Origin of the sequence: Escherichia sp. GZ89, assembly GCF_019366485.1 — a bacterium.
In the GTDB taxonomy this organism is placed as follows: domain Bacteria; phylum Pseudomonadota; class Gammaproteobacteria; order Enterobacterales; family Enterobacteriaceae; genus Escherichia; species Escherichia fergusonii.
Map to the genome: position 1 here is coordinate 1 of NZ_JAEOHX010000010.1, position 172,890 is coordinate 172,890.

Below are 172,890 nucleotides of genomic sequence, written 5' to 3' on the forward strand. Positions count from 1 at the left end.
GCTGCAACCCTACTAGCTCAAAATTTATTCACACATGGTTACGCTTTGGGGAAATTATGAGGGGATCTCTCAGCGCTCTGCATGACGGAACAACACAACCACGGGATGTTGCAAAGACAACTTTGCCAGCGTTTTGTTATCTATACGGGGCAAACCATTGCTACTCCAGGCATGCTGGGTAACTAACCCGATAAGGCATAAAAAAGAGATGAGCAAAACCGCAACATGTTTTTTCAGTTTCATATAATTTCAGGTTAAGATTTTAACCTACCTCAGAAGTCAGATAATTCCATTGAGCGGAGAAAAAATCTATTCCAAATAGATAATTACAGGTTTTAGTTATAAATAGCTTAGAAAATTTTCCTCGCCAAAATGCCTTAAAAGAAAAATAAAATCAATTAGGCTACATAAGAAAAATGCAAAAAATAAATATAATGTCACAACACCAACTATCCTTAAGGTTATGTTAATCTTCCAGGCATATTCTGGTAATGCAAATAATATATCCCTGAAACATCCCTATGCTTATTTAAATAATAATAGGGTGTTAGTGTCATGGCTTAAGGACAATGAATGTCGAACTTTTTGCCTTTTTCACGCCCGGCCATGGGCGCGGAAGAACTTGCTGCAGTTAAAGAGGTTCTCGAATCCGGATGGATTACTACCGGGCCGAAAAATCTGGCACTGGAAGATGCCTTTATTCAGTTGACGGGTAATCAGTATGCAGTTGCCGTGAGTTCAGCAACTGCTGGCATGCATATCACATTGATGGCATTAGGAATTGGTCCTGGCGATGAAGTTATCACCCCGTCCATGACCTGGGTTTCGACCCTTAATATGATTTCTCTGTTGGGCGCAACACCCGTTATGGTGGATGTGGATCGCGACACTCTGATGGTTACTCCAGAAATTGTCGAGGCAGCCATAACTCCACGCACAAAAGCGATTATTCCTGTGCATTATGCCGGGGCCCCGGCAGATACCAACGCTCTCTATGCTATTGCCGAACGCCATGGTATTGCGGTTATTGAAGACGCCGCTCATGCCGTTGATACGTATTACAAAGGTCAGCACGTCGGGGCACGGGGCACCGCTATCTTCTCTTTTCACGCTATAAAAAATATTACCTGTGCAGAAGGCGGTTTGGTGGTCACCGATGACGAAAGCCTCGCTCGCCAATTGCGTACGCTTAAATTTCATGGACTGGGTGTCGATGCCTACGACCGACAGACCTGGGGGCGAGCGCCACAAGCTGAAGTTCTGACGCCGGGATACAAATACAATCTGACGGATATCAATGCCGCTATCGCCCTGACACAGCTGCATAAACTTGAGCAATTCAATGCTCGCCGTCACGATATCGCTACTCAGTACCAGCACGCTTTGGTGAATTTATCTTTCCAACCCCTGGCGCTTCCGGCGTGGCCACATATCCATTCCTGGCATCTTTTCATTGTTCGTGTCGATGAACAACGTTGCGGCATTAATCGCGATACTTTAATGGAAGCGCTAAAAGAAAAAGGTATTGGCACCGGACTTCATTTTCGCGCCGCTCACACGCAAAAGTATTATCGCCAACATTTTCCTGATCTGTCGCTACCCAATACGGAATGGAATAGCGAACGCATCTGCTCGTTGCCACTTTTCCCGGATATGACGAACGCAGATGCTGAACGCGTCATTACTGCCCTTCACCAACTCGCAGGACAATAAACGATGTTTGAAATCCACCCTATTAAGAAAGTCTCGGTGGTTATTCCTGTTTATAACGAGCAGGAAAGCTTACCGGAATTGATTAATCGCACCACAGCGGCCTGCGAATCCCTGGGCAAAGAATATGAAATTTTATTAATAGACGATGGAAGTAGCGACGCTTCTGCGCAAATGTTAGTAGAAGCATCACAAGCCCCGGACAGCCACATTGTGTCTATTTTGCTGAATCGTAATTACGGGCAACATTCAGCCATTATGGCGGGTTTTAGCTATGTGACCGGGGATTTGATCATTACTCTCGACGCCGATTTACAAAATCCTCCAGAAGAGATCCCACGCCTGGTAGCCAAAGCGGATGAAGGCTATGACGTGGTAGGTACAGTACGTCAGAATCGCCAGGACAGCTGGTTTCGCAAAACTGCCTCAAAGATGATCAATCGGCTCATCCAGCGCACCACCGGCAAAGCGATGGGCGACTACGGTTGTATGCTGCGTGCCTATCGCTGTCATATTGTCGATGCGATGCTGCACTGCCATGAACGCAGCACCTTTATTCCGATTCTGGCGAATATTTTTGCCCGCCAGGCAGTTGAGATCCCTGTGCATCACGCAGAGCGAGAGTTTGGTGAATCCAAATATAGCTTTATGCGTTTGATTAACCTGATGTACGACCTGGTGACCTGCCTTACGACCACACCACTACGCATGCTCAGTCTTCTCGGCAGCATTATAGCTACCTCAGGATTTAGCCTCGCAATACTGTTAGTTGTATTGCGTCTGGCGTTTGGCTCCCAGTGGTCCGGTGAAGGTGTCTTTATGTTGTTTGCCGTGCTCTTCACCTTTATTGGTGCCCAGTTTATTGGCATGGGATTACTTGGCGAGTATATCGGCAGGATCTACAACGATGTCCGTGCCCGTCCACGCTACTTCGTTCAAAAAGTAATCCGTCCGGCAAGTTCTATAGATATTGAGGAAAACCACTAATGAAAGCCGTTGTTTTTGCCTATCACGATATGGGCTGCCTTGGCGTACAAGCATTGCTGGACGCAGGTTATGAGATTAGCGCTATTTTTACTCATGCGGATAATCCCGCAGAGAAAGTGTTTTATGGTTCAGTTTCCCGTCTGGCTGCCCTGGCTGGTATTCCAGTATATGCGCCAGATGATATTAATCATCCATTATGGGTGGAACGTATCGCGCAACTCGCACCAGACGTTATTTTCTCATTCTATTACCGTAACTTGTTAAACAATGAGATTTTAAAACTGGCTCCGCACGGGGCTTTTAATTTGCACGGTTCTTTATTGCCGAAATACCGTGGTCGCGCACCACTGAACTGGGTACTGGAAAACGGCGAGAATGAAACTGGTGTGACACTACACAGAATGGTAGCAAAAGCCGATGCAGGCGCTATTATCGCGCAACAGCGAGTAGCAATTGATCCTGAAGATGCCGCTCTGACTCTGCATAAAAAGTTCTGCCAGACGGCAAGTCAGATGCTCGAATATGCATTACCGGCAATTAAACAGGGGCAAACTCAAGAAACTGCGCAAAACGAAAGTGAAGCCACCTACTTTGGCCGCAGAAAACCCGAAGACAGCTTCCTTGACTGGAACAAGCCGGCAACAGTACTGCATAACATGGTACGTGCCGTAGCTGATCCATGGCCCGGCGCGTTCAGTTACGTCGGCACTCAAAAATTTACCATCTGGTCATCACGGGTTCATCCTCGTGTTAATGCCGCACAACCTGGTAGCGTGATTTCTGTTGCTCCATTCCTTATTGCATGCGGTGACGGTGCACTGGAAGTTATTACGGGCCAGTCGGTCGATGGCATTACCATGCAAGGTTCACAATTAGCCCAGACTTTGGGACTGGTTGAAGGTTCACGGCTTAACAGTCAACCAGTTTGTACTGTTCAGCGCCGTACCCGAGTGCTAATCCTCGGTGTTAATGGTTTTATTGGTAACCATCTGACCGAACGTTTACTACGTGAAGACCATTACGAAGTGTACGGGCTGGATATTGGTAGCGATGCCATTAGCCGGTTCCTTACACATCCTAATTTTCATTTTGTCGAAGGTGATATCAGTATCCACTCTGAATGGATTGAGTATCACATTAAAAAATGTGACGTCGTCTTGCCACTCGTAGCAATCGCCACACCAATTGAATATACCCGTAATCCACTACGTGTATTTGAATTAGATTTTGAAGAAAATCTGCGGATTATTCGTTACTGCGTTCAATACCATAAACGCATTATTTTCCCGTCCACGTCGGAAGTTTATGGTATGTGCACTGATAAATTCTTCGACGAGGATCATTCAAATTTAATTGTTGGTCCGATTAACAAACCGCGTTGGATTTATTCTGTATCAAAACAGTTGCTTGATCGGGTTATTTGGGCGTATGGCGAAAAAGAAGGTTTGCAGTTCACCCTCTTCCGTCCATTTAACTGGATGGGGCCACGGCTGGATAACCTTAATGCGGCACGAATTGGTAGCTCGCGCGCCATTACCCAACTCATTCTCAACCTGGTGGAAGGATCGCCAATTAAACTGATTGATGGCGGAAAACAAAAACGTTGCTTTACTGATATTCGCGATGGTATTGAAGCGTTATACCGCATTATCGAAAACACAGGTAATTGCTGTGACGGAGAGATTATTAATATCGGCAACCCTGATAACGAAGCGAGTATTGAAGAACTGGGCAAGATGCTTCTGGCGAGCTTTGATAAACATCCGCTTCGCCAACATTTCCCACCATTTGCCGGTTTCCGCGTGGTAGAAAGCAGTAGCTATTACGGTAAAGGATATCAGGACGTGGAGCACCGAAAACCGAGTATCCGCAATGCCCGCCGCTGCCTTGACTGGGAGCCAACCATCGATATGCAGGAAACCATTGACGAAACGCTGGATTTCTTCCTGCGCACAGTAGATATCGTGGAAAAATCGTCATGACTAAAGTGGGCTTACGCATTGATGTCGACACCTTTCGCGGTACCCGCGAAGGCGTGCCACGTCTGCTGGAAACGTTGGATAAGCATAATATTCAGGCCAGTTTTTTCTTCAGCGTTGGTCCCGATAATATGGGCCGCCATCTATGGCGGCTGGTAAAACCGCAGTTCCTGTGGAAGATGCTGCGTTCAAACGCAGCTTCGCTTTACGGCTGGGATATTTTACTGGCTGGCACCGCATGGGCAGGCAAAGAGATCGGTAAAGCCAATGCTGCCATTATCCGCGAGGCAGCTAAACATCATGAAATTGGGCTACACGCCTGGGATCACCATGCCTGGCAGACCCATAGTGGTAATTGGGATCAGCAAACTCTGGTTAATGACATTGCACGTGGCCTTCGGGTACTGGAAGAAATTATTGGTCAACCCGTGTCCTGTTCCGCAGCTGCTGGCTGGCGTGCAGACCAACAGGTCGTGGAGGCAAAAGAGTTCTTTCATTTGCGCTATAACAGTGATTGCAGAGGAACAATGCCATTTCGTCCACAACTGGAATCCGGTAAATCAGGAACACCGCAAATCCCGGTTACCTTACCAACCTGGGATGAAGTGGTTGGTCGGGAAGTAAAAACAGCAGATTTCAATGGCTGGCTTCTTAATCGTATTCTGCGAGATAGAGGTACGCCTGTTTATACCATTCACGCTGAAGTCGAAGGCTGTGCTTACCATCTTGATTTTGTTGATCTCCTGAAACGCGCAGCCCGTGAAGGTATTACATTTTGCCCTTTAAGTGAGCTATTACCCGCAACGCAAGACGCTTTACCCTTGGGGGAAATTGTACGAGGACATATTGCCGGGCGTGAAGGCTGGCTTGGTTGCCAACAATGCGTGAGTTTAAGTCAATGAAATCGGCACGTTACATACTGGCCTTTATCGCGTTCATCGCACTCTATTATTTTTTACCCATGAACACCCGTCTGCTATGGCAACCTGATGAAACGCGTTATGCAGAAATTAGCCGGGAGATGCTGGCATCGGGTGATTGGATCGTACCTCATATGCTGGGGTTACGTTATTTCGAAAAACCGATAGCTGGATATTGGTTTAACAGTATCGGGCAATGGTTGTTTGGTAATAGTAATTTTGCAGTACGGGCTGGAGTAATTTTTGCCACGTTAATAACGGCTCTGCTGGTCGCCTGGTTTGCCATGCGTTTATGGCGTGATAAGCGTCTGGCTGTTCTTTCTGCAGTGATTTATCTCTCGCTGATCATTGTTTATGGCATTGGCACTTATGCGGTACTTGATCCATTCATTGCTTTTTGGTTAATGGCGGGAATGTGCAGCTTCTGGCTGGCAATGCAGGCGCAAACGTGGAAAGGGAAAAGTGCCGGTTTTTTATTGCTGGGGTTAACCTGCGGCATGGGAGTCATGACCAAAGGTTTTCAGGCTCTTGCTGTTCCCGTGCTGAGCGTGCTGCCATGGGTCGTCGCACAAAAACGCTGGAAAGATCTCTTCATGTACGGTGGGCTGGCAATTGTCAGTTGTGTACTCATTATTCTTCCCTGGGGCCTGGCAATTGCCGCGCGTGAACCTGACTTCTGGCACTACTTTTTCTGGGTGGAACATATTCAACGTTTTGCCCAGGATGACGCACAACATAAAGCACCATTCTGGTATTACATCCCCATTATTCTTCTTGGTAGCTTGCCATGGCTTGGATTATTGCCTGGAGCATTACGGTCAGGCTGGCAAAATCGCGGCCATCATGCCGCAGCATTCTATTTGTTATGTTGGATTGTAATGCCATTACTTTTTTTCAGCATGGCTAAAGGTAAATTGCTCACATATATTCTTTCATGCTTCGCCCCGCTGGCTATTTTAATGGCCGGATATGGAATACAGGCGGCCAAAAAGAATATTTTTGCACTGCGTTTCAATGGCTGGATAAATATAGCTTTTGGCATCACGGGCATTATTGCCACGTTTGTTGTCTCGCCATGGGGACCGATAAAACCACCTGTTTGGGCCCATTTCGAAAGTTATAAAGTTTTTTGCTCATGGGCTATTTTTTCACTGTGGGCATTTTTCGGCTGGTACACACTCACAGATAGTGAAAAAAGATGGCCTTATGCCGCGCTTTGTCCTTTGGGACTGGCATTGTTGGTCGGTTTTGCGATGCCAGACAGAGTAAGGGAGTCTAAGCAACCGCAATTCTTTGTCGGCATGACCAGTGAAATGCTTAAACCAAGCCGCTATATTCTGACCGATAGTGTGGGCGTTGCTGCGGGCCTGGCATGGAGCTTACAGCGAGATGATATTATGCTGTATCAGCAGCGTGGAGAGTTGAAATATGGCCTGGATTATCCTGATGTAAAAGACAAATTTATCCCGGCGGCAAGTTTCACCAGTTGGCTTAATCAACATCGTCAGGAAGGGGTTATTACACTCGTGCTTTCAGTTGACCGGGATGAAGATATCAATCGTCTTGCCATTCCACCTGCCGATGCCGTCGATCATCAAGGGCGTCTGGTATTGATTCAGTATTTACCAAAATGATTTGGCTGGTATTGATTCTCGCCAGTTTGCTTAGTGTGGCCGGGCAGCTCTGTCAGAAACAGGCGACCCGGCCAGTGGCGATAAGCAAACGCAGTCAACATATCACGCTGTGGCTGGGGCTGGGGCTGGTCTGCCTTGGTCTGGCGATGGTGCTCTGGCTACTGGTATTACAGACCGTACCCGTAGGAATCGCCTACCCTATGCTAAGCCTGAATTTTGTCTGGGTGACACTGGCGGCAACAAAACTCTGGCACGAACCGGTGTCTTTTCGGCACTGGTGTGGGGTGGCGTTCATTATTGGTGGCATTGTGATTCTCGGGAGTACGGTGTAATGGGTCTGATGTGGGGATTATTCAGCGTCATTATTGCCTCCGCTGCGCAATTAAGCCTGGGGTATGCGGCGAGTCATCTACCGCCGATGACGCAATTCTGGGATTTTATTGCGGCATTTTTTGCCTTTGGTCCCGGAGCCAGAATGCTGGTCGTCGGCCTGGTGGGTTATCTGCTCTCTGTTTTTTGCTGGTATAAAGCGTTACACCAGTTAGCACTCAGCAAAGCCTATGCCTTACTCAGTATGAGTTATGTGCTGGTATGGATTGCATCTATGGTACTTCCCGGCTGGGAAGGGACTTTTTCTCTGAAGGCACTACTGGGAGTAGCCTGTATTATGAGTGGGTTGATGCTGATTTTCCTGCCCACGACAAAACAACGTTACTGAGTTTTCCCAGCCGATTGACACTGCCGTTCCCACTCATCGGGGCTGTAGCTGCTTGCCGAGAGGACTTTCACCGTATGTAGCTTTTCACGATTAATACAGTACAGCGCATTCTGTAAAGGTGAGAGTAAATCCCCTACGTTCACGGCGAAGTCACTCTTCACTTCGGCGATCATTTTTATCGCGCCGCCAGCATCGCAGAGCATAAGTACATGTCTGTTAACTTGTTTATTGCAGCACGATTTTTTGACCAGCCATTCCATTGCATTATCCTGTTTGCTAAGAGTTTTCATATTAATTTACAGATTAACAGATAAACTCTTCATCAACGGCAATGGAATGGCAGAAATGAGAAGTGAAATGGAGAGTCAATAATTATTGCTGACGTTGCACCCATTCTTTTAGCGCCTGACGTGAAATTTTAATACCGCCGTTTTTCAGCTCCGGCGGCAAAGTCAGCCAGCGCACCGGTTGTTGAAAACGGGCCAGCTTATCTTTCACCCATTCGCTGAGATCAACGCTTTGATGGTCATACTCCACCACCGCTACCGGTCGATGACCAAACTCCTTGTCCGCGACGGGGACGATAAACACCTGCAAAACCGCAGGATGTGCAGCAATAACCCGCTCCACCTCTTCCGGCTGAATACCTTCGCCTCCACTGAAGAACAGATTATCTAAGCGCCCGACAATGGTCAGTTTACCGTTATCCATCTCGCCGCGATCGCGCGTAGCGTACCAGCCTTCGTCATTGAGCAGCGGCACCAGTTGTCCGTTACGCCAGTAACCTTCTGCCATGCTGGCAGCCCGCAGCCACACTTCATCGTTAACGATTTTCACTTCCCGACCGGGCAGCGGCGAACCGACGTCCGCCAGACCGTCGGCTTCTTTCGCACACACCGTGGAAGCAAACTCGGTCAGACCATAGCCACAAAAGCAACGAATACCCTGCTCGCGCGCCTGTTCCGTCAACTCGACCGGGATCGCCGCGCCGCCAAGCAACACTGCTTTCAGGGAAACGGAACTGCGGTTAACCAGCAAACGCCAGAGCTGCGTCGGCACCAGCGATGCGTGAGTACAGTCTGCCAGCATGTGATCCAGCGGCTGTTTATCACGTACCGTCATCCGCGCACCAGCGTATAACCAGCGCCACATAATTCCCTGACCGGAGACGTGAAACAGCGGCAAAGAGAGCAACCAGTCATCGTGCTCGCCAAATGGAATCAGCGATAACACCCCTTCGGCGCTGGCAAGATGGGCCTGATAAGTATGAACAGCGGCTTTCGGCAACCCGGTGGAGCCAGAAGTTAACGTCATTGAGCACAGACGCGTCGGCTGCCACGCAGCGGCATGTACGCCTTCAACCTGCTGAATATGCAGCGACGTTAACGCCGGAAACGTGTTTTCCCCTTCCGGCACCAGTGCAAATTGCAGCGTCAGATTGGGCAACAATTCCTCAAGCAACGGTTGCGGCAACTGTGGATTCACGGGCAGCACCCGCGCTCCGCATTGCAGTAGCGCCAGCCAGGTAAGCAGCGTTTGCGGCGTATTCCACGCCCGCAACATCACGCCGCTGCCCTCAACCACGCCCTGCGCCGCAAAGCCGGAGGCTAATTCATCGACGCGAGCACAAAGCTCGCGCCAGTTGAGTTGCTCATCATTGAGACGTAAGGCGATGGCTTCTCCCCGCACTTGCCGCCAGTGACGCCACGGCCAGTCAGAGAAGATCATAACAACCGCTCCAGTGCATCAACGTCGACAAAAGGCAGCGTGCTACCCGGCCAGCGACGAACCTGCTGCGCCTGCATCAGATCCAGCGTGTCCAGCCCCGGAATGGTGTCTGGTGTTAACCAGGCAGTAATCCGCGCCAGTTGCGTTAAGCCTAAGCTCGACTCAATAGATGAACTGATCACCGCCGTCAACCCCAGCGCGTGCGCCGCCTGCACCTGCTCGCGCACTTTCTCCAGGCTGCCCGTGAGCGTGGGTTTGATCACCACCGCTCGCACGCCTTCTTCCGCCACAAAGGCAAAATCCGGCTCGCGCAGGCTTTCATCCCAGGCAATGGCAATACCCGTTTCACGGGCAAAGGCGCGGGAATCCTCGCGGGTTTTGCACGGTTCTTCGAGAAACGCGATGCGGCCGCGATAATCCGGGTTAACGTATTTGGCAAACTGCTGGCCTTTCAACGGCGTCCAGGCGCGATTCGCATCAAGACGCAAATGCAGATCCGGAATGGCCTCCAGCAACAGATTAACCACCATGCCGTCGCGCACGGCTTCGTACAATCCCACTTTGATCTTCGCCACTTTCTCGCCCGGCATATCGGCAAGTTTGAGGATCAGATCGTCAGGATCACCATTACACAACGGTGCAGCACGGAAATTTGCCGCCTGTGGTAACGTGTCTGCCAGCTCAGCCAATGCACAGCTTACGCCAAAGGCGACGGAAGGCATTTGCGGTAATTCGCAATCGCCAGCCAGCCAGTTATTTACCCAGGTAAGCAGCACACTTTGCGCCTCTTCCCAGGTTTCCTGACTGAAGCCAGGCAGTGGGGAGATCTCCCCCCACCCTTCGCACTCGCCCTCACGCAGGCAAACATATAGCCCGTCGCGGGTTTTTAACCGCCTGTCGCGCAGAACCACCCCCGCGTCCATGGGGATCTGCCAGCGGTATACCTGCGCACTACGCATTACGGATTCCGTTTAAATTTGCTGAAGTCAGGCTGACGTTTCTGGTTGAAGGCGTTGCGACCTTCCTGACCTTCTTCTGTCATGTAGAACAGCATGGTGGCATTGCCCGCCAGCTCCTGCAGACCCGCCTGACCGTCACAGTCAGCGTTCAGCGCAGCTTTCAGGCAACGCAGCGCCATCGGGCTGTTTTGCAGCATTTCACGGCACCAACGCACGGTTTCTTTTTCCAGATCGGCCAGCGGCACCACGGTATTCACGAGGCCCATATCCAGCGCCTGTTTTGCGTCGTACTGACGGCACAGGAACCAGATTTCACGCGCTTTTTTCTGCCCGACAATGCGCGCCATATAGGAAGCGCCCCAGCCGCCATCGAAGGAACCGACTTTCGGGCCAGTCTGACCGAAGATGGCGTTATCTGCCGCGATAGTCAGGTCGCACATCATGTGCAGAACGTGACCGCCGCCGATGGAGTAACCCGCTACCATCGCGACAACCGGTTTCGGACAGGTACGGATCTGACGCTGGAAGTCCAGCACATTCAGGTGATGTACGCCGGAATCATCTTTATAGCCGCCGTAATCGCCACGCACTTTCTGGTCGCCACCAGAGCAGAACGCTTTATCACCTGCACCAGTCAGAATGATCACGCCGATGTTGTCGTCATAACGCGCATCTGCCAGTGCCTGGATCATCTCTTTTACCGTCAGAGGACGGAAGGCATTGCGCACCTGCGGACGATTAATGGTGATTTTTGCGATACCGTCGGTGGATTTTTCATAACGAATGTCCTCGAAACCTTCGGAGCAGTCGTGCCATTCAACCGGTGCGTAAAGCATTGCTTCATCAGGATAAATCATATTGTGTCCTTTAGTCAGAAACGCAAGATCTGCGCCAGACTTGCGATTACGCCAGCGGGATTTTCCCGGTGCGCGTTATGTCCGGCGCGAGGAATGACATGGCAGTCGGCAGCCAGTTCCGCCGCCAGAGCGCGGAATTTGCTGTCACGTTCACCACATAAATAATAAAACGCAAATGTGCGGGCGCTAAGGTTAGCACGTAAATCAGGCTGGACGGCGAGAGAAGTAGCCTCCAGCATCGCGGCAAGGGTTGCGCCGTTATTGTTGCTGCGCAGCGCCACCAGCTCCCGGCGTTGATCGTCATTGAGCGAGGCAAAGACAGGCTGTTGATACCAGTCGGCAAATACCGCCGTTAATGGTTCTGTGCGAAAACGCTGCGCCCATTGGCGATCGGAAAGCAGACGTTCCGTGCGTTGTTCAGCACTTTGCAATCCCGGATGCCCGCCTTCGACCACAACCCCACTCAGCCCCGTCATCCCCTGACAAGCCGCCATCATCGCCCCCCGTCCGCCGAGCGAGTATCCCACCAGCCAGAAATTAAGGATGTTGTAACTAACTAGCGTTTTACGCAGTAAGTCGGTGACATCATCAAACCCATCGACGCTAATTGCCGCCGAACCACCGTGACCTGGGAGATCAACATACAACCGCGAGTAGTCGGCAAACGCCTCGCCCACTTCTTGCCATTCCTGGCAATCGCCGGAAAAACCGTGCAAAAACACCAGCCAGGGTAAACCTGGTTTGCCGTGTTTTGCCTGCGCGTGCAGGATCATAAATGGCTTACCTGCGCCAGCAGTTGCTGGAGGGTTTGCGCACCATCGGTGTCGTTAACCACCATTTCAATTACCGTAGTGGTCGGCGTGCGCCAGGCGTCGGCAAGTGCCGTTTCAAGTTCCTGCCAGTTTTGCGGACGATGATATTTCAGCTCGAACATCGCGGCGGCGTGCTCAAAATGGACGTTTTGCGGCATCAGATAGAAACGCTCGCGCTCGTTTTTCGGCGTTGGCAACAGCGAGAAAATTTGCCCGCCGTTGTTGTTCACCACAATTAATACCAGCGGCGCGGAAACCTGACGTAATAACGCCAGCGCGTTGAGATCGTAAAGTGCTGAGAGATCGCCCACAATCGCCAGCGTCGGTTTGCCACTGGCCCGCTGAACGCCTGCGGCAGTAGAAAGCAGCCCGTCAATACCGCTGGCCCCACGATTGCTGTACACCGGGTAACCTGCCGGAAGTTGCGAAAGCGCATCAATCAGACGTACCACCAGGCTGTTACCGACAAACAATTGCCCCTGTTCAGGCAGATAGTCGCTGATGCGATGCGCCAGTTGTGCTTCGCCAAACGCATCGCTACGGGCAACAACCGCCTGCATTGCCTGTTCCGCCAGGCGCGGGATTTCAATGCACCAGGGCTGGCGTTTTTCTGCCGGATGTTGCTCCAGCCAGTCGGCAATATTGGCAATTAAGCGGCGTCCGCGATGGTGTGCCGGATCAAGTCGCCCTTCAATGTCATCAACAATCCAGTACTCTTCGGGTTCACAGCTTGCCTGCCATTGCAGGAGCCGTTTGCCCGTCAGGCTGCTGCCCAGTTGCACCACAATCTGCGCCTGTTGCAGTTCGCTGGTCGCTTTGGCATTGCCTAACCAGAGATCGGCACACGGCAGCGGCTGTCCGGTTTGCGACAGGACGTCGCCAATCAGCGGCCAGCCAAGAGTTTGCGCCCACAGAGCAACTTTTTTGCCCTCTTCCGCACTCATGCGACCAGCAACTACCACGCCGCGCTTTTGTCGCCAGAAGAACCAGTCACGCTGTTTTTCACTTTCCAGACGAGACGCTTCACGCAGCCACGGTTTATCGTCCTGCCACCAGTCGCCAAGACGCTGTTGCCAACTAAGCCCGGTGTCGTCCATCTCGCCATATAGCGGTTCAGCAAACGGGCAGTTGATATGGACTCCTCCAGCATGAAGCGTACCAAGGGCGTGGTCGATAGTAGAAACCAGCCAACGGGCAGAAATATCCTGCGTCGGGCGCGGCAGTGAAATGCTATGCGTAGGATGAGAGGCGAACATTCCCGGCTGACGAATCGCCTGATTCGCGCCGCAGTCAATGAGCTCCGGCGGGCGATCGGCGGTTAACAGGATCAGTTTTTCTCCGGTTAACCCAGCTTCTATTAGTGCCGGATAGAGATTTGCTACCGCCGTGCCGGAGGTCACAATCACTGCCACCGGCTGCTTGCTGACTTTCGCCAGCCCCAGCGCCAGATGCCCCAGTCCACGCTCATCAAAATGGGTGTGGTGAATAAAGGCGGAATTCTCCGCCGCTGCTAACGTTAACGGTGTAGAACGCGAGCCAGGGGCGATACAAATGTGTCTGACGCCGTGACGCGTTAATGCTTCCAGAATGACCGCCGCCCAGCGTCGGTTAAATGCGCTTACTGACATGAGTTTGTCCGGTATCAATATTGCGGCTAAGTATAAGGAGCTACAAAAATAGATTATTGATATGAATCGGTAATGATGCGACTCATTACTATTCCATTTGTAATAAAGTACGCAGCCCTGCCGCTTTGTTGTCGATTTCCTGCCACTCTTGCTCGGGGTCGGAGCCACGGACAATGCCCGCGCCAGCATATAATCGCACGACATTGCCGCTAATTTTTGCTGAGCGCAGGGAAACGCAGAATTCGCTTTGTTGTAACGAAAGATAGCCCGCGGAACCGGCATACCATTCACGGGTGAACGGTTCGTGACGGGCGATAAACTGCCGCGCCAGGTCACGCGGTAAGCCCGCAACCGCAGCCGTTGGCTGCAACTGATGTAAACAGATCACATCATCCGCTTTGTTGAGTGAAGTCCAGATACAGCGGCGCAGATGCTGCACTTTACGCAGACGCAGTACCTGCGGTGGTAAAACATCCAGCGTCTGGGTATCGGCCTGCAATCGTTGGCAGATATCTTCCACCACCAGCATGTTCTCGCGCTGGTTTTTATCATCCGCCATCAGCCACTCACCTAACTGCTGCGCCTGCTTATCATCAGGATGATTTGCTACCGTTCCCGCCAGCGCTTCAGTACGCAGCGCTTTGTCACGCCGCCGCCATAACCGTTCCGGTGAAGAACCAAGAAAAGCATTTTCGCTATCAAAGGCCATGTAAAAATGGTAGCAGTTCAGATTGAGCCGACGACTGGCAGCCATCATCGCCGCCGCATTAACCGGACTTGCGAAATGCAGGTCAGTAGCCCGTGCAAGAACCACTTTGTCGAGTTCACCTTCGGCGATAGTTTGCGTTGCCAGTTCGATTAATCGCGTCCAGCCCGTTTTGTCCGGCCAATGTTGTTCTCGCGTGGTGGTTAAATGTAACCCTGGCAGGGGCTTGATACTCACCAGTGTAGCGATAAATTCTTTTGCCTTTATCGCATCGTGCTGAAGGGAGCTTTCGCTGAATAGCGTCAGCCGCAGCGTGGCTTTACCGCCACAGCGTTGCCATTCCAGGCGTGGTAAAAGTAAATTGCCCTGCGACGGGTCAAATGCATTCAGCCCCCAGATGCGTAAGTCGGCATGTTCCGGGTGCTGGTGAAGAAAACGTTGCGCCTGGTCCAATGATGTAAAATGGGTAATCGCGCCCAGGACGGCAGCTTCTTCATCACCATTACGTTGTTGCCAGTAGAATTGCGGGTACGTTTGCTGACTGGCCAGCCAGCTCAAGGCATCAAAAGCGTCTTTGAGAGGGAAAGGAATATCGAAAATCCGGATGCCTGGTGCTACCGGAAAAGATTGCGATAACTGGCGCAACAGACTTTCCAGCGCCGTGGTGAGTGATTGCACGCGGACCTCTCCCTGTTAAAAGCCTCACATTATACGGGGTACTAACACAAAAAAGCAGTACCCCAGTTTAGGGAAGAAGGCAACCAGGTGAAATTATCGACGCGCGAGCAGTAATCCCATTACAAGGCCAACAGCAGCACCTACACCAATTCCCTGCCAGGGTTTTTCATGGACATAATCATCCGCACGATAAACCGCTTGCTTCGCCCGATAATAGTAATTATCGGAAGCATGGCTGACGCGTTTTTTAACATCCTCCAGCGCTTTTTCAGCCCGTACTTTTAACTCGATATATTTTTGGTCGGCGGGGTCGCCAGAGGAGCGAAGCACCTCTTCCAGTGTTTCGCTCAGCAACGTCAGGTCATCATCGATACGTGTTTCACCAAATTGATTAGACATTCGCGTTCTCCATTTATGTAAAACCTGTCACTAACTATAGACAACACTTATCGATTACGCCTGAATGACCTCGCGCGCCATCCCGATGTGGGGAATACCATCTTCCTCGTAAATTTCGGTCACCGGGGTAAAACCAAAACTATGGTAAAAGTTTTGCAGATGTGCCTGAGCACCAAGATAGATGGGCTTCCCAGGCCAGTAACGGGCACATGACTCAAGTGTTTTGTTCATCAGCTGCTGGCCCACTTTTTCACCGCGCCAGGCTTTGCTGACGATCACCCGACCAATCACTACCGGTTCGAGATCATCATCGCTTTTCAGAATCCTCGCATATGCCACCAGTTCCCCGTTTTGCCAGCCAAGAATATGGCGGTTTTCTCCCACCAGGTCGTCGCCATCAATATCCTGATAAGGACAGTTTTGTTCAACGATAAATACTGCACAACGCAGTTGTAATAAAGCATAAAGCTGAGAGACGTTGAGTTCGGAATTATGCAGATCTTGCCAGTCAATCATCGGGCGCTCCTTTGTGATGTTTGTTTTATACTAGCCGCAATACTTTTGAAAAATGTGATGGTCTCATGGAATTAATTTTTTTAGGTACGTCTGCGGGTGTACCGACCCGGACTCGAAATGTCACAGCGATATTACTCAACCTGCAACATCCAACCCAGGCCGGCCTGTGGTTATTTGACTGTGGTGAAGGTACGCAACATCAATTGCTAAGCACAAGTTATAATCCCGGCAAACTGGATCGGATTTTTATCAGCCACTTACATGGCGATCATCTTTTTGGCTTGCCGGGTTTGCTTTGCAGCCGCTCTATGGCAGGGAGTATGCAACCGCTCACTATTTACGGACCAAAAGGTATTCAGGAATTTGTAGAAACCGCCCTACGGTTGAGCAGTTCCTGGACGGATTATCCGCTGGACGTCATTGAAATCAGTGCAGGAGAGATCCTGGATGATGGCCTGCGCAAGGTGACCGCGTACCCGATGGAACACCCGCTGGAGTGTTATGGTTTTCGCATTGAAGAGCATGAAAAACCTGGCGCATTGGATGCTAAAGGGTTAAAAGCGGCAGGCGTGCAGCCCGGTCCCCTGTTTCAGGATTTAAAAGCGGGCAAAACAGTAACCCTGGAAGACGGCAGGCAAATTAACGGTGCTGATTATTTAGCGCCAGCAACGCCAGGAAAAGTGCTCGCTATTTTTGGTGACACAGCACCCTGTGATAACGCGCTTGAACTTGCCCGACACGCAGACGTGATGATCCATGAAGCAACCCTGGATATGTCGATGGAAGCTAAAGCTAACAGCCGGGGGCACAGTTCGACGTGTCAGGCAGCAACATTGGCGCGAGAAGCTGGTGTAAGTAAATTGATTATTACCCATATCAGCTCACGTTATGACGATAAAGGCTGTCAGCGTATGTTACAGGAGTGCCGCGATATTTTCCCGGCAACCGATCTGGCTCACGATTACGCAGTTTTTAGCGTTTAACGCTGTATTTTTTGTCCTCACTGCCGATAACTGTTTTGTTACAGGCTTTCGCTGAGGACAGGATGGACAATTTCCAGAAAGATATTGATGACAGAGCCAATCTGACTCTGTCTAACCGCTTTGAATTATTACTGTTTCGGCTTGGCACATCGCCGCAGGCAGAGAAATCAGAGCTGTTCGGAATAAATGTTTTTAAGCTGCGCGAAATCATGCCGATGCCACAATTTATCCGCCCGGCAGGTATGAAATCACCGCTTCTCGGCATGGTTAATATTCGCGATCAAGTCATTCCAGTACTGGATCTTCCTGCCATCGCTGGTTGTCAGCCGCAAAGTGGGCTGAATATTTTACTTATCACCGAATACGCCCGCAGTGTGCAGGCATTTGCAGTGGAATCTGTAGAGAATATTGTTCGTCTCGACTGGCAACACGTCCATACCGCAGAAAAATCTATCAATGGTCGATACATCACCAGCGTCGCCAGTGTTGATGACACCAGCCTGGCGATGGTTCTTGATGTTGAGCAAATTCTTTACGATATCGTGCCTTCAAGCCACGGCTTACGCGTCTCGCAGCTTGCTGCTCCTGCTATTCCGCTTGCTTCTGGCGCGGTAGCTCTTGTGGCCGAAGATTCAAAAGTCGCCAGGGCACTGCTGGAGAAAGTCCTTAATACCATGCAGATCCCACATGTGATGCATATCACTGGAAAAAGTGCCTGGGAGAATATTCAGCAACTCGCCAGGCAAGCGAAAGAGGAAGGTGTTCCTGTCAGTGAAAAAATAGCGCTGGTACTTACCGACCTTGAAATGCCAGAAATGGATGGATTCACCCTTACCCGGTTGATTAAAACAGATGAACAGTTGAAGAAAATCCCGGTGATCATCCACTCATCGCTTTCAGGCAATGCGAATGAAGATCATGTACGCAAAGTTAAAGCAGATGGTTACGTGGCAAAATTTGAAATGAATGAGTTATCTGCCGTTATTGAAGAAGTATTAAAACGTGCCGCACAAAATACTGCGGGGCTGTTGGTCAGCCACCAGTAAGCCCACTAAAAAATATCGCCGTCGATAAACATATCGACGGCGAATAATCATAAATATTAACGTGACAAGCTTTCAGCTAATCCTACCAGTTGTATAAATTCAGCACGGTAACCGTATTGATCTGCACCTTTACCTTCCTGCGCCCAGCTTTGAATCTGCTGCCACGAGGTTTTGTTCAGGTATTCCGAGCCGCGCAGTTTTTGCCCATAGGCCGCTACTGCCGATAAGAAATGCATATCTGGCGAAGCCCTGGAAAAGTCGCGAGTCACTGCACTGGATATAATTGGCATCTCAACCAGACGACTGCTTTCACCTTGTGGTGCTTTATACCGCAATTTCACCCACATTAATTCATTACTGTTACTGGTCTGTGTTGATGCAGGAGATTTGCCATAACGTAATTTATCAACTGAAGCTTGTTGCCCGGCAAGGGTTAACTCAAATAAGACAGTAACATGTTTGCCCGCACCTATATCGCCAGCATCTACGGCATCGTTATTAAATTCATCCGCCCGTAGCTGTCGTTTCTCATAGCCAATCTGGCGATATTCAATAACTTGTTGTGGGTTAAATTCGATCTGTGCTTTAACGTCCTTTGCCACAGTGACCAGGGTCTGATTCATCTCATTGCTGAGTACTTTTTGTGCTTCCGATAATGAATCAAGGTAGCTGTAGTTACCGTTTCCGGTATCGGCTATTTTCACCATCATCGCTTCGTTGTAATTATTATCTCCTACACCAAGGGTGGATAGTGTAATACCACTTTCACGTTGTTTTTTTACTAAATCCTCAACTGACGAGGGATCATCTCCAATATTAAAGTCGCCATCTGTTGCCAGTAAAATGCGATTGACGCCCCCTTTTATATACCCCGCCTGTGCCTGCTCATAAGCCATCGCCACTCCGGCGCCCCCATTAGTACCACCACCTGCCTGAAGGTTTGCGATGGCATTGAGAATGGTGTTTTTTTCCGCTCCTGATGTTGAGGACAACAATAACCTGGCAGAACCTGCATAAGTAACAATTGAGATACGATCCTGGTCGCGTAATTCGTTAACTAACAATTTAAGTAAGGATTTAATTAATGGCAGACGCTCATCTGAGTTCATGGAACCGGATGTATCAATAAGAAAAACTAAATTCGCAGGCGGTAATTTGCTACGCGCAATATCGTTGGCGGCAATATCCAGCCGCAGCAAGGTGTGTTTCTCATTCCACGGTGCGGGAGTAAGTTCATAGTTGATGCTAAAAGGAGAATTTTCTTCACAACCTTTGCATCCAGGAATATTTTTCTTTGTTGCTTCGGTTAAAGGAAAGTAGTTAACCAACTCTTCAACACGCACGACATCTGCACCAGGTAATGAACCCGTTTTCAGAAAGCGCCGGACATTGGCATAACTTCCTGTATCAACATCAAGGCTAAAGGTCGCCAGCGGTTCTTGTGCGGTTTGTTTTATCGGGTTAGCTTCATGATGTGTGTAACGGGCGGTATTTTGTTGCAATTGACCTTGTTGCACTGGTGAAGGTGCGTATGCACTCATGGTCACATAATGCCATCTTTCCTCTGCTTGTGGAGAGCTGACTGAGGAACTGCATCCACTAAGTAGCACTCCACATATAGATATTATGTATATTTTATTGACACGCATATAAATTCCTTTTATTTGACAAAACCGGAGAGGCAGCAAACATAGCCTCTTAAGAAAAATTAGCCAATCAAAATATATTCATAAAAATAATTAGCGGATTATTCCTGGAAAGCGATAAATCATGAAAATAACCACCAATATATCATATCGCTTTTTGTATACGTCATAACATTACGATAACTTATTTAAATACCCTCCAGATATCATTAATAAAAATTTATGATATTACAAACAAAATAATTCACTGCAAATATAACTCACTACAAAGAAGTCATTTTTTACTCAGAAGTAAGATATTTCTCGAGCTGGCTCCAGAAAAATAACCTCCTCAGTTTTATTCTGCGGTAAGTGTTTTAAGATATGCAAAATAAAATCTAACGGAGGGAAAATAAATGGGAATGATTGGCTATTTTGCGGAAATCGACTCAGAAAAGATTAACCAACTGCTTGAGTCAGCTGAAAAACCTTTAATGGACAATATTCATGACACGCTTTCAGGATTACGCCGACTGGATATTGATAAACGCTGGGATTTTTTACATTTTGGCCTGACAGGCACCTCTGCATTTGATCCAGCAAAGAATGATCCGTTGAGTCGTGCTGTGCTTGGTGAACACAGCCTCGAAGATGGCATAGATGGTTTCCTGGGGTTGACCTGGAATCAGGAGTTAGCTGCGACAATCGACCGACTGGAAGCTCTTGACCGAAATGTGCTGCGTAAACAGTTTTCCATTCAGCGACTCAATGAAATGGAGATTTATCCGGGAGTGACCTTTTCAGAAGAGTTAGAGGGGCAACTCTTTGCTTCGATCATGCTCGATATGGAAAAATTAATTAGCGCTTATCGGCGTATACTGCGACAGGGGAATCATGCGCTGACGGTTATTGTTGGGTGATAATTACTGGCGATAGATTGTTTAGAGAAACAAGGAAAAGGTCATGGTAGAATCTTATTTATTTACCGATATGTATTTCGAGGCCAAAAACACGCCTGGTGAACATATCTATGTATATGATAAAGAACTAAAACTCTATCAAGTCACACCAACTATGGAATTAATTAAGGTGGGCTCAATTTCTGAAAATATTCTAAAATCTGAACAGTCTATTACTTTTCATCCTACTGATAATAAATATTCAATCGTCTCAAAATCTAAGTCATTGGTAGTGTACAATTTTAACGGTGAGAAATTGTGGGAACATTCTGGCAACTTTCAGGTAATTTCTTTTGTAAATAAAGGGAACATCATTTGGGCCGTAGAGAGAATTAATAAAGAGAGATTATTGATTAGTGTATACGCCACTGCTAATGGTCAGAAATTAGCTTATCTGGTAGTACATGATGAACTATCTGAAAGCTATATTAGCATTAGGGATATACCATATGCAGACGCTGTTTTAATCGAGTTAGCAGCGGGTCAGGATGGTATTGTTGTTATCAAATTCACTTACAAAAATAACGTTATCTTTTCGCGGGAACTGTTCCCTGGTTGCTCATATATATTACCGGCCTTTATCCCGGATATGACCAAAATCATTACATTAGAAAATGACTACCAGTTATACGCCTCATTTACCTGGCCAAACATGGTCCCAATAACCAGGCAAAAACTTGTAGACCTGGAAGATGAATCACTCATTCCGGGATACGACTTAATCTACATAAAAAATAATTTAGCTATCACACAAAATGGTTATGGTGAACATTTTTTATTCAACACTATTAAGATGATGCGATTAAGAAAGATTAATTTTTATATTAAGGAAATATCGTCCCACCAGAAGAGTTATATCTTCACATCGCAAATAAAATCACTTTCACGCCTGGGACACTTATTGGCAGCATATTCTACTGATGCATTGGGCAAACATGTCATGTTACTGATAGATGAAAGTAGTATAACAGTTACATCAAAAAAATAATTTAAAACATTGTATATAACAGCGGTATAACTGCAATAACAAACGCAATAAAAATGATTGCATACCAGCGTCGAACCGGCAATTCTTCGCCAATCAGTATAACAAGAAATATAACTAACGATGTAAGCAAGATTGATAAACCTATAGCAAAAGCTGAATCCATTGCGAGTCCATTATATTCGGGTCATATTACAGGAATAAGTAAATATACGTCTAATTCAATTACGATTGCCATTACACAGCCAAGTAAACTTAAGCCGAGATAATGATACCAACGAAGAGATTTGTTTGAATCACGACCCGGCCTGACTGAATATCTCACCTTTTCCTGCTTAACATCCATGTTATGATACTTCTGAAACTAATAAGACGAATGGCGTTGTTTCTATTTATGCGCTAATGAATTCAAACAATGCCATTCACTTGATGAATGTATTATTTCAAAGAATGATTATGACACCTTTAGAACGCATTACCCAACTTGTTAATATCAACGGTGATGTTAATGATCCTGTTACCCTTCGTCCGTTGTTATCTCTTGAGGATTTTTTTATCGGCAATAATATCCTCGGTTCAATATGTTGCAATGTGACTCCAGAACAATCTCCGCAAACTATCTATCACCATTTGCAGAAAATTCGTGAGCGTAACGATGTCAGTGATGTTTTGGTAGAGATCACGATGTTCGATGACCCAGACTGGCCCTTTAGTGAAAGTATTTTAGTTATCACTTCTGCTTCACCAGAAGAAGTTCAGAGCTGGTTTGTAGAAGAAATTGCCCCTGATGAGTGCTGGGAAGGTTGGTCAGAAGATACAGATCATGAATGGGTTGAAGTCCCTGCGGGTATGCATCCGGTTATTTGTTGGTGGGATTAACTCTTCTCATTTCTTTATAAATACCATAAACAAACCGCCGAACTTGTCGGCGGCTTTCTGACTTACGAACTGACAGCTTACATCAGCGGCATTGCTAACCGAACAATGCTAATCAGCGGTTGCGGCCATACACCCAGCACCAGTACCAACAGTGCAGAGATCAGCACCACGATACCACCTGCGCTGTACTGCCAGTTTGACGGTGCATCGCGACCCGGTTGCTCCGGGGCGTGCAGGTATAAGCTCACCGCTACGCGCAGGTAGTAGTAGAGGCCAATTGCCGAACCGACAACCACGGCACCCACCAGCCACCACAGGTGTGCCTGGACACCGACCGCCAGCACGTAGAACTTACCGATAAAGCCCAGCGTCATCGGAATACCGGCCAGTGACAGCATCATCACCGTCATCACTGCCGCGAGGATCGGACGATGCCAGAACAGACCACGGTAAGAGAACAGGGAATCAGCATCCGGACCACGGTACGGGCTGGACATCAGGCTGACTACGCCAAATGCGCCGAGGCTGCTGAACAGATAACCCGCCAGGTAAACCCCTACCGCTTCCATCGACATCTCGCCGGTTTGCAGCGCAATCAGCGCCACCAGCAGATAGCCAAGGTGAGAGATAGACGAGTAGCCGAGCAGACGTTTAATGTTGGTCTGGCTCAGTGCCATCAGGTTACCGAAGATGATAGAGGCAAAGGCGATAATCGCCAGCACCACGCGAATCGCTTCGCTATCACCCACTGGTGCGTAGAGGAACAGACGCATCACCACGCCGAAGATAGCGATTTTGCTCGCCGTCGCCAGGAAGGTAGAAACCGGCGCAGGCGCGCCCTGGTATACGTCTGGCGTCCACAGGTGGAACGGCACCAGAGAGAGCTTGAAGCCGAGGCCGACAATCATCAGGCCAAAACCTGCCAGCAACAGCGGCTCGTGGAGCATGCCGTCGCCAAGGTTTTTACCCAGTGCAACGAACGACAGGTCGCCAGACTGCGCGTACACCAGTGCCATACCAAACAGCAGGAAAGAAGACGCTGCAGCAGAAAGGATGGTGTATTTGATACTGGCTTCCAGCGAACGTTTCTGGCGGAAAGCGTAACCGACCAGGCCAAACAGTGGCAGAGAGATCAGTTCAATACCGAGGAACAGAGACGCCAGGTGATTGGCATTCGCCAGCAGGATCCCGCCCAGAGCGGCAATTAACACCAACAGGTAGAACTCGTCCTTGTTGTCGTTATAGCCTTCAAGCCACGGGTAGGCGAAAGTACAGGTGGCGAGGCTCGCCAGCAGGACCAGCCCGGTGTAAAGCATGGCGAAACCATCAACGCGCATCAGTGGCGTAACGTCCATAGCGCCCGCCTGGCCGACAAACCAGAGCGAAACCAGCGCCGCGTTAAGCCCAATAACCGAGAGCGTAGCGTTGAGGAAATGATTGCGTCGCCACGCAATGGAGAGCATCACAACCACCACCGTCAAGCCGACGATCAGCAACGGTAGCAGTGCGATCAGGTTTTGTGGAGTTATTGTCATGGCGATTTACGGCCTTGTAGTAGTAACGGAATTAACAAACCACTGCTGGATATTGCCAATCGCGGAATGCGAGGTATCCAGAATCGGCTGCGGATAGAAGCCCAGCAGTACCAGCAGCACCACCAGCAACAGGATCATAAACAGCTCACGCAGCGACATCCCTGGTAGTTCTTTGCTGGCAATCTCGCTTTTCGCTTTACCGAAGTAAGCGCGATGAAGCATCGCCAGCGAATAAACAGAAGCAAAGACCAGCCCGAAGGTAGAGATAACGGTAATCATCGGGACAACCTGGAAGCTGCCGAACAGGATCATAAATTCGCCGACGAAGTTACCGGTGCCTGGCATCCCAAGCGTTGCCACTGCAAAGAACAGTGACAGTGCTGGCAGCCATTTCATTTTGCTCCACAGACCGCCCATCATGCGCATATCACGGGTATGGATACGCTCATAAAGCTGACCGCAGAGAATAAACAGACCCGCCGCCGACAAGCCGTGAGCAATCATCTGAATGACCGCGCCCTGGTAGGCCAACTGGCTGCCGGTGTAGATAGCAATCAGCACGAAGCCCATGTGGGAAACCGAGGTGTAGGCGATCAGACGTTTGATATCGGTCTGGGCGAAGGCCATCCACGCACCGTAGAAAATGCCGATAACACCCAACCACATGGCGATTGGCGCGAACTCTGCCGACGCGTTCGGAAACAGTGGCAGAGAGAAACGCAGCAAACCGTAAGCGGCGGTTTTCAGCAAGATCCCCGCGAGGTCAACGGAACCGGCGGTCGGAGCCTGAGAGTGCGCATCTGGCAGCCAGCCATGCAGCGGAACCACCGGCATTTTCACTGCGAAGGCGATGAAGAAGCCCAGCATTAGCAGGTATTCCACGCCGTTAGACATCGGCGTATTCAGCAGCTCTTCATAATTGAAGGTCCAGACACCGGTCGCATTGTAGTGAACAAAAACCAGCGCCAGGATAGCAATCAACATCACCAGACCACTCGCCTGGGTGTAAATGAAGAACTTGGTTGCCGCCGTGATACGCGTTTTACCGTCAGAAGCTTTATGCCCCCAAAGTGCGATCAGGAAGTACATCGGCACCAGCATCATTTCCCAGAAAAAGAAGAACAGGAACATGTCGATGGCAAGGAACACGCCGATAACGCCGCCCAGGATCCACATCAGGTTGAGGTGGAAGAAGCCCTGATATTTTTCGATCTCTTTCCACGAACAAAGTACCGCCAGCACGCCGAGCAGACCGGTCAGCACGACCATCAGCAGCGACAGACCATCAATGGCGAGATGAATAGAGATACCAAAACGCGGGATCCACGGCATGTCGAATTCAGACTGCCACTGCGGAATTCCGGCGGATTGCGTCAGTGAATAACCGCCCTGCAACCACAGTTGCAGCGACAGCGCCAGCGTCAATCCCATGGTGATCAGCGCGATCCAGCGTGGCACCTTGACGCCAAAGCGTTCGGTCTGCCAGCACAGGAAGCCGCCAATAAAGGGAATTAATATTAGCCAGGGTAGTAACATGGCGATCTTTATTCCTTGTAAAAGTCCCGTCAGGACCGGATTTTCAACGAATTCTCACGACAGAAAATTCTCTTCGGACCGGGGGTAGTGTCGGATACACCGCCAAGACGGCTTATCCGACCTACGTTCTTATATGCCCAAGGGCAATCCCACAATCCTTAAATCAACGCAGTACCATCAACAGTGCCAGCACCACGACCGCACCGATGCTCATGGATGCCACATACCAGCGCAGGTAGCCGTTCTCACTGAACAGCAGACCTTTACCCGCAAAGCGCGAGAGAACCGCCGGGATGTTCATCATTGAGTTCAGCGGATCGCGTTTCAGCAACCAGGCAATACCCAGGAACGGCTTGACGAACACTTTGTCGTACAGCCAGTCAAAGCCCCAGGCGTTGTACCACCAGGTGCCCAGCAGACGGCCCGGCGCACTGTTCGCGATGGAGGTCACCAGAGTACGTTTACCCAGCCACAGCCAGGCTGCCAGCAGAATGCCGACCACCGCGACCACGCCAGAGGTAATTTCCAGGGTCAACATGCTGCCGTGCGCCAGCTCCGTCGTTTGCGGAAGCACGCCCTGCAGCGGCGGTACAATCAGTGCGCCAACGAAGGTGGAAAGGATCAGCAGCACAATCAGCGGCAGGCTGTGAGTAATCCCTTTCACGGCGTGAGCGTGAATTTGTTCTTTCCCGTGGAAGACGATGAAAATCATACGGAAGGTGTAGAGCGAGGTCATAAACGCACCGACCAGACCTGCCACCATCAGATTGATATGACCATTCGCCATCGCACCGGCGAGGATCTCATCCTTACTGAAGAAGCCCGCAGTAACCAGCGGCAGTGCCGACAGTGCTGCACCACCCACCAGGAAGCAGAGATAAACCAGCGGAATAGATTTACGCAGACCGCCCATCTTGAAGATGTTCTGTTCGTGATGGCAGGCCAGAATGACGGAACCGGATGCCAGGAACAGCAGCGCTTTAAAGAACGCGTGGGTCATCAAGTGGAAAATCGCCGCATCCCATGCCTGTACGCCAAGCGCAAGGAACATGTAGCCAATCTGGCTCATGGTGGAGTAAGCGAGAACACGTTTGATGTCGGTCTGTACCAGCGCGGCAAAACCGGCCAGCAGCAGCGTAACTGCCCCGACAATACCCACCAGATGCAGAACTTCTGGCGTCATCAGGAACAGGCCGTGGGTACGGGCGATCAGGTAGACACCTGCGGTTACCATCGTTGCGGCGTGGATCAGCGCGGAGACAGGCGTCGGACCTGCCATCGCGTCGGCAAGCCATGTCTGCAACGGCAACTGCGCAGATTTACCGACCGCACCACCCAGCAGCATCAGCGTCGCCCACATCAGCATGTTATTGCCGTCAGCAAAGTGCGCGGGTGCCAGTTCCACCATTTCACGGAAGTTCAGGGTACCCAGTTCGTTGTAGAGAATGAACAGCGCGAAAGCGAGGAACACATCACCCACACGGGTCACGACAAACGCTTTCATTGCCGCTGCGCCATTCTTCGGATCGGTGTAATAGAAACCGATCAACAGATAGGAGCACAGGCCCACGCCTTCCCAGCCGAGGTACATCAGCAGCAGGTTGTCGGCAAGAACCAGAACCACCATGCTGGCGATGAACAGGTTGGTGTAGGCGAAGAAGCGAGAGTAGCCCTCTTCACCACGCATATACCAGGAGGCGTACATGTGAATAAGGAAACCGACACCGGTGACCACCGAGAGCATGGTCAGCGACAGGCCGTCCAGCACCAGATTGAAACCGATGTTAAAGTCGCCTACCGACATCCATGTCCACAGCGGCTGGCTGTATGCCTGCTCACCGTTAGCGAAGAAGTCAACGCCGATAAAGGCAGTTACCAGCGCCGCCAGGCCCACAGAGCCTACGCCCACGATCGCCGAGACGTTTTCAGACCAGCGCCCACGGGAGAACGCCAGCAAGACGAAGCCAATCAATGGCAAAATAATGGTTAAGGCAAGCATGTTCATCCGCGCATCTCACTTACTGAATCGATGTTCAGGTTCTGGCGACGACGGTGAAGCTGCAGCAGCAGCGCAAGGCCGATACTCGCTTCTGCCGCCGCGAGGCTGATGGCGAGAATGTACATCACCTGACCGTCGGTCTGGCCCCAGTAGCTTCCGGCGACCACAAAGGCCAGCGCAGAGGCGTTAATCATGATTTCCAGACCAATCAGCATAAAGAGCAGATTGCGACGGATAACCAGACCGGTTAAGCCAAGAACGAATAAGATTGCCGCGAGGATCAGTCCATGTTGTAAGGGGATCATGCGTGCTCCTCCGTTTTTCTTTTCGCGCTGTCGTCTTTACGATTGCTCAGCACTTCACCCGCACGCTCTTCACGACCGACGTGGAAGGCCACAACCAGACCAGCCAGCAGCAGCATAGAAGCCAGTTCCACCGCCAGTACGTAAGGCCCGAACAGCGTAATACCCACTGCTTTAGCACTGATTGGCGTACCGTCGATACCCTGATCGTTAACACCGAGAATGGCGTAAACAATCACCACCAGCATGATGGCCGACAAAATTGCCGGACCAATCCACACCTGCGGTTTCAGCCACTGACGTTCCTGTTCGATTTCCGAACCGCCCAGGTTGAGCATCATCACCACGAACACGAACAGCACCATAATGGCACCCGCGTAGACGATAATTTCCAGCGCACCGGCGAAGTAAGCGCCCAGCGAGAAGAACACCCCGGAAATCGCCAGCAGCGAAATAATCAGGTACAGCAGTGCGTGTACCGGATTGGTATGGGTGATCACTCGCAAGGTCGCAAGTATGGCTATCAGGCCACAGATATAAAAAGCGAACTCCATTGCCCCTCTCCTTACGGTAACAGGCTCTTGACGTCGATAGGCTTGGCTTCGTTCTCTGCTTCGCCCTTATCTTTGCCGTCGATTGCCATACCTGCCATCCGGTAGAAGTTATATTCCGGGTATTTGCCCGGACCGGAGATCAGCAGATCCTCTTTCTCATAAACCAGATCCTGGCGCTTGTATTCCCCCATTTCGAAATCCGGGGTTAACTGAATCGCCGTGGTCGGACAGGCTTCTTCGCACAGACCACAGAAAATGCAGCGTGAGAAGTTGATGCGGAAAAATTCCGGATACCAGCGACCGTCTTTGGTTTCTGCTTTTTGCAGCGAGATACAGCCGACCGGGCAGGCTACCGCGCAGAGGTTACAGGCTACGCAACGCTCTTCGCCGTCCGGGTCGCGGGTCAGAACGATGCGACCACGATAACGGGGCGGCAGATAGACCGGCTCTTCCGGGTACATTCGCGTTTCGCGTTTGGCGAACGCGTGCAGGCCGATCATCCAGATACTACGAACCTGGGTGCCGAAACCTACTAACAATTCTTTTAAGGTCATGGTCTTAGTGCCCCTTATTGCGCCTGCCAGAGAATGACAGCCGCCGTTACCAGCAAGTTGATCAGCGTCAGCGGCAGGCAGATTTTCCAGCCGAAGGACATTACCTGGTCATAACGCGGACGCGGTAACGACGCACGAATCAAAATGAACATCATCATAAAGAACGCGGTTTTCAGCGCGAACCAGATGAATGGCGGTAAGAACGGGCCTTGCCAGCCACCGAAGAACAGCGTCACCATCAATGCGGAGATGGTCACAATCCCGATGTATTCGCCCACGAAGAACAGACCGAACTTCATGCCGGAATATTCAATGTGGTAACCATCCGCCAGTTCCTGCTCGGCTTCCGGCTGGTCAAACGGGTGACGGTGACACACCGCCACGCCCGCGATGGCAAAGGTAATAAAACCAAAGAATTGCGGGATGACGTTCCACACGTGCGCCTGGCTGTTAACGATGTCGGTCATGTTGAATGAACCGGCCTGCGCCACCACGCCCATCAGGGAAAGCCCGAGGAACACTTCGTAGCTCAGGGTCTGCGCAGAAGCACGCATCGCACCCAGCAGCGAGTATTTGTTGTTACTTGACCAGCCCGCAAACAGCACCGCGTAAACCGCCAGACCTGCCATCATCAGGAAGAACAAAATCCCGATGTTCAGGTCGGCAACCACCCAACCCGGACTGACTGGCACAATCGCAAAGGCCAGCAGCAGCGAGGTAAAGGCAATCATCGGTGCCAGGGTAAAGATGACGCGATCCGAGAATTTCGGGATCCAGTCTTCTTTAAAGAACATTTTGATCATGTCCGCAACCAGCTGGAGCGAACCGCCCCAGCCAACACGGTTAGGTCCGTAACGGTTCTGGAACAGACCCAGCAGGCGACGTTCGCCAAAGCTCATGAATGCCCCGCAGGTGACAACCACCAGCAGGATCACCACCGCTTTGAGGATGGTCAGCAGGATCTCAATCAGTTCCGGTGATATCCAACTCATTGTTGTGCCTCCTTGAGATCCTCAAGATGCGCGCCAGCCAGCACCGGAGCAATACCGGACATGCCCATCGGCAAGCCCACCTGCCCTGCCGTCAGTCCTTCGGCGATTTCAACCGGCAGCGTGACCGTGTTGCCATCGTAACTAAAGGAGACGCGTGTACCCGCGTTCACTCCCAACTTCGCGGCATCCGCTGGGTTGAGTTTGATGTACGGTTGCGGCATACGGCTCTGGAAGATCGGAGCACGCTGTGACAATTCATCGCTGCCAAACAGGTGGTAGTACGGCGCGATACGCCATTTCCCTTCCTGCGGCTGGAAGCGTGCCGGTACGCTGGTGAAGTAATCCAGACCGTTTTCGCTGGTTTCAAACAGACGCACGCCCGGATCGCCAAAGCGCAGTTTGCCGCCCACTTCGTCCTGGAATTTGTTCCACGCCTGCGGGGAGTTCCAGCCCGGCGCCCAGGCAAACGGCACTTGCGAACGGTGCGCGGTCGGCTGGTTGTTACCCTCCATCGAGAAGGTGAACATGGTGTCAATATCCTGCGGCTGACGCGGCTCATGAACGCTGATGTTGGCGCGCATGGCGGTACGACCACTGTAACGGTGCGGCTCACGGGCCAGTTTCTGACCACGAATACGGAATGTCGCATCCGGCGCAGCATCTTTGATTCCCGCCAGTTCCGGAATTTTCGCCACAACGGCGTCAATCACATGGTCGAGCTGCGTCCAGTCCACTTCACGGCTCAGCAGGGTACTGTGCAGCGAGTGCAGCCAGCGCCAGCTTTCCAGCATCACAGTTTTGCTGTCGTAATAGGCCGGATCGTAAACCTGGAAGAAACGTTGGGCACGGCCTTCGTTGTTGATCACCGTACCGTCACTTTCAGCAAAGCTGGCGGCGGAAAGCACCAGATGGGCGTTTTCCATGATCGCCGTGCGTTGATGGTCAACCACCATCACCAGCGGCGCTTTCGCCAGCGCAGCATTCACGCGGGTAGCGGAAGCGTGACGATGCAGATCGTTTTCCAGCACCACCACCGCGTCGGCGCGTCCGGTTTCCAGTTCGGTCAACGCTTCTTCAAGCGATCCACCGCCCATAATGCCCAGCCCCATGCTGTTGACGGAACGGGCAATCATGGTGATACCGACGTCAGCGCCGCGACCTTTCAGGGCTTTCGCGACGTTAGCCGCAGCCTGAATCACTTCAGCGCTACCAGCGTTCGTCCCGGAGATAATTAACGGTTTCTTCGCACCTGCCAGTGCCTGCACGATGACGTCGATTTTGCTTTGCAGTTCAGGCTCGATACCGTCAACCGCTGGCGCGGAGTTATCCAGCGCATGAGCGATGGCAAAACCTAAACGCGCCTGATCTTCAACCGGTGCGCGGTAAGTCCACGCCGCGATATCATCCAGACGGGTGTCATCAACGTTAGTCACAAACAGCGGATGCTTTGCACGTTGGCCAATGTTGAGGATTGCCGCAATCTGCCAGTCAGCCACTTTCTGTGCTGCCGCCATTTCGCGTGCTTTACCTTTCACCGCCTGACGCACTGCCAGCGCAACGCGCGCGCCGGTCTGGGTAACGTCTTCGCCCAGCACCAGTACCGCATCGTAAGATTCGATTTCGCGTAAGGCCGGAGTATAAATGCCGCCTTCGCGCAGAACTTTCAGCGCCAGTTGCAGACGTTCCTGCTCACCGTGAGCGATACCGGTATAGAAGTTTTCTTCGCCCACCAGCTCACGCAGCGCAAAGTTGCTTTCCACGCTGGCACGCGGAGAACCAATACCGATCACTTTCTTCGACTGACGCAGAATATCTGCTGCGCCCTGCATTGCCTGCTCGGCGTTGAGGGAAATGAAATCATCGCCACGACGCTGTACAGGCTGACGCGGACGGTCTTTCAGGTTGACGTAGCCATAACCGAAACGACCTCGGTCGCAGAGGAAGTAGTGGTTTACCGTACCGTTGTAACGGTTTTCGATACGACGCAGTTCGCCATAACGCTCGCCGGGGCTGATGTTACAGCCGATGGAACATTGCTGGCAGATGCTCGGCGCAAACTGCATATCCCATTTACGGTTATAACGCTCGGAGTGCGTTTTATCGGTAAATACGCCGGTCGGGCAAATTTCGACCAGGTTACCGGAGAATTCGCTTTCCAGGGTGCCGTCTTCCGGGCGACCGAAGTAGACGTTGTCATGTGCACCGTAAACGCCCAGATCTGTACCGTCAGCGTAATCTTTGTAGTAACGCACGCAGCGGTAGCAGGCGATGCAACGGTTCATTTCGTGAGAGATGAACGGCCCCAGATCCTGATTGCGGTGGGTACGTTTGGTGAAACGGTAGCGACGGAAGCTGTGTCCGGTCATCACGGTCATATCCTGAAGATGGCAGTTACCGCCCTCTTCACATACCGGACAATCGTGCGGGTGGTTGGTCATCAACCACTCGACCACGCTTTCACGGAACTGTTTCGCTTCTTCGTCGTCAATGGAAATAAAGGTGCCATCGGAAGCCGGTGTCATACAGGACATCACCAGGCGACCACGCGTGTCTTCCGCGTTTTGGTATTGCTTCACCGCACACTGGCGGCAAGCACCGACGCTTCCCAGCGCCGGATGCCAGCAAAAGTAAGGAATATCAAGGCCCAGAGACAGACAAGCTTCCAGCAGGTTGTCCGCTCCGTTAACCTCGTATTCTTTGCCGTCTACATGAATTGTAGCCATTAGCATGCTTCCAGTTTTCTCAGTCAGAGACTGAGCGTTAATCGAAATTCGGTTACCAGCGCTCTTTCAGCAGGTTCGGCTGAATCCCATTAATCAAATGGGTATTGCTGAACGGCTGTTTGATTCCCGCCTCAAATTCTTCGCGGAAATATTTGATGGCGCTCTGTAACGGCTCCACTGCACCAGGTGCGTGGGCACAGAAAGTTTTACCCGGACCTAAGAATCGACACAGTTGCTCAAGTGTTTCGATATCGCCCGGCTGACCTTCGCCACGCTCCAGCGCACGCAGAATTTTCACGCTCCACGGCAGACCATCACGGCACGGCGTACACCAGCCGCAGGACTCACGGGCGAAAAACTCCTCCAGGTTTCGTACCAGCGACACCATGTTGATCTCGTGATCAACCGCCATCGCCAGCGCCGTACCCAGACGGCTGCCCGCTTTACCGATACTTTCGAATTCCATCGGCAGGTCAAGGTGCGCTTCGGTGAGGAAGTCAGTACCCGCACCGCCTGGCTGCCAGGCTTTGAATTTCAGGCCGTCACGCATACCACCAGCGTAATCTTCGAGGATCTCGCGCGCGGTGGTGCCAAACGGCAGTTCCCACAGACCCGGATTTTTCACCCGACCGGAGAAGCCCATCAGCTTGGTGCCAGCATCTTTGCTTTTCGAGATGTTCTGATACCACTCCACGCCGTTAGCGAGGATCGCAGGAACGTTACACAGGGTTTCGACGTTGTTGACACAGGTCGGTTTACCCCATACGCCGGAGGTTGCCGGGAATGGTGGCTTCGAGCGCGGGTTAGCACGACGCCCTTCCAGGGAGTTGATTAACGCTGTTTCTTCCCCGCAGATGTAGCGCCCTGCCCCGGTATGGACGAACAGTTCGAAGTCGAAACCTGTTCCCATAATGTTTTTGCCAAGCAGCCCTGCTTCGGTGGCTTCGGCAATGGCACGGCGCAGATTCACTGCCGCCTCGATATATTCGCCACGCAAGAAGATGTAGCCACGGTAAGCTTTCAGCGCAAACGCGGAGATGAGCATGCCTTCCACCAGCAGGTGCGGCAGTTGCTCCATCAGCAGACGGTCTTTATAAGTGCCCGGCTCCATTTCATCGGCGTTACACAGCAGGTAACGGATGTTCATGGATTCGTCTTTCGGCATCAGGCTCCATTTCAGGCCAGTCGAGAAGCCCGCACCGCCGCGCCCTTTCAGGCCAGCGTCTTTAACCTGATTGACGATCTCGTCCGGAGACAGCCCGGTCAGCGCCTTACGCGCTCCTTCGTAACCGTTTTTGCTGCGATATTCGTCCAGCCACACAGGCTGTTTGTCATCACGCAGACGCCAGGTCAGTGGATGCGTTTCGGGAGTACGGATAATGTTTTTCATTTATACCGCTCCAGCAGTTCAGGAATCGCTTCCGGGGTCAGATGCGCGTGAGTGTCCTCATCGATCATCATGTTTGGCCCTTTGTCGCAGTTCCCCAGGCAGCAAGTTGGCAGCAGCGTAAAGCGACCGTCAAACGTCGTTTGCCCTGGTTTGATGTTCAGTTTTTTCTCCAGCGCCGCCTGAATGCCCTGGTAACCGTTAATGTGACAGACCACGCTGTCGCAATAACGGATCACATGGCGACCAACCGGCTGGCGGAAGATCTGGCTGTAGAAAGTAGCCACGCCTTCGACATCACTTGCGGGAATACCCAGAACGTCAGCGATCGCGTGGATCGCGCCGTCTGGCACCCATCCACGCTGTTTCTGAACGATTTTCAGCGCTTCAATGGACGCCGCACGCGGGTCTTCGTAGTGGTGCATCTCGTGCTCAATCGCTTCACGCTCAGCCGCACTCAGCTCAAAAGCCTCGGTTTGTGGTTGTTGATTCTCGTGCATAATTAGCGGTCCACATCTGACATAACAAAATCGATACTGCCCAGATAAACAATCAGGTCAGACACCAGGCTGCCGCGGATCGCCGCCGGAATTTGCTGCAAATGCGCAAAGCTCGGGGTACGAACACGGGTGCGGTAACTCATGGTGCTGCCGTCGCTGGTCAGGTAGTAACTGTTGATCCCTTTGGTCGCCTCAATCATCTGGAAGGATTCATTGGCAGGCATCACCGGACCCCACGACACTTGCAGGAAGTGGGTGATCAGGGTTTCGATATGTTGCAGCGTGCGCTCTTTCGGCGGCGGCGTGGTCAGCGGGTGATCTGCTTTGAACGGGCCTTCCGGCATGTTGTTGAGGCACTGCTCAAGAATGCGCAGACTCTGACGCAATTCTTCCACTTTCAGCATTACGCGGGTGTAGCAGTCAGAAACACCACCACCAACCGGAATTTCAAAGTCGAAGTTTTCATAGCCAGAATAAGGACGCGCCTTACGCACATCGAAGTCGATCCCGGTAGCGCGCAAACCAGCACCGGTGGTGCCCCACTCCAGCGCCTCTTTCGCGCCGTAGGCGGCTACACCCTGGGAACGGCCTTTCAAAATGGTGTTTTGCAGCGCCGCTTTCTCATAAGACGCCAGACGTTTCGGCATCCAGTCGAGGAACTCACGCAGCAGGCGATCCCAGCCACGCGGCAGGTCGTGCGCTACGCCGCCAATACGGAACCACGCCGGGTGCATACGAAAACCAGTGATCGCTTCCACCAGATCGTAGATTTTCTGACGATCGGTAAAGGCGAAGAACACTGGCGTCATCGCACCGACGTCCTGAATAAAGGTCGAGATGTACAGCAGATGGCTGTTAATGCGGAACAGTTCGGAGAGCATTACGCGGATCACGTTAACGCGATCTGGTACGGTGATCCCGGCCAGTTTCTCTACCGCCAGAACATACGGCATCTCGTTAACGCAGCCGCCGAGATATTCGATACGGTCGGTATACGGAATGTAGCTGTGCCATGACTGGCGTTCGCCCATTTTCTCCGCACCACGATGGTGATAGCCGATGTCTGGTACGCAGTCGACAATCTCTTCGCCATCGAGTTGCAAAACGATACGGAAAGCACCGTGCGCCGACGGGTGGTTCGGACCGAGGTTGAGGAACATGAAGTCTTCATTTTCGGTGCCGCGCTTCATCCCCCACTCTTCCGGTTTGAAGGTCAGGGCTTCCATCTCCAGATCCTGTTTGGCTTTGGTCAGCTCAAACGGCGAGAATTCGGTAGCGCGCGCCGGGTAATCTTTACGCAGCGGGTGACCTTTCCAGGTTTGCGGCATCATGATGCGGCGCAAATTGGGGTGACCATCGAAAGTAATGCCAAACAGATCCCAGGTTTCACGCTCATACCAGTTAGCGTTCGGGAACAGCTTGGTGAAGGTCGGTACGTGCAGGTCGTTTTCTGCCAGCGCCACCTTCAGCATGATGTCGCGGTTACGATCGATAGAAATCAGATGGTAGAAAACGGAAAAATCCGCGGCAGGTAACCCTTCGCGGTGTGTGCGCAGACGTTCGTCCATGCCGTGTAAGTCAAACAGCATGACGTAAGGTTTCGGCAGTTTCTTTAAGAAATCACCCACTTCCAGTAATTGTTCACGCTTGATCCACACAACGGGAACCCCGGTGCGAGTCGCCTGAACAGTAAAGGCATCCGGCCCAAAACGGTTGCGCAGTTCGCCAATCACCGGATCATCAAGATGATCGCGGGTCTGCCAGGCGGGTTCTTGCGCGGTTAAGTCGGTCATATTGTTCACCATTGCAAATGGTCCGTGGTGACTGTCGGCGCAGTAAGCTTCGCGAAATAGATTTAGGAATAAGCGAAGAAAAATCCCTTTGCCGACAGGCGCAAATTAAATCTCGTCAGGTGTACGCAGGTTGGTAACGGCAATGCGTTCACCGCGCTTGCGTTCGCGCTCTGATTGCATGTTGGCGCGATAAACGCCCTGATCGCCAACCACCCAGGAGAGCGGACGACGTTCTTTGCCGATAGATTCCTGCAACAGCATCAACGCCTGCATATACGCTTCAGGACGTGGCGGGCAGCCCGGGATATACACATCAACCGGAATGAATTTATCGACGCCCTGCACAACGGAATAAATATCGTACATACCGCCAGAGTTGGCACAGGCACCCATTGAGATAACCCATTTTGGTTCCAGCATCTGGTCATACAGACGCTGAATAACCGGTGCCATTTTGGTAAAGCAGGTTCCTGCAACCACCATCAGGTCAGCCTGACGCGGCGAAGCACGCAATACTTCTGCGCCAAAACGTGCCACGTCATGCACCGCGGTAAACGAAGTCACCATCTCAACGTAACAGCAGGAAAGACCGAAGTTATACGGCCAAATTGAGTTTTTACGACCCCAGTTAACCATGTCATTGAGCTTGCCCATAAACACGTTTTTGTTAACTTCTTGCTCCAGAGGGTCGGTTACGATCTCCTGCTTTTGCAGGGGGTAACGGTCGTTCTCACCGTTGGGATCTATGCGGGTGAGCGTATAATCCATCTTAATGCCTCGCGGTTAGCGTTGACGATTAGCGATACTGTTCGTTTCCGGGTTCATACGCTCGCGGCGTGAACGCGCGGGCGTCCAGTCCAGCGCGCCAATACGCACCAGATAAACCAGACCAGCCAGTAACACAAAAATAAAAATTGCAGCTTCCACAAAGCCTACCCAGCCGCTTTCGCGGATAGAGGTTGACCATGCGAACAGATACAGCGCTTCAACGTCGAAGATAACGAAGAACATGGCCACCAGATAAAACTTGGCGGACAGGCGTAAGCGGGCGGAGCCGACCGAGTCGATACCTGATTCAAACGGAACGTTTTTCGACCTCGCGCGTGCGCGACCGCCTAAAAACCAACCGCCTACCAGCATCAGGCAACACAGGCCAATGGCAACGATAAGAAAGATAGCGAATGCCCAGTGATGAGCGATGACTTCAGTGGATGTTGACATACTCATTGCTTACTCATCAAAAGTAGCGCCAGATTCACTGCTCTTCACGGCAGATGGACGCCACATCGATTCATGGGGAGGAATAAAAAAAACCTACAATCACTGTAGAAATCAGTAAACAGCCAATTGATGTGGTTTTTTACTCCTTTCTATAACCTTTTGTCAACTTTAACAAAGGTTTCTTCACGACAATTTACACTTACACAACAAAATTAACATTAGGCAGTTTTCCCTATCCAAAGATCTAAATCTTTTGTCATATTTGCTGTTGTTGAATCGTGTCCGTTGTGAAGTAAAGGAAAAAAACGCAACCATTTTGACAGGAATTTGTAATGATTAATCCCCCTAATGAGGGGTATTTTTTTGATCTGTGACACGCATCTGTTAATTAACAATATTGAACAAGCAACAATTTAGCTCATTTATTAACATGTGAAGTTAACAATACCGTCAGAGACTAAATTTTAAGCAACTCAGCATGTTAATGCATGTACGGATCTGTGATCGACAAGACCTGTCTTTTGAAACTGACATTGATAGTAGTACAAAAAAATAGCCCCTGAGTGCTTTCACACATCAGTGGCTATTTTTTATTCAGATTTTTTAATGCTTAAAACAACTTTTAGCGAAAATCGCTTTCAATCAGAAGCGGATCGTCTCCACCTTCAACGGTAACATTGCCGTATTGCCAGGGATTTTGATAACTCTCCATCGCCTGATAGATGATTTGCGCCAGTTCGTTTTTACCTTCTGGATCACAGCACAACAGATATTCGGTATCTGGCAGCATTGGCAAACCATCCACAGCGCCAAGGACACGAAGATCCGGGCTCATCATCTCAACCGGACGCGCTGTTACACCTAAACCCGCTTTTACTGCTGCACGAACAGCTGGCAACGTTGAAGCAACATAAGCCAGACGCCAGGGAATATCAGCCGCATTCAAAGTATCAAGGACCATATCACGAAACGGGCTGGGCTCATCTAATAATACCAGCGGCACTGGCTCTCCACGCTGCAAAACATATTCCGCTGCACAATACCAGTGCGTCGGAGATGTACGCAAATTAAGGGCGTTGCCTGTCTCTGGACGGTGTGTAGTCACAATGAGATCAACTTCCTGAGATTTTAACATCTCAGCCATAAATGCATTGCGTTTTACCCGGACATCCAGTGCAAGCTTCGGATAAACCGAACTAATCCTGTTTAATAGAAAAGGAAGAATTGTATCGGCTGATTCATCGGAAGCACCGATAGTTAATACCCCCTGAAGATTGCTGAACATTAATGATGAGCATGCCTCATCATTGAATCGCAATATTTTCCTGGCATAGCCAAGAAGCTGAATGCCATGTTCCGTCAACAATTTATTACGCCCGTGGCGAGCGAACAGTTCTTTACCTACGAGTTGCTCCAGGCGCTGCATTTGCTGACTGACTGCGGACTGAGTACGACAAACCGCAGCTGCTGCCGCTGCAAACGTATTCAGATCGGCAACAGCAACAAATGTTCTCAGCAGATCGAGGTCGAGGTTAATTATCGGACGATTTGCGTTTATCATAATTTTTCACTTACTGGCGGCTCATTCTGAGCTGGTTAATGCTGTGCACACACAAACAAGCAAACAATTCCATTTGTAATGTGCCACCCTGGCAGATTCACCTGGTCAGACCAGGCGAGTGCGAAAATGTATATTGAACAACTTTCGGAAGGTCACTCTCTTTCTTACTTGTTAATACCTGAAGTAGATCACAGAATATATTGTCAGAGAATGCACGACGATTAAGTTGTTCGCTGTTTTTCTACTAATGAAAAAAGGTAGATTTTGTAAATCTGGACAACAACCCCTATGTACTTCTTAACAAAAACACGCTATTTAATAATGGGTTATCCATAACGGCCAGTACTAAACACTCTCACAACAACTGGAATAGCCCCATTTGTTGGAGAACATCTTACCCTAAAACCATTTTATTTATAAGTGTTATTACGATTAATCTTATGCAAAGTAATGTTAGGTTCGTAAATGTAATCATGTATTATTAATGCATTAAGTAAAACGATTCTGAATATTAAATAATAATTACCTCCTTATTACGTTAATCATTAATTATACTTAACAATAGATTCACAGATACGATCTGTACAAACATCTGGTTTGTTAACTACTGTTATAATCTTTCACTAATTGCGAAATATTAAAGTCTGTTGATAGTAACTCAATTTAATAACAGATTATCTGACTTAATCTTAACAAGACAAACAACCACTCCATCCAGACAATTACAGAACTATATTCTGTAATTTAAATAAAATTAAGAATATAAAGCCAATTATTAGTTTATTATTAAGTCATTTACAGCATATCAGCGCGCGTCATTCCAACAAAATCTTCCTCTGCAGACTCTTCAAAACTTACTGCAGTGGGAGTACATTGTTCCAGGCTGACTTCCACGGCAGGGAGTGGCGACAACAGGAAAAAGGTCAAGATTCATGTCCCCCATTGAAAAATCCAGCAAACTAGAAAATGTCTGTTACGACATTCGTGGCCCGGTTCTGAAAGAAGCTAAGCGTCTGGAAGAAGAAGGCAATAAAGTTCTGAAACTTAATATCGGTAACCCGGCCCCTTTTGGTTTTGAGGCGCCTGATGAAATCCTGGTTGATGTAATCCGTAATCTGCCAACTGCGCAAGGTTATTGTGATTCAAAAGGGCTGTATTCCGCCCGTAAAGCGATCATGCAACATTACCAGGCACGCGGTATGCGCGATGTTACCGTTGAAGATATCTATATTGGGAACGGTGTATCAGAACTTATTGTTCAGGCGATGCAGGCATTGCTGAACAGTGGGGATGAAATGCTGGTGCCGGCACCTGATTACCCCTTGTGGACTGCAGCTGTTGCGTTATCCAGCGGAAAAGCGGTGCACTACCTTTGTGATGAGTCATCAGACTGGTTCCCGGATCTTGATGATATCCGTGCCAAAATCACTCCCCGCACGCGCGGTATTGTGATTATCAACCCCAATAACCCAACCGGTGCGGTCTACTCGAAAGAGTTGCTGATGGAAATTGTTGAGATTGCACGCCAGCATAATCTGATAATTTTTGCCGACGAGATTTACGACAAAATTCTTTACGACGACGCCGAACATCATTCTATTGCACCACTGGCACCCGATTTGTTAACCATCACCTTCAATGGCCTGTCAAAAACCTACCGGGTGGCAGGCTTCCGCCAGGGCTGGATGGTTCTTAATGGTCCGAAAAAGCACGCAAAAGGCTATATTGAAGGTCTGGAAATGCTGGCATCCATGCGTTTGTGCGCTAACGTGCCTGCGCAACATGCCATACAAACCGCGCTTGGTGGTTATCAAAGTATTAGCGAATTTATTACCCCGGGTGGGCGTTTATATGAACAACGTAATCGGGCATGGGAATTGATTAATGATATTCCTGGCGTCTCATGCGTGAAACCACGCGGTGCGTTATATATGTTCCCCAAAATTGATGCCAAACGCTTCAATATTCACGATGACCAGAAAATGGTGCTCGATTTCCTGTTACAGGAAAAAGTGTTGCTGGTACAGGGTACGGCATTTAACTGGCCGTGGCCGGACCACTTCCGTATCGTTACGCTGCCACGAATCGATGATATTGAGATGTCATTGAATAAATTTGCCCGCTTCCTGTCAGGTTATCATCAGTTGTAAACTCCAAAAATGCTGCCGGAATTTGCATCCGGCGGCATTCTCTGCGCACAATAATCTTCAGGTCTTTATAACCAAAAAGGTTACTATGAAGCAGAGCCATTTTTTTGCCTATCTTTCCCGCCTGAAACTAATAAATCGCTGGCCCTTGATGCGTAATGTTCGGACTGAAAATGTTTCTGAACACAGCTTACAGGTTGCAATGGTAGCTCATGCACTGGCAGCAATTAAGAATCGAAAATTTGGCGGACAGACCAATCCTGAACATATCGCATTACTGGCGATGTACCACGACACCTCGGAAGTTTTAACCGGAGATCTCCCTACCCCGGTTAAATATTTCAATTCCCAAATTGCTCAGGAATATAAAGCTATCGAGAAAATTGCCCAGCAGAAGCTGGTTGATATGATACCTGAAGAGTTGCAGGATATTTTCGCCCCTTTTATTGACGAAAGTCGTTGGAGTGATGAAGAAAAAGCGATTGTGAAACAAGCTGATGCACTCTGCGCCTATCTTAAATGCCTTGAAGAGTTATCAGCAGGAAATAACGAATTTTTGCTGGCAAAAACTCGACTTGAAAAGACATTACAAGAACGTCGAAGCGCAGAGATGGACTATTTTATGGCGGTGTTTGTGCCCAGTTTTCATCTTTCTCTCGACGAAATCAGCCAGGACTCTCCGTTGTAATGCCTTGCCGGGTAAAGCCTGCGCTTACCCGGCAGAACGTCAAAATGGGAACATCACAGGAATAATCACCAGACAGACCGCCATAACGATAATAGTGAAAGGTACACCTATCTTCACAAAATCGCTGAAGCGATAATTGCCCGGACCAAGTACAAGTGTGTTTACTGGTGAAGATACCGGTGTCATGAAGGCCGCTGATGCAGCCATCGCGACGACCATCGCGAAAGGATAAGGTGAAACTCCCATAGTTTTCGCTGCGGCCAACGCGATAGGAGCCATTAATACCGCCGTTGCTGTGTTAGAGATGAACAAACCAATCACTGCGCATAAAACGAATAAGCAGCCCAGCATAATATAAGGCCCTTTGCCCCCCCCGACTTCCATCAACCCTTTAACGACCAGATCAACACCGCCCGTTTTTTGCAGTGCCAAAGCAAAGGGCATCATACCGACAATCAAAATTATGCTTGGCCAGTGAATCGCTTTATATGCGCTTTCCGCATCAATACAGCGAAATTTTCCCATCAGCAGGCAGGCAATGATCGCGGCAATAGGATTAGGAATTTCATCGGTAAGCATAAGAGCAATCATAAGGACCAGACAGAAAATTGCATGGGGAGCCTGACTGTGAGCCGGAGACGCTTCGCTGACTTCGGCTGGCATATTCAGGACTACAAAATCACGCCCCTGTTTCGCCAGCATACCGATGAGTTTCCAGTTTCCCACCACCAGAATAATATCGCCCAGCCGTAGTGGTTCATCTGTCAGCGAACCTTCCAGAGCGACCCCGTCTCGTTTTAAGCCCACGACATTCAGTCCATAGCGCGTACGAAAACCTATTTCACGTACCGATTTGCCAATCAGCTCCGATTCAGGAATCAATGATATTTCCGCCATTCCCACATCCAGGGCTTGATCAGAAAAGTATTCTCCCCGCAGAACCATCGGTTCAAGCAATTGTTCGCTACAAAATTGTCGGAGATCGACGTCTGCTGCAGACATATCGATTAACAAAACATCACGTGCCCGAAACTCAGAAACCCCGTTAACGTTCACGATTACGCGGCGAAAACGTCGCCAGCGTTCAACACCGATGACGTTCGCACCGTAGCGTTCACGCAATTTCAGATCATCGAGTCGTTGACCAACCAGCGGAGATCCCGGGCGGATAGCGAGGCGCCGGGCTCGCCCGGTGAGCCGGTATTCTTTGATAAGGTCGCGAAATGTCCGTCTTTTCCAGCCCTCACCTTGCTGTGCGGGATTGTCGCCTTTAAGCATAAAGCGCATTACCAGCATATAAAGAATGCCAAAAACCAATACAACCAGACCGATTGGCGTTACGCTAAAAAAGCTAAAACCGTGGAACCCCTCACGCAGCAGTTCACTGTTTACGACCAGGTTAGGTGGTGTCGCCACCAGCGTCATCATGCCACTAATCAGACCTGCAAAACTCAAAGGCATCATCAGACGTGACGGTGAGGTTTGCATTCGCATTGAGACACTTAATACAACAGGAATAAAAATTGCCACCACGCCAGTAGAGCTCATGAATGCCCCCAGCCCGGCAACGGTTAACATCAGTAAAACCAGCATCTTAATTTCACTGCTGCCAGCCACCTTTACCAGCCAGGCCCCCATTACCGTTGCTACACCAGTACGCACCAGACCATCGCCGATGATAAATAAGGCAGCAATTAACACGACATTGGGATCACTAAAACCTGAAAAGGCTTCTGAAATGGTGAGCGTGCCACTGAGCACAAACGCAACAATGACGAACAAAGCAACGGCATCCATACGCACTTTGCCCGTCGCAAACATAATGACGGCAATTACTAATAATGACAGAACCCAGATTAATTCACCGTTCACAATACATCCTTGTTAAATGATGAGAATTACTAGATTCTGCCATAAAACAAAACCACCAAAACGGAGCTAAATCATACTCAGGTGTTTCACTGAATAATAACTTCTCCATTCGGCTGCTTTGTTACGGTGATTTGCTGCAAACTGGTCAGCACAAAATCAACCTCACTCAAACGCGGCGTGTCTGCTGGCGTATTCACAGCAATGACATGGCAACCTGCAGCCAACCCGGAAAGTACACCCGCAGGGGCATCCTCCACGACAACACACTCTTTTGGTTCAAGGCCGAGCAGTTGCGCCCCCAAGAGATAAGCATCCGGTTCTGGTTTCCCTCTTTTTACCCGTTCAGCGGTAACAAATACTTCAGGGAATGGCAGCCCGGCAACCTGATGGCGAGCACGTGCAACCGGCATTGAGCCAGAAGTAACGATAGCCCATGGAATGCCTGATTTATTAAGATGAGTGAGGAGTTCAATCGCCCCTGGTAGTGCGGTGATACCTTCAGTTTGCGTCGCCTCGATCTGCTCCAGGCGGGTAAATTCAGCCAGTATCTCTTCCTCCGGTCTTCCTGGCATAAAATGGCGCAGGGAAGTGATCGCCTGTTTGCCATGAATGAAACTCAACAACTCATGGTGATCAATCCCAAAACGATCGGCCCAGTTACACCACGCACGCTCTACTGCCGGTAAGGAATCAACCAGCGTACCATCAAGGTCAAACAGAAAGCCTTTACACCGCACATCAGCCTCCTCAGGCGTTGATAATTTGATTAATTTCGTTAGCGCTCAAGTGGTATTGACGCGGGCAAGAATGCCAAACTTTTAACATTCGCTGGTACTTCTCCCACATTGGTGTTTGAGCGTTAAAACCATGAGTACCGGCGTCAAAGTGGGTATAACGCCCTTCAATATTCACCATAAAACGGACATAGCCAAGGTAACGAGCTTCTGTGGCAGCATCAAAGCCGAGGAAAGTTACACGGCGCTCATCAATATTAGTTTGTGCATCTTTCAGGTTGGTCCAGGAGACATGCAAAGCATGATACATCTCCATAATGTCGATAATGGTGCGGCAGGTTTCTTCCGTTAACTCTCCAAATTCGCGGTCAAGCTCACGCATTTGCAGGCCATAACCACGCTCGATAATTGTCTGTAGACGACGGTAACGCTCGGCATTTGCTGGATCCAGCATAGTCATCATTTTGTACTGGTTAGATAAAATGAGACGTTGTGCGTTAGTCATTTCCATTTGGGACTCCTGTATCACTTTACAACTGTGAAAAAAAAGAAGGCATCAGTGCCTTCTTTTATATGCGTAATCTGGGGGGAATTACAAATCATCAAGGAAAGTTTTATCCAGTTGTTTGAAGGCGCGCTTAAGCGTGTCAGCTAACGCCTGGTAATCTGGTTTGCCTTCTACCGGAGCCAGAACTTGCCCGGCATCCTGTAATTTACCCCGAACTTCGTAAAACCAGTTAAGAATAGAAGGTGGCAGGGGCGTAACTGAACGCTTTCCCAGCCACCATAACCCTTGCATCGGCAGGCTAAGGGCAAACAGAGCTGTCGCTACCGCTGGGCCTAACTGCCCACCAAGGGCAATTTGCCAGCATAAGGTGAACACCGCGATGGGCGGCATAAAGCGAATCGCATAACGAGTCATCCTGATTACACGATTTTCGACAAAGACCGGAGCGAGGCGTTTTTCCATTGGCCACGTCTTAGAATAATGCTGTCCCCGGCGAAAAAGACTAAAAAAATTAACAGAACGATCATCCGGTGTTGACATGGCTTACCTCAACTTCACATATAAAAATTCAAATAATTGTGCAAAACAACAACTGTGAGGGACAACGTTCAAAACATTTTGTCATCTGTACCCACTATCATGTATTCTGTGCCAGCCTGAAACAGGCCTATAGACTAATACCATTGAGTCGTCAAATTTTCTTATAGTATGCCACTGCCTGAAAAATACGCAAAATGGCATAGACTCAAAGGGTTTTATTGCATCATGCCAAAAATTTTCTGAGTGCATGATGTTAATCATAAATGTCATTGTTATCCTGCGCTACGCTGTATGACTCCTGACGTTTTTTTAGCCACGTATCAATTATAGGTACTTCCATGTCGAGTAAGTTAGTACTGGTTCTGAACTGCGGTAGTTCTTCACTGAAATTTGCCATCATCGATGCAGTAAATGGTGAAGAGTACCTTTCTGGTTTAGCCGAATGTTTCCATCTTCCTGAAGCCCGTATCAAATGGAAAATGGACGGCAATAAACAAGAAGCGGCTTTAGGTGCAGGCGCCGCTCACAGTGAAGCGCTTAACTTTATCGTTAACACTATTCTGGCACAAAAACCAGAACTGTCTGCGCAGCTGACTGCTATCGGTCACCGTATCGTTCACGGTGGTGAAAAATACACCAGCTCCGTCGTTATCGATGACTCTGTTATCCAGGGTATCAAAGATGCAGCCTCTTTTGCACCGCTGCATAACCCTGCACACCTGATCGGTATCGAAGAAGCTCTGAAATCTTTCCCGCAACTGAAAGACAAGAACGTAGCGGTATTCGATACTGCGTTCCATCAGACAATGCCGGAAGAATCTTACCTCTACGCCCTGCCGTACAATCTGTATAAAGAGCATGGTATTCGTCGCTACGGCGCACACGGCACCAGCCACTTCTATGTTACTCAGGAAGCGGCAAAAATGCTGAACAAACCGGTAGAAGAACTGAACATCATTACCTGCCACCTGGGTAACGGCGGTTCTGTTTCTGCTATCCGTAACGGCAAATGTGTTGACACCTCTATGGGTCTGACTCCGCTGGAAGGCCTGGTAATGGGTACTCGCTCTGGCGATATCGATCCGGCGATCATCTTCCATCTGCACGACACTCTGGGCATGAGCGTAGACGCCATCAACAAAATGCTGACCAAAGAGTCTGGTCTGCTGGGTCTGACCGAAGTGACCAGCGACTGCCGTTATGTTGAAGATAACTACGCGACTAAAGAAGACGCGAAACGCGCAATGGACGTATACTGCCACCGCCTGGCGAAATACATCGGTGCTTACACAGCACTGATGGATGGTCGCCTGGATGCTGTTGTATTCACTGGTGGTATCGGTGAAAACGCAGCGATGGTTCGCGAACTGTCTCTGGGTAAACTGGGTGTGCTGGGCTTTGAAGTAGATCACGAGCGTAATCTGGCTGCACGTTTTGGCAAATCTGGTTTCATTAACAAAGAAGGTACCCGTCCTGCGGTGGTTATCCCAACCAACGAAGAACTGGTTATCGCGCAAGACGCGAGCCGTCTGACTGCCTGATTTCACACCGCCAGCCCTGCTGGCGGTGCTGTTTTGTAACCCGCCCACCTTCGGCGGTAACGAAAGAGGATAAATCGTGTCCCGTATTATTATGCTGATCCCTACCGGAACAAGCGTCGGTCTGACCAGCGTCAGCCTTGGCGTTGTCCGCGCTATGGAACGTAAAGGCGTTCGCCTGAGCGTCTTTAAGCCTATCGCTCAACCGCGTTCCGGTAGCGATGCTCCTGACCAGACCACAGCTATCGTCCGCGCAAACTCCACGCTGGCAACGGCTGAACCTCTGAAAATGAGCCACGTTGAGTCTCTGCTTTCCAGCAATCAAAAAGATGTGCTGATGGAAGAGATCATCGCCAACTATCATGCCAACACCAAAGATGCTGAAGTCGTTCTGGTTGAAGGTCTGGTTCCAACACGTAAACATCAGTTTGCTCAGTCTCTGAACTATGAAATTGCGAAAACGCTGAACGCGGAAATCGTCTTTGTCATGTCTCAGGGTTCTGACACGCCAGAACAACTGAAAGAGCGTATCGAACTGACGCGCAGCAGCTTCGGCGGTGCCAAAAATACCAATATCATCGGCGTTATCGTTAACAAATTGAACGCGCCCGTTGACGACCAGGGGCGCACTCGTCCGGATCTGTCTGAGATTTTCGACGACTCTTCTAAAGCGCATGTCACCAAGTTTGATCCAGCGAAACTGCTGGAATCCAGCCCGCTGCCAGTACTTGGCATCGTGCCGTGGAGCTTTGATCTGATCGCAACCCGTGCGATCGATATGGCGCGTCACCTGAACGCAACCATTATTAACGAAGGTGATATCAACACTCGCCGTGTTAAATCCGTTACGTTCTGTGCCCGTAGCATTCCGCATATGCTTGAGCACTTCCGTGCCGGTTCTCTGCTGGTAACTTCCGCAGACCGTCCTGACGTACTGGTTGCCGCTTGCCTGGCTGCGATGAATGGCGTAGAAATTGGTGCTCTGCTGCTGACTGGCGGCTACGAAATGGACGCACGTATTTCTAAACTGTGCGAGCGTGCGTTTGCTACTGGCCTGCCGGTATTTATGGTGAACACCAACACCTGGCAGACTTCTTTAAGCCTGCAGAGCTTCAATCTGGAAGTTCCGGTTGACGATCACGAGCGTATCGAGAAAGTTCAGGAATACGTTGCTAACTACATCAACGCTGACTGGATCGAATCTCTGACGGCTACTTCCGAGCGCAGCCGTCGTCTGTCTCCGCCAGCATTCCGCTATCAGCTGACCGAACTGGCACGCAAAGCCGGTAAGCGCATTGTTCTGCCAGAAGGTGACGAACCACGTACAGTGAAAGCAGCGGCTATTTGCGCGGAACGTGGTATCGCAACTTGTGTGCTTCTGGGTAACCCGGAAGAAATCAACCGTGTTGCGGCATCTCAGGGCGTAGAACTGGGTGCTGGCATTGAAATCGTCGATCCAGAAGTTGTTCGCGAAAGCTATGTTGGCCGCCTGGTTGAACTGCGTAAGAGCAAAGGTATGACCGAAACCGTTGCCCGCGAACAGCTGGAAGACAACGTGGTTCTCGGCACTCTGATGCTGGAGCAGGATGAAGTTGACGGTCTGGTTTCCGGTGCTGTTCACACCACCGCAAACACCATCCGTCCGCCGCTGCAGCTGATCAAAACTGCACCGGGTAGCTCTTTAGTATCTTCTGTGTTCTTCATGCTGCTGCCGGAACAGGTTTACGTTTACGGTGACTGCGCGATCAACCCGGACCCGACCGCTGAGCAGCTGGCAGAAATCGCGATTCAGTCTGCTGATTCTGCTACTGCTTTTGGTATCGAACCGCGTGTAGCCATGCTCTCCTACTCCACCGGGACTTCTGGTGCAGGCAGCGATGTAGAGAAAGTTCGCGAAGCAACTCGTCTGGCGCAGGAAAAACGTCCTGACCTGATGATCGACGGCCCGCTGCAGTACGATGCTGCAGTAATGGCTGACGTTGCGAAATCTAAAGCACCGAACTCTCCGGTTGCAGGTCGCGCTACCGTGTTCATCTTCCCGGATCTGAACACCGGTAACACCACCTACAAAGCGGTACAGCGTTCTGCTGACCTGATCTCCATCGGGCCGATGCTGCAGGGTATGCGCAAGCCGGTTAACGACTTGTCTCGAGGCGCACTGGTTGACGATATCGTCTACACTATCGCTCTGACCGCGATCCAGTCTGCACAACAGCAGAAGTAATCTTTTCTGTTTAGCGTAAAAGACTAAAAGCAAAATCCGGAAATAGTGATTATTTCCGGATTTTTTATTTTAGAATCAGTTACAACAACTCTCTCGCAGCCGCCACAATATCATGTGCCGTTAAACCATATTCCCTTTGTAAAAAGTCCTGAGTTCCCACCTGGCCATACCGCTCTTTAACCCCCACCCGACGCATGGGGACAGGACAAGTTTCTACAAGTACTTCAGCAACTGCTGAACCTAATCCATTGTGAATACTATGGTTTTCACATGTCACGATCCGCCCTGTTTTTTCGGCATAATTTTTAATTAACATCCGATCGATAGGTTTGAGAGTAAACATATCAATGACCGCTGCACTTACCCCAGCCTGCTCAAGTTGACGAGCTGCCTCAAGCGCTTCTGCCACCATAATGCCATTAGCAATCAAGGTGATATCCGTTCCTTCACGTAATACCTGTCCTTTACCAATCGTAAAGGTCGTACCTGGTGCGTAAATACTCGCTGCTTGCTTACGGATGGTACGAACCCAATAAAACCCTTCCAACTCAACGAGTTGACGCAAAATATCGCTAAACATTACGGCATCGGTCATCTCCATTACCACCGAATGTGCCAGCCCGCGCACAATCCCCATATCTTCAAATGACATATGTGTTCCGCCATTGTGGCAAGCAGTAACACCCGCATCAGAAGCGATAACTTTTACGTTAGCACGCTGGTAATCAAGCGACATAAAGAGCTGATCAAAACAGCGACGACTGGCAAATGCGGTAAAGGTATGTACGAATGGCTTGCGCCCGGTTAAGGCCAGCCCCGCAGCTGTGCCGATAACATTGGCTTCCATAATGCCGCAATTAATAACGCGCTGTGGATAATCCCGCGCTACGCTGTCCATTGCCATGGAACTCATTAAATCAGCCTCAAGAGCAATGACAGAATTACCGTTTTCACTCTGTTGCGCGATAAATCCTGCATAAATTTTGCGCATTTCGATGCTGTCTTTTTGTCCTGCCGGTGCGAGATTAATCATGCATGGCCTCCAGTTGGCAAATTGTTTCGTTTAGCGTCTCCTTCATCTCTTCCGTGAGGCGTAAATGATGGGAATTACTGAGTTGCTCAAGACACGGTACACCCTGCCCTTTAATGCTATCGAGAATGACCACTCTCGGTCTGGCCTCAGCTGGCGGGACAGGTTTAACTACATTCAACAAGCCCTCAATATCATCGCCCTTCACTGTCACGACATCAAAACCGAAAGCGCGGAATTTACTTTCTAAATCAAACGGATTAATGATTTCGTCCAGTTGACCATCAAGCTGCTGTTTGTTCCAGTCCACAAAAACAGTGAGATTATTCAACCGATGATGCGCGATAAACTGGAAGGCTTCCCAACACTGACCTTCATTAAGTTCTCCATCGCCAACAATACAAAATACCCGATTCTTGCGCCCCGCCAGTTTATGCGACAGCGCCATCCCCCCGGCAATGGATATCCCCTGCCCCAGCGATCCTGTAGTGGCATCAACACCACGCGTCTTTAGCCGATCCGGATGACTTGGTAAGCGAGTGCCGTTCTGATTTAAGGTGCTTAATTCTTCCAGTGGAAAATAACCTTTCAACGCCAGAGTACTGTAGAGCGCAGGTCCGGCATGTCCTTTTGACAAGACAAAATAGTCACGCTCAGGCCAGTCGGGATCAGCAGGATCAATTTTCATTACCGCGCCATAAAGCACCGCTAGCGTTTCCACAACCGACATGCTGCCACCATAATGACCGAAGCCAAGATGGGTTAATGATTTCAGCGTCTGGATACGTATATCCCGTGCAAATTGCGTCACTTCCTTAACATTCATGATTTGGCTCCGCTCTTCTCCTGCGCTTTGGCAGCGAGTTTGTTATTGGCGAAAATGTTCCAGGCAACCAGCAGTACAAATACTGCGACTACAAGTCCGGTGATGGCAAAAGGTGAGAGATAACGTGCCAGGTTTCCGAGAACGATACCGACAGCACCAAAATCTGCATCGGAAAAGGTCGTATTAGCAAAGCCTATCGCCCCCAAAACTGGCAATAACAGCACTGGCAGGAAGGTAATCAATAAGCCATTCGCAAAAGCACCAATCATTGCGCCGCGACGTCCACCCGTAGCGTTACCAAATACCCCCGCAGTCGCCCCGGTGAAGAAGTGAGGAACGACACCAGGAAGGATCAGCACCAGCTTCATCTGCCCCAACAAAAATAGCCCCACCAAACCGCCAAGAAAGCTAAACAAGAAACCAATTAGCACTGCGTTTGGCGCATATGGATACACAACCGGGCAATCGAGGGCTGGACGGGCATTCGGCACCAGCTTTTCTGAGAACCCGGTAAATGCCGGAACTATTTCAGCAAGGATTAAACGCACACCTTGCAGAATGATAAATACGCCAGCAGCGAAGGTGATGGCCATAATGATGGCGTAGACAAGGTAGTTTTGACCGCCACTGAACTGGCTTTCAACGTACTCACGACCCGCACTGATTGCCATGATCAGATAAATCACCATCATCGTAAGAGAAATAGAGATGGAACTATCGCGCAGGAAGCTCAGATTTTTGGGCAAATTCATCTCTTCGGTGGAACGGGAACCTTTACCGCATACGCTGCCAATCCAGCCAGAGAGCACATATCCCAGAGTACCAAAGTGACCAAAAGCGATTTCATCATTCCCGGTAATACGCCTCATATAGCGTTGTGCTAATGCCGGGAAAAACGCCATCACCAGTCCAAGAATAAGAGAACCGGTAAATACCAGTGATACGCCTTCAAAACCAGCCACTGTCAGAATTACACCAATCATGCAAGCCATGTAAAATGTGTGATGACCGGTCAGGAAGATGTATTTCAGGCGGGTAAAGCGGGCAACAATAATATTCGCCACCATACCAAACGCCATAATAAGTGCCGTCGATGCGCCATATTTCTCCAGCGCAATAGAAACAATAGCCTCATTATTCGGAATGATGCCTTGAATATTAAAGGCATGCTCAAACATACTCCCCAGCGGATTTAACGAACCCACCAGAACAGTGGCACCACCGCCCAGTACAATAAAGCCAAGGATAGTTTTAATTGTGCCTTTAACAACATCTGAAAAGGCTTTTTTCTGGGCAACCAGGCCAATTAAGGCAATCAAGCCGACCAGTACCGAGGGCACTTTGAGTATATCAACAACAAAATTCAGCGTTTCAAGGATAAACATATCCACCTCGCTTCAATTAAGGTTATTGTTTTGCGAACCAGTTACGCAATTGCGTTTCGAGTTCATTAATATCAATGATGTTGTTGATAACCACCAACTGACTTTCCGGTACGCTGGCACTGGCGGCAATATCTTTTGCCATCACAAATAAATCAGCAGCACCAGGCGTTGCTGATGAAAGATCGGAATGCTCCACTTCCGCTTCTATCTCCATTTTTTTCAGGACTTTTTTAATATTCATTTCGACCATAAAACTACTACCTAGCCCTGAGCCACAAATAGCCATAATTTTCATTGTATTCACCATTTTAAGTTGTAGAAGTTCTCATCACGCAACGGCGTAATGTTGTGAAAAGACTGAATTTATAATGTAATTAGAATCGTGAAATTATCGTGTTTATTTCCTCCAGGTTGCGAGCCTGATGTAATTCCTGTAAATCTTTTTCACTGGAAAATAACTCAGCCAGTGCCGAGATCATTTCGATATGACTGTGTTTGTCTGGTGCGGCAAGTAAAATGATGACATCTACAGGATCAAATTCCTCTGCATTAAAACTGACACCTTCTTCAAGTTTTAATAATGATAACCCTAATCCTTTTGCTCCTTCTTCTGGTCGGGCATGCGGCATGGCCAGCCCAGGAGCCAGGACATAATAAGGCCCCAGTTTTTCATGTTGTGTTTTTATCGCACTGAGATAATCCGCCGTAATTATCTCTGCCTCCAGTAACGGTCCGGCACAAATATCTAATGCCTGCTGCCAGGTTGCGACATTCTTTCGTAATGCGATTGTTGAATCAGAAAGCCAGGTATTAAGCACTTGTCCTCCTCATTTTTCATTTCTATGACCAGAATGTATGCAAGCAACGGCGGTATATCTGCGATCAACGTCACAAAGATAGCGCTATCAAAATGTATCATTCAGATTTGTGATAGCGCTATCAAAATACTTACCCTTTTAGAAATCAAAACTTCTGGCTGAAATTAAGAGGTATACTGCTAGCAACAGGGAGCGGAAGATGACAACTAAAAAAGTATCTCCATTTGTTGTAATTGAGCAGGATTTTGTATGGCAATAACCCGAAAACGTCGTAGTACAGGAAAGGTCACCATCGCCGATGTTGCGCAACTGGCTGGTGTCGGAACCATGACCGTATCCAGGGCGTTACGTACGCCTGAGCAAGTTTCCGATAAGCTGCGGGAGAAAATTGAAGCCGCTGTGCATGAGCTGGGCTATATGCCCAATCTCACCGCAAGTGCACTGGCATCGGCTTCTTCACATACTATTGCGATGGTCGTTCCAAATCTGGCTGAAGCGGGATGTTCAGAAATGTTTGCCGGACTCCAGCAAGCGCTGCAGCCTGCGGGATACCAGATCATGTTGGCAGAATCTCGTCACCGGTTAGATCAAGAAGAGAAACTACTGGAAACACTTCTCGCATCCAATATTGCAGCCGCTATTTTGCTTAGTGTCGAACATAGTGACACTGTGCGTAACTGGCTCAAAAATGCCTCAATTCCGGTGATGGAGATTGGCGCGATTCGTGCCGATCCCATTGATATGAATATTGGGATTGATAACGTAGCAGCTATGTTCGAGCTGACCGATATGCTGGTGCAGCGTGGTTATCAGAATATTGGCCTGTTGTGTGCTAATCAGGAACAATGGATTTTCCAACAACATTTACAAGGATGGTATAAAGCCATGCTGCGCCATCATATGTCTCCTGATCGCGTCATCAATGCTGCTTTGCCTCCTGTGTTTTCAACTGGCGCATCACAACTCCCTGAATTTTTACTTGCATGGCCAGAACTCGATGCTCTGGTATGCGTGTCTGATGAGCTGGCTTGCGGTGTTCTTTATGAGTGTCAAAGAAGGCGTATCAAAGTACCAGATGAACTCGCCGTGGTCGGATTTGGTGACAGTGATGTGAGTCGGGTATGCCAACCACCATTAACCACTATGGCCGTTCCACATCGCAAAATTGGTTTCGAAGCAGGAAGAGCACTTCTGGAAAGGATTAAAGACGGCAACTGGAGCGATCGTCAATTGATCGCTCCCAGTTTATGTTTGCGAGAAAGCTGCTGACTTATTTTTCAGCTTCTTCCTGCTTTTCCTGAATTGCCACATCACTTCTGGCGTTGCGGGTCATCCACAGCGCCAGCGCTTTCAGCGAATCAGGCGTAAATTCATCGCACCGGGCAGTAATTTCTTCCGGTGTCAGCCAGCAAACTTCACTGACTTCATCTTCCTGTAGTGCAAATGGCCCGTGAGAGACGCAGCTAAAAAGTGCCCCCCAGACGCGACAGTTTTTATCTTCAAAATAGAACTGTCCATGTTCAGCAAAGGGAACGCCTGCAATGCCCAACTCCTCTTCAGCTTCACGGCGGGCTGATTCCAGTAATTGTTCATCGGCCTGCACCACACCACCAGCGGTGGCATCCAGCATTCCAGGTAAAAAGTCTTTTGTCTCGGTACGACGCTGAACCAGAATTTTGCCCATTCCATCATGCACGACGATATAGGTCGCACGGTGGCGCAGGCATTGTGCTCGCATCTGCTCCCGGCTGGCTTGTGCAATGACTTCGTTATCTTCATTGACAATATCCACCCATTCCGTACTTGCCAAATGACGCTGTTCCATTATCAGGAAACCTTCTGTTGCTTGCGCTCTTACGGCGCGTTTAGTTGTGTGGGGTAAATTACGGATTAATCGCGACCTGCGCAATATGACTTTGTTCATCCAGGGCGATTACCTGAAAAACATTGTCATCCAACACGCCATAACTGGCCGGAAAGCCCCCTTTAGGAATGCTTACCGAACCGGGGTTGAAATGGAAAATATCTCCACGTTTTTCAGCTACCGGGACGTGGGTATGACCGTAGACCAGAACATCGCCATGATGGAGTGACGGAAGATTTTCTGGTCCGAAGAGATGTCCATGAGTCAGGAAAAGTCGCTTATCTTCCAGCAAAACCTGCTGCCAGGGAGCTGTCAGCGGAAAACGAAGCAGCATCTGATCCACTTCACTGTCACAATTACCGCGTACAGCAATAATTTTATCCGCCACCTCATTGAGTCGTTCCGCCACTTTTGCTGGTGCATAACCTTCTGGCAATGCATTCCGTGGACCATGATTTAGCACATCACCAAGAATTACCAGCCAGTGAGCGCCACTTCGCGCAAAAATATCCAGTACCCGCTCCGTCGCCGGTAACGACCCATGAATGTCCGATGCAAACATCAGTTTCATCACTCACTCCTCGTCGAAAAAACGTTAGCTATGATACTGGATTCTTTGTCTTCTATCAGCCTGTACTCTTTGCAGAAAGCACACAAAAACGCTGTACCGACGCCCGTTGCCACTGGAATGCGGCATAATCCGCCAGTCGTTCAGGCACATCATCACCATGAAGCGCCAGACGATTAATCATTAGCGCCAAATCAGTATCAGCAATACACCACTCGCCAAACAGATTAGGCATTCCATGAGCCAGTAAATTATCAGCAATCGCAAACAGTTTCCCGGCACTCGACCTACCGGCCTCACTGAGTGGCGCTTTTTTTGTTCCGGCAAAAATAACATCGGTTGAGCGCTCTTCCCGTAGAGGCATCAGATCACTGCGTAACCAGGCCTGAATCTGCCTTGCCCGTGCTCTTTTTTGTAGATCTAACGGATAAATTCGCTCCCAGGTTGGCGGAGCAAAACAGTCTTCAAGGTACTCAGCAATCGCTGAAGATTCACTGAGTTCAAAATCTTCGATTTGCAGCAGCGGCACGCGCTGTGTCAGAGCATAGCCTTGCCATGTGGGGCGCAAATGCTCACCATCCGCAAGATCGACCGTTTTTAACGTACATACCAGTCCCTTTTCCTGGATGGCAACAAATGCGGATAGCACATAAGGGGAGAAAAAATGGGCATCTGACCAAAGCGTGATTGCGGGTTTACTCATTATGTCCTCAGCGTTCAATGGGCTTGCTATCAAACTATAGAGCCTTTTCACCACTGTCACGTGACGAAATCTCACGCAGCACGTAAGCCTTTCTATACTTGATGAGGTCAGATATTTATACGAAACAGGAGCTGCAATGATCGACCTCTATTACGCCCCTACCCCCAACGGACAAAAGATCACGCTGTTTCTTGAAGAAGCTGGTCTGGACTACCACTTAATCAAGGTCGATATCAGTAAGGGCTATCAATTCCGCCCTGAGTTTTTGCGGATTTCACCGAATAATAAAATTCCGGCAATAGTTGATCATGTTCCGGCAGACGGCGGCGAACCGTTAAGCCTCTTTGAGTCCGGGGCCATATTGTTGTATCTGGCGGAGAAAACGGGACTCTTTTTGAGTAATGAAACGCGTGAACGTGCCACTACATTACAGTGGCTTTTCTGGCAGGTAGGCGGGCTGGGGCCGATGCTTGGGCAAAATCATCATTTTAATCACGCTGCACCACAAACCATTCCTTACGCTATTGAACGTTATCAAGTTGAAACTCAGCGTCTGTATCACGTGCTGAACAAGCGGCTGGAAAACTCGCCCTGGCTGGGCGGAGAAAATTACAGCATTGCGGATATTGCCTGCTGGCCGTGGGTTAATGCCTGGACTCGCCAGCGCATTGACCTCGCAATGTATCCTGCAGTTAAGAACTGGCATGAGCGGATCCGTTCGCGCCCTGCCACCGGGCAGGCACTGCTAAAAGCACAACTCAGTGATGAGCGTTCGGATAGTTAACAGAAACAGGTTCTCGTGTATTATTTAATCCTAAGTAAAACAACGGAGAACCTGCAATGGCACAACCTGCCGCTATTATTCGTATAAAGAACCTTCGTTTACGTACGTTTATCGGAATTAAGGAAGAAGAAATTAACAACCGTCAGGATATAGTTATCAACGTGACGATCCACTACCCCGCCGATAAAGCGCGCACCAGCGAAGATATCAACGATGCGCTGAATTATCGCACCGTAACGAAAAACATTATTCAGCACGTAGAGAATAACCGTTTCTCTTTGCTGGAGAAATTAACTCAGGATGTGCTCGATATCGCACGTGAACATCACTGGGTGACGTATGCTGAAGTAGAGATCGATAAACTGCACGCGCTGCGCTACGCTGATTCGGTATCCATGACCTTAAGCTGGCAGCGTTAACCGCCATATCGGGAGGCTGCATGAACATAGTGATCACCGGAGGGACGGGATTAATTGGTCGCCATTTGATTCCGCGTTTGCTGGAGCTGGGCCATCAAATCACGGTAGTGACGCGTAACCCGCAGAAAGCCAGTTCCGTTCTCGGCCCCCGGGTGACACTATGGCAAGGGCTTGCCGATCAAAGCAACCTCAACGGCGTTGATGCGGTAATCAACCTGGCTGGAGAACCGATTGCTGATAAACGCTGGACTCACGAGCAAAAAGATCGTCTCTGCCAAAGCCGCTGGAATATCACGCAAAAACTGGTCGATGTAATTAATGCCAGCGACACGCCGCCGTCGGTACTCATTTCCGGTTCGGCAACGGGCTATTATGGCGACTTAGGTGAAGTGGTGGTTACCGAAGAGGAACCGCCGCATAACGAATTTACCCATAAACTCTGCGCTCGTTGGGAAGAAATTGCCTGTCGGGCGCAAAGCGACAAAACGCGTGTGTGCCTGCTGCGTACCGGCGTGGTGCTTGCACCGGACGGCGGGATCCTCGGTAAAATGCTGCCGCCGTTTCGTCTTGGCCTGGGCGGGCCGATTGGCTCCGGTCGGCAGTATCTGGCCTGGATTCATATCGATGATATGGTCAACGGTATTCTCTGGCTGCTGGATAACGAACTGCGCGGGCCGTTTAATATGGTTTCGCCCTACCCGGTACGCAATGAACAATTTGCCCATGCGCTCGGTCATGCTCTGCATCGTCCGGCCATTTTGCGCGTCCCTGCGACCGCCATCCGGCTGTTAATGGGCGAATCTTCAGTACTGGTATTAGGTGGACAACGGGCTTTGCCCAAAAGGCTGGAAAAAGCGGGTTTTGCGTTTCGCTGGTACGATTTAGAAGAAGCGCTGGCGGATGTTGTTCACTGATGTGGTGTACTGCAAACATCCGCCAGTTAATTCCCGGTGTTACAGGATTAGTGGCTTTGCGCGATAAGGTCGTCTGGTGAAAGTCGGGTCAGCGTCAGGATGACTTCGTGGTCAAATCCTTTTTCCAGCATCTCCTGAGCAATACGCAGAGCTTCTTCGTGTTTGCCCTGCATTGCGCCTTCTTCACGTAATCTGTCAGCAATGGTCATCAGTTTTTCCTTTTCTTGTGGTGCTCGTTCCGCTATCTCACCAATAAATGCACGGAAACGCTGGGCATCCCCCGTTTGTAATACGTAATTAAACAGGGCTTTTAGCTGTCTGTCATTAGTGTTCCCTGTAACTAGCAGCGAAACAATTTGATCGACTAATCCCAACAGATCGCGCTGGCGAATATGTTTCTGAATTAACTCCAACAGCGCCATTTTGCGATGTTGCATAATCTCGTCATCCGGCACCACGGTAATATCCACCAGCGGAAAAGCCGATGAATATATTTTGCGGGCTATAGCAGGATCGGCAAATTCCTCAAGCCAGCAGAGTGAATAAGGATAAGGACTTCTGCAACCATGATAAAACAGCATTGGGATCACTAATGGAAGCTCTTTATAGCCTGCATCCAGATGGTTTTGCATCGCCGCGATGGAATAGCGCATCATGCGAAAAGCCATTAATTCCTCCGGCTTACTTTGGTGCTCTATCACCACATAAATATAACCCGCTCCCTCCTGCGTTTTCACAGACCACAAGAGGTCGGAATAATATTGCCGCAGGTCTTCATCAATAAAACTGTTTGGTTCCAGTTTGAGCGTCGTTAAATCACACAGTTTGCGCAGCGGCGCGGGAAGATGAATATCAATAAAATCCCGCGCGGTGTCTGGATGGCGTAAAAAAGATTTAAATACCGCATCATGCGGCGTGGAAGTTGTCGATATTGTCATGGCGTTCCGTCACCCCTCAAATTTAAGATGACGCGACAATAACCACGATTTACACCCAATGCAGCAGGCAGTTTTTATCTTTGGACAGCAAATTCAGAAGTATTTTTAGCGGACTGCAACTTTTACATTTCAGCGGAAGCGGACTCGCAAATTCCCCATGAAATACTCCGGCAGCGTTAGCCACCGGAGAGGAAATTATTTCAGCGATCCCTTAAGGAACTGTTGCAGACGAGGGCTTTGCGGGTTGCCAAATAACTGCTCCGGCGCGCCTTCTTCCTCTATTTTCCCCTGATGGAGAAAAATGACGTGAGTAGAAACATGGCGAGCAAAGCCCATTTCGTGAGTCACCACCACCATGGTTTTTCCCTCTTCTGCCAGTTGCTGCATAATACGCAACACTTCGCCTACCAGTTCAGGATCGAGCGCCGAGGTGGGTTCATCAAACAGCAGAACTTCCGGTTCCATTGCCAGCGCCCGCGCGATAGAAACACGCTGTTGCTGACCACCGGACAGATGCACCGGGTATTTCCCCTGCGCACGTTCGTCTATCCCGACTTTCGCCAGATACTTCACCGCCCGCTCGCGCGCTTCCTGCTTGCTCAGGCCTAACACCTGAATCGGCGCTTCCATGACGTTTTCCAGCACCGTCATGTGGCTCCAGAGATTGAAGTGCTGGAATACCATCGTCAGGCGTGTGCGCAGTAAGCGCAGCTGATTTTTATCGGCAACTTTGAGTTGACCGTCTTTATCGCGCACCAGATTGATCGTCTGGCCGTTAACGACGATCGATCCTTCACTCGGTTTTTCGAGAAAGTTAATGCAGCGGAGAAAGGTACTTTTCCCCGATCCCGACGAGCCGATGATACTTATGACATCTCCGGCATTCGCTTGCAGTGAGACCCCTTTCAGCACTTCGTGTTCGCCGTAGCGTTTGTGCAAATCGATAACGTTTAATTTATTCTCGGACATCGTATTCTCAGTGCGTTGAAGAAGGTTTCACATGCTGCAACCAGCGTTTTTCCGCTCTACGAAAGAGGCTGATCAGGACATAAGAGATGATTAAATAGAGCACCGCGGCAATGCCGAAGGCGGTAAAAGGTTGATACGTGGCGGCGTTAATATCGCGGGCTATTTTCAGCAGATCCGGCACAGTAGCCGTAAACGCCAGCGCAGTAGAGTGCAGCATCAGGATCACTTCGTTGCTGTATGCCGGTAACGCAATACGCAGCGCCGATGGCAAAATAATGCAGCGATACATTTTAAAGGTCGAAAAGCCATAGGCTCTGGCGGCTTCAATTTCCCCATGCGGTACTGAACGGATTGCCCCGGCAAAAATCTCGGTAGTGTAAGCGCAGGTGTTAAGCGTCAGCGCCAGCACGGTACAGTTTAGGCCACTGCGAAAAAAGGCGTTAAGGAACTCGGTTCCCTTAACAATCTCCAGCGTGTACATGCCAGAATAGAACACCAGCAATTGAACATACAGCGGTGTACCGCGAAAAATATAGGTAAATAACCAGATTGGAAACTGGATGTATTTATTGCTGGAGACGCGACCAATCGCCAGAAACAGCGCCAGAACTCCACCTATCACAACCGACAAAATCAACAACCAAAGGGTAATCGCCACACCGGTAAAGCGATAACCGTCGGTCCACAACAGCGGTTTCCAGTATTCATGTAAGATTTCGATCACAGGTCAGCCCTCTTCACACCCACGGAGTAGCGGCGCTCAAGGAACAGCAGCACACCATTGGAAACGGTGGTGAAAACCAGGTAAATCACGCCACAGACGATGGCGAAATAGAACGGTTCCCAGGTACTTTTGCCTGCCAGCTGCGTGGCTTTGACCACATCTTCCAGGCCGAGTAACGAAACCAGAGCGGTAGATTTGAGGATCACCTGCCAGTTGTTGCCGATGCCTGGCAGAGCGTAACGCATCATCGCCGGAAACATAATCCGCCGAAACACTTGCCCACGAGTAAAACCGAACGCCGTCGCCGCCTCTATATGCCCTTTCGGCACTGCCATAAACGCTCCACGGAACGTTTCGGTAAAATAAGCACCGTAGATAAAACCGAGAGTGATAATACCTGCGACCATCGGATCGATATCAATCTGCCCGACGCCCATCGCCTCCGTCACCGTGTTTAGCGCAATCTGCAAACCGTAGAAAATCAGCAGCATCAACACTAAATCCGGCACGCCACGAATCAGCGTGGTATACCCTTCAAAAATGAGCCCCGAAAACCGATTTTGCGAGAGCTTACCGCCAGCGCCAATTAAACCAATGATTACAGCGAGCACTACAGAGCTGATCGCCAGCTCCAGCGTGACGAGCGCACCCTGTAAAATAACACCTGAAAACCCATACAACATGCTGCCTGTCCTGTCGTGTGTGGTGAATTACCGCCTCTTGTCTCCCTCCGGTTAGCCGAAGGGAGCGGGCTTTCTTTCACCGATGGCGATTAACCACCATAAACATCAAAATCGAAGTACTTTTTCGCTAATTTCTCGTAAGTACCGTCAGCGCGCATTTCGGCAAAGGCTTTGTTCAGCGCCTCGCGCAATTCGTTATCTTCTTTACGCAGACCCATGCCGGTACCTACGCCAAACAGTTTTTCATCTTTAACAGACGGGCCACCGAATTTGTAATCTTTACCAACGGGTTGTTTGAGGAAACCTTCGCTGGCGGCGACCTCATCCTGGAATGCGGCATCAATACGTCCGGCAGTCAGGTCAGAATAAATGTTGTCCTGCCCCTGATAAGAGACGATTTCAATGCCTTTTGGTGCCCAGTGTTCGTTACCGAACGTCTCCTGGGTGGTGCCCTGCAATACGCCTACGCGCTTGCCTTTCAGCGACTCGACTGTCGGCTGAATGTCGGAATTTTTCGCCACTACCAGACGAGAGTCGGCAGCGTACAGTTTGTCGGTGAAGGCAATTTCCTGTTGACGTTTTTCCGTAATGGAAAGCGATGACATGATGGCGTCAATCTTCTTCGCTTTTAAGGACGGGATTAACGCATCCAGCGGGTTTTCGACAAACGTACATTGCGTATTGATGCGTTTGCATAATTCCTTTGCCAGATCGATATCAAAGCCAACCAATTCACCCTGTGAATTCTTTGATTCAAACGGTGCATAAGTCGGGTCAGTACCGATGCGAATATTTTGCGGAATAGCCGCAAAGGCCGCCGTAACGCTGGAGAATGCAAGAACCAGAGAAAGAGACAACACCAACTTTTTCATAACTGTCCTCAACTGACTGTCTTTTTATAGGGAATATATTCAGATTATCGCGTAGTTATCGTGCCATTAAACTGGTCAATATGGCAAAACTTTCTGCCCTGCAGACCGGATTATTTTGCATTAAACATGCTTAAGTATGCATTTAATTGCACCATCGTAGTGCAAAGAATCTGAATTGCACCAGTCTGGATTACTCAGCTGGTGCATTTTTCCCATGGCGTATTAATCGCCGTAGACATTAAAGTCGAAATACTTTTTCGCCATCTTGTCGTAGGTGCCGTCCTGACGCAGCTCGCCAAGCGCCTTATTAAACGCAGCCGTCAGTTCAGCATCATCTTTACGTAGCCCGACACCGGTGCCGTCACCGAAGTATTTTTTGTCTTTCACTGCAGGGCCTGCAAAAGCGAAATCTTTACCGGCAGGTTGCTTGAGGAAACCTTCGCTGGCAGCAACCTCATCTTGCAGAGCGGCATCCAGGCGTCCTGCAGCCAGATCGGAATAGACCAAATCCTGGTTAGCATAGGCCACCACATCGACACCCTTACTGCGCCAGTTATCATTGGCATACGCTTCCTGGGTTGATCCCTGCAGCACACCAACATGTTTACCTTTCAGTGAATCCAGCGTTGGCTGAATCGGTGAACCTTTGGCAGCAATCAGACGAGAGTCTGCGGCGTACAGCTTGTCGGAGAAGGCAATCTCCTGCTGACGTTTATCGGTAATGGAAAGCGACGAAATAATGGCGTCGATCTTTTTCGCTTTCAGTGAGGGGATCAGCGCGTCAAAGTCACTGGCAACCCAGGTACATTTCACCTGCATCCGTTTGCACATCTCGTTACCGAGATCGATATCAAAGCCAACAAAGTCACCTTTGGCATCTTTCGATGAGAACGGTGCATAGGTGGTATCCGTTCCGATACGTACCGTCTTCGGCAGCGCCGCGTAGCTGGAAGCTGCTGCGGAAATCCCGACTAACAAAGACAGAGCGAGAATCGACTTCTTCATACATAACCCTCAAGTGAAATGGCTTTTTTATGTTGTGTATTGTGTTGTGTGTTTGCAGGCTCGTTCATGCAGGTCTTATGCCATCTTGACGACAACAGTAACATTCAACGTTAAATATGTTAATAAGACGTTGCATTATTATCCTGAAGTTGAAGATAGCAGGTATGGCGGTTGGATCGCAGCGTTTAGATTGAATGGCAGGAACAAAATGTTGAGGATTTGATCGCGGTTGCAAAATTGCCCTGAAACAGGGCAACAGCAGAGTTATGCGCCCTGCCAGCGGGCAAAGAGATCTTCGGGTAGATTTATCGCAAACTGGTCAAGAACACGGTTAACCGTCTGATTTATCACATCATCAAGGGATTGTGGGCGATGATAAAATGCCGGAACGGGAGGCATAATTACCGCACCGATTTCCGCCGCCTGAGTCATTAAACGCAGGTGGCCTAAGTGCAGCGGTGTTTCACGTACGCAGAGCACCAGCGGGCGACGCTCTTTCAGCACCACGTCTGCTGCACGGGTCAGTAAGCCATCCGTATAGCTATGCACAATGCCGGACAGGGTTTTGATTGAACAGGGTAAAATCACCATCCCCAACGTCTGGAAAGAACCGGAAGAGATGCTGGCGGCAATATCGCGCGCATCGTGCGTGACATCGGCTAATGCCTGTACATCACGCAGGGAGAAATCCGTTTCAAGGGATAAGGTCTGGCGCGCCGCCTGGCTCATTACCAGATGCGTTTCGATATCTGTGACATCGCGCAGAACCTGTAATAAACGCACGCCATAAATCGCGCCGCTGGCACCGCTGATGCCCACAATGAGTCGTTTCATAAATAGTTGCCCTGTCAGACTTGCAGGCAGACTTTGCAGGATTTCGGCAGGAGTTGCAAGTCAGGGTGCCAGACCGGCACCCTGAGCGAAGGCATCATCCTTCGTTATGCATTTCGAGATTTTCCACTTCGTTCTGACGTTGCACGGCTTTGGCGTCGTCATTACGTAAAGTATCAAGGAAATCGAGGTAGCCCTGATCAACATCTTTGGTGACGTAAACGCCGTTGAACACCGAGCATTCAAACTGCTGGATATCCGGGTTTTCAGCGCGAACGGCTTCGATCAAATCGTTGAGGTCCTGGAAAATCAACCCGTCAGCACCGATGATCTGGCGAATTTCATCTACTTCGCGACCGTGAGCGATCAGTTCCGTGGCGCTCGGCATATCGATACCGTAAACGTTCGGGAAGCGAATTTCCGGTGCCGCAGAAGCGAGGTACACTTTCTTCGCTCCGGCTTCGCGTGCCATCTCGATAATCTGCTCAGAAGTGGTGCCACGGACGATGGAGTCGTCGACCAGCAGGACGTTTTTATCACGGAATTCAGCGCGGTTGGCGTTCAGTTTACGGCGCACGGACTTACGACGCAGCTGCTGACCCGGCATAATGAAGGTGCGGCCAACATAGCGGTTTTTCACAAAGCCCTGGCGGTACGGTTTGCCCAGAATACGAGCAATTTCCAGCGCGATATCACACGAGGTTTCCGGAATTGGGATCACCACGTCGATATCCAGATCTTCCCATTCACGAGCAATTTTCTCGCCCAGCTTGGTGCCCATATTCACACGCGCGCTGTAAACGGAAATTTTGTCGATGAACGAGTCTGGTCGGGCAAAGTAAACATACTCGAACAGGCACGGATTGCTGACCGGGTTGTCAGCGCACTGACGGGTAAACAACTGCCCTTCTTCAGTGATGTAAATCGCTTCACCCGGCGCGACGTCACGCAGGAAATCAAAGCCCAGCGTATCGAGCGCAACGCTTTCGGAAGCGACCATATATTCTGTGCGATTGTCGTCGATATCACGTTTCCCCAGTACCAGCGGACGAATACCGTTAGGATCGCGGAAAGCCACCATACCGTGGCCGATAATCATCGCCACACAGGCATACGCGCCGCGGATTAAGCGGTTTGTAGCGGCGATGGCGGCGAAGATGTTGTCGGCTTCCAGCGGGTAGTGGCGGAAGTTGTCCAGCTCGCTGGCGAAGATATTAAGCAGAATTTCCGAGTCGGAAGTGGTGTTGATGTGGCGGCGTTTTTCTTCAAACAGTTTTTTACGCAACTCGTGAGCGTTGGTCAGATTGCCGTTGTGGGCAAGAGTAATGCCATACGGGGAGTTAACGTAAAACGGCTGCGCTTCAGAGGCGCTGGAGCTACCAGCCGTGGGGTAACGCACATGACCAATGCCCATATTGCCCTGCAAACGCTGCATATGGCGAGCTTCAAATACATCGCTCACCAGCCCGTTCGCTTTACGCAAACGGAAGCAGTTATTGGCATCAATGGTGATGATGCCGGCGGCATCCTGACCGCGATGCTGAAGCACCGTTAAGGCATCATAAATCGACTGGTTAACCGGCATAACACCGGCGATACCGACAATACCGCACATACGTCTTTTTCCTCGTTAAGCCACATCTCAGAGCACTTACGCTCTGGGCAAGAAACTTGACGAGCTTTGCAGATAATCAAAAAACCATCTGATGATAAAACTGAACTGCGGGATCAGCTGTGATTTGCTCCAGTCTTCGCTTTTCGACACCCCGGTAAAGGAGTCGAGAAAGAAGAGAATGGCAGCAACAATCAACACACCGCGCAACGCACCGAAACAGACGCCCAGCACCCGATCGGTGCCTGACAACCCCGTTTTCTCTACCAGCTGGCCTATCACGAAGTTCACGATAGCACCAACGATCAGGGTAGCGATAAACAGTACCGCAATGGCAATCCCATTTCGAACCAGTTCGTCTTCAAAGCCCGTAAACCAGGCTGACAGGTAAGTGTAGTAATGACTGGCAACAAAGAAAGCACAACCCCATGTCACCAGCGATAACGCTTCACGAACAAAGCCGCGGATCAGGCTAACCAGAGAAGAAAAAGCAATCACCGCGATTATGGCGTAATCAATCCAGACCATATGTGTCCCACGATTTTACGCCCTGTCATCCTGTTCGGGGCGCATTCTAACAGAAAAAGAAAACGTTTGCGTAGGGATTTCCTTCCCGCGCATCAATAAAAATGGCGCTGAAAAAATATTCAACGCCATCGACTTTTTATGCCTTTGCGGCATCGGACAATGCGTGTCGGATGCGGCGTAAACGCCTTATCCGACCTACGGTTCTACTCCTGCACAGACCTCGTCGCATCAGGCAAAACCGTATTAATTCGGTGTATAGCCCATCACCACGCCACTTAAGCCAGAAAGCTGCTTGAGTTCACCCAGCGAACCTTTCAGCTTATCTTTCGAGGCATCTGGCCCAACCAGAATACGGGTAATTTTACCCTGCACCGGCGTGGATGGCGACGTATAAACCCGATAACCCGCGCCGCGCAGCTTACCGACAATCTCATTCACTTTATCGGCATTTTTCAGCGCGCCCAGCTGGACGACATACGCTTTACCCGTCGGGGCGGCTTTTTCTTCCACGACCGGCTTCGGTTCTGGCCTCGGCGCAGGTGCTGCTTCAACCTTCGGTTTAGGCGGTTCCACCGGTTTCGGCTTCGGTGGGGCGACCGGTGCAGGTTCCGGTTCAAACTCGGTGTTATTGGCTGCAATAGTGGCCGGATCGAGCGACGGCGCGGCAGCATCACCTGCCCGCACCTCTTCCGCTGCGCCTTCCGGCGGCTGCGTCGGCAGCGCCTGGGTGGCGGCTGGCATCATATCAGGCTCATCGCGATCGCCCGCTTTTGGCACCAGCGGGATAGCCGCGAACTCATCCTGATAATGCTTTTTCTGCCCGTCCAGCAACCCTGGAAGTACAATCACCCCCAGCGCCACCAGCACGATCGTACCCACTAACCGATTCTGAAACTTACTTGCCACCGCTTCTCCTCGCGTCAATCACTTCCATGACATGTGCGACCGTGTGGAACGAACCACACACCAGCACGGTATCTTCCGCTTTAGCGTCCGCCATTGCGGCATCCCATGCCTGCGCAACGCTATCAAATGATTTGCCGTTACCCAAATGCTCAAGCAGTTGTTCTGCCGTGGCACCGCGCGGCCCTTCCAGTGGCGCACAATACCAGTCATCAACCACGCTTTTCAACCAGGCCAGAGTTCCGGCAATATCTTTATCATGTAGCATACCGATAACCGCCAACACGCGCCCGTTTTTCGGTAACGCTTTCATACGCCCGGTGAGATATTCCGCCGCATGTGGATTATGCGCGACATCAAAAATAACGCGTGGCGACTCGCTCACAATCTGGAAACGTCCTGGCAAAATTGCGCTGGCAATCCCGTCGCGAATGGCATTTTCACTGACCTCCAGCCCGCTGGCACGCAGTGCCGCCAGTGCCGTTGCGGCATTCGGTTGCGGGACAAGCGGCAACGGCAGATTTTCCAGCGTGCCGTAAGCATCGCTGAACGTCCAGTCATTGTCACTGACGGAATAGTTCCACTCAACGCCCCGACGTTGTAGCAGTGCGCCTTTTTCCTGCGCCACATCAGCAATGGTAGAAGGCATTTCAGGCTCTCCGACAATTGCCGGTTTTTCATTGCGGAAAATCCCTGCTTTCTCACGACCAATGCTTTCGCGATCTGGCCCCAACCAGTCGGTATGATCCAGCGCAATGCTGGTCACCACCGCAACATCAGCATCGACAATATTGGTCGCATCCAGACGTCCGCCCAGCCCTACTTCCAGAATCACCACGTCTAGTGGTGCCTGTTTGAACAGCCACAACGCCGACAGCGTACCGTACTCGAAATAGGTCAGGGAAATATCACCGCGTGCCGATTCAATCTCCGCAAAAGAGGCTGTGTGGGCCGATTCCGGCAATTCCTGGCCCTGCACACGAACGCGCTCGGTATAACGCACCAGATGCGGCGAACTGTAGACGCCCACTTTGTACCCTGCCGCCATCAGAATCGACTCCAGCGTACGGCAGGTGGTGCCTTTGCCATTCGTACCGGCAACGGTAAATACAAATGGCGCTGGTTTCAGAACGCCAAGACGTGCCGCGACCTGGCTTACGCGCTCAAGGCCAAGATCGATAGTTTTACTGTGCAGGTTTTCCAGATAAGAAAGCCACGAAGCCAGAGGCGACGCGGCTTGAGGAGTGCGTTTGATAATCATGGTATCCGCTGATTCGTTACGGTGAGAATAGCAAAAGGGCAGAGCCAGTGGCCCTGCCCTTATCAGTTATCAGGCCTCAGGTTCCTGATCCGGTACCGGTGGCACCACTACGCCTTCACGCGGCGCTTCAGGATTCGGCGCTGGCAAATTCATCAACTTCGCCAGAATGCTCGCCAGTTTCAGGCGCATTTCCGGACGACGGACGATCATGTCGATCGCACCTTTCTCGATCAGGAATTCACTGCGCTGGAATCCTGGCGGCAGTTTTTCGCGAACGGTCTGTTCGATAACACGAGGACCGGCAAAGCCGATTAACGCTTTCGGTTCAGCAATGTTGAGATCGCCCAGCATGGCGAAACTTGCAGAAACACCGCCCATGGTCGGGTCGGTCAGCACGGAGATGTACGGCAAGCCGCGCTCCTGCATTTTTGCCAGCGCCGCAGAGGTTTTCGCCATCTGCATCAGCGACATCAGTGCTTCCTGCATACGTGCGCCACCAGAGGCGGAGAAGCAGATCAGTGGGCAGTTATCTTCCAGCGCCTGCTCAACGGCACGTACGAAACGTGCACCTACCACAGACCCCATGGAACCGCCCATAAAGGCGAACTCGAATGCCGCAGCGACAACCGGCATTCCATACAGGGTGCCTTTCATCACCACCAGCGCATCTTTTTCGCCGGTTTCTTTCTGCGCAGAAGCCAGACGGTCTTTATACTTCTTGGAGTCACGAAACTTCAGCACATCTTTCGGCTCAAGCTCGCTACCCAGCTCCACAAGGCTTCCTTCATCTAACAGGCTATGCAGGCGATTACGCGCTGTCATACGCATGTGATGGTCACACTTCGGACAGACCTCAAGATTACGTTCCAGCTCAGCGCGGTATAAAACCTGACCGCAGCTATCACACTTAGTCCACACCCCTTCAGGAATGCTCGCCTTGCGGGTGGGAGTAATGTTGCTTTTAATTCGTTCAATCCAGCTCATTAGGGACCTTTCTGTCTGAACCTGGTTCGATGCCAGTTTTATCTTTGGGGACGCATAATGCCATTTTTGCCCCCAACAGACCATGAATGTTGCACATTAAAACATAACAGCCCGAAACTTTGGATAAAAAAGTGGTCGAACCGCGGAGTTACTTTTTATTTTGCGGCGCGTGCCGCAGCGCGTTTGTGACGAATAAATTCGAAAACACCTGGCAATATTGAAACAAAAATAATGCCAACAATCATCAGTTTAAGGTTGCTCTGAATGAAGGGGAGCGTTCCGAAGAAATAACCCGCGTAGGTAAAAATCAGTACCCATAGCAACGCGCCGATGACGTTAAAAGCGGCGAAATGACGATACGACATGTGGCCCATTCCCGCAACGAACGGCGCGAACGTTCTGACGATCGGTACAAAACGGGCGAGAATAATCGTTTTGCCGCCATGTCTCTCGTAAAACTGATGAGTCTTATCAAGATAACTGCGACGAAAGATTTTCGAATCCGGATTACTGAACAGTTTGTCACCAAATAACCGTCCAATGGTGTAGTTCACTGCGTCACCCACAATCGCGGCGATCAGCATCAGCACCACCATCATATGGACGTTGAGATCGTTGGTTTCCAGTGATGCCAACGCACCAGCAACAAACAGCAATGAATCTCCCGGCAAAAACGGCGTTACCACCAGACCGGTTTCACAGAACAAAATTAAGAACAAAATGGCATAAACCCAGACGCCATACTCTGCGACCAGTTCTGCCAGATGCACGTCAATGTGCAGGATAAAATCGATGAGGAAATAAATCAGGTCCATATTAGCCTATGCCTTGTACTCGTCATCTTTCAGGCTATAACTACGTTGGCTACAGCCTGAAATGTTCCGAGCATTATTCTCGTTAGTCCGCCAGAAATAGCGGGCCCATTGGCGGTTTTGGAAGATCAAACCGGTCAGGGTAATCCACCGCAACCAGATATAGTCCTTCCGCTTTTGCCGTTGCTGCCGCCAGCGTTCTGTCCTTTGCTGCCAGCAGTTCTGCTATCCAGCTCTCCGGCTGGTTGTTGGCGCCGACTTCCATCAGGCTGCCGACAATATTCCTCACCATATGATGTACAAAGGCATTTGCTTTGATATCTACCACCACATAAGGACCGTGACGCGTGACGTTAATATGCATAACATTGCGCCACGGGGTTCGGGACTGGCACTGCACCGCACGGAACGAGGTGAAATCATTCTCGCCCAGCAGGCATTGCGCAGCCCGATGCATCCGTTCAGCGTCCAGCGGTTCGTAAAAATGGGTTACCCCTTTACTCAGCACTGCCGGACGCAGTCGATGATTGTAGATGATGTAGCGATAACGGCGAGCCGTGGCGCTAAATCGGGCATGAAAATCATCAGGTACAGCTTTAACCCAACGCACGGCGATGTCACCAGGTAAATTCGCATTTACGCCCAACGTCCACGCAGCGTCTTTACGCTGTGCCGTAGTTTCGAAATGCACAACCTGCCCTGTACCGTGTACGCCTGCGTCAGTACGTCCGGCGCAGAAGACGGTGATGGGTTCGTTCGCCACCTGGGAGAGCGCCTTTTCCAGCTTCTCCTGCACACTGCGGACTTCATTCTGCCGTTGCCAGCCGTAATACCTACTGCCGTCGTACTCAATGCCCAGCGCAATTTTATAAACTGGCGGTTGTTGCTGGTCGGACATTAGTACAGATACTCCTGCACCAGTTTCTCGGCGATTTTTACTGCCATCAGCGCGCCGCCAAAGCGAACGTTATCGGCCACCGACCAGAACTGGACTTGTTCCGGCATACCGTAGTCATTACGTACGCAGCCAACGGAAAGATGCGGCGTACCAGAAGCATCCCCCACCTGCGTCGGGAATTCGTTCTCTTCAGAGAGCACAATATCTTCGCCTTGAGCAAACGCATCACGCGCTTCTTCTGCCGCCAGCGGACGCAGAGCTTCAAAGTTGACCATCTGGGCATGACCGTAAAATACCGGTGCCTGAACAACACTTGCCGAAATCATCAGCCCTTCGTCTTGCAGGATTTTGCGTACTTCGTCAACGATACGACGTTCTTCACGCACGCTACCTTCGCTATCCGGCAGTAACGGCAGCATGTTGAACGCCAGCTGACGACCAAAGAAATCCTCTTCATCAATCGGAATGCCGTTCAACAGTTTCGCACTCTGCCCTGCTAACGCATCGACCGCTTTTTTACCCTGGGCGGAGGCAGAAATCAGGCTGGTGACGCTGATACGTGACAAACCGCCCTGATCGATTAACGGTTTCAGTGCTGCCAACAACTGGCTGGTCAGGCTGTCCGGTACGGCGATGACATTACGGTTACGGTAATCAGCAAGTACAAACGGGTTTACTTCCGGCACCACCAGCGGTACGTCAGGTTCGAGAGCAAACAATCCGCTGCTGTCGATAACCAGGCAACCTGAGTTGGTCGCTTCTTCAACCCAGGTCGCGGTGGCTTCTTTGCCTGCGACAAAAAACGCCAGTTGCGCCTGCGTCCAGTCGAATTCAGCGGCATCCTGCACGGTGATTGTCTTACCACCAAAGCGCAGTTGTTCGCCTGCGCTTTCGTTACGTGCCAGTGCATAAATTTCCCCAACCGGGAACTGACGTTCAGCCAGCGTTTCAAGCAGGGCTTCGCCCACAGCGCCAGTTGCGCCCAGGACGGCAATGTTCCAGCCTTCAGACATGGTGGTTTACTCCAGAAATAGCAAAGCTCCCTGCCAATGTTACAGCAGAGAGCATGAAGAAGAGATTAACGTGCCGGATGATGAACGGCGTTAAAACCCAGTTTACACAGCAATGATGCCGCACTGGCGTCATCACAAATCACATACAGAGATGACCATTCACGGCGCTCAAGATAGTTTTTGCGCAGTTTATCGAACTCACCCGGTATCCCGGCGACTTTACGCAGCGGTGCGTCATCGCGGCGCACATCATACACCAAATGCACCAGCCTTTTCAGCGTCGGTTGATCGAGCGGACCATGCAGCGTAATGCGACCAAACTCTGGTGCGGGTAGCAACGTATCCAGCGCAACGTGTTGTTCATGCCCAATAGACTTGCTATAGGCTTCAAACACTTGCGTCGTACCACGGGCTTTACCTTCGAGGGTGTAGCCCGCAATATGCGGCGTGCCGATATCCACTTTTTTCAGCAATTCTACGTTGAGTTCCGGTTCGCCTTCCCAGACATCCAGCACTACGCTTAACTTCTGCCCTTCATTCAGACAGGTCAACAGGGCAGTATTATCGACGACTGCGCCACGGCAGGCGTTAATCAAGATCGCTCCCGGCTTCAGGCTGCGGATCAGTTTTTCATCCGCCAGATGTAGCGTTTTGTACGGCCCATCTTTAAAGAGTGGCGTATGGAATGTCAGGATATCCGCATGCTGGACTAATTCATCCAACGAACGGAAATCGCCCTCATCCCCACGATCGGCACGCGGCGGATCGCAAAGCAAGGTTTTGATCCCCAGCGCTTCCAGTCGTGCCTGTAAACGCCGACCAACGTTACCAACGCCCACGATCCCCACGGTACGCTCATGCAGTGAAAATCCATCGCGTTCAGCAAGCATCAGCAGTGAGGAGAAAACATATTCCACTACCGCAATCGCATTACAGCCAGGTGCTGCGGAAAAACCAATTCCCGCCTGCTTTAACCATGTTTCATCGACATGGTCGGTCCCCGCTGTGGCAGTGCCAACAAATTTAATGGGTTTTCCTGCCAGCAAAGATTCATTCACTTTGGTGACCGAACGCACCATCAGCGCATCCGCGTCTGCCAGTTGAGCGACGGGAATCGGGCGGCCAGGAACTGCTTTCACTTCCCCCAGGCGACTAAATAATTCGCGGGCATAAGGCATATTTTCATCAACAAGGATTTTTAACCCTTTTTCAGTCTCTGACAATCTAAGGCTCCTTTATTAACAAACGCCCATTTGCAAACTGCTGTTTAATCTGAAAAAAACATTCATAATCATACAGATAACAACATAACCATTTAGACGGGCAATACTGAAAAATTGTTATTCAGTATCGCCCTTTAAGCCGTTTCAGGCTATATAAAATTAATCCCCCGTGGACACTGCGTGGACACTCACGCCACCTTTCAGCGGATTAAGGGCCACCGCATCCTGCAGGTAATCCGGTGCAAAATGTGCATATGCCATTGTTTGCTGAATGGTTGCGTGGCCAAGAATCTTCTGAAGCGCAATAATGTTTCCTCCGTTCATCACAAAATGGCTGGCGAACGTATGCCGCAGCACATGTGCAGCCTGGCCTTTTGGCAAATCGGGCTTAACTCTTTTCAGCGCCAAGCAGAATTCCCGGTACTTCACCTCAAACAAGCCGCCTGTTTCTCTGGTTTTGATCGCCTCACAAACTGCCTGCGAAATTGGCACTGTTCTCTTTCGGCCATTTTTGGTTTCAAGAAACGTTACACGGTTATGAACTATCTGTTCACCACGAAGCTTACAAGCTTCACTCCAGCGCGCCCCCGTGCTTAAACACAAAAGCGCAACACGCCAGTAATCGCCCTCCAGTGTATCGAGCAATAGCGCCACTTCCTTCTGGGACAGGAAAGCCATTTCTCGTGGAGATACATAAAGAATAGAAATTCCCCTTACCGGATGTTCTGCATCCCAGAGGCCTATTTTCTTCAGTACGGTAAACATTCCGGATAACCGATTCATGTATCTGTTAGCAGATGACGGTTTCAATCCATCAGCTATCTTTTGAGAACGCCATGCGATAATTTTCAGCTTATCAAGATCCACAGCCTGCATATCAGCGCCAAGCTCATTGATTATGTTGCGCAGTTGTTTTCGGTCTTCTTCCGCCTTACGCCTGTGTTGACCGTGATACATCCACCACAACTCAAGCAAATCATTTAGCGTTCGGCGATCACGGTAGCCCTGTATATATTCCCGCTTTTCAGCGTTCGCCATGATGTAGCGTTCAGTGGCCACCGCTACCGATTTTTTGTCAAATACCTTACGCACGCGCTTTCCCTTGCGTCCGTTCGGCCTGATGTCCAGCAAATAACGACCATTTTCGAGCTTCTTAATTGACATTGCGAAGCCCTCCAATGAACCGCTCTACAATTTCTCCAGCCTCTTTCCAGCAATAATCAGACCAGACAAAGAGCAGGTCTAACCAGTTTTCTGGCCTTAGCGGGGTGATTTTTGGTTTGTTTCGGTTGAAACCTGATCGCCCTCCGAATCGAAGAAGCCATCAAGAGAGAGAGGCGGAGCAATCTGCCCCGTCGCAGCATTAGTTTGATTAAACATCACCCAATCCGAATACTTCCGAAAACGAGGATGATTCAAAATCAGGAGTAGCGTTTCTCCAGGTATCATTCTTCCCAATATTTCATAATTTTTGAGATTGTTTTGAGATACCCCTGTCACCTCTTCCATCTCTCTACGTGACAATCCCTCTGCCTCTCGAATCAGGCGAAGTTTTTCTCCAAGGCTTGATTTATGGATCATATGTGATCTAAACTCCACGCTATTGGGTTACATGTAATACAAAACATTCAAATAACCAAAATAAGCCTATATAAGCCATTTTGGGCCATTTGGACGAATTAAGGAGATTACCACAATGAGCGAATCAGAGCTTGAGGGGTTCATTCAGGTAGCACCATATCCACTTGAAGCGGTGCCATATCAACTATTTGCCAAGATGATTGGTCGCAAAGAATCAACCGTCAGAACCATGATTGACGCTGCAAAATTACCAACGATTGACTTTGTGAAACCAGGTTCAGTGAAGACGCGAGCATCAGAAAACTGGGTATATCTGCCAGCATTTAACGCAGGTATGCGCAAAGCGTTTTTTGATCAGCCGAAAGAACGCCGCGATGCATGGTTGTTGTGGCTGGGGCTTTAATCATAAATGACCAACAATATCACCAGCGCCATTTTGGACCTTGTATTCCTAGAAGTGGGTGTAATAGCGATTTATCTGCTTAGCAAGCTAACAGGACAAAAAAAACGCTTTATTGTTCTCAACGTTCATTACCTCGCCGCTTATGCCAGAGGTCTTTTTCCGATCACCATTGGTGCGGTGCTCACAGCGTTTGTTATTTGGCTCATCGGGTAGAGGCTCGAAAAATGAGTAAGCAGCAGCGAAATGGCAAGCCCCACAACACGGGATTTCGTCGCAATTACTTTGAAAATGGGCGTTATGCCGGGGAAGTAAATAGGTACGGAGTTTTTGACATGAAGCAACAGTGCAATTCTTCACAGCAACGCTTCCGCAACGGGGCGGAACGCCATGCTAACCGTTTCGCTAACAGTGCATCGCGTAGCAACTCTCGCTACAGCTTGAGCGAAACACACGCCACACCTGATGGCCATCCCGTAAAACAAATTGGTGAACACACCTGGCTGATTGAGAAAGCTGGAATCGTGGTTCACAGATGCCCGCACAACCCATTTACCGGAAACCGCATTTTTGCTCTGAGCAACGGCGACAATCAGTTCGGGCAGGATTTCACATTATACGAAGCACTTCGCACAGTTGATCGTCTGCTTCGCGGGCAAAGTTTTATTAAAAAGACCGATTTATAACAGGTGCTTTATGACCAAAGAGCATGCACAAGGTGTATTTATCCGTTTTATTGATTTTCGCGGTGAACTGTTATTACGCGCATCAGCTATTGATGGAGTCGTCCCATCAGAAAAAAATGCAGCTACTTACGTTTATCTGAACGGCACGCGCCTGACCGTAGAACTTCCGTACCAGACTGTACACGAAATCATTAGCGAAGCTGAAAAGGCACGTCAGGTTAATGGCGATAAACCCTATATCGAAATTATCTGCATGGATTCAGAAGCTGAAATTCAGAAAGCAGATTAAAGGGTGTTGCAATGGACAAAGAATATAAAACACTCATCAACAAAGCACTTGAGCGTTTTTATTTTCGCTTAAGCGCATCAGGCGTTCATGCTGAACGTGCAGCCCGTGACTCATTGACTAGGGCAATCCGGAGTCTGTATGACGTGGCTTTTTACGCTGATGATCTGGATGCACTTAACGAACTTTCCGAGCTGATCTGTGCCGCAGAATGCGGAGAACATATTGAACCGTATAAGCTGGGGAATATCGCATGAGTATATTTATCTCATGGCTTGTTCTGATTATTTCGGTGGCCTGCGCCATTGGGATTATGCGAATTATTAATTCAGTGAAAAAGATCGAGCGTTTTTTCTCTGATGAATAACGATACAAATAAAACATCAAATTAAATAAGAAAACGTGAAAACCATCCGTATTAACGGAGGTATTCGCTCACGCAAATAACGGAGATACAAAAATGCACGCAAAAGAAGAAGGTATCATCAGAGCACTGAAAGAAATTTCAAAGATGGAAAGCGAAGTAGCGAAAAAAGCCGTGGCCAATGCTCACATGGACGTCGCAACCCACACAATGATAGTCGCAAAAGTCACGGCAGAAGCTGCCAAAATCATCGAAGAACAGGGTGTGGAACTTGCGCTTCTCAAAACTAAACCAGTCACCGGACTGGATTTATCTGACACCGGACGCCTTATTTACACTATTGGCTCGGAGCCACAGCGATACACCATTATCGCCGGATTACAGAACAAATACCTGATCACTCCTCACCCCATAAGGGAATCAGCGCTTCTGACAAATCTCCGCCTGATAGAGCGCTCTCAAGTTGCATTCATTGATGACGCCCGACACACCGTATTTAACGCATAGGGTTACTGGACAAAGGGGGTGCAATGGCAATTAAGCATTTTCCCGTCGTTCGCTTTACCTCCAGAGGGCGCGAATACGAGGTCGACGAACGCCTGATTACCACTATCGACAAACATCGTTCGAAAAAGGATGCACACCACATCTACCTCACTGACGGTACTTACTTCTGCGCCACCAACGTGGCGCGGGTGAATCTTATCCGACAGGTACAGGAGCCACGCAGATGACCATTCTGGACTACATCGCTACTCATCCGGGTTGTAGCGGCGGAGAGATCGCCGCAGCACTGAATACTCCAACCACAGCCATTAATGCTGAGTTACGCCAACTTTGGCGCGGCGGCTTAGTCATCAGAACAAACCGCAGCACAGGTGGTCGCGCTCGCAAAACTGGAGGCCAGGCTTCTTACCACGTAAACCCGATGCCGTTCGGGTGTAGCAATCCACTTACTCACATGTTTAACCAGCTACTGAAGGAAGCCAGAACATGAGCACCATCAACCACCAGAAGCTACGCGAACTGGCATTTGCCCTGCAACGAATGGCAACGCCTCAAAAATTACTGGCATTTCGCGCAATGCTCTCGCCGTCTGCTGTGCTGGCACTGCTGGATGAGCTGGAGCACGCCAGAACCACGGCTCCTGCCATTCGCCTGACACTCCATCATGAAATCGCTGATTTCTGCGCGACGTTGGAGGCACCAGGCGAACCGGAAACGCCGGAAGCAATACAGCAAGAGCTGCTGCAACGCATTGACAAGGTTTTTGATTTTTTTCTGAACCAGTAAGAAACCAGAACATGCACACACAAAAAAACCGCTTGCCATGCCGCAATCAGTCAGGTTACATTTCCGCTGCACCTCACAAAACGGGTGCCGGGTTTCGCAGCCTGCTGACTACACAAGCGCACAACCGCGCCAGCGGTTTTTTTGTGCGTACTGTATTGCCACGTTTTTTTCGCGTCAGAATTATGGCGGGGCGTACGGGGCCGACTTCGGTCGGGCCGGGTTCTTGTGTAGCCGGTACTGCGAACCTCGTACGTCTCGCCACCCACAGTTTCGCAGCTCTGGATGGTGAGTTTTCACAACTTACTACACAAGGGGCCACACCATGGCAAACCGCAAACCACACCGCGCTATCGCGGAGCGTCGTCACATCCAGACTGAAATCAACCGCAGACTTTCCCGCGCATCACGCGTCGCGCAAATCATGCACATCAATATGCTGCATGAGCGCAGCCACGCACTATCAAACATTTATTCCGCCTCTGTTTTCAGCTATCTGGCGGATGATCTGCACGAGCTTCAACAGCTCATCCAGCAGCAAAACAAACTCCATTAATTCCTGTTCCGGGCCTTTCCTGCACCTTGCGGCGGGAGGCCTTCGCACATCTGTAGTAAAGAGAATTGCAGCATGATTGACGCTCATGACTTCACAAGATGGGTGCGCACACAGGACACCCGTCTGGCTCCCGTTCTTCAGGGATTATTTGATCTCTACATCCGTGGTCGTGACAACAGAGCACGCACCACAAAACCAGAGAATGCAGACACCCTTTATTTCACAGTAGACGACTGCTACCGCGTGGACTTCACACCACACGGGCTGGCGTTGCACTGCCTGACACCACACGGCGAATCACTACTGGCTTATTACGGCTCCCCGGCCTCCGTATTTGCGGCAATGCTGGCGCATCGCACTGCTGGCGGGTGTGCCTCGCTGAGTGAATACACCGCTGAATTTAACCGCCTTTCCACCCTCTTCTCGCAGGAGTGGCAGCGCGTGACGGGATACCAGCCATGAGTGAGTTTGCATGGAGCTGGAATGAACCACGGCCAGCCATTGATCCAGCCAGATTTACGGAGCACAGGCAGGAAACTGAAACCGACCTGCAACGCGCCATCCGTTACTACCTTGAGGCGGACAAAAGGGCACAGAAAGAACAGGAAGCAAAGGAAGAAGCCTTTTTCGCACAATCCGCCATGGGTAAAAAACTCATGGCATCCCTTGAGGAAGCCGGACAGCGTGAAAAGCTGGCACAGAGCATCATCAGTAAGCGCCGGGCAACAGAACAAGACCCGGTAGCCCGTGCCTTTGCCACACTGAAGGCGCTTCCCGTTTATCTGCGAGAACCTCTGAGCCGCCACCTCTCTTTCCTGCGCAAGAAGCAGGAAGCCGATCGTCAGAAAGGCAAAAAGAGCTGGCAGGCGGAACGCTATGCACGCGGAACCCTGCGCAAAATATTCGAACGTCTGGACCGCACCGACAGCCGCTGGCTGACACCGGGTTATCGCTCCCTTGCCGGACGCGAACGCCTGGACGATTTGCTTTACCTGCCGCAGCTCAACAAACACCAGATACAGACGCTGGCCACCATGACGGCGGCGATGTTCAGCAGCACCTTCGAAAAACTCTGCGATGGCTTTGGCGCGACTGATGGCGAACTGACCATGGATGTAACGCTGAAGGCGTATCAGATGCTGGCCCGCATGGCGTTACACCTGCACGCCATGCCTCCACATTATGACGCACTGACAACAGACAAAGACCGGAGGAACGAACCGGACACGGAGCTGCTGCCGGGCGCAATCCTTCGCCTGACCTGTGCGGAATGGTGGAAACGCAAACTGTGGCTGTTACGTTGCGAGTGGAGAGAAGAACAACTCCGCGCCGCCTGTCTGGTTTCCAGAAAAACATCACCCTATCTGAGCCAGGACGCGTTAAGCGAGTTTCGCGCACAGCGCGAGAAAACACGCGATTTCCTGAAAAGTTTCATGCTGGAAAATGAAGACGGGTTCACGATTGATCTCGAGACGGTGTATTACGCGGGAGTAAGTAACCCGGTTCACCGTAAGGCAGAAATGATGGCCACCATGAAGGGACTGGAACTTCTGGCCGAAGCCCGTGGCGACAGAGCGGTGTTTCTGACTGTCACCTGCCCGTCAAAATACCACGCAACAACGGAGAACGGTCATCCGAACCCCAAATGGAACGGGGCCACCATGCGCGACTCCAGCGATTACCTGGTTAACACGTTTTTTGCGGCGGTCCGCAAAAAACTGAACCGCGACGGCCTGCGCTGGTATGGCATCCGCACGGTGGAGCCTCACCATGACGGCACCGTGCACTGGCACATGATGGTCTTTGCTCATCCAGAAGAAATCGACAGCATCGTGGCCATCACCCGCGATATTGCCATTCAGGAAGACCGCCACGAGCTGGGCAATGATATTACTCCGCGCTTTAAGGTGGAGTATGTCGACGGCTCAAAAGGCACACCAACCAGCTACATCGCCACCTACATCGGAAAGAACCTGGACAGCCGCGCCGTGGATGGCATCGACCCGAAAACGGGCAAGCCACGCGTTGACCACGAAACCGGAAAATCAATGGCCGAGAGCGTGGAACGCGCCATCGGCTGGGCGCGCCTTCACCGGGTCCGCCAGTTCCAGTTCTTTGGTATCCCCTCCCGTCAGGTGTGGCGTGAACTGCGCCGCCTTGCCAGCCAGATGGCACGCAACCCGGAAGGCCCGCAACGGCTGAAGGATGACGCAATGGACGCGGTACTCGCTGCCGCTGATGCCGGATGTTTTGCCACCTACATTGAGAAACAGGGTGGCGTACTTGTTCCACGCAAAGACTACCTGATTCGCACCGCCTACGACCTCGCAGATGAGCTGAACGATTACGGCGAGCAGAGTGTACAGATTTACGGGATCTGGTCGCCGCTCATCGGGGAGTCTTCCCGCGTGTGCACGCACCCGGATAACTGGAAGCTGGTAAGACGTAAACCGGAAGCGGAAGACAGCGCCCGCGAAAATGGTTTTGACCTTCAGGGCGGCCCTGCCGCCCCTTGGACTCGTGGCAATAACTGTCCCCGTGTACAGGAAACGGACAATAACGGGACAGAACAGCCGGAAGAACGGCCAGCACCGTGGCCGCAGCTCCCTGACGGCGTTGAAGTGAACGAATGGATGCGCTCACTGAAACGGCACGAACGCCGGGCGCTGATGCGTTCGCTTCGTGACAAACAGGCAAAAAACAGCAGTGATGAAATGCAGAGCTGGACACAGAGCCGCAAACAGCAGCGGCCTTTGCCTGATAACCACGAATTACTCGCTAAAGAATGGCGGGAGTCTGCTGAATCTCTCGGCCTGCATATCGGTGAACAACAGATGCAGCACCTGTTACGGGGCGGCAGTCTGTACGTTGACGGCAGCATCATTGCACCGCAGGGATTTGAAATTGTACGCAAACCGGATACCCGCCCGGACAGCCGAATCACGCAGCTCTGGCAGCGCCTGAGCCGTAATCATGGCGTAAGCAGCACGGAGATCCGCCATAACCCGGTCGCCAGCTATCTGGCACAGCTGGGGGCATCAGACCCTGAAGCCGCCGCACGCCTGGCATCCACACTTCAGCAGGACCAGAACACCATGAAAACACCCGTTACCGTGCTTTCTGACATGCTGCGCGCCATCCGCGACGCAGAGCACGCACAGAGAATCAGTGAAACCACTGAACGCGCCAGCCGCAAAGCAGACCTGCTGCGGGGTGGCCTGACCAGTGGAAACAAAAAACAGACAGAAACGGGACTCACGAATCCCGTAAATGAGCAAAAAACGCGCAGCGATATATGAAGCGCGCACAAAACAGGCAAAAACGGGATTTCAGAATCCCGTAAACGATTAATTAATCAACATAAGGAAAAGCGACATGAAAATTTGTATCGACGACGGCTCCACCAACATCAAGCTGGCATGGACTGAGAACGGCGAACGCCGCAACGCCATCAGCCCGAACAGCTTCAAGTCGGAATGGTCTGCGCCGTTCGGTGGCACGCAGCCCGCGAACTACATGCTTGATGGCGTGCGCTATGGTTTTGATCCGGTCAGCGATCGCTTTGTCCAGACGACCGACACGCAATACCAGTACAGTGATGTGAATGTCATTGCCATTCATCACGCGCTGGTCAAATCAGGCATCACGCCACAGGAGGTGGATGTGGTTGTCACCCTGCCACTGAGCGAGTATTTCGACACAAACGCACAGCCGGACATAGCCAACATCAACCGCAAAAAAGCGAACGTTATGCGCCCGGTGGAGTACCAGAACGGCGAAGCATTCACTATCCGTAACGTGCGGGTTATGCCTGAATCCATTCCGGCTGGCTTTAAGGCACTGGCTGACATGAGTCCGTTTGAATCCCTGCTGATTGTGGATTTGGGCGGAACCACGCTGGATGTGGCAAAGGTTCAGGGGCAACTGGCAGGTATCAGCCAGGTGTTTTGCGATCCACACGTAGGCGTTTCTCTGATGGCCGATGCCGTACTGTCGGTGATGGCCACTAACGGTATGCGCACCAGTCACCACATCGCCAATACCATTATCGAACATCGCCATGATGAAGCCTGGCTGCGCCAGCACATCCACAATGACGCGCATTACGCCAGCCTGATGGCGGTTATTCGTGAAAAGGAAGAAACACTGAAACAACGCGTGATCCGCGCGCTGGCGGGTTTTTCGGGTTACGGGCGGGTGATGGTTGTCGGTGGCGGGGCGGAGATTGTGGCACCCGCTATCCGCGAAGCCTGCGGAGTTAATGCGACTTTCATCGCGGACGGGGTGCCACAGTTTGCTCTGGTTAATGGGCTGTACGCAATGGACAAGGAGTAAACCAATGACGACACCAACCAGACGGATAAGCTTCTATCTGAAGCCCGCCGCCGTCAAGAACGAAGGCGAAGCATGCGCCTGGCTGGACAGCCTTACACCAGAAGCCCGCAAAAGTGGTCAACGCGTGGCTTTTCTGGCCGGGCTGGCACTACTGAAAATGAATCCGGCAGAGGCTTACCGACTGGCTGCATGGGCTGATGATGAGGCGTTATCAGTGACACAAACCAGGACAGAACGCCCCGCGTCACAGCCAGTATCAGCCGCACAGATAACCAGTCAAATGGCCGGAAATATCCGGGCGTTATTTCCCGAATAACACAACATCAGGGCGCATCCGCCCTGATGACTTTAACCCGGGAGCATAAACAAGGGGGACACAATGCAACACATTGACAGAGAAAAAGCGCAGCGACTGATTGAGCGGATGGAAGCGCTGGCGAAAGAAGAAAATGTCAACATCCAAAAAATAGCTGAATGTGGCCAGATAGTTCTTCGTCGTGAAAAAGACCTCAAACAACTGATGTCTGGCGAAACCAGCAAAACATGGACTTCAGGCGAGAAGACGGTTTATTGCAGTTTCTGCAATAAATCCCAGTACGAAGTCACAAAGGTGATTGCCGGACCGTCTGTTTACATCTGCAATGAGTGCGTGGATTTGTGCAATGAAATTATCAGGAAAGAAGTGACAGACAAAAAGGAAAAAAACGCATGAACAGAAAACAAAAACAAGAGTTGAAATACTTCTTACGTAAAGAAATTGCCAGGCTTGAAGATGCAGAGTCACAATCATCAGAAATTCCGTTCGGAATGGATATCAACGACGCCCGTATGCTCCAGGCATACCGCATAGCTCAGGCTGCACTACAGGCAAAACCGTCAGATGGACTGGTTAGAGCAGTACGATTCTATGAACTGGTAAAGCGTGAGAATCCGCCAGCCGAAACCGGAGCATGGAAAGACGCTGTTGACTGGGTACTCAAAGAGGCTTGTCAGGTTGTAAACACTGGCATCAAAGGAGACCTAGCCCAGCCTGCATCAAAGCTATAGAAATGAGCCAAAACGCCCTCTTCCAGGGCGTTTATTTCAATGCACAATAGTGCACAAATTTGCACAATTTTTTTGAACGACTTTTTGCCCTTCCGGCCCGCGTGGCGGCTGGATCCGTCAAGGATCCGTGCGTGCACAAAAAAACGCGTTTTTTCTGCGCGCAGGTGACGGGGGAACAGCCCGCGTTTCAGGGGGTAAATAGCATTCCCTGAACGATGTCGCAGCGACACAACAGAATGGCCATATTTCTCACGCTGAGCATGAAAAAGACGTGAGAGCTTTTGATTTGATGGGGTGAAAGGTAAGGCCGTCAAAATCGCACTGAGACGGCGAGAACATGCAGTCAACGCGGTGGGATTGCGTAAGAGTCTGACTGTCGATGATGGCAATCAGCAGGAAAGCGTCGTGAAATTATCTGATTGATACAGGAGCTGGAGAGTCGGGGCATAAATTTTTTATGCCCCGGCGAAGCAGCAGACAAGCGAAGCGCGTCAGGATGTGGGCTGGGTGTCTAACAGTGCGTAAGGGTTAAAGCGGATCACCTCTTCGCCAAGCCAGTCATTGATGTGCTTCATGGCCTCCATGACGGGCATCAGCTCGTTAATTGCGTAAACCCGCGCGGCCTTCTCCACATCACCAAACGCACTTTTTTCGCCCGGCATTGCCCCCATCAGTTGCGGCGGAACGCGGTGCGCAGCCAGCACATCATCACGGGATGCCGCCTTAACATTCATGAACTCATCCTTTGCAGTGATCTGCTGGAACGGCAAAATTTGCACCCCCTCTTTGCCCCCGTTGGGCGCATGAATGAGCACGTTTTTAAACGCACCACCACCACGTGCCCCCTGTAGCGTTTCTTTCAGGGAGTCCATGCTTTCGCGGTTTACCTGCGCTGCACCGATGTAGATGATGCACCCGGCGTGGGAGCCGTTGTCGTAATACAGTTTTCTGAACATGTCCGCCGAATGAGACAGGCTGGCCGAGAGTAATGCGCCAAGATATTCCGGCATGCCGTAGATTTCCTGGTTAATATCCGGATTCATCAGGTGGCACACTTTGCCAGGGCGAAACTGGAACGCGTCCTTGCCATCCTGCACATACCACCATGATTCAAGATCGCTTCCGCGTCGCATGTATTTCGCCAGAGCGTGCCGTAATTTAAGCGGTTCACCGAGCATATTGCTTCGAAGCTCAAGGAATGCGTTACCGAACACAAACCAGTCCAGCGCCAGCGCCGAGAAATCCTGCCGGGAAAGCAGCGGGTGCGGAATATAGCAACCGAGCAATACATTGCGCTTAAAGTAAAGCGCAGACTGATGCCAGGACGTTTGCCGGGCAGCTCTTGCCAGACCGTACCAGTCCACCGGGGTTTCATACCACCGCCCGTTATCAGCACAGTACATATTGTCCAGCAGGTCATGCCCGGTCAGGCGATAAGGACCATCAAATGTGAATGCACTGAGCGATGATTCTTTCCTGAGCGCATCAGCGAGATCAATGCGTGAACTCATGCGCACTTTTTTATTTTTTCTGCTCATCAGAACTCCATAACCGTGAAACGCTCGTTTTCTCCTTCGCCGCCAATCGGTTCGTTAATGACAGCAAGCATGGTCGCCCACGCAAGGTCGCCGTGGCTGATCCCCCTCGCGCGGTCCGTTTCGTAAGTGATAAAGCCGCCCGGTGTTTTCACCTTACGCACGGCGTTAAAGGCCGCGACCAGTTCGCGTTCGGCGCGATCGTATTCCCACCGCCCGGCACGCATTATTTGCAGCATTTTCAGTACCAGCGACCGTTTTGATGACAGCGTGAAGGTGTACGGAATAGCAGCAGGGAAAAACCGTTTCACTATCTGATAAACAGCCTCCCCGTTCCCGCCCGTCACATCAATGCCGATGTGTTCCACGTTGTAGCGACACGTGAACTCTTCAATGACTCTGGCCTGTTCTTCAAACTCCAGCCCCTGAACGCGTCGCGTCTCCACCGTTCGAAAACGGCCACCAGGAACAGCCGGAGGAACCACCACGGACACCGCGCCGCTGTCGCCGTTGCCACTGCTGCCGTTTGCGTCATACCCAATCCATACCGGACGATTTCCCATCGGGCGTGGAGCAAAAGGTTTCCAGTCTTTCCAGTCGTCGTATCCGTCAACGCCGCAGCCAATCAGGATATTCAGGTTAAATGCCGATTCCCCTTCGCGGACAAACTCACACATGTAGAGATTGAGGAACTCGTCTTCGGTGTTTTCATCGCGGATTTCGTCAATATCGGTGTGTTTCCAGCCGTGATTAACCACATCTTCCAGCGTGACAATCTGCCGCCATGTCCGGTCAGGGCAGATAAGTCCGTTATGCAGCGTTTTCCAGTCCACAGAAAAACGCTGGCGTTTATGCGAGGCCTTTTTCTCGTTCCAGCGGTCGCCGTTCCAGTAGGCGTATGCCTCGTGCGTTTCGGTGGATGGCGTGGAGAAGTAGGTGCGCCGCAGTCCGCTGAGGGTTGCCATAGCGCCAGCCACCTTGCGCAGTTCAGCAAAGCGACTGACCCAGAAAAATTCATCAAAATAAAAATTGCCCGTATAGGACTGTGCCGACGCAGCAGAAGTGCCGAGAAAATGCAGCTCTGCGCCGTTGGAGAGGATGATTTTATCGCCCCCTTTCAGCTCAACATCAACTTCAGCCGCGGCCTTCTGAATAATGCTTTTAAACTGGAACGCCTGACGACGCGACGCAGACAAAAAAATCTGGTTACGCTGGTAAGGTTGCGCCACATCGTCACGCAGCGCCATCAGCAGCGCTTCCTGTGCAAAATACCAGGTCGCCCCAATCTGTCGGGATTTCAGGATCATCCTGTTACGTATCCCGGCTTCCCTGCAAAGGGTCAGGGAGTCAAACCAGCCCCGCTGATGCCACTCCAGCCTGCTGATGATTTTTTCCCGCAGTGCGGCAATCTGTTCCGGCGTGAAATGATTTTTGAGTTTTTTCGCCCGGCCTTTCTTTCCTGCGGCCATCACATCCGGCTGGCCATCATGCAGCTTTTTAAGCTGCCGGGTCAGCAGGTCTATTTCCTTAAAGTCACCGCCTGTTTTATTCTGTTTTTCAGTAAGCTGGATGAGGCGCGCATCAATGGACTGCGTGACACGCTGCACGGGTGGCGTTTCATCCCACTGGTCGCGTTTTTTCCACGCATAAATCGTGTTCGGGTTTATTCCCATCAGACGTGATATTTCTGCGGGCGGATAACCCTGCCAGTAAAGTTGCCGCGCACGCTGGCGCACAAAAGCGTCCTGAATCATTGCTCCCCCTGAGTAATTACAGGAAGATTACCCGCGCGCGAAACCGTTCTCCTTAACCCCCTGTTCTGGCCGTTTTCTTACAACAAAAGCCCTTTGTATCAGCCTGTTACGCTTTGCCATCATGACTGAAGAACCAGTCAGAGGGGCAAAAACTATGGCTAATGAAAAAAAGACATCCCGCAAAAAGTTTCGCGTGGCTGTCTCCGGATCAACTGTTGATGGCCGCGAAATCAGTCCGGTACATCTGCGTGAAGCCGCAGAGAACTTCAACCCGGATGTTTACGCTGCCCGCGTGAACGTTGAGCACTATCTCTCGCCATGCCCGTCAAGCGAATTTTCCGCAATGGGCGATGTCACCGCGCTGAGTACGGAAGATATTACGGAAGGCCCGCTGGCCGGACGTACTGCGCTGTATGCAGAAATCGAACCGACCGAGCGCATGAAGCAGCTTGTCGCTGACGGCAAGAAAATCTATTCCAGTATCGAACTGCACCCGCAGTTCTCCGTTAACGGGCGCGCCTATCTGGTCGGGCTGGCGATGACCGACACCCCGGCAAGCCTGGGCACTGAGCGCCTGAAATTCACGGCACAGCAACGTCAGGCGGTGATGACGTTCAACAGTGTCCAGGGTGAAGCACCGCTTATCTCCGAAGCCATCGAGTCTGAAATCATCGAAATGGCAGAACAACGCCAGGAAGAAGGTACCCAGTGGTTTAACCGCGTAATGGGGATTATTGGCCGTGGCCGCAAAGCGGATGACGCCAGTTTCTCCCGCATTCAGGAAGCGGTGGAAGGCGTCGCAACGTCACAGGCCGACATTATCGACCGTTTTAATGCACTGGAAACCCGCCATCAGCAGGACAGCCAGAAAATCACTTCACTGACCACAGAGCTGGCAGCACTGAAGGAAAAACTGCGCACGCAGGACGGCGATCCGCAGAACCGGTTCACCGCAACGGGCGCAGCCTCCGACCAGCTGGCTGACTTCTGATAAGACAAAGGAGCAAATTTTTTATGAATCTGGTGATGTCAGATATTACCCGCAACAAGCTGGGTTGCTATATGGCGCAGCAGGCGTCGCTTAACAATATCCCGGTTTCCGCACTGGTATCGCGATTTACCGTGGAACCCTCGGTACAGCAGCGTTTTGAAAACGCCTCAAAGGAAAGCACCGAATTTACAAAAAGAATTAACGTGATCGGCGTGACCGACCAGAAAGGCGAAAAAATCCTCCTGGACACCACCGGGCCAATTGCACGCACGAATACCAGTTATGACGGAACAAAACGCCGTAACCCGAATAACGTGGTTGATCTGAAAAACCGCAAATACCAGTGCGAACAGGTGAACTACGACACGTTTATTTCGTATCCGCAGCTTGATGCCTGGTCGGCACACCCTGATTTTCAGTCCCGCATCAGCGCACAGATTGCCCGACAGGTGGCGCTTGACCGCATCATGATCGGTTTCAACGGCACGTCTCACGCGGATGAGTCCAACTTCAGCACCAACAAGCTGCTTCAGGACGTTAACGTGGGATGGCTGGAGCACATCAGAACCGACGCCAGCGAACGCGTTATGAATGACGTGACGCTGACCTCCCGCAACATGGACAACACCGTGGCGCACGCGGGTAAGTATGCGAACGCTGATGCACTGGTACAGGACGCGCGTTCATCCCTGCTGGATGAATGGCACAAGGAAGCTGACGACCTCGTGGTGATTATGGGGCGCAATCTGTTTAACTCGCTGCGTCTGCCCGTGCTGAACAGCATCAGCGGCCAGAATCCCAATGCGGAATTACTTGCCGGGCAGCTCATCCTGTCATCGCGCACCATTGGCGGGCTGGGCGTGTTCCTTGCGCCATTCTTCCCGGATGCAACGATGCTGATCACCTCGTTCAACAACCTGTCGATTTACTGGCAGAAAGGTTCAATGCGTCGTCTGATGAAAGACGAACCGGAATACAACCGCATCGCCACCTACCAGTCCATCAATGACGCTTATGTCGTTGAAGACTATGGCAAGTGCGCGATGGTCACTGGCCTGAAGTTCGCCGACAGCTAATCAACTCACGGCGGGAATCATGCCCGCCTGTAACGGAGAGAAAAAATGATTACTCCTGCACAGCAACACTGGCAGAACGTGATGGCACAGCGCGCAGGCCGGGCGAATGAAGGCGTGGACCACGCCGCGCGTACCGCGCATGAAGAGGTGCTGTATCGTCTGCGTCTGGCACAGGCCCGGCTTAAGGGCGTACAGGCCAGAAGCGCGAAAGCCGCCATCAAAAAAGAGTTGTTGCCGGACTTTTCCGGCTGGATTGAGGGAACGCTGGAGGCTGACGGCGGGCAGCAGGATGAAGTGATTGCCACGCTGATGGTGTGGGCAATTGACTGCGGCGATCTTCCGCTGGCGCTGCGTATTGGTACGTATGTGGTCCGTCACAACCTCATCATGCCGGATAACTTTGGACGTACTGCCGCCACGGTACTGACCGAAGAAATCTGTAATCCGGTACTGACGCAGGCCGGGACGGATGCCGACGCGGATTTGTCCGCCTTTATCGAACCACTGGACACCCTCCGGGAGATTGTCACCGACCAGGACATGCCGGACGAAGTGCGCGCCAAATTATGCAAGGCGTGCGCCTTTGCCCGTCGTGGCCTGACCGATGCGGACAGCATGGCCTCATCACTGAAGCTGCTGCGCGAAGCGATGCACCTGAACCCGAACGCAGGTGTGAAACGCGAGATTGCAACCCTTTCCCGCGCCCTGAAAAAAGCCGATTCCGCAGCCGCACCAGAAGATGCCAGCACACCGCAGGCGCAGGACGAAAGCAGCAAAAGTAAAAAGACAACGCGGAAGCCTGCAACACGAAAAACCACCGCGACGCAGAAGGCGAAGCGCGGTTAACGACTGACCCCGTCAGCGGGCGGCGTGCGCGGTGTTCCGGTTTGACTCCGTGACCGTTTACACCGCGCACCCACCGCCCGATTTTTTCAGGAGTGAACCCCATGAGTATGGTTGCCAGAACCAACCCCGGCCCCGCAGAGGACGACATCACCGATACCGATGATGGTGATACCCGTATTTCAGCGGGCGCATTCTGGCCGGATATTGTGCTGCGTGAGCTGCGTCTGGCGATACGACTGCCGGGCCGTGTGACCACCTCCCGCCTGCTGCATACCGCCACCGGGGCCGTGGCACACGTTACCCGCGAGCTGGAAGCGTGGCAGAAGGAACAGCAGGCGGCTGGCCATCAGACGCTGGCCGATGTTCCGGCACCCGTAATTAACGGAGAAAGCGTCAATCTCTGGCACTGGCGCAATGCCGTTTATACCGCCACACGCGCCCTGATTCTGGAGCGTTACCGCGATGCGGACACAACGGATAAGGGCGACCGCCGGGCGGACGCACTGGATATACAGACATCGGATTTGTGGCGCGATGTGAGCTGGGCCATCTCTGACATTCTGCGCCGCCCGCGAATTTTTGCGGAGCTGTGCTGATGAAAGTGAAGGCACTGGAAGGCGACACCGTGGATTCGCTCTGTTTCCGGTACTACGGCACGACGCAGGGCGTCACCGAAAAGGTGCTGGATGCCAACCCCGGACTCTGTCAGCAGGTATTTCTGGACGCCGGGCAGGACGTGGAGATGCCGGAGCCGGAGAAGAAGAAACGAGAAATGATTCAGTTGTGGGGGGAGTAGCAGTGAGCACCATTCAAACAGGGATCACAGAGCAGGTTATTGCGTGGCTCTTTGACCACCTGCCAACGGTGTATGCAGTAGGCGCGGCAGTCAGCATTTCCGCGCTGATGAGTCTTTATGACGGACGAACACTGGTTCAGACCGTAACGGGATCGCTGGCGTGCGGCATTCTTGCCATGGCCGTGGCCGGGTCGTTGCGCTTCTTCGGGTTTCCTGAAGATGCCGTGACGTTTATCGGCGCATCAATCGGTTTTATGGGCGCAGAGAAAGCACGCGACAAGGTTATTGCGGCCTTTAATCGCAGGGTGAAGGAGAAGGACGAATGAGCAACACATTTAAATTCAGCAGCCGGAGCGAAAAGAATTTGCAGGGCGTAAATCCTGATCTGGTGAAAGTGACCCGACGGGCACTGGAAATTTCGGAAGTGGATTTTGGTATCACAGAAGGGTTGCGCAGCCGTTACCGCCAGAAGCAACTTGTGGCCACAGGTAAGAGCCAGACCATGAACAGCCGCCACCTTACGGGACATGCCGTGGATGTTGTGGCTTATATCGGTAGCCAGGTGTCATGGGAATGGCCGCTGTACGAAAAAATCGCAGCAGCATTCAGACAGGCCAGCCGGGAACTGAATATTCCGGTGGAATGGGGCGGCGACTGGAAGACCCTGAAAGACGGACCGCATTTTCAGTTACCACACGGAGCCTATCCGGCATGAAGCTCTGGCCCACGCTGGGCGTCGCTTTCCTTCTGATTGCTGGATGGGGAACATCCATGCGTCTGTCGTGGTCGCTGGGCCGGGAGAACGCCAGAAACGAAGCGCAGGCCAGCACCCTGAAACGTACCGCCGACACCCTGAATATTATCAGCGCTGGGGTACAGGATATGCAGCAGGTGCTGGCGCAACTCCGCGTGGAAAATCAGCAACGCAATCAGGACGGAGAGGTAAGACGTGAACAGCTACGCAACGATATTGCAAAAGATGAATGCGCCCACGCTTTGCCTGACGCTCGTTTTACTGACAGGCTGCGCAGGCACGCAGAACGCGCCACGGCCAGCGCCGTCAGTCCGGCTTATACCGCAGACGCTGACCATACCGGTAACGCCTCCCCCCTTCCCTGATACTCCCACATGGGGAAATCTCGGTATATGGGGCGACCGCCTTCTGGATGCACTGGAAACCTGTAACGCGGATAAACGGGCCATTGAATTACTGGAACAGCGCAGGCTGCAACGACTGAACAACGAGGATAACAACCATGCTGAAAACTGATTCCCTGCGTGAAGCCATGACCCGTTCATGCCGATGGTGTCAGGCCAACCCGGAAAAATTCACCATTTTCGTGGAGAGCGGCAACATTGAAACGACCGGAGAAACGCCCTCGTTTGTTTACCGCTATCAGATGGTGATGTTTGTCATGGATTACGCCGGGGAGCTGGACGACCTCACGCTGCCGCTGCTGGCGTGGTTATCCGAAAATCAGCCACAGTTGTTGCTCAACCCTGAGCGTAATCAGGACATCAAATTCTCCGCCGTTATCAATGACGATGACAGCGCCGATCTCCTGTTTACGCTCCCCCTGCGGGAACGCGTTCGCATCACGCGCAGCAGTCAGGGCACACCGCAGGCAGAACACCTGCCGGAGCCAAAACCCCGCCTGCCATCTTCCGAAGGCGACTGGTCGCATGTATTCCAGGATGTGACGTGGGGTGAAAGCGATGGATAAGGCATTCACCCGCGTGGATGAAACCTTTGAGGCCATCCGCGACAGCCTGAATCAGCAGGCCATCAATAACATCGCCAGAAAGCTGGCACAGGATTTACGTCGCACCCAGCAGGCACGTATCAGGTCACAGAAAGCGCCGGACGGGACCGCATGGACACCACGCAGACGCCGCGTAACCCGGATACAGGAACGCATTCGCTTTATCTGGAATAACGAAGCACGCACGCTGAAAAACTGGCATCACGACACGGGGAAATACGGGCGAACCATCACCGGGTGGGATGAGGATAAAAACAACATCCGCACGTTTTACCGGGATGACATCGACCGCTTTCTGGAAATACGCACCCGGCGCATCAACCAGGACAGCACAAAGCGCGTCCCCATGTTCGTAAAACTGCGCACCGCCCGCTACCTGAAAGCCCGTGCGGATACTTCCGGTGTGACGGTGGGTTACAGCGGCGTGGCTGCACGTATTGCACGCGTTCATCAGTTCGGTGAGCGCGATCAGGTTGCGCCGGGCATTTTCACCGATTACCCGGTACGTGAGCTGTTGGGCATCAGTCAGGCAGATGAACGCCTGATTTATAACACGGTGCTGGGCCGGATTGCGGAGGCTGTACGGTGAGCGCAGAACTCATGCGACTGCTGAGCAATATCATCCGCACCGGGATCATCTCTGAAGTTGATGAGAAGTCCTGGCGCGTGCGCGTTCGCAGCGGCGAACTGGAGACAGGCTGGTTGCGCTGGAACACCACGCGCGCGGGAGCCTTCAATGTGTGGCTGCCGCCATCACCAGGCGAACAGGTGGTAATTGCCTGCATTGGCGGCAACCCGGAAACCGCCATGATAATTGGCAGCCTGTGGAGTGATGCCAATCCGGCCCCCGGCAAAAGCCTGAAAGAAATCGTGATCAGCGCGCCGGACGGCGCGGTGTTCCGCTACGACGCGGACGCAGGCGCACTGAGCGCCAGCGGCATGAAAACGGCCACTTTACAGGCATCCGTCAGCGTGACACTGGACACGCCCGTCGTGGAATGCACAAACCTTCTGAGAACGGCGACGCTTGACGTCACAAAAGGGGGAAAGATGAGCGGCAATATCACGCACAGCGGCGGCGATTTCACCTCAAACGGCATTACCGTGCATACGCATAAACACGGTGGCGTGAAAGGTGGCAGCGATTCGACAGGAGGCCCGCAGTGACAACCCGCTACACAGGAATGAACCCGGACGGAACGGGAAACCTGAACGATATGGAGCACCTGAAACAGTCAGTCAGGGACATCCTGACCACCCCACTGGCAAGCCGGGTTATGCGACGGGAATATGGCAGCCTTGTGCCTGATTTGATTGACGAACCCATGAATAACACCACGCGTCTGCAATGCATGAGTGCTGCCGTGATTGCGCTGACACGATGGGAACCCCGCATTGCCCTGGATGCCATCGACGTTGTCTGGAAAGCGGGAGGCCGCGCCGGGGTGACGCTGTCGGGCACTGTCATGCAGACCATGCAGAATGTTGAATTAACCATCACGCTGAGGGAGTAAATCATGCCCGCCGTTGACCTTTCACAGTTACCGGACCCCGCCATCATCGCGGAGCCTGACTTTGAGGCAATTCTGGCTGACACAAAGGCCATGATGATTGCGGCTTATCCCGCCGAACAGCGTGAAGCCGTTTCCGCCGCGCTGGAGCTGGAATCGGAACCCCTTAACGTTATCGCTCAAACCATGTCGTTTCGTGAAATGCTGTTACGCCAGCGGGTTAACGAGGGGGCACGCGCCTGCATGTTAAGCCACAGCGCCGGGACAGACCTGGACAACCTCGCGGGCAATATGAACACAAAACGCCTGGTTATCACTCCGGCAACGGATACCACCGACGCGGTGATGGAGAGCGACACCTCGCTGAGACTGCGGGCGCAGCGGGCGTACGACGGCCTGAGTGTTGCTGGCCCGTCAGGTGCATACGAGTATTTTGCACGCAGCGCCAGCGGTCTGGTGCGTGATGCGCGGGCTATCAGTCCGTCTCCGGCAAATGTGACGGTTTCCATTCTGTCCACTGAAGGCGACGGCACAGCAACGGAGGCGTTGCTTAATACCGTTCGCGCCGTTCTGAATGCAGAGGACACCCGCCCGGTGGCCGACCGCCTGACCGTACAGAGCGCCAGAATCGTGACATGGCGGCTGAATGCAAAACTGTACTTTTACCCCGGCCCGGAATCCGAACCTATTCTGGCGGCGGCTGAATCGTCGTTCAGGAAGTGGCTGGCTGAGCAGGGACTTATCGGTCAGGACGTGGCGTTGTCCGCCATTGCTGCCGCACTGCATGTGCACGGTGTGCAACGCGTGGAGATAATCGAACCCACACAGAATATGGTCATCAGCGACATACAGGCGGCGCGCTGTGAGTCATTCACCATCAGCGAAGGTGGGCGCAATGAGTAATTCGCTGTTACCACCATCAGCCAGCAATTTCATGCGTTGTGCCGAAGCCGTCGGAACACGCATTACAGACATTCCGGTAGATCTCAACACACTGTGGTCGCCGGACACATGCCCGGTGCATCTGCTGCCTTATCTCGCCTGGGCGTTTTCCGTTGACCGCTGGGATCGCAACTGGCCGGAAGAGACAAAGCGACAGGTGATTCGTGATGCATGGCTGATACACCGACACAAGGGAACCATCAGCGCACTGCGCCGGGCCATTGAGCCGCTGGGATACCTCATTCGTGTGTCTGAGTGGTGGGAGTTCGGCGGAGAGCCGGGAACATTTACCGTTGAAGTCGGCACGCTGGACAGTGGCGTGACGGAGGAAATGTATCTGGAAATGGAGCGGTTGATTGCTGATGCCCGCCCGGTCAGCCGCCACATGACAGGGCTGAATATCATTCAGGAGATCCAGGGGGATATTTTCGCGGCGGCGGCAACTTACGACGGTGAAGTTATTACCATTTATCCGGACGATTAAGCATGAGTACCACAACACGAAAATTTAAAACCATTATCACTGATACTGGTGCCCAAAAATTAGCTCAGGCCGCCGCGCCAGATGGTAAGCCTGTCCGCCTGACTCACATGGCTGTGGGCGACGGTGGCGGCACGTTGCCCACACCAGACAGTAAGCAGACCTGTCTGGTGCATGAGGTGTGGCGACATACCGTTAATCGCGTCATCCTGGACGCAACACATCAGAACCGCATTGTTGCGGAGCTGGTTATTCCTCCTGAAACGGGCGGATTCTGGGTCCGGGAAATTGGTGTGTTTGATGAGCACGGTGATTTAATCGCGGTGGGCAATACTGCCGAAAGTTACAAGCCAACCGTTGCCGAAGGGTCCGGACGTGCGCAAACATTTCGCACCATCCTGACCGTATCCAGCACTGCCACCGTGGAGCTTACCGTGGATAACACCATGGTTATGGCCACAGTGGATTACGTGGATGGCAAACTGAAAGAGCATGAACAGTCACGACGTCACCCGGACGCCTCGCTGACCGCAAAAGGCTTTGTTCAACTCAGTAGCGCCACTAACAGCGATTCTGAAACGCTGGCTGCAACGCCGAAAGCGGTTAAGGCCGCGTATGACCTTGCTAACGCAAAATATACCGCTCAGGACGCCACGACGGCACAAAAAGGGATAGTCCGGCTTAGTAGCGCCACCAACAGCGATTCAGAAACGCTGGCGGCAACACCAAAGGCGGTAAAGGCAGCATATGACCTTGCTAACGCAAAATATACCGCACAGGACGCCACCACGGCACGAAAAGGTCTTGTCCAGCTCAGTAGTGCCACTAACAGCGATTCTGAAACGCTGGCTGCAACGCCGAAAGCGGTTAAGGCCGCGTATGACCTTGCTAACGCAAAATATACCGCTCAGGACGCCACGACGGCACAAAAAGGGATAGTCCGGCTTAGTAGCGCCACCAACAGCGATTCAGAAACGCTGGCGGCAACACCAAAGGCGGTAAAGGCAGCATATGACCTTGCTAACGCAAAATATACCGCACAGGACGCCACCACGGCACGAAAAGGTCTTGTCCAGCTCAGTAGTGCCACTAACAGCGATTCTGAAACGCTTGCCGCGACTCCGAAAGCGGTGAAAGCTGCCAATGACAATGCAAACGGGCGTGTGCCCTCAGGACGTAAGGTTAATGGCAAACCACTGAACAATGATGTCAATGTTACATCGCAGGATATTTTTAACGGTCAGAGTATTGAGATTGGTGCAAACCAGAATCTGGATAATTACAAAACGCCGGGGCTGTACCATCAGCCAGCGAATGCCAATACAAGCGCAGTGCTGAAATACCCGGAGAACCTTGCGGGCACTCTGGTTGTGCTTAAAAATGCCGGAATAACACAAATTTACTATGTGTATAACACATCCAGAAGCTATACCCGCAGCCAGTATTCAACGGGAGGCTGGACACCATGGACGCCGCAGGATTCATTTCCGGTAGGTGCGGCGATTCCGTGGCCTTCTGATTCAGTACCTACAGGCTATGCCATTATGCAGGGGCAGACTTTTGACAAGGCAGCCTATCCCCTGCTTGCAGGAGCTTATCCGTCAGGAGTGATCCCCGATATGCGTGGCTGGACAATCAAGGGCAAACCCGCCAGTGGCCGCGCCGTATTGTCTCAGGAACAGGACGGTATTAAATCGCATACTCACAGCGCCAGTGCGTCAAATACAGATTTAGGAACGAAAACGACAAGTTCATTTGATTACGGCACGAAGACAGTCAGCACGTTTAACCATGGCACCAAAACCACCAATACAACAGGCAATCATACCCATACAATTTACAGGGGTAATGCCAGAACCAACAGTGAAACCGGTTATACAGGTTTTGATAATCCATCATTTAATGGAACATCAAGTGCAGCAGGGAACCATGCTCATACTGTCGATATTGGTCAACATAACCACACCGTAGGTATTGGTGCCCATGCACACACTGTGGCATTGGGGGCGCACGGACACACTATCACGGTCAATGCTACAGGTAATTCAGAGAACACCGTAAAAAATATTGCATATAACTATATTGTGAGGCTCGCATGATTAAGTTAATTCTTTCAGCGCCAGTCCATGAAATGGCAGATGCGTTTAAACGCGTTTTCGGCAATACCGACAATGTGGATGTTGTAGAAAAACCATTTGAAGCAATCTCAGAATTTGACTGCATGGTCAGTGCGGCAAACAGTTTCGGGCTAATGGATGGCGGCGTTGACGCTGCCATTACTGCATTCTTTGGTACTCAGTTACAGACACGTGTTCAGAATCATATTCTTCGTGAATATCTTGGTGAGCAGCCTGTAGGCACTGCATTTGTTATTGAAACGGGGGATAACAACCATCCCTGGCTGGTACATGCGCCAACAATGCGCGTTCCGCTGACCATTGACGGAACAGACGCTGTATATAACGCCACGTGGACCGCTCTGCTTGCCATCTTTCAGCACAATAAAAATGCAACGACAGACAGGAAAATAAAAACGGTGGTATTACCTGCAATGGGGGCTGGATGTGGTCAGGTGCCGTTTGAAAGTGTTGCCCGCCAGATGAAGCAGGCATGGGATAACTTTAATAAAAAAACAGAATCAATTAACTGGGAATATGCATATTCCCGCCAGTGGGCGGTATTTAACACATGTGCATACTGCCCCGGTAAATCTGGTTGTCGTTATGCTGATATTAAATATATTGGATGTGGCGATTACCGTACGTATTGCTTGCGGTCAGGGCAGGTGTGTATTAACCCTGAACATCAGGTTGATGACGTGCTGACTAATAATCGCTCTCGCCCGGGGGCACATATGCACCAGATTAATCCGGTAAAACCCGTAGGTAACGTTACCATTGGCGCACACAGCCACGGAAGGAATATCACCATTGGTGCTCATTCCCATACAACCAATAAACAATAATTCTGTCTCTGACATTAAGTAGAGGTGAACATGACTTTCAGAATGAGTGCTGAAGCACAAACCATTCGCGTATTTAATTATCTCGATGGTACAAATGAATTTATTGGTGAAAGCGATATGTACATTCCACCACATACAGGCTTACCCGCAAACTGTACAGATATTGCACCTCCAGATATTCCGGCTGGCTATGCTGCCGTTTTCAATGCAGACGAAATGAAATGGCATCTGATGGAAGACCATCGCGGAAAGAGTGTATACGAAACGAAAACAGGAGCAGCCATTTATATTTCTGAGCTTGGGGCATTACCTCCTGACGTAACAACAATTTCTCCGACTGGCAATTATCAGAAATGGAATGGTAATGCGTGGGTGGATGATGAAAATGCAGAGCATGATGCGCTTGTCAGAGCAGCTGAGTCTCAGAAAAAAGAACTACTCAGAAATGCCAGTGAAATAATCACTATCTTGCAGGATGCCGTTGATTTAAGCATTGCGACAAAGGAAGAAATAATGTTACTGAATGAGTGGAAGATGTATCGTATATTATTGAACAGGATTGATACATCAATGACACTAAATATCAAGTGGCCAACCTCCCCACAGTAAAAAAAATAGCAGGCGAATCGCCTGCTTTAATTAATTGCGGCTGGATAGTTTAAATTGTTTAATTTTTGCTTTTATGGTGTTTTTCAGCGAGTACGACGGCACCCATTTTAAAGCAACTTGCCAAGGACGAGGCGAGCCATGAAAACATACTATTCTGGCGTTTTCAGGCACTGACCCATTGGCCAAACCATCATGTAGTTCAGCATTGAAACCAATCATTTTAGGTGTGGCAATATTTGCTTTATAACTCACAATAAATCCGGGAAGAACATCCTGCCAACGTTCTGCGTCAGGATATATTTCACTGATAAATCCCTGATCACCGTGATAAGGAGGTAATTTATTCCTGGACATTATCTGTTCAGCATTATCCTTGAAAGCATTCCAAGCACGGTATTTTTCCTTTGCTGGAATAAACATAATACCAGAAGCAGCGGGAGCATTTTCTTTACCGACGCATGAGAAATCGGTAAGCATTGTCATATTCTGCAAATTGGTGAATTCATGTAGATCGCCCGTAATAACGGTATCGATATCTATATACAGTATATCTTCCTTTCCAATAACAGGGTGTTCTGGATTGAATAATTCTATTTTCGCCCACCATCCCGGCCAATTATAAAGAAGCGGCGCAGTTTCTACTCCCTCAATGTAATCTGCGTCTGTTAAACATACTGAACGAATACCCCTGATTTGCTGGTGTAGCCATTGGGCATGCTTGGGGGTGAAATCTTTGCTACAACGAAGGACTGAAACAACCAGCACTACTTACTCCTAAATACACAACTGTAGATATATAACTCGCGTTTATGATATCACAAACAAAAGCATAAAACTTACCCACATCAGTAGAGTCATATAGTCTCTGTCAATATAATGAGTGACTATTTCACTAAGCTTTCACCGAAACAATAGACGTAGAGTTAAGCTATTAATCACTCTAACAAGGTAGAGATATTGATTTTGCTATACCGACGTTTTGTCAGTACTTCCCCAGCAAGACACAACATGAAGTCGGCACAGTTTTTGAAGTTATTTAAGGAACAGAAAAACCGCTAATCTGATCATTAGCGGTTTTTGCGTTAAATCAGAACAGTCCTTTAACAGAACTGGCCGCCCCGTTAAGAGACGATGTCACCTTATCTTTGAAGCCTGACAGCATATCGCTGAACGATGAGGATTGCAGGCGCTCCCGCAAATCCTCATCACAGCGTTCAAGGGTCAGGGAAAACTCTATTTTTTTCGCTTTCCCGTAGCGATCCAGCTCAGAGCGGGTCGTGCTCGTTTCAGTCAGAACATACATGCCGTAAATCTGCCCGACACCATCAATCAGAGGCCAGGGGCGTCCTGTATATGCCTGCGTGGTCAGCAGCGAAAGCGACACTTCGCCACCTGTAATTTCAGGATAAAGCACGCCAGAAAGCACGATGCGATCATCACCTGCACCGATATACTGCCAGCTTGCTGAACGGTTAACGCGTTCATTTTTCACATGCCGCCAGCTTTTGTTTTGCTGTAACTGCTGATGCGGCAGCGTGCGCAGCTCAAAAACAAACATGCCGTAGATCATCATCATGGCCATGACTCCTCAATCTTTATCGTAAAAACTGCCACGCCCGGCACGGGCGCGCCGTTCCATTTCTGCCCTGACCATTTCACCGACCAGTTTCGCCAGTTCGCGGGGATTCTGCGTAACAACGTTATGCAGATGAACATGAATTTCACCACCAAATCCGGAGGCAACAGGCTCCCGGTTACGGGAAGTTGCAGGAACTGATGCCACTGGCGATCGTATGGCCTCCGCCACCGGGCGGGAGCTGGCTGCAACAACAGGGACCAGCGCCGGAGGCAGAGGAGTCGGGACCACGGGTGTGATGTTGATTGCGGAAGCAGGCTTACTGACCTGCGCAATCTTCCGCTCCTGCCACTCCCCACGAACAGCAAGTGCGCGGGGCAGGTTCTTAAAGACAATATCGCCGGGGCCAATGCGTTTTTTCGTCTCATCAACCAGCTTACCTGTGTTATCAGCAATTTTGCTGAGTCTGCGTAGCGTCCCGGTATTGCTGTCTGTGAGCGGTTTGTTGTCTTTGGGTTTATCACCTCCGGTGCCATTGCCATTTTCCACAGGCTTCGGCGGATTGATTTTCGCCAGGTCACCCTGAAGCAAGGCAACCTTGTCCTGAAGAATGGCCGCACGCTGTGCGTCTTCGATTTTCTTTCTCGCCCTTTCCGCTTCATCCGGAAGCACACCGAGTTTTTCAAGTATCCACGCCAGCGTATCCAGCAGCATTTTTGCAGGCGTCAGAACAAGCTGTAGCGCGCCACCAAGAACGTTACCGAATATCTCGCCAGCACTGGTACATTTATCCAGCGTTTCCTTGCTGGACTCCATCGGTGACAGCAGCGATTTAAACCAGTTAAAGACCTGAATAATCCCATCGCGCACGACATCAAAAACAGGACCAAACCGTTCAAAGGTTTCGCGCAACGGAGCCAGCCGTTCCATAATCCCACTGAACACCCCGGCATAAAACGCCTTGATGGGTTCCCAGTATTTCCAGATGAGAACCGCCGCAGCCACAAACGCAGCAACAATCAATCCAACCGGACTGAACAGCGCCCCGATAGCGCCTCCCAATAAAGAAACGGAACCCGTCACCATTCCCCATAGTGCTGGCAGGACCCTGACAGCATTCATTGATCCGGTCAGGAGAGAAAAACCAAGACGCAGTTTTGCCAGCGGGCCAGCAAGCACACCAATAGCCAGCGACAACGAGCCAACCGTTGCAGTCATTGCCAGCAACGCACCACCTGCTATCAGTAGCTGGCGCGTCAGTGCGGGATGGGCCTGCGCCAGCGCCGTCACCTTTGAGACCACTCGCGTGAGCCACTGTGTGACAGAACGCAGCGGACCGTCAATCAGATCTGCAATGCGGATGCGCAACCCTTCCCATGCACTGCTGAGTGATTTCAGATCGCCGTCAAGGTTGTTGGCCATAACCTTTGCCGTGCGTTCAGCCTCACCGCGCGCGCCTTCAAGTTCTTTTCTCAGTTTGGGCAGGGAGCCGTCACCTGCCGCATCAACGAGGGCCATAAATGATGTGAAAGCCTCTTCTCCGGCAATGTCCTTAAAGAACGATACCCGGTCAACTTCCCCGTATTTGCGGGTGGCTTTATAAAGATCGGCCAGCACATCCTCCATCGGGCGCATTTTGCCGTTCGCGTCAGAAACAGCCACACCAAGCTCTTTCAGCGCCTCTGCTGCCGCCTTTGGCGGTGATGCCAGACGAGCCAGGCTGGCACGCATTGCCGTCCCGGCATCACTCCCTCTGATACCCATATTCGCCAGCACGCCAGCCATCGCTGCGGCCTGCTCCAGCGATATTCCCAGCTTACCCGCTACCGGACCTGCATATTTCATGGTTTCGCCCAGTGCGCGAAGGTCAGTGTTGGTACGGGTAAACGCTGCGGTGAGTGTGTCACCGACCCGGTCCATCTGGTCAGCAGAAAGGCCGAACTGCGTCAGGATATTTGAGCCAATATCTGCCGTCTCGCCGAGATCCATACCGCCAGCCGTTGCCATGCTCAGCACGCCGGGAAGCGCAGCCTGAATGGCCTGCGGAGTGAAGCCAGCCATTGCAAGAAATGCCTGTCCACTGGCGGCATCGCCTGCGGTGAACTGCGTTTCAGAGCCAAGTTTTAACGCCTGCTCACGCAGCGCCTTAAACTGCGGGCTGTTCTGGTCGATTCGCGTCAGTGCCTGAACGCGGGACATCTCTTTGCCGAACCCGATCGCAGGCTGCAAAAAACGCCCGGCAGCATAGCCGCCCGCCGCTGCCGCACCAATTGCCAGTGCACCACCTGTTTTCAGTTTTCCCGCTGTTTCCTGCGCGCGCGAATACCGCTCACGCGCCTGCGTTACACGCGCAAGCGCCTGCCGTTCACGTTCAAGCTGGTTGTTGTACTGTTCGGTGCGTCTGATGGCCTGCTGGATGGTGTTATCGCTGCCTGTCAGGGAAATGCCGTGGCGTTTCAGCTCTCCGCCAAGCTCCCGCATTTTCTGAATTTCCCGCGTGCGCGATTCATTCAGGCGTTCAAGCCGGGTGCTTAACTGCTGCATCAGCTTTTGTTGTTTTTCGCTGAGCACTGTACCCGTGCGTTGTAACTGATTAAGGGCGTTAAGCTGGCGTCGTGCTTTCACGATACCCGCATCCGCTTTACTGACAGCGTCGCGGGCGCGCTCAAATGAACGCGCCTGACGCTCGAGATTTTTGATCGCCCCCTGCGTTCGCTGGATGGAGTCACCAAACTGCCCCATCAGGCGGCGGGCGTTTTCGGCAGGCCGGGTCAGCCTGTCAACGGCGCTGAAAGCGACCCGGATATCAAGAGTCTTCATTGTCTGCATTCCCGCTGCGAAGTGCCGCCCGCTCACGCCAGCTAACCACTTCGCCGGGCGTCATCATGAAGATTTCGGCGGGCGACCAGTTAAAAATAACGGCAATATCTGCCACAAAGTCTTCTATCTGCTCAAAGCACACAACCGTGATCAGGCTTCCGTCGCCTGTTCGTTCTTCCCGCCAGAGTCCGCACCGCTCAAAAAATTTACGGCAACCACACATAACTGAATAAAGTCACGGGATGCCATTTTTTTGATCGTCACTTCATCCAGTCGCGGTGATGTCACGCGTGACAGCAGCGTAAACATGGCTTCCGCTTTCAGATTCAGCACATCAGACAGCGACAAATCTCGCAGAGATCCAGCCTGCTCAATAGCCCCGGTGATCTCCACATACGTGATTTTTTCGCCGCCTCGCTCAATTGGTTGGGTAAGTTTTACACCACGCTCACTGGTTTCTTTCACAGTGTCAGCAACTATCGTGTTTTCGGTATTGATGTTTTTCGTCTCTTTCATCAGGAAACTCCTTTCAGTCAGAGGCGACGCACTGCGCCGCCTGCATATTACTTATCAGCCAAGCCCGAGCGCGGAACGGATGCGATCGGGCACAATGTCCTTGCCGTCCTTCCGGTAAATGAAGTTCAGCAGGTCAATCTCCCACAACGGGCGATCGTTAACACTCAGCTTGTAGTAGGTGTTTTTAATGGCGTAAGTGTGTGATGTGGCTTCGCCCTGTTTGGCTTCCCCCATATCAATTTCCGTCACACGTCCGCGCATTTCGACTTCATACAAGTCGCTTTCTGCATCGGTGTAGTATTCACCCGCAAAACGCAGCAGCGTGCCGTCAATCGTGCCGCCATACTTAAGGAACAGCTCACGAACTGCGCCCCCCATGACAAAGCTCGCATCAAGCGCGGAGTCGTCCAGGCCGAGATCAATACTTACCGCCCCCATCATGCCACCACCCCGGTAGCTGTCGGTTTTGCGCGTCAGCTTAGGCAAAGTGACGGACGTCACCTTACCCACTTCATTTTCACCATCCACAAACAGCGTAAAAAAGCGAAGATGTTTTGGCACAGCCATCAGGCACCTCCCAGCACCGCAAATGCGGGTTCAAAGTATTCATCAGTAAACGTCTGGTAAAGCTCCATGTCTTCCAGTGGCGGAACGGGCGTATATTTGTAGCGAATACGCACACGCCCCTGACGTAAATCCGTGGTGCTGTTATCCACCACGTCATACCAGCACTCCGCGCCAATCAGTTTCCCGGCAGTCACCAGTGAATCCAGTTTTGCCCTGATGGCACTGATAACATCCTTCACGTTCGCAGGCGTCAGTGGACTGTCGATGGTTTCAAACTGCGCTTCCGCAATTGAATCAGCCAGCACCTGTGCGGTTCGGGTATACACCTCAAAAATGTAGGCGTTCGTTTCCGGTGTGCGGTTGCCCCAGAAGCGGAACCCGTTGCGACGAATAATGGTCGTGATTTCTTTGTTGTTGAGGCTGTTGGCATCGCTGTCTTCGGCCTGCAACGACCAGAACACATGCCTCGACATCCCCAGCACATTTTTAACCGGAACGTTGGACAGCGATTTGTGCCAGCCCTGCTCATGGTCAATGTACGCACGAAGGCCGCACGCATAAGCAGGCGCGGGGAACGTTTCGTTTTCGCCACTTTTCGGGTTGTAGGCGATGAAGTCCGGCCATAAGAGCATCACTTCACGTTCGTTGAATTTCTGGCGGTAGGTAATCGCTTCAGCCATCGTGTTACAGCCGTGACATGAGGCATACACAAATGCGCGCAGTTTACCCGCAATCACACACAGGGATTTTGTCACCGCCTCCGTGTCCAGCTCCGGCGCGGCCAGAATACGCGGACGGTATCCGATGCTTTCATCCTGCTCTGCAACAAGCAGCGCATACATCCCCGTATAGCTGCCGTCATCCTCAGAACCACCGATAACCAGTTGATCCTGCGTCTTTTCGTCTTCTTCTTTGTGTTCAGCCACGCGAACGACGATCACCTTTGTGCTCACCTGGTCTGCGATGGCCTTAAGCGCACGATAAAGCGTCCCCGTTGTTCCGCATTTTCCCAGCACGTCATTGACGCGGGTCAGCAGTGTGGGCTTGTTCAGCGGGAACAGCTTCGCGTCCGCATCATCCGCCGTTGCCACGATACCGATAACGCTGGAATCAACATCGTTAATCGCTGTTACCAGGTCGGTATTTTCCGTAACACGGGCACCATGAAAACGAGTTTCACTCATAGCTTCAGCCCCTTGTATCCGTTAAATGATTCGGCAACAATCATCACCCACCACGCGCGTAATCTCACCCCTGCGCCGTTCTCCCGCCACGGCGACAACAAAAAGCAGTAACCCCCTCCGCACGCACATGCGACCATGCCACACAGGGAGGGAGCAGATGACCGACACCACCATGCAATTGCTCAGTCAGGGCACAGACCCCGTGAAAATGCCGGATTTTGATATTCTCGCGGAGGGTAAAACGCTGTCAGGCGTGGCAGAGCGCCTGATGAGCCTGTCACTGACCGACAACCGGGGATTTGAGGCGGACCAGCTCACCATCACGCTGGATGATGCGGATGGTCAGTTGCAGCTACCACCACGGGGCGCGCGCCTGACGGTTCTCATTGGCTGGAAAGGAGAACCGCTGACAGAAAAAGGCACTTACATTGTTGATGAAATCGCTCACGAAGGACCGCCGGACAGGCTGACTGTTTCAGCCAGAAGCGCAGATTTTCGGGATGAATTTAACGTTAAACGTGAGGTGTCCTGGCATGATGTGACCGTTGAGCGTGTGGTATCCGCCATCGCTCATCGGTACGGTCTGAAACCGCAAATCAGCGAAATGCTGATGGATATCGAAATCGACCACGCCGACCAGACCGAAGAAAGCGACATGTCCTTCCTTACGCGCATGGCGGAAATGTTGGGCGCAATCACCACGGTAAAAAGCGGTAATCTGTTATTCATCATGCCAGGCGGTGGCGTGAACGCACAGGGCCAGCCGTTGCCCTCGTTCGCCATCACGCGCAGCAGTGGCGATCGCCATCAGTTCCGCATTGCTGACCGCGAAGCGTATACGGGGGTACGCGCTTACTGGCTTGATCTTAATTACGGGAAAAAGAAAAAAGTCAGCGTGAAACGCCGCAAACCGAAAAAGGAGAAAAGCAGCAGTCGGGAAGGCGATTATATGGAAGGTGCGGAAGGCAACGTGTTTGTGTTACGCAAGACTTATCAGAACGAGCAGGCAGCAAGACGTGCAGCAGCGGCAAAGTGGCAGCAGCTACAACGCGGAGCCGCATCATTCTCCATCACGCTGGCGCGTGGACGTGCAGAACTCTACCCCGAAATGCATGGCACGGTAACAGGATTTAAAAGCGAGATTGATAATCAGGACTGGATCATTGCAAAAGCCGAGCACACCATTGATAACAGCGGCTTTACCACGCAGCTTGAGCTTGAGGCAAAAATCCCGGAATGGATAGCGGAAACAGAGTGAGCAACTTAGAATAGCGGCAGCACCACGTTAAGGGAGGTCGCTATGTTCCGTTGTCCGCTTTGTGGCGCATCTGCCCGTATCCGCACCAGTCGTCCGGAAAATGATTCAAACACTGTGCGACAAAAGTATTACCAGTGTAACAATCTGGAATGCGGCGTATGCTTCTCAACACTGGAAGCTTTCCATAAATTCACATCAAAACACGCCTCCGGCGTTCACTCTTCAGAAGGTATCCCGTGGCATGAGCTGCCAGCTTCACACAGGGGAAACAATCAGATGAGCTTGCCTTTACCTCAGAATTAACAGGCAGAATTGCCGGAGTAACAAAAAAGCGATAGATTACGCGCGGGTGCCTTTCGGCTGATGGTCGGAGGGAATACCCGAAGGCCAGATGTGGAAAGGCCCCGGAAAACACTTTTGTTTAACCGAGGCCCTAACCGTCTACCCTAAGCAAGTGATAGGTTAGCGCCTCCCCGAAAAAGGAGCAAGCGCTATGTCGCAAAAATCGCTTACGGCCATCACGTTCTGCGTGACGGCAATCCTCATCATCTGGATGCTACACGGTTCGCTGTGTGAAATACGGATGAGCTTCTGGGGAGCGGAGTTTGCGGCATTCTTACAGTGTAAGCAGTAAGGAAACCGCGACGGGGGAGCAATCCCCCGTCAATCGGTTGCCAGGGTAAGGTCGATAAGGCACCCTATCTCACAGACATGAACAACAAGCCCGCAGCGTAAAAACTGCGGGTTTTCTTTTTGGTATCCCCATCCATAAGCAATAGGCATAACAGATCGATGTAATAAATACGATCGATAAAAACGATCGATTTGCTATCATATCGGCAGCAGTAACCACACAAGAGGTGCCGCAAATGACGCAAAATGTACGATGCAAAAATTGCAACAAACTACTTGCCCGCGCCTCATTTCACTACATTGAAATAAAATGTCCGCGCTGCAAAACACTTAACCAGATAACGAGAGCCATCGAGCACCCCACACACATGAGGAGTTATGACCGTGGGGATCGCAATCCAGCACCAACCAGCACATACACCGGAACACACTAAGGTTTATCAGACTGACAATGCCACGCTCTGTCGTGGGAATGCGCTGGAAATATTGCCGCTGATTGAGCCAGAAAGTATTGATGCCTTAATTACTGACCCGCCTTACAGTTCGGGCGCGACACACAAGGCCGGACGCACCAACCAGGGCAGCCACGCAAAATATCTGAACGGCGAGAACCTCCATCGCTTTGATGGGTTTGCGGGTGAAAACATGGATGCCCGTTCGTGGGCTTACTGGACACAATTATGGATGGCACAGGCACACCGCGCAGTCAGGCCGGGCGGTTATGCCCTGGTATTTACTGACTGGCGACAACTGCCAGCTTTAACCGATGCGTTTCAGGCCAGCGGTTTTACATGGCGTGGAATCATTGCGTGGAACAAAGGAAGGGGGTCACGAACACCCCATACGGGGTATTTCCGGCATCAGTGCGAATACATCGTCTGGGGCAGTAAAGGCCATTTAGGTAAATCGCCTTCGGGACCGTTCGACGGCTGCATGACGTTCCCGGTTATCCCATCAAAGAAAATGCACCCGACCGGAAAACCAGAAGAACTTATGGCAGAACTGGTCAGGACTGCGAATAGTGGTGGAACAGTCCTTGATCCTTTTATGGGATCGGGAACAACGGGTGTTGCAGCACTGAAAGCAGGACGCAAATTTATTGGTATAGAAACCAGTGATCATTATTTTGATGTAGCAACACAACGGCTCAAAACGGCGATCGAACCATAAGACAAAGCCCGCAATGTTGCGGGCTTACTCTACCTCTCGAAAATGTGGTCACTGCGTGGACACGCACTGATATAAATCCTTTTATATCAACAAATTAAATCATCATTTTTTTCATCAACAAGGATTTTCACGTTTGTGTTACCTGTTTGAGAACGAGAGTTAACCGGGCAAGTGTGCCATAATCTCGCCGTCAGGCATACTTACGAAGATTTATGATTTAAGGATAAGTGATGATGCAACCTATTTCCGGTACTCCACCACGCCCACCGGATATCAACCAAAATCAACCAGCCGGGCCAGGCGAACAACCTTTATCAACACAGCAACGCACTGTACTGGAACGTCTGATAACCCGCCTGACTGCATTAACGAAGCAGCAAAGTGCTGAAGTATGGGCTGCTGTTAAGCATGATCTTGGTATGAAAAGTGATACTCCGTTGCTCTCACGTCATTTTCCCGCTGCGGAAGTTAATCTTAACCAGCGCCTGCTGCGTGCTCAGCAAACTCACGTGACCCGCCAATTGTTGTCACAACTGAGTGGGCTGCTCAGTCAGGGGAATAATCGCCAGGCTGTCAGCGATTTCATTCGCCAGCAATACGGTCAAACCGCGCTGAATCAGCTAACTCCTGAACAGTTAAAAAATGTCCTTACGTTGCTCCAACAAGGCAAACTGGCAATCCCGCAACCACAGCAACGCACACCAACTGCTCGCCCGTTGTTACCTGCTGAGCATAATACGTTAAAGCAACTGGTGACTAAACTTGCTGCCGCGACCGGGGAGCCAAGTAAACAGATCTGGCAATCGATGCTGGAGCTTTCGGGGGTGAAGAACGGTGAACTTATCCCGGCGAAACAATTTACCCATCTTGTGACATGGCTACAGGCTCGTCAGACTTTGAGTTTGCAAAGTGCACCAACGTTGGAAACGTTGCAAATGGCACTGAAGCAGCCGCTGGAACGGGCTGAACTCACTGAACTGCAACATTATGCACAGCAAACCTGGAATGTCCTGCCGCAAATGGCGCTCACGTCATCCCAGGTTCTTGATCTGCTTAATCACGTGTTTTTAAAACGTGCGGAGCGAGAAAGTGGATTTATCGATCCGCGTAATATTCAGCCATTATTTACCCCTTTCCCTCCACTGATGGATACGTTTAAATCCTTCACCGGGAGTACCGGGTTGGTTTTAATGGCCTTCTTAATTGTGCTCCTGCTTATCTGGTTGGTGATTTAACCACGCCGAAAAGAGAGCAGCGTAACCACTATTCCTACAACCGCAGATATCGCCCCGGCAAGAAAAACCGACGGGTAGCCAAATGAGGTCGCCAGCATTCCCGCCAGCGGCCCCGTTATACCGTAGGAGATATCCTGAAAAGCGGCGTAGCCGCCCAGTGCTGTACCACGCACCTGCGCCGGAACACGTTTTACTACTTCCACACCAAGTGCCGGGAAAATTAACGAACAACCAGCGCCTGTTAATGCAGCACCTGCCAGTGCAATCCATACTCCCGGCGCCTGCCATAGCAGAATTAAGCCAATGGTTTCCACAGTTAAAGAAGCTATTGCGACTTTTACGCCACCAAAACGATCCGGCATCCAGCCAAACAGCACGCGCATTAAAACAAAGGCACCACCAAAGGCTGTTAATGTAAAACCAGCCATTGGCCAACCATTATTGGCAAAGAAAAGGGAGATAAACGTGCCAATCACAGCAAAACCAACGCCCTGCAGCGCCAGCCCAATACCTGGTTTCCAGATTAACCCGACCACACTCCACAATGACGGGCGTTCCCCTGTTTGTGGCGGAACTTTGCGGACGCTGCCATTAAATGCCCAGGCCAGCAGCGGTAAAATCATTGTCACCACTGCCAGCACCGCAAAACCAAAATGGCTATGAATCAATAATCCCAACGGCGCACCGGCAGCAAGTGCGCCATAAATTGCCATCCCGTTCCATGACATCACCTTCCCTGAACGAGTCGGACCTACCAGACCTACCCCCCAGGACAAGGTTCCCGTCAGCAACTGGCTTTCGCCAAAACCAAGAATTAATCGCCCAATAACTAACAAAGCGAATTTTGCAGGTGCAGAGACGGGCATTAGTGCCGCCAGTAACCAAAAAGCGCCAGCCAGACCACATGCCAGCATTCCCTGCAGTGCAGAGCGCTTTGCACCAAACTGATCAGCAAGTTTTCCGGCATATCCGCGCGTCAACACTGTTGCCAGAAACTGCACACCGACAGCGATCCCGACCATGGTATTGCCGTAGCCCAGTTCATGATGGACAAAAAGGGGAATAACCGGTAACGGCAGACCGACGGTCATATAAGTGAGGAAAACCGCGAAGGCGATACGAAAAAGAGAAACATTCGCTGAAGGTGCTTTTTGGGTTTGGCTAACTGCGGTCATGCTCTACTCCAGAATGCAGAGCAAGGCGAGGTGAACCCACGCTTCTCTGCCTGACTTTGAGGATTACGCTGCGTTGGCAGGATTTAACGCGTACGTATTACCAGAAGGAAATCGACAAAGCGGAAAGTTTGCCTGGAACAGATAATGATTGTCAATGATGTGAAAAAGGGAACCGTCAGGCTCCCTTTTGCGTTACTGCCGGATGCGACGCTGGCGCATCTTATCCGATCTATTAATCTTTCAGCTTACGCATTACCAGGGTGGCGTTGGTGCCGCCGAAGCCGAAGCTGTTAGACATAACGGTGGTCAGTTCGCGATCGGTCGTTTCGGTCACGATGTTCAGACCCGCAGCCTGCTCGTCCAGCTCTTCGATGTTGATGCTCGGAGCGATAAAGCCATGTTCCAGCATCAGCAGAGAGTAGATAGCTTCCTGCACACCCGCAGCGCCCAGAGAGTGACCAGTCATCGCTTTGGTTGCAGAAATCGCCGGGCTCTTATCGCCAAACACTTCACGGATAGCCGCAAGCTCTTTCACGTCGCCAACCGGAGTTGAAGTACCGTGAGAGTTCAGGTAGTCGATTGGCGTATCAACACCGTGCATCGCCATCTGCATACAACGTACGGCGCCTTCGCCAGACGGAGCAACCATGTCTGCACCATCAGACGTTGCGCCGTAACCAACGATTTCAGCGTAGATGTGAGCACCACGCGCCAGCGCGTGTTCCAGCTCTTCAACCACCACCATACCGCCGCCGCCAGCGATAACGAAACCGTCACGGTGAGCGTCATAAGTACGGGAAGCTTTTTCCGGGGTGTCGTTGTATTTAGTAGACAGCGCGCCCATCGCGTCGAATTCGCAGGCCATTTCCCAGCACAGCTCTTCGCCGCCGCCAGCAAACACAATGTCCTGTTTACCCAGTTGGATCTGCTCTACTGCGTTACCGATACAGTGTGCGGAAGTCGCACATGCGGAGCTGATAGAGTAGTTTACACCGTGGATTTTAAACGGCGTGGCGAGGCAGGCAGAAACGCCAGATGCCATCGCTTTGGTGACCACATACGGGCCAACCGCTTTCAGGCCGCGCGGGCCGCGCATTGCGTCAGCGCCGAACACCTGGAAACGCGGGGAACCACCACCGGAACCTGCAATCAGGCCCACACGTGGGTTGTTCTGATAAGCTTCCGGGGAGAGGCCAGCATCTGCGATTGCCTGCTCCATGGAAAGGAATGCATAGATGGATGCGTCGCTCATAAAGCGCACAACTTTGCGGTCAATGAGGCCAGTGGTATCCAGTTTTACGTTGCCCCATACGTGGCTACGCATGCCGGAGTCCTTCAGCTCTTGAGAGAAAGTGATCCCTGAGCGTCCTTCACGCAGAGATGCCAGGACTTCCTGCTGGTTATTACCGATGCTGGAAACGATGCCCAGGCCAGTAATCACTGCACGTTTCATTCAATACCTCTGTAAGTCGCACTATAGTAAGTTTCGAATGGCACAATAGCGTACACTTGTACGCCGAACAAGTCCGATCAGACGATTAATAGAGAAATTTGCGCAGCCTGACACACATCGTTAAGATCGTCAGACTGCCCGCCAGACGAGTAACTTACGTGAAACACTACGCCATACAACCTGCCAATCTTGAATTTAATGCTGAGGGTACACCTGTTTCCCGAGATTTTGACGACGTTTACTTTTCCAATGACAATGGACTGGAAGAGACACGCTATGTCTTTCTTGGGGGTAACCAATTAGGAGCACGCTTTCCTGAGCATCCACATCCTCTGTTTGTGGTAGCAGAGAGCGGCTTCGGCACCGGATTAAACTTCCTGACGCTATGGCAGGCATTTGATCAGTTTCGCGAAGCTCATCCGCAAGCGCAATTACAACGCTTACATTTCATTAGTTTTGAGAAATTTCCCCTCACTCGTGCGGATTTAGGATTAGCGCATCAACACTGGCCAGAACTGGCACCGTGGGCAGAAAAACTTCAGGCGCAGTGGCCAATGCCCTTGCCCGGTTGCCATCGTTTATTGCTCGATGAAGGCCGCGTGACGCTGGATTTATGGTTTGGCGATATTAACGAACTGACAAGTCAACTGGACGATTCGCTAAATCAAAAAGTAGACGCCTGGTTTCTGGACGGCTTTGCGCCAGCGAAAAACCCGGATATGTGGACGCAAAATCTGTTTAACGCAATGGCAAGGCTGGCGCGTCCTGGCGGCACACTGGTAACGTTTACGTCTGCCGGTTTTGTCCGCCGTGGTTTGCAGGAAGCCGGATTCACCATGCAAAAGCGCAAAGGGTTTGGGCGTAAACGGGAAATGCTTTGTGGGGTGATGGAACAGACATTACCCCTCCCCTGCTCCACGCCGTGGTTTAACCGTACGGGTAGCCACAAACGGGAAGCGGCGATTATCGGCGGTGGTATCGCCAGCGCATTGTTGTCGCTGGCGCTATTACGTCGTGGATGGCAGGTAACGCTTTATTGTGCTGATGAGGCCCCCGCAATGGGTGCTTCCGGCAATCGCCAGGGGGCACTGTATCCGCTCTTAAGTAAACACGATGAGGCGTTGAACCGCTTTTTCTCTAATGCGTTCACATTTGCTCGTCGGCTTTACGATTTATTGCCCGTTAAATTTGATCATGACTGGTGCGGCGTCACGCAGTTAGGCTGGGATGAGAAAAACCAGCATAAAATCGCACAGATGTTGTCGATGGATTTACCCGAAGAACTGGCTGTAGCCGTTGAGGCTAATGCGGTTGAACAAATTACGGGCGTTGCGACAAATTGCAGCGGTATTACTTATCCGCAAGGTGGATGGCTGTGTCCAGCAGAACTGACCCGTAATGTGCTGGAACTGGCACAACAGCAGGGTTTGCAGATTCATTATCAATATCAGTTAAAGGATTTATCCCGTCAGGATGACTGTTGGTTGTTGAATTTTGCAGGAGATCAGCAAGCAACACACAGTGTAGTGGTACTGGCGAACGGGCATCAAATCAGCGGTTTCAGTCAAACGTCGTCTCTGCCGATGTATTCCGTTGCCGGTCAAGTCAGCCATATTCCAACAACGCCGGAACTGGCGAAGCTGAAGCAAGTGCTATGCTATGACGGTTATCTCACGCCACAAAATCCGGCGAATCAGCACCATTGTATTGGTGCCAGTTATCATCGCGGCAGCGAAGATACGGCGTACAGTGATGAAGATCAGCAGCAGAATCGCCAGCGGTTGATTGATTGTTTCCCGCAGGCGCAGTGGGCAAAAGAGGTTGATGTCAGTAAGAAAGAAGCGCGCTGCGGTGTGCGTTGTGCCACTCGCGATCATCTGCCAATGGTAGGCAATGTCCCCGATTATGAGGCAACGCTCGTGGAATATGCCTCGCTGACAGAACAGCAAGACAACGCGGTAAGCGCACCGGTTTATGACGATCTCTTTATGCTTGCTGCTTTGGGTTCGCGTGGTTTGTGCTCTGCCCCGCTGTGCGCCGAAATTCTGGCGGCGCAGATGAGCGACGAACCGATTCCGATGGATGCCAATACGCTGGCGGCGTTAAATCCAAATCGGTTATGGGTGCGGAAGTTGTTGAAAGGGAAAGCGGTTAAGGCGGGGTAATCTGCTTTGGCATTGCTTGCCGGATATGGCGTGAACGCCTTATCCGGCACATTACTTACTGCTGTGAAGCCTGTTGAAACAGGTTTTCCCACATATCGGTCACCAGCGCCTGGTCTCGCGGCGACAACTCACCGGCACCAATGGCTTTTTCCAGACTCTGGCTAACGGTCGTATGTACCGCCTGGGCGGAGTGGTCATCACCACTTTCCAGTTCTGCGATGGCTAATGTCAGGTGGCCACGCAAATACCCACTGGCAAACAACTCATCATCACTGGCATGGTCAACCATACCGTCGATTAATGCCAGAATGCGTGATTCAAACTCCGCGATCATCTTCTTTCCTCATTGTAAAACGTGGCGCAGGCTTCAGTTGAGCGCTTCCGGCCACGGGAACTGTTCCGCCGTAAGTTCCGGCGTGTGATAATAATTTTGTAATGCTTTAATAAAGCGTGCCGGGCGTTCCGGAATACCGTTTGCCAGATAATCCATCACCTGCGCATGTACCCGCCGTTGAAACACCACGCGGTCCGGTTCGAAGTCGCCTTCCAGATTGTCGCAACTGACGTTAAACGGATACCCCGCCGCCACGCAGAACAACCAGTCCAGTGCCTGCGGCTTCACTTCAACATCCTCAAACTGGCTTTGCGTCTGGGCGTCGCGTCCGTCCGGGCAATACCAGTAGCCGAAATCAACCAGCTCACGCCGCGCTTTCCCGGCAATACACCAGTGCGAAATCTCATGGATGGCGCTGGCATAAAAGCCGTGAGCAAAGACGATTCGGTTATACGGTACTTCAGCATCAGCAGGAAGATAGATCGGTTCGTCGTCGCCTTTAATCAGACGGGTATTAAATTCATCGGCAAAGCAGCTATTAAAAATTTCAATCAACTGCTCATAGTGGTGTGTACTGTTCATTAGTTCATCCCCAACCAGTGGAGGATCTCCTGTCCGTGGCTATCATAAAGTAATTTGGCACTCATCACCGCCGAGACAATAACAATCATCGGGCGAATCAGCTTTTGTCCTTTGCTCAACACCAGTCTTGACCCCATGCGCGCGCCGAGGAACTGCCCCACCAGCATCACAAATCCTGTCGCCCAAATCACTTTGCCGCCGAGAATAAACAGCAGCAAACCGCCGATATTAGACGTTGCGTTGAGTAATTTGGCGTGGGCCGTGGCTTTGGCGAGGTTAAAGCCGCACAGCGTAACGAAGGCTAACGCGTAAAACGATCCGGCAGCCGGGCCAAAGAATCCATCGTAAAAACCAACGCAGCCCCCTGCTACCAGCGCAAATGGCAGTCCATACATCCGACGCTGGCGATCTTCTTCTCCCAGTTTGGGCATCAGTAAGAAATAAAGACCAATACAAATCACCAGAATGGGCAAAATCTGCCGCAAGACATCAGCCTGAACGTACTGCACCAGCAAAGCGCCGCTCATTGAGCCGATAAAGGTCATGGCGATATTGAGTTTCTGATCGCTTAAGCTAACCACTTTGCGGCGAATAAAGTAGATAGTGGCAGAAATAGAGCCACCGCAGGCTTGCAGTTTATTGGTTGCCAGCGCGTTAGCCGGAGACATCCCCGCCGCCATTAATGCCGGAATGGTGAGTAGCCCACCACCACCGGCAATAGAGTCGATAAATCCCGCCAGTATGGCGACAAAAAAGAGGAGTCCCAGCAACAGCGGGGAAACCATAAACAGGCTATTAAACGTTTCCATTAGATCACGTGCTCATCCAGTAGCGCCTGGCAGGAAGGCGGCAACGGAGGCGGTGTCTTCTTCTCAGGCTTTGTTGTTCCCGGTTTTGGAGGTTCAAACCAGCTTTGCAGTTCTGCCCCGCAACCATCGCCCGGTGGCGGTAAAGGTTGATCTTCACACTCCAGACTATCGGCAGGACAACGTAATCGTACATGCATATGGGCGCGATGCTGGAACCAGGGTCGCACTTTGCGCAACCAGTCGCGATCGGTGCCCGCATCAAGGCAAAGTTGTTGTTTAATCGCCGGATTAACAAAAATGCGCGTGACGTCTTTGTCCTGCGCGGCGAGTTTAATCAAGCTGAAAATTTCGGGCTTCCACAGCGTGGGGACAACGTGTTTACCGTCGCGGGAAACCAAATCTAATGCTTGCGGGCGCAAGAGTTGCTCGGAGGTCCAGCGTTTTTTCGGCAGTTGCAGGAAGATGTCCACATCCAGTCCGGTCTGATGACTGGCGTGACCGCCATTGAAACGCCCACCAGCAGGCATTCCCATATCGCCAATCAGCACCGTGCCCATACCCAGATTGCTCACCTGGCTACTCAGACGCTGGATAAACATCACCAGATCCGGATGCCCGAAATAGCGACGCTGATCGGTACGCATGACCTGATAATGTTCGGACTGTATCGGCAGCGTGTCAGCGCCGACGATACAACCATTGGAAAAACTGCCTATCGATTGTGCGCTACCCGGCACAGGTTGGGTTATTTTTTGCCACGGCGTCGCTGCCAGGCTGGCGCTGCTGGCAAGCAGAGCCAGCAGCGCAATCGCAGTTTTGTTCATTTTTACCAGCGTGGAATATCAGTCTTCACATCAGCATTTTGCGCCCGTTGCCGTAACAGGTGATCCATTAAAACGATCGCCAGCATCGCTTCCGCGATCGGCACCGCGCGGATCCCAACACAAGGATCGTGACGGCCTTTGGTGATCATCTCAACTTCTTCGCCAAAGCGGTTAATCGTGCGCCCAGGCACAGTAATACTGGAGGTTGGTTTCAGCGCCATATGGGCGATAATTTGCTGCCCGCTGCTGATGCCACCAAGAATACCGCCCGCATGGTTGCTCTGGAAACCGTCTTTGGTGATTTCGTCGCGGTTCTGGCTGCCACGCAGCGCTACCACGTCAAAACCATCACCAATTTCTACGCCTTTCACCGCGTTGATGCTCATCAGCGCGTGGGCGATGTCGGCATCCAGGCGATCAAAGACCGGCTCGCCAAGTCCGGCGGGTACGCCACTGGCAACAACGGTGACTTTCGCGCCAATAGAGTCACCCTCTTTTTTCAGCGCGCGCATCAGTTCATCTAAGGCTTCGATTTTGTCCGGATCCGGGCAGAAGAATGGATTTTGCTCGACCTGAGACCAGTCTTTGATTTCCAGCGGAATGTCGCCCATTTGGGTCAGGCAGCCGCGAATTTCTATACCAAATTTCTCAGCGAGATATTTTTTGGCAATCGCCCCTGCTGCAACGCGCATGGCAGTTTCGCGAGCGGAGGAACGTCCGCCGCCGCGATAATCGCGCAGGCCGTATTTTTGTTCGTAGGTGTAATCGGCATGGCCTGGACGGAAAACGTCTTTAATTGCGCTGTAATCCTGAGAACGCTGGTCAGTGTTTTCGATCAACAAACCAATGCTGGTGCCGGTAGTAACGCCTTCAAAAACACCGGAGAGAATTTTGACCTGATCCGGCTCACGACGCTGGGTGGTATAGCGCGATGTCCCAGGGCGACGGCGGTCGAGATCGTGTTGCAGGTCCGCTTCCGTCAGCGAAATACCCGGCGGAACACCATCGACGATGCAGCCGAGCGCCAGCCCGTGCGATTCGCCGAAGGTGGTTACGCGAAAGAGTTGTCCAATTGTGTTTCCAGCCATCACGGCTCCGTTATTGTTGTGTTTGCGTGTTTACTTAATCTTTATAAATCGCGAAATGTTCTCGTGCAGCAATAAGCTGCTCTTTGGTGAGCATAAACACACCATCACCGCCGTTATCAAACTCCAGCCAGGTGAACGGAACATCCGGATATTGTTCCATAAGATGTACCATGCTGTTGCCGACTTCACAAATCAGCACGCCATCATCAGCAAGGTAATCTGCCGCATTACCGAGAATACGACGCGTCAGTTTCAGGCCGTCAGTACCAGATGCCAGACCCAGTTCCGGCTCGTGACGGTATTCATTTGGCAGGTCGGACATATCTTCCGCATCGACGTACGGCGGGTTAGTGACGATCAGGTCGTACTGCACTTTCGGCAAGTCCCGGAACAGATCGGAACGAATCGGAATGACGTTGTGGATCAGACCATGTTCTTCGATGTTCTGTTCAGCAACCGCCAGCGCGTCAGGAGAGATGTCTACCGCGTCGACTTCCGCTTCCGGGAAGGCATAAGCACAGGCAATCGCAATACAGCCGCTTCCGGTGCACATATCTAAAATGTGCTGCGGTTGCTTGCTGATGAGTCCGGCAAATTTATTGTTGATCAGTTCACCAATTGGCGAGCGCGGCACCAGCACACGTTCATCGACGTAAAATTCATGGCCGCAAAACCAGGCTTTGTTGGTCAGGTAGGCCACCGGAATGCGTTCGTTGACGCGGCGGATCACGCGTTCAACAATACGGTGTTTTTCGCTGGAAGTCAGACGCGCGGTGCGCATATCTTCCGGAATATCCAGCGGCAGATAGAGCGATGGCAGCACCAGTTGTACGGCTTCATCCCACGGGTTATCGGTGCCGTGGCCGTACCAGATATTTGCCGCGCTGAAGCGGCTCACCGACCAGCGCAACATGTCCTGAATGGTTTGCAGCTCATTTACTGCTTCATCAACGAAAATTTTATCCACGTATTCCTCCAGGGCATGGTCGCATTAATTTCGGCGGCTAGTTTGCCATGAAGATGACGATAAATCAGCATTCACGCGCGGTGAGTGAGGAAAAATACGTTTAAAACGATCGATTAGACGACGAGTCGGGTAAACTGTAGGAAAATTAGAAATGAGAGATGTAAATGAAAAAGAAATCATCACTTAGTGAGGAGGACCAGGCGCTTTTCCGCCAGTTGATGGCGGGGACCCGCCAGATAAAGCAGGACACCATTGTTCATCGGCCGCCGCGTAAAAAAATTAGCGAAGTACCAGTCAAGCGGTTAATTCAGGAACAGGCCGATGCCAGCCATTATTTCTCCGATGAGTTTCAACCGTTATTGAATACCGAAGGTCCGGTGAAATATGTCCGTCCGGATGTCAGCCACTTTGAAGCGAAGAAACTGCGCCGCGGCGATTATTCGCCGGAATTGTTTTTGGATTTACACGGTTTGACGCAATTGCAAGCTAAGCAGGAACTTGGGGCTCTGATTGCCGCCTGCCGTCGTGAACATGTGTTTTGCGCCTGCGTGATGCATGGTCATGGTAAGCATATTTTGAAGCAGCAAACGCCGCTGTGGCTGGCGCAACATCCCCATGTGATGGCATTTCATCAGGCACCGAAAGAGTACGGCGGTGATGCAGCTTTATTAGTGTTGATTGAAGTGGAAGAGTGGTTGCCGCCTGAGTTGCCCTGACATCATTATCAACATGTACTTTCACCGACCAGCTAACTGGTCGGTGAAATAATGTTACAACATATTCAACACATACTGGAATCGACAGGTAGAATCGATGGGTTGTTCAGATGTTGTGTCTACGCGTACCAGCATGTCATGAAGCTGTTTATCCGTAATCGGATGCCGGGTTGGCGCAACGGTCACTTTGGCATTATCACAGCCAGACGAGGTAAAGCTGATCATCTGTGACACAAAACGGCAATAGGCTCCCCGTTCATCCATCTTACTGCCATCACACAGTTTTCCGCTTTCCATCAAATAGGTGGAAAGCGTTGTCTCAATTACGCTTCCTGTGGATTTTAGCGAAAGCAATTTATTATGAACAACAGTGCTCTCGTTCCATGAAATATCATAAGGTTCCAGTGGAACAGGAGGGCAACTTGAAATCACGGTCTGCGGACCGTAATATTCCACCGATACCGCATTCGACCAATTGTGTGCTCTCACAGCAACAATCCAGGGGCACCCCCCGACGGAGCCATCAACAGTAATCTTCAACGGCTGCTCTGCACAACGCCACCCTTGCGGCAAACCAGGACAGAGTGAGTCATTAGCACTACTTGTATGATTCAAGTAGATATGTGGCGCAGTAGTAGAACTGTCGGTCCCCGACCAAGAACGATTAGGCACCTCCTCCGTTCGCGCAGAGCCACCATCCTGGTAATAAACACCATAATAAACGCCATTTGCTGTAGCAACATCCAGGTAAAGCTCCAGTTGCGAATTCCAGCCGTATTCTGCGTAATAAATTTTTACTGGATAGAACTCAGCAGCCTTTCCGTAAGACAGCGGGAACATTACCAGCAGATAATAAAAGAGTAAGCGCAATTTTTTCATCTTAAATATACTCAAAGGTTGCGGTTAAGGAGGCGGTAAATTCACCCATCGTCACTTCCCGACCGCTTTTCGCCTGTAACCAGGCCCTGAAATTAATGTCATTGCTGCCATCGCTAAGCGTGAATTTCACCCCGGTTGGGTTGTTAATCGCCACCCGTACCCCGTCAGTCGTTTCCATCCCAATCCCGACACCCTGCGCGGTTGATGTGGTATCCAGCGCCAGGAAGCCGGGCTGCTCACTGTCTTCCGTACCGGTAAGAGTCACCTGGACCTGATAACTCGCAGGCCCCTTACAATCTTTCAGCTTAAACACCACCGGAATGTGCGCAGACTCCCCCGCAACCATGAGATCCTTACGACTGATAGTTGGAAAATGGACTTCGGCCAGATTTCCGCTCTCAACCACCAGCGTACAAGAGCGGCTGAGTAAGTTGCCGTAAAAATGCAGGTTGTTGTCCACGGCCAGGATACGCGTGCTGCCGGTCAACAACAGTCCCGCTAACAGCCCATAGCCGAGCGAATAAATGCGTTCTGTTTTCATTGATAATCCACCCGCAATGTTGCATAGGCTGAAAACGTGGTATCGCTCAGCACCGCATCGACTGACTTCACTGGCACGGCCTCCAGTTTCGGCTTTTGGGTAAAATCAGTGGCGTTAATGGTAAGCGGAGTATTCAGTTTAAAAGGCTGACCATCGTGTTGAAGCTCAATACCAAAGCCGGGAATGTCTGTTTCGATAGCCGAGTCATTGTAGGCGGTCTGCGTCCCCGTCCAGGTGAGCGTCATAATCCAGTCGGGATCGCGTATTTCGGAGTCACAGCTCAGGTCATATTTCACTTCCTTGCGGCCATTGTCCCCGTTGATACTGTCGATGATGAGATCGCGAAATTCCACCTCGAGGGTCTTTCCCCCGCTGATAGTACAGACAGGCGGTGCCACCAGCGTACCGTGAAAAGTGATGTCATCGTCAGCCGCCAGCGCAACACCACCGCAGGTGCAGAGTAAAAAGAACAAGCGTTTTTTCATTGGTAATCCACCACCATCGTCATACTGGCGTTAAATTCCGCTGGCGTAAGCTGCGCTCCACTCTGTTTTACCGGCACCGCTTTGAGATTGGGCAACTGGTTAACATTAAAATCAGACCAGTTACCTTCACCCACTCTAAATAAAGAGTTATCGGCACCGTTTTCAATGCGAATGCCCAGGCCGGGTATTTCCGTCGCAATGACAGTTTCCCCGTTAATAACGGTAGTGGTGCCTTTAAGCTGCAACCGCAGATCATCAACACCCACCGCCCTGTTAGCACAGTTCAGGGTATAAAGCGGCTCCGTGGTGCGGTAATTCGTGCCATTGATTTTGCTAATGTAGACATCGCCAAATTGCACATTGCTCCCCTTCACGGAACAGGGCGGTGGCCCATCCACCAAAACGTGCAACGTCAATAGCACCGGTCTACTTTCCCCTGCCACGGCAAGGCTCCCCATCAGCCAGCCGCTCAGGAGAAAAATGCCCGTTCCCACCAGAAACGTGTATTTCATAAGACTCTCCCGGCATCAGCCTTTGCGGCTTTGCTCTGCATCCACCTGGCAATTATTGCCATTGCATTTAAAGTTCAGCGACAATCGCGCGCCGTAGTCGTTGACGTAAGTCAGCACCGGCACAGTGTCCATCTTCACATTCAACGGTGCGGACGATTTCGGCGGCATGACCAGCGGCGTAAACCCGGCTGCCGGATTACCATTTTTCTGTGTGCTGGCATTGCTGATAATCACGTAATAGGGCGTGGGGTTATTGACGGTGAACGCCTGTCCATTGCGGGTTAACGTCACCTTGTGCTGCCACGGCTCCCTCATGTCAATTTTTGCCAGTGCCTTGGGTCGCCAGAACAATTTGATACGCGTTTGCAGGGCAATTTGCAGCGTATTAGGTTTGTTCGATTTTGGCGGGATTTCACGCACGTTAAAGTAGAACATGCTCTCACGATCGGCCGGTAACTTGTTGATATCCGGCATTCCCTGGACTTTTACCTGACCATTCATCATCGCATCAATACGCTGTACCGGCGGCAGTACCGTAAGTGGCGAGCTGATTTTGTTGCCCTTTTCGTCCTCCATCCAGCTTTGCGCCAGGTAGGGCTGCTTCGGGTCATTATTGCGCAACGTGACGCTGATAGATTTGTCGCCTTCATTGAAGACCAGGCGTGTACGGTCGGGTGTCACCGATGCGTGGGTGGTAAAACTGGCGGCCGCCACCAGCAGCGCCAGCGCAGGGGCAACTCTTTTTGCAGAGCGAGTCAATGTATACATGGATCAATCCTTAATCACGTTATTGGTTTGCTGAAATAGCCATGGGTTCCGCGCCAGGTGTGACCTGCTGCGTTTGTTCCTGAATCATCGGTTTAATCTCTACCGGAGCCGCAGGCAGCACAGCGCCTTGTTGCTTGCACGGCAGTAACAGGCCATTGAACAGGTCGGCAGGTAGCGGGTCTGGCAGTGAGATCTCACAGTGGGGTTCGCCATTCCATGAGACACGCATGTGTTCGCCAGCTTTTACCCCGGCCAGATAGACGTTGCCGTCATCATCAACCAGGCCGACCTGCTGGTCATGTTCGTTTCTCACTTCCGCACCAAATGGCGGGTAACTGCCATCACTCATGCGCAGGACAGCCATCGCCTTTTGCCCACTGATGACCGCAAATTGACGGTAGCCAATGGCGCCTTCGGTAAGTGTCGCCTGCACGACAGACTGCGTGGCTTCAGCGTCATCTGGCAGTCTGGTCAGGTCAATAGTGGCCTGGTTACGGTAGTAGTTATTGACGTCGGCAACGACGGCTTTGCCAAACATATTGGTATAAACCGCTGCGCCATTCCCTTCGACCGGTACGTCGGCGACACCGTCAGCGTCAATCAGTAATCGCGTACCGCCCATATTTGAGTTCGGTGCAACGCACCACCGTGAGCTGTGAGCGTGGCGCCGCCCTGTAGCGACAACCCGGCAGAGGTGTACTGCCCTTCATGGTAGTTGGCACTGAGGTCCACATGGGCCATTGAACCGTCACGGCTGTAATAACCATCCACGCTGGAGTGATTTTCACTGTTGCCAACGTTTATCTGATAATGACTGGCGTCGTCTATACGGCTGAAATACCCCACCTGGCTGCTGTCAGGACCGCTACCGTAGTTACCGTTGTAACTCACCGTACTGCTATCACCCCACGGCATACTTAAGGAGATATAGACACCTTTATCGGCGCTGTTGTCATACTCATAGCGATAACCGGTCAGAGAGATACTCATGTTACGAATGCCGCCCATATTGAAATAGTGGGAGAGCATTACGTTGTAGTTGGTCTGTTCCTCACGATCCCAGTAGGTGTGACGCGTATAGTTCAGGTAAACAGAAACACCGGCATCTCTAAAGTTCTGGTTATAGGTGGCGGTGTACATCTCTTTATCATTGCCTGAGCGGACCATTACGCTGTCATTCGCGTCCAGATACTCACTCATGGTCATATAGTTCTCTTCCGAGAAGCGGTATCCGGCGAAGGTGACGCGGCTGTTGAGTTCATCAAAATCTTTGGAATAACTGACTCTGAAAGAGTTACCGTCGAGCGTGCTTTTTCCGTAAGCGGTCGAATCGTCAAGTCGGGTATGCGAGTGGGTGATATCAAAGGCCATCGCACCGAAAATGGAGAGATCGCGACCAATCCCAAGCGCAGCTGACTGGTAATTTTCATCGCCAAGCGCCCCGCCATACAGTGACCAGCCGTTTGCTATCCCCCAGGACGCTTCGCCACCGGAAAAGAACCCGCCTTGCACATGGTGCCCCCACTCCTGTGGTCGCCCCATCATAATTTTGTAGCGCACCTGGCCCGGGCGAGTCAGGAACGGCATGGAGGCAGTGCTGATGTCATACTCCTGCACCTGACCGTTCGCCTCTTCAATGCGCACATGCAGCGTACCAGAGCTAAAATCGGCAAGATCCTGGATACGGAATGGCCCGGCTGGCACCTGGGTTTCATAAATTATACGCCCGGCCTGGCTAACGGTGACTTTCGCCGCCGTATGGGCCACGCCGGAAATATCTGGAGCATAGCCGCGCAGATTCGGCGGCAGCATTTGATCGTCAGTACTGATACTACCGCCGATGTAGTTAAAGCCATCGAAAATATCGGAATCGAGGTAATCTTCACCAAGTGCCAGTTTGGCTTTCAGGCTCGGTAACGCGCGCCAGGCATAGTAACGGCTCCAGTCCCAGTTTCTTTCGGTGCTGTCTTCCGTCTCTTTATCATTACTGCGGGTATGCTGATAATCGCTCTGCCAGTCGGCTCGCAAGCGCCACGGCCCGAGGTTAACGCCAACCGTACCGTTGCCGCTGATATCGTTGCTGTCATCACCGCTATTTTCTTCATGTCGGGTTTGGGCATTGATGCTGTAATCGGCAATTAAACCTGAGATGCCATCATCCCAGCGCGAGGGAGGGTCCCAGTCGACATCGCTGTATTCAAGATAAGCCTGCGGTAAGGTGATAAGGAGTGCGGACTGGCTTAAATCAGCGCGCATTTCCAGACCGTCAAGTTGGCCTGGCTTGAGGCATTTACCGTCGAGAACCCATTGCAAATTGTTCGCAATGTCTTCTTTAAAACCAAGCTGTGCCGCCAGGTCTGGCGACAGACAGGCATAAGTCTTATTGGCGTCATTTTCTGTTGCATACCAGTAAATATCATATTCACCGGGTAACGGCTGTTTATTGACCTCAACCTGTAAACTGTATTTACCTGGCTCAACATAACCCTGGCTTGAAAAGCGTTTTAAATCGATTTTCGTGTCGCCTTTTAATTCCAGAAAACGGGAATCAAACTGAATATCTTCATCAGCCCAAGCATTGATATGGCATCCAGAGATGGCCACGGCAACGCACCAGGGAAGCGCCCGTAAGCGGAAAAGGGAATGGTCAGGCATACACGTATCCATCCGTGATTATTATAATAAGTCCAAAAACTCGTTCCAAAATCCCCCATAGCGCGATGCTATGGGGGTGAATTACCTTAGAGATAGGTAATCTGGAAGGTGGTATTCGCTTCAAAACCACCCAGGTCAGGCGTACCAGCCGCACCGACTAACCAGGCTTTGAAGTTCAGAGTCTGTTTAGGTTTGCCTTTATTGGTTACTGAGTCATTTACGATCGGCTGTTCAATGCCAACACCGCTTTTATAGGAAGTACCTTGCTTATCACCAATCGCCAGGCTTACATTGTTAAACGCAGCACCTGTATCGGTATTAAAAATGGTGTAGTAATTCTCGTTTCCCGTAGAAACGTTACCGGTGAACGTCGTTTCCATGGTTGTTTGGGTATCAAATACGCAGTCCTGCAAACGAATCTGAAAGTCTTTCGGCGTGGTAGTCCCGTTGTTTTTCAGTACTTCTGCACCAATGTTGCCTAAATCCACTTCCAGTTTGTGATCGTCTGGAACGATAGAGCACGGAGAGTCTTCAATGGTGCCATAGAAACGTGCAGTACCGTTGTTGCCTGCAGCAAAGGCTGACGCGGAGACAACTACGCCCATTACCATTGCGGCTGCAACGGCAGTTTTAGCGAACTTACTCATTATTTGTCCTTAAATTATATTAAATAAGTGATATAAACATCATGATTTATTAGGCCAATCAATATATAAATTCATCACGAGTTAATACCCAGCCATCGAATAGACTATCTGAACGAATATGAAATAGGTTGCAAGAAAGAATATTCTTTGGTGTGGCGACAATGCTGATGATTTCGCCATCAGTATTCAATTGAATTGTACTAAAGGTCAGATGTAGTCAACCTTAATACATTGAACAAAGGTATATATCCTGAAGATAAATCTTTCAAAAAAAAGATATTCTGAGTCAAAAAGCATTTTGCATTTTACCAATGAATAACTTGCACAAAAATTATTCAATTACAAAAATGACGATTGAAAATTAATTTTTCAAAAGACATCACCATCAAGGTAATGATAATATATTATCAAGACACAAAAATATCTTTATTTATACTCGTCATACTACAAGCTGCATATGCTGAGTCTGCGTTCCTGCAACTTGGATATTTAGGGTATAATTCAGCCATTAGAAGAAATACTCAATAAAAAGCCCGATCAATTAAAGTTATCGGGCTTTTTGAACTAATCAGATAGCTTTCGCCATTTTCAGATTACACGGGCTCATTTGCCAGTTGAACGTACCTTTTCCGCTTTCATCAAGCGTAACGCTGGCAATGGCTGAGGTGGTAAACATCGGCGGCGTTTCGCCAGGGCACAGCTCAGAAACCAGATACCCCACTAAAGGCAAGTGAGAAATAATCAACGCCGATGCGATACCTTCATTGGCCAGCGCCTGCAAATACGCGCTGACCAGCCCAACATCGCCGCAGGGCGTTAACTCCGGCAAAACATCAACACTGCCAGGCAGACTCATACACTCACCTACCACATCCAGTGTTTGTTCGGCTCGTAGGAACGGGCTCACCAGAACACGTTCAATTTCCACTTTTTGACCTTTCAGCCAGTTCGCCATCAGGCGGGAATCGTCACAACCATTACTGGTTAAAGGACGAACCGAATCACTGGCGGCATCGAGGGCTGCGTCGCCGTGACGCATGATAAAAACTTGCATATTGCACCGCTTTTGTTAACCAGAATCACCCACAGTACTGCTGCTCCCTGGGGGCTGCAGTAATGCGGTGGTCGGCATTGTGCCTTATCCATTCACCGAATGAAACGCTGTTTTTTACCTCAATGGCGTAAGTATAGTCAATAGTTGTTCACTTACTGACCACACCCCAGGCATTCAGTGTGGATAACCTTAAACTTTGACCCTGTTAATGACGATCCGTTGCACTTGTTTTCCAGAAACTTTCACCACGTTCCGCCATTTGGAGCAACTGCTCACATGGTGTGAAGCGAGAACCATACAATGACGTTAACCGTTGCAGCACAGCGACAACTTCTGAAGCCCCCAGCGAGTCCATATAACGGAATGGCCCCCCGAGAAATGGAGGAAAACCGATGCCAAATACCGCACCGATATCCCCATCACGAGCATGACGGATAACGCCTTCTCTGTAACAACGCGCAGCTTCGTTAAGCATGAGCATGACGCAGCGTTCAGTTATCTGTTGAGCAGATAACTTACTCTGCCCTTGTACGGCAATAATCTTATAAATTTCAGGGTCAACCTGTTTTTTGCTTTTACGCCCTTTCGCTCCATAAAGATAGAAGCCACGACCATTTTTTCTGCCTTTGCGATCATCATTCAAAATTGAAGAAACAACATTTGCAGGGGCGCTAAAACGTTCTCCATATGCCGCCTCAAGCACAGGTATTATTTTAGTACCTGTATCAATTCCGACCTCATCCAAAAGTTGGATTGGCCCGACAGGGAAACCGAATTCAACCAGCGCGGTATCTATAGTCTCAACCTTTTCACCTTCGGTTAATAGTCGGATAGCCTCATTGATATAAGGTGCAAGAATACGATTTACATAGAATCCGGATTTATCCTGAACAACAATCGGTGTTTTCCCCTGTTTCTTTGCCAGCTTCACAATAGTGGCAATCGTCTTCTCAGACGTTGCAGCATGAGGAATAACTTCCACCAGTGGCATTTTCTCAACCGGGCTAAAAAAGTGTAAACCGATAACTTGTTCAGGCCTTGTTGCATGAGCTGCGATATCGCTTATTGGTATAGATGAAGTATTTGAGGCAAAAATGGTGTGTAAACCACAATTTTTCTCAACCTCAGCCACCATCTGCTGTTTTAACGATAAATCTTCAAATACCGCTTCGATAACGACATCCCGATGTGCAAAGCCTTGATAATCGGTTGTACCGGAGATTTTCGCTAATTGCCTGGCCTGCTCACCAGCCTTTATATGCCGACGACGCACTCTGGCATCCAGCAGTTGCCAACTGTATTTCAGCGCATTATTAATACCCTGGGGATTAATGTCTTTAATCCGTACGGGTAAACCCGCTTTACAGGCCGTTACAAAGGCGATACCGCCCCCCATCAGGCCACCACCCAGAATACCAATACTGTCTAAAGTACCAGGTTGCGCCGTACTTCCTGGATCTTTTTTTACTTCGGTACTGGCAAAGAAAATATTCCGTAGCGACTGGGATTGCGATGTCATCGCCAGCTCACCAAATGCTCTGGCTTCTGCGTCATATCCGCTACTGCTACCTTGTGACAGACCTGTTTCGATGACGTCGAGAATGCGAGTGGTAGCAGGATAATTACCCTGTGTTTTCTGGTCTGTTTTTTTACTGACAAAGCGAAACAGAAGCGAACGCCCGAGCGGCCCGGCAAGAATACGCTCCCGTACAGGTAAAGAACGCGGTGTTTGCCTTTCCTGTTTCGCGCGTTCCACAGCCGCCTGCAATAAAATGGATTGGGGAACAATTTCATCCACCAGCCCTGATTTTAGTGCCTGTCCGGGACGCAACTGCTTGCCCGTCAGAATCATATCCAAAGCAGTACTTAACCCCACCAGGCGAGGCAGGCGTTGAGTTCCTCCTGAGCCGGGTAACAGGCCAAGTTGTACCTCCGGTAATCCCAGAATGGTTTTTGGATCATCAGTACAAATACGTCCATGGCAGGCCAGAGCCAGTTCCAGTCCACCACCTAAACAAGCCCCATGTATGGCGGCAATCACCGGTACAGGCAGAGCATGGATTTCTGCCATTAACTGTTGCCCCTGGCGTGCCAGGGTTTCGGCTTCCATGGCGGCGTTGCAGTGATCAATCATGTTGATATCTGCACCAGCGATAAAGTTATCTGCTTTAGCAGAGATAAAGACAACACCGCGAATCTCTTTGTTTTCGCGTATTTCTTTCAGGATGGCGCGGACCTGAGCGGCAAACTCAGCCTTGAGGGTGTTCATCTTTTCGCCGGGAACGTCAATAGTTACCACAGCAATGTGGTCCAGGCGTACATTAAGAGTAAATGCTGATGTCATGTCCATTATTCCGCCTCCAGAACCATTGCTGCGCCTAAACCACCAGCAGCACAGGCTGTCACCAACCCGAAACCGCCGCCCCGACGACGAAGTTCATGGAGCGTTTGTGTAATCATTCGTGCGCCGGTAGCGGCAAAAGGATGACCATAAGCGATGGAGCCCCCCAGCACATTAAATTTACTGTCATCGACCTCTCCTGTCGCATGAGCGCGCCCCAACACATCGCGGGCGAAACGTTCACTACCGAGCAACTGAACATTGGCCAACGTCTGCGCTGCAAAGGCTTCATGCATATCAATCAGTGTAAGATCTGCCAGTGTCAGTCCTGCACGATCCAGTGCCAGTGGTGTCGACCATGCCGGGCCGAGCAACATGTCCTGCCAGACATCAATGGCTGTAAAAGCATAGCTGCGTAAATATCCCAACGGTGTTAGTCCAAGTTCTTTTGCCCGGCTTTCTGTCATCATAATGACTGCAGCTGCGCCATCCGTCAGTGGCGTACTGTTCGCTGCGGTTACCGTGCCATGCTTACGGTCAAATGCCGGGCGCAAGCGGGCATAATCGGCAAGTGTGGAATTACCGCGAATATTGTTATCTTCACTCAATGGCGCTTTATAAGGCGGAACATAAGCTGTCATCACCTCATTCGTCAGTTTGCCTTCGCTCCACGCTTGAGCTGCTCGTTGATGCGAACGATGTGCCAATGCATCCTGCTGTTCACGGGTAATGCCATAAGTTTTTGCCATTTGCTCAGCGGTATCGCCCATGCGTAAGCCAGTGGAGTATTCGGCAACCGCAGGCGGTACAGGCAATAAGTCGTGAAGACGCAGACGAGAAAATAATTTCAGCCGCTGGCCCAGCGTTCTGGCTTTATTAACATCAACTAATACCCGCGCCAGCTTTTTGCTGACGCCAATAGGCAATACTGAAGAAGAGTCAGCTCCTCCGGCGATACCTGCACGTATGGTTCCTGCCATCAGGCTTTCAGCAACATTTGCCACCGCCTGGAAGCTGGTCGCGCAAGCGCGGCTGACGCTGTATGCATCGGTATGAACACTCATCCCTGTGCCCAACACAATTTCACGTGCGATGTTGGGGGCTTCCGGCATTTGTACCACCTGACCAAACACCAGTTGTTCAATCGCAGCAGGAGGAATTTCACTACGAGCAAGTAGTTCACTTACCACCATTTTTCCCAGATCAACAGCGGGAATGCCATGAAAAGCTGTCGCCTGACGCGCGAATGGCGTACGTAATCCACTAACAATGGCGATACGATCGCCCTGGCGGGTGACCAGCGGTAAAACCTGCCCCATAACAATCCCCTGTAAAAATTACAATTAAGTGGTCGGACCTGATCATAGTCTTAACTAATTTTTTACATTTAGCCAAGCGAAGATAAATGAAATTGAGAGCCAGGACACAGAGGAAGAAGACATGAGCTAAACAGGAAGTCGACATACGAGTGAATTCCCTGGAGCATACAGAAGTAAGTGACTGGGGTAAGCGACAAATCCGCATGGATTGCCCCGTAAGGAGTGAGGCCCATAAAGGGGCCGAATAACCCGCAGACGCAGCACATGCAAATTGAAGTATGGAGACAAAAGAAAACGCCTCTACCGCAGTAAACGGCAGGGGCGTTAACAGGAAGGGATTAACGTAACCCTAACTGGAAGATCAGCATTTCAGCTTCGCAGGCGAAGACAAAATCGACGTCCAGACGCACGCCATCAGACTCTTCAGTGAAGGTTGGAACAATTTTGCACGGATCAGATTCAACACTACGTGCTTTCTCGCTCAGCGACGCCAGCATTTCTTCTGCTTCTTCACGGGTAGCGAACACACGGCTGTATGACGCGGTGCAATCGGAGTTGTCCATGATGGTGCCAACATCCATACAGCAGCAAACCGGGGTTTCATCAGCACTGCATTTACTCATTGTAGATTTCCTCTGTATTTGCACCCAGGGTGCCAGATAAATGTTCGGAATATTTTACTCCGCTGAAAAACGGTGCTCCAGTCGAGAATTATGTAAAATCGGATAAGTGACCGAAATCACAATTAAAAATGATCTAAAACAAATTTCATTCAACAGGGTGAGTGCGCAACCCCACATTTTTGCCAGCTGGATCTCGTTTCTTAGATCACTTTTGAAAAATCTCATAAACATACTTGCAACATTCCAGCTGGTCCGACCTATACTCTCGCCACTGGTCTGATTTCTAAGTCGTACCTCAGACCCTACACTTCGCGCTCCTGTTACGGCACGTAACATAGTTTGTATAAAAATAAATTTTTTGAGGTTATGGTCATGAGCCAGAAAACCCTGTTTACAAAGTCTGCTCTCGCAGTCGCAGTGGCACTTATCTCCACCCAGGCCTGGTCAGCAGGCTTTCAGTTAAACGAATTTTCTTCCTCTGGCCTTGGTCGGGCCTATTCGGGTGAAGGCGCTATCGCCGATGACGCAGGAAACGTCAGTCGTAACCCGGCATTAATTACCATGTTTGATCGTCCGACATTTTCAGCCGGTGCGGTTTATATTGATCCCGATGTAGACATTACCGGACGTTCTGATTTAACCGGCCAGAGTGCAAACGCCAAAAATATCGCCCCAACTGCGTGGGTTCCTAACCTGCACTTTGTCGCGCCGATTAACGATCAGTTTGGTTGGGGGGCTTCAATAACGTCCAACTACGGTCTGGCTACGGAATTTACCGACAGCTATTCCGCAGGTATTTACGGTGGTAAAACTGATCTGCAAACCATTAACTTTAACCTCAGTGGTGCTTACCGTCTGAATAACAACTGGAGCTTTGGTCTTGGTTTTGATGCTGTTTATGCCAAAGCAAAAATTGAGCGCTACGCCGGTTCGCTGGGACCATTGTTGTCTCAACAGTTGATTGCCGCGGGGGTGCCCGCTTCGTTAACCAATGGTATTAATACCCCGGATTCTCAAATTGCTCATCTGAAAGGTGACGAATGGGGCTTTGGCTGGAACGCCGGTATTCTTTATGAACTGGATAAAGATAATCGTTGGGGCCTGACATACCGTTCAGAAGTTAAAATCGACTTCGAAGGGGATTACAAAAGTTCTATTAACCCAAATCTGAATAGCATTTTCGCTAATCTTGGCTTATCCATGCCCTATGGCACCATGGGAGCAACTCAGAACGGTTCTTTGACTCTGAATTTGCCTGAAATGTGGGAGATTTCTGGGTATAACCGCGTCGCACCGCAATGGGCAATTCACTACAGCATGGCCTATACCAGCTGGAGCCAGTTCCAGGAGCTGAAAGCGAAAGGCGATAATGGTCAGACTCTGTTCTATAAAGATGAAGGGTTCCGGGACGCATATCGTATCGCGTTGGGTACAACCTACTACTACGATAAAAACTGGACCTTCCGTACTGGTATCGCCTATGACGATAGCCCGGTTCCGGCAGATAAACGCTCTATCTCCATTCCTGACCAGGATCGTTTGTGGTTAAGTGCTGGGTTAACCTATGCATTTAATGAAGATGCTTCCATTGACGTTGGCGCATCTTATATGCACGGACAAAAAGTGAAATTCACCGAAGGTGAAGGCGCGGCAGCTTATTCCTTTGAGTCTGAAGGTAAAGCGTGGCTATTCGGCACCAACTTTAATTACGCGTTCTAATAACGCTATTCAGGAATGGGTCGATATCATGAAAAAAGGTGAGTTTTGCGACTCACCTTTTTTATTTCTGCTTTATACGTTATTCAGAATCAATTTCTTTTAAATCATCCTGAATTGCCTGGGCGTTTGGATTTTCCTCAGGTTTCAACTCTCCGCCATTCGCGATAAAGTCATGACGCTGGAAGTACGCCTCACGCACCATAATATAAGGATCAGAAGACTGACGAAGCAGACCGTCAGAATCGAGCAGTTGCGCACGAGTTTCGATCCCTTCAATTGTCCATTTACCCACCGATAACGGCCAGGTTAGCCATGAAAGCACCGGATAGAGGGTATCAACCATATCACCGCCATCTTCACGCAGAGTGAAGCTGCCGTAGAAAGGAAGTTGCATATAAGGCCCGTAGCCTACGCCATAGTGGCCCAGCGTACTGCCGAAACGATGCGGTTCAACACGCTGCAATTTCGGGTTCGCCATGCCTGCAACGTCAATAAATCCGCCCATCCCTAATAAGGTATTGAGGAAAAAGCGGGTGAAATGCACCATCCCCTGATAAGGATCTCCCTGCAGGAAATAGTTCACCATCACCGCAGGTTCTTCCAGGTTGCCAGTAAAGTTACTCAAACCATTTCGCGCTGGCTGTGGAACGTAGTCACGCCAGGCAACAGCTACCGGTCGAACGACATACGGATCCAACACATTGAAGTTGAAGTTGTACATGGTGCGGTTGAATCCTTCTAATGGATCCGAGCGCCCTTGTTGTTCAGTACCGGAACTCGCACACCCCACCAGAAGCGTGGTTCCCAATGCAAGCGCCGACAGGCGAAGCTTCATAGATGTCTCCCTGTTAATTATGGCTTTTGCTGTTTGCCATCCATGACGGAACGATACCGTATCCGCCTGTTAAGGTGTGAGGAATTTTAACAGCACGTCGAATGATGTCTATATTGCCAGGCTAACTGATGTGATCATAGCCTGGGAACAGTGTTCATGCGGTACAGCATTCTAACGGAACAGCAAAAAACAAACGTTACCCTTTTTGCGATTTAGGAAAATCTCCCACTCTCTGGCAAATAAAAACCGCTACGCTTTAGCTATACGTGCTAATTATGAGTAAAACGCATGGACAAACTTGATAGCGGTAAAATCGATCATCATAGCGATGAGCTTGAAGTTGAAAGTGAAGAAAAGGCCAGTGGAAAAAAAATAGAAGTCGATGAAGATCGCCTTCCGTCAAGGGCCATGGCGATCCATGAGCATATTCGTCAGGATGGTGAAAAAGAACTGGAACGCGATGCGATGGCATTACTCTGGTCCGCGATTGCGGCGGGGCTGTCGATGGGAGCGTCTTTACTGGCGAAAGGTATCTTCCACGTTCAACTGGATGGTATTCCTGGCAGTTTTTTACTGGAAAATCTTGGTTATACCTTTGGTTTTATTATTGTCATTATGGCGCGCCAGCAGTTATTTACTGAAAATACCGTTACCGCGGTATTACCCGTAATGCAAAAGCCTACGCCGGGCAATTTTGGTTTACTGATGCGCCTGTGGAGCGTGGTATTACTGGGAAATATTATTGGCACAGGCATTGCTGCATGGGCGTTTGAATATATGCCAATTTTTGATGAAGAAACGCGTGATGCCTTCGTCAAAATCGGTATGGATGTCATGAAAAATACGCCTACAGAAATGTTTGCCAATGCCATCATCTCCGGCTGGCTGATTGCCACCATGGTATGGATGTTTCCGGCAGCTGGCGCAGCCAAAATAGTGGTCATTATTTTAATGACGTGGCTTATCGCGTTAGGTGATACCACGCATATTGTTGTAGGTTCAGTAGAGATTCTTTATCTGGTGTTTAATGGCACTTTGCACTGGAGTGATTTTATCTGGCCATTCGCCCTGCCAACACTTGCTGGCAATATATGTGGGGGCACATTTATTTTTGCTCTGATGAGTCACGCGCAAATTCGTAACGACATGAGTAACACACGCAAAGAGGAACTTCGCTTACAGGCAGAACGCGAAGATAAAAAACAACAAAATTCGGAAAAAGAGGCCTGAGTGATGACTGTTTGAGCAGTCGGGCGGCCCTGCTCTTATCAGATAGTTTAAAAACCGTTATACTCGTGCCGCTTTGTCCCCTTAGTTAAATGGATATAACGAGCCCCTCCTAAGGGCTAATTGCAGGTTCGATTCCTGCAGGGGACGCCATGAACCTCTCCCTCGCCTGAATTTCAAGCCTTTCATAAAAATTCAGTAAGACAGATAAATAGCGGATAAAAAAGTTTACCCACTATTTTAACTGTTACTCCACTGTCTGTTTCACTCAATGGCTAAGCATGACGTCTATTACCTTACTGGCAATATTTAGATTTCATTGTAAGGCATGGGGTTTCCCGGTTTGCTCAGGACAGGCGTCTCCTGCGAAGGCAGGCTTAATAACGCAATCCACGCCAGTAGCGCATAGACAATCAGCAGCAGCGATACTGGCCAGGCGGAGTCAAATTCGATTAACAGTGCGACAGCGAGCATCGGCCCGAGACCGCCGGAGAAGATAGATCCCACTTCATGCCCAGCGCCAGGCCGGAGTAGCGCACGCGCACCGGGAACAAATCACTCATAATGCACGGCTGCGTGCCAATCATCGCCCCGTGACACACCGGAAGACCAAGGAACATCGCCAGCATAATCCAGCTGTATTCACCGGTCGAAACCAGCCAGAAGAACGGGAAAGCCATCACCAGCAGGCCAATCACGCCGATGTAATAGACGCGTTTCAGGCCGATGCGATCGGAGAGCGCACCCCAGAACAGGATCGAGAAAAACTCAATCAGCATCGCCAGCGTCACCGCGCTGATAATAATGCTCGTTGATATACCAATATGTTTGGCGTACACCACCGAGAAGGTGAAGAAAATATAGGATGCGCCGTTCTCCGGCAGACGCAGGGCAATCGCCTGCATCAGCGCTTTCGGATGTTCGCGCAGCAGCACCAGCAACGGTATTTTTTCATGTTTGTCTTCCGGCTTCGCCTGCTGGAAAGCCTCGCTTTCGCGGATGTTTTTGCGAATATACACACCAACCAGGAAAATCAGCAGGCTCAGCAGGAACGGCACGCGCCAGCCCCAGGTCATAAAGTCGGATTCCGGCAACTTCTGCACCAGGTAAAAAGCAAACGCCGAGAGCACAAAGCCGCCGGAAACGCCCATCTGGCTCCAGGCAGTAAAGAAGCCACGCCTGGATGCCGGGGCGTTTTCACTCAGCATCAACACGCCGCCGCCCCACTCGCCGCCCGAGGCCACGCCTTGTAAAAAACGCAGTGTGATCAGACAAATCGGCGCCCAGATGCCAATCTGGCTGTAAACCGGCAACAGGCCGATGACGAAGGTTGTCGCGCCCATCAGCGTTAACGTCATGATTAACGTCATCTTACGGCTGTAGCGATCGCCTAAGTGACCAAAGACAATGCCGCCCAGCGGGCGCGCCAGAAAACCGACCGCAAAGCCGGAAAATGCCAGTAATGTGCCCTGTAGCGGGTCGCCGCCGACCGGGAAAAAGAGCGGGCCGAAGACTAACGCCGCCGCCGTGCCATAGAGAAAGAAGTCATACCATTCCAGCGCATTGCCCAGAACGGAGGCGATCACCAGTTTACGCATTTGCTTTGGGTCGTGCGGTGCTGCTTCGGTATTGCTCATAAGCCAGGCTCCTCAATGGGTTAGGCTTTCACCTCAATATCGCCGCCTACCGTATGGTAACGACGGTTAAAATAGACCAGCCCGCGCGGCTGCTCGCTGATGCGAATCGCCTGCACCTGGCAATAAAATACCGTGTGGCTGCCCACTTCATGGCAGTCGTCAATCACGCAGTCGAAGCTGGCGACGGCGGAACTGAGTACCGGCGCGCCGCTCGCCATCACCTGCCAGCGGTCGTAAGCGAAACGCTCTTCGGAACGCAGGGTTGCATTGGCGAAAATGCCCGATAACTCCTGATGCGCGCCGGAAAGCACGTTCACGCATAGCGCGCCGTTTTGCTTGAAGTGCCCGTTGGCAAAAGAGTTGCGGTTCATACACACCAGCAGGGTCGGTGGTTGATCCGTGACGCTGCACACGGCAGAGGCGGTAAAGCCAAATTTCCCCGCCGGGCCATCGGTGGTGATCACCGACACCGCGCTGCCCAGTTGCGCCATTGCATTACGAAACTCGGTCTGCAAATTCATGCTGAAATCCTCAGAGATCGATAATCAGACGGGCACTTTTCGCCCGGGAACAACAGAGCAGGATCTGGTCGCCATTGGCTTTCTCCTCGTCTGTCAGATAGCTGTCGCGGTGATCCGGCTCGCCCTCAATCACATCCGTCAGGCAACTGCCGCAAATCCCCTGCTTACAGGAGACGCACACCTTCAACCCGGCCTGCGCCAGCGCCTCAACAATGGTCTGATTTTCCAGCACCCGCACGGTAATCCCACTGGTTGCTGCCACCACGTCAAACGCCTTTCCGCTCACTTCAACTTCCGCGCTAAAGCACTCCTGATGGACGTTTTCAGCCGCATAACCGGCGGCGTTTGCCTGCTCGCTCACCGCCTCCATCAGCCGCGTGGGGCCACAAACATAGATATGGGTGTTAGCCGGTACATCACTCAGTACCGCGGGCAAATCAATGCGTTGTTCCTCACTGAAATGCAGCCATACGCGATCCGCCCACGGCGCTTTTTCCAGTTCGGCAACAAACGCCGCCTGCGGACGCGAACGGGCGCAGTAATGCAGCGAAAACGCGCGCCCGGCGGCGTGCAGCTCCGCCGCCATCGCCAGCATCGGCGTGATACCAATCCCGCCGCCGATCAGCAGGCTGTGCGCCGCGCGCGCATCAAGGGCAAACAGATTGCGCGGCAGGCTCACCGTTACCGATTCGCCTTCCTGAAGCGCGTGTGCCGCCAGCGATCCGCCTTTCGACTGGCTATCTTTGAGGATGCCCAGTTGATAGCAGTGGCGATCTGCCGGATCGCCGCAGAGCGAATACGGGCGCACCAGATCGTCAGTCAGATGCAGGTCGACGTGCGCCCCGGCGGTGAACGCAGGCAGTTCAGCGCCGGTTGCGTCGGCAAGCGTCAGCAGGACGACATCCCCCTGAAGCTCGCGCTTAATAATATGCAGTGTCAGCATGGCGACTCCTTAACGCATGAACAGACCGCCGTTGATGTCCCAGGTCGCCCCGGTGACAAACGCCGCCTGCGGTGAAGCCAGCAGTGCCACGGCCTGAGCGACAAATTCGGCATCGCCCAACTTACCCACCGGGATCATCTGTAACAGCCCGGCCATTTTCTCTTCCGGCACCAGCGCGTGAACGGACGGGAGATCCATCGGCCCCGGCGCGATGGCATTCACCGTTACGCCGGATTTCCCCAGCTCGCGGGCGAAGATTTTGGTCAGCGTCAGGATGCCGCCTTTCGACGCGGCATAGTGCGCCCCGGAGGCCGTGCCACCGTTCTGTCCGGCCAGCGACGCCAGATTGATAATTCGCCCGTAGCCTTTTTTGGCGAAATAGCGCCCAATCGTCTGGCAGCCAACGAACGTGCCGCGTAGATTGGTGGAGATCACCCGGTCAAACTCTTCAACGTCAATCTCCATCACCGGTGTCGCCAGGGTCAGCGCGGCATTGTTCACCAGCACCTCCAGGCTGCCGAAGCGGGTTTCAATCGCCTTTAGCGCCTGCTCAAACGCCTGCGGCTGGCGGATATCCAGTTCCAGCGCCAGCACGTGACCTGCGCCGTTATCAAGTTTGTCCGCCGCCTGTTGCGCGCGCGACAGGCTCACGTCCGAGAGCACCACCTGATACCCCTGCGACAACAGATGCGTGGCGATGACGTTGCCCAGCCCGGCGGCCGCGCCGGTGACTAATACGGTTTTCGTCATAACGCACTCCTTACAGGATGTAGCCGATGCTGTGCAGCACATCGTCGCTGTTGATAAGACGAATCACCTTTTGCTTAATCAGCAACTTGTCGCCCTGCGGTTGCAGGTGCCAGGTGATATCCGCCGCGTAGTGACGGCTGTAGCCTTTGCGGTGTTCCCATAGCGACTGCGCGCCGCGCACCACGATTTCCTCACCCTCGCTATCCAACAAACGGAAGCGTGAGAGCGTGCGCAGCGTGCGGGCACGCGGCGTGGTGGAGATTGACTCACCGCTGTAAAGGCGTTTCACCCGACGCTCGCGCATTTCGTGATCGTCGCAGGCGTAGTTGAGGGTATTTTTGAAATCCGTCTCCTGTGGGTCGATCGGCACGATGTACAGGCCATCGCGCTGCCACAGCTCCAGCCAGGCATTGAACTCGCCCTGATCGAGCAAGTCGCCTTCGAGATTGATTATTTCCATTGCGGAAATCAGAACCGTATCTGGCGTCATTATTCCGCCTCCGTCATCAGTTTTTTCCACTGTTGATACGCCGCGCGCATCCCCGTTTCAGCGCTCACGTCGCTACGCAGGCCGTCATCACTGCGGTATTCACCCGCCAGCCCGCGGTTAAGCATGATCCACAGGTCGTTGCCCGCCGTTGCCCCGCGCTGCACGCGCTCCCACGCCTCGGAGTCATCCGGCGTGCCAAAACCCATCGGCCCCTGGAAGTGCTCGTGCAGACGAAGACGTGCCTGGTTGGCAATTTCCGGGCCGCCGTCCATGGTGATCACCGCATGGTGAATTTCAGTTTCATGCACCGAGACAGGTTGCAGCACGCGGAAGAAGGCCATTGAACAGGCAATATTCGGGAAAATGTTGAGGTTAAAGCCGGAACCGCCGACTGCACGCACAATGCGACGTACCTGATCTTCATCGTGGTCTTTACGCAATTCGTCGGCCAACGCAACAAATCGCTCCGGGATTGGCGCATCAAGATTAGCTTCCAGATCCACCAGTTCCGGGATCATTACCATCACGCTGTGACCGTTGCCGAGATCTTCCACATAGCCGCTGCCGTCAACAAAGTTGAGCATCTCTTCGGTCTGCTTATCGACCGAACTTAAAAACGAGCGGTGAACAACCGGGAAGTGATAGCCGTCGGTGGTATTTTCCAGTTGGATCTTCCAGTTGCCGGGGAAGCGGAAACGGTGCGCCGGGCCGGTTTTAATCGGATAACCCGCGCCCTGCTTCATAAACAGATCCATCCACTTTTTCGCCGCACCGAGGAAATCTTCCAGCGGTTCGATGTGCTCATTAAAGGTGGCGAAGATCATGCCGGCGTACTGTTCGGTGCGCAGCGACACCAGCCCCAGCTCGCCTTTTTCCAGTTGATCGGCATAGCTTTCCGGGTGCGGCACGCCGCGCAGGCTGCCGTCCAGCGCGTAGCCCCAGCCGTGATACGGGCAGACAAAACTGTTGGTTTTGCCGGTGCGGTGTTCGCACACGGTGGCGGCGCGGTGACGGCAACGATTGAGCAGCGTATGCACGTTGCCTTTGCGGTCGCGCACGACAATAACCGGCTGTGTGCCGATCTCGGTGGTTTTGAAACTGCCGGTATCCGGGATTTCGCTGGTATGCGCCACCCATACCCAGGTTTTGCTGAAGATCCTGTCCAGCTCAAGGTTGAACAGGGTCTCGGAATTATAAAGTGAGGTATGCACCCGGTCAGACTGCACCAGCGCGGCGATTTCCGCGCAATCGGGAACATTCGCTTCGATATTTTTAACGGGGATCTGGTTATCACACTGCATCGCTCGACTCTCTATTTATTGTCAGGTACAGGCAGCACATCTGCGGCGTGCCAGTGGTCAACTGGCCTGCTGAACAGATTGCGCGTCGTGAAATGGTGCATTCGCATCACACCGGCTTCGCGGCGAAACTCCACGTTCAGTTCCGCCGCATTGAGATGCGATCCTCCGGCGGTAAAACTGGAGGTTTGCAGCATCAGCCAGCGCCCGAAAAGCAGGCCATCCGGCTGCTGGATAAGGGCTTCCGAGCACAAAAAATGGGCGTTCATCGCAAAATGCGCGGGCGTTTTGACGTATCCGGCCATCATGCTTTCAATGGCGTTGCGTCCGACATGCCTGCCAAGGCGTGTGGCATACGGTTCGCCCACGCCTTCCCAGCAGGCATTGGTGGTAAACAGCGCGCCAATCGCCCGCACGGTCGCCGGGGTTTCAAGCTGGTCGCACAGGCGCATATAGTTGCTGATGCATACCCGCGCGTCCTGCTGGTCTTCAAGCTGTTGCAAACGCTGCGCATCCTGTGAGTTCATCGCCCGCTCCTTAACCCTGAATAATCAGTTCGCGGCCCACGCGCGCTTCAATCTTGCAGTACTTCCACAGCTTGCTTTCACCGACCGGCGTGGTGCGGAACAGGTTGCAGACCGCCGCCACGCTTTCCAGGGTGTCGGCATCCGCCAGCACGTAGGTGGTCCACGGGGCGGTGGTCGATGGGCCGACCATCAACTGGTCATCATCCATGTTGCCGATGACGCGGATGCCCGGCGTCTCTTCCATGCCTTTCATCATCACGCCGAACGCGCCCCACACCTGTTTGGCTTCCGCCGGCGTGGCATCGAAAAAGTTCTGGTTCACACCGATACAAAACAGCACGCGTAATGTGTTCTGGCTCATTTGTTGCTCCTTTCAGAAATTCAGAGATAACCCGGCAGCGGTTTGCCGCCGAAAAAGACCGTACCGGCGTTCAGGTACGAGAGGTCGCCCATAAAGGCATGTTGGGTAATCACCATCGTGTCGCGCACATAACGCTGTAGCGGGCTGGTCATGGTGACGCCGCCCATCCCGTTGAGTGCCAGCGCCTGACGGGTAACGTCTGCCGCCACACGGGTGACGTGCGTAGAAGAAAGCCGCAGGGCGTTGACCTGCTGCTGGCCCGGCTCATTACCGATAAGCAGACGCTGCCAGACGTCATCAATGGCCTCGTAAAACCAGGCGCGCGCCGAGCGCAGTTCTGCTTCACAACGGGCGATTTGCATTTGCGCCTGCGGTCGGTCGGCCAGGCGCGGCGCGCCGGTAACCGACTGCTGACGATGGGCAATCTGATAGATTTCATTGAGTGCCGCACGGGCCACGCCCAGCGCCACAACGGACAGCACCTGCGTGGCAAGCGACAGCACCGGATAGCGATACAGCGGGCCTTCCAGGTTCAGCGCACCGCCGCGAATAAAGGTCCACTCCTGCGGCACATACGCGTCATCCACCAGCAAATCATGGCTGCCGGTGCCCGCCAGCCCGACCGTATCCCACACCGGGTCGATATGAATGCTTTCGCGCGGCAGCACCGCCATGCGCGGCAGCGCGTTCTCCCCTTCCGGCTGAATACCGACGCCAAATACCGATGCGCCCATGCTACCGCTGGCAAAGCACCAGCGACCGCTCACGCGATAGCCGCCATCGGCCAGTTGTGCTTTGTGCGTCGGGTAGATCCCCCCCGCAAACACCACATCTGGGCCATTGCGGTAGAGTTCTTTCAGGGTATCCGGCGGCAGCGCGCCGAGATAAAACGGGCTCATACCAAAACTGGCGACCCAGCCTGCCGAGCCATCTGCGGTGGCGATTTGCTCAATCAGTTCGCAAAACTGCGCCGGAGAACACTCGTCGCCGCCGTAGATTTTCGGCACCAGCGCACGGTAGACGCCTACCTGTTTAAAGCGGCTGATGATGTCGTCTGAAACATGGCGCTGGCGCTCGAAATCGGCGCTGCGCGCGGTCACTTCGGTCAATAACGGAACAAGCTCTTCACGGACATGTACGACGGACATAGCTGACTCCCGAATAATGTGGGCGGGCGGCAAAAAGGTGCACGATGCCGCAACGCCTGAATGGCATTGAGTGGTCGGTTTGACGGTTTTACGGCGCGATAAACGTCAGAGGCGGTGGAGCATCAGCCACTCGGCGGCCTGGACGAGAAGCCCCTCTTCGCCAAAGCCTGCCACCAACTGTAGCGCGACAGGTCGGCCCTGAAGTTCGCCCATCGGCAGCGATAGCGCCGGATGACCGCTGAGATTGAAGGGGCGCACCAGCCGCGTAAGATTCACCACGCTGAGCGGATCTTCCGCCTCTTCCAGCGTCGGCGGCAGTTCCGGCAGCGTCGCCAGCGCCAGTAGCGGTGTGTCTTCCAACAGGGCATTCACCTGAGCGGTGAACTGTGCGCGCACGTTTTCCGCACTGGCGAGCTGGTCGCTGGTGATGGATTCTCCGGCCTGAATACGGCTGGCAACGTCCGGGGAGACCGCGTGGCTCGCCAGCAGCGCATTAAACGCCAGCCAGTTTTCCCGGTTGATGATGGTCAGCCCGGCACGATGCGCTTCGCCCAGCAGAGGAAGCGTCACGCTATTTGCGGCAATCCCCAACGCTTCCAGCGTATCCACCAGCAGGGCGTCAATGTCCGGCTGAGCGGCAAAGATAAAACCGATAGCGGGCAGAGAATCCAGCGGCGCATCAACCGGTAACGCCAGCCGGGTCAGCACGTCACGTAAAATGCGCGGCTCGCGGGCAAAAATCCCAACGCAGTCCAGTGAGCTGTAGGCAGGTAAAACGCCCTGTCGGCTGAGCACGCCGTAGCCCGGTTTCAGCCCCAGCACGCCGCAGCAGGCGGCGGGCATTCGGACGGAACCTCCGGTGTCAGTGCCGAGGGCGAAATCGACATCGCCCCTGGCGACGACGGTTGCAGAGCCGCTCGACGAACCGCCGGGAATCAGCGCGGGGTATTGAGGATTAACGGGCGTGCCGCTCCACGGGTTGATCCCGGTGACGCCAAACGCCAGTTCGTGCAGGGTAGTTTTGCCCGTCAGCTGGCAGCCGCTGTTGAGCAGCACCTTGACGATGCGGGCATGCTGTTTCGCTTTCGGCGCGTCAGCAAGTGCCGGGCATCCGGCGCGTGTCGGGCGACCGGCGATATCCAGCGTATCTTTGACGGCGAACCGCAGTTCGCCCGCGCCGAGCGTGAACTCCTCGACAAAACCATTGCTCTCAAAAACTGGCTTCATGATTGACACCTTGACCAGAAAAAGTGAATCACATTCAGGCGAACAGTTATTGCTGCTTTTTTACCCTGAATGGCGATAAATCAATCATGAGAGATTTACGTGAATATTCAAGTAATATTTCACGTTAATTTTACATTGCAACAACAAAATGATAACCATTTTATGTTTATGGCTATTGGTTATGTTGATGAATTAGCGTAGAAAAAAGAGCAGGAGTTATAAATATCGCCATGAAAACCCAGGGCGACACATAAGAATTAACTATAGTATTAACAGCAAGTTATAAGAAAAGTTTAGCACGATCACAAATCTTAATGATCGCTCTGTGAGGTTAGAGTTCGTTGAGGTTACCGAGCACTTTCGACAGCGACAGATTCATTTTTTCCACCTGTGCAGACGTCATCCCCTTGAACCCTTTTTCGAAAACTTTCTGTGCCAGGCGGTGCGCTTCTTCGATTTTTTCTTTTCCGGCTGGGGTAAGCATCACTTCGGTAACACGGGCATCCTGTTCGCTGCTGGCGGTTGTCACCATGCCGTCATCGCGCAGACGACCAACGATTTTGGTGACGGTCGGCATTTTCGCCATCGCATATTCCGAAATTTGCGAAATGCTGGCCTTACCGTACTGATGGGTAATCATCATCACCCGAAAGCGAGAAACGTCGAGCTGCACCTTTTTCAACGTCACTTCCATCACCTGGGTGTAACGCGCGTAGACGTTAACAATCCAGTAAAACGGGAACTCTTCACGATGAAAAGCCGCATCTGCACTCTGTACATCCGCTGTTTTTTTGACTGAACTCATGGGCTTCCTGGAGAAATAGACGTCAATACGCTGAGTATACCGGGTTATAAGTGTGCGCTATAGCATCATTACAACGACCTTGTGCCATCAATGAATCTCAATTCACCATATGATTCACAAAATACAACATACATAACAAATTCGACTCATTTTTCACAGATTCTATTGACACCTTATTGAGCTGTTACCTATAGGTTAGCGCACGTGTTCGGATAGCCAGTTTTAAGCAAATAATCCTGAGCATGATAAAGATTCGCCTGCTAACAAAATAATATTACATTGCATTGTGGAGCCCGACATGAATGACTCTTCGAGCGTATTATCGCCGCCTTCCAGTACTCAGGACGCACTGGATCCACGTCAACAAGCGGTAATAAAAAAGTTATTCCGCCGATTAATTGTTTTCTTATTTATTTTATTTGTTTTCTCTTACCTCGACCGAATTAATATTGGTTTTGCCGGTTTAACAATGGGCAAAGATTTAGGATTAACCAGTACAATGTTCGGCCTGGCGACGACACTTTTTTATGTGATGTATGTGATTTGTGGGATACCCAGCAATATTATGTTGGGTATTGTCGGTGCCCGACGCTGGATAGCCGTATTAATGGTTGTCTGGGGGATTGCCTCCACGGCGACAATGTTTGCCACAGGACCAAATAGCCTTTATGTACTGCGAATGTTGGTCGGGATTGCCGAAGCAGGCTTCCTGCCAGGGCTGCTGCTCTATTTAACCTACTGGTTCCCGTCGCAGTACCGCGCCCGTGCTAACGCCTTGTTTATGATAGCGATGCCGGTAACGATGGCATTAGGTTCACTGGCATCAGGCTATATTTTGAATATGGACGGTTTATTAAACCTGAAAGGCTGGCAGTGGTTATTTCTGCTGGAGGGTTTTCCATCTGTATTATTAGGTCTGGTAGTATGGTTCTGGCTGGATGATTCTCCGGCGAAAGCCAAATGGCTGACCGACGACGATAAAGCCTGCCTTAATGAAATGATGGAAGCGGATAAACGGGCAATTCAACAATCGCGGCAAAATGCCAGCGTCGGTATGATGTCGCAGCGCAGTATGTTGCGGGAATTATTTACTCCGGTCATTATGCTCTACACGTTGGCTTATTTCTGCCTGACGAATACTCTCAGCGCATTAAGTGTCTGGACACCGCTTATTTTGCAGAGTTTTAATCAGCAAAGTAATAACATCACCATTGGTTTGCTTAGTGCCATTCCGCAAGTGTGCACTATTGTCGGCATGGTGTGGTGGAGCAAGCGTTCCGACCGCTTAAATGAACGTAAATTCCACACCCTGTTACCTTATCTTTTTGCAGCTGCTGGCTGGATACTTACTGCCACCAGCAGCAACCCGATGCTGCAATTCAGCGGTATCGTGATGGCATCTGCCGGGGCATTTGCCGCGATGGTAATTTTCTGGACCACGCCGGACCAGTCTATCTCGGTTCAGGCGCGTGCGCTGGGGATTGCGGTGATTAACGCCACCGGGATGACCGGCGCGGCGTTGGGGCCGCTGCTGATGGGATGGATGAAAGATATCACCGGTAGCTTTAACGCGGGTATCTATATGGTCGCCGCATTCCTCGTGCTCGGCGCAGTGGTGGTTGCCTTTATTCCGATGAAAAGAATGGCGGTCAAAAAAAGCTTAGCGCTATAAAACACCGGGAATTCAAAGAACAGATATGTTTCTTCTTGCCGGATACGGCGTTAACGTCTTATCCGGCATTTCAATAAATTACGATTAACATAACAGGCACAAGTAACAATGCCGTCGCTCTGGCATTAACGTCTACCGTAGCCGACCATAAACCGAATCATCAACCCACATGCTGGGGCCAGAAACAAGAAAATGCCAGTGACAATTTCATTTCCGCCGGTAACCCAGGAAGTGAAATAATAAATCATCGCAGTGAGAATAATCATCCCGATGAGTGAACTGATTGCTGAAGCCCATCCCAGTACCTGGCCTATATAGCCGCTGACACATAAGATACTGACCACCAGAAAAGCCCAGATATAGATCATAGCCATCCCTCCTGTCCGAACTAAGATTCACGTAAGCTGTTACCTTTCCTACTCATTTCAGTCTAAGACATATCTCAAATCGCAGCAATTTAGATATCGCTGTCATCGATAAGTACGTTAGTTTCACTGGTAACGCCTGTTTTTTATGCCTTTTGTAGCAACTGCATTTACACCCGTTGACTGATTTTCTGTGGCTTACAATGCGTCATTGATGATATATTGCGCACTCGCATTCATGCCCCTCGTGGTTTTATCCTGACGTAGCTTTACACTCTTTGCAGGAACCATTGTCGTACATGATGGCCCAATAAACTGAGTGTACCGCTGCGGACATTACATCTTCTGCGATACAACAATCCGTGTTCTCAGAAGGTGTTTATGTTTCCTAAAAGTCAGTTTTCCCGCAAATTTTTGCACCCACGTTACTGGCTGACGTGGTTTGGTCTTGGCGTCCTGTGGCTTCTCGTTCAGTTGCCTTATCCCGTTCTTTGTGCACTCGGTACGCGTACCGGTACTCTCGCATGCCCTTTTCTCAAACGTCGTGAATCTATCGCCCGTAAAAACTTGCAACTGTGCTTCCCAAATCTTTCATCAGACGACAGAGAAAAGATGATTGATGAAAATTTCCGTTCACTTGGAATGGCGCTTCTGGAAACGGGGATGGCCTGGTTCTGGCCAGATCACCGGGTGCGTAAATGGTTTGATGTTGACGGTCTGGAAAATTTACAACGTGCTCAGGCGCATAATCGCGGAGTAATGGTAGTCGGTGTGCATTTTATGTCACTGGAACTGGGCGGTCGCGTAATGGGACTGTGCCAGCCGATGATGGCAACGTATCGTCCACACAACAATCCGTTAATGGAGTGGGTACAAACTCGTGGCCGGATGCGTTCAAATAAAGCGATGATTAGCAGAAACAATTTGCGTAGCATCGTTGGCGCATTGAAAAAAGGCGAAGCCGTCTGGTTTGCCCCTGATCAAGACTATGGTCCAAAAGGCAGCTCCTTCGCGCCGTTCTTTGCCGTCAAAAATGTTGCCACCACTAATGGTACGTTTGTTCTCTCACGTTTATCTGGTGCTGCGATGCTGACGGTGACGATGGTGAGAAAGACCGATAACTTGGGTTATCGCCTGTTTATTACCCCGGAAATGGAAGGTTATCCGGCTGATGAGTGTGAAGCGGCAGCCTTCATGAACAAAATTATTGAGCGTGAAATCATGCGTGCTCCAGAGCAATATCTCTGGATCCATCGCCGTTTCAAAACTCGCCCTCTTGGAGAAACGTCACTCTACGTCTGAGTACGTTTTATTCAAAGAACAGTGTAAATGCGCCTATAACCATGATTTAAATATGGTTTTACAGGCGCATTTTTTTCATCCCCCTAAGGCAAATTATTCCCCCGTGAAATTAATCTGTCGCCGAATCACGACACCTGTAAGTTACTAAAAGTAAATGAGAAAATGCCACTTGTCTCGTTTCAGTTTTAGGCGTAAATTAGCGCCGTCTGGAGCAGATAAGCTCAGAATTCTGAGGTGATGCCCACTGTGAATCGCAGATTTTTCCTGAGTTCATAATGTTCGGCGTCAGCTCTCTATAATCAGGTCAATAAATTCATTTAGGCGTATGAATCACTACGCGGAGAGATGAAAGTGAAATATTTCTTTATGGGCATTTCTTTTATGGTCATCGTTTGGGCCGGTACTTTTGCCCTGATGATCTAAAAGCAAACTGCGAAACGAAAAACAGGAGCCATCTGGCTCCTGTTTGCATTTCTGGCGAAGGCGTTATTCTGCGTTTTCGTGAATATGTTTGTTGCTGGCGGGCAGTAAACCGTCAGCGCGGAACATCGCTTTAATCCCTCTGATGGCCTGACGAATACGGTCGCGGTTTTCAATCAGCGCAAAGCGGACATGGGTGTCGCCGTAGTCACCAAAGCCAATTCCCGGTGAGACACAGACCTTCGCCTCATTAAGCAGCTTCTTGGCAAATTCCAGCGAGCCCATGGCAGCATACGGTTCAGGGATTTTCGCCCAGACATACATCGAAGCCTTCGGCATTTCGACCATCCAGCCCGCTTCATGCAGCCCTTTAACCAGTACATCGCGGCGGCGTTTGTACTGTTCGGTAATGTCGCGAACGCACTGTTGATCACCCTCCAGCGCCGCAATAGCCGCCACCTGCAACGGCGTAAAAGTACCGTAATCGTGATAGCTTTTAATACGTGCTAACGCACTAACCAGCGTTTTGTTGCCGACCATAAAGCCGATACGCCAGCCCGCCATGTTGTAGCTTTTCGACAGCGTAAAAAACTCGACCGCCACGTCTCGTGCACCCGGCACCTGCATAATTGACGGCGCTTTCCAGCCATCGTAGACGATATCGGCATAGGCCAGGTCATGGACCACCAATACATCGTAGCGTTTCGCCAGCGCTACAACCTTCTCAAAGAATTCCAGTTCCACGCATTGCGCGGTTGGGTTCGACGGGAAGCCGAGGATCATCATCTTCGGTTTCGGATAACTTTCACGGATAGCGCGTTCCAGTTCGTTGAAGAAATCGACACCGTCCACCAGCGGCACTGAGCGTACCTGCGCTCCGGCAATCACCGCGCCGTAAATATGAATCGGGTAGCTTGGATTAGGCACCAGTACAGTGTCACCGTGATCCAGCGTCGCCAGCATCAGATGCGCCAGCCCCTCTTTCGAGCCAATGGTGACGATAGCCTCTGATTCCGGGTCGATCTCGACGTCGTAACGATCCTGATACCAGCGGGAAATGGCGCGACGTAACCGCGGAATACCACGCGAGGTGGAATAACCATGCGTGTCCGGTCGCTGGGCCACCGTACATAATTTTTCGACGATATGCGGCGGGGTCGCACCGTCCGGGTTACCCATACTGAAATCGATAATATCTTCGCCGCGCCGACGCGCAGCCATTTTCAGTTCAGCGGTAATGTTAAAAACGTAGGGTGGGAGACGATCAATACGCGTAAAGCGACGTTCAGGGCGAGTGTCAGCCATAATTTCCTCAGATTAACGTGAGCGCCCGGACCGTCCGAGCGACGCTGCCACGATGGTGGCTGTTTTGAAAATAGCCTGATTAATTTCTGTCTGTCCAGCGTTTTAGAACATTTTTATCAATGGCTTTAAATGAGGAACTCCGCTTTAAAAACAGGAAATTTATCTACGCTAACAAGAAAATTACCACCCATTTCATTAACATTATAATTTCAATAAATTTACTAATTAGATGTGCATTATCAAGAGATGCATTGCTAATACACCATTTATCTTTCAATCCCCTTTTAAAATTGTGGTTTTTCCTCAAAAACGGCCTGCTGGTCATCAGCCTTCAGGTTACCTATCATAGAGGTTTAATCCTTATTCAGAGTCACCCGTGCACGAAATATTCAACATGCTGCTGGCGGTCTTCGATCGGGCAGCGTTAATGCTTATCTGCCTGTTCTTTCTCATCCGTATCCGCCTGTTTCGCGAACTGTTGCACAAGTCGGCGCACTCCCCAAAAGAGCTGCTCGCCGTTACCGCCATTTTCTCGCTGTTCGCCCTGTTCAGCACCTGGTCCGGCGTACCCGTAGAAGGCTCGCTGGTTAATGTGCGTATTATCGCGGTGATGTCAGGCGGAATTCTATTTGGCCCGTGGGTAGGCATCATTACCGGTGTGATTGCGGGTATTCACCGTTATTTAATTGACATCGGCGGCGTGACGGCAATCCCATGCTTTATCACCAGTATTCTCGCGGGTTGCATATCAGGCTGGATCAACCTGAAAATCCCCAAAGCACAGCGCTGGCGCGTCGGTATTCTCGGTGGCATGTTATGTGAAACGTTGACGATGATTCTGGTGATTGTCTGGGCACCCACCACTGCACTGGGGATTGATATCGTCTCCAAAATCGGGATTCCGATGATCCTCGGCAGCGTTTGTATCGGCTTTATTGTGTTGCTGGTACAAAGCGTTGAGGGCGAAAAAGAGGCCAGCGCCGCGCGGCAGGCCAAGCTGGCGCTGGATATCGCCAACAAAACGCTGCCGCTGTTTCGCCATGTCAATAGCGAGTCATTACGCAAAGTTTGTGAAATTATCCGCGATGATATTCACGCCGATGCGGTGGCGATTACCAACACCGATCATGTGCTGGCCTATGTTGGCGTAGGGGAACACAACTATCAGAATGGCGATGATTTCATTAGCCCAACAACGCGTCAGGCAATGAATTACGGAAAAATCATTATCAAAAACAATGATGAAGCCCACCGTACACCGGAAATTCACTCGATGCTGGTGATCCCGCTTTGGGAGAAAGGGGTCGTGACCGGGACGCTGAAAATTTACTACTGCCACGCGCATCAGATCACCTCGTCATTACAGGAAATGGCGGTCGGTCTGTCGCAAATCATCTCCACCCAACTGGAGGTTTCACGCGCCGAGCAGCTACGTGAAATGGCAAATAAGGCAGAGCTTCGCGCTCTGCAAAGCAAAATTAATCCCCATTTCCTGTTTAATGCTCTGAATGCTATCTCATCGTCGATCCGTCTGAATCCGGATACCGCTCGCCAGTTAATCTTTAATCTGTCGCGTTATCTGCGCTATAACATTGAATTAAAAGACGATGAGCAAATCGATATCAAAAAAGAGCTGTACCAAATTAAAGACTATATTGCCATTGAGCAGGCCCGCTTTGGCGACAAGCTGACGGTTATCTATGATATTGATGAAGAGGTGAATTGCTGCATTCCCAGCCTGCTGATCCAGCCGTTGGTGGAGAATGCCATTGTCCACGGTATTCAGCCTTGCAAAGGTAAAGGCGTTGTCACCATCAGCGTTGCAGAGTGCGGTAATCGGGTACGCATTGCGGTGCGAGATACCGGGCACGGCATCGATCCAAAAGTCATTGAGCGGGTCGAAGCGAACGAAATGCCGGGCAATAAAATTGGCCTGCTGAATGTCCATCATCGCGTGAAGTTATTGTATGGCGAGGGGCTGCATATCCGCCGCCTGGAACCAGGAACGGAAATTGCGTTTTACATTCCTAACCAACGCACCCCAGTCGCCTCACAGGCTACGTTATTGCTTTGAGCCGGAGTGATATTGTGAAAGTCATCATTGTTGAAGACGAATTCCTGGCACAACAGGAACTGAGCTGGCTGATTAAAGAGCACAGCCAGATGGAGATTGTCGGCACCTTTGACGATGGTCTGGACGTGTTGAAGTTTTTGCAGCATAACCGCGTCGACGCCATTTTTCTGGATATCAATATTCCGTCGCTGGATGGCGTGTTGCTGGCGCAAAACATCAGCCAGTTTGCCCATAAACCGTTTATTGTGTTCATCACTGCGTGGAAAGAACATGCGGTAGAAGCGTTTGAGCTGGAGGCGTTTGACTACATTCTCAAACCGTATCAGGAATCACGCATTACAGGAATGCTGCAAAAGCTGGAAGCAGCCTGGCAGCAACAGCAAACCAGCAGTACGCCTGCCGCAACGGTAACGCGTGAGAATGACACCATTAATCTGGTGAAAGATGAGCGAATCATCGTCACGCCCATTAACGATATCTATTACGCCGAAGCGCACGAGAAAATGACCTTTGTCTATACGCGGCGTGAATCCTACGTAATGCCAATGAACATTACTGAGTTTTGCAGCAAGCTGCCGCCGTCACATTTTTTCCGCTGCCATCGCTCATTTTGTGTCAATCTGAACAAAATCCGCGAAATCGAACCGTGGTTTAATAACACCTACATTCTGCGACTGAAAGATCTGGATTTTGAAGTACCGGTCAGCCGTAGCAAAGTAAAAGAATTCAGGCAGTTAATGCATCTGTAATCAGGATTTTCATGAAAGCAACAGGCTTGCCCGCCGATCAACAATTTTTCGCCGATCTGTTCAGCGGCCTGGTGCTTAACCCGCAACTCCTTGGGCGCGTCTGGTTTGCCAGCCAGCCCGCCTCATTGCCAGTGGGCAGTTTATGTATTGATTTTCCCCGTCTGGATATCGTGCTACGCGGCGAATACGGCAATCTGCTGGAAGCAAAGCAGCAACATATAGTGGAAGGAGAAATGCTGTTTATTCCAGCGCGCGCGGCTAATTTACCGGTCAACAACAAACTGGTGATGCTGTTAAGTCTGGTGTTCGCGCCGACCTGGCTTGGTTTATCGTATTACGATAGCCGCACCACGTCGTTGTTGCATCCGGTTCGCCAGATCCAACTTCCCAGCCTGCAACGCGGCGAAGGTGAAGCAATGCTTACTGCCCTCACCCATCTTAGCCGTTCGCCGCTGGAGCAGAATATCATTCAGCCGCTGGTGTTAAGTTTGCTGCATCTTTGCCGCAACGTGGTGAATATGCCGCCGGGCAATTCGCAGCCGCGCGGCGATTTTCTCTATCACAGCATTTGTAACTGGGTTCAGGATAATTATGCCCAGCCGCTCACGCGCGAGAGCGTGGCGCAGTTTTTTAATATCACGCCCAATCATCTGTCAAAACTGTTTGCGCAGCATGGAACAATGCGTTTTATCGAATATGTGCGTTGGGTGCGAATGGCGAAGGCGAGGATGATTTTGCAGAAATATCATCTGTCGATTCATGAAGTGGCGCAGCGTTGCGGCTTTCCGGACAGCGACTATTTTTGTCGCGTCTTCCGGTGTCAGTTTGGCCTGACGCCGGGAGAGTACAGCGCCCGTTTTCAGGGCTAACGTCAGAAGGTTAATTCCATTTCCAGCAGCGTCAGGATGCTTTGCGCATCTTGCGCGGCAAACAACGACTGGCGGAAGTTTTTATTCACCAGTTTGCGCGCCAGCTGCGAGAAGACTTTCACATGGTTCATCCCTTCGTTAGCACCCAACGTCAGCATGATCACCAGTTCGACTTCGCCCATTTCTGACTGCCAGTCAACCGGTTTCACCAGCCGGGCAATGCTGATACTGGAATGACGGATCCACTGAGATTTGGTGTGGGGGATCGCCACGCCAAAGCCAACACCAGTAGTGACAATCTCTTCCCGCTGCCAGACATCTTCTTCCAGCTCGAACGGATGTTCAGTGCGCCCGTTGACTCCAAGGTTACCGCACAGAAACTGAATAGCCTGCTCTTTATTGCTAAAGGCCTGGTCAACAAAGATATTCTCCAGCGCCAGCAGCGGGCGAACGTCTTCTTCCGGCGTAAAGGCGGTGAGTAACGCTTCAATCTCCTGCGCGCTGCGGCACTCGCAAGCCTGACGCGCCAGTTCCCGACACGCTTCGCTATCCAGTTGACGAAGCTGGCTTTTCACTGCCGGAATGCGCGGGCTACTCATGCTTAACTCATCCAGTCCCAGCCCAAGCAGTAGCGGTAGATAACGACTTTCACCGCCCAGTTCACCGCAAATGCCTACCCATTTGCCCCGCTGATGTGCAGTGGTCACTATCTGCTGCAACATGCGCAGGAACGATGGCGTAATCGGGTTATACAGCGGCGATACGCGCGGGTTATTACGATCGACCGCATACAGATACTGGGTCATATCGTTAGAACCGATACTGAAGAAATCGACCTCATCGCAGAAGTGGTCGATGATGTAGCACACCGACGGTACTTCCACCATGATACCCAGCGTAATCGACTCTGCATGACGCAGACCATCGCGCTTAAGCTCAACGATCGCTTTTTGGATCTCGCCCTTCACCCATAAGATCTGATCGAGGCTGTGGACCATTGGGATCATCAGCTGGGCGTTGCCGAAACTGGCGGCACGCAAAATAGCCCGCAGTTGAGTGCGGAACAGGCCAGCAAATTCCGGGTAAATTCGTACAGCACGATAGCCGAGGAACGGGTTCTCTTCCTGGGGAATGTTGAGGTAAGGAATGCTTTTATCGCCGCCGATGTCCATCGTGCGGAAAATAATCGGCTTGTCGCCCGCCGCCAGTAGCACCTGCTGGTATGCTTCAAACTGTTCCTGTTCGTCCGGCGCACTGTCGCGCTCCATATAGAGCATTTCGGTACGAAACAGCCCGACGCCTTCCGCACCGTTGGCAAATGCACCAGGCGCTTCCAGAGCGGTACCAATATTCGCCGCGATATCAATGCGCTTGTTATCACGGGAATAGGCCAACTGTGCAGCGGCCTGCGCCTGCTGCTGCTGACGTTTATCCGCCAGCGTCTGTGCGACCTGATAATAACCACTCACCGCGTCATCAGGATTTAGCGCCAGCACGCCGCACTGGGCGTCAAGCACCGCCGGTTGCCCGGCATAGCGAGCAATGGCATCCAGCGGCAGGCCGCTCAGTACGGGGATCGCCGAGGCGCGGGCCAGAATCAGAGTATGCGAGGTGCGCCCGGTTTTCTCCAGAATCATGCCCGCAAGATTTTTTAAATTGAGGCTCAAAAACTGGCTAGGGGTTAAATCTTCTGCCACCAGAATGGTCGGTTTTTCGAGCACCAGATTATTACGCGGCTTCAGTTCCGGCCAGGTGATATGCAGCAATTGTTCGCTGATATCACGAATGTCGCTGACCCGCTCGCGCAGATAATCGCTGGCAGAGGCAGAAAGTTTGTCGCAAACCTGCTCCATATTGCTGATGATCGCTGCCCCCAGCCCCTGATGCTGTTCTGCCATCAGGCGACGGATATTCCCTGCAAATTCATCATCCTGAATCAGCGACAAATGGGCGCTGAGGATAGTTTTGCTTTCGCCGTCACGCTCGCGCAACTGCTGGTTCAGTTGCTCGGCAAGCGTTGCCAGGCTGTGTTCCAGCCAGGTGGAGTCTTGCGCACTGGCCGGGATTGCCCGATAACTGTCGAGGCTGTTGCTCTGTAGCAGGGTCAACGTACCCACGCCGACGCCGCTTGCCAGCACATTGCCGTACAGTAAATCAGGGTTCAGGCGGCTTAATGAACGCGGCAGTGGATGTGCCGTCAGTTCTGCCTGCGTCGGCTGGACGCTGTCGCTGTCGATAAAGCGCACCTGGATGTACTCTTCCAGCACGCGCCGCGCCTGCTCTTCATCGCTGCCGCTAATGTTCAGGCTGCAACTGTCATTAAATAAGGTGCCGGTGCCAATCAGCGCCAGCGAGCTTTTGGCATCAGCCCTGGCGTTCTGGCGATGATTAATAAAGGTGACTTCACTTTGCCACTGGCTGCACTGCTCTTTAAGTTCCCACGCCGGACGAGCATGCAGACCGTTTGGCAAAGGACAGAGAAATTGAATCGTTAACATAACCGCTCCGGGTTAATCAGGAGATCATCTGAAATCCGTCAGTTGAACAACCGTCTCACGGGTAAGACGTTGAATAAGGGCAGATAAAAGCTGCTGCATCTGCAAAATGTCGCGGCAGTCGGCAATCGATGCGGCGCAATGTCCGTGGCGGGTTGCTGGCCCCATCACCACTGTGGGTACGCCAGTGCCGGTTAAATGTACCGCCCCGCCATCCGTGCCGCCGTTGCTGAACATATCCGCCTGTAACGGCACGCCAATTTCTGCCGCCACGGTTTCGATCCACGCGGTAAGTTTTGGCGGCGCAATCAGCGACTTGTCGCTTAACACCAGCATCGGCCCGTTACCAATCTGGCGATGGTTAGCCGCGCCATAATCAAAGTTTTTCGCCCAGCAGGCGGTATCAAGCACAATGGCGACATCCGGCGACACCGCGCGGGTGGCAGTTTGCCCGCCGCGTAATCCCACCTCTTCGCTGGAACTTGCCACCAGCCACACTTCCGCAGGCAATTCGGCGTTGTGCAGCTCACGTAGTAACGTCACCAGCAGGTAGCAACCGAGGCGGTCATCAAAGGCTTTACCCATCACTCGCTGGTGAGGGAGAACCTGAAAAGTGGTATCAAACGTGACACGATCGCCCGGACGAATACCTGCCTGCATCACTTCGTCATACGAGCGCGCACCAATGTCCACGCGCATGGCGCTGACGTCATTCCCCTGCCGCTCGCCATCGAGCAAACCGGGAATTTTGCACTCTTCACGAGTAGTGATCCGTACTGGCTGAAGCTGGCGGGCAGCCATGCGCACATTGCCAACCGGCAGGACATCAATCGCCCCTTCGCGGGAGATGCTGCGCACCATAAATCCCACTTCGTCCATATGCGCACAGATCATCACCTTCGGACCTGTCGAATCATTGAGGCGGATCAGCATCGATCCCAGGCCATCAAATCGTACTTCTTTTTGCAGTCGATCAGCTTCATCCAGCAGGATCTGCCGCACTTCCTGTTCCGAGGAGGCGATCGCATCTGCCTCGCTCAACGCTTTTAATAGCGATAAATCCATTATGCCTCTCCCGTGAGCAACACTGTTTTTGGCATGGCGTAGAGCACTTCCGCGCCTTGCGGGGTAACCAGCACGACATCTTCGATGCGCACGCCCCCTCGCCCTGGCAAATAAATCCCCGGCTCCACGGTCAGTAACATGCCTGGCTGTAGCGTCGTGGTGTCCCGCGGTGAAAAACGCGGATCTTCATGGACTTCAATGCCGATAGCATGACCGGTGTTATGACCGAAATAGTCGCCATAACCGGCTTCTGTAATGACCCGGCGCGCGGCGTCGTCAACCTGCTGGCAGCGCACGCCGGGGCGAATCGCGGAGATTGCCGCGAGCTGTGCCTGCAGGACAATGTTATACACATCAAACAGCGGGTGAGATTCGGCGCTCACCCCTTCGCCATTCACCAGCAAGGTACGCGTCATATCAGAGCAGTAGCCCTGATACAGCGCACCAAAATCAAGAGTGACAAACTCGCCCGCTGCAACAATCTTGTCGCTGGCTTTGCCGTGCGGCAGCGCCCCACGCCAGCCACTGGCGACAATGGTATCGAAAGAGGCTTTTTCTGCCCCCTGCTGGCGCATAAACCACTCCAGTTCAGCGGCTATCTCGCATTCGCTCATCCCCACCTGAATAAAACGGCGAATATGCTCTGCACCGCGATCGGCAATCCCACAGGCGAGGCGGATTTTCTCCACCTCCTCTGGCGTTTTGATTTGCCGCAGCACATCCGGTGTGGCGCTTACCAGTTTCGCATTGAGTTCAGACTGCCAGCGGTGCGCGGTTTCCCAACTTACCTGCTGGCCTTCAAAACCGAGCGTTTGCAACTGCTCATCGGCAATGATTTGATTGACGATAGTGGTAAGCGTGTTCGTCGCGTCAAGCAAATGCAGCTGGTAGCCTTGCGTGCGGGCTTCTACATCCGCGTAATAGCGCGAATCCACCAGAATGTGCGCACTTTCACGGCTAATCACCACATAGCCAGATCCGGTGGAGATCCCCAGATGCGGTTGTTTGTTCTGCCGTGAGGAGAGAAGCACCGCATCCAGTTGTTGCGCCTTAAGCCAGTCGCGCAGCGAAGCGAGTAATGTCATCTGGATTTTCCTTCTTACAGGCTATCGATTAACAATTTGCCTTTACGGAACATCATCAGACGCAGGAACACCACCATCAGCGCAGTTATGACTGCCCCCAGCGCGATCCCCGCCATGTAGACGCCGAGGTTAGTGACCAGCGGCCATGCCCAGATAGCGGACTCCGGGAACCATTGCACTGCGCCCAGCCAGACAGCGGCGGTTGAGCCGACAATCGCGCCAACCATATAGGACGGAATAGCGGTGATGGGGCTTTCCAGCGCAAACGGAATCGCACCCTCACTGATCCCCATAAAGGCAAGGAACATGGCGGTTTTACCCTGCGGATAAAGCTGAGCGTTGAACAGGCGTTTGCCGGTTAAACGACGGTCAATAATGGTCGCCAGACCCAGACCAATCGATGGAATAACGATAGCGATAGAACGTGCGGTGACCGGTAATACGTGGTCAGTGGTAAAGCTGAAGGCAACGAAACCTGCGGCTTTGTTGATCGGGCCACCAAGGTCGATTGCTGTCGCCGCGGCGATCCCCATCGCATACATTAGCGCGCCCTTCTCACCTGCGGCAGTCAGCACGGCACGGATACCACCGTTAATCCAGCCACCAAAGGGGGTGATGACGTAGTACATCGCCAGCATGACAAAAATGGCGGAAAGAATCGGTAGCAAAAATGTGGTTTTGAACGCTAACAGGAAATCCGGTAACTGGATTTTCTGGTTCATCCACTTCACAAGGTAACCCGCAACGATAGAAATAATCAGGGCACCAATGAAGGTGGACGGCACCGGCGAAGAGGTCGCCCATTGCATCGTGCTGGGATCGAAGTTCAGCAGTTGCGTAGGCTGGGTAGACATCAAGCCGCCGATAAAACCAGCCGGGAACGCCAGTTTGCCGCCGATGGAGTTCGCCACAAAAGCGGCAAACATCGGTATGGCAAAGCCAAACAGCACGCCACCAAAGGACTGTGACAGCCAGGCAAACTTCAGTAAGGAGAGGTCGAAACCGGAGAATTTCCCGCTATTAAGCGCATCCATGATGCCGATATCAGCAGGAATTTTAAGCCAGCTATAAGCAATCAACTGGCTGAAAGCGAGGATCACACCGCCCATAATTAAGGTCGGCACCATGCGTGAAATCCCTGACATCACATGCTGCGGGAGTTCACCCCAGAAGCTGGTTTTAGAGGCCTGCGGATTCTTAATTGCCGCTGCCGCACCGGATGCGCCAGGCACAACAGTTGCACTGCGTTTTTTAATGGCCATAACAATTATCCCTGTCGAATATTACTGTTGTTCAGCGGCAATCATCTCTTCGATTTCTTTGATGATGCCCGCAGCGTTTTTAATTGCGTCCTGCAAAGTGATTTCATAAACGTCTCGAGATTCGAAACGTTCGTTATCTTCCGGGGTAACTGCCACGGAATGAATGATGATGGTCGCTTCGGCGATATCCTGCGCGGTCAGACGATTCTGGATGCCGTCCGCACCCTGGGTTTCAATTTTCACTTCATAACCGGCTTCTACCGCCGCTTCTTCCAGCGCCTGAGCGGCCATAAAGGTGTGAGCCAGGCCCATTGGGCAGGCACATAAGGCAATCAGTTTCTTACTCATCGTTAATTCCTCGTTCAGTGATAGTTGATGAGTGAAATTATGAACGTGCAAAACAAATCGCCGTTACCAGACAAATAATGCATTTACTGGAGAATTAATCCCGCTGTACGGAAGTGTGACGCAGGTCGGCCTTGTGAGGGGACACAAAGAAAAATTGAATTAACTGTATGATTTAAAAGATTATCGGGAGAGTTACCTCCCGATATAACAGGAAGGATTTACAGAATGTGACCTAAGGTCTGGCGTAAATGTGCACCGGAACCAAGAAGGCCCGGATTGTCATGGACGATGAGATACACCGGAATATCATGGACATATTCTTTAAAGCGCCCTTTATCTTCAAATGCGGCACGGAAACCAGAGGCTTTGAAGAACTCAAGGAAGCGCGGCACGATACCACCGGCAATAAACACGCCGCCAAATGTCCCGAGATTGAGCGCCAGATTGCCGCCAAAACGGCCCATAATGACGCAAAACAGCGACAACGCGCGGCGGCAATCGGTGCAGCTGTCAGCCAGCGCACGTTCGGTAATATCTTTTGGCTTGAGATTTTCTGGCAGGCGGTTGTCGGCTTTCACAATCGCGCGATACAAATTCACCAGCCCAGGACCAGAAAGCACGCGCTCTGCCGAAACATGACCAATTTCTGCACGCAGTATTTCGAGGATAATGGCCTCTTCTTCACTATTCGGCGCAAAATCAACGTGACCGCCTTCGCCTGGCAAGCTTACCCAACGCTTATCGACATGGACCAAATGCGCAACCCCAAGCCCCGTTCCGGCACCGTAAACCGCAATAGGCTTACCTTCGACCGGTTCTGCGCCACCAAACTGAATCAGATGCTCTTTTTTCAGCATCGGGATCGCCATCGATACAGCGGTAAAATCGTTAATAATTTCCAGATGGCTAAAACCGAGATTCTTTTTCATTTCGGCAATTGAGAACGCCCAGGTATGGTTGGTCATTGCCACCCAGTCACCGGTAATTGGGCAAGCGATGGCAATACAGCCGTCTTTCACCTCGACCTTATGTTCTTCAAGATAAACGCGAATGACCGCTTCGAGGCTGGGGTAATCAAGCCCTGAATAGGTCTTAGCCTGCGAGATTTCACCACTGGCAATATCACACAGAGCAAGACGTGCGTTGGTGCCGCCCACATCACCGACTAATGCATACTTTGTCATTCTTCAACTGCTCCGCTAAAGTCAAAATAATTCTTTCTCACACTGTAAATACCTGGGGGCATAACAACAACGCCGGAAAGGCAGGCTCCCTGTAAATATCGATCTGGGTCACACAATTACTTTATCGTTTCAGCACCAATTGCAGCGATGCCTTTTTGCAAGCTGGGCAAACTAAGTATCTGACCCCGCATAAGGAATAGACCATGCTCCATCCGCGAGCCAGAACCATGTTGTTATTATCACTCCCCGCCGTGGCAATTGGGATTGCGTCCAGTCTTATTCTGATTGTGGTGATGAAAATCGCCTCGGTATTACAGACTCTGCTCTGGCAACGACTGCCGGGAACTCTGGGAATAGCCCAGGATTCACCTTTCTGGATCATCGCCATATTAACGCTAACGGGTATTGCGGTGGGGTTGGTTATCCGTTTCAGCCAGGGGCATGCCGGGCCAGACCCCGCTTGTGAACCGCTGATCGGCGCACCGGTTCCGCCCTCTGCGCTACCAGGACTTATCGTAGCATTAATTCTCGGTCTTGCTGGCGGCGTCAGCCTGGGGCCAGAACATCCGATCATGACCGTCAATATCGCCCTTGCGGTTGCGATAGGTGCTCGTCTGTTACCGCGCGTCAACCGGATGGAGTGGACTATTTTAGCCTCTGCCGGAACTATCGGCGCGCTGTTTGGCACACCTGTTGCGGCGGCGTTGATATTTTCGCAAACCTTAAATGGCAGTAGTGAAGTCCCGCTATGGGATCGTCTCTTTGCGCCGTTAATGGCGGCGTCGGCTGGTGCGCTAACCACCGGATTGTTTTTCCATCCTCATTTTTCGCTGCCCATTGCGCATTATGGGCAGATGGAGATGACCGATATTCTCAGCGGTGCAATTGTGGCGGCGATTGCCATCGCAGCAGGGATGGTTGCCGTATGGTGTCTGCCACGGTTGCACGCGATGATGCATCAGATTAAAAATCCGGTGCTAATGCTGGGAGTGGGCGGATTTATTCTCGGTATTCTGGGGGTTATTGCTGGACCGGTTTCGCTATTTAAAGGGCTGGATGAGATGCAGCAGATGGTGGCAAATCAGGCTTTCAGCACCAGCGATTACTTTTTGCTGGCCGTGATTAAACTTGCCGCTCTCGTGGTTGCTGCCGCCAGCGGCTTTCGCGGTGGGCGAATATTCCCGGCAGTGTTTGTCGGCGTGGCATTAGGATTGATGCTGCATGAGCACGTTCCCGCTGTCCCGGCGGCAATAACCGTTTCCTGCGCTATTCTCGGCATCGTGCTGGTGGTAACACGCGATGGCTGGTTAAGTCTATTTATGGCTGCGGCTGTTGTCCCTAACACCACATTGCTACCGCTGCTCTGTATCGTCATGCTTCCTGCATGGCTGTTATTAGCCGGTAAGCCGATAATGATGGTGAATCGTCCAAAGCAACAGCCACCCCACGATAACGTTTAGCAAAAAATGCTCTCCTTTATGATTTAAGAGTTATGGCGATGATACGGGGCTTTACCTCCCCGTAATATTGCGTTAACAGGCCGCTGACGGCTTCGATCGTGAAGGAGAATAACAATGTTCAGGTCACTGTTTCTGGCGGCCGCCCTGATGGCATTTACCCCGCTTGCGGCAAACGCAGGTGAAATCACCCTACTGCCGTCAATCAAATTACAAATTGGCGATCGCGATCATTACGGTAATTACTGGGACGGTGGTCACTGGCGCGACCGTGACTACTGGCATCGCAATTATGAATGGCGTAAAAACCGCTGGTGGCGTCATGATAATGGCTACCACCGTGGCTGGGATAAGCGTAAAGCCTATGAGCGTGGCTATCGTGAAGGCTGGCGCGATCGTGATGATCATCGCGGAAAAGGCCGCGGACATAGGCATCGCCATTAAACACGTAGGGCGGATAAGGCGTTCTGCGCCGCATCCGCCAGTGGTGCCAGCTCCGACACCAGTTCCACTACAATCCCAGTGCCGTTCCCACTAACAACCAGATATTCAGCGCCACTACCAGCACCACAATCACCCAGCCTGTCTGTTTTACGCGTTTGCTGTTCACCAGATCGCCCATCAACCTACTGTCACTGGTAAAAATTAGTAGTGGAACCAGCGCCAGAGCGATACCAAAACTTAACAGCACCTGACTCATAACCAGAATCCGTGTCGGATCTAATCCCATCAGAATGACAATAAATGACGGCAGCATGGTGACTGTACGACGCACCCACAGCGGGATATGAAAGCGAATGAAGCCCTGCATCACCACCTGCCCGGCCAGTGTCCCCACCACCGTCGACGAAAGCCCCGCAGCCACCAGACTTAAACCAAAAACCGTTGCCGCAGCATGGCTTAACAACGGTTGCAGCGTCAGATAAGCCTCATCAAGATCGGCAACGCCAGTATGACCGGAAAAGTGGAACGCCGCCGCAGCCGTAGCCATCATCGCCAGATTGACAAAACCGGCAATAGTCATAGCGATAGCCACATCCCATTTGGTGGCAGAATAACGTTGTTGACGCGAACCACCATGTAAATGCTGAGTCAGCGAAGAGTGCAAATAAATCACGTGCGGCATAATCGTCGCCCCCAATACACCTGCCGCCAGGAAGACTGCCTCCGAAGTGGGTAAGCTCGGGATTACCATTCCTTTACCCAGTTGCGCCAGGTTAGGCTGGGAGAAAATCAACTCGACAATGTAAGCCGCAGCAACAAACAGCAGTAACCCGCCAATCACTTTCTCCAGCGGTTTTTGCCCTCGACGTTGCAGCATTAAAATCAGGAAAGTCGCGATCCCCGTCAGCACCGCGCCCTGCAACAACGAAACACCCAGAATGAGTTTAAAACCGATCGCCGCACCAATAAATTCCGCCAGGTCGGTTGCCATCGCAATGATTTCTGCCTGAACCCAATAGAACCATACTACGGGACGCGGATAGTGATCGCGAATCTGCTCCGCCAGGTTTTTACCGGTGGCAATCCCCAGTTTGGCAGACAGTATCTGAATCAGCATCGCCATCAGGTTGGCCCAAACGACAACCCACAGTAGTTGATAGCCGAAGCTGGCCCCGGCCTGAATATTGGTCGCAAAGTTACCAGGATCGATATAACCAATCGCCGCAATGAACGCAGGTCCCATTAATGCGAGCCTCATCTTGCGCGCCGCCCGTCCGCTGCTACTCTCAACGCGATAGTTAGTCATCTTGTGCCTCTAAAACATAGCCTTTGCTATGTTTCATGCTATGCCAAACGAGAATGATTATCAAATTCATTTGAGTGGATTGTGATTATTTCTTTGATAGACCAGAATTATGACGACGAAAAGATTGATGACTTGAATGTTGTGATTATGTTTAATGTTAGCACATTTACATAACTTTCAGCTTCCATACACAACATAGCAGAAATGTATGACAGCTCACTATTTTTGAAGCTTGTCACAGGACGTCATTATAGTGTGTGTCAGATCTCGTTTTCCTTAACCATGTTACATAGAATGTGCACGGAAATTTAACCTGCCTCATATTTGGAGCAAATATGGACCGCGTCCTTCATTTTGTACTGGCACTTGCCGTTGTTGCGATTCTCGCACTGCTGGTAAGCAGCGACCGCAAAAAAATTCGTATCCGTTATGTTATTCAACTGCTTGTTATCGAAGTGTTACTGGCGTGGTTCTTCCTGAACTCCGACGTTGGTTTGGGCTTCGTGAAAGGCTTCTCCGAAATGTTTGAGAAACTGCTCGGATTTGCCAACGAAGGGACTAACTTCGTCTTTGGTAGCATGAATGATCAAGGCCTGGCATTCTTCTTCCTGAAAGTGCTGTGCCCAATCGTCTTTATCTCTGCGCTGATTGGTATTCTCCAGCACATTCGCGTGTTGCCGGTGATTATCCGCGCAATTGGTTTCCTGCTCTCCAAAGTCAACGGTATGGGCAAACTGGAATCCTTCAACGCCGTCAGCTCTCTGATTCTGGGTCAGTCTGAAAACTTTATTGCCTATAAAGATATCCTCGGCAAAATCTCCCGCAATCGTATGTACACCATGGCAGCTACGGCGATGTCCACCGTGTCGATATCCATCGTTGGTGCATACATGACCATGCTGGAGCCGAAATACGTCGTTGCGGCGCTGGTACTGAACATGTTCAGCACCTTTATCGTGCTGTCACTGATCAACCCTTACCGTGTTGATGCCAGTGAAGAAAACATTCAGATGTCCAACCTGCACGAAGGTCAGAGCTTCTTCGAAATGCTGGGTGAATACATTCTGGCAGGTTTCAAAGTTGCTATTATCGTTGCCGCGATGCTGATCGGCTTTATCGCCCTGATCGCTGCGCTGAACGCACTGTTTGCCACTGTGACTGGCTGGTTTGGCTACAGCATCTCCTTCCAGGGCATCCTGGGCTACATCTTCTATCCGATTGCTTGGGTGATGGGTGTTCCTTCCAGTGAAGCACTGCAAGTGGGCAGTATTATGGCAACCAAACTGGTTTCCAACGAGTTCGTTGCGATGATGGATCTGCAGAAAATTGCTTCCACGCTCTCTCCGCGTGCGGAAGGCATCATCTCTGTGTTCCTGGTTTCCTTCGCTAACTTCTCTTCTATCGGGATTATCGCCGGTGCGGTTAAAGGCCTGAATGAAGAGCAAGGTAACGTAGTTTCTCGTTTCGGCCTGAAACTGGTTTACGGTTCCACGCTGGTGAGCGTACTGTCAGCTTCTATTGCCGCTCTGGTCTTGTAATAATTCGAGTCGCAGCACATGCAACTTGAAGTTTGACAAGCATCATTAATTACCGCAATAACCGGGGTTTTGCCCCGGTTATTTTTTGCCTGCTATTTGCCAAGTGGTTGTGGTTTGCCAATCAAATAGCCTTGTAGATAGTTGACGCCCAGACTAAACAATAATTCTTTCTGTTCTTCTGTTTCGACAAATTCAGCCACCACACTGAGTGACTTTGCTTTTGCCAGATCAGTAATCGATTTCACAATCATTTTATCCAGTGAATCGGTCATGATCTCGCGAATAAACACACCATCAATTTTAATTATCTCAGCATTCAAGCGTTTCAGGCGTTCGTAATTTACATAACCTGTACCAAAATCATCAATAGCAATTTTAAACCCGCTGTTATGCAATAACTCTATATTGTGCATACTTATTTCAGCATTGGAAAAAGCCTGCTCTTCAGTAATTTCAATGATGACTGTTTCTGGTGAAATATTATATCGTTTAAATAAACGTACAATACGCGCGGCAATCTCAGGTTGTAACAGCGTCAGTGGCATTAAATTAACGGAAAACCGTGGCCCTGTTTTGTCTGTCGGGTGAGTAGCAATCCAGCGTAATAATGATTCCACCACTAATAAATCAAAACGCGCACTAAGGTTAAATTGAGCGATCAGCGGAATGAATTTATCAGGTGTGATGATGCCATCGTCACTCTTTAAACGCGTCAGGATCTCATCGTATCCCTCTCCCCTGGCGTCACGAATGGGTTGCGCGTGAAGAAGAATATCACCACGCTCAAGCGCTATACGCACTTTATGCAACAATAAAACACTTTCAGTAATCTGGCCAGATCCCGCCTCGTGGTTATCTGTGATACCCATTACGCAGCGATTAACATGTGCTTGCTCAGCCAGCCAGCTTAATTGCCCCAACAGCGTAGGTAATGTTTCAGGATTGCCATCATACACGCCCCAGGAGGCGCCATATTCAATGTCCAGGCCGGTATTACTCCAGTAAATCTTACGGCTGCTAAGCACATCCACCATATGCTGCAATCGCGCTTTTATCTCAGACCCTTTGAGTACCAATAACAACTCACTTCCCGGTAGCTGAAACACTTTCTCCTGTTCGTGCAATAACGGCAGTAATGCACGATAAACAATTCGCTTACTGTAAACTCGCATCTGAATGCCATAATGCCGACTTAGAAATTCAAGGTTATCAAGGCGTAAGCAGCAGATGGAAACCCCTGTTTCATGCTGTACGAACTGCTCAAGTGCACGTAAATTGGGTAAATTGGTCAGTGGATCAGTGAGCGCCTGCAAGTGCCAACGACGTTTAAGCCATTCGCTACGTTGAAAAATGCGGACCATATACAGTAAGCAAATACTGAACGAAATCAGTACAGAAAGAATAAATGCCAGCGAATACTCAGAGACGACACCATGGAGAAAATTACGGTTATAACCGAGTAAGAACAGAACTGAAATCGCCCAGACTATATTCAGAAACGGGTACTTTAACCGCCCCACGCCCATATTAAAAATAATGAAAAATACAGGCACCAGATAACCTGCTATATAACCATTTTCATAGGGGCTACACATGATGATCAGCAATGATGAGACCGCTGTCAGCCAGGTAAGTGTGAAAAGACGATTTCTTCTGTGCAGTGCCGGAGCGATGTCTCTGCACCAGAGGGCACGCGCATAATGGGGATTCACCACCATTCGCATCAGATAATAAAAGAACATGTTGAAAATCAGCACTGCGCCAATCAGGCTCAACATATCAACCACCGTGAATATGGGATCGGTATTATCAAAGAAGGTAGAGATGGCGACCGGGAAGGCAAAAATATCTCCTGCAATAAACATGCAGGTTTTGATCCCCACCGGCGCGACGAAACCGAACCAGAAAATGCGTGCCCACACATTATGCTTCGTTAAGCCAAAACGCCATCGAGGGCCAAGTTGCCAGCGAAGAATGGCACAACAAGCGAAGGGTGCAAGAGTCTGACAAATAATAACCGCTATAGACTGCGGTAGAGGTAAGTTGAAATTATACTGGTTGGTGATAAACATCCCGATAAAAACGGGGAGAATAGCGCGTTTACCAAAAAGGCAGATGCCCCCCAACATGACACAAAGCGGCATCCAGGCGAGGAAGATATAACAATTATTGATGATGGCTGTAGGGGAAATAAAGCGAGAAAACTGGATAAATATCACAGTGAGCGTAAACGCCAACAAAAAAATCTTGATATTTTTTATCATGTTATACTTCATGGGCATCAATAAGCTGTTCTCACAGTTCCACCTTTCTTGCATATAAATAATAAGTTTATTCGCGATGCGAATCAAACCTGTCCAGTCAGTTACAACTCATCATCATTGATCAAATCAGCCTTAAGGCAAATCTGATACTGAACTGTATTACAAAACGTAGGGAAAAGCAGAAAAAATAAAACCCCCGCTTCGCAGCGAGGGTTTAAATTTGGTGGAGCTAAGCGGGATCGAACCGCTGACCTCTTGCATGCCATGCAAGCGCTCTCCCAGCTGAGCTATAGCCCCGATATGTCTTTACGTACCAATTTTTGCCGGGTGCAAAATTGGTGGAGCTAAGCGGGATCGAACCGCTGACCTCTTGCATGCCATGCAAGCGCTCTCCCAGCTGAGCTATAGCCCCATTTCGTAAAGCGTGTCGAGTTGACGGGCGGCATCATATGAATTCCCTTTGCATGTGTCAACGGCAAATTTAATTCACGTGTTTCAATCGCTGAAAAAGCAGTCAAATGAAGAACATTGCGTAGCAACTCGCATTCAGTAGTTAAACTCGTCACGGTTTCATGTAAATTGATGTTATAAAATGAACCACTAATTACCCCTACAACCATTCAGGGAATCATTATGTTCAAGGAACGGATGACACCAGAAGAACTTGCTAATCTGACCGGCTTCAGTCGGCAGACTATCAATAAATGGGTAAGGAAAGAGGGCTGGACCACTTCGCCAAAGCCTGGTGTGCAAGGAGGAAAAGCACGCCTGGTACATGTCAATGAACAGGTTCGTGAATATATCCGTAATGCTGAACGTACGGAAGGTGCAACTCTTTTTACCAGCCATGCTGGCGATACTTCACTTGAGACACTTTTGATCACATTAGTGAAAGAGATGACGCCTGTAGAACAGAAACGAGTCACGTCACTACTTCTGCGCGAAGGCATCACCGGATTGTTACAACGCTTAGGGATACGCGACAGCAAATAATATGAAAATATTACGCAGCAAAATGACCACCAGGGAACTGGCTGATTTTACAGGGATGGCTAATCAGACCATTAATCGTTGGATCCGGGAGAAGAAATGGAAAACGGAAAGATTTCCGGGGGTTAAAGGTGGACGAGCGAGACTCGTAGTGATTGATCATGAGGTAAAAGAATTTCTTTACGGCGTTCCGGAAGTGCGAAAACGTTTATCACTTTCACTTGAAGAAGAGCCGCGTGCGGACTACACGCCTCAGGTGCACAGCCAGCCCTTCAGACAAATTCTGGATGCAGTGGAAAAGATGTCGCCAGTGGAACAAGAAAAACTTGCTTTGTTCCTTGCTCGTGAAGGGATTCGCAATTTTCTCGCCCGGCTTGATATTGACGAATCAGCGTAAAAAAACGGCAGGGGTATTTCTCCTGCCGTTTATCTTTTATGCGCTAATTACTGCTGGTTTTCGCGTTCCGCAATAAAAGCCAGCGCTTTGTTGATGCGCTCGATACTGCGGGTCTTACCGATTGCGTGAACGGTAACGTCCAGCGCCGGAGACTGCCCCGCACCGGTAACGGCGACACGCAGCGGCATACCAACTTTACCCATACCCACTTCCAGCTCATCCGCCGTCGCCTGAATAGCGTGGTGAACGTTTTCAGCGGTCCAGTCAGTAATCGCAGTCAGTTTGTCACGAACCACTTCCAGCGGCTGACGCGCCACCGGGCGCAGATGTTTTTTCGCGGCGTCGGCATCGAACTCCGCAAAATCTTCATAGAAATAACGGCAGCTCTGTGCCATCTCTTTCAGCGTCTTGCAACGTTCGCCCAGCAGTTTCACCAGCTCCGCCAGCTGCGGGCCGTTACGGGTATCAATATTTTCCTGCTCGATGTGCCACTGTAAGTGAGTAGCAACATACTCTGGCGGCAGTGCGTTAATGTAGTGATGGTTCAGCCACAGCAGCTTATCGGTGTTGAACGCACTGGCAGATTTGCTGACGGCATTCAGAGTGAAGTATTTGATCATCTCTTCACGAGTGAAGATTTCCTGATCGCCGTGGGACCAGCCCAGACGCACCAGATAGTTCAGCAGTGCTTCTGGCAGATAACCGTCATCACGATACTGCATGACGCTGACAGCCCCGTGACGTTTGGACAGTTTTTTTCCATCATCGCCGTTGATCATAGAAACGTGCGCATAAACCGGTACCGGTGCTTTCAGCGCTTTCAGAATATTGATCTGGCGCGGTGTGTTGTTGATATGGTCTTCACCACGGATTACGTGGGTGATTTCCATATCCCAGTCATCAACAACCACACAGAAGTTATAGGTTGGGGAACCATCGGTACGGCGGATAATCAGATCATCCAGTTCCTGGTTGCTGAACTCGATCGGACCACGGATCTGATCGTCAAAAACAACGGAACCTTCCTGTGGGTTAGCAAAACGTACGACGCACGGTTCATCATCAGCGTGATGCTCATGGCTGTGGCGGCAACGACCGTCATAACGTGGTTTCTCACCTTTTGCCATTTGCTCTTCACGCAGCGCTTCCAGACGCTCTTTGGAGCAGTAGCATTTATAGGCAGTGCCCTCTTCCAGCATCTGATCGATCACCGCGTTGTAGCGATCAAAACGTTTGGTCTGGTAGTACGGACCTTCATCCCACTCCAGGCTCAGCCAGTTCATGCCATCCATAATGGCTTCGATAGCTTCCGGCGTGGAACGCTCAAGATCGGTGTCTTCAATACGCAGCACGAACTCACCGCCGTGGTTACGTGCAAAAAGCCAGGAGTAAAGAGCAGTACGCGCGCCGCCAACGTGCAGATAGCCTGTTGGGCTTGGCGCGAAGCGAGTTTTGATTTTCATGAAATGGCCTTACGTTTAGAAAGATGCCGACAACCGGCAAATCCTGGAAAAATTGAGTGGGCGATATTCTATCACTCCCGCCTGATTCCTCAATGTAGTTCGGGTTGCTACATGATGCATTATTGTTTTCGTTGATAAATTGCACAGCGCGGCCTGTTTTGCGATCATCTTGCTTAAATTTACGACGAACGAACAATTTCTTTAGAAAATGCGTTGACTCATTTTGAACTCTCCCTATAATGCGACTCCACACAGCGGGGGTGATTAGCTCAGCTGGGAGAGCACCTCCCTTACAAGGAGGGGGTCGGCGGTTCGATCCCGTCATCACCCACCAACTACTTTATGTAGTCTCCGCCGTGTAGCAAGAAATTGAGAAGTGGGTGATTAGCTCAGCTGGGAGAGCACCTCCCTTACAAGGAGGGGGTCGGCGGTTCGATCCCGTCATCACCCACCAC

Annotated in this window: 177 protein-coding genes, 5 tRNA genes and 5 pseudogenes; 78 read left to right on the forward strand and 109 right to left on the reverse strand. The window is 51.1% G+C overall.

The features are described 5' to 3' along the window. Positions 1 to 72: 72 nt before the first annotated feature. Positions 73 to 243, reverse strand: a pseudogene (locus K0335_RS22510) (histidine phosphatase family protein); the annotation flags it as partial. A 330-nt stretch (positions 244 to 573) separates the two neighbouring features. Here K0335_RS22510 and arnB point away from each other — a divergent pair. From arnB to arnF, 7 genes are read left to right on the forward strand one after another with little or no spacing between them, the layout of a single operon-like run. Next, the gene (arnB, locus tag K0335_RS15880) at positions 574 to 1,713 is read left to right on the forward strand and encodes a UDP-4-amino-4-deoxy-L-arabinose aminotransferase (protein ID WP_219393921.1); all 1,140 of its coding nucleotides are present in this window, start codon (positions 574 to 576) and stop codon (positions 1,711 to 1,713) included. Between the two features lie 3 nt (positions 1,714 to 1,716). Continuing rightward, the gene (arnC, locus tag K0335_RS15885; RefSeq protein WP_104919514.1) at positions 1,717 to 2,697 is read left to right on the forward strand and encodes an undecaprenyl-phosphate 4-deoxy-4-formamido-L-arabinose transferase; all 981 of its coding nucleotides are present in this window, start codon (positions 1,717 to 1,719) and stop codon (positions 2,695 to 2,697) included. Then, positions 2,697 to 4,679: a bifunctional UDP-4-amino-4-deoxy-L-arabinose formyltransferase/UDP-glucuronic acid oxidase ArnA gene (arnA, locus tag K0335_RS15890; RefSeq protein WP_104919515.1), complete on the forward strand. Its 1,983-nt coding sequence runs from the start codon at positions 2,697 to 2,699 to the stop codon at positions 4,677 to 4,679. The genes arnC and arnA overlap by 1 nt, the downstream gene beginning before the upstream one ends. After that, the gene (gene arnD / locus K0335_RS15895; protein ID WP_000169754.1) at positions 4,676 to 5,578 is read left to right on the forward strand and encodes a 4-deoxy-4-formamido-L-arabinose-phosphoundecaprenol deformylase; all 903 of its coding nucleotides are present in this window, start codon (positions 4,676 to 4,678) and stop codon (positions 5,576 to 5,578) included. Before arnA ends, arnD begins: the two co-directional genes overlap by 4 nt. Then, entirely contained in the window at positions 5,575 to 7,230 is a 1,656-nt protein-coding gene (gene arnT / locus K0335_RS15900; protein WP_219393922.1) for a lipid IV(A) 4-amino-4-deoxy-L-arabinosyltransferase, read from the forward strand. The genes arnD and arnT overlap by 4 nt, the downstream gene beginning before the upstream one ends. Further along, positions 7,227 to 7,562: a 4-amino-4-deoxy-L-arabinose-phosphoundecaprenol flippase subunit ArnE gene (gene arnE, locus K0335_RS15905; RefSeq protein ID WP_104918002.1), complete on the forward strand. Its 336-nt coding sequence runs from the start codon at positions 7,227 to 7,229 to the stop codon at positions 7,560 to 7,562. The genes arnT and arnE overlap by 4 nt, the downstream gene beginning before the upstream one ends. Further along, a complete protein-coding gene (arnF, locus tag K0335_RS15910; protein ID WP_000523871.1) occupies positions 7,562 to 7,948 on the forward strand; it encodes a 4-amino-4-deoxy-L-arabinose-phosphoundecaprenol flippase subunit ArnF in 387 nt (128 codons plus the stop codon). Before arnE ends, arnF begins: the two co-directional genes overlap by 1 nt. Here arnF and pmrD read toward each other — a convergent pair. The 9 genes from pmrD to K0335_RS15955 all read right to left on the reverse strand — a co-directional run bounded on the left by pmrD (position 7,942) and on the right by K0335_RS15955 (position 16,231). After that, the gene (pmrD, locus tag K0335_RS15915) at positions 7,942 to 8,208 is read right to left on the reverse strand and encodes a signal transduction protein PmrD (RefSeq protein WP_104919517.1); all 267 of its coding nucleotides are present in this window, start codon (positions 8,206 to 8,208) and stop codon (positions 7,942 to 7,944) included. The two genes, arnF and pmrD, sit on opposite strands and share 7 nt — an antisense overlap. Positions 8,209 to 8,320: 112 nt before the next feature. Further along, a complete protein-coding gene (gene menE / locus K0335_RS15920; RefSeq protein WP_104919518.1) occupies positions 8,321 to 9,676 on the reverse strand; it encodes an o-succinylbenzoate--CoA ligase in 1,356 nt (451 codons plus the stop codon). Beyond that, positions 9,673 to 10,635, reverse strand: a complete 963-nt coding sequence (menC, locus tag K0335_RS15925) for an o-succinylbenzoate synthase (RefSeq protein ID WP_104919519.1) — start codon at positions 10,633 to 10,635, stop codon at positions 9,673 to 9,675. Before menC ends, menE begins: the two co-directional genes overlap by 4 nt. Further along, complete coding sequence (gene menB / locus K0335_RS15930; protein WP_000639996.1) at positions 10,635 to 11,492, reverse strand: 1,4-dihydroxy-2-naphthoyl-CoA synthase; 858 nt, start codon at positions 11,490 to 11,492, stop codon at positions 10,635 to 10,637. Before menB ends, menC begins: the two co-directional genes overlap by 1 nt. A 14-nt stretch (positions 11,493 to 11,506) precedes the next feature. Beyond that, entirely contained in the window at positions 11,507 to 12,265 is a 759-nt protein-coding gene (menH, locus tag K0335_RS15935) for a 2-succinyl-6-hydroxy-2,4-cyclohexadiene-1-carboxylate synthase (protein ID WP_104919520.1), read from the reverse strand. Continuing rightward, positions 12,262 to 13,932, reverse strand: a complete 1,671-nt coding sequence (menD, locus tag K0335_RS15940; protein WP_104919521.1) for a 2-succinyl-5-enolpyruvyl-6-hydroxy-3-cyclohexene-1-carboxylic-acid synthase — start codon at positions 13,930 to 13,932, stop codon at positions 12,262 to 12,264. Before menD ends, menH begins: the two co-directional genes overlap by 4 nt. Positions 13,933 to 14,020: 88 nt before the next feature. Beyond that, the gene (gene menF / locus K0335_RS15945) at positions 14,021 to 15,316 is read right to left on the reverse strand and encodes an isochorismate synthase MenF (RefSeq protein WP_001191448.1); all 1,296 of its coding nucleotides are present in this window, start codon (positions 15,314 to 15,316) and stop codon (positions 14,021 to 14,023) included. A gap of 93 nt (positions 15,317 to 15,409) precedes the next feature. Beyond that, the gene (gene elaB / locus K0335_RS15950; RefSeq protein ID WP_219393923.1) at positions 15,410 to 15,715 is read right to left on the reverse strand and encodes a stress response protein ElaB; all 306 of its coding nucleotides are present in this window, start codon (positions 15,713 to 15,715) and stop codon (positions 15,410 to 15,412) included. Between the two features lie 54 nt (positions 15,716 to 15,769). Continuing rightward, positions 15,770 to 16,231, reverse strand: coding sequence for a GNAT family N-acetyltransferase (locus tag K0335_RS15955; RefSeq protein ID WP_104918007.1), 462 nt, complete (start codon positions 16,229 to 16,231; stop codon positions 15,770 to 15,772). 65 nt (positions 16,232 to 16,296) lie between these two features. Between K0335_RS15955 and rbn the strand changes: the two genes are divergently transcribed. Continuing rightward, positions 16,297 to 17,214, forward strand: a complete 918-nt coding sequence (gene rbn / locus K0335_RS15960) for a ribonuclease BN (protein WP_046081613.1) — start codon at positions 16,297 to 16,299, stop codon at positions 17,212 to 17,214. A 62-nt stretch (positions 17,215 to 17,276) separates the two neighbouring features. Further along, positions 17,277 to 18,260: a chemotaxis protein gene (locus K0335_RS15965; RefSeq protein ID WP_000368567.1), complete on the forward strand. Its 984-nt coding sequence runs from the start codon at positions 17,277 to 17,279 to the stop codon at positions 18,258 to 18,260. Between the two features lie 56 nt (positions 18,261 to 18,316). Here the strand turns inward: K0335_RS15965 and K0335_RS15970 are convergent, their stop codons facing one another. Next, positions 18,317 to 19,909, reverse strand: coding sequence for a VWA domain-containing protein (locus tag K0335_RS15970; RefSeq protein WP_104919522.1), 1,593 nt, complete (start codon positions 19,907 to 19,909; stop codon positions 18,317 to 18,319). A gap of 392 nt (positions 19,910 to 20,301) precedes the next feature. Here K0335_RS15970 and K0335_RS15975 point away from each other — a divergent pair, with 392 nt between their 5' ends. From K0335_RS15975 to K0335_RS15985, 3 genes are all read left to right on the forward strand, one after another. Next, entirely contained in the window at positions 20,302 to 20,805 is a 504-nt protein-coding gene (locus K0335_RS15975) for a YfbM family protein (RefSeq protein ID WP_000525343.1), read from the forward strand. A 43-nt stretch (positions 20,806 to 20,848) separates the two neighbouring features. Further along, complete coding sequence (locus K0335_RS15980; protein WP_104919523.1) at positions 20,849 to 21,832, forward strand: hypothetical protein; 984 nt, start codon at positions 20,849 to 20,851, stop codon at positions 21,830 to 21,832. Positions 21,833 to 22,285: 453 nt separating this feature from the next. Beyond that, on the forward strand, positions 22,286 to 22,708 hold the full coding sequence (locus tag K0335_RS15985; RefSeq protein WP_104918010.1) for a hypothetical protein: 423 nt from the start codon (positions 22,286 to 22,288) through the stop codon (positions 22,706 to 22,708). A 77-nt stretch (positions 22,709 to 22,785) separates the two neighbouring features. Here the strand turns inward: K0335_RS15985 and nuoN are convergent, their stop codons facing one another. The 14 genes from nuoN to lrhA all read right to left on the reverse strand — a co-directional run bounded on the left by nuoN (position 22,786) and on the right by lrhA (position 39,365). Further along, a complete protein-coding gene (gene nuoN, locus K0335_RS15990) occupies positions 22,786 to 24,243 on the reverse strand; it encodes an NADH-quinone oxidoreductase subunit NuoN (protein ID WP_104919524.1) in 1,458 nt (485 codons plus the stop codon). Between the two features lie 6 nt (positions 24,244 to 24,249). Beyond that, positions 24,250 to 25,779, reverse strand: coding sequence for an NADH-quinone oxidoreductase subunit M (nuoM, locus tag K0335_RS15995; protein ID WP_000926436.1), 1,530 nt, complete (start codon positions 25,777 to 25,779; stop codon positions 24,250 to 24,252). A 163-nt stretch (positions 25,780 to 25,942) separates the two neighbouring features. Continuing rightward, positions 25,943 to 27,784, reverse strand: a complete 1,842-nt coding sequence (gene nuoL, locus K0335_RS16000; RefSeq protein ID WP_001056607.1) for an NADH-quinone oxidoreductase subunit L — start codon at positions 27,782 to 27,784, stop codon at positions 25,943 to 25,945. Beyond that, entirely contained in the window at positions 27,781 to 28,083 is a 303-nt protein-coding gene (nuoK, locus tag K0335_RS16005) for an NADH-quinone oxidoreductase subunit NuoK (protein WP_000612644.1), read from the reverse strand. The genes nuoL and nuoK overlap by 4 nt, the downstream gene beginning before the upstream one ends. Next, a complete protein-coding gene (gene nuoJ / locus K0335_RS16010; RefSeq protein WP_000393511.1) occupies positions 28,080 to 28,634 on the reverse strand; it encodes an NADH-quinone oxidoreductase subunit J in 555 nt (184 codons plus the stop codon). The genes nuoK and nuoJ overlap by 4 nt, the downstream gene beginning before the upstream one ends. Positions 28,635 to 28,645: 11 nt before the next feature. After that, on the reverse strand, positions 28,646 to 29,188 hold the full coding sequence (nuoI, locus tag K0335_RS16015; RefSeq protein WP_000172749.1) for an NADH-quinone oxidoreductase subunit NuoI: 543 nt from the start codon (positions 29,186 to 29,188) through the stop codon (positions 28,646 to 28,648). A 14-nt stretch (positions 29,189 to 29,202) separates the two neighbouring features. After that, positions 29,203 to 30,180 (reverse strand): NADH-quinone oxidoreductase subunit NuoH, encoded by a 978-nt coding sequence (gene nuoH, locus K0335_RS16020; protein WP_000118503.1) that lies wholly within the window; start codon positions 30,178 to 30,180, stop codon positions 29,203 to 29,205. Beyond that, complete coding sequence (gene nuoG / locus K0335_RS16025; protein ID WP_104919525.1) at positions 30,177 to 32,903, reverse strand: NADH-quinone oxidoreductase subunit NuoG; 2,727 nt, start codon at positions 32,901 to 32,903, stop codon at positions 30,177 to 30,179. Before nuoG ends, nuoH begins: the two co-directional genes overlap by 4 nt. A 52-nt stretch (positions 32,904 to 32,955) precedes the next feature. Then, positions 32,956 to 34,293, reverse strand: a complete 1,338-nt coding sequence (gene nuoF / locus K0335_RS16030) for an NADH-quinone oxidoreductase subunit NuoF (protein WP_000789502.1) — start codon at positions 34,291 to 34,293, stop codon at positions 32,956 to 32,958. Then, positions 34,290 to 34,790: an NADH-quinone oxidoreductase subunit NuoE gene (gene nuoE / locus K0335_RS16035; protein WP_000545042.1), complete on the reverse strand. Its 501-nt coding sequence runs from the start codon at positions 34,788 to 34,790 to the stop codon at positions 34,290 to 34,292. Before nuoE ends, nuoF begins: the two co-directional genes overlap by 4 nt. 2 nt (positions 34,791 to 34,792) lie before the next feature. Next, positions 34,793 to 36,595 (reverse strand): NADH-quinone oxidoreductase subunit C/D, encoded by a 1,803-nt coding sequence (gene nuoC, locus K0335_RS16040; RefSeq protein WP_000247879.1) that lies wholly within the window; start codon positions 36,593 to 36,595, stop codon positions 34,793 to 34,795. 93 nt (positions 36,596 to 36,688) lie between these two features. After that, entirely contained in the window at positions 36,689 to 37,351 is a 663-nt protein-coding gene (gene nuoB, locus K0335_RS16045; RefSeq protein ID WP_000386733.1) for an NADH-quinone oxidoreductase subunit NuoB, read from the reverse strand. Positions 37,352 to 37,366: 15 nt separating this feature from the next. Further along, positions 37,367 to 37,810: an NADH-quinone oxidoreductase subunit NuoA gene (gene nuoA, locus K0335_RS16050; protein WP_000062997.1), complete on the reverse strand. Its 444-nt coding sequence runs from the start codon at positions 37,808 to 37,810 to the stop codon at positions 37,367 to 37,369. Positions 37,811 to 38,426: 616 nt separating this feature from the next. Further along, complete coding sequence (gene lrhA, locus K0335_RS16055) at positions 38,427 to 39,365, reverse strand: transcriptional regulator LrhA (RefSeq protein WP_104919526.1); 939 nt, start codon at positions 39,363 to 39,365, stop codon at positions 38,427 to 38,429. 932 nt (positions 39,366 to 40,297) lie between these two features. Here lrhA and alaA point away from each other — a divergent pair. Both alaA and yfbR read left to right on the forward strand, forming a co-directional pair. After that, positions 40,298 to 41,515 carry an alanine transaminase AlaA gene (gene alaA / locus K0335_RS16060; protein ID WP_000074537.1) on the forward strand — a complete coding sequence of 406 codons (1,218 nt, stop codon included), beginning with the start codon at positions 40,298 to 40,300 and terminating at the stop codon, positions 41,513 to 41,515. A gap of 85 nt (positions 41,516 to 41,600) precedes the next feature. Further along, positions 41,601 to 42,200 (forward strand): 5'-deoxynucleotidase, encoded by a 600-nt coding sequence (gene yfbR / locus K0335_RS16065; protein WP_104919527.1) that lies wholly within the window; start codon positions 41,601 to 41,603, stop codon positions 42,198 to 42,200. A gap of 39 nt (positions 42,201 to 42,239) precedes the next feature. Here the strand turns inward: yfbR and K0335_RS16070 are convergent, their stop codons facing one another. From K0335_RS16070 to yfbV, 4 genes are all read right to left on the reverse strand, one after another. Further along, entirely contained in the window at positions 42,240 to 44,072 is a 1,833-nt protein-coding gene (locus tag K0335_RS16070) for an SLC13 family permease (protein ID WP_001012915.1), read from the reverse strand. An 86-nt stretch (positions 44,073 to 44,158) separates the two neighbouring features. Continuing rightward, complete coding sequence (locus K0335_RS16075; RefSeq protein WP_001203376.1) at positions 44,159 to 44,809, reverse strand: sugar phosphatase; 651 nt, start codon at positions 44,807 to 44,809, stop codon at positions 44,159 to 44,161. Between the two features lie 10 nt (positions 44,810 to 44,819). Then, the gene (locus K0335_RS16080) at positions 44,820 to 45,317 is read right to left on the reverse strand and encodes a YfbU family protein (RefSeq protein WP_000426130.1); all 498 of its coding nucleotides are present in this window, start codon (positions 45,315 to 45,317) and stop codon (positions 44,820 to 44,822) included. A gap of 81 nt (positions 45,318 to 45,398) precedes the next feature. After that, positions 45,399 to 45,854, reverse strand: coding sequence for a terminus macrodomain insulation protein YfbV (yfbV, locus tag K0335_RS16085; RefSeq protein ID WP_000106470.1), 456 nt, complete (start codon positions 45,852 to 45,854; stop codon positions 45,399 to 45,401). Positions 45,855 to 46,192: 338 nt separating this feature from the next. On the opposite strand from yfbV, the gene ackA reads away from it, so the two are divergent. Continuing rightward, positions 46,193 to 47,395: an acetate kinase gene (ackA, locus tag K0335_RS16090; RefSeq protein ID WP_000095699.1), complete on the forward strand. Its 1,203-nt coding sequence runs from the start codon at positions 46,193 to 46,195 to the stop codon at positions 47,393 to 47,395. Positions 47,396 to 47,471: 76 nt separating this feature from the next. Then, positions 47,472 to 49,616: a phosphate acetyltransferase gene (pta, locus tag K0335_RS16095; protein ID WP_000086741.1), complete on the forward strand. Its 2,145-nt coding sequence runs from the start codon at positions 47,472 to 47,474 to the stop codon at positions 49,614 to 49,616. A gap of 79 nt (positions 49,617 to 49,695) precedes the next feature. Here pta and K0335_RS16100 read toward each other — a convergent pair whose 3' ends face one another. From K0335_RS16100 to K0335_RS16120, 5 genes are all read right to left on the reverse strand, one after another. Further along, on the reverse strand, positions 49,696 to 50,649 hold the full coding sequence (locus K0335_RS16100) for a transketolase family protein (RefSeq protein ID WP_000609006.1): 954 nt from the start codon (positions 50,647 to 50,649) through the stop codon (positions 49,696 to 49,698). Next, positions 50,642 to 51,472, reverse strand: a complete 831-nt coding sequence (locus K0335_RS16105) for a transketolase (RefSeq protein WP_001101100.1) — start codon at positions 51,470 to 51,472, stop codon at positions 50,642 to 50,644. The genes K0335_RS16100 and K0335_RS16105 overlap by 8 nt, the downstream gene beginning before the upstream one ends. After that, the gene (locus tag K0335_RS16110; RefSeq protein WP_000470237.1) at positions 51,469 to 52,857 is read right to left on the reverse strand and encodes a PTS ascorbate transporter subunit IIC; all 1,389 of its coding nucleotides are present in this window, start codon (positions 52,855 to 52,857) and stop codon (positions 51,469 to 51,471) included. The genes K0335_RS16105 and K0335_RS16110 overlap by 4 nt, the downstream gene beginning before the upstream one ends. Positions 52,858 to 52,879: 22 nt before the next feature. Continuing rightward, a complete protein-coding gene (locus K0335_RS16115; RefSeq protein WP_000699821.1) occupies positions 52,880 to 53,152 on the reverse strand; it encodes a PTS sugar transporter subunit IIB in 273 nt (90 codons plus the stop codon). A 79-nt stretch (positions 53,153 to 53,231) separates the two neighbouring features. Continuing rightward, positions 53,232 to 53,675, reverse strand: coding sequence for a PTS sugar transporter subunit IIA (locus K0335_RS16120; RefSeq protein WP_104919529.1), 444 nt, complete (start codon positions 53,673 to 53,675; stop codon positions 53,232 to 53,234). 249 nt (positions 53,676 to 53,924) lie between these two features. Between K0335_RS16120 and K0335_RS16125 the strand changes: the two genes are divergently transcribed. Next, entirely contained in the window at positions 53,925 to 54,944 is a 1,020-nt protein-coding gene (locus tag K0335_RS16125; RefSeq protein WP_001018806.1) for a LacI family DNA-binding transcriptional regulator, read from the forward strand. Between the two features lies 1 nt (position 54,945). Here K0335_RS16125 and yfcD read toward each other — a convergent pair whose 3' ends face one another. Genes yfcD through yfcF form a run of 3 tightly spaced genes read right to left on the reverse strand, consistent with a single transcriptional unit; the run spans position 54,946 to position 56,810 of the window. Then, on the reverse strand, positions 54,946 to 55,500 hold the full coding sequence (gene yfcD, locus K0335_RS16130) for an NUDIX hydrolase YfcD (protein WP_000437865.1): 555 nt from the start codon (positions 55,498 to 55,500) through the stop codon (positions 54,946 to 54,948). A gap of 58 nt (positions 55,501 to 55,558) precedes the next feature. After that, the gene (gene yfcE / locus K0335_RS16135; RefSeq protein ID WP_000772451.1) at positions 55,559 to 56,110 is read right to left on the reverse strand and encodes a phosphodiesterase; all 552 of its coding nucleotides are present in this window, start codon (positions 56,108 to 56,110) and stop codon (positions 55,559 to 55,561) included. A 55-nt stretch (positions 56,111 to 56,165) separates the two neighbouring features. Further along, the gene (yfcF, locus tag K0335_RS16140; RefSeq protein ID WP_219393924.1) at positions 56,166 to 56,810 is read right to left on the reverse strand and encodes a glutathione transferase; all 645 of its coding nucleotides are present in this window, start codon (positions 56,808 to 56,810) and stop codon (positions 56,166 to 56,168) included. Positions 56,811 to 56,946: 136 nt separating this feature from the next. On the opposite strand from yfcF, the gene yfcG reads away from it, so the two are divergent. Genes yfcG through K0335_RS16155 form a run of 3 tightly spaced genes read left to right on the forward strand, consistent with a single transcriptional unit; the run spans position 56,947 to position 58,927 of the window. Next, positions 56,947 to 57,594, forward strand: a complete 648-nt coding sequence (yfcG, locus tag K0335_RS16145; RefSeq protein ID WP_046077156.1) for a GSH-dependent disulfide bond oxidoreductase — start codon at positions 56,947 to 56,949, stop codon at positions 57,592 to 57,594. A 56-nt stretch (positions 57,595 to 57,650) separates the two neighbouring features. Continuing rightward, entirely contained in the window at positions 57,651 to 58,013 is a 363-nt protein-coding gene (gene folX, locus K0335_RS16150; protein WP_000068457.1) for a dihydroneopterin triphosphate 2'-epimerase, read from the forward strand. A gap of 20 nt (positions 58,014 to 58,033) precedes the next feature. Then, positions 58,034 to 58,927: a TIGR01777 family oxidoreductase gene (locus K0335_RS16155; RefSeq protein WP_104918015.1), complete on the forward strand. Its 894-nt coding sequence runs from the start codon at positions 58,034 to 58,036 to the stop codon at positions 58,925 to 58,927. A gap of 47 nt (positions 58,928 to 58,974) precedes the next feature. Here K0335_RS16155 and rpnB read toward each other — a convergent pair whose 3' ends face one another. From rpnB to K0335_RS16245, 18 genes are all read right to left on the reverse strand, one after another. Then, on the reverse strand, positions 58,975 to 59,865 hold the full coding sequence (rpnB, locus tag K0335_RS16160) for a recombination-promoting nuclease RpnB (RefSeq protein WP_219393925.1): 891 nt from the start codon (positions 59,863 to 59,865) through the stop codon (positions 58,975 to 58,977). A gap of 195 nt (positions 59,866 to 60,060) precedes the next feature. Then, positions 60,061 to 60,834, reverse strand: coding sequence for a histidine ABC transporter ATP-binding protein HisP (hisP, locus tag K0335_RS16165; RefSeq protein ID WP_001293612.1), 774 nt, complete (start codon positions 60,832 to 60,834; stop codon positions 60,061 to 60,063). 7 nt (positions 60,835 to 60,841) lie between these two features. Beyond that, a complete protein-coding gene (locus K0335_RS16170) occupies positions 60,842 to 61,558 on the reverse strand; it encodes an ABC transporter permease (protein WP_000569958.1) in 717 nt (238 codons plus the stop codon). Then, positions 61,555 to 62,241 carry a histidine ABC transporter permease HisQ gene (gene hisQ / locus K0335_RS16175; protein WP_000965505.1) on the reverse strand — a complete coding sequence of 229 codons (687 nt, stop codon included), beginning with the start codon at positions 62,239 to 62,241 and terminating at the stop codon, positions 61,555 to 61,557. Before hisQ ends, K0335_RS16170 begins: the two co-directional genes overlap by 4 nt. An 89-nt stretch (positions 62,242 to 62,330) precedes the next feature. Further along, a complete protein-coding gene (hisJ, locus tag K0335_RS16180; RefSeq protein ID WP_000737632.1) occupies positions 62,331 to 63,113 on the reverse strand; it encodes a histidine ABC transporter substrate-binding protein HisJ in 783 nt (260 codons plus the stop codon). A gap of 222 nt (positions 63,114 to 63,335) precedes the next feature. Continuing rightward, the gene (gene argT, locus K0335_RS16185; protein WP_219393926.1) at positions 63,336 to 64,118 is read right to left on the reverse strand and encodes a lysine/arginine/ornithine ABC transporter substrate-binding protein ArgT; all 783 of its coding nucleotides are present in this window, start codon (positions 64,116 to 64,118) and stop codon (positions 63,336 to 63,338) included. A gap of 264 nt (positions 64,119 to 64,382) precedes the next feature. After that, a complete protein-coding gene (gene ubiX / locus K0335_RS16190; RefSeq protein WP_000825697.1) occupies positions 64,383 to 64,952 on the reverse strand; it encodes a flavin prenyltransferase UbiX in 570 nt (189 codons plus the stop codon). A gap of 94 nt (positions 64,953 to 65,046) precedes the next feature. After that, positions 65,047 to 66,564: an amidophosphoribosyltransferase gene (gene purF / locus K0335_RS16195; protein WP_000334212.1), complete on the reverse strand. Its 1,518-nt coding sequence runs from the start codon at positions 66,562 to 66,564 to the stop codon at positions 65,047 to 65,049. Between the two features lie 36 nt (positions 66,565 to 66,600). Beyond that, complete coding sequence (cvpA, locus tag K0335_RS16200; RefSeq protein WP_000262105.1) at positions 66,601 to 67,089, reverse strand: colicin V production protein; 489 nt, start codon at positions 67,087 to 67,089, stop codon at positions 66,601 to 66,603. Between the two features lie 243 nt (positions 67,090 to 67,332). Beyond that, positions 67,333 to 67,995, reverse strand: a complete 663-nt coding sequence (gene dedD, locus K0335_RS16205) for a cell division protein DedD (RefSeq protein ID WP_000146991.1) — start codon at positions 67,993 to 67,995, stop codon at positions 67,333 to 67,335. Continuing rightward, on the reverse strand, positions 67,985 to 69,253 hold the full coding sequence (gene folC, locus K0335_RS16210; RefSeq protein ID WP_000584561.1) for a bifunctional tetrahydrofolate synthase/dihydrofolate synthase: 1,269 nt from the start codon (positions 69,251 to 69,253) through the stop codon (positions 67,985 to 67,987). The genes dedD and folC overlap by 11 nt, the downstream gene beginning before the upstream one ends. Before the next feature lie 69 nt (positions 69,254 to 69,322). After that, positions 69,323 to 70,237, reverse strand: coding sequence for an acetyl-CoA carboxylase, carboxyltransferase subunit beta (gene accD / locus K0335_RS16215; RefSeq protein ID WP_000118404.1), 915 nt, complete (start codon positions 70,235 to 70,237; stop codon positions 69,323 to 69,325). 155 nt (positions 70,238 to 70,392) lie between these two features. After that, positions 70,393 to 71,052: a DedA family protein gene (locus K0335_RS16220; RefSeq protein WP_000364330.1), complete on the reverse strand. Its 660-nt coding sequence runs from the start codon at positions 71,050 to 71,052 to the stop codon at positions 70,393 to 70,395. Between the two features lie 82 nt (positions 71,053 to 71,134). Continuing rightward, the gene (truA, locus tag K0335_RS16225; protein WP_001283600.1) at positions 71,135 to 71,947 is read right to left on the reverse strand and encodes a tRNA pseudouridine(38-40) synthase TruA; all 813 of its coding nucleotides are present in this window, start codon (positions 71,945 to 71,947) and stop codon (positions 71,135 to 71,137) included. Continuing rightward, positions 71,947 to 72,960 carry an aspartate-semialdehyde dehydrogenase gene (locus K0335_RS16230; RefSeq protein ID WP_104918017.1) on the reverse strand — a complete coding sequence of 338 codons (1,014 nt, stop codon included), beginning with the start codon at positions 72,958 to 72,960 and terminating at the stop codon, positions 71,947 to 71,949. Before K0335_RS16230 ends, truA begins: the two co-directional genes overlap by 1 nt. A gap of 65 nt (positions 72,961 to 73,025) precedes the next feature. Then, positions 73,026 to 74,138, reverse strand: a complete 1,113-nt coding sequence (gene pdxB, locus K0335_RS16235) for a 4-phosphoerythronate dehydrogenase PdxB (protein ID WP_231825837.1) — start codon at positions 74,136 to 74,138, stop codon at positions 73,026 to 73,028. Positions 74,139 to 74,342: 204 nt separating this feature from the next. After that, positions 74,343 to 75,347 (reverse strand): tyrosine-type recombinase/integrase, encoded by a 1,005-nt coding sequence (locus K0335_RS16240; RefSeq protein ID WP_219393928.1) that lies wholly within the window; start codon positions 75,345 to 75,347, stop codon positions 74,343 to 74,345. Positions 75,348 to 75,443: 96 nt separating this feature from the next. After that, positions 75,444 to 75,764 carry a helix-turn-helix transcriptional regulator gene (locus K0335_RS16245; protein WP_000581441.1) on the reverse strand — a complete coding sequence of 107 codons (321 nt, stop codon included), beginning with the start codon at positions 75,762 to 75,764 and terminating at the stop codon, positions 75,444 to 75,446. Positions 75,765 to 75,879: 115 nt separating this feature from the next. On the opposite strand from K0335_RS16245, the gene K0335_RS16250 reads away from it, so the two are divergent. From K0335_RS16250 to K0335_RS16330, 17 genes are all read left to right on the forward strand, one after another. Next, positions 75,880 to 76,167, forward strand: coding sequence for a Cox family DNA-binding protein (locus tag K0335_RS16250; RefSeq protein WP_000004248.1), 288 nt, complete (start codon positions 75,880 to 75,882; stop codon positions 76,165 to 76,167). 6 nt (positions 76,168 to 76,173) lie between these two features. Beyond that, positions 76,174 to 76,380 (forward strand): hypothetical protein, encoded by a 207-nt coding sequence (locus K0335_RS16255; protein ID WP_097308332.1) that lies wholly within the window; start codon positions 76,174 to 76,176, stop codon positions 76,378 to 76,380. Positions 76,381 to 76,499: 119 nt separating this feature from the next. Then, positions 76,500 to 76,850 (forward strand): DUF4761 family protein, encoded by a 351-nt coding sequence (locus K0335_RS16260; protein ID WP_000813101.1) that lies wholly within the window; start codon positions 76,500 to 76,502, stop codon positions 76,848 to 76,850. 10 nt (positions 76,851 to 76,860) lie between these two features. After that, positions 76,861 to 77,139, forward strand: coding sequence for a hypothetical protein (locus tag K0335_RS16265; RefSeq protein ID WP_000159456.1), 279 nt, complete (start codon positions 76,861 to 76,863; stop codon positions 77,137 to 77,139). Between the two features lie 11 nt (positions 77,140 to 77,150). After that, complete coding sequence (locus tag K0335_RS16270) at positions 77,151 to 77,393, forward strand: DUF4754 family protein (protein ID WP_000357028.1); 243 nt, start codon at positions 77,151 to 77,153, stop codon at positions 77,391 to 77,393. Further along, positions 77,390 to 77,503, forward strand: a complete 114-nt coding sequence (locus K0335_RS16275) for a hypothetical protein (RefSeq protein ID WP_000021659.1) — start codon at positions 77,390 to 77,392, stop codon at positions 77,501 to 77,503. Before K0335_RS16270 ends, K0335_RS16275 begins: the two co-directional genes overlap by 4 nt. A gap of 93 nt (positions 77,504 to 77,596) precedes the next feature. Next, complete coding sequence (locus K0335_RS16280; RefSeq protein ID WP_000543031.1) at positions 77,597 to 78,007, forward strand: hypothetical protein; 411 nt, start codon at positions 77,597 to 77,599, stop codon at positions 78,005 to 78,007. A 23-nt stretch (positions 78,008 to 78,030) separates the two neighbouring features. Next, positions 78,031 to 78,234, forward strand: coding sequence for a hypothetical protein (locus tag K0335_RS16285; RefSeq protein WP_219393929.1), 204 nt, complete (start codon positions 78,031 to 78,033; stop codon positions 78,232 to 78,234). Beyond that, positions 78,231 to 78,497 carry a helix-turn-helix domain-containing protein gene (locus K0335_RS16290; RefSeq protein WP_000153700.1) on the forward strand — a complete coding sequence of 89 codons (267 nt, stop codon included), beginning with the start codon at positions 78,231 to 78,233 and terminating at the stop codon, positions 78,495 to 78,497. Before K0335_RS16285 ends, K0335_RS16290 begins: the two co-directional genes overlap by 4 nt. Next, positions 78,494 to 78,793, forward strand: coding sequence for a hypothetical protein (locus K0335_RS16295; RefSeq protein ID WP_000104296.1), 300 nt, complete (start codon positions 78,494 to 78,496; stop codon positions 78,791 to 78,793). The genes K0335_RS16290 and K0335_RS16295 overlap by 4 nt, the downstream gene beginning before the upstream one ends. 322 nt (positions 78,794 to 79,115) lie before the next feature. Next, positions 79,116 to 79,346: a hypothetical protein gene (locus K0335_RS22520; protein WP_000013441.1), complete on the forward strand. Its 231-nt coding sequence runs from the start codon at positions 79,116 to 79,118 to the stop codon at positions 79,344 to 79,346. 72 nt (positions 79,347 to 79,418) lie between these two features. Next, a complete protein-coding gene (locus tag K0335_RS16305) occupies positions 79,419 to 79,808 on the forward strand; it encodes an inositol monophosphatase (protein WP_089586085.1) in 390 nt (129 codons plus the stop codon). Continuing rightward, a complete protein-coding gene (locus K0335_RS16310; protein WP_219393930.1) occupies positions 79,805 to 82,645 on the forward strand; it encodes a replication endonuclease in 2,841 nt (946 codons plus the stop codon). Before K0335_RS16305 ends, K0335_RS16310 begins: the two co-directional genes overlap by 4 nt. A gap of 76 nt (positions 82,646 to 82,721) precedes the next feature. Next, a complete protein-coding gene (locus tag K0335_RS16315; RefSeq protein ID WP_063611458.1) occupies positions 82,722 to 83,681 on the forward strand; it encodes a plasmid segregation protein ParM in 960 nt (319 codons plus the stop codon). A gap of 4 nt (positions 83,682 to 83,685) precedes the next feature. Beyond that, the gene (locus K0335_RS16320) at positions 83,686 to 83,997 is read left to right on the forward strand and encodes a plasmid partitioning/stability family protein (protein WP_000211255.1); all 312 of its coding nucleotides are present in this window, start codon (positions 83,686 to 83,688) and stop codon (positions 83,995 to 83,997) included. 63 nt (positions 83,998 to 84,060) lie between these two features. Continuing rightward, positions 84,061 to 84,393: a ClpX C4-type zinc finger protein gene (locus K0335_RS16325; protein ID WP_001163782.1), complete on the forward strand. Its 333-nt coding sequence runs from the start codon at positions 84,061 to 84,063 to the stop codon at positions 84,391 to 84,393. Then, the gene (locus K0335_RS16330) at positions 84,390 to 84,728 is read left to right on the forward strand and encodes a hypothetical protein (RefSeq protein WP_001080490.1); all 339 of its coding nucleotides are present in this window, start codon (positions 84,390 to 84,392) and stop codon (positions 84,726 to 84,728) included. Before K0335_RS16325 ends, K0335_RS16330 begins: the two co-directional genes overlap by 4 nt. Before the next feature lie 491 nt (positions 84,729 to 85,219). Here the strand turns inward: K0335_RS16330 and K0335_RS16335 are convergent, their stop codons facing one another. Both K0335_RS16335 and K0335_RS16340 read right to left on the reverse strand, forming a co-directional pair. Continuing rightward, positions 85,220 to 86,266 (reverse strand): phage portal protein, encoded by a 1,047-nt coding sequence (locus K0335_RS16335; RefSeq protein WP_000087812.1) that lies wholly within the window; start codon positions 86,264 to 86,266, stop codon positions 85,220 to 85,222. Next, positions 86,266 to 88,017 (reverse strand): terminase large subunit domain-containing protein, encoded by a 1,752-nt coding sequence (locus K0335_RS16340; protein ID WP_000613781.1) that lies wholly within the window; start codon positions 88,015 to 88,017, stop codon positions 86,266 to 86,268. Before K0335_RS16340 ends, K0335_RS16335 begins: the two co-directional genes overlap by 1 nt. A gap of 154 nt (positions 88,018 to 88,171) precedes the next feature. Between K0335_RS16340 and K0335_RS16345 the strand changes: the two genes are divergently transcribed. The 17 genes and pseudogenes from K0335_RS16345 (at position 88,172) to K0335_RS16425 (ending at position 99,997) form a co-directional block, all read left to right on the forward strand. Then, positions 88,172 to 89,008 carry a GPO family capsid scaffolding protein gene (locus tag K0335_RS16345; protein WP_001262670.1) on the forward strand — a complete coding sequence of 279 codons (837 nt, stop codon included), beginning with the start codon at positions 88,172 to 88,174 and terminating at the stop codon, positions 89,006 to 89,008. 23 nt (positions 89,009 to 89,031) lie between these two features. Further along, positions 89,032 to 90,084 carry a phage major capsid protein, P2 family gene (locus K0335_RS16350; RefSeq protein WP_001055112.1) on the forward strand — a complete coding sequence of 351 codons (1,053 nt, stop codon included), beginning with the start codon at positions 89,032 to 89,034 and terminating at the stop codon, positions 90,082 to 90,084. Between the two features lie 45 nt (positions 90,085 to 90,129). After that, the gene (gpM, locus tag K0335_RS16355) at positions 90,130 to 90,930 is read left to right on the forward strand and encodes a phage terminase small subunit (RefSeq protein WP_000632366.1); all 801 of its coding nucleotides are present in this window, start codon (positions 90,130 to 90,132) and stop codon (positions 90,928 to 90,930) included. 101 nt (positions 90,931 to 91,031) lie between these two features. Next, positions 91,032 to 91,526 carry a head completion/stabilization protein gene (locus K0335_RS16360; RefSeq protein ID WP_000063090.1) on the forward strand — a complete coding sequence of 165 codons (495 nt, stop codon included), beginning with the start codon at positions 91,032 to 91,034 and terminating at the stop codon, positions 91,524 to 91,526. Further along, the gene (locus K0335_RS16365) at positions 91,526 to 91,726 is read left to right on the forward strand and encodes a tail protein X (RefSeq protein ID WP_000864897.1); all 201 of its coding nucleotides are present in this window, start codon (positions 91,526 to 91,528) and stop codon (positions 91,724 to 91,726) included. The genes K0335_RS16360 and K0335_RS16365 overlap by 1 nt, the downstream gene beginning before the upstream one ends. Before the next feature lie 2 nt (positions 91,727 to 91,728). Then, positions 91,729 to 92,052, forward strand: coding sequence for a phage holin family protein (locus K0335_RS16370; protein WP_000104346.1), 324 nt, complete (start codon positions 91,729 to 91,731; stop codon positions 92,050 to 92,052). Further along, positions 92,049 to 92,441, forward strand: a complete 393-nt coding sequence (locus K0335_RS16375) for a M15 family metallopeptidase (protein ID WP_000072327.1) — start codon at positions 92,049 to 92,051, stop codon at positions 92,439 to 92,441. Before K0335_RS16370 ends, K0335_RS16375 begins: the two co-directional genes overlap by 4 nt. Further along, positions 92,438 to 92,845 (forward strand): DUF2570 domain-containing protein, encoded by a 408-nt coding sequence (locus K0335_RS16380; RefSeq protein WP_175066665.1) that lies wholly within the window; start codon positions 92,438 to 92,440, stop codon positions 92,843 to 92,845. The genes K0335_RS16375 and K0335_RS16380 overlap by 4 nt, the downstream gene beginning before the upstream one ends. Before the next feature lie 137 nt (positions 92,846 to 92,982). After that, positions 92,983 to 93,450, forward strand: coding sequence for a phage tail protein (locus K0335_RS16385; protein WP_000920594.1), 468 nt, complete (start codon positions 92,983 to 92,985; stop codon positions 93,448 to 93,450). Next, complete coding sequence (locus K0335_RS16390; protein WP_175066666.1) at positions 93,443 to 94,078, forward strand: phage virion morphogenesis protein; 636 nt, start codon at positions 93,443 to 93,445, stop codon at positions 94,076 to 94,078. Before K0335_RS16385 ends, K0335_RS16390 begins: the two co-directional genes overlap by 8 nt. Before the next feature lie 11 nt (positions 94,079 to 94,089). After that, complete coding sequence (locus tag K0335_RS16395; RefSeq protein WP_077248893.1) at positions 94,090 to 94,656, forward strand: phage baseplate assembly protein V; 567 nt, start codon at positions 94,090 to 94,092, stop codon at positions 94,654 to 94,656. Beyond that, a complete protein-coding gene (locus tag K0335_RS16400; protein WP_000213447.1) occupies positions 94,653 to 95,003 on the forward strand; it encodes a GPW/gp25 family protein in 351 nt (116 codons plus the stop codon). The genes K0335_RS16395 and K0335_RS16400 overlap by 4 nt, the downstream gene beginning before the upstream one ends. A gap of 3 nt (positions 95,004 to 95,006) precedes the next feature. Continuing rightward, positions 95,007 to 95,903: a baseplate J/gp47 family protein gene (locus K0335_RS16405; protein ID WP_175066667.1), complete on the forward strand. Its 897-nt coding sequence runs from the start codon at positions 95,007 to 95,009 to the stop codon at positions 95,901 to 95,903. Continuing rightward, positions 95,896 to 96,426 (forward strand): phage tail protein I, encoded by a 531-nt coding sequence (locus K0335_RS16410; RefSeq protein WP_021545624.1) that lies wholly within the window; start codon positions 95,896 to 95,898, stop codon positions 96,424 to 96,426. The genes K0335_RS16405 and K0335_RS16410 overlap by 8 nt, the downstream gene beginning before the upstream one ends. A gap of 2 nt (positions 96,427 to 96,428) precedes the next feature. Beyond that, entirely contained in the window at positions 96,429 to 98,522 is a 2,094-nt protein-coding gene (locus K0335_RS16415) for a tail fiber protein (RefSeq protein WP_219393931.1), read from the forward strand. After that, positions 98,519 to 99,410: pseudogene (locus K0335_RS16420) on the forward strand (macro domain-containing protein). Before K0335_RS16415 ends, K0335_RS16420 begins: the two are co-directional and overlap by 4 nt. A gap of 8 nt (positions 99,411 to 99,418) precedes the next feature. Further along, complete coding sequence (locus tag K0335_RS16425; protein ID WP_175066669.1) at positions 99,419 to 99,997, forward strand: tail fiber assembly protein; 579 nt, start codon at positions 99,419 to 99,421, stop codon at positions 99,995 to 99,997. Positions 99,998 to 100,027: 30 nt separating this feature from the next. Here K0335_RS16425 and K0335_RS16430 read toward each other — a convergent pair whose 3' ends face one another. From K0335_RS16430 to K0335_RS22725, 8 genes and pseudogenes are all read right to left on the reverse strand, one after another. After that, a complete protein-coding gene (locus K0335_RS16430; protein ID WP_105283738.1) occupies positions 100,028 to 100,762 on the reverse strand; it encodes a hypothetical protein in 735 nt (244 codons plus the stop codon). Between the two features lie 322 nt (positions 100,763 to 101,084). Then, on the reverse strand, positions 101,085 to 101,573 hold the full coding sequence (locus K0335_RS16435) for a phage tail protein (RefSeq protein WP_175066670.1): 489 nt from the start codon (positions 101,571 to 101,573) through the stop codon (positions 101,085 to 101,087). 12 nt (positions 101,574 to 101,585) lie between these two features. After that, complete coding sequence (locus K0335_RS16440; RefSeq protein WP_175066671.1) at positions 101,586 to 104,393, reverse strand: phage tail tape measure protein; 2,808 nt, start codon at positions 104,391 to 104,393, stop codon at positions 101,586 to 101,588. Beyond that, complete coding sequence (locus K0335_RS16445) at positions 104,380 to 104,535, reverse strand: GpE family phage tail protein (RefSeq protein WP_162854493.1); 156 nt, start codon at positions 104,533 to 104,535, stop codon at positions 104,380 to 104,382. The genes K0335_RS16440 and K0335_RS16445 overlap by 14 nt, the downstream gene beginning before the upstream one ends. Before the next feature lie 8 nt (positions 104,536 to 104,543). Continuing rightward, entirely contained in the window at positions 104,544 to 104,909 is a 366-nt protein-coding gene (locus tag K0335_RS16450; protein WP_175066672.1) for a phage tail protein, read from the reverse strand. Positions 104,910 to 104,963: 54 nt separating this feature from the next. Continuing rightward, positions 104,964 to 105,476, reverse strand: coding sequence for a phage major tail tube protein (locus K0335_RS16455; protein ID WP_000290450.1), 513 nt, complete (start codon positions 105,474 to 105,476; stop codon positions 104,964 to 104,966). Further along, positions 105,476 to 106,660 (reverse strand): phage tail sheath family protein, encoded by a 1,185-nt coding sequence (locus K0335_RS16460; RefSeq protein ID WP_000005367.1) that lies wholly within the window; start codon positions 106,658 to 106,660, stop codon positions 105,476 to 105,478. The genes K0335_RS16455 and K0335_RS16460 overlap by 1 nt, the downstream gene beginning before the upstream one ends. A 413-nt stretch (positions 106,661 to 107,073) precedes the next feature. Then, positions 107,074 to 107,166 (reverse strand): annotated as a pseudogene (locus K0335_RS22725) (hypothetical protein); the annotation flags it as partial. Here K0335_RS22725 and K0335_RS16465 point away from each other — a divergent pair. The 6 genes from K0335_RS16465 to flk all read left to right on the forward strand — a co-directional run bounded on the left by K0335_RS16465 (position 107,127) and on the right by flk (position 110,956). Continuing rightward, positions 107,127 to 107,918 (forward strand): contractile injection system protein, VgrG/Pvc8 family, encoded by a 792-nt coding sequence (locus tag K0335_RS16465; protein WP_244595210.1) that lies wholly within the window; start codon positions 107,127 to 107,129, stop codon positions 107,916 to 107,918. The pseudogene K0335_RS22725 and the gene K0335_RS16465 sit on opposite strands and share 40 nt — an antisense overlap. A gap of 42 nt (positions 107,919 to 107,960) precedes the next feature. Next, positions 107,961 to 108,221 carry an ogr/Delta-like zinc finger family protein gene (locus K0335_RS16470; RefSeq protein ID WP_000488107.1) on the forward strand — a complete coding sequence of 87 codons (261 nt, stop codon included), beginning with the start codon at positions 107,961 to 107,963 and terminating at the stop codon, positions 108,219 to 108,221. Positions 108,222 to 108,411: 190 nt separating this feature from the next. Continuing rightward, complete coding sequence (locus tag K0335_RS16475) at positions 108,412 to 108,552, forward strand: Hok/Gef family protein (protein ID WP_000078916.1); 141 nt, start codon at positions 108,412 to 108,414, stop codon at positions 108,550 to 108,552. Positions 108,553 to 108,787: 235 nt separating this feature from the next. Beyond that, a complete protein-coding gene (locus tag K0335_RS16480) occupies positions 108,788 to 108,985 on the forward strand; it encodes a Com family DNA-binding transcriptional regulator (protein ID WP_001353016.1) in 198 nt (65 codons plus the stop codon). Continuing rightward, the gene (locus tag K0335_RS16485) at positions 108,930 to 109,721 is read left to right on the forward strand and encodes a site-specific DNA-methyltransferase (protein ID WP_000215758.1); all 792 of its coding nucleotides are present in this window, start codon (positions 108,930 to 108,932) and stop codon (positions 109,719 to 109,721) included. Before K0335_RS16480 ends, K0335_RS16485 begins: the two co-directional genes overlap by 56 nt. 233 nt (positions 109,722 to 109,954) lie before the next feature. Then, a complete protein-coding gene (flk, locus tag K0335_RS16490; RefSeq protein ID WP_032242969.1) occupies positions 109,955 to 110,956 on the forward strand; it encodes a flagella biosynthesis regulator Flk in 1,002 nt (333 codons plus the stop codon). Here flk and K0335_RS16495 read toward each other — a convergent pair. Both K0335_RS16495 and fabB read right to left on the reverse strand, forming a co-directional pair. Then, complete coding sequence (locus tag K0335_RS16495; RefSeq protein WP_000127809.1) at positions 110,953 to 112,131, reverse strand: MFS transporter; 1,179 nt, start codon at positions 112,129 to 112,131, stop codon at positions 110,953 to 110,955. The genes flk and K0335_RS16495 overlap by 4 nt on opposite strands. Positions 112,132 to 112,363: 232 nt before the next feature. Next, positions 112,364 to 113,584: a beta-ketoacyl-ACP synthase I gene (gene fabB, locus K0335_RS16500; protein ID WP_000817183.1), complete on the reverse strand. Its 1,221-nt coding sequence runs from the start codon at positions 113,582 to 113,584 to the stop codon at positions 112,364 to 112,366. A 158-nt stretch (positions 113,585 to 113,742) separates the two neighbouring features. Here fabB and mnmC point away from each other — a divergent pair, with 158 nt between their 5' ends. Beyond that, on the forward strand, positions 113,743 to 115,749 hold the full coding sequence (gene mnmC, locus K0335_RS16505; RefSeq protein ID WP_219393932.1) for a bifunctional tRNA (5-methylaminomethyl-2-thiouridine)(34)-methyltransferase MnmD/FAD-dependent 5-carboxymethylaminomethyl-2-thiouridine(34) oxidoreductase MnmC: 2,007 nt from the start codon (positions 113,743 to 113,745) through the stop codon (positions 115,747 to 115,749). A gap of 55 nt (positions 115,750 to 115,804) precedes the next feature. Here the strand turns inward: mnmC and K0335_RS16510 are convergent, their stop codons facing one another. Genes K0335_RS16510 through prmB form a run of 6 tightly spaced genes read right to left on the reverse strand, consistent with a single transcriptional unit; the run spans position 115,805 to position 120,353 of the window. Next, positions 115,805 to 116,083 (reverse strand): YfcL family protein, encoded by a 279-nt coding sequence (locus K0335_RS16510; RefSeq protein ID WP_000559764.1) that lies wholly within the window; start codon positions 116,081 to 116,083, stop codon positions 115,805 to 115,807. Positions 116,084 to 116,116: 33 nt separating this feature from the next. Next, positions 116,117 to 116,665 carry an elongation factor P hydroxylase gene (epmC, locus tag K0335_RS16515; protein ID WP_001089235.1) on the reverse strand — a complete coding sequence of 183 codons (549 nt, stop codon included), beginning with the start codon at positions 116,663 to 116,665 and terminating at the stop codon, positions 116,117 to 116,119. Further along, complete coding sequence (locus K0335_RS16520; protein ID WP_000447348.1) at positions 116,665 to 117,474, reverse strand: sulfite exporter TauE/SafE family protein; 810 nt, start codon at positions 117,472 to 117,474, stop codon at positions 116,665 to 116,667. Before K0335_RS16520 ends, epmC begins: the two co-directional genes overlap by 1 nt. Continuing rightward, entirely contained in the window at positions 117,474 to 118,298 is an 825-nt protein-coding gene (mepA, locus tag K0335_RS16525) for a penicillin-insensitive murein endopeptidase (protein WP_219393933.1), read from the reverse strand. Before mepA ends, K0335_RS16520 begins: the two co-directional genes overlap by 1 nt. A gap of 2 nt (positions 118,299 to 118,300) precedes the next feature. Continuing rightward, positions 118,301 to 119,386 (reverse strand): chorismate synthase, encoded by a 1,086-nt coding sequence (aroC, locus tag K0335_RS16530; protein ID WP_015953282.1) that lies wholly within the window; start codon positions 119,384 to 119,386, stop codon positions 118,301 to 118,303. Positions 119,387 to 119,420: 34 nt separating this feature from the next. Next, the gene (gene prmB / locus K0335_RS16535) at positions 119,421 to 120,353 is read right to left on the reverse strand and encodes a 50S ribosomal protein L3 N(5)-glutamine methyltransferase (protein WP_001298774.1); all 933 of its coding nucleotides are present in this window, start codon (positions 120,351 to 120,353) and stop codon (positions 119,421 to 119,423) included. Positions 120,354 to 120,517: 164 nt separating this feature from the next. Between prmB and smrB the strand changes: the two genes are divergently transcribed. After that, on the forward strand, positions 120,518 to 121,069 hold the full coding sequence (gene smrB / locus K0335_RS16540) for an endonuclease SmrB (protein WP_000730534.1): 552 nt from the start codon (positions 120,518 to 120,520) through the stop codon (positions 121,067 to 121,069). A gap of 54 nt (positions 121,070 to 121,123) precedes the next feature. On the opposite strand, the gene K0335_RS16545 is transcribed toward smrB, so the two are convergent. The 11 genes and pseudogenes from K0335_RS16545 to K0335_RS16595 form a co-directional block, all read right to left on the reverse strand. Next, the gene (locus tag K0335_RS16545; protein WP_000736185.1) at positions 121,124 to 121,948 is read right to left on the reverse strand and encodes a StfH/YfcO family fimbrial adhesin; all 825 of its coding nucleotides are present in this window, start codon (positions 121,946 to 121,948) and stop codon (positions 121,124 to 121,126) included. Between the two features lies 1 nt (position 121,949). Further along, positions 121,950 to 122,489: a fimbrial protein gene (locus K0335_RS16550; RefSeq protein WP_000846257.1), complete on the reverse strand. Its 540-nt coding sequence runs from the start codon at positions 122,487 to 122,489 to the stop codon at positions 121,950 to 121,952. Beyond that, positions 122,486 to 122,974, reverse strand: a complete 489-nt coding sequence (locus K0335_RS16555) for a fimbrial protein (protein WP_219393934.1) — start codon at positions 122,972 to 122,974, stop codon at positions 122,486 to 122,488. Before K0335_RS16555 ends, K0335_RS16550 begins: the two co-directional genes overlap by 4 nt. Continuing rightward, positions 122,971 to 123,486 (reverse strand): fimbrial protein, encoded by a 516-nt coding sequence (locus K0335_RS16560; protein ID WP_104919531.1) that lies wholly within the window; start codon positions 123,484 to 123,486, stop codon positions 122,971 to 122,973. The genes K0335_RS16555 and K0335_RS16560 overlap by 4 nt, the downstream gene beginning before the upstream one ends. 15 nt (positions 123,487 to 123,501) lie before the next feature. Then, positions 123,502 to 124,254 (reverse strand): fimbria/pilus periplasmic chaperone, encoded by a 753-nt coding sequence (locus K0335_RS16565; RefSeq protein ID WP_000288455.1) that lies wholly within the window; start codon positions 124,252 to 124,254, stop codon positions 123,502 to 123,504. A 19-nt stretch (positions 124,255 to 124,273) separates the two neighbouring features. Beyond that, a pseudogene (locus K0335_RS16570) lies at positions 124,274 to 126,909 on the reverse strand (fimbrial biogenesis outer membrane usher protein). A gap of 86 nt (positions 126,910 to 126,995) precedes the next feature. Beyond that, on the reverse strand, positions 126,996 to 127,556 hold the full coding sequence (locus tag K0335_RS16575) for a fimbrial protein (protein ID WP_000032647.1): 561 nt from the start codon (positions 127,554 to 127,556) through the stop codon (positions 126,996 to 126,998). 568 nt (positions 127,557 to 128,124) lie between these two features. Continuing rightward, complete coding sequence (sixA, locus tag K0335_RS16580) at positions 128,125 to 128,610, reverse strand: phosphohistidine phosphatase SixA (protein WP_001195809.1); 486 nt, start codon at positions 128,608 to 128,610, stop codon at positions 128,125 to 128,127. Between the two features lie 205 nt (positions 128,611 to 128,815). After that, positions 128,816 to 130,960, reverse strand: a complete 2,145-nt coding sequence (fadJ, locus tag K0335_RS16585; protein ID WP_104919532.1) for a fatty acid oxidation complex subunit alpha FadJ — start codon at positions 130,958 to 130,960, stop codon at positions 128,816 to 128,818. Continuing rightward, on the reverse strand, positions 130,960 to 132,270 hold the full coding sequence (fadI, locus tag K0335_RS16590) for an acetyl-CoA C-acyltransferase FadI (protein WP_000531982.1): 1,311 nt from the start codon (positions 132,268 to 132,270) through the stop codon (positions 130,960 to 130,962). Before fadI ends, fadJ begins: the two co-directional genes overlap by 1 nt. Before the next feature lie 338 nt (positions 132,271 to 132,608). Beyond that, entirely contained in the window at positions 132,609 to 132,893 is a 285-nt protein-coding gene (locus K0335_RS16595) for a YfcZ/YiiS family protein (protein ID WP_000030907.1), read from the reverse strand. A 372-nt stretch (positions 132,894 to 133,265) separates the two neighbouring features. On the opposite strand from K0335_RS16595, the gene fadL reads away from it, so the two are divergent. Beyond that, the gene (gene fadL / locus K0335_RS16600; RefSeq protein ID WP_104919534.1) at positions 133,266 to 134,612 is read left to right on the forward strand and encodes a long-chain fatty acid transporter FadL; all 1,347 of its coding nucleotides are present in this window, start codon (positions 133,266 to 133,268) and stop codon (positions 134,610 to 134,612) included. A 79-nt stretch (positions 134,613 to 134,691) separates the two neighbouring features. On the opposite strand, the gene mlaA is transcribed toward fadL, so the two are convergent. Next, positions 134,692 to 135,447, reverse strand: a complete 756-nt coding sequence (mlaA, locus tag K0335_RS16605; RefSeq protein WP_000776793.1) for a phospholipid-binding lipoprotein MlaA — start codon at positions 135,445 to 135,447, stop codon at positions 134,692 to 134,694. 288 nt (positions 135,448 to 135,735) lie between these two features. Between mlaA and K0335_RS16610 the strand changes: the two genes are divergently transcribed. Together K0335_RS16610 and K0335_RS16615 are read left to right on the forward strand one after the other, a co-directional pair. Next, positions 135,736 to 136,677, forward strand: a complete 942-nt coding sequence (locus K0335_RS16610) for a formate/nitrite transporter family protein (RefSeq protein ID WP_219393935.1) — start codon at positions 135,736 to 135,738, stop codon at positions 136,675 to 136,677. A 75-nt stretch (positions 136,678 to 136,752) separates the two neighbouring features. Next, positions 136,753 to 136,827 (forward strand) — tRNA-Arg (locus tag K0335_RS16615). 156 nt (positions 136,828 to 136,983) lie between these two features. Here K0335_RS16615 and K0335_RS16620 read toward each other — a convergent pair. The 11 genes and pseudogenes from K0335_RS16620 to K0335_RS16670 form a co-directional block, all read right to left on the reverse strand. Then, positions 136,984 to 138,311: pseudogene (locus K0335_RS16620) on the reverse strand (MFS transporter). Between the two features lie 20 nt (positions 138,312 to 138,331). Beyond that, positions 138,332 to 138,832 (reverse strand): flavin reductase, encoded by a 501-nt coding sequence (locus K0335_RS16625; protein WP_001053375.1) that lies wholly within the window; start codon positions 138,830 to 138,832, stop codon positions 138,332 to 138,334. A gap of 10 nt (positions 138,833 to 138,842) precedes the next feature. Next, the gene (locus K0335_RS16630) at positions 138,843 to 139,775 is read right to left on the reverse strand and encodes a PDR/VanB family oxidoreductase (protein ID WP_104919535.1); all 933 of its coding nucleotides are present in this window, start codon (positions 139,773 to 139,775) and stop codon (positions 138,843 to 138,845) included. Between the two features lie 9 nt (positions 139,776 to 139,784). After that, entirely contained in the window at positions 139,785 to 140,525 is a 741-nt protein-coding gene (locus tag K0335_RS16635) for an SDR family NAD(P)-dependent oxidoreductase (protein ID WP_104919536.1), read from the reverse strand. Positions 140,526 to 140,535: 10 nt separating this feature from the next. Continuing rightward, positions 140,536 to 141,015 carry an aromatic-ring-hydroxylating dioxygenase subunit beta gene (locus tag K0335_RS16640; protein WP_000186926.1) on the reverse strand — a complete coding sequence of 160 codons (480 nt, stop codon included), beginning with the start codon at positions 141,013 to 141,015 and terminating at the stop codon, positions 140,536 to 140,538. Then, entirely contained in the window at positions 141,015 to 142,316 is a 1,302-nt protein-coding gene (locus K0335_RS16645) for a Rieske 2Fe-2S domain-containing protein (RefSeq protein WP_001149807.1), read from the reverse strand. Before K0335_RS16645 ends, K0335_RS16640 begins: the two co-directional genes overlap by 1 nt. Positions 142,317 to 142,327: 11 nt before the next feature. Next, positions 142,328 to 142,840: a nuclear transport factor 2 family protein gene (locus K0335_RS16650; protein ID WP_001088016.1), complete on the reverse strand. Its 513-nt coding sequence runs from the start codon at positions 142,838 to 142,840 to the stop codon at positions 142,328 to 142,330. 10 nt (positions 142,841 to 142,850) lie between these two features. Beyond that, the gene (locus K0335_RS16655) at positions 142,851 to 143,201 is read right to left on the reverse strand and encodes a hypothetical protein (RefSeq protein WP_000081594.1); all 351 of its coding nucleotides are present in this window, start codon (positions 143,199 to 143,201) and stop codon (positions 142,851 to 142,853) included. A gap of 20 nt (positions 143,202 to 143,221) precedes the next feature. Then, positions 143,222 to 144,349 carry an acyl-CoA dehydrogenase family protein gene (locus K0335_RS16660; RefSeq protein WP_104919537.1) on the reverse strand — a complete coding sequence of 376 codons (1,128 nt, stop codon included), beginning with the start codon at positions 144,347 to 144,349 and terminating at the stop codon, positions 143,222 to 143,224. Between the two features lie 105 nt (positions 144,350 to 144,454). Next, complete coding sequence (locus tag K0335_RS16665; protein ID WP_104919538.1) at positions 144,455 to 145,576, reverse strand: amidase; 1,122 nt, start codon at positions 145,574 to 145,576, stop codon at positions 144,455 to 144,457. Positions 145,577 to 145,907: 331 nt separating this feature from the next. Further along, complete coding sequence (locus K0335_RS16670) at positions 145,908 to 146,381, reverse strand: MarR family winged helix-turn-helix transcriptional regulator (RefSeq protein WP_000100015.1); 474 nt, start codon at positions 146,379 to 146,381, stop codon at positions 145,908 to 145,910. Between the two features lie 298 nt (positions 146,382 to 146,679). Here K0335_RS16670 and hpaX point away from each other — a divergent pair, with 298 nt between their 5' ends. Beyond that, the gene (hpaX, locus tag K0335_RS16675) at positions 146,680 to 148,053 is read left to right on the forward strand and encodes a 4-hydroxyphenylacetate permease (RefSeq protein WP_001000078.1); all 1,374 of its coding nucleotides are present in this window, start codon (positions 146,680 to 146,682) and stop codon (positions 148,051 to 148,053) included. Between the two features lie 125 nt (positions 148,054 to 148,178). Here hpaX and K0335_RS16680 read toward each other — a convergent pair whose 3' ends face one another. Next, positions 148,179 to 148,421 (reverse strand): YfdY family protein, encoded by a 243-nt coding sequence (locus tag K0335_RS16680; protein ID WP_000639417.1) that lies wholly within the window; start codon positions 148,419 to 148,421, stop codon positions 148,179 to 148,181. Positions 148,422 to 148,799: 378 nt separating this feature from the next. On the opposite strand from K0335_RS16680, the gene lpxP reads away from it, so the two are divergent. After that, the gene (gene lpxP, locus K0335_RS16685) at positions 148,800 to 149,720 is read left to right on the forward strand and encodes a kdo(2)-lipid IV(A) palmitoleoyltransferase (protein ID WP_219393936.1); all 921 of its coding nucleotides are present in this window, start codon (positions 148,800 to 148,802) and stop codon (positions 149,718 to 149,720) included. Between the two features lie 351 nt (positions 149,721 to 150,071). Next, on the forward strand, positions 150,072 to 150,143 hold the full coding sequence (ypdK, locus tag K0335_RS16690) for a membrane protein YpdK (RefSeq protein ID WP_010723117.1): 72 nt from the start codon (positions 150,072 to 150,074) through the stop codon (positions 150,141 to 150,143). Positions 150,144 to 150,206: 63 nt separating this feature from the next. On the opposite strand, the gene alaC is transcribed toward ypdK, so the two are convergent. Continuing rightward, on the reverse strand, positions 150,207 to 151,445 hold the full coding sequence (gene alaC, locus K0335_RS16695) for an alanine transaminase (RefSeq protein ID WP_219393937.1): 1,239 nt from the start codon (positions 151,443 to 151,445) through the stop codon (positions 150,207 to 150,209). Between the two features lie 376 nt (positions 151,446 to 151,821). Here alaC and ypdA point away from each other — a divergent pair, with 376 nt between their 5' ends. From ypdA to K0335_RS16710, 3 genes are read left to right on the forward strand one after another with little or no spacing between them, the layout of a single operon-like run. Continuing rightward, positions 151,822 to 153,519 (forward strand): two-component system sensor histidine kinase YpdA, encoded by a 1,698-nt coding sequence (ypdA, locus tag K0335_RS16700; RefSeq protein ID WP_000544359.1) that lies wholly within the window; start codon positions 151,822 to 151,824, stop codon positions 153,517 to 153,519. Between the two features lie 14 nt (positions 153,520 to 153,533). Next, positions 153,534 to 154,268 carry a two-component system response regulator YpdB gene (ypdB, locus tag K0335_RS16705; protein WP_001295458.1) on the forward strand — a complete coding sequence of 245 codons (735 nt, stop codon included), beginning with the start codon at positions 153,534 to 153,536 and terminating at the stop codon, positions 154,266 to 154,268. Positions 154,269 to 154,279: 11 nt separating this feature from the next. Beyond that, positions 154,280 to 155,137 (forward strand): AraC family transcriptional regulator, encoded by an 858-nt coding sequence (locus tag K0335_RS16710; protein WP_219393938.1) that lies wholly within the window; start codon positions 154,280 to 154,282, stop codon positions 155,135 to 155,137. Positions 155,138 to 155,139: 2 nt separating this feature from the next. On the opposite strand, the gene ptsP is transcribed toward K0335_RS16710, so the two are convergent. The 6 genes from ptsP to glk form a co-directional block, all read right to left on the reverse strand. Further along, positions 155,140 to 157,635, reverse strand: a complete 2,496-nt coding sequence (ptsP, locus tag K0335_RS16715) for a phosphoenolpyruvate--protein phosphotransferase (protein WP_104919541.1) — start codon at positions 157,633 to 157,635, stop codon at positions 155,140 to 155,142. 24 nt (positions 157,636 to 157,659) lie between these two features. Continuing rightward, entirely contained in the window at positions 157,660 to 158,697 is a 1,038-nt protein-coding gene (ypdE, locus tag K0335_RS16720; RefSeq protein ID WP_104919542.1) for an aminopeptidase, read from the reverse strand. Further along, positions 158,697 to 159,782, reverse strand: a complete 1,086-nt coding sequence (ypdF, locus tag K0335_RS16725; protein ID WP_104918039.1) for an aminopeptidase — start codon at positions 159,780 to 159,782, stop codon at positions 158,697 to 158,699. The genes ypdE and ypdF overlap by 1 nt, the downstream gene beginning before the upstream one ends. Positions 159,783 to 159,796: 14 nt before the next feature. Continuing rightward, positions 159,797 to 161,044, reverse strand: a complete 1,248-nt coding sequence (locus K0335_RS16730) for a PTS fructose transporter subunit IIC (RefSeq protein ID WP_219393939.1) — start codon at positions 161,042 to 161,044, stop codon at positions 159,797 to 159,799. Positions 161,045 to 161,065: 21 nt separating this feature from the next. Further along, the gene (locus K0335_RS16735) at positions 161,066 to 161,392 is read right to left on the reverse strand and encodes a PTS fructose transporter subunit IIB (RefSeq protein ID WP_000038455.1); all 327 of its coding nucleotides are present in this window, start codon (positions 161,390 to 161,392) and stop codon (positions 161,066 to 161,068) included. 218 nt (positions 161,393 to 161,610) lie between these two features. After that, complete coding sequence (gene glk / locus K0335_RS16740) at positions 161,611 to 162,576, reverse strand: glucokinase (protein ID WP_000170346.1); 966 nt, start codon at positions 162,574 to 162,576, stop codon at positions 161,611 to 161,613. 203 nt (positions 162,577 to 162,779) lie between these two features. Here glk and K0335_RS16745 point away from each other — a divergent pair, with 203 nt between their 5' ends. Both K0335_RS16745 and ypeC read left to right on the forward strand, forming a co-directional pair. Beyond that, the gene (locus tag K0335_RS16745; RefSeq protein ID WP_219393940.1) at positions 162,780 to 164,036 is read left to right on the forward strand and encodes an ion channel protein; all 1,257 of its coding nucleotides are present in this window, start codon (positions 162,780 to 162,782) and stop codon (positions 164,034 to 164,036) included. 114 nt (positions 164,037 to 164,150) lie between these two features. Further along, positions 164,151 to 164,477: a DUF2502 domain-containing protein YpeC gene (gene ypeC, locus K0335_RS16750; RefSeq protein WP_000490073.1), complete on the forward strand. Its 327-nt coding sequence runs from the start codon at positions 164,151 to 164,153 to the stop codon at positions 164,475 to 164,477. Between the two features lie 67 nt (positions 164,478 to 164,544). On the opposite strand, the gene K0335_RS16755 is transcribed toward ypeC, so the two are convergent. Continuing rightward, the gene (locus K0335_RS16755; protein ID WP_000186374.1) at positions 164,545 to 165,783 is read right to left on the reverse strand and encodes an Nramp family divalent metal transporter; all 1,239 of its coding nucleotides are present in this window, start codon (positions 165,781 to 165,783) and stop codon (positions 164,545 to 164,547) included. A gap of 335 nt (positions 165,784 to 166,118) precedes the next feature. Here K0335_RS16755 and nupC point away from each other — a divergent pair, with 335 nt between their 5' ends. Further along, positions 166,119 to 167,321 (forward strand): nucleoside permease NupC, encoded by a 1,203-nt coding sequence (gene nupC, locus K0335_RS16760; RefSeq protein WP_001296857.1) that lies wholly within the window; start codon positions 166,119 to 166,121, stop codon positions 167,319 to 167,321. A 92-nt stretch (positions 167,322 to 167,413) separates the two neighbouring features. Here nupC and K0335_RS16765 read toward each other — a convergent pair whose 3' ends face one another. The 3 genes from K0335_RS16765 to K0335_RS16775 form a co-directional block, all read right to left on the reverse strand. Continuing rightward, on the reverse strand, positions 167,414 to 169,603 hold the full coding sequence (locus tag K0335_RS16765) for a sensor domain-containing phosphodiesterase (protein ID WP_219393941.1): 2,190 nt from the start codon (positions 169,601 to 169,603) through the stop codon (positions 167,414 to 167,416). Between the two features lie 203 nt (positions 169,604 to 169,806). After that, a tRNA-Ala gene (locus tag K0335_RS16770) sits at positions 169,807 to 169,882 on the reverse strand. Between the two features lie 39 nt (positions 169,883 to 169,921). Further along, positions 169,922 to 169,997 (reverse strand) — tRNA-Ala (locus K0335_RS16775). A 221-nt stretch (positions 169,998 to 170,218) separates the two neighbouring features. Between K0335_RS16775 and K0335_RS16780 the strand changes: the two genes are divergently transcribed. Together K0335_RS16780 and K0335_RS16785 are read left to right on the forward strand one after the other, a co-directional pair. Then, positions 170,219 to 170,578: a YfeC-like transcriptional regulator gene (locus K0335_RS16780; RefSeq protein WP_000472031.1), complete on the forward strand. Its 360-nt coding sequence runs from the start codon at positions 170,219 to 170,221 to the stop codon at positions 170,576 to 170,578. A gap of 1 nt (position 170,579) precedes the next feature. Continuing rightward, positions 170,580 to 170,972, forward strand: a complete 393-nt coding sequence (locus K0335_RS16785; RefSeq protein ID WP_000698743.1) for a YfeC-like transcriptional regulator — start codon at positions 170,580 to 170,582, stop codon at positions 170,970 to 170,972. Positions 170,973 to 171,019: 47 nt separating this feature from the next. Here the strand turns inward: K0335_RS16785 and gltX are convergent, their stop codons facing one another. After that, complete coding sequence (gene gltX / locus K0335_RS16790; RefSeq protein WP_000695670.1) at positions 171,020 to 172,435, reverse strand: glutamate--tRNA ligase; 1,416 nt, start codon at positions 172,433 to 172,435, stop codon at positions 171,020 to 171,022. Between the two features lie 258 nt (positions 172,436 to 172,693). Here gltX and K0335_RS16795 point away from each other — a divergent pair. Further along, positions 172,694 to 172,769, forward strand: a tRNA-Val gene (locus K0335_RS16795). A 44-nt stretch (positions 172,770 to 172,813) separates the two neighbouring features. Next, positions 172,814 to 172,889, forward strand: a tRNA-Val gene (locus K0335_RS16800). The last annotated feature ends 1 nt before the right edge of the window (position 172,890 follow it).

Bases quoted from the DNA above. Each gene is read 5' to 3' on its own strand.
- yfcG (WP_046077156.1), top strand. From the start codon at position 56,947: ATGATCGACCTCTATTACGCCCCTACCCCCAACGGACAAAAGATCACG.
- K0335_RS16320 (WP_000211255.1), top strand. From the start codon at position 83,686: ATGACGACACCAACCAGACGGATAAGCTTCTATCTGAAGCCCGCCGCC.
- alaC (WP_219393937.1), bottom strand. From the start codon at position 151,445: ATGGCTGACACTCGCCCTGAACGTCGCTTTACGCGTATTGATCGTCTC.
- yfbV (WP_000106470.1), bottom strand. From the start codon at position 45,854: ATGTCAACACCGGATGATCGTTCTGTTAATTTTTTTAGTCTTTTTCGC.
- K0335_RS16280 (WP_000543031.1), top strand. From the start codon at position 77,597: ATGCACGCAAAAGAAGAAGGTATCATCAGAGCACTGAAAGAAATTTCA.
- K0335_RS16230 (WP_104918017.1), bottom strand. From the start codon at position 72,960: ATGTCTGAAGGCTGGAACATTGCCGTCCTGGGCGCAACTGGCGCTGTG.
- arnD (WP_000169754.1), top strand. From the start codon at position 4,676: ATGACTAAAGTGGGCTTACGCATTGATGTCGACACCTTTCGCGGTACC.
- K0335_RS16625 (WP_001053375.1), bottom strand. From the start codon at position 138,832: ATGAATTTGCAGACCGAGTTTCGTAATGCAATGGCGCAACTGGGCAGC.
- nuoF (WP_000789502.1), bottom strand. From the start codon at position 34,293: ATGAAAAACATTATCCGTACTCCCGAAACGCATCCACTGACCTGGCGT.
- K0335_RS16335 (WP_000087812.1), bottom strand. From the start codon at position 86,266: ATGAGCAGAAAAAATAAAAAAGTGCGCATGAGTTCACGCATTGATCTC.
- K0335_RS16245 (WP_000581441.1), bottom strand. From the start codon at position 75,764: ATGATCCATAAATCAAGCCTTGGAGAAAAACTTCGCCTGATTCGAGAG.
- yfcE (WP_000772451.1), bottom strand. From the start codon at position 56,110: ATGAAACTGATGTTTGCATCGGACATTCATGGGTCGTTACCGGCGACG.
- K0335_RS16730 (WP_219393939.1), bottom strand. From the start codon at position 161,044: ATGGCCATTAAAAAACGCAGTGCAACTGTTGTGCCTGGCGCATCCGGT.
- glk (WP_000170346.1), bottom strand. From the start codon at position 162,576: ATGACAAAGTATGCATTAGTCGGTGATGTGGGCGGCACCAACGCACGT.
- arnF (WP_000523871.1), top strand. From the start codon at position 7,562: ATGGGTCTGATGTGGGGATTATTCAGCGTCATTATTGCCTCCGCTGCG.
- K0335_RS16330 (WP_001080490.1), top strand. From the start codon at position 84,390: ATGAACAGAAAACAAAAACAAGAGTTGAAATACTTCTTACGTAAAGAA.
- ypdF (WP_104918039.1), bottom strand. From the start codon at position 159,782: ATGACATTACTCGCTTCGCTGCGCGACTGGCTTAAGGCGCAACAACTG.
- K0335_RS16240 (WP_219393928.1), bottom strand. From the start codon at position 75,347: ATGTCAATTAAGAAGCTCGAAAATGGTCGTTATTTGCTGGACATCAGG.
- K0335_RS16645 (WP_001149807.1), bottom strand. From the start codon at position 142,316: ATGCAGTGTGATAACCAGATCCCCGTTAAAAATATCGAAGCGAATGTT.
- K0335_RS16255 (WP_097308332.1), top strand. From the start codon at position 76,174: ATGACCAACAATATCACCAGCGCCATTTTGGACCTTGTATTCCTAGAA.
- K0335_RS16110 (WP_000470237.1), bottom strand. From the start codon at position 52,857: ATGTTTATCCTTGAAACGCTGAATTTTGTTGTTGATATACTCAAAGTG.
- K0335_RS16745 (WP_219393940.1), top strand. From the start codon at position 162,780: ATGCTCCATCCGCGAGCCAGAACCATGTTGTTATTATCACTCCCCGCC.
- K0335_RS22520 (WP_000013441.1), top strand. From the start codon at position 79,116: ATGGCAAACCGCAAACCACACCGCGCTATCGCGGAGCGTCGTCACATC.
- folC (WP_000584561.1), bottom strand. From the start codon at position 69,253: ATGATTATCAAACGCACTCCTCAAGCCGCGTCGCCTCTGGCTTCGTGG.
- fabB (WP_000817183.1), bottom strand. From the start codon at position 113,584: ATGAAACGTGCAGTGATTACTGGCCTGGGCATCGTTTCCAGCATCGGT.
- K0335_RS16575 (WP_000032647.1), bottom strand. From the start codon at position 127,556: ATGAGTAAGTTCGCTAAAACTGCCGTTGCAGCCGCAATGGTAATGGGC.
- hisP (WP_001293612.1), bottom strand. From the start codon at position 60,834: ATGTCCGAGAATAAATTAAACGTTATCGATTTGCACAAACGCTACGGC.
- K0335_RS16555 (WP_219393934.1), bottom strand. From the start codon at position 122,974: ATGAAAAAACGCTTGTTCTTTTTACTCTGCACCTGCGGTGGTGTTGCG.
- rpnB (WP_219393925.1), bottom strand. From the start codon at position 59,865: ATGACAATATCGACAACTTCCACGCCGCATGATGCGGTATTTAAATCT.
- cvpA (WP_000262105.1), bottom strand. From the start codon at position 67,089: ATGGTCTGGATTGATTACGCCATAATCGCGGTGATTGCTTTTTCTTCT.
- K0335_RS16115 (WP_000699821.1), bottom strand. From the start codon at position 53,152: ATGAAAATTATGGCTATTTGTGGCTCAGGGCTAGGTAGTAGTTTTATG.
- K0335_RS16305 (WP_089586085.1), top strand. From the start codon at position 79,419: ATGATTGACGCTCATGACTTCACAAGATGGGTGCGCACACAGGACACC.
- sixA (WP_001195809.1), bottom strand. From the start codon at position 128,610: ATGCAAGTTTTTATCATGCGTCACGGCGACGCAGCCCTCGATGCCGCC.
- K0335_RS16105 (WP_001101100.1), bottom strand. From the start codon at position 51,472: ATGAATGTTAAGGAAGTGACGCAATTTGCACGGGATATACGTATCCAG.
- K0335_RS16345 (WP_001262670.1), top strand. From the start codon at position 88,172: ATGGCTAATGAAAAAAAGACATCCCGCAAAAAGTTTCGCGTGGCTGTC.
- arnA (WP_104919515.1), top strand. From the start codon at position 2,697: ATGAAAGCCGTTGTTTTTGCCTATCACGATATGGGCTGCCTTGGCGTA.
- arnT (WP_219393922.1), top strand. From the start codon at position 5,575: ATGAAATCGGCACGTTACATACTGGCCTTTATCGCGTTCATCGCACTC.
- K0335_RS16290 (WP_000153700.1), top strand. From the start codon at position 78,231: ATGACCATTCTGGACTACATCGCTACTCATCCGGGTTGTAGCGGCGGA.
- K0335_RS16425 (WP_175066669.1), top strand. From the start codon at position 99,419: ATGACTTTCAGAATGAGTGCTGAAGCACAAACCATTCGCGTATTTAAT.
- rbn (WP_046081613.1), top strand. From the start codon at position 16,297: ATGGAATTAATTTTTTTAGGTACGTCTGCGGGTGTACCGACCCGGACT.
- K0335_RS16670 (WP_000100015.1), bottom strand. From the start codon at position 146,381: ATGAGTTCAGTCAAAAAAACAGCGGATGTACAGAGTGCAGATGCGGCT.
- K0335_RS16325 (WP_001163782.1), top strand. From the start codon at position 84,061: ATGCAACACATTGACAGAGAAAAAGCGCAGCGACTGATTGAGCGGATG.
- truA (WP_001283600.1), bottom strand. From the start codon at position 71,947: ATGTCCGACCAGCAACAACCGCCAGTTTATAAAATTGCGCTGGGCATT.
- mlaA (WP_000776793.1), bottom strand. From the start codon at position 135,447: ATGAAGCTTCGCCTGTCGGCGCTTGCATTGGGAACCACGCTTCTGGTG.
- nuoM (WP_000926436.1), bottom strand. From the start codon at position 25,779: ATGTTACTACCCTGGCTAATATTAATTCCCTTTATTGGCGGCTTCCTG.
- accD (WP_000118404.1), bottom strand. From the start codon at position 70,237: ATGAGCTGGATTGAACGAATTAAAAGCAACATTACTCCCACCCGCAAG.
- K0335_RS16265 (WP_000159456.1), top strand. From the start codon at position 76,861: ATGACCAAAGAGCATGCACAAGGTGTATTTATCCGTTTTATTGATTTT.
- epmC (WP_001089235.1), bottom strand. From the start codon at position 116,665: ATGAACAGTACACACCACTATGAGCAGTTGATTGAAATTTTTAATAGC.
- lrhA (WP_104919526.1), bottom strand. From the start codon at position 39,365: ATGATAAACGCAAATCGTCCGATAATTAACCTCGACCTCGATCTGCTG.
- K0335_RS16710 (WP_219393938.1), top strand. From the start codon at position 154,280: ATGAAAGCAACAGGCTTGCCCGCCGATCAACAATTTTTCGCCGATCTG.
- K0335_RS16460 (WP_000005367.1), bottom strand. From the start codon at position 106,660: ATGAGTGAAACTCGTTTTCATGGTGCCCGTGTTACGGAAAATACCGAC.
- flk (WP_032242969.1), top strand. From the start codon at position 109,955: ATGCAACCTATTTCCGGTACTCCACCACGCCCACCGGATATCAACCAA.
- yfcD (WP_000437865.1), bottom strand. From the start codon at position 55,500: ATGGAACAGCGTCATTTGGCAAGTACGGAATGGGTGGATATTGTCAAT.
- K0335_RS16285 (WP_219393929.1), top strand. From the start codon at position 78,031: ATGGCAATTAAGCATTTTCCCGTCGTTCGCTTTACCTCCAGAGGGCGC.
- alaA (WP_000074537.1), top strand. From the start codon at position 40,298: ATGTCCCCCATTGAAAAATCCAGCAAACTAGAAAATGTCTGTTACGAC.
- K0335_RS16220 (WP_000364330.1), bottom strand. From the start codon at position 71,052: ATGGACCTGATTTATTTCCTCATCGATTTTATCCTGCACATTGACGTG.
- fadL (WP_104919534.1), top strand. From the start codon at position 133,266: ATGAGCCAGAAAACCCTGTTTACAAAGTCTGCTCTCGCAGTCGCAGTG.
- pmrD (WP_104919517.1), bottom strand. From the start codon at position 8,208: ATGGAATGGCTGGTCAAAAAATCGTGCTGCAATAAACAAGTTAACAGA.
- K0335_RS16435 (WP_175066670.1), bottom strand. From the start codon at position 101,573: ATGATGATGATCTACGGCATGTTTGTTTTTGAGCTGCGCACGCTGCCG.
- K0335_RS16295 (WP_000104296.1), top strand. From the start codon at position 78,494: ATGAGCACCATCAACCACCAGAAGCTACGCGAACTGGCATTTGCCCTG.
- menE (WP_104919518.1), bottom strand. From the start codon at position 9,676: ATGATCTTCTCTGACTGGCCGTGGCGTCACTGGCGGCAAGTGCGGGGA.
- K0335_RS16100 (WP_000609006.1), bottom strand. From the start codon at position 50,649: ATGATTAATCTCGCACCGGCAGGACAAAAAGACAGCATCGAAATGCGC.
- smrB (WP_000730534.1), top strand. From the start codon at position 120,518: ATGAAAAAGAAATCATCACTTAGTGAGGAGGACCAGGCGCTTTTCCGC.
- K0335_RS16155 (WP_104918015.1), top strand. From the start codon at position 58,034: ATGAACATAGTGATCACCGGAGGGACGGGATTAATTGGTCGCCATTTG.
- arnB (WP_219393921.1), top strand. From the start codon at position 574: ATGTCGAACTTTTTGCCTTTTTCACGCCCGGCCATGGGCGCGGAAGAA.
- menC (WP_104919519.1), bottom strand. From the start codon at position 10,635: ATGCGTAGTGCGCAGGTATACCGCTGGCAGATCCCCATGGACGCGGGG.
- pdxB (WP_231825837.1), bottom strand. From the start codon at position 74,138: ATGCCTTATGCCCGCGAATTATTTAGTCGCCTGGGGGAAGTGAAAGCA.
- gltX (WP_000695670.1), bottom strand. From the start codon at position 172,435: ATGAAAATCAAAACTCGCTTCGCGCCAAGCCCAACAGGCTATCTGCAC.
- nuoH (WP_000118503.1), bottom strand. From the start codon at position 30,180: ATGAGTTGGATATCACCGGAACTGATTGAGATCCTGCTGACCATCCTC.
- argT (WP_219393926.1), bottom strand. From the start codon at position 64,118: ATGAAGAAGTCGATTCTCGCTCTGTCTTTGTTAGTCGGGATTTCCGCA.
- nupC (WP_001296857.1), top strand. From the start codon at position 166,119: ATGGACCGCGTCCTTCATTTTGTACTGGCACTTGCCGTTGTTGCGATT.
- nuoI (WP_000172749.1), bottom strand. From the start codon at position 29,188: ATGACCTTAAAAGAATTGTTAGTAGGTTTCGGCACCCAGGTTCGTAGT.
- fadI (WP_000531982.1), bottom strand. From the start codon at position 132,270: ATGGGGCAGGTTTTACCGCTGGTCACCCGCCAGGGCGATCGTATCGCC.
- K0335_RS16520 (WP_000447348.1), bottom strand. From the start codon at position 117,474: ATGGAAACGTTTAATAGCCTGTTTATGGTTTCCCCGCTGTTGCTGGGA.
- hisJ (WP_000737632.1), bottom strand. From the start codon at position 63,113: ATGAAAAAGTTGGTGTTGTCTCTTTCTCTGGTTCTTGCATTCTCCAGC.
- K0335_RS16310 (WP_219393930.1), top strand. From the start codon at position 79,805: ATGAGTGAGTTTGCATGGAGCTGGAATGAACCACGGCCAGCCATTGAT.
- K0335_RS16450 (WP_175066672.1), bottom strand. From the start codon at position 104,909: ATGAAAGAGACGAAAAACATCAATACCGAAAACACGATAGTTGCTGAC.
- K0335_RS16565 (WP_000288455.1), bottom strand. From the start codon at position 124,254: ATGTATACATTGACTCGCTCTGCAAAAAGAGTTGCCCCTGCGCTGGCG.
- K0335_RS16380 (WP_175066665.1), top strand. From the start codon at position 92,438: ATGAAGCTCTGGCCCACGCTGGGCGTCGCTTTCCTTCTGATTGCTGGA.
- nuoG (WP_104919525.1), bottom strand. From the start codon at position 32,903: ATGGCTACAATTCATGTAGACGGCAAAGAATACGAGGTTAACGGAGCG.
- K0335_RS16640 (WP_000186926.1), bottom strand. From the start codon at position 141,015: ATGACGCCAGATACGGTTCTGATTTCCGCAATGGAAATAATCAATCTC.
- K0335_RS16610 (WP_219393935.1), top strand. From the start codon at position 135,736: ATGGACAAACTTGATAGCGGTAAAATCGATCATCATAGCGATGAGCTT.
- yfcF (WP_219393924.1), bottom strand. From the start codon at position 56,810: ATGAGTAAACCCGCAATCACGCTTTGGTCAGATGCCCATTTTTTCTCC.
- K0335_RS16655 (WP_000081594.1), bottom strand. From the start codon at position 143,201: ATGAGCCAGAACACATTACGCGTGCTGTTTTGTATCGGTGTGAACCAG.
- K0335_RS15970 (WP_104919522.1), bottom strand. From the start codon at position 19,909: ATGCGTGTCAATAAAATATACATAATATCTATATGTGGAGTGCTACTT.
- K0335_RS16350 (WP_001055112.1), top strand. From the start codon at position 89,032: ATGAATCTGGTGATGTCAGATATTACCCGCAACAAGCTGGGTTGCTAT.
- K0335_RS16365 (WP_000864897.1), top strand. From the start codon at position 91,526: ATGAAAGTGAAGGCACTGGAAGGCGACACCGTGGATTCGCTCTGTTTC.
- K0335_RS16550 (WP_000846257.1), bottom strand. From the start codon at position 122,489: ATGAAAACAGAACGCATTTATTCGCTCGGCTATGGGCTGTTAGCGGGA.
- K0335_RS16785 (WP_000698743.1), top strand. From the start codon at position 170,580: ATGAAAATATTACGCAGCAAAATGACCACCAGGGAACTGGCTGATTTT.
- K0335_RS16410 (WP_021545624.1), top strand. From the start codon at position 95,896: ATGAGTAATTCGCTGTTACCACCATCAGCCAGCAATTTCATGCGTTGT.
- K0335_RS16385 (WP_000920594.1), top strand. From the start codon at position 92,983: ATGCTGAAAACTGATTCCCTGCGTGAAGCCATGACCCGTTCATGCCGA.
- K0335_RS16630 (WP_104919535.1), bottom strand. From the start codon at position 139,775: ATGCTGACACTGCATATTATTAAGCGCGAGCTTCAGGGGGATGTCGTC.
- K0335_RS16765 (WP_219393941.1), bottom strand. From the start codon at position 169,603: ATGCCCATGAAGTATAACATGATAAAAAATATCAAGATTTTTTTGTTG.
- K0335_RS16390 (WP_175066666.1), top strand. From the start codon at position 93,443: ATGGATAAGGCATTCACCCGCGTGGATGAAACCTTTGAGGCCATCCGC.
- yfbR (WP_104919527.1), top strand. From the start codon at position 41,601: ATGAAGCAGAGCCATTTTTTTGCCTATCTTTCCCGCCTGAAACTAATA.
- arnE (WP_104918002.1), top strand. From the start codon at position 7,227: ATGATTTGGCTGGTATTGATTCTCGCCAGTTTGCTTAGTGTGGCCGGG.
- K0335_RS16755 (WP_000186374.1), bottom strand. From the start codon at position 165,783: ATGACTAACTATCGCGTTGAGAGTAGCAGCGGACGGGCGGCGCGCAAG.
- K0335_RS16650 (WP_001088016.1), bottom strand. From the start codon at position 142,840: ATGAACTCACAGGATGCGCAGCGTTTGCAACAGCTTGAAGACCAGCAG.
- K0335_RS16495 (WP_000127809.1), bottom strand. From the start codon at position 112,131: ATGACCGCAGTTAGCCAAACCCAAAAAGCACCTTCAGCGAATGTTTCT.
- K0335_RS16485 (WP_000215758.1), top strand. From the start codon at position 108,930: ATGACCGTGGGGATCGCAATCCAGCACCAACCAGCACATACACCGGAA.
- arnC (WP_104919514.1), top strand. From the start codon at position 1,717: ATGTTTGAAATCCACCCTATTAAGAAAGTCTCGGTGGTTATTCCTGTT.
- K0335_RS16780 (WP_000472031.1), top strand. From the start codon at position 170,219: ATGTTCAAGGAACGGATGACACCAGAAGAACTTGCTAATCTGACCGGC.
- K0335_RS15965 (WP_000368567.1), top strand. From the start codon at position 17,277: ATGGACAATTTCCAGAAAGATATTGATGACAGAGCCAATCTGACTCTG.
- K0335_RS16665 (WP_104919538.1), bottom strand. From the start codon at position 145,576: ATGAAGCCAGTTTTTGAGAGCAATGGTTTTGTCGAGGAGTTCACGCTC.
- nuoJ (WP_000393511.1), bottom strand. From the start codon at position 28,634: ATGGAGTTCGCTTTTTATATCTGTGGCCTGATAGCCATACTTGCGACC.
- K0335_RS16125 (WP_001018806.1), top strand. From the start codon at position 53,925: ATGGCAATAACCCGAAAACGTCGTAGTACAGGAAAGGTCACCATCGCC.
- K0335_RS16270 (WP_000357028.1), top strand. From the start codon at position 77,151: ATGGACAAAGAATATAAAACACTCATCAACAAAGCACTTGAGCGTTTT.
- lpxP (WP_219393936.1), top strand. From the start codon at position 148,800: ATGTTTCCTAAAAGTCAGTTTTCCCGCAAATTTTTGCACCCACGTTAC.
- ypeC (WP_000490073.1), top strand. From the start codon at position 164,151: ATGTTCAGGTCACTGTTTCTGGCGGCCGCCCTGATGGCATTTACCCCG.
- K0335_RS16470 (WP_000488107.1), top strand. From the start codon at position 107,961: ATGTTCCGTTGTCCGCTTTGTGGCGCATCTGCCCGTATCCGCACCAGT.
- K0335_RS16560 (WP_104919531.1), bottom strand. From the start codon at position 123,486: ATGAAATACACGTTTCTGGTGGGAACGGGCATTTTTCTCCTGAGCGGC.
- K0335_RS16260 (WP_000813101.1), top strand. From the start codon at position 76,500: ATGAAGCAACAGTGCAATTCTTCACAGCAACGCTTCCGCAACGGGGCG.
- K0335_RS16275 (WP_000021659.1), top strand. From the start codon at position 77,390: ATGAGTATATTTATCTCATGGCTTGTTCTGATTATTTCGGTGGCCTGC.
- nuoE (WP_000545042.1), bottom strand. From the start codon at position 34,790: ATGCACGAGAATCAACAACCACAAACCGAGGCTTTTGAGCTGAGTGCG.
- menB (WP_000639996.1), bottom strand. From the start codon at position 11,492: ATGATTTATCCTGATGAAGCAATGCTTTACGCACCGGTTGAATGGCAC.
- elaB (WP_219393923.1), bottom strand. From the start codon at position 15,715: ATGTCTAATCAATTTGGTGAAACACGTATCGATGATGACCTGACGTTG.
- nuoC (WP_000247879.1), bottom strand. From the start codon at position 36,595: ATGGTGAACAATATGACCGACTTAACCGCGCAAGAACCCGCCTGGCAG.
- K0335_RS15985 (WP_104918010.1), top strand. From the start codon at position 22,286: ATGACACCTTTAGAACGCATTACCCAACTTGTTAATATCAACGGTGAT.
- ptsP (WP_104919541.1), bottom strand. From the start codon at position 157,635: ATGTTAACGATTCAATTTCTCTGTCCTTTGCCAAACGGTCTGCATGCT.
- K0335_RS16360 (WP_000063090.1), top strand. From the start codon at position 91,032: ATGAGTATGGTTGCCAGAACCAACCCCGGCCCCGCAGAGGACGACATC.
- K0335_RS15975 (WP_000525343.1), top strand. From the start codon at position 20,302: ATGGGAATGATTGGCTATTTTGCGGAAATCGACTCAGAAAAGATTAAC.
- K0335_RS16340 (WP_000613781.1), bottom strand. From the start codon at position 88,017: ATGATTCAGGACGCTTTTGTGCGCCAGCGTGCGCGGCAACTTTACTGG.
- nuoL (WP_001056607.1), bottom strand. From the start codon at position 27,784: ATGAACATGCTTGCCTTAACCATTATTTTGCCATTGATTGGCTTCGTC.
- K0335_RS16250 (WP_000004248.1), top strand. From the start codon at position 75,880: ATGAGCGAATCAGAGCTTGAGGGGTTCATTCAGGTAGCACCATATCCA.
- fadJ (WP_104919532.1), bottom strand. From the start codon at position 130,960: ATGGACATGACATCAGCATTTACTCTTAATGTACGCCTGGACCACATT.
- nuoB (WP_000386733.1), bottom strand. From the start codon at position 37,351: ATGGATTATACGCTCACCCGCATAGATCCCAACGGTGAGAACGACCGT.
- ackA (WP_000095699.1), top strand. From the start codon at position 46,193: ATGTCGAGTAAGTTAGTACTGGTTCTGAACTGCGGTAGTTCTTCACTG.
- hisQ (WP_000965505.1), bottom strand. From the start codon at position 62,241: ATGTTGTATGGGTTTTCAGGTGTTATTTTACAGGGTGCGCTCGTCACG.
- K0335_RS16405 (WP_175066667.1), top strand. From the start codon at position 95,007: ATGCCCGCCGTTGACCTTTCACAGTTACCGGACCCCGCCATCATCGCG.
- nuoN (WP_104919524.1), bottom strand. From the start codon at position 24,243: ATGACAATAACTCCACAAAACCTGATCGCACTGCTACCGTTGCTGATC.
- hpaX (WP_001000078.1), top strand. From the start codon at position 146,680: ATGAATGACTCTTCGAGCGTATTATCGCCGCCTTCCAGTACTCAGGAC.
- K0335_RS16545 (WP_000736185.1), bottom strand. From the start codon at position 121,948: ATGAAAAAATTGCGCTTACTCTTTTATTATCTGCTGGTAATGTTCCCG.
- purF (WP_000334212.1), bottom strand. From the start codon at position 66,564: ATGTGCGGTATTGTCGGTATCGCCGGTGTTATGCCGGTTAACCAGTCG.
- K0335_RS16480 (WP_001353016.1), top strand. From the start codon at position 108,788: ATGACGCAAAATGTACGATGCAAAAATTGCAACAAACTACTTGCCCGC.
- menH (WP_104919520.1), bottom strand. From the start codon at position 12,265: ATGATCCTGCACGCGCAGGCAAAACACGGCAAACCAGGTTTACCCTGG.
- K0335_RS16315 (WP_063611458.1), top strand. From the start codon at position 82,722: ATGAAAATTTGTATCGACGACGGCTCCACCAACATCAAGCTGGCATGG.
- K0335_RS16680 (WP_000639417.1), bottom strand. From the start codon at position 148,421: ATGATCTATATCTGGGCTTTTCTGGTGGTCAGTATCTTATGTGTCAGC.
- nuoA (WP_000062997.1), bottom strand. From the start codon at position 37,810: ATGAGTATGTCAACATCCACTGAAGTCATCGCTCATCACTGGGCATTC.
- gpM (WP_000632366.1), top strand. From the start codon at position 90,130: ATGATTACTCCTGCACAGCAACACTGGCAGAACGTGATGGCACAGCGC.
- menD (WP_104919521.1), bottom strand. From the start codon at position 13,932: ATGTCAGTAAGCGCATTTAACCGACGCTGGGCGGCGGTCATTCTGGAA.
- folX (WP_000068457.1), top strand. From the start codon at position 57,651: ATGGCACAACCTGCCGCTATTATTCGTATAAAGAACCTTCGTTTACGT.
- nuoK (WP_000612644.1), bottom strand. From the start codon at position 28,083: ATGATCCCCTTACAACATGGACTGATCCTCGCGGCAATCTTATTCGTT.
- K0335_RS16440 (WP_175066671.1), bottom strand. From the start codon at position 104,393: ATGAAGACTCTTGATATCCGGGTCGCTTTCAGCGCCGTTGACAGGCTG.
- K0335_RS16395 (WP_077248893.1), top strand. From the start codon at position 94,090: ATGCGACTGCTGAGCAATATCATCCGCACCGGGATCATCTCTGAAGTT.
- ubiX (WP_000825697.1), bottom strand. From the start codon at position 64,952: ATGAAACGACTCATTGTGGGCATCAGCGGTGCCAGCGGCGCGATTTAT.
- K0335_RS15980 (WP_104919523.1), top strand. From the start codon at position 20,849: ATGGTAGAATCTTATTTATTTACCGATATGTATTTCGAGGCCAAAAAC.
- ypdE (WP_104919542.1), bottom strand. From the start codon at position 158,697: ATGGATTTATCGCTATTAAAAGCGTTGAGCGAGGCAGATGCGATCGCC.
- K0335_RS15955 (WP_104918007.1), bottom strand. From the start codon at position 16,231: ATGATTGACTGGCAAGATCTGCATAATTCCGAACTCAACGTCTCTCAG.
- K0335_RS16415 (WP_219393931.1), top strand. From the start codon at position 96,429: ATGAGTACCACAACACGAAAATTTAAAACCATTATCACTGATACTGGT.
- K0335_RS16595 (WP_000030907.1), bottom strand. From the start codon at position 132,893: ATGAGTAAATGCAGTGCTGATGAAACCCCGGTTTGCTGCTGTATGGAT.
- K0335_RS16635 (WP_104919536.1), bottom strand. From the start codon at position 140,525: ATGACGAAAACCGTATTAGTCACCGGCGCGGCCGCCGGGCTGGGCAAC.
- K0335_RS16510 (WP_000559764.1), bottom strand. From the start codon at position 116,083: ATGATCGCGGAGTTTGAATCACGCATTCTGGCATTAATCGACGGTATG.
- K0335_RS16735 (WP_000038455.1), bottom strand. From the start codon at position 161,392: ATGAGTAAGAAACTGATTGCCTTATGTGCCTGCCCAATGGGCCTGGCT.
- K0335_RS16475 (WP_000078916.1), top strand. From the start codon at position 108,412: ATGTCGCAAAAATCGCTTACGGCCATCACGTTCTGCGTGACGGCAATC.
- K0335_RS16660 (WP_104919537.1), bottom strand. From the start codon at position 144,349: ATGTCCGTCGTACATGTCCGTGAAGAGCTTGTTCCGTTATTGACCGAA.
- K0335_RS16375 (WP_000072327.1), top strand. From the start codon at position 92,049: ATGAGCAACACATTTAAATTCAGCAGCCGGAGCGAAAAGAATTTGCAG.
- mepA (WP_219393933.1), bottom strand. From the start codon at position 118,298: ATGAACAAAACTGCGATTGCGCTGCTGGCTCTGCTTGCCAGCAGCGCC.
- K0335_RS16455 (WP_000290450.1), bottom strand. From the start codon at position 105,476: ATGGCTGTGCCAAAACATCTTCGCTTTTTTACGCTGTTTGTGGATGGT.
- aroC (WP_015953282.1), bottom strand. From the start codon at position 119,386: ATGGCTGGAAACACAATTGGACAACTCTTTCGCGTAACCACCTTCGGC.
- K0335_RS16080 (WP_000426130.1), bottom strand. From the start codon at position 45,317: ATGGAAATGACTAACGCACAACGTCTCATTTTATCTAACCAGTACAAA.